Here is a 230,686-nt window from a genome sequence, read left to right as displayed (position 1 = left end):
CCGCCGCCTGGCTGGACGACGTACCCCCGCCGGCACTCGAGGAACTGCCACCGCAACCGGCACTGGACGCCGGAATCCGGGTGCTCAGGGAAACTCTGTCCGCACGGCTGGAACCGGCCAAGGGCGAGGTGTGGCGCACGGCGCTGGTCGAGGCGGGCACCATGACCCTGTTCGGCTGCGTGGTCCACCACATCGCCTTCGACGGGTTCTCTCAGTCGATCCTCGCCCGTGACCTGGCCGCCGCCTACAACGGCACGACGATCGACCTCCCCGAACCGCCCGGCCTCGCCGAGGCCCGGCACCGATCCGCCTTGTCCCGTGACGACGTCCTCGCGCAGGAAACCCAGCTGGCGAAGGAATTCGACGGCGTTCCCGATCTTCAGTGGCCGGACGCGCCCCGGCAGGCCGGCCAGGAGCCGGGCAGGGTGGAAGTCACCCTCTCGCCCGAGATCCTCGCGGAGGTGGACGCCCTCGCGGCCGCGGCGGGCCGGACCAGGTTCGTCGTCCTGCTCGCGCACTGGGCGAGCGCGCTGGCCGAGGTCACCGGGCAACGCGACTTCGCCGTCGGCGTGCCCGTCTCCCAGCGCGCGGATCCGGCCTTGGAGCACGCGATCGGCTGTCACATCACCACCGTCCCGCTTCGCTTGCGAGGTGCCGCGCTGGACGGCGATCCGGAGCTGCTCGGGCGGATCGTCACGCGCGCGTTCGCCACGCAGGAGATCCCCTTACGAGACATCCTGAACCGGCTGAACCGGCCGCGATCGGCCCGGCCACCGCTGTTCCAGGCGATGTTCGCCGTACAGGACAACCCGATCCCCCGGCTGGAACTGGCGGGCCTGCGCACCGCCTTCCTCCATCAGCCGTACATCGACCTGCCGCTGGAGCTGCACACCGAACTCTGGCCGCACGAAGACGGCGGCCTCCGCGCCGAGATCGCCTACCGGCCGGAGGCGGTGCCCTCCCGGGTCGCCACCTCACTGGCCCGCTGTTTCCTGGACCGCCTGTCCGCGGGACCACGCTCTTGACCGCGCCCGCACTGGACACGGCGACAGGAGACCTACGCTGCGCTGACCTTGCCTCGGCGCGGCGATGCCGGGTTCACCGATCCGACGTCAGTGCTTCGGCGAGCGCTCGCCAGATCTCGGCCGCGAGATCGATGTTGAGGCTCTCCTGTGCTTGCCTGGCCAGCTCCTGCAGCTCGCGGCTGCCCGCCTCGACGTCTCCACGCCGGATCGCGATCCGGCCGCGCAGCATGTCCAGCCGTACCCGGTCGCGGAACGCCAGATGCGAACCGTCACCGACCGAGCCCGCCAGCTCGGCCGCCTCGTCGAAGCTACCCGCGGCGAAAGCGAGGTGCGCGCGCAGGGCGCGCAGCTCCTGGTCGTGCTGCACCGAACCGACCAGCGCCACGGCTGCGGCCGCTTCGTCGAGCCACCGTGCCGCGAGCTCGGTTTCCGGATCGGGGCCCTGCAGTTCCATCGACGCCGCCGCGAGCCGGAGCCGCAGCCACAGGATGACGTCCTGGTTGCTGTCGATCCGTTCGAGCGCTTCGGTCATCAACTTCATCGCGCCGCCGTCGTCGCCCTGGCGCTTGTACACCGACGCCGCGGTCCACAACGCCTTCGCCCGGACTTCCGGTGGCGCGTCACGGGTGAGAGCCGACAGCTCGTCGGCGCGGGCCCGGGCTTCCGAGATCAGCCCGGCCTCCGTTTCGGCGGCCACGAGCGTCATGAGCGCCGCCGCCTTGTCCGCGACGGGGAGCCCACCGTCCTGGCACAACTCGACCGCCGCCAGCGCCGTCGTCCTGGCGTCGTCGTTGCGGCCGAGCACGCGGAACAGGCCGGCGAGCTCCACCCGGGACCGGACCCGCAGTTCGAGTACCGCGAGTTCGTCGCTCAGCTCCACCAGTTCGGCCAGCAGTTCGCGTTGTTCCTCGTGCTCGCCGCGCTGGTTCATCGCCGCCGCCAGCAGCCACAGCGCCTGCCAGCGCAGCGTCAGATTCCCGGTATCGGCCCGCAAAGCCCCCGCGAGCGCTTCGACGTCGTCCACCACACCGTTCGCCGAGACGACGGTGGCGAGCTGCTCGGCGAGCCGGGACTCGGAAGCCTTCTCGAACGCCGACGACGAAACGCCGAGCCGGTCCACCAGATAGTTGAGCACGCGCGGGGTCGGCGGACGATCACCCGACTCCAGCCGGGAGAGGTAACCGGTCGACAGGCCGTCACTGGCCAGCGCAGCCTGCGTGAGCCCCTTCTCCAGGCGCAAGTCCCGTAAGCGCCTACCGAAATGCGGCTGCTCCAACACCTTGCCCACGCTCCATCAGGGATCGACGTCACGCGAACCCGGTTCGCGACTGCCGACATCCTACCCTGAGGCAACAACGCTGGCAAATCATGGAAACTCGGCGTGGCGAGCCCCTGACCGCAAGTGGCAAGTCGCGTTCCGGCCCGAACCCGCCCCTTTCACGATCCTCTCAACGAGAAATCGGCGAGAACCTGGCGAACCACGTAACGGGCGTTGGCGGAAATGACCGGGTTCGTCGCACGGTAGTACGGGAGCTGGACGATCGCCATGCCCAGTGCCCAGCCGCGGCCGCGCGACCAGGTATCGGCGTCGATACCGGCCTCGCCACGGAAGATCTCCCGCGCCGGTGGCGTCAGCAGATTCCAGGCGGGAATGAGGTCACTGGCGGGATCACCGACTCCGACGGTGCCGAAGTCGAGGACGGCGGCGAGCCCGCCGTCCTCGACCAGCAGATTGCTCGGCATCAGGTCGGAATGGACCCAGCACGGCGGCCCGGACCAGCCAGGGACGGCGAGCGCGTGTTCCCAGGCCGCCATCGCGGCTTCCGCGTCGAAGGATTCGCCGGTGCCGCGGAGCTTCTCCAGCGCCGCGCGCACTTCCCGATCGATCTCGGCGAGCGGCCCGCCGCGATGCGCGATGGGGCCGCCGGGGAGATCGACCTCGCGCATCGCGAGGACGAAAGCCGCGAGGTCGCGCGCGACGCGCTCGGGCCCGGTCAGCCGACCTTCGATCGCCGGCTCGCCCTCGATCCAGCGATACACCGCCCACGGCCAGGGGTATTCCCGCGTGGCTTCACCCACCGCGACGGCTTCGGGAACGGCGACCGGCAGGAGGGGCGCGAGCCGTGGGAGCCACCGCAGTTCGCGGCGCAGATCCTCGACGCCCCCTTGGGTGAGAGGCAGCCGGACGCTGAGCCGTTCGCCGAGCCGGTAGATCGCGTTCACCGTGCCGCCAGAAGCCGACCGTCGCACCGGCAGCCCCGCCCACTGCGGGAATTGCGTGCGCACCAGCGACCGGACGAGCCCGGCATCGATGTCCGCCTCGTCGGCATGCATCTTGACCATAGGACGAATGAGACCACAATCAGGCGATGTTGCCAAATTGTCAATTCTACTTGTCAAGATTGCTCTTCCTAAGGCAAGCTGGTGCTGTCGGCTTCGTCCGCGCCGGCTTTACCTGCGGGATGGGCATGAAGATCTGCGAGACAGTGAAGCCAGCGAAACCCGGAAGCTGGCTGGTGGTCGGCGGCGCCGGATACATCGGCTCTCACGTGATCCGACGATTGCGTGCGGACAGGCGCGGTGTCGTGGCGTTGGACGACCTGTCCACCGGCGACGCGGCACGGGTGCCCGGCGACGTGCCACTGGTCATCGGTTCCGTCGCCGATCGCACGGTCGTGAGCGCGGTGTTGCGTGAGCACCGGGTCGACGGCGTGATCCATCTGGCCGCGCGGAAATCGGCGACCGAATCGGTCGCCTACCCGCGGCGCTACTACCGCGACAACGTCGAAGGCATGCGGATACTCCTCGACGAGATGATCGACACGGGCGTCAAGAGATTCCTGCTCTCGTCGAGCGCCGCCGTCTACGGGGTGCCGAACAACCCGTTGGTCACCGAGACGACCCCGACGGCCCCGATCAGCCCGTACGGCGAGACAAAGCTGATCTGCGAATGGCTGCTCCGGTCCGCGGGGAGGGCCAACGGGCTGTCCTGGGTGGCCCTGCGCTACTTCAACGTGGTCGGCGCCGCACACCCCTTGCTCGCCGACACCAGCAACGACAACCTGTTCCCGCTGGTGTTCCAGGAAGTTACCGCGGGCAGGCCCGCGATGGTCACCGGCATCGACTATCAGACGAAAGACGGCACGGGAGTGCGCGACTACGTGCACATCGCCGATGTCGCCGACGCCCACGCCGCGGCCGTCGAGCGGCTGGAAAGGCAGCAGTCCGCGGACATCTACAACGTGGGCACCGGCGTCGGCTACTCCGTACTGGAGGTGCTCGACGCGATCCGGGCGGTCTCCGGCCTTCCCGTCGAAGTGACCGCACTTCCACGGAGACCGGGCGACGCGCCCGAGATAGTCGCGAACGTGGACAAGATCGCGCACGATCTCGCCTGGAAGGCACGGCACGACCTCAACTCCATGGTGCGGAGCGCCTGGCAGGCGTGGTCACGACTGGACACGGCGAGCGCGCGCTGACCCGGCCGCGTAGCCCTTGTCAATCACCACAGAGGGGAGTTCCGAACACCATGACAACTCATCGACGTCCGGCCTCGGCATCACCTGTGCTCGGTGCCACCGAACTCGACCGGTTCCACCGGCTCGGCTACCTGATCCTGCCCGGATTCCTGCCGGCGGAGCTGGTGAACCGGATGCGCTCCGAGGTCGACCGGTGGGTCGACGACGGCTTGCGGGCGAAGTCGATCGCCGCGGCGAAGGATCCGGGAACCCACGGGGTGCCTCCGGTCGTGGAGCTGGAACTGCCCGCCCACGGCGAGCTCGTCACCCACGGGCCGCTCATGGACCTGCTCGAAGCGCTGCTGGGCACCGAGTTCGTGTTCCACCACCTGCACAGTGACCGGCAGGCCCCGGATCTGCCGGGGAAGCCGTGGCACCACGACTACGAGCAGGGTGAGGGAAGCGGCCGTTCCCCCCTCATGGTCCACACGTTGCACTATCTCGACGGACTCGCCGAGGACACCGCCTCGCTCGTCGTGCTGCCCGGTTCCCATCTCGAAGAGACGGGCAAGACGGCACGGGCGCATCTGGGCACCGCCGTGCTACCGGGCGAGGTCGTCATCGACCGGCTTCCTCCCGGCTCGACCGTGGTCCTGCACTCGGCACTCTTCCACGCCCGCCGCACGAAGGACGGGCAGTCGGCCAAACCGCGGTACTTCGTGGACAGCTCCTACTGCCAGACCGGAACCCGGTGGCCGCCGGTGAAGCCGTACTGGCGGCACATCCTGAACAGGGCCCGCGAGCTGGGACTCGGTGGCGACAGGCCGGAACTGTTCGCGGAACGGCACTTCACCGAGTTCTCCGCACACGGCGCGATGTCGTGACCGGCCGTCCCGTCCGGATCGGACTGCAGTTGCAGCCCCAGCACGCCGGCTACCGGAAGATCCGGGAAACCGCTGCGGAAGCCGAAGCGCTCGGTGTCGACATCATCTTCAACTGGGATCATTTCTTCCCACTGTGGGGCGATCCCGACGGTCCGCATTTCGAATGCTGGACCATGCTCGCCGCGCTGGCGGAGTCGACCAGCCGGGTGGAGATCGGCCCGATGGTGTCCTGCAACGGTTACCGGAACCCGGAACTGCTCGCCGACATGGCGCGTACGGTCGATCACATCAGTGAAGGCAGGCTGATCCTGGGCATCGGCTCGGGCTGGTGCGAGCGGGATTACGCCGAATACGGCTACGAGTTCGGCACCGACGGCACGAGGCTCGCCGACCTGGCGCGGTCGCTACCCCGCGTCGAAACCAGGCTCGCCAAACTGAATCCACCACCCACCAGGAAGATCCCGATGCTGATCGGCGGCGTCGGAGAGAAGAAGACCCTCAGGCTGGTCGCCGAGCACGCGGACATCTGGCACGGCTTTCACGACCCGGAAACGCTGGCGCACAAGATGAACGTACTGAAGGGACACTGCGCCGCGGTGGGGCGCGACCCCGGTGAGATCGAGATCTCCACCGGGGTGTTCGGCACCCCGTCGCACGTCGGGCGGCCGGACGAGCTGGGCCCCCGGTTGCGCGGGCTCGGTGCTTCCTTGTTCACCGTCGGCATCGACGGCCCGGACTACGACCTGAAACCACTGCGAGAATGGATCTCCTGGCGCGACAGCCAGAATGGGTGACCTCGCGCGAATGTCATGACCGAGCCCCTGTCGCGAGAGCTTCGCGACAGGGGCTCTGTCATGGCATCTGGCCGGCAGGAACGCTTACCCCTGCCCGAAGATGTCGTCCACGAAGGCATTGCGGAACTTGCCTTCGGGGTCGTACTTGCGCATCAACCGCGCGAAGTCGGCGGCCCGCTCGTGCACGCCGGCGATCTCGGAAGCCGCCATCGTGGTCAACTTGCCCCAATGCGGGCGGGCGCCGAGCGGCAGCAGCCGCTTCTCCACTTCCGCGAGCACGGGCTCGACGGCGTCGAAGTAGTCGATCCAGGTGAAGTGAAAGGTCACGGTGTCACGGTGGTAAGCGGGACTCAGCCACAGGTCGTCCCCGCGTACGGTGCGCACTTCCGCGATGTGCATGACCGGCGCCACGAGTTCGCCGATCTCCCGGATCGCGGCGAACGCCGCCGGCGCGGCCGCGCGGGGCAGATAGAACTCGGACTGGAGTTCCTCACCCGCTCCCGGGGTCAGTTCGGGCCGGAAGTGCGGCAACCGCTCGTGCCACGGACCGCGCACGTCCAGTTGCTCGGTGCTGAGCTCGACCGGCATGCCGGGCACGGGATGCATGGGTTCCTGAGCCCGCTGACCGCCGTCCCAGCCCGACTCGGGCCTGCCGAGGCGGCGCTTCAACCAGACGTCGCCGGTGTCGCGCCAGTCGGTGAACAAGCTGACGCTGTAGGCGGCCCCGAACACCTCGTCCAGCGACGACGCCACCTCGTCCAGCGGAACGAGCAGGTGCACTCGCTGTGCCATGGCGAAAGCGGGCTCGATGTCGAGGGTCATCCTGGTCACGATCCCGAGCGCTCCCAGCGCCACCACCGAACCCGCGAATTCGTCCCCGTCGGCCACGCGGCTCACCTCGATCAGATCACCGTCCGGGCCGACGAGCTCCATCCCGGCGACGGAAGAAGCGAGGCACCGTTGCGTGTCGCCGGAACCGTGCGTGCCGGTCGCACACGCGCCGGCGATCGAGATATGCGGGAGCGAAGCCAGGTTCGCCAGTGCGAAACCCTCCCGGTGCAGCACGTAGATCAGGTCCGCGTACCGCATGCCGCCGCTCACGGTCACCGTCCGCGCGTCGTGATCGATCACCACCCGGCGCGGCAATCCGTCCAGCCGTACGAGGTCGTGCTCGGTACCGGCCACGCGGCTGAACGAGTGTCCGGTACCGAGCGCGCGAACGCGCGGAGAGCGAGCCACGACGCGCCGCAACTCGTCGACCGATTTCGGCCGGTGCATGCGGTTCACGTCAAAGGTGACATTCCCTGCCCAGTTCGTGATCGGGGCGTGTGTCGTTGTCATCTTCCCCCCAACGGTGACTAGCTGCCGATGCCCGGCTCAACTGAGGTGAAGCCGGGTAGCTCATTCAGCCGTTGACAGGTCGTCGACGGCGACGAAGCGGAACTCGCGTTCCAGCAAGCCTTCGATCATTTGCGGCAACGAGCCCACGGTCTGCGTGCGGTCGCCGCCGGAATCGTGCAGGAGCACGACCGAACCGGACCGGGCCCCGTCCAGGACCAGCCGGGAGATGAAATCGGTGCCCGGCATCATCCAGTCGTCCGGCGCGACGTCCCACAGCACGGTCGTCAGATCCAGCTCCCCCAGCCAGCCGACCACCTCAGGAGAACAGAGGCCGTAGGGTGGCCGGAACAACGTCGTCTTCGAACCGGACGCCTCGGCGATGGCGTCCCCGGTCCGTTCGATCTGCTCGATCAGCTGTGGCCGGGTCAGCTCCGGCAGGAACGGATGCGACCAGGTGTGGTTGCCGATGGCGTGTCCCTGCTCGGCCATTCTGGCCAGCGACTCCGGATGTGCCTTCGCGTAAGTCCCGACGCAGAAGAAGGTCGCCGGTACCCCGTAGCGTTCGAGGATGTCGAGAACCAAGTCGGTGTAGGGAGGCTGCGGACCATCGTCGAAGGTCAGCGCGACCTGGCGACGCTCCCGGCTGCCGTGACCGAACCAGCGGCCCTGCGCGGCGAGCTCGCCGGCCGCCGGTTCGTTCCCCGCGAAGCCCGCCTCGAGTTCGTCCTCCCGCCCGGTCTGGGTGCCCCGCGCGCGTTCCAGCTTGGTCAGCGCACGCAGGTTCCGCCTGCCCACGCGCGCGAGGTCGGCCGCCGGCACGGAACCGAATACCGGACGCGCGGGCAACACGGCGGGATCGGCCCGGTGGACCTCGATCCCCGCCGCCATCAGGCGGCCGTCGAGTACACCGTTCGTGCTCTCCACGACCACGACGGGAGTCCGCGGCAACCCGCGCAGGTACCCGATCAGGTCCCGGATCCGTCCCGGGGCGAACTTCTCGGCGGGAAACGCGGGTTCTTCCTGGTCGTCGATGACCTGTACTTCGAAGCCGGTCTCGCTCCAGCCGATTCCCGCGTACAACATCCGACTCCCCCTCGTCCGGCGAAGACTGGTGGCCCGGCGAGCGGGCCCGAAGTCCAGAATCAGCTATATTGCCAATCTTGTCAACGTTCGTGACACAAATTTGCCCGTTCGGCTGGCTGCCTGGGGCACCCCCGCGTTACAGTACGGCCGTGGACGAATCTGACGGATATTTCGGAGAAGACGTCGCGGCGACCTATGACCAGTCGTCCGCGAGCATGTTCGAGCCGAGCGCCGTGGACCCGGTCGTCGATCTGCTGGCGGAACTGGCGGGCAAGGGTTCCGCGCTGGAACTGGGGATCGGGACCGGACGCGTCGCGCTTCCGCTGGCGCGCCGCGGAGTCCCGGTGCACGGCATCGAGCTGTCGCGGGCGATGGTGGCCAAGTTACGCGAGAAACCGGGCGGTGAAGCGATTCCGGTGACGATCGGCGACTTCGCGACGGCCAAGGTCGACGGAACGTTCTCGGTCGCCTACCTGGTCTACAACACGATCAACAACCTGACGACACAGGACGAGCAGGTGGCCTGCTTCCGTACCGTCGCCGACCATCTCGAACCAGGCGGCTGCTTCGTCATCGAGGTCGGCGTCCCGGAATTGCGGAAACTCCCGGCAGGCCAGAACGTCGTCCCCTTCCATGTCAGTCCCACGAAATGGGCGTTCGACATCTACGACGTGGCGACCCAGTCGATGAGCTCGAACTACGTCGAGGTCGTCGATGGCCGCGGCAGCTATCACACGATCCCGTTCCGCTATGTGTGGCCGTCCGAACTCGATCTGATGGCCAGGCTGGCCGGGCTACGCCTGCGGGACCGGTGGGCGGGATGGTCACGCGACCCGTTCACCAGTGAAAGCGATCAGCACGTTTCCGTTTGGGAGAAACCGGCGGCCTGACCTGGAAAGCGGAGTGCCGGCGATGGTCACGAACCATCGCCGGCACCGCCGTCGCTAAGCCGTCACGAGTTTACGCGAGACCCGGTTCGCTTCGCGATATACGGCTTCACGGTACTTTTCGCTCAACTTCGGGATCGGCGCGAGAACGCGGCACTCCTCGAAGAATTGGTCCTCGAAGGGCATCGCGAAGCCGACCAAGGGGATCACCTCCAGCTCGGAACGGCAGTCGAACCATTCGCCGAGTTCGGGATCAGCGAGTTCCGCCCGTCCATCCAGCACGGCCCCGACGACCAGGGTGGGGATCCCGTCGATCTTTCCGCGGACGAGACCGAGCGAACCACCGGGGGCCACGCCCGCCAGCTCCCGCTCGATCTCCGGGCAGATCGCATCGATCTCGACCCAGCCACCGAAGGTCAGCGCCAGTTCCAGGTCGAGGCGCGGCCACTTGGCGAGGTAGTAGCGATTGGTGATGGACGCCGAGACGTCCTGTGCCGCCTGGTCCCGGCGATGCGGAAGATGTATCCCGTACACGTCGTGCGCGAGCACGAGCGGTGTTCCGCTCCGGGAGATCCTCAATGCCCATTCCTGATCCTCTGGGCCCCAGCTGACAAAGCCTTCGTCCAGCATCAGATCGTGCCGCCGGATGGTCTCCGCCGGAATGGCCATGAGGCCGGTACGGGCGAACGCCCACGGATACCTGGCATAAGCCGAGGCGTATTCCGCGGAGAAACGAGGATCCAGTTTCACCCGGTCCGCCGTCGCCAGCTCCTCGAGCACCTTGCGGTAGTGCTCGAACGGCCGCACCTCGACATCACCGACCTCGGTGGGGACGACCTCCTCGTAACCGAGCACCTGGCCCATCGCGCAGATGTTGTGACCGTGCTGGAAATACCGGTCGCACAGGGTCTGCAGCGCCGTGGGCGCCAGCACCACGTCCGCGTCCACCAGGCAGATGATCTCGCCGGAGGCCTGGCGGATGCCCAGATTCGTGGCTCTGCTGGTGTTCCAGTCCTCCTCGACCTGCACGGAGAGGACTTTCATCTTTCCGGTGTACTCACGGCACAACGCGGCGAATTCCGGATCGTGCTCCAGCACACCCAGTACGACTTCGAACTTCGCCCTGTCCAGCGTCTGCTCGGCAAGCGACCGCAACACCGGTTTCAAGGTCTGCAGTCGCTGCTTGTACGGGATCACGATACTGAGCACGGGTTTATTCACGGCCACTCCTCGCACGGCTCGACACCGGCCGAAGCATAGGACGCGTGCCCACATCATGGCAAGTTATTGACAAGAGCCTGGCAACCCTGGGGTAGGATGGGGTGGCTCCGGCCCGGAGCCGGCAAAACAGCGTTGAGACGACCTCTACCGGGAGCAACCGTGACACCACCTCCGATCCGGCTCTCCGGCGCCGTGATGACGCATCCGAAGCGGATCGACGCGGCGCGCGCCGTGGCCGACGGCCTGCCGGAACTGGGTTTGCAGGTCGTGGTCGACCCCGAACCCGAAGGCCCCCCGGCCGCGTTGCGCGCGGCCCGGCTCGCCTGGGCCGCGGTCGATCCCGGCGCCACCCATCACCTGGTCATCCAGGACGACGCGGTGCCGTCCGCGGACTTCACCCGAAGGCTGAACTCCCTGATCGCGGCGCAACCCGACGCCGCCGTGAGCCTGTTCACCGAATGGGGCTCACGCACTTCGCATGTCATCCGGATCGCGGCGATGCTCGGCTACACCATGGCCCCGGTCGTGGACGACTACATCCCGGCCGTGGCGCTCGTGCTGCCCGCCGAAGTCGCACGCGGTTTCGAGGAATACGTACAGGCCAAGGTCGACGAGGGTGCCCCGGACGATGTCGCGCTCCTGGACTACCTGAGCGACCTGGGCATCCGGACGGTGATCCCGGTGGCCAATCTCGTGGACCACCGGGACGACATCAGCCTCGTCGGCAACAACGTCATGGGAAACCGCTCGGCCGCCTGCCTTCCGCCGCCGGACGCCGTCCCCGACGGTCCCCATTCGCTGCTGACCGCGCCGGCCACCGTTCCGTACTACGACTTCTGGGGGCAGTACTCCGACGCCTGCATCCCCGACGAGTCCTCTGTGGACGGACGAGTGCGGTCTTCGGCGCGGGTTTGGCTGCGCGAACGCGGTGTCACCTACCAGGACATGATGGTCCTGCTCGAGGAGGCACTGGACAGGCATCCGCAACGCGAGTTCCTCGTCGACCGGCTCAGCGAAATCTCCCTTTCCGAGCTGTGGATCGTCGCGTACCTGCTCGGGGTGATCACGGCCGAACACGCCCGCGCCGTCGGCAGGACACCGGACTTCACCGGACCGCTGACGAAGGCCGCGCTCGCGACTTTCGGGCCGGGTGCCGTGCGCCGCGTCGTACCGGCCCGCTGGCTGCCGGCGGTCGGCTCACTGCTCGAACCGCTGATCCTCGACGGCGTGCGTGCCGGCGCGGCGCGGGAGACGTCCCGCGCGTCGGGCTGAGCATGGACTTCGCACCGCGCGGGTCGTCGGCCGCGGAATCCGGCTCGACGGGCGACGGCCCGCGTGGTGTGATCGACCGCGGAAGTCCAGGACCGCGAGACAGATCATCGAGGAGATGTCCGTGACGATCGAGCAGACCGGCGCGAACCCGGTGATCGACGCCGCCTTGGTCGAGCGGCTTCTCGCCGCCCAGCTGCCGGACCTGGCGTCACTTCCGTTGAAACGCCTGGAGCCCGCCGGATCGGACAACGTGATCTACCGGCTCGGGGACGACCTGGCGGTACGCCTGCCACGCGGAGACTGGTCCACCGGCCAGCCGCGGAAGGAGTTCCAGTGGCTTCCGCGTCTCGCTCCGCGACTGCCCTTGCCTGTCCCCACGCCCGTCGCGCTCGGCTCGCCGGGTGAAGGCTATCCGTGGTATTGGTGCGTTTCACGGTGGTTCGAAGGGGAGACCGCGACCATCGGCGGACTCGCCGACGCGGACAAGACCGCTGTCGAACTGGCGGAGTTCGTGAAGGCCCTCCAGCGGGTGCCGCCGGACGAGACACTCCTTCCCGGGCCGCACAACAGCTTCATCGGCGCCCCGCTCGCCCGTCGTGATCCCGCGACCCGTGCCGCGATCGAGGCCGTGGACGGCGTTTTCGACGGCACCGCGCTCACCGAGGTCTGGAACGCGGCCATGGCCGCTCCCCCGTGGAGCCGGCCACCGGTCTGGATCCATGGCGACCTGCACCCTGGCAACCTCTTGACCGTGAACGGCGACCTCAGCGCCGTCCTGGACTTCGGCGGGCTCGGCGTGGGCGATCCGGCGTGCGATCTGCTGATCGCCTGGACCCTCCTGCCGTCGTCGGCGCGGGAGACCTTTCGTGCCGCGCTGGACGTCGACGACGCCACCTGGGCCCGGGGCCGCGGCTACGCGCTGAGTACCGGGTTGAACGCTTACACGGCTTATGCGGCCACGAACCCACGGGTGGCGGAGAACACCCGCCACCAGATCACCGAAACGTTGAAGGATTCCCGATAGCGTGCCCGCCGGGCCGGAGCGCCCTGGACATGTACACGGCATCTTCACCGTAGCCTGCTGGAAACCCTGCCCCGGGGCACGCCTGGTAACCGTTCGCCGACCAGAAACCACCGCTGCCGGCGACGGCCACCAGCGAGATCCGTTCGTAGGACAGCGATACCGCGCGGAGCGTGAGGTGGCGCACGAGTCGCGTGGCCAGGCCATGGCGGCGAAAGTCCTTGGCGACGACCAGATCGTGCAGGTGCAGGTTCCGCGAGTCCCGGTGGCCCACGCTTTCCGGCCTGGTCAGGTCCGGGCACCCGAACAGCGGGTAGGGCAACGCGATCAAGTACCCCGCCGTCCGGCGTCCGGCGTCGAGCACGAAACAGGTGAGCGGAGACAGCGCGGCGCGTGAGCGCAACGCATCCTCGCCCTCCGAGAGCCCGGAGGCTTGGTAGGCCGAGGTTTCCAGGCCGCGGATGTCCGGCCAGTCCCGCGCCGAGATATGCCGGATCCGGATATCCGCGGACACCTACTCGACCTCCTGGAGTTCACGTGCAGCTCGTCGACCGCTAGAACGGTGTGGCCGTCACCGTGGTGAACACTCGTGTGGGCCGCTTGCGCCCATCGGTGTCACCGGCGGGTGCCACCGTGTACGGGAGCGGGCTGAAACCGTTGAACCCCAGCGTGGTGTAGCTGGTCGTATAGGCGCCGCTCGAGAGTATCCACACCGGATCGCCCGAGGCCACGCCGAGCGGAACCCGCGCCGGATACCGGCCATGACCGGCGGCATCGTCGCTGTCACAGCTCGGCCCGGCGACGATGGCAGGACCGTACTCGCCATCCCGGTGCGCCGGGAACTCCAGGCGATACTGGATCCGGTCCATCTCGTACAGGCCGTTGAACTTGCCACAGCTCAGGTACAGCCAGCGCCGACGCCGGCCGTCGAGCAGCTCCCGGTCGGACAGCCGCGCCACGTGGGCACGGATCGCACCGTGGTCGGCGACCAGGTACCGGCCCGGTTCGATGACGAAGGCCAGTCTGGCCCCGGCCGCTTGCCGAAGCCGCCCCATGCCCGCCCGGATCGTCTCGAATATCCTGTCGAGCGGGGGAATCAGGGGCCTCCCCTGTTCGTCGAGGTAGCCGAGCGCGGGAAGACCTCCACCGAGGTTGACGTGGTCGAGCAGGATCCCCTTCTGCTTCAGGGCGATCAGCACCTCCGCCAGGGAGTCGAACGCGCCCGTCCACGCTTCGGTGGTCATCTGCTGCGAACCGACATGCACCGACAAACCCGAGAACCTCAAACCCATCGCTCGCGCCGTTTCCGCCACTCGCACCGCTTCCGGGCCTGAACATCCGCTCTTGCCGCTCAGCCCCCACAGCGCTCCGTTCCCGGTGGTGGCCAGACGGCAGAACACTCGCGCCCCCGGGGCGTGCGTGGCGATCGCCCGCACGTCCTCGACGCTGTCCGTGGCGAAGTCCCGCACGCCCAGCCGGAAGGCGTCGAGAATGTGCTGATCGGATTTGACGGTGTTCCCGTAATGCACCGAACCGGGCGGCGCTCCCGCGCCGAGCGCGGTCGCTATCTCACCGGGGCTCGCCGCGTCGAATCCGGCTCCTTGCCGGGCCAGGAACTCGACGACGGCGTCCACCGGACAGGCCTTCATCGCGAACCGGACGGCGACGCCGGGTAGCTCCCGTTTCAAAGAAGCGTGGCGTTCGCCGATTCCCTGGAGGTCGAAGACGATCTGGTCCTCGGAGGCCGCCGCCAAGGCGGCGAGCAGTCGCTTGTCGTCGAACATGGTGTGGCTTGTCCTCATCCGCCAGGCGGGGATACGAGATCCGCTTCCCTGCTCGCCGACATCAGTCGTTCCCAGTGGTCGATCAACAGTGCGAAATCCGCGATGTCCTGCCGAGCTTCGGAGAGCAAGTGAGATCCGCGCGACGCGAGGATTTCAGCGAGTTTCGTGTACTTACCGCCGAGTTTCCGGTAGCCGCGCTGGAGACAGTCCAGCCGCAGTACGTTCTCCTCGTCGTCCAGCTCGAGACTTTCCCTGACAACCGCCGAGATCGCGGACGCGCGCACGTGATCCCGTTCGTCGCACAAGGACTCACCCGCCGTCTTCATCCGGCCGTAGATGAAGTTCAGGTACTGCATCGAAAGGAAGAACTTGACCAACCGCAACTGGTAGCCGACGAAGCCGGATTCGGTTCGCCGTTCCGGTGTATGGAAGTTCATGATGTCGCGGTTGTGCTGAACCGCGGGCAGCCCGGCGGCGTGGACGACGTGGAGCAGGAAATAGTCACTGCCGATCGTATCCGTGGCCGGCAGCAGCGGTATCTGCTCATGCACCCGCGAAAAGCCGATGTTGCACATGTCCACGCGCATCGGGTCGAGGACGGTCAGTGTCGAATGGTCCCGGGCGAACGGCCCGGCGCCGGACCCGCGGAAGGACTCCTTCACCAGGTTCCGCTTCTCTTCCTCCGAAGCGTGGGCAGGAGCCCAGAGGCTCACGATGTCGTAGTAGACATCCTCGTCCAAGCGGTGGATCTCCTCGATGTCCACCGAGGGTTCGCCGACGAAGGAGCCACCCACCAGGACGACAGGCCGCTCCGCGAGACCCGGATCCAGCTCGGATTCGGAAACACCGGGCGCCGCGTCGGCCGCGCTCTTGCCGAGCGAAGCGAGCTCATGGTGGATCGGGAAGACCTTGGCGTCGTCCACGACCTGATAGCGGCTGTCGGAATCCCGGCGATGGACCGACTCGCAGCCGAGTGCCGCGCCGAACAGGAACGCGCGGTTGGTGCAGGCCCCATAGGACACACCGGCCGGAAGCATCAAGCCGGGCAGCCGCGACTGCCGGTCGAGGCCTGCTCGCCGGATCACCCCGTTCAGGAAGCTTCGCTGGTACGCCTCGTCCAGATGCCACAGGCTCACCTTCGGCACCCGGCGAGCCGCGCGGACGACCTGGGCGTGTGCGGCGAAGTCGTGCGCGTCCGAACTGTCCAGTACCAGCACCCGCACTTCGACGTCGAAGCGTTCGACGGCGTATCGCGCCTCTTCGATGACGGCGGACAGGGTGTCCGCGCAGGCCCTGTTCGTCGGCAGGGTCAGGCAGATCTTCCGCATGCCTTCTCTCCTCGTGGCGAAGTGTGCCGCCGTCGCCACGGTTCGAGGCCGAGCAGCTTCGCACCAAGGTCGTTCAGCTCGGCGGCCGGATACCTCTCGGATTCGGGCCGTTCCCTGGCGCCGACCAGCGTGCGGTTCCACTCCGGCGTCTTCAGCCACCGCCAGGACTCGACCCGCGATCGCTTCAGCGTGGTGTGCGCTTCCAGCGAGGGCATCATGGCGAGGTACTGGACGGCCCGCACACCGTTCCCGGAGGTGTTGGGCGCCACTCCGTGTGCCAGCATTCCGTTCCAGATCAGCAGGTCGCCCGCCTCGAGTTCCGGCCTGACGACCGGAGTCCGCGCCCGGTCGACCGACGGCCGGATCGGATCGCGATCCGGTGGCTGTTCCGCCTTCCACTCCTCGAAGGTCCGGAACAGTTCCGGCGCACACTGGAAGCCGCCGAGTTCGGGCCGCGTGTCGTTGAGCGCGATGATGCCCTGCACTCGTTGCGGTGGCTCCGGCAACGTGCTGTCGAGGTCCCAGTGCAGCTCGATGTCGAACCCCTTCTCCGTGGGCCGGATGAGCGACCGGGACCGGTTCCCGATGTTGGGCGGGTTGAGGTTGAGCCGGTCCAGGCTCACCCACAGTTCTTCGCAGTCCCACACATCCACGAACGCGTCGTACACCCGCCGCGTCTGCCGGGAATCCCACAGGAGCTGGTGGTGGTAAGCCTCGACGAAGCCGTAGATGTACAGATCCCGTTCCAGTTCCGTCCGGAACTCGCGCTCGGCGTACCAGCTCTCCGGCCGCCGGGGATCGAGCCCCTGGAACTCCCAGGCGAAATCCAGCAGCGATTTCGCGGCCGACGCCGAGATCGCCCTTCGCACGATGACATAGCCCCAGGTTTGCCAAAAATCGAAATCCGCTTCGGAGAGGACCCGCAACGGCCGGGTCTTCCGTATTTCCTTCAACGGGACCTGCGCGACATACGACTCGCCGTCGGAACTCCAATAGGGAATGTCCGAATCCGCTCGATACAGGTCATGGCCACGTGGTGGCATCTACCCTCCAGACGTTGAACGACAACGAGTCTAGAGGGCCGATCAGCTCTTGGTAATATCTTGCCACGAGCTTGGCAACGCCAGGTGGCGTCAGCTGTAACTACGGGCCTGCAGTTCGAACAGATCGGCGTAGAGCCCCCGGCTCGCGAGCAACTCGGCGTGGTCACCGATCTCCGCCACCCTGCCGCCCTCCAGCACGACGATGCGGTCGGCCATCCGGACCGTCGAGAACCGGTGCGAAACGAACAGCGTGACGCCGCCGTTGCTGCCCACCTCACCGGCGGAACCGGCGTACTGCTCGAAGGTCGCGTGCTCGGCCGCCGCGTCGAGTGCCGCGGCGGGCTCGTCGAGCACGAGCATCAGTGGCTGGTCGCGCAGTGCGGAACGAGCGAGTCCCAGCGTCTGCCACTGCCCGCCCGACAGTTCCGCGCCATCCGTGTAACCGTGTCCCAGCGCGCCGTCGAGACCACCCGGTACCCGCCGCACGATCGGCTCGGCACCGGCCCGGCCGAGCACATCGGTCAAGACGTCGTCGTTCCCCATCCGGGCGAGGTCGCCGACACCCACGTTTTCCCGCAACGTGAACTCCAGCCGCGCGAAGTCCTGGAACAGCGTGGAGATCGCGGATCGCCATTCCTCCGGAGGCATTTCCCGCAGATCGACACCGTCGACCAGTATCCGGCCCGCCGTGGGCTCGTACAGCCCGCACAACAGTTTGACGAGTGTGCTCTTACCCGCGCCGTTCTCCCCCACCAGCGCGACAGTGCGGCCGGCGGGCAGGTCGAGGTCGACCTCACGCAGCACCGGCCGATCGCTTCCGGGGTAGCTGAAGCTCACCGCTTCGAGCCGGATGCCGTGCCGCAACCGCGCCGGGACGGGCCTGACCGCGGCCGGTGTCCGGGGCTCCCTCGTCGGCCAAGTCTTCAGCGAATCCAGCCTCCGCAGGGTGTGGCCCGCCGCGTGCAGGGTCGACAGCACGCTCAACGCGGCGGCGACCTGCGCGTTGACCTGCACGGCCAACGTGATGACGAGGACGACGTCGCCGACGGTCACCAGGCCGCGGACGGCCTGCAGCAACACGAGATAGACGGTGGCACAGACAGCGGCGGCGAAGGTCACCTGGCCGAGCGCGCGCAGCGCGGCTCCCGCCAGCTGCCCACGCCACAGCTTTGCCGTCGCCTCCCGCCAGCTTCGCTCATGCCGCCGCTTCAGTGCCGCCTCCGCACCGAGGATCCTGGCTTCCTTCGCCGACGAGGACGAGGTCGCCACGTGCAGCAGATGACGGGCCAGCCGGTTCTGTTCCACCGCGGCGTCGCGCGAGCGGTCGATGGACCGCTGCGCGTAGCGGCCCATGATCACCGGCGGCAGCGCGCCGAGGGGCAGGAGCAGCAGCCACGGTTCCAGCGAAGCCAAGATGACGGTGGTGAGGATCAGTTGCCCGCCGAGCAGCACCACCTGCAGCAGCGCTTCGATGTAGGCCCGCGCCTTCTGGATCTCCTCGCGCACGAGGGTGACCGTGTCGGCGAACTTCGCGTTGTCCAGATGCTCGACCCCGGGAGTGCCGTTGACGTAGCGGATGAGCTCGGAATTGATCCGCGACTCCGCCAGTTCGCCGACTTCGTAGTAGTACAGATGCGCGAAGTGCCCCATCATCAGTTCGGCCACGAGGACCAGGGCGATGAGCACCCCGATGACGAAGGTGGCACCGAGCCGGCCATCGAGCAGGTTGTCGGTGAAGGCTCCCAGGGCGAGTGCGATCCCCGGCGTCGCCAGGTAGCCCAATGTCAGCAGGACGATCGCCTTGAGCAGGCGAGCCCGGTCGGCCTGCCAGGCGAGGGTGAGCAACCACCGTGCGGTGCGAGCAAGGTTCTTCATGAAACCTCGTCCATTGTGGATTCGAGAACCGGCGTCGCCGTTTCGTCGGTGAACCGTTCCGCCTGCAGGCGGAACAGGGTGGCGTACCGCCCGCCCGCCGCGAGCAGCTGGTCGTGAGTGCCGCGTTCGGCGACCCGGCCGTGTTCCAGGACCACGATCTGGTCCGCCCGGCGGACGGTGGAGAACCGGTGCGAGATGATCACCGTGGTCAGGCCGCGGGTGATGTCCAGGAAGCGGTCGAAGAACTCGACCTCGGCGCGCACGTCGAGTTGCGCGGTGGGCTCGTCGAGGACCATCACCGAAGCTCCCGCGTTCACCGCGTGCAGGGCGCGGGCCAGTGCCACCCGCTGCCACTGGCCGCCGGAAAGGTCCCGGCCACCCTCGTACTGACGGGACAACACGGTCCGCGGACCGCCCGGCATGGACCCCAGCATTTCCGCCGCTCCCGCGCGCCGGGCCGCCGCCAGCAGCTCCTCGTCCGAGGCATCGAACTCCGGCGCGCCGAGCGCGATGTTGTCGGCGAAGGAAAGTTCGTAGCGAACGTAGTCCTGGAAGATCACGGCGAGCCGCCGATGCCAGTCCCCCGGCTCGATGTCGCGCAGATCGTGCCCGTCGACGGAAATCCGTCCGCTGGTCGGGTCGTACAGCCGCGTCAGGAGCTTGACCAGTGTGGTCTTGCCGGCGCCGTTGAGGCCGACCACGGCCAGCGAAGTGCCGGCCGGCACTTCGAGATCGAGCCCCGCGAGCACCTCGCGGCCATCGGGGCGATACCGGAATCCGACGTCGTGGAACCGGATCGACCGCTGTGGCAGGCCGTCGGCAGGCAAGGACAGGCCGGATTCGAGCGGGCGCAGGGAGCGGCCTTTGTCGCGGAACGCCAGCAACGCCTCGTAGGCCAGCGACCCGTACTGGGTCTGCACGTCGCATTCCGGGAAGTAGACGCCGAACCGCATCAGGATCAGCACCGATTGCAGCGCGATGCCCAGTTCGAGCAGGCTCAGTCCACCGTGCCCGGCCAGCAGGAGGAACACGACCGTGGCACCGACGAGCCCGGCCGCGGACAACCACAGGAACGGCGGCCCGAGCAGCGCCCGCCTGCCTCGCCACATCGTGCGCAGGTAACCGAGGTCGTCCCGGCGGTGCCGGTCGCGCAGCCAGTCGACCAGCCCGAGAAGACGGATCTCCTTGGCCGCCTGCGGACCGGACGCGAGTGCCTTCACATAGGACACCTTGCGCCGCTCCCCGGCCAGCCCGTCGTAGAAATCACCGAACTTGCCAAGGGAACCGCGTTGACCGAAGCGGATCACCACGGCCGTCACGCCGATCACGACGGCGGCCAGCGGACTCAAGGTGATACCGACGAGGACGACCGCACCGACGAGTTGCGTGTACCTGGCCACGAGGGCCACGGCACCGGCGGCCGCGTCGCCCGGCGACGCGGAAGCGCGGTCGAAAGCCTCTCGCGCGGCGTTGACGTCGTCGAGCAGCTCCGGGTCGTCCAGCGCCATCGCCGGCGCGTCCACCAGCGCGGCGCGCATGAGCAGGACACGGCATCGGCCGTCGACATGCCGCATGACCAGTTCACCGGCCGCGGCCTGGAACGGCGCGAGTGTCTGCTGCAGCCCGAAAGCGGCACCGGCCACGGCCAAGACGGCGAGCAGCGCCGTCCACGCGGCGGGATCGCCGCCGATCGCGGCGGGTACTCGCTGCAGCAGCACGCTCATGGCGACGACGAAGCCGATCGGGAGCAACCCGAGCAGCACGTTGAGCAGCAGCGCCATCGCCAGCGTGGCGGGTGGTACGTAGCGCAGCAGACTCAATATCCGCAGCCAGCGGCCCGCACGCCGCCACACCAGGCCCACCAGAGCGGTCACGTGCCAACCTCCGTCACCGTGCCTCACCGCCTCCCGCGGGATCACCGGAGGTTTCCACAGCTTGCCAGACTGTGCGACACTATGGCAAATCTTATCGCCCAGATTGGCAAACCGGGGTTCCCGCAGTGCATTCCGCGTGACGGACTGCCTGGTGCGTTGACCCGGAAGACGGACAAGGACGGTTCGGATGGAGCAGAGGACATTCCGCAGGACCGGGCAACGGGCTTCGGTGATCGGCCTCGGGACCTGGCAATTGGGCGCGAACTGGGGTTCGGTGGACGAGGACGACGCGGTGGCGATCCTGCGGGCGGCCGCGGATTCCGGCATCACGTTCTTCGACACCGCGGACGTGTACGGAGACGGGCGCAGCGAGCGCCTGATCGGCCGGTTCCTGCGCGAATTCGACGGCAAGGGCGCTGAGGACCTCCTCGTGGCGACGAAGATGGGCAGGCGCGGACCGCAGGATCCCGCCGAGTTCACCTTGGACAACTTCCGGGCCTGGACAGACCGCTCACGGGCCAACCTCGGCGTGGACACGCTCGATCTCGTGCAGCTGCACTGTCCGCCGACACCGGTCTTCGGCACCGCCGCGGTTTACGACGCCCTGAACACGCTGGTCGACGAGAAGCGTGTCACCGCGTACGGCGTCAGCGTGGAACGGTGCGACGAGGCACTGGCCGCGATCGCCCAGCCTGCTGTCGCCAGTGTGCAGATCATCGTGAATCCCTTCCGCCGCAAGCCACTCGAACGCGTCCTGCCCGCCGCGCGGGCCGCGGGCGTCGGCATCATCGCCAGGGTTCCCCTGGCGTCGGGCCTGTTGTCCGGGAAGTTCCGTCACGATACGGCTTTCGCGCCCGACGACCACCGCACCTACAACCGGAACGGCGAGGCCTTCGACGTCGGTGAGACCTTCTCCGGCATCGACTACGCCACCGGTGTCGCGGCGGCACGGGAATTCGGTGAACTCGCATCGGAGCAGCGGACTCCGGCGCAGCTCGCACTGCGCTGGATCATCGACCAGCCCGGGGTGACATCGGTGATCCCGGGCGCCACGCGCGTCGAACAGGCGCGGGAGAACGCGGCCGCCGCCGGCTCGCCCCCGCTTTCCGCGGCGACGCTCAGCGCCGTCGAGGAGATCTACGACCGTCGGATTCGGGGGCAGCTTCACCATTTGTGGTGACCGGCGGCCGCGGTTCGCGTTCGGCCTGACCGTTCCTTCCACCGACGATCAGGCCGAACGCGCTATCCGCACTGCGAAACGGTACCTACGGGCGACGACCGGGACGCCCGGTCAAGCCGAAATCGCCTTACCCCGCCTATATCCGGCCAGAGTGACTCGGCCAGTCGACTTCCGAGGAGGTCGACCCCCCGGAACCCGGTGACCGGAATTCCACTGTTTCACCGTTCGATGTCGCGTCGGACGACTTTCGCACAGCCTTCTCCTACCTTTCTCAGGCTTGAACAAGAACAGGTGGAATGGTTTTTCCCTCGGCGCGATTCGCCGGGCGTTACCACCCAATTTCCCCAGTAGAGACCAGGTTCGGATTCGGGAATTTCCCGAAGGCGAGAACGTCCGGCGCAGCCGATTCCGGACGCGGCTTGGATCACCCCAGTGAACGTTCCGGCCTTCCAGAAAATTGTTACACGCACCACTACCAGGTGGAGACTCGTCTACTACTCTCGCTGGTCAGAGGTTCGCCCGGTCGGCCCGCGCCCGGTACGAACCTGTTACCGGCGTGGCGTCGCCAGCCGATTCTCCACGGCGGTGAGTTCCTGCTGGACGGCGACCAGGGAACGCAGGGCCGTGTAACCCATCTCGCGGTTGACGCGGATCATGTGCGCGTTCTCGGCGCCGGTCGTGGTGCCGATCCGCTCCAGTGCGGGACAATCGACGAGCAGCCACCGCATCATGTGCGCCTTGACGCACCGCCCCAAGCCCGCGCCGCGGTGCGCGGCGAGCACGGCCGTGTCGCGCTGGTATCCCCAGTCGGGACGCCGGGGATGGGTGCAGAGTTCGGTGAAGCCGGCGACCGTCCCGGACAGCTCGTGCAAGGCGACGACCACCCGCTGCACGAGCCCCTGTGCCCGCAGCTCCGCTTCCTTCTCCCGCACCCGTGGCACCGACCATTCCGGCCACCGGTAACCCGATTCCCCCAAGGGGGCGTCGTGGATCGCCCCTCGTGCCACGGCGTAGGAATCGACGACGCCGTCCGGGGCGGATCCCCGCCACCGCAGCAGCCGGTACCCGGCGGGCACGTCGACCTCCCACGACCTCCGGTCGACGTCGGCGATCACCAGCACCTGCCTGGTGATCACGCGTACCGGCCGGAACCCCAGCGCCTCGGCCCACCGCTGTCCCGCGGTGCCCGCGACCACTTCCCAGCACTCGACGACCCGGCGCGCCTGGATCCTCAGCTCCGGGAGCAGCGCACGCAACATCGCGACCCCGATCCCCTGGCGACGGTATGCGGGATGCACCCGCACGTCGGTCAGCCCGATATCGCTGTTCTCCTCGTCGAGGAAACACACCTGGGCGAACGCCACGACCTCCCCGCCGCGACGGCCCAGCCAGTACGCGACCGCGCCCGAACCCGGCATGGGCCTCTTCATCCGAGCGACCAGCTCCGCGAGTGGCAGTGGAGGTTCTCCGGGCCGGTCCACGACCTGACTGGCCAGCATCACCCGGTGGCAGACGACGAAGTCCGCTTCCGTGGCCAGAGACGGGTCGAACCGCTCGATCACCAGGCCGGTGGTCACCGGCCTCGGCCCGCCCCCGCCAGTTCGGGCGCGGGCGCCGCCACGCGCCCACCGCCTGACGAACACGCGGCGCAGAGCAGCAACGCGATCATCACCGTTCCGAAGCCCGGCAACCCCAGCAGCAGACCGATGGCGACGTGCAGGGCGATCCCGCACCCGACCGCCGGCTTCCGCCCTTTGCCGCCTGCCAGGATCGCGACGGCGATCAGGTACTGGAGCGCGACCACGCCCCAGGTCGACGTCGCGATGAGCCCGCTCGAAGCGAGCAACGGGCCCAGGAAATCGCGGATCGGCAGCGGGAAGCCGAATTGCGCGTCGAAGGCCACCATGTACAGGGCGTCACCCCGCGACCACGCCGGGTCCAGCATCTTGTGGGTGGCCGCCGTCAGGTAGATCAGCGACAGCTGGCCGCGAAGACACCACAGGGCGGCGAACGAACCGCCTCGCCACCGCATGGGCAGCGGAGCCACGGGGGCGCTCCAGTGCCAGGTCCGGCCGTCCCCGAGGCAGATGGGGACGAACAGCATCGCTCCGATCGCGGCCGCTCGGTCGCCCCCGTTGGCCAACGGCATGCTGACCGCGAGGCTGAAGGTGACGTACCAGTGGGGAAGGCAGGTCCAGCGAGGCCGGTAACCCGACAGCACGACCAGTAGCGTGGCGATCGCCAAGAGCCTGGGGAGCACCTGCCCCGTCTCCGTTTCGGCGGCCAGGCACCACAACGAGGCCGAACGGATGCCACCACAGCGCAGTCCCTGCGGTGCGTCGGGCGAAGCCACGAACAGCGTGGTATCCGCATTGAAGAGCAGAACGCTCAAGGTCGCCGCGGCGAGGAGGCTTCGCCCCATCGCGAAGGCCCGCCCCCGCGGTTCGTGCCGCTCGATCGCCGTACCGAGTCTGCGCCGGATGCCGGTCAGCCGCTGCATCGCAGATCCACCGAAGCGACTCGGTAGGCCGCCCAGGGCCCGTCGCGCCGGGATCCGGCTTCCGAGGACGACGCGCGCTCGATGGCGAGCACGGCGCGGCCGCAGAGGGTCGGTGACTTCAAGGGGTTTTCCGTCCGGTAGAGCAAAGCCGGGTCCGGTACCTTCTCACAGCGCATCTCGCCTCCCTGGCCGCATTCCTGCCAGTACCGATCCGGGATCCGGTCGGCGATCTGCCGTGCCTCGGTCGTGTACACGTCGTGTTCGCGGTTGAGTCCGCCGAGCCGCTCGCCCCAGACCTCTCGTTCGTGCAGGCGGACGAGCCGGCCATCGTGCCCGGCGCGATAGGGCACGACCGAGCTCTTGTCCAAGCCGATGAAGAAGACCCATTCCTGCGGCCACAACACGCGATACGCGTCCAGGCGGTCCCGGAGTCCCCCGGATATCCCGAAAAGGTCGGCTTGCGCGAGACACGCGAGGACGAAGCCGAGCCCCAGCACCAACGAAGTGAGCACGAAACCCCGGAAGCCTTGCTCCGGATCCTCGCCTTCGCTGATGCCGTGAGCGCCGGCTCGACCTGCCTCCGAATCGGTGCTAGCCGCGGTCGGCATCTGAGACGTTGTCCCAGTTCACCCCGGAGAACGGCTCCTGTTCAACCACGCTGTTCTGCGAGCGCGGTTTCCGGTCGTACATCTCGTCGGACGGTGTACCGATCGCGACCGCGATGGCGAGCGTCGCGGCGACGCAACCTAACCCGAGCATGACTGTCCGCATCACTATCCCCCAGTTCAATGGTATAAACCACCGCGATGCACTATTCCAGGCGATGGTGGTTCATAGACACCACCGAGATTAGCCGCGGTGGCTACCTTGGAGCTACCGGTTCGCTACTCTTGAGAGGATCTTGGACTCAGTGGCAGGTCGCACCCCTGCCGGAGCCTCTTGCCGGGTACGGCGGTGAACGGTTCGCGGTGCAGCGACCAGCGCGAGAGGGGAGCCGTGGAGCTGCGGATCTTGGGGCCGATCGAATTGTGGGCGGCCGGTCGTCCGATCGGAATTCCGGGCACCAGGCAGCAGAAGCTGCTCGCGCTCCTGGTACTCAGCGCCAATCAGGTGATCCCCGACGGGCAGTTGATCGGTGATCTGTGGGAAGACCCGCCCCAGTCGGCACGGCAGCAGGTCCACAACGCAGTCGGCAGTCTCCGCCGGACGCTGGAAGCCCTGGGCGAAGAGGTCCGCATAACCAGGACGGACCTGGGATACCGCCTGGACGTTCCGCCGAATGTCGTAGACGCTTACCGCTTTTCCGACACGGCGCGGCAGGCGAGGGCGGCGGGGTCCGCCGGACGGATCCCCGAGGCGATCGAACTTTTCGAGGCAGCGCTCCGTCTTTGGCGGGGTCACGCACTGGCCGGGCTCGAAGGGGACACGATCACCAGTGCGGCCGCCAACCTCGACGAGCAACGTCTTTCCGCCATCGAGGACCTGATATCCCATCGCCTGCGGGCAGGTGAAGCCGCGTCGCTGGTCGCCGAACTGCGTCAGCTGGTCGCCGACCACCCACTCAGGGAGTCACTGCGGAGCCTCCTCATGCAAGCGCTTCACCTCAGTTCCCGGCAGGCGGACGCGCTCGCCGTCTATGACGAGGGAAGGCGGATTCTCGCCGGAGACCTCGGCATCGACCCTGGTCCAGACCTCCGCAGGCTCCATGCGGTGATCTTGAGCGGCGACGCCGATCCCGACGACGTCGTGCCGGGCCGTACGCCGCCCGACGACGGCTTACCTCCTTCGGGTGACTCACCACCTTCGCCCGCCCTGAGCGGACCGGCCCGCCGGTTCTACCTTCCCCATGACATCGGGGACTTCTCCGGCCGCTCCGCCGAACTGGCCCACTTGCTTTCCACGACGAGGGACACCTCGCCCACCGCCTTGGTGATCTCCGCCATCGACGGGATGGGCGGCGTCGGCAAGACGACCTTGGCCGTACATCTCGCGCACCAGATCGCCGAGCACTATCCGGACGGCCAGTACTTCGTCGACCTCCACGGATTCAGCCCCGGACTGGAACCCGTCGCGCCGGAACAAGCGCTCGACACCCTCCTTCGCGGCAGCGGTGTGCCCCCCGAACTCGTTCCTCCCCAGCTCGAGGCCCGTAGCGCGCTGTGGCGGTCGCAAATGGCCGGGCAGCGAGCACTTCTGGTGCTCGACAACGCGATCGACGCCGACCACGTGCGTCCGCTCCTGCCGGGCACGGCCGGCGTGCTCGTGCTCGTGACGAGCCGTCGCAAACTCACCACGCTCGACGGCGCCGTTCCGATGTCCTTGGACGTGCTCACCCGTGACGACGCCATCGCCCTGTTCGAACAGGTCGCCGGCAGGGACGGCCGCGATGACGCCGACGAGGTGGCCACCGTCGCCGAGCTGTGCGGCAGGCTGCCGCTCGCGATCCGCATCGCGGCCGCGAGATTGCGCAGCAGACCACACTGGACGATCGCGGATCTCACGGACCGGCTGCAGGACCAGAGCCAGCGCGCGCGATTCCTGGCGGCCGACGACCGCAGCGTGATCTCCGTGCTGCGTCTGTCGTACCGGTATCTCCGGCCGGAACAACAGCTTGTCTTTCGTTTGCTCGGGGCACATCCGGGGATCGACTTCGATGCCTACCTCGTCGCGGCGATCTCCGGCCTGTCCCACGGTCAGGCCGAGTACATCCTGGAATCACTGTTCGACGACAACCTGGTCAAGCAGCGGTCGAGCAAGCGTTTCTACTTCCACGACCTGGTGAAGGACTGCGCACGCCAGATACTCGGAGAGCTCGAAGACGGCAACGAGCACCAACTCGCGCTGGAACGTCTGCTCGACTATTACCTGCATTGTGCGGCCACCTGGTGCGAATATCTGGACAGCGGTGCCGGCGGCGCCGCTGTCCAGGTCAAGCACCCGCCCCGGCACGTCAAACGAGTCAGCTCGTCCGACGAGGCCGTCGATGCCCTGAATCTCGAATACAGCAACCTGCTTTCGGTCGCCAAGTACGCGGCGGAGAACAACTGGCTCAGGCACGCGTGGCAGATCCCCTGCGTGATACAGCCGCTCATGAAGCTGCGCAACAACTACGGAGGTTCCGCCTTTTCGCTGTTCCAAGGTGCCTTGCGCGCGGCACGCGGATTGCGGGACAGCCAAGGGGAATCCACCTGCCTGCAGGGGCTGGCGGCGATCTGCCGCGAGCGCAAGTCCCCCAATCAGGCCAAGGACTACATCGAGCAGGCCCTGAAGATCAGCCGCGACCTCGGCGACCGGAGGGCGGAGGCCGAGCAGCTGGTCGAACTGGGCAACCTGCATCTGGACGAAGACCGGCTATGGGAAGGCCGGGACGCCTTCGTCTCCGCCGAACAACTGATCTCCTTCACCCCGAAGACCTTCGTCCGCGCCGCGATAGCGAACAACCTCGGGGTCATCTATCGCGATCTGGGACAGTTCGATCTCGCCTTGCGGTATCTCAACCGGGCCATCGGCATCCTCGCCGACGACAGCCATCCGCGACGAAGAGCCTTGACCTCCTGGTGTATCGCGGCGGTGCTCCACTACCGGGGTGAGCACCGGCAAGCGATCGAGCTCTTCGGGAAAGTCCTCGAAGCGAGCACTAACGGCAGGTTCGAACACGGCCGGGCGGTGGCGATGCTCGGCTTCGCCGAAGCACACCGATCGCTGGGAGGCCTGAGCGAATCCATCGAATACGGCCGGGCCGCGCTGTCCTTGTCCAGGAAATTCGACCTGTGGAAGGTCGAATGCGAGGCGTTGAACGTGCTCGGCGAGGCGAATCTCGCGCTGAACGACATCGACCAGGCTCGGCAGGTGTTCGACCACGCGCGGGAGCAGGCCGTCCTCTACGGGTCCAAGCGCTACGAGGCGAGAGCTTTGGAAGGGCTCGCGCACGTGGCGTTGCTTCAACGGGAGATCACCACCGCGAAGGAGCGCTGGGAGCAGGCGATCGAGCTGTACCCGGACGGCATGGTCGACGCCGGGTTCGCTCGCGCGCACCTTGAGTCGCTCCGGCTCGACACGCGCTGTTTTCGCTGCAGCGGCGCCCGCACGAGGTGACCGGCGAGGGTCAGCCGAAGCGCCGCGGGTCCACCCCTTCGACATGGATCCGGTGCCACACCGCGAAACAGACCAAGACCCACAGGCGGCGCCAGTCGAAGTCGTCCCCTCGCCGGTAGTCCCGGAGCATGGTCAGCGCGGTCTCCCGATGGAGGTACTCACCGATCTCCGCTTCGGTGAGGACGGCCTCGGCGAAGTCGTAGAGCTCGTCGCGGAGCCAGAACCGGATCGGCACCGGGAAGCCCAGCTTGGGCCGCCTGGCCACCTCGGGCGGAACGAGGTCCGCGACCGCCTCGCGCAGCGCGGACTTCGTCGTGTCCGGACTGATCTTCTCGCTGTACGCCAAGGTCTCCGCGGCGGCCAGTACCTCGCGGTCGAGGAAGGGCACACGCAGTTCGAGCCCGTGGGCCATCGTCATGCGGTCGGCCTTGGTCAGGATGTCGCCGGGGAGCCAGAGTGCGAGATCGACCGACTGGCGCAGGGTCACCGGGTCCCATCCCGCCTTCCGCGCCCGTTCCCGCAGCGGTGCCGCCAGTTCGTCGGCCGAGCCGCCGGTCAAGGGGGTGACGAGCGACAGCTCCGACGGCTCGTAGACCAGATCCGCTCCCAGGTATCCCTCTCCGGTGCCGCGATAGACGTGATAGCCGCCGAACAACTCGTCGGCGCCTTCGCCGGAGAGCACCACCTTGACCTGTTTGCGTGCTTCCCTTGCCAGGAACCACAACGCGACGGCCGCCGCGTCGGCGAACGGTTCGTCGAACTGCGCCAGGATCTCCGGCAGACGCGTGGCGAACTCCTCCGCGCCGATGAAGTACGGATTGGACTTCACCCCGAGCGCGTCCGCGGTGGCCACGGCGTGCTCGATCTCGCTGTAACCCTCGCGGCCGAAGCCCACTGTGAACGTCTGCAAAGAACTGTCGTGCGTCGCGGCCAGCGCGCAGACGACCGCCGAATCGACGCCGCCGGAGAGGAAAGAACCGACCGGGACGTCACTGCGCAGATGCGCGGCCACGGAGTCCTCGAGCGCCTCGCGGATCCGCCGTCCCGTGTCCGGCCGGGCCGCGGCCGCCGGGCGGAACACGTGCGAGTGATACCGCCGCACCCGTAGCTCACCGTCGGGTCCGTAGGACAACTGGTGACCCGGCGGGAGCACCCTGATCCGGGGCGACATCGTTCCCGGGCCGGGAACATACTGCAGCGAAAGGAAACGGCGGACCGAATCGGGGTCGACCGGGCCATGCGCGCCGGGCCGGACGAGTGCCTTCTTCTCCGAGGCGAACCGCAACGACGTGCCGTCCATGCGGTAGTAGAACGGCTTGATCCCGAACGGGTCCCGCGCGGCGAACAGCGTGCGTTCCTCGGCGTCCCAGACCGCGAACGCGAACATCCCCCGCACTCGGTCCAGGCAGGCGGGCCCGTACAGAGCGAACAGTTCGAGCAGAACCTCGCTGTCACTGGAGGATCTGAGTTCCACCCCCTTGGCCTTCAGTTCCGCGGCGAGCCGGGGGGCGTTGTAGATTTCGCCGTTGTAGACCATCCGGTAGCGGCCATCGGCGGACATCATCGGCTGGTGCCCCGCCTCCGACGGATCGACGATCGCGAGCCGCCGGAATCCCAGCGCCACGCCTTCGCCGGTGTAGCGGCCCTCATCGTCCGGGCCGCGGTGGGCGAGCAGACCGGTGGCCTCCCGGACCCAGTCCACCTCGGCCTCCTCCAGCGGCGTCGCGCCGGTCACCCCGCAGAAACCACACATTTCCCCTCCAGCGTCAGGAAACCGAACCGACCAGACCAGGCAGGACGACGGGCAGCAAGGCGTCGACGCCGTACCGCAGCACGTCCGTCGCGGGCAGGCCGGTCTCGTCCGTCAACCGCCTCAAGGCCGCACGGGCTTCGCCGTCGTCGAGTCCCGCGGTGACCACCGACAGTCCGGCCACCCGGGGGGCCCGCTCCGGATCGGCCCACCTGGCCGCTTGTTCGTTGATCTCGATGGCCCGTCGCATCGAGGGCAACGCGACCCCTGGCAGCAGGCCGAGCCCGGTACGCCGCAGGTCGTGGCACAGCACCATCGCGTCCGGCCGCGTGCCGTGCAACAGCCCGAGCGTGACGGCGGAGTAGCGAGGGTGGTTGAGCGCGCCCTGGCCTTCCACCAGGACGACGTCGTGCTCCTGCGTGGCGTGGAACACGACGTCCTCGACCGTGCTGTTGAGGAAGTCGGAGATCAGGCCGTCGACGGCGACGCCGCCACCGGAGATCATCATCCCGACCTGACCGGTGGCCAGGAACGAGGCGTCCGTCCCGCCTTCGCGCAGTGCCCGCTCCAGTTCGAGCATCGTCGTCATCTTGCCGCTGGAGCAGTCGGTGCCGACCGCGAGCACGGTGCGGCTGCCGGGCCGGTGGTCACGGAAGTGCAGGACCGGCCTGCCCTCGGCGTCGAACGGGGTGAGGTATTTCTCGGCAGGCGGCTTGCGCAGGTCATGGATCTTCGCCCCGGTGCGCCGGGCGACGGCGCTGAGCTCCGGGTCGTCGGAGATCAGGAAGTGCAGGCCGCTGACGACGTCCACCCCGGCCTCCAGCGCGACCCGGACCTGGTCCCGCCAATACGACTGCAGTGCCGCTCCGACCGGCTCGTCGGCCAGCAGCACCGCGTCGGGACGGTGCGCGTCGAGCGCCGCCCGCACGTCCGGTACCACCGGGATACCCAGCTCTCCGGGGAAACCGGCGACGGTGGCCGCTTCCTTACCCGCGGTGGTCCGATCGATGACCGCGACGACCCGGTCGGAGCGATACCGCAGAATCGCGACCAGGGTCTTTGACGGCTCGGGGACGATCTCGTCGTCGGCGAGCACGGCGATACGGCCCAGCTTGTCCATTTCGGCTCCTCATCCGGTTCCGGCGGGCACCGGCTGGTGCACGCCCCGCCCGCCGCGGCCGGCGATGCGGCGCGCGGCGAGACCCACGATCACGAAACCGGCACCGATCCCGGCCCAGCCCCAGAACCCGAAGGACAGGGCGACGGTGGTGCACAGGATCGGCCCGGCCAGCACTCCGATACCCGAGGTCATCTCGAACACGCCCTGGTACTGGCCGTGCGCGCCGGCGTCGGCCAGGTCGTAGCTCAGCGTCCAACTGCTCGCCGAGGTCCACATCTCACCGAAGGTCAGTACCACCGCTCCGGCCACCAGTACGGCGACGGTCCACAGCCCGCCGGTCCCCCCGGCCAGCCCGAACAGCACGCAGCCGACGGCGAGGGCGGCCCCGCCGGCACACAGGACGCGGGCCGCGCCGCCGACGGTGGCCGCTCCCCTCGAAGCCCGCACCTGCAGGGTGATCACCAAAGCCGTGTTCACGAACAGCAGCGCCGCGACGACCGGCTTCGGCGCGTCGGTATGCGAGACCACCCACAGCGGCAGGCCCACGGTGAGCACGCTGTCGCGGATCTCCATCAGCCCGCAAAGCAGGCCGACGGCGACGTACCGGCGGTCACGGATGGCCCGCCACGCCGTCCTGGCCCGGCGTGGGACGGTCACCGGCGCACCGGGGACCGCGCGAAGGAGCAGGGCGCCGACGGTGATCACGGCGGCGTTGAGGAAGATCACCACCAGGTAGGCGGCCCTCGTGTCCAGATAGAGCGGGATCGCCGCGGCGGCCGTTCCCAGTGAGAATCCGATGTTCTGCACGGATCGCTGGTACGCGCGGAATTTCGTACGGGCATCGACCAGCTGGCCGATCAGGGCGTTCTCGCCTATTTGACGCCCCGTGCGCAAGGCCGCCACCAGCAGATGCACCAGGACGAAGCCGAGGAGGTCGAAGACGAGCGCGTAGGCGGCCACCGCCCCGGCCAACGACAGCCCGAGGCGGAACGCGACGGCCCGCGCCCCGGTACGGTCCACGATCGGCCCGATCACCACCGCCAGCGCCATCGACGTCAGCGCCGCGGCGCTCTGCACCGCCCCGACCGCACCGGGGGCCAGCCCGACGATATGGACGAAGAACACCGCGTTACAGGCCATCGCGGCACCCTGGCCGACCGACTGGGCGAGCGTCGCGCCGAGCAGGTACCCGCCGCCGGAGGCGGTCAGCTCGTCCCGGAGCGCGGCCAACCGAGCGGGAAGCCCCCGCCCCTTCGTCACGCTGTCGTTCCCTGGACCCGGTCGTCCACCCCCGCCGCCATTCCCCTGGTAGCGGACTCGACCACGAAGGCGGTGATCTCCGCGGCCGCGCGGGCCACTTGCGCGGGCCCGGACGGCCCGTGGTGGCCTCCGTCGCCCAGTTCGGTGCGCAGCAGGATCGTGTTCCCGTGGGTGTCCGCCTGCCGCAACGCCGCCGTCCACCGCGCGGGCTCGTGCACCAGCACCCGGGGATCGTTGGCGTACGCGGTCACCAGCAGCGGCGGACGCGGCAGATCGGAAACGTTCTCGTAGGCGACGTACTCACGCATGCTCCGGTAGATGGCCGGATCCCGTGGATCGCCCCACTCCTCCCACTCGTTCACCGTGAGGGGGAGCTTCTCGTCCAGCATGGCGTTGAGCAGGTCGCACGCGGGCGCCTCGGCGACGACACCCGCCCATTTGCCCGGTGTGTCGGTGTAGGCCTGCCCGACCGCCACACCGCCGGCGCAACTGCCGTGGGCGACGACCCCGCCGGCATGGGCCCAGCCGGTCGCGACCAGATGGTCACGGGCCGCGGCCAGGTCGCGGAACGACTGGGGCGTCGCCAGCATGCTCCCGTCGAACCAGCCGCACCGGCCCAGCTCCCCCCCACCGCGGACGTGCGCGATCGCGTAGACGAAGCCTCGGTCCAGCAGACTGAGCACTTCCTGGGAGAAAACCGGTTCCCATGGCCGCTCGTAGGCGCCGTAACAGAAGACGACCGCGGGGTTGCCGCCATCCGGCCGCACGTCGGCCCGGTGGGCGATCGTGACCGGTATCGCGGTGCCGTCCGCCGACTCCGCGAACAGCTTCCGGGTGCGGTAGTCGCCGGGGTCGAACCCCGCGACGGCGACCTCGTCGAGCGCGTCGCAGGCGCCGGTGCGCAGGGAGAGACGCCAGTAGCGCGGAGGCCCGGACAACGTGTGCTCGGTCAGCACGATGTCGTCGGCCTCGTACGTGGTCCGCTGGTCCATCTGGACCCGGAGCGCGTCCCTCCTGCCTTCGAAGATCAGACAGCCGCCGGGGCTGGCCGGCGTGACATCGCGGGTGGCGCCGTCGGGACCGAGCAAGGTGAACACCGTGGTCCCCCGCCGGTGCCCGCTGAGCAGCAGTCCGGCGGCGAACACGTCGAGCCGCTGCCAGGCCGTGTCCGCCCGGCGTTCGAGGATTTCCCGCCATTGCTGGGTTTCCAGCTCGGCGAGCGGGAGCCCGACCAGCCGCCGCTCTTCGCGGCCTTCCGCGACGAGTGCGACCAGCCGGTCCTCCCTGGTCGTCCGCTGGTGGTCGGCGAAGTACACCCGGCCGTGCCGCCGCGGCATGACCGGCCGTGGCGTGGCGGTGAAATCGTCCGTGGGGAGCAGGAGTTCTTCGGTCGTGGTCCGGCTCTGGTTGGTGATGACGAGCCAGTCATGGGTGCGCGTGGTGCGGACGGTCGTGGTGAAGTGCTCGTCCTCCTCGTTCCACAGGACGGCGTCGGGTACGCCGGGGTCCGCGGTGAGGTCGTGTGCCAGTACCCGGTACGGCCGCATGGCGGCGTCGTGGACCACGTAGACGAACGTCGACGAGGACGCGTCCCAGGCGCCGGTGTAGTACGTCTCCTGCCTGGTGCGCGGCAGATCGGTGCCGGTGGCCAGATCCCGGAACCGGAGCTCGTAGGACTCGTAGCCGACGTGATCGACCGAGTAAGCCAGCCAGCGGCCGTCCGGGCTGGGCTCGAAGAGGCCGATACGGGTGAAGTCGTGGCCCTTGGCGAGGTCACCGAGGTCCAGCACCACTTCTGGCTCCCCGTCCTCGCTCAGCTCTCTGCGCACGTAGCGGGTGTAGCGCCCGCCCTCGTCCGCGAGCCGGGTGGAGTACTCGTGATCACCCAGCCGCCAGCTGAAAGGCCGCTCGCCGACCTTGCGCCTGCCCGCTCCCGCGACCAGTTCGTCGATGAGCGGACCGATCTCCCGCGCGTAACCGTCGAAGTACTCGCGTTCGCGCACCAGGTATTCCCGCAGGCGGGGATCGGCGTGGTCCCGCATCCACCCGAAGGCGTCGACGACCGTCTCGCCGTGCAGGGTCCGTTCGGTCGGCTGCACCGGGGCGGACGGGGGAAGTGGGACCGATTCGGGACGAGTGGTCTTCACAGTGCCTCCTTGGCAGCCGGATCCGCGATGATGTCCAGGCCGAACCGGCGCCACCACGAGGTCTCCCCCCGTGCGCCGCGGCGGCTGAACGAGATGTGGACGTGGTCGGTGTGCGGGTGCGGCCCGGTGTACGGGCGCCACCCCTGGGCGGCCGCGTAGGCGCCCCAGATCCGGGAATCCCAGATCAGGTACATGATCCCGAACCGGCGGGCGGCCGCGAACGCGTTGCCGTGCCGGTCGGTGGCCAGCAGCCACGACAGCAGTTCCTCCGCCTGCTCGCCCTGGGTGTCACGGCAGACCTTCCAGTCCCATGCCCGGCCCTCCTTGTGCTCGCTGCGTCCCGGAACGTGCGCGGGCCGGAGGATGCCGAGGCTGCCGGTGTCCGGAAAAGCCCGGAGCACCAGCTCCCGGAAGGCGACCACACCTGGCTGGGCCACCGGCGAGATGCCGGTCTGCGGCTCGTGGACGGCGGGATCGTCGATGCCCGGCCCGAACTCGCGGAGCGCCGCGACAAGGCCCTCGACGGCGCCGGGACGCCAACCCGTCGGGGAACGGAGGATTTCCGTGGTTTCTTCTTCGGTGGCGCGCGAGCTGAGAGATCGAGAAGTGATCACGTAGCACTTCCAATGCGGCCGTGACAACGAACGGTGCCAGCATGGCAACCTTTGGCAAGTCTGTCAACAGAAGTCTCGCGCTGCCACCATTACTTCTGGCAAGTCCTGCTCCGTCACCGGCCTTGATCCCGTGCCTGCTTGACCCAAGGGGTTGGCAACCCGCCCTGGTCCGCTCGCTGAACGGTCCCCTTTCCTGATGTCCACATGAAACGGCCCGGCGCTCATCGGTGAGCGCCGGGCCGTGTCCGAAGTCGAGTCGGCGTTACCAGCCGCGCTCGGAAAGGCGGTGCGGCTCGGGCACGTCGTCGACGTTGATGCCGACCATCGCCTCGCCGAGACCGCGCGAAACCTTCGCGATGACGTCCGGGTCGTCGTGGAACGTGGTGGCCTTGACGATCGCCTCGGCGCGCTGCGCCGGGTTGCCGGACTTGAAGATGCCGGATCCGACGAACACGCCTTCGGCACCGAGCTGCATCATCATCGCGGCGTCGGCCGGGGTCGCGATACCGCCGGCGGTGAACAGCACGACGGGAAGCTTGCCCTTCTCCGCGACCTCCTTGACGAGGTCGTACGGGGCCTGGAGTTCCTTCGCCGCAACGTAAAGCTCGTCCTCGGGGAGCGAGGAAAGGCGGCGCAGCTCCGCGCGGATCTTGCGCATGTGCGTGGTCGCGTTCGAGACGTCGCCGGTGCCGGCCTCGCCCTTGGAGCGGATCATCGCCGCGCCCTCGTTGATCCGGCGCAGCGCCTCGCCGAGGTTGGTCGCACCACAGACGAAGGGCACGGTGAAGGCCCACTTGTCGATGTGGTTCTCGTAGTCGGCCGGGGTCAGCACCTCGGACTCGTCGATGTAGTCGACGCCGAGCGACTGGAGCAGCTGGGCCTCGACGAAGTGGCCGATGCGGGCCTTCGCCATGACGGGGATCGAAACGGCCTCGATGATGCCGTCGATCAGGTCCGGGTCGCTCATCCGGGCGACGCCGCCCTGCGCGCGGATGTCCGCGGGGACCCGCTCGAGCGCCATCACCGCGACCGCGCCGGCGTCCTCGGCGATCTTCGCCTGTTCGGCGGTGACCACGTCCATGATCACACCGCCCTTGAGCATCTCCGCCATCCCGCGCTTGACCCGGGCGGTGCCGGTGAGCGAGGTGGTGGCCGTGTTCGTGGAGTCGTCAGACACTGCTGGACCTTTCGGAAAGCGCGCGAGGTGGGGTGACGCCTCCGAGGGTAGGCCGCTTTTGGACCTCTGAAGCAGGCCAGTTCGCGGCGATTTCAGCAGTCCACTGGGTGATCTGGCCCGCATCCAGAGGACCAAATGCGCAAGGGGAGCTAGCGGGCCAGGCCCTGTTCGAAGGCGAAGAGGCCATCCGGGTCGTACTTCCGCGCCACCCGGCGCAGCCGCGGGAGGCTGTCGCCGTAGTACGCCTTCGCCCACTCGGGCATCTCCGGGTCGATGTAGTTGACGTACCCGGCCTGCCCGTATTCGCGGCCGAGCTCGTCACGGACCCGGCCGATCACCTGGCGCGCGTACGCCTCGCCACCGTCCAGGCCACGGATGATCTGGACACTGCCCAGCGCGGAACGGTGCGGGAAACACGACTGGCTCGACGACACCCGCGCGATCGCCCCGCCGTACGCGTCCACGATCGTGTACAGCTGCGGATCGCTGCTCAGCAACGCCGCGAGCGCGTCGGGATCGGGCACCGGATGGGTCAGCATCCGCGAAGTGGCCACGTACTCACCTCGCTGCGCGACCGCGGCGGGGAACTCGGCTTCCTTGGCGAAGGTCCGCATCGAGGCCAGGTGGTCCTGCTCGGTCACCTTGCGTTCGGTCGGCTGAACGCCGACGCGGCGGACCAGATCGTCCAGCAACGGGTTCACCTGAGCGGCGGAGCCCACGAAGCAGCCGCCACAGTTCACGGCCGTCGCGCCGAGCCCCATCCCTGCCCATAGTTCGTCCGGCATCGCGGGCTGCCACTCCTGCCAGGCCGCGACCAATGCGGCCAGCGCGGCCGGTGGGAAGACCAGGCTGAAGTTCGCCAGCGTCCTGGCCGCCGCCGTCCGGAAGGTGAACGACGTGACGACGCCGAAGTTGCCCCCGCCACCGCCGCGCAACGCCCACAGCAGGTCCGGCGCCGTCTCCTCCGACACCAGGCGCGCCTTCCCGTCCGCGCCGACAAAGCGCACGGACTCGACGTTGTCGCAGGTCAGGCCGTACTTCCGGCCCAGGACCCCGATCCCGCCGCCGAGGGTCAGCCCGGCGATACCGACCTCTGGACAACTGCCGGCGGGTAGCGCGCGGCCCGCCGCGGCCAAGGCTTCGTACACGTGGCGGAGCCGCGCGCCCGCCCCGATCTCTGCCCGGCCTCCGGGCAGGATCCGGACCGCGTTCAGCCGCGACAGGTCAACGACGAGCCCTTTGTCCACAATGGAATAACCTGCGTAACTGTGTCCGCCGGAGCGGGCCGCGATCGGAATCCGCTGCCTGGCCGCGAAATCGACGCAGTGCCGGACGTCGTCCTCGGTCGCGCAGACCGCGACACCGGCGGGCCGCCGATGGTCGTAGAGGCTGAAGAACCCGAGCCTCACTTCGTCGTAGCCGGGTTCGCCGGGCCGGAACAGCTCACCCGTCAGCCGGGCGCGCAACCGTTCCCACGGACCACCGACCCCGGGGAACGCCGCGGGCGCCGCCGCGAGCACCGGAACCGCGCCTGCCAGCCGCAAAACCGTCCGTCTGTCGAGCTCCATCGCTCATCCCCCACCGTCGGATCCGCCTCCGGGTGTCCGCCATCGAGCATAACGGCGTGTCGACATTCGGGGGGTCCCTCGCCGGTCGCCTTGCCGCGACGCCCGTCGCGGGTGTGTGATCGAGGACACACCTGTTCGCGGCGTCGCGTGAGGAGACCGGCATGGCCGACAAACAGAGCAAGAACGGAGACTCCGGGGCCGCCGTCGCTGTGGACGACCCGGCGAAAGTCCGCAACGTCGTCCTGGTCGGCCCGTCGGGATCAGGCAAGACGACGCTCGCCGAAGCGCTGCTCGCCGCCTCCGGCACGGTGACACGGGCGGGCTCGGTCGTCGAGGGCACCACGGTCTGCGACCACGATCCCGCCGCGATCCGGCAGCAGCGGTCGGTCGGCCTTTCGGTCGCCCCGGTGCTGCATCAGGGCCACAAGATCAACCTCATCGACACTCCCGGATACGCCGATTTCGTCGGCGAACTGCGGGCCGGGCTCCGCGCCGCCGACGCGGCGTTGTTCGTGGTCTGCGCGGCGGAAGGCGTCGACGCGGCCACGATCGCGGTCTGGGAGGAATGCGCCGCCGTCGGCATGCCGAGGGCGGTGATCGTCTCCCGGCTCGACCATCACCGCGCCGACCCCGAAGGCGAGATCGCGGCCTGTCAGGAGGCTTTCGGCGCCGGAGTCCTGCCGCTGTACCTGCCCGCGCGCGACGGGCTCGTCGGGCTCATCACGCGCCGCTACTTCGACTATTCGAACGGCTTCCCACCTCAGGTCGGCGAGCCGGACGAGGCCGATCTCGCGCGGATGACCGAGGCCCGCAACGAACTCATCGAAGGGGTCATCGCCGAGAGCGAGGACGAGTCCCTGATGGACCGGTACCTCGCCGGCGAGGAGATCGCCGAGGACACGCTGATCGCCGACCTCGAGACCGCCGTCGCCCGCGGGTCCTTCCATCCGGTGATCCCGGTGTGTTCGACGACCGGGGTGGGTCTCGCCGAAGTCCTCGACGGGATCGTGCGCGCCTTCCCCTCACCACTGGAGCACGTGCCGCCGGAGGTCACCTCCCCCACCGGCGAACCGCACGCCGGGCTCCGTGCCGATCCCGACGGCCCGCTGGCGGCCGAGGTGGTCCGGACCGCTGTCGACTCCTACGTCGGCAGGGTGTCCCTGGTGCGGGTCTTCTCCGGGACGCTCCGCCCCGAACGGCCGGTGCACGTCTCGGGCCACGGCCTCGCCGAGCGGGGCCACGAGGATCACGACGCCGACGAACGGGTCGCGCATCTGTACTCGCCGCTCGGGGCGAACCTGCGCGAAGTCCCGTACTGCGTCGCGGGCGACCTCTGCGCGCTCACCAAGGTCGGCTCGGCGGAGACGGGCGACACCGTCTCCTCGCCCGAAGACCCGCTGATCATGAAGCCGTGGGCGATGCCGGAACCACTGCTGCCGGTCGCCGTCGTCGCGAAGACGCGCAGCGACGAAGACACCTTGGCGCGCAACCTTTCCCGGCTCGTCGCGGGCGATCCGACACTCCGGCTGGACCGCAACGCCGAGACCAACCAGCTCGTGCTGTGGTGCATGGGCGAGGCCCACGCCGACGTCGTGCTGTCACGGCTGCGCGCGGGAGGCGCCGACGTGGACACCGAGCCCGTCCGCATCAGCCTGCGGTCGACCTTCGCCGGGCCGGGCCGCGGGCACGGACGGCATGTCAAGCAGTCCGGCGGGCACGGCCAGTTCGCCGTCTGCGACATCGAGGTCCAGCCACTACCGAGGGGGGCGGGCTTCGAGTTCGTGGACAAGGTCGTCGGCGGCTCGGTGCCGCACCAGTTCATCCCGAGCGTCGAGAAGGGGGTCCGGGCGCAGGCACAGCGCGGGATCGTCGACGGCCATCCGCTGATCGACATCCGGGTGACCCTCGTCGACGGCAAGGCGCACAGCGTCGACTCGTCGGACGCCGCGTTCCAGACGGCGGGAGCGCTGGCGCTGAAGGAGGCCGCCGCGGCGGGCAAGATCGCGCTGCTCGAACCGCTCGAAGAGGTGGCGGTGCGGCTTCCGGACGAGCACCTGGGCACCGTGCTGGGTGATCTCTCGTCCCGGCGTGGCCGCGTGCTCGGCACCGAATCGGGTGAAGGCGGCCGCACGGTCATCCGCGCCGAGGTCCCCGCGGTCGAGCTCCTGCGCTACGCGATCGACCTGCGTTCGCTGACTTCGGGAACGGCGACTTTCACCCGCAGGCACGCCAGGTTCGAGCCGATGCCGGAAGGGGCGGTGGCCTACTGAAACTCGAAACCGCCCGGTCGCCCGTTCCGGTCGGCCAGCAGACCGGCCAGGGTAGCGACGGCGATCTCGGGCGGCGTGCGTGAGCCGATGTTCAACCCGACCGGGCGATGGACCCGCGCGATTTCGCGATCGGGGACGTCCAGCGCCTTGAGCGCGGCGACGTGCGGGCCGGCATGGCGCGGATTGCCCAGCACGCCGACCCACCGCGCCGGACGCTCCAGCACGGCCTTGAGGACCTCGCCGAGCTCCGGCCGGTCGTGATCGGTGACGACGACGTCGGCGTCCGGGCCGAGATCCGGCACCGTCGTGAGGGCGTCCAAACCGTCCTCGACGTCGGTCACCCGTGCGCCGTCCGGCTCGAACAGCACCGTCTTGTAGCCGAGATCGTTGCCGTAGCGCAGGAGGAACGACGCCACGGGCGTCGCGAACACCGCCACCAGCAGCCGCTCGCTCATGGGTCCGTCCTCCTACAGCTCGGGTTCGGCGATCTCGAAGTATTCCGGAAGCCGGGCGGTCCCGGCGAGCCCGAAGTACCGGACCTTCCGCCGCCGCCGCAGATGCAGGGTGTCGCGGACGGCGTCGTTGTGCACGCGCCGCGCGATGACGACGCGGTGCTCGGCGTCGGTCAGTTCTTCGGCCAGCGGCGCCGGCAGGGCCGATCGGTCGACGCGCGCCAGCCTCAACGTCAGTTCGCTTTCCTCGGCTTCGCGATCCGGCCTCGGCGCCCGCTCGGCCCGCTCGGCGAGCGCGCGCAGCTCCTCGTCGCCCAGGATCGCGGCGGCCGCCCTGGCGACGACGGCGCGCCGCGCGAGGGCCGCGTCGAGCGCCGCCCAGCCCGCGTCCGTGCGGACGTGCAACCGGTCCAGCCTGTTCGCCGTCGCGAGCAGGAAAAGCCCGCCCAGCACGACGATCACGGCCACGAGACCGCCGATCCACACCCAGGTCGTCATCGGCTGAACTCGCGTTCACCCGCTCCGACGCGCCGGGGATCGGCGGCGATCGCGGTCTCGTACACGCGCAGCACCTGTGTGGTGACCACGGACCAGTCGAACATCGCGACCCGCTCCCCCGCGGCCGCCGCCAGCGACACCCGCCGGGCCGGGTCGCCGAGCAGTTCGCGCAGGCCGTCGGCGAGTGCCGCCGCGTCGCCGGTCTCGGTCAGCATCCCGGCCTTGCCGTCGTCGAGGACCCGGCGGAAGGAGTCCAGCCCGCTCGCCAGCACCGGCGTGCCCGCCGCCATGGCCTCGGTGAGGATCATCCCGAAACTCTCGCCGCCCGTGTTCGGCGCGCAGTAGACGTCGACGCTTCGCAGTGCCCGCGCCTTCGTCTCGTCGTCGACCTGGCCGAGCAGGTCGATATGCGGCGCCAGCTCCGGCCCGGCCTCGCGGCGGAGCTGATCGGCGTCGCCACGGCCGACGACCAGCAGGCGCAGCTCCTCGAACTCCGGCAGCAGCATCCGCAACGCCTCCAGCAGTACTCCCATCCCCTTGCGGGGCTCGGTGTACCGCCCGACGAACCCGACCGTGCCGCCCGCGCGCGGGTAGCCCTCCAGCGGGAGCGCGCGGGAGAAGAAGTCGACGTCGACGCCGTTGGGCACCTCCACCGCGTCGCCACCGGCGTGTTCGACCTGGACCCGGCGGGCCAGCGCCGAAACCGCGATCCGCGCGGTGATCTTCTCCAGCAGCGGCCGCAGCACCGGCTGGAACGCCGCCAGCGTGCGCGAACGCGTCGTCGCGGTGTGGAAGGTCGCCACGATCGGGCCGTCCGCGACCTTCAGTGCCAGGAGGGAAAGGCTCGGCGCGGCCGGCTCGTGCAGGTGCAGGACGTCGAAGTCGCCGTCGCGGATCCACCGCCGCACCCGGGCGTAGGACACCGGGCCGAACTGCAACCGCGCGACAGAGCCGTTGTACGGGATGCCGAGCGCCTTCCCCGCGGGGACGACGAAATCCGGGACGTCGGAATCCTCGTCCGCCGGAGCGAGGACGGAGACCTGATGCCCGCGCGCCAGCAGCGCCTTCGCGAGATCGATGACGTGGCCCTGCACGCCGCCCGGTACGTCGAACGAGTAAGGGCAGACGATCCCGATCTTCATGACCCGCGCCTGAGCCATCGGCTCAGCTCGCTTCGCCGAGGGCGGCCTGTTCCCCGGCTTCGAAGTCGGAGAGCCAGAACTTCTGCATCATGTGCCAGTCGGCCGGATGCGCCGCGATGTCCCCGGCGAAGATGTCCGCCAGCGCCTGCGTGGCCGCCGGCACCTCGGACCGGTTCGTCACCCGGATCCGCGGATGCAACCGGATCTGCCAGCCGTCCTCGGTGAACCAGCAGCCCGCCGGGATCAGCGCGGCACCGGTGGTGGCGGCCAGCCGGGCGGGCCCGCCCGGCATCCGGGTCTGCTCGCCGAAGAACTTCACCGGTACGCCGGAATTCGTCAGATCCCGGTCGCCGACCAGGCAGATCGCCTTGTTCTCCCGCAGGCGCTTGAGCAGTACGCGCATCGCGGAGCTGTCGCCGGTCAGCGGGACGATCTCGAAGCCGAGCGATTCCCGGTAGGACACGAACCGCTGGTACAGCGACTCGGGTTTCAGGCGCTCCGCGACCGTGGTGAAACCGCCGAGGTAGTCCGCGAGCCACACGCCGGCGGCGTCCCAGTTCCCGCTGTGCGGCAGCGCCATCACCGCGCCGTTGCCCTCGGCGAGGGCGGCGTCGAGGTTTTCCACGCCGGTGATCGACTGGGCGACCTTACGGCTGACCTCCTTGTGGTCCATCGAGGGCAGCCGGAACATCTCGTGCCAGTAGCGGGCGTAGGAGCGCATCGCGCGGCGGGTCAGCTCGTCGAGTTCGACGCCGTCGGCCTGCGGCACCACCCTGGCGAGGTTGCGGCGCAGCTGGCGGACGCCGCCGCCGTCCCGCCGGACGGCCAGATCGGCGCCAAGCCCGAAGGTCACCGCGCCCGCCGACTCCGGCAGCCAGCGCGCGAGCCGCCAGCCCGCCGCGTACCCGAAGTCGCTGAGCCGCTGGGAGAACCCGCTCATGCCCCGCCCTCCGCGGCGGGTGGCCCGGCGGCCTTGGCGGCCCTCGCCGCCTTGGCCACCGCGGCCGTCCGCTGCAGCAGGGTGATCACCGAAAGCACCGCGAGCAGCCAGAGGGTGATGTCCACGGTGTACGGAACGCCCAGACCGTGCAGTCCGGTTCCCACGAGGGCGATGATCAGGCGTTCCGCGCGTTCGACGAGGCCACCGTCCGCCTCCAGCCCGGAGGCCTCGGCGCGGGCCTTGACGTACGAGATGACCTGCGCGAGCACGAGGCAGATCAGCGCGGCGGCGGCGGCCGGGCGGTTGTCGTCGTGGACGAAGCACCACCACGCGATCGCGGCGAACAACGCGCCGTCGACCAGCCTGTCGCAGGTCGCGTCGAGGACGGCACCGAACGCCGTGCCGTACCCGCGGGCGCGGGCCATCGCGCCGTCGAGCAGGTCCAGCATCGCGAAGCCCCAGACGGTGAAGGTGCCCCACAGCAGCATGTCGTTGGGAAAGAACCCGAGCGCGCACAGCACCGCCCCGGCCGTGCCGATGACGGTCATCGCGTTCGGGGTCAGACCGGCGCGCACGAGCACCTTCCCCATCGGGTCGGTGACGCGGGAAACGGAGGCGCGCGCGAAAATGTTGAGCATCGGTTCTTCAGGTGCACCTAAGCAGCAGGGTCGGGTGGCCGCCCGAAGCCTATCCACCCGCACCGACACCTGTCGTCGCGCCCGCCCCCGGACCGGGTTCCGGTCAGTCCGCTTTGGCCAGTTCGGCCGAGTCCTCGAGGTCGGCGAGGGTCTCTTCCCGCAGCGCCAGTTCCGCCTCGGCGGCGGCGCATTTCGGCGACAGCCGCCCCAGGACGGCGGCGCTGATCTCGCCGAGCGCCTTCACCTGTTCGGGGGTCAGCGGGTCGAAGAGGCTCTCGCGGACGGCTTCGACGTGCCCGGGCGCGGCCTCCTCCAGCGCCGCGAAACCCTCGGGCGTCAGCACCGCCCAGGAACCGCGTTTGTCGGTGGGACACGATTCACGGCGCACCCAGCCGTTCGCCTCGAGCCGCGCGACGGCGTGCGAGAGCCTGCTGCGCGACGCCTTGCGCGCGTCGGCCAGTTCGCTCATCCGCAGCCGCCGGTCCGGCGCCTCTGACAGGGCGACGAGCACTTCGTAATAGGTGTGGGGCATGCCCGCCTCGTGCTGAAGCTGGCCCTCCAGATGCGCTTGCAGCATGCGCGTGGCCGCGGAGAAGTCGCGCCAGACCTTTTGCTCCTCGTCGGAGAGCCATCGGGGTTCGGACATGACGCCCATTCTACCCCTGGTTGAACGCTCAACCAAACTGCGCTACAGTCATGGTTGAGCGCTCAACCAGACGAGGGTTCACCACGAACGCACCCAGACTTTTTGGAGATCGACTTTCATGACCACCACCGAGATCCCGGGCTACGTCGCAGGCAAGTGGACGATCGACACCGCCCACTCCGACATCGCCTACACCGTGAAGCACCTCGGCCTGGCCAAGTCCCGGGGCAACTTCACCGCCTTCACCGGTGAGGTCGTCACCGCCGACAACATCCTCGACTCGTCGGTCACCGTCGAGATCGACGCCTCGTCGGTCGCCAGCGGTGTCGACGGGCGCGACACGCACCTCAAGTCCGAGGACTTCTTCCACGTCGACGAGCACCCGGTCATCACGTTCCGCTCGACCGGCATCCGCGAGGACGGCGGCGACTACGTCATCGACGGCGAGCTCACCTGGCGCGGCAAGACCGTCCCGGTCTCGCTCGAAGCCGAGTTCAACGGCATCGGCACCAACCCGGCCAACGACAACGCCACCACCCTCGGCGTCTCGGCCACCGCGACCGTGAACCGTCGCGACTTCGGCATCGGCCCGGAGGGCAACGCCTTCCTGTCCGAGAAGGTCAAGATCGACATCGAGCTGCAGGCCGCGCTCAACGCCTGAGGCACTGCGCGTGAAGGCCCCCTTCCCTCGGCTGAGCCGAGGGAAGGGGGCCTTCACGCGCTTCACAGCCCAGGCGACCTACCAGGCACCCGCCAGCAGTTGCCGGGTCTCCCCCAGCAACTGCGGCAGCACCTTCGTATGCCCGATCACCGGCATGAAGTTCGCGTCGCCACCCCACCTCGGCACCACGTGCTGGTGCAGATGCGCGGCGATCCCCGCGCCGGCGATCACGCCCTGGTTCATCCCGATGTTGAATCCGTGCGCCGACGAAACCTCCCGGATCACCCGCATCGCGTGCTGGGTGAACTCCGCCACCTCGACGGTCTCGTCCGCCGTCAGATCCGTGTAGTCCGCGACATGGCGGTACGGCACGGCCATCAGGTGACCGGGGTTGTACGGGTACAGGTTCAGCACCACGTACACGGTCTTCCCGCGCGCGATGATCAGCGCGTCCTCATCGCTCTTCTCGGGAAGATGGCAGAACGGGCAGCCCTCGTCGGGCTTCTTCGACCCTTGCACGTAGGCGAGCCGATGCGGGGTCCACAGGCGCTGCAACGCGTCCGGGACCCCCACCCCGTCCTGTCCGACGACTTCAGGGCCATCGGGGCCCGTCACCGGAGTACCGCCTCCAAGCCCGCCACGGTCGGCGAAGCGTTCTCACGGCGCTGGACCCAGCCGGCGATCGCCTCGACCGCGTCGTCCACCGAGACGCCGTTGATCTGGCCGCCGTCGCGGAACCGGAACGACACCGCGCCGGCCTCGACGTCCTTCGCGCCCGCCAGGAGCATGAAGGGCACCTTCTGCGTGGTGTGAGTGCGGATCTTCTTCTGCATCCGGTCGCCGCTCGCGTCGACGTCGACCCGGATCCCCTTGGCCCGCAGCGCCTTCTCGACCCCGCGCAGGTGCTCGACCTGGTCCTCGGTGATCGGGATGCCGACCACCTGGACCGGCGACAGCCACGCCGGGAAGGCACCCGCGTAGTGCTCGGTCAGCACACCGAAGAACCGCTCGATCGAACCGAACAGCGCGCGGTGGATCATCACCGGGCGCTGGCGGCTGCCGTCGCCCGCGGTGTACTCCAGCTCGAACTTCTCGGGCAGCATGAAGTCCAGCTGGATGGTCGACATCTGCCAGGTGCGGCCCAGCGCGTCCTTCGCCTGCACGGAGATCTTCGGCCCGTAGAACGCGGCGCCACCCGGATCCGGCACCAGCTCCAGCCCGGAGTCCACGGCGGCGGTGCGCAGCACCTCGGTCGCCTCGGCCCAGACCTCTTCGGAACCGATGTACTTCTCTTCGTTCCGAGTGGACAGTTCGAGGTAGAAGTCGTCGAGACCGTAGTCGCGCAACAGGTTCAGCACGAAGTCCAAAAGGGACTTCAGCTCACCGGGGACCTGCTCCAGGGTGCAGAAGATGTGCGCGTCGTCCTGCGTCATGCCGCGCACGCGGGTCAGGCCGTGGATCACGCCGGACTTCTCGTAGCGGTACACGGAGCCGAACTCGAACATCCGCAGCGGCAGTTCCCGGTAGGAACGCCCGCGCGAACGGAAGATCAGGTCGTGGAACGGGCAGTTCATCGGCTTGAGGTAGTAGTCCTGGCCGGGTTTGCGGACCGAACCGTCCTCGTTGTGCTCGGCGTCGAGGTGCATCGCCGGGTACATGCCGTCGCGGTACCAGTCGAGGTGACCGGAGGTCTCGAACAGCGCGCCCTTGGTGATGTGCGGCGAGTAGACGAAGTCGTACCCGGCTTCGACGTGCCGCTGGCGCGAGTAGTTCTCCATCTCCTGCCGGATGATCCCGCCCTTGGGGTGGAACACCGGCAGCCCCGAGCCGATCTCGTCGGGGAAGGAGAACAGGTCCAGCTCGACACCGAGCTTGCGGTGGTCACGCCGCTCGGCCTCGGCCAGGCGCTCCAGGTAGACGTCCTGCGCCTCGGCGGATTCCCAAGCGGTGCCGTAGATCCGCTGCAGCTGCGGGTTCTTGTCGTCACCGCGCCAGTACGCGGCGGCGACCCTGGTGAGCTTGAACGCCGGGATGAACTTGGTGGTCGGCACATGCGGGCCGCGGCAGAGGTCGCTCCACACGCGCTCCTTGGTGCGCGGGTCGAGGTTGTCGTAGATGGTCAGCTCGCCGCCGCCCACCTCCATCACCTCGGAGGTGTCCACATCGGACTTGATATCGACGAGCTCGAGTTTGAACGGCTCGTCGGCCAGTTCCTTCTTCGCCTCGTCGACGGAGTCGAAGACGCGGCGGGAGAACTGCTGCGCGCCCTTCACGATCTGCTTCATGCGCTTTTCGAGCGCCTGCAGGTCTTCCGGGGTGAACGGGGTGTCGACGGCGAAGTCGTAGTAGAAACCGTCCTTGACCGGCGGCCCGATGCCGAGCTTGGCCTGCGGGAACTGCTGCTGCACGGCCTGGGCGAGCACGTGGGCGGCCGAGTGACGGATGACGCTGCGGCCGTCTTCGGTGTTCGCCGCGACAGCCTCGACCTCGACCTCGGACTCCGGGGCCCAGGAAAGGTCGCGGAGGTTCCCCTCGGCGTCGCGCACGACGACGATCGTGTCCGGCCCCTTGGTCGGCAGCCCGGCTTCGCGGACCGCGGCGCCCGCCGTAGTGCCCGCCGGTACCACCACGCGCGGGGCGGTTGCGGCTGCTACTGACGACGGCTGGGACACGATGGACTCCTCGCGATGAAGGCGGATGTTTCGTGTGATGTTAGTCGTCACCCACCGCGCGGCTCACGCGCATTACCCCAAGCACCACGAAGGCCTCCTTCCCATCGGAAAGAGGCCTTCGCGTACCGGGGAACGTGGTCAGACGGTCTCGACGACCTCGTCGAAGTCCAGCCGCGGCAGGCGGTCGAACCAGGGGTTTTCGCCCGGCTTGCCGACGTTGATCACGACGAGGGACTTCCACGGCTTGTCCGCGAAGAACTCCTTGTCGATGCCCTCGGCGTCGAAGCCGGTCATCGGGCCGGCGGCCAGCCCGGCGGCGCGGACGCCGATGATGAAGTAGCCGACCTGCAGCAGCGCGTTGAGCTTGGCGGTCTCGACGCGGCCCGCCTCATCGGCGAACAGGTCCTTGGCGCCCGGGAAGTGCGGGAAGGTGCGCGGCAGGTTCTCGTGGAACTCGGTGTCGGCGGCCAGCACGACGGTCACCGGCGCGGCCTCGGTCTTGGCGCGGTTGCCCTCGGACATCAGCGGCGCGAGGCGCTTCTTGCCCTCTTCGGTGCGGATGACCAGCGCGCGCAGCGGCTGGTTGTTCATCGATGTCGGGGCCCATTTGACCAGCTCGTAGATCGCGCGGATCTGCTCGTCGGTCACCGGCTCGTCGCTGAAGTTGTTCGCGGTGCGGGCCTCGCGGAACAACAGGTCCTGAACGTCCTGCGGGAGGTTCAAGGCTTCGGTCGGCTCAACGCTGGTGGTCATGGGTGGATCTTCCTTCCGTACGCGTCCTGTACCCGTCCCAACCTAGTTGAGCGCTGAACTATTTCTCGCTCAACTATCTCTGCGTGTGGGTCCGGTCACAGGAAAGCGTCAGTAGGCACCTCGTCCCTGCACCACGGCGCGGAAGGTCTTCCAGAGGATCACCAGATCGAGGGCGAGCGACCAGTCCTCGACATACCGCAGGTCGAGGCGGATGCTCTCGGCCCAGCTGAGGTCGCTGCGGCCGCTGACCTGCCACAACCCGGTCAGCCCCGGCTTGACCAGGAGACGGCGGCGCGCGTCCGGCGCGTACTTCGCGGTCTCCTCGGGCAGCGGCGGGCGAGGGCCGACGAGCGACATGCGCCCGCTCACGACGTTGAACAACTGGGGCAGCTCGTCGAGGGAGTACCGGCGAAGCAGTCCACCGACCCGGGTGACCCTCGGGTCCTTCTTCATCTTGAACAACGGGCCCGCGCCTTCGTTGTCCGCCTGGAGTTCCCGCTTCAGCTTGTCGGCGTTCGTGACCATCGTGCGGAACTTCAGCATCGTGAAGGTGTGGCCGTCGCGCCCGACGCGGCGCTGCCGGTAGATCACCGGGCCGCGGTCGTCGAGCCGGATCGCGACCGCGATCACCAGCAGCAACGGGGATACGAGGGTGAGGAGCAGGGCGGAACCGAACCGGTCGAGCGCCTCCTTCACCAGGCGGCGGCCGCCGGTGAACATCGGCGCGGTGACCCGCAGCAGCGGCATGCCGAGCACTCCGGAGACGTTCAGCCGGGGACCGGCGACCTCCATCAGCATCGGCGCGACCACCATTTCGGCCGAGGTGCCTTCGAGGTCCCAGGCGAGCCGCTGCAGGCGTTTCGGGTTCCAGTGCTGATCGGCCGTCACGGCGACCACCCGGTAGCCGCCGCGGCGGACGTGGCCCGCGAGATCGTCGAGCTTCCCGACGACCGGGACGCCTTCCACCTCGCCGCTCCCGCGTTCCGTGCCGGCACCGGAATACGTGCAGACGGCTTCCACCCGCCAGCCGACATGCGGATCGGCCTTGGTGCGGGCGATCAGATCGGCGACCGTGTCGGGACTGCCCGCCGCGAGCACCGGCAGCAGGCATTCACCGAGCCGCCTGCGCCGGTGCAGCACCTGTCTCAGCGCGTACCGCTGCAGGAACATGAAGACGGAGATCATCGGGACGACGATGAAGACCCACGGCTGCACGGCGAGCGCGCCGAAGAGCAGGCCGCCCAACGCGACCAGAACGGCCGTGGTCACCAAGCCGCGCCCAAGCGTCCGGTACTCCTCCGCGCCCTCGCCCAGCACACGCGGACTCCAGGCGCGGCAGACCGACAACCCGAACAGGAAGGCCGCGGCGGTACCGAGCGCGTGCATGTCGTGCGGATCGGATCGATCGATCAAGAAGGCGCTCATCACGATGAGCACGAAAGCGGTGAAAACGTCACTACCGATGACCCAGGCGCGGTAGCGCGATTCCCAAGCAGCGTAAGGCGGCCGCGCAGACATCGTGTCGACCGCGGCGGCGTTGCCCGTATCCCGTTGCGGGGGAAGCGGGATCGACTGAAGGTCGATGTGCTGCGGCGTCCCGTTGACGGTGGACGACGGCCGCACCGACTCTTCCATCAGACCTCCCGGAGTGGGGATTCCCGAACGCCGGATCAACACGCTGAGTAAATGAGAGTGATCTCGAAGAGTGATCGATTCTCAAGGTCTCTCCGCGGCCGATGGGGCGACACACGCCAAGGTATCGGCCACTCTCAGGCCATCGTTACAAGGATTTCCAGCCACACCCTTGGCGAGCATCCGGCAAATGAATGCCGTGTCGATAACAACATGATGACGATGCGTAATAGACCGTATCCGGCGAACAACTACTCAAAGTAGTCACGAATTCCCCTGTCTCGCGGCCACTTGGAGCACCGCCTCCCCGATCGGCCGAACAGCCCCGAAAACTCCACAGTGGACTGTTCTGGCGAGTCGATCCCCGGGCGGTCCACTGTGGATTTCACGACCCGGGCGGAGGGGCAGCCTCCCGACGCGCCCACCGCGAGCCGACCTACCTTGTCAATCGGTCACCGGAGTGGCGTTTCGTCACATCACGTCAGCATCACGGCGACTCCGCCGCCGCGGCCGGACGGGTGAGCCACCCGGCCATGTCCCACATCACCTTTCTCGTGGTCTGGACCTATCGGCGGACAGTTCGTGCCCAGGATCACAAAGATGTCTCAATAATCGGTTCATGCGACATTTTCACGACGTGACACGCGATCCCCGACGAATGTCCACACCGGCCGGAACGAGAGGCTTCGGAGATCGTCGAACCGCGGCCGTCGACCAGGCGACCGGATTCGGCCGCGCCGGTGGCGCCGCCCGGGACGGCAGAAGTACCGCCCCCACACAACCCGCGTCCGACCTGGGGATCGAATGCCGCCGGACGGCGCACCCCGAGAATGAATCAAGGCCCCGGACCATCGGTCCAGGGCCTTCATCCGGTGGGCGATACTGGGATCGAACCAGTGACCTCTTCGGTGTGAACGAAGCGCTCTCCCGCTGAGCTAATCGCCCGCTCGCGGTGTTCGGCAGACTCTACCCCACGACTTTAGGGGGCCTGCAAACGGGTGGTTCCGCCCGACCACACTCCGCTCACCAGCAGATACGGAGCGAACAACCGCGAGCTAGCCGGGGTTGTCCCGGCCGGGGGCCGCCCGCGACGCGTTTCGACATTCGTGCGACGGTGCTATCGCGTGACGACTAAACCGCGCAGTATGTACATGTGGACTGCCTGCAGGGCGCATGGATGGCTGCGCGTCGCGCGGGTGATGATGGGGTGACGCGGGGTCCGATGACCCCGTCCGGGTGATCTGCGGCAAAACCGCGTTCCGATCAGCCGGCCGACACGTCACATCATCGCCACTCGGTTCGACCGGGCCGGGAAGGAGACGAAGGGTAGGACGATGCGCAACGATCACGTGACGCTCCGCTCGACGGCGGTGTTCGACCTCCTGGCGCCGCGGACCCCCGCGGTCCCGGTCAAGGTCGAACTGCGATACGACACCCGCGACCCGTACGCGGTCGTGGCCGCCTTCCGCACCGGCCGCGCCGGCTGGGTCGAGTGGGTCTACGCGCGCGACCTCCTCGCGGACGGCCTCCTGGCTGACGCGGGCGACGGCGACGTACGCATCCGCCCCTCCGTCGAAGACCCCGAGTCGGTCCTCATCGAACTGAACTCGCCGTCCGGGCACGCCATGTTCGAGGCGTCCGCTCAGGAGCTGGCCGACTTCCTCGACCGGACCTACGACGTCGTGCTCCCGGGCAACGAGCACCTCTGGGTCGACGTCGACGACGCCCTGACCCACCTGATCCCCAACGATCTGGCCTGATGACGGGCTTGCGAACATCAAGTGGCACCCCGGTTGCAGGGCCGATTTCGGGGTCCGATAGTGTTCACACACACCACGGCGACGGGGTGAGGAACAGAACCGCGAGGTTCTGAGCTTCAGCCGGACCGAGGATGTGCGGATGTAGCGCAGCTGGTAGCGCATCACCTTGCCAAGGTGAGGGTCGCGGGTTCGAATCCCGTCATCCGCTCGGAAGGCCCTCTCGGGCCTGACACGGTGGAGTGGCCGAGAGGCGAGGCAACGGCCTGCAAAGCCGTGTACACGGGTTCGAATCCCGTCTCCACCTCGCGCGATTAGCTCAGCGGGAGAGCGCTTCCCTGACACGGAAGAGGTCACTGGTTCAATCCCAGTATCGCGCACCATCTGTTTTCGCAGGTCGGAAGCCCTGCTCCTCCTCGGAGGGGCGGGGCTTCAGTCGTTCAATGGCGATGAAATGGCGATGGCCCTCGGGGCCGTCTCCAACTGCCCGTCACGGAACGTGGCGTGCAGGTGCGGGAACCACTCCCCCAGCTTCGTCCGCTCACTCGGGGTGAGCGCGACCAACGAGCCGATCCAGCGGGTCTCGAGCACTTGCAAGATCTGACGACGCATCAGCGGAGTCACATGGTCATAGACCCTCGCGATGCCCTTCATCTTCTGACCCAACCGCGCTCTGCGAGCGACCTCGGGGATGCCGTCCTCAGCCAGCCAGGTGCTGTGACTGTGCCGCCCCTCGTGGAAGGTGAAGGTCGGCAGGATCGGCTGCACCACTTCTGCCGACCGAGTGTGTTCAGCGTCACTGCCATCCCAGACCGGGCGCCAGTACCGGTTGCGGAAGTTCGACCGCCGCAGCGGCGCGCCTTCGGCGCTGCAGAGGATGAACGGGAAGCTGTGGCTGTCCATCAGCTCCTCATAGAACACCGCGATACTCGGTGGCAATTCCACGCTCCGCGTACCGGCCGGTGTCTTCGTCCGGCCCTTCTTCGCCCGGCCACCCTGCCGCCGCGGTGTCACCGGACGAGTCGGCCGCGGACCGAGATCAGCCAGCCGCGAGGTGTCGACCCGGCGACCACCCTTGAACAGACGTCCACCGATCTCCTTCAACGGCTCACGGATCTGGATCGCCCGAGCCTCACTGTCGTACTCGTGCCGCTGCTGACCGACCAACTCGCCCCACCGGGAACCTGTATAGAAGTCCAGCAACCCGAACGAACCCGGCAAGGCCAAGCCCGCTCTCGTAAAGACGCATCGACACACGCAACGCCTGCACCGGCGTCGCGACAAGGTTCTCGACCTCGAACTCACCCGACGTGACACGAATCCCGGCGCACGGGTTCGCCGGAATATTCCGAGCCTTCACCGCGGCACCGAGGATCGTCGAGAACAGCGAGAAGATCGACGCCACCGACGAGTCGGCGTAGTCCTCGTGCAACTCCGAGAGCCACTTCTCGATCTCGACGTAGCTGTTGAAAATTCCGGCCAGCGGCCAGGACGACCACTGCGGCAGCAGATGGTTGTCCAGAAAAGACCGGTACTTCGCCGATGTCGTCGGCTCCAGCCGCGGACCGACCGCGTCCATGAACTCCTCGGCGAACACACCGAACAACATCTCCGCCTCACGCGGATCCAGCCACAGGTTACGCCGGATCAACGCCTCCTGCTCCACACCCCACGCCTCGGCCGCCTTCTCGGTGTTGAAACCCGACCTGCTTCCCCACGTCCCGTCAGGACGTTTGAACCGAGCACGCCAGCCCGGCGGATCACCGTCGGTTGGTTGCGCGTGAGCCACGACGGATACCTCTCTTTCTATGGTGAGCGCCCCGGCCAGTTCCGGGACGTAATGGGCCGACGCTCACGCAGCACGCATGCCACCGCGGTACGGACGCACCGCGTTCTTCGTCAACTGCACGATCTCGGCGACGTCCTCCCGGCTGAACCGGTAGTGCTTGCCGAACCGGCGATGCGGGAACACCCCGGCCGAAGCACGATCCTTCAACGTCCTCGGAGACAAGCCGAGCAACGCCCCGACGTCCTCCGCTGTCAGCAGCGCAGCTGGAACTCGGCACCTGCGGCCGCCCCTACGGCTCCTCGTGCCAGCACGAGCACGCGTGCATCCGATGCCCCGTACTGCGCGTCGACCCCCGCCAACGAACCCGGCTCGCCGAGATCGCGAACAACCTCCGAGACCGGATCCGTGAAGCCGAGCTCAACGGATGGCGAGGAGAGATCGACGGCCTCACCGTCAGCCTTAAGGCGGCTCACAGAAAGCTGGCCGTGCTCGACCGGCACATCGCAAACTCCGACCGTGCCGGCCTTGTGAGCATCGGCATGCCCATTGTCAGAACGTCTTAGCCGACGCTGGCGTCAGCGGCCAGCACCTGTGCCGACGGCTGTTGTTCAGGGCGCCCGATCTGGTGGGTGCCACGAGGGTCTGCCGTCGATTGATCCTCGGCGATTGGCTCACTCGTGGCGGGCGTTCCTTGGGCTGGCCGACAGCCCACACTCGGCCGCCGGTGCCCTCCATGACCGCGTCTACGACACCGTCGCGGCCAGCGGAAGGCTTTGGCCAGCGGAAAACGGCTAGAGTTGCTCGATCTGCAGTCGCAGCCGGTCGACGAGCTCACCGATCGCATCGGGGAGCTTCCGGAGGAGACCAAGATCGTCGTGTTACTGCCGCGGGAAGTATCGCCCGATCGCGTTCGATTGACGGCGGTCGGGTGTATCGAACGGCACCCGACCTCGTGACCGCACCGGTCACCTCTCACGTGCCGCCGAGTCCATGGCCGCGGCGACGGCAGCGATGAACGGCGGAAGGACGCGCTTCCGGAAGTCGGCGTTGGCGTCGGCCTGGATGAGTTCGTGCGCGGTGGTTCCTTCGTGGAAAGCGGTGATCAGGCGAGCGAGGTCACGGGCGACGTCGGCTGGGCAGTCGGGGTGCAGGCGGGTCAGCAGTTCGACTATGCCCGCGGTGAGCCGGTTTTCGTGGGGGGCCAGTTCGGCGGCGAGATCAGGATTGCGGGCGGCGTGCAGCGTGAACTCCATCGATACCAGGAACCATTGCCGGTCGTCGCGACGATGCACGGCAAGGTAACTCAGGATCTGCTGGACCGGGTTCACGCCGTCTTCGAGCTTGCTGGCGGCGGCATCCAGGTCGGCGAGGATGCGATCACTCTCTACGTCGTAGAGCGCGAGGAACAGCTGCTCCTTACCACGGTAGTTGGAGTAGAAGGCGCCGCGGGTCAATCCGGCGTGGCCGCAGATATCGCTGATCGAGGTGGCGTGGTAGCCGTGCCTGATGAACAGCTCCCGGGCACTGGTCATCAGGTTGGCGACGGTTCTCGGCCGGGTCTTGGTCGGCGATTTCGGCATCGATGGGCTCTCAAGGGTCAGCTTGTCGTGTAGTCGTCGTAGAACCCGGAGCCGCTCTTCACGCCAAGGCGACCGCGATCGATGTAGTCGCGCAGCAGCACGCGCGGGCCTTCCGGGTATTCGGGGTGCTCGGCTGCGTAATGTTCCTCGATGTCGAGCACGACGTCCAGGCCTACCTGATCCATCATCCGGAACGGGCCGCCGGCCATGCCGGTGTTGACCTGGAACATGCGATCCACGTCCTGCGGGGTCGAGACGCCCTCCGCGACAAGTTCGAGTGATTCGCGCTTGATGGCGGCCCACACCCGGTTGAAGATGAACCCGGTGCTCTCCTTGTGCGCTTCGAACGGGTGGACGCCGTACTCGGGCAGCACGGCCAGCACGAAGTCGAGGACCTCCCGGTCGGTCTGTCCGCTGGACATCACGTCGACCGCGTTCTGCGTGGGCGGCATGTAGAAGTGGGTGTTGAGCACGCGCTCGGCGTGGGTGACGTGATCGAGGAACAGTCGGCTCGCGTACGAGGAGGAATTGCTCGCGAGGATCGTGTCCGCGGCCACCGCTTTGTCCAGGTCGCCGAAGATCTGCTTCTTCAACTCCAGCCGCTCCGGCACCGCCTCCACCACCAGCCACGCACCGGCGACCGCCTCGGCGAGGTCGCCGCTGGCGGACACCCTGCCGGGCGAGCCGCCGTCAACCTTGGCCGCGACGCCGACGATGGTCTCCTCCACATACCGCACGGCGGCATCGCGTTGCTCCGACGAGAGGTCGTAGATACGGACCTCCCCGCCACGGGTGGCGAACATCAAAGCGATACGGCGCCCCAGCGTACCGGCGCCGATCACGGTGACCGGCCTGCTCGCATAGTCGTTCGGGACGGAAAAGCCCATGGTGTGCACTCCTTCGAGATTCCCGGTCGCGGATTTCGCGCCACGGTGTTCCGGTGGACACAGTCACTTGCGGTCCGACCACAAACGAGTACAACCTGTATCCGATACATATCGTACGCGTTTACGAGCGTCAGGACCAACCGGTCGCCACGAAGGAGTGCTTCACATGAACACCGAGCAGTTGCTGCGCAGTCCGCTGCCCCCGTTGGCCGCTCCGCCCTACCCGTTGCGGGCCACCAGGTTCGTCGACCGGGAGTACTTCAACGTCGTCTACCGGACCGACCCCGACGCGCTACGCGCCGTGGTTCCGGAGCCGCTGGAGATCATCGACCCAGTTGTGCGCTTCGAGGTCATGCATATGGGCGACGTAGATGGTTTCGGGCCTTACACCGAGGCAGGGCAGGTGATCTCCGTCCGGTTCGACGGCGAGGAGGGCGAATACCTGCACACGATGCACCTCGACCACGTCGGGGCTATCGTGGCCGGCCGGGAACTGTCCGCCTACCCCAAGACGACCGGCACGCCCCGGCTCTTCACCGAAGAGGGTGCACTCGTCGGCACCCTCGACTACGCCAGCCAGCGCGTCGCCACCGCCACCATGGCCTACAAGCACCTGCCGCTCGACCCCGCCGAGGCCCGCGAGCAGATCACCGTACCCACCTTCGCGATCAAGGCGATCCCGGACTACACCGGCGGCCTGCGCGTCTGCGACCTGATCCGCACACAGATCACTGACATCGACATCAAGTGGGCCTGGCAAGGCCCAGCGCGACTGCACCTTGCCGAACACGTCATGGCACCACTGGCCGACCTGCCCGTACACCAGGTCATCTCGGCCTCCCACATCCTGACCGATCTCACCCTCGCCCCCGCGACACCGGTGCACGACTACCTCGAGCAGGCGAAACGTCCTTAGTCACCTACAAGCGGCCGCGCCAACCGCGGTGGCTCTTCAAGCCCATGACCCCTCAGTGACGTACAGCCCGAGCCCATGTGCCGACGGTGTACGCGTTTGTCAACACGGGTCCCCCGGCCAGTGAGTTCCCTAAGCAACTTCCAGCAGCGGCCGAAGGCCAAACCCTGCCGGAATGCCCTCCGACAGGTACGGTCACCGATCGTCCGCCCCCAAGCAACGCGAAGCCGCGTTGTCGATACCCCTGGAGCAGACTCTGATGCGCCTTCCCGAACAGGTCATCCCCTTGTATCTCCGCGCTGCCGGCAGGAATCGCGCGTTCCGTTCCGTCAAAAACGCACAAGCGCATATCGACGACCTGGCGCTGCGGCCTCGCCCTTACGCACCGCCGCGTCGGCTCGGATTCCCGGTGACCATCGATGTCTCGCGTCGCGACGGCTGGCCGGTTTACCGTGTGCGCCCCGCGGACGCCGCACCCCGAGGATCCGTCGTGTACACCCACGGCGGAGGCTGGGTGAACGAAATCTCCGCAGAGCACTGGCGGCTGGTGGCCCAGATCGCCGCCGAGGCCCGGACCACCGTGGTCGTGCCGATCTACCCGCTGGTCCCGTTCGGCACGGCGGACGCCGTGGTGACCGCCATCGTCGACCTCGCCCGCGAGGCGAGCGAACAGCACGGGGAGGTACGACTCGCCGGGGACTCCGCCGGAGGCCAGATCACCCTGTCCGCCGCCATGGTTCTGCGCGACCAGTACAACGTCACCCTGCCGAGGACCCTGCTCATCTCGCCGGCCCTGGACCTCACCTGCTCGAATCCCCGGATCCCGCAGGTACAACCCAGCGATCCCTGGTTGGCAGAGCCCGGCATCCGCGTGTTCGCGGACCGCTGGCGCGGCGAGCTGCCCATCGACGACCCCCGCGTGAGCCCTCTGGCCGGGGATCTGGCGGGGCTCGGTCCGCTCACCGTCTTCACCGGCACCCACGACATCCTCAACCCGGACGCGCACCTGCTGCGGGACCACGCCAAAGCGGCAGGGGTCGAGATGGAGTTCCACGAGGAGAAGGGGCTCGTGCATGTCTACCCGCTGCTACCCACCCGAACGGGCGAGGCCGCGCGGGCGATCATCGCCGAACGCCTCACAGTTTGATCAACCCCGAACCGGCCGGAGGACGGACGACTGTTCGGCAAGGTCGACGAGCATCCGAATGCCTGAGGCCACCCGTCCCGGCACAAGAGTGCACTCCGGCAGGGTCAAAAGCAACGCTTCGTGAACTCGCCAGATTCCGACGCGAGCAACTGATCGTGACCGCGCCCGACGGCGAGTCAGTGGCGTGCTACGCGCTGATAGCTGCCGGCTCCGTGCTCCAAGTGCCGCTGCTTCGGCTGGCCGACCACCCCATCGCCCCCACGCTCGGCCGGCAACTGCTGTGGCACCTACGTGAACAGGCCAGAACTCGTGGATGTTCCGTAGTGGACCTGGCCGACCCGTACCTCCCGGTCCACCTCCAGAGCATCGCGCGCCACGAGCATTACCAACATGTCAAGGATCACTGGTACGCCCTCGTCGTGGACAGGATCGGTAGCGCCGCCGAGGTCAGCGCGGCCGCGACCCACGCGTATCAGCACGTCGGTCTCGGCAACGCACCCCTCATCCCCGCAGGCGCCGACGCCGCCCTCGCGCACCACTACGAACGAGTCTGGTGGCCAGCCAAGATCACCGACAGCGCACTCCCCCACTTCGCCGTGGCCATCAAACCCACGTGGAGCGCAGAGCTGATCGGCGCACCAGCGCCACTACACCGGAGGACCGAACTCGCGTTCGGCCGCGAACAGGTGTACTTCCGCAGCGGGCGCAACAGCACACTAAGCGCACCTGGGCGGATCCTCTGGTACATGAGCAGCGGCCACCGAACCGGGCCCGCGTCCTTCATCGGGACATCACTGCTCGACGGGATCACCACAGGCACCCCCGAAGAGCTCTTCGCCGCCTACGGTCACTACGGCGTGTTCACTCTCGCGAACATCGAAGACGCTGCCCGTGACGGCATCGCGCAAGCCCTACAACTGTCAGACACAGAACTGTTCCCGAACCCGGTCCTCCGAAAGAACTACGACCAGCTACAACGCACACACGGAGGCCCCCGAGCGGTGCAAGCACCCGTGAAAGTCTCGGCTGAGCTGTTCACCGCCATCTACCAACTCGGCCAGCGCACGGCTTCGGACGTGCACGTGTCCTAAATCCGACCAGCACACCGGACACGGTCAACCTCGACCTGCCCCAGCACGTTTTCGTCGGTGTTCCAGGTTAGGGTCCAGCCTCGTGAAGGCACGCACGACTCCCCCGGCGACCGCTGCCACGACGGCGCGACCACTACTGCTGTCGCTACGGCCCCGCTTCGCCGAGGCGATCCTCGACGGCGTCAAGACCATCGAGCTCCGCCGTACCCGCGTGTCCGCTCCTCCCGGTACCAAATTGGTGCTCTATGCCAGTGCACCCACGATGGCCGTAGTCGGCGTCGCCACCCTGATCGACGTCCAAACGTCAACTCCAGGTCAGATCTGGCGCCGCCACCGTCGACACGTCTGCGTCAGCAAGACCGAGTACGACGAATACTTCGCCGGTGCCGATCTCGCGACCGCGATCTCGATCAGCGCTCCCGAACGACTAGCTGCACCGCACACGCTCGCCGCACTGCGCGCCGCCACAGGGTTCCGACCGCCCCAGAGCTACCGTTACCTGAGCGAACTCGATCCCGAGGTGCTACACGAAGCCGCAGCTGACAGCCAGTACCCACGCAATACCTGCAAGCTGTAGCGGAAACCGCGAGTTTTCGGCTATTCGTTACAAGGTCAACCCGCCGACTCGGCCATCGTCGTCGCCGGCGACCAAGTGCTCAGCCTCCCATTTCGCCCGTACTGTACGCATCAGCAGACGTGAGCGCTCTGCTCCGAGGCCGAAGTGTCGCATCAGGCCTTCCGCCGAGATCGGGCGTTGGTGCTCCTCGCGATGACGGCGGTCCACCTCGATGGCTCTAGCAACAAGGTCGTCGTCGAGCTTCGACAAGCTCGACCGCTTCGTAGGCAGCGGGGACGCATCGGCCTCCTGGGGCCGCGTGTCCGAAGGAGCTTCACGCGCCGTCGGGGCAAGGCGGTTCGGCGACGGCCCCAGAACTGCAGGTTCCCCTGCAGGCGGCGCCGCGGCCGCGAGCTCACGAAGTAGCGCTGGACCGACGTCGGCCCAGCCGATCAGCAGGAGCGGCCCGACCGCGTCGAACAACGCCCGACCGATCTCACCCGCAATAAGCGGTTCAGCCACGTTCAAAGCCAGCGTGACGAAACTCGAGACCAACAGCAGACGCCGCGCCGGTCGGATCACGTCGGCAGAGGCGCCACGCAGCGACAACTGCCGGATAGCGATCAGCAGCGCCAGCACCGACAGATCCACGGCGGGCGCGACCAGCGGAGCCACCCAACCAGGCACACCGAGCCGAAGACCGAACGCCAGGACGTTGCCGAACCCGAACAAGAACGTCAACCCCACGATGACACCGACGATGACCGTGACCAGTTGCAGAACAGCGTCACGCTCAACTGGGAATCCAACAGCTTTGGCAGACACGAAGTAACTCCTCGTAACCAGCAACCCAAGATCAACTGGCGATATTCAGGCGACCGGAACGCGCCGCAACGCGTTCGAAGCCGCCCCAACGAGGAGGAACGAGAGACCGCGGACCTGCGAAAACAGAGAAAATGCCTGGTCAGGCACTGATTCGATCTTCCCTGACACGGAAGAGGTCACTGGTTCAATCCCAGTATCGCGCACCATCTGTTTTCGCAGGTCAGAAGCCCTGCTCCTCCTCGGAGGGGCGGGGCTTCAGCCGTAAAAGGACCCGCGAGGCGGTCTCGAGCCGCATGTCGACCGAACGTGGCGTGCAGGTGCGGGAACCACTCCCCCAGCTTCGTCCGCTCACTCGGGGTGAGCGCGACCAGCGACCCGATCCACCGGGTCGCCAGCGTTTGCAGAATCTGCTGGCGCATCAGCGGGGTCACGTGGTCACAGACCCTCGCGATGCCATCCGCCGATCTCCTTTAGCGGCTCGCGGATCTGGATCGCACGTGCTTCGCTGTCGTACTCGTGCCGCTGCTGACAGACCGGTTCGCCCCACCGGGAACCTGTGTAGAAGTCGAGCAGGCCGAGCACGAATCCGGCGAGCCCGAGTCCGTCCGGCAGCCAGGCGGCCGTCGAAGGCGATCTCGAACGCGTTCAACGCGGGTTTCCACCGCATCGTCCAGCGTTTGCAGCCGGTGCCGGTCGAGTCCAGGCTCCCTTCACAGCGCGGCGGATGCGGGCGTTGACGCTCTCGATGGCGTTGGTCGAGTAGATCAGCCGCCGGATCTCCGGATCGAAGGCGAGGAACGGTATGAACTCGGCCCAGACGTTGTCCCACAACCGCACGATGGCCGGATACCGTGCGCCCCAGGTGTCGGTGAACTCGGCGACCGCTCGCGTGCGGTCGGCGCGGTGTAGACCGGTTTGAGGGCCTTGACGATCGCGTCCCAGTGCCGCCGGCCGGCAAAGCGGAAACTGTTGCGCAGCAGGTGCACCACGCAAGTCTGGGTGATCGTCTGTGGCCAGACCGTGGTGATCGCGTCGGACAGCCCGGCCAGCCCGTCACAGGCGACAATTAGTACATCGGCCACGCCGCGATTCTTCAGTTCGGTGAGCACATGCAGCCAGTACTTGGCGCCCTCGCCGGCCCACAAACCAAGGATGTCCCGGCGGCCCTCGCAGGTCACCGCGAGCGCGACATGGATCGGCGGTCGGCCACCTGCCCGTCACGGATTTTGACGTGGATAGCATCGACGAAGATCACCGGATAGACCAGGTCCAGGAGCCGGTTCTGCCATTCGGCCATGCCCTCGATCACCTTGTCGGTGATCGTGGAGATCGTCTGCGCGACGCGTCGGCGCCATAGACCTCGGCCAGGTGCGCGGAGATCTCCCCGGTGGAGAATCCCTTGGCAGCCAAGGAGATCACCATTTCGTCCGCACCGCCAAGGCGCTTCTGCCGCTTCGCGACGATCGAGGGTTCAAAGCTGGCGTCCCGATCCCTCGGCACGTCGATCTCGACCGGGCCGACATCAGTCAGCACGGGTCTTCGAGCGGGTGCCGTTGCGCGAGTTACCGGTCCCGCGGCCGGCCGGGTCGTGCTTGTCATAGCCGAGGTGATCAGTGATCTCACCCTTGAGCGCGGACTCCAGCAACCGCTTGGTCAACTGCTGCAACAGCTTCAGCCCGCTGGCCATGGCACTCCTCAGCAGCTGGGTTTCGAGTCCTCAGCGTTCTCCGCGCCGGGCATCATGTCGGTCATCAGGTGCACTTCCATGATCGGGAGTTGCACCGCTCGTTTTACAGTCCGCGTTTGCGGCCGCAGCTTACCCATTAGGTTGCCATTGTTTCAAGAACGCCGGTAGACTAATTCTCGCAAGGCTCGATTTGGGTTCGACGGACCGCGACAGGGGCGACGCGGTCCACGCATGGATGATCTGGGGGGACGATGATCAATGCACCAGAATTATATCAAGCTGAAACACTGAACGTTGGCTTGGCCATACGGAGCGAAGTCACCCGCTATGGCCTGGAAAGACTACTCGGACTGCTGCCGTCCATCGGAAATCTCAGCACGTTCAACTCGCCGGTATCAGTACTTGGCGCACTCGAAGAAAGACATGAAACCGATGTGCTGATAATCGCCCTATGCGATATCTCCGACGAGCAGATCCGTGACTCCTGTATCCCGAGCCGTGAGCGGTGCGTCAAGATCCTGTTGTTGCTGGACAGCTCGTCCGAACAGGACATGACCCGATCGACCGGCGTGTCCTGCGACGGCTTCCTCGACATCGGCAATCTGACCGCGTCGGGGATCCACGACGCTCTCCACCGGGTATGCAAAGGCGAGGTGCCGATGCCTGCCGCCTTGACCAAGAACTTGCTCGCTCAAGCACGCAATGGTTCGACAATGACCCGAAACGGAACTCCCGTTTCACTGACACCGCGCGAACAGCAGGTGCTCTCGTTGATGGTGGATGGTTTGAGCAACAAACAGATCGCCCGCAGGCTGACAATTTCACTACACGGAGCGAAACGCCTGGTGGCCAATGTACTGGCAAAGCTCAATTGCTCGAACCGCACTCTCGCGGTTTCCCGCGCACTGCGCGAAGGCCTGCTGCCGTCGAAAGCGGATCGCGCCGATTCCTGACAATCAGAAGAAACGATCACAAAGTGGCTTCCGGTCAGTAGCTGACCGGAAGCCACTTTTGTGGGCACGAGCCGGGGATCACTCCGGTGCCGCACCACCGGCCGCGACCGGCGTGGCCCGGCGCCAGGTGGCCCCGTGGTCGCGCTTGAGCAACAGTCCGACCAACGCACCCACCGCCGCGACACCCGCCGCTACCCACAGCGCGACCGACTGCCCGGACGAAACGGCCTGCGCCCGATCCGGCGCCCCGCCCGCCAGCAACCCGGTCGTATGGGTGGCGGCCACGGTGGTCAGCGCAGCGATACCGATGGCGCCACCCACCTGGTTGGCCGTCACCACCATGCCCGAGGCGGTACCACTGAGTTCACCGCTGACATTGGAGGTGCCGATCACGAACACGCATACGATCGCCGCGCCAAGGCCGAAGCTGGCCACGCTCGCCGGCAGCACCGTCGACAGCCAGACATTGTCGTGCGCGTCGAGAACGCTCGCCCACCAGACCAGTGCGACGGCTTGCAGCCCGAGCCCGGAGGACAGCACCGTACTCGGCCCCATCCGCGCCATGATCCGCCCGGCGACGCTGGTGCCGGCGAACAGGCAGATGTCCAGTGGTATCAGCAGCAACGCGGCCACGATCGCGCTGTAACCCCTGGCCTGCTGCAGGTTCAGCGTGTTGGTGATGAAACTTCCGTAGAGCGCCATGCCGAGCAGACCGCTCGCGGCGACCCCGAGCACCACCGTCGGCACGCCGAACAACGACCGCGGCAGCAGCGGGTTCGCCGCCTTCACCTGCCGGGCGACGAACGCCAGCAGCAGTACCACCGCCGCCCCCAGCGTGAGGACCGTGACGGCCGAGCCCCAGCCCTCGACCGCACCTCGCATCACCCCGAAGACCAGCAGGCACAAGCCCGCCGTACCGGAAAGCGCGCCGAAGACATCGAGGTCGCCCTTCACGTATCGCTGACCGCCTGGGAGCATGCGCAGCCCGAACACGATCACGGCGATACCGATCGGCGCGTTGATCACGAAGACCAGTTCCCACGCCACCTCCGACAGCGCGCCGCCCAGCAGCACCCCGGTCGGCCCGGCGACCCCGGCGATCCCGCCCCAGATCGCCATTCCCCGGGTGCGGCTCGCGCCCTCCGGCAGGACCTGCAACACCAGGGCCAGCGCGGCGGGGCTGGCGAGCGCACCACCGAGACCCTGCACCATCCGGCCCACCACCAGCATCCACGGTTCGGTGGCCATCACGCAGAGCACGGAACTCAGCACGAACAGGGTCATGCCCAGCACCAGCATCCGGCGCCGGCCGGCGAGATCCGCCGCACGGCCGCCGAGCAGCACGAACCCGCCGAAGACCAGCATGTACCCGTCCATCACCCAGGACAGTCCCGACGGGGTGAACCCCACGTCACGCTGGATCTCCGGTAGCGCGATGGCCACGATCGTGGTGTCCAGGATGACCATGAACTGGGTGACCGCCAGCAGCCAGAAGATCGGCCAAGGCCGATGGGCGACAGGCGCCTCAGTCATTTTCGGAACCTCACATCATGCCAGGGCGCCACCGCGTGCCCGGATCGGGCATTGCGGCAGTGACGCCTCCACCTGCGGAACCAGGAAACCTTCTCTCCCGGCGGGGACCGCCCGCATCACGTCTTCGCGTGATGTGGCCGCACGCCACCCGTCAGTGGACGCAGTCGGGCGGGAACACCCGCAGAGATGGCGTGAACGGGTGACGCCAACGCCCGTCGCGGTGGGGTTGGCTCGGCACCACGAGACCGAACAGGGAGGCCAGGGTGTCGCAGGAGAGCCAAACCATCAAGACCACCAGGGGCCAGGTCGTGCACACCCCGGCAGGCGAGGGACAGACGCTGTGGGTCATGGGTGACACCTACACGATCAAGGCCACCGAGAAGGACACGAACGGCGCGCTGTCGCTCATCGAAGCCTCCGTGCCGCCGGGCGAGGGGCCGCCGCCGCACTGGCACGCCCGCGAGGACGAGGCCTACTACCTGCTGTCCGGCAGTCTTGAAGTGCTCGGCGACGACCGGACCTTCATGGCGCACGCGGGGGACTTCGTGTTCATCCCCCGCGGCACCCGCCACCGGTTCAAGAACGTCGGGCTGCACACCGCGCGGCTGCTGTTCCTTTTCACCCCAGGCGGATTCGAGGGCTACTTCACCAAGATCGGACATCCGGCCAAACCCGGCGAGCTGCCGCCGCCGCTGACCGAGGCCGACGTCCAGCGCTCCGCCGACGCCGCACCCGAGTACGGCGTCCAGGTCACCTGGGACGACTCGGCGCTGCACGTCTGACCCCGCCCAGCCCAGTCCTCATCGCACGAACGGAACAGGAGCACAGGAAATGACCGGAAGACTCACCGGCAAGGTCGCCCTCGTCACCGGCGGCGGCGCGGGTATCGGCCGAGCCGTGGCCACGACCTTCGCCGAGGAAGGTGCCACGGTGGTGGTGAGCGGCCGCAGCGAGGAACCGTTGGCGCAGACCGTGAAGCTCGTCCAGGACGCGGGCGGCGAGGCGAGCTCGGTGGTCGCGGACACCACCAGCGCCACCGAAATGGCCGAGCTCGTCAAGACGATCGTGTCCCGCCACGGCGGGCTGCACGTGGCGGTGAACAACGCCGGAGTCTTCGCCGCCGGCGGCATGATCACCGATATCGACGTGGCGGAATGGACGGACCAGCTCCGCACGAATCTGACCGGCACGCTGGTGTCCATGCAGCAGGAGATCGCGCATATGCGGGCCAACGGCGGCGGCGCGATCGTGAACCTCGCCTCCGCGGTCGGGCGTCATGTGACCGTGCCGGGGACCGGCGCCTACGCCGCGAGCAAGGCCGGGATCAGCGCGCTGTCCGCCACGGCGGCACGCGAGTACATCCGCGAAGGCATCCGCATCAACGTGGTCAGCCCCGGGCCGATCAACACGCCGATGTCCTTGCTGCCGGGGGAAAGCGAAGCCGAACGGGACGTACGGATGGCCGAGGGGATGCCGATCGCCCGCGTCGGGCGCACCGAGGAGGTCGCGGCCGCGGTGCTCTACCTTGCCTCGTCGGAATCGGCCTATGTGGTCGGGCAGGATCTCGTCATCGACGGTGGCGCCAGCTCCTGACCACGGCGAGGGCTGATTCGCCGCTCCCCGCCGTGGTCGGCGGATCAGTCCCCGTCTTGACCGTGTTCGAGGACCTTGCGGGTCACCTCGACCCGGCTGGACACATCCAGTTTGGCGAAGATGTGCCGCAGATGCGTGTCCACGGTGTGCGGGGACAGGAACAGCCGGGCGGCGACGTCCCGGTTGGTGAGGCCCTCGGCCACCAGCCTGGCCACCTTCAGTTCCGAGCGGGTCAGGCTGTGCCAGCCGGAGGTGGCCGCACGCTGGCCCGCGGGGGCCGCAAGGTGGACGCCGAGCCGGCGCATCCGGCCGCGAACGCGAGCGATATGGCGTTTGGCGCCGCTCGTGGTGTGCAGTCCGAGCGCGGATTCCAGCAAGCCCACCGCCTCTGTGCGGTTGCCCGCCGTCTGCTCGGCCGCCGCCGCGTCCTCGTACGCCGCGGCCACGGCGGGCGGGCGCGGGCTCGCCTCGTACAACCGGACCGCCTCGCGCAGATCGTCGAGATCTCCACGCACGAGCGCGTCGGCGTGCAGCCCGGCCGCCACGAGTGTCGGAACCCCCGGGTTGGCTTCCGCGAGTGTGCCTGCCGCCCGCGCCACCACCGCGGCCAGCTCCGGGCGCCTTGCCCGCAACGCGATCCGGACCAGCTGCGGACCGGCGTACGGGTGATAGGTGAGCAACAGCAGCCGCCGCGGCAGCGCCGAGTAGATCTCGGCCAGCTCCGCCGCCGCTTCGTCCGGCTTACCGCCGCTGTCCAGCAGCAGGGCCGAGGTCCAGGCAAGGTCCTCCGAGACCACGCCCACCCCCTCCTCCGCCAGCTGCTTCGCGCGGCGCAGGTACTTGCGGGCCTGCGGCACTTCGTCCTGCCAGAGCGAGATCCGCGCCAGCGCGAGCTGCAGGGACGGAGCCAGCGCCAGCGCACCGAGCTGTTCGGCGACGGCGAGCCCCGACTCGAACTCGGCGGCCGCGTCGTCCAGCCGCCCGGCTGCCGCGTGGAGTTCGCCGCGGTAGTAGTGCCACAGCGGCAAGGTCCACGCGGTGCCGAACCATTCCGCCTCGCGCTGCCCCATCTCGTACACCGCGGACGCCTCGTTCAGCCGGTCGGCCGCGACCAGGGCGGGCGCCAGCCACAGCCGGGGATGCCATTGGCTGGCCGCCCCGCCGACCTCGTTCGCGAGCCGGACGGCCTCGCCCGCGATCTCGATGGCGGCCGCCACCTCGCCACGATCCTGCGCGCCGACCGCGCAGGCGCCCAGGGCGTAGACCACCGCGGAGTGCTCCCCCGCCGCGCGGCCCAGCCGGACCGCCTGCTCCCCCACCTCGGCGGCGTTCACCAGCTCACCCGTCTGAAGCAGGGCGTGCGCCTCGCTGGCCAGCAGCTGCGCACGAGCCGACTCGTGGACGCTTTCGTGGGCCAGCGCGCGGCGGGTGAACTCCAGTACCGCACCGGACCGGCCGGCGTGCTTCATCGCCTCAGCCAACCCGAGTAGTAGCCCGGCTTCGACCGGCTCGGGCAACCCGGCGCGCAAGGCCCGCTCGCCGAGTTCACGGGCTTCGGCCAGCCGCCCCGCCGAGGCCAGCAACCGGACGGTGGCCGCGACCAGATCCGGGCGTGCACTGTCCTGCGGGTCCAGCAGTTCGAGGCCCCGCAGCATCAGCTCCGCCGCTGTCCCGGGCGAGGTGGAGGCGACCTGATCGGCGGCCGACCGCAGCACCTCGATCGCTTGTGCGTCGGCCTGGCGTGCCCCGCGAAGCAGATGCGAGGCCACCTCCAGCACCGGATGCCCCTCTTTCCGCACCACCTCGGCCGCTTCCCGGTGCAACGCCCGGCGCACCGGCTCGGGCAGCGCGTTGTAGACGGCCTCCCGGATCAGGTCGTGCCGGTAGGCGAGGGCGGCGCCGTCGTCGACCAGCGCGCCACTGCGCACCGCCTCTTTGGCCCCGATCACCAGGTCCACCGCCGACCGGCCCGCCAGACCTGCCGCCTCGTGCAGGGTGAATCGCCTGCCGAGCACCGCCCCGGCCACCAGCAGCGCCCTGGTGTGCTCGGAGAGGTCCCGCAACCGATGCTCCACCGACAGCAGGAAACTCGATGGCAGTTCCTCGCCGGTCACCGTGGCTCTGCCGGCGGTCACGGCGATCCGGCCCGCGTCCCGTAACGAGGTGAGGAGGTCACCGAGGAGGAAGGGATTCCCGTCGCTGCGTTCGGCGAAGGCCAGCAGCTGTTCGTCGGGAGCCGCGCCGAGCAGCTCGGAGCACAACTCGGTGACGCAGTCCCGCCGCAGCGGTTCGAGCTGGAGCCGCGGCGCGCCCTCCGCCAGCAGCCAGTCCACGGCCTCCTGGCCCGGTGCGCGTTCTGGCAGCGGGCGCCGGGCCAGCACCCAGCACACCGGCGAGGAGGCCAGCGCGGGGACCAGCACCCGGAGAGCCAGCGCGGTGAGCTCGTCGGCCCATTGCACGTCGTCGAGGACCACCAGCATCGGCCGGGTACGCACCTGATCCTCGATCAGCGCGCCGAGCCGGTCGATCAGCCAGAAGCCGTTGTGCTCGGCGCCAGCCCCGATCTCCGCGGGAGGCACGGGCAGTACCGGACGCAAGGCCCCGAGCAGCACGTTGAGCGGGGCGACCCGGTCCAGTTCGGTGGCCCGGCCGGTGACAACGGACAGCTCGAGCCCGGCGGCGTACTCGGTCCCCTCGCTCAGCAACCGGCTCTTGCCGATACCCGCCATGCCCTCCACCACAAGGCATTGCCCGAGCCCCCGCGCGGTCGCGTCGATCGCCGCGTGGATCGCGGCCACTTCTTCCGCCCTGCCCACCAACCTGGGCGCGACCATGGGTTCTCCCCATTCCTCGTTTCGAAATCTCCCCCACACAGACGAGAAGCGCCCACGATACCCCGGTATGCGGGCCACTCGCGATCACTATCGGGCGATACCGGGCCGCTTTTCGGGCAATGGACGGAAAAGTCACGTGACCAAGGGATACGCGACGCGGAATTCCCGAGCACCATGCAACAACGGGTCCTCTTGGCGCACCAGCCGGAACGAGCCCGCCCCAGCCCGCCGAGGAAGTGAGTACACGATGGTTCCCTTACGAGTCGCAGTGATCGGCGCCGGGATCGCGGGCCTGACCGTGGCCGCCGCCCTTTCCCGGCAAGGCATCCGCTGCGAGGTGTTCGAGCAGACCCGGCACCTGCGGGAAATCGGCGCCGGTATTCAGCTGGCACCCAACGCGACCCGTGTCCTGCGCAGGCTCGGCCTCGGCGATTTCCTCGGTGTGGTGGCCGTTCGCCCCGAGGCGATCGAAATGCGGCGCTGGGACGACAATCAGGTCGTGGCGCGGACAACGCTCGGCAAGGAGTGCGAAGAGCTGTACGGCGATCCGTACTACACCGCCCATCGCGCGGATCTTCACCGTGGCCTGCTGGAACTGCTGCCTGCCGGGACGGCGCACCTCGGCCGTCGCTGCATCGGTATCGAGGAGAACACCGATGAGGTCGTACTGCGCTTCGCCGACGGCTTCACGACCACCGCCGACGTCGTGATCGGCGCCGACGGGATCCATTCCGCGGTCCGCGAAGTGCTGCTCGCCGATTCGCCGGAATTCTCCGGGCAGACGATCTACCGGGGACTCGTTCCCGCCGACCGGCTGCCATTCCTGCTGACCGAGCCGAAAGTCGTGCTCTGGCTCGGACCTGAGCAGCATGGCGTGTGTTATCCCGTTTCAGCGGGGAAACTGATCAGCTTCGGTGCCACGACCCCCGCCGCGGACTGGCGGACCGAATCTTGGACGGCACAGGGCTCGGTGACCGAGCTGGCCGGGCAGTATGCGGGCTGGAACCCGGAATTCCAGCAGGTGCTCTCCGCCGCGGAAGCGGTGAACCGGTGGGCCCTGCACGACCGCGGGGCCTTGACCACCTGGAGCACCGACCGGGTCACCGTGATCGGCGACGCCGCCCACCCGATGCTGCCGTTCATGGCGCAGGGCGCCAATCAGGCCATCGAGGACGCGATCGCGCTGGCCGGCTTCCTGCGGGGCGCCACCCCGGACAGCACCGGCGCGGCGCTGAAGCAGTACGAAGAGCTGCGCAATCCCCGGACAAGGGACATCCAGCAGAACTCGCGGGCCAACGCCAAGGTCCTGCACCTGCCGGACGGTGAGGAACAACGCGAGCGGGATTCCGAACTGATCGGGCGGGCGAATCTGCGGAATCAGGCGTGGCTGTACGAGTACGACGTGGAGCGGATCACTACCGAGATCGTGAACGGGCGGTCGTGATGCCACGAATGCGGCCGCGGCCCTGACCACGGGCCGTCGAACGTCATGAAGGTGACCTCCCATCGGGAAGGTCACCTTCATGACATGTTGGCGAAGCTCAGGGGGCGACGGCCGGTTCCACGGACTGTCCGTGCCGGAAGAAGTCGCGCGGATCCCATTTTCCTTTGATCCGCCGCAGTCGCGGATAGTTTTCCTTGTAATACAGCGTCGACCACGGCACGCCTGACTTGTTGAACTCCGGATCGGACAGATCCGTGTCGCAATAGTTCACGAAGCAGCCGTCGGTGGTCTCGTCGGGCACCGGCACCCCTCCGGAACCCGCGTACACCTCTCGGTAGAGCCGCCGGATCCAAGCCAGGTTCGCTTCGTCCTGCGCCGGATCGGTCCAGCCGACGACGTAGAGCAGTTTCATGATCGAATCTCGGTGGGCGACGGCCGTCTCCGAAGACGCGACGGTGTTCGTCCGCCCACCGTACGAAGCGATCGAGACGACGGCGCCACGGTTCGCGGACTCCGCGCTGGTCAGGTTGCGGTAGAAGGCAGCCGCCTGCTCGGGAGTGAAATTCGCCCGCATATAAGCGGATTTGAAGTCCTCACGTGCGGTCTGGATATTGGTGAACAACCCCAGCCAGGTCGTCGCGCGCCACCACGGCAGGCACTGGCGTTCCATGGTGAACGGGGTGACGTCCACGCCTTCCCCCAGTGCCGCGAGGTATTCGTCGATCAGCTTCTCGGCGCCCGGCACGGTGGCGTCCATCTGCAGGGCCACGTTGAGCACACCCGCCGTGCTGGGCATGAGGCCGAGCCTGCTGAACAGGCCCGCGTAGGGCGAATCCGCGTCGCTGTTCTGCTCGTGCCAGGCGCCGTAGTTCCGCAGCAACCGGGTGAACGACGCTTCGCTCATCCCCGCCCACGGCCAGTTCACCGATGCCACCCAAACCCGCGCGGGCGGCCGGGGCAGCAGCCGCGCCGGGTCGGAGCCGGTGGCGCCTGGAGTCCGGAACCAGTACCGCGTGACGATGCCGAAGTTGCCACCGCCACCGCCGGTGTGTGCCCACCACAGATCGCGGTTCGGGTCCGAGCGTTCGCGGCTGGCGTAGACCAGTGACGCCCGCCCCGAACGGTCCACCACCACGACCTCGACCGCGTACAGGTGATCCACGATCAGGCCGTGCAGCCGGTTCAGCGGCCCGTAACCCCCACCGACGACGTGCCCGCCGACCGCGACCGTCGGGCAGGATCCCCCGGGGACGGTGACGCCCCAGTTCTTGAACAGGGTCTCGTACACCTTCCCCAGCGGGGTACCCGCGTCGACCGCGAACGCGCGACGCCGCGCGTCGAACCGGATCTCGGTCATCTGCGACAGGTCCACGATCACTTCGGACTCCGGATCGTCCACGAAGTCCTCGTAGCAGTGCCCGCCACTGCGCACGGTCAGCCGCTTTCCCGCACGGGCGGCGGCCTGCACCACCGCACGAATCTGTTCCGACGAACGGACCAGCTCCACCCTCTCCGGTGTGCTTACCCACCTCCCGTTGGCACCACGGGTCAAATCAGCGTATCGCGGATCTTCCGCCTTCACGGTCACCGCAGACTGTCCTGCGGATTGGTCCCCAGACATCTTCCGTCCTCTCAGCCGTCGCGTCAGTCGATCAGCGCCTGATAGGCGAGCTGCCGCAGGCGACCATAAAGCGGATAAGTCTTCACCGGGGCGAAAGACGAGAAGAACTGCACACTCAGCTGCTCGATCGGGTCGACCATGAACAGCGTGCTGTATCCGGAATACCAGGAGATCTCACTGGGACTGATGAGGATCTTCGTCGCCGCGGCGTCCACCACGGTCTGGAAGCCGAGCCCGAAGCCGAGTCCCTCGTAGGTCGGCTGCCCGAACATCACCCGCCTTCCGACCGCGGCCAGATCGGCGCCGCCGGGAAGGTGGTTCTTTCCCATGTACGCCAGGGTCCGGGTGCCCAGCAGCCGCGTGCCGTGCAGTTCTCCACCGCCCAGCAGGAACTGGCAGAACCGGTGGTAGTCCGACAAAGTGGTGAACAGCCCGCCCCCGGCGGACAGGAAGGTCGGCTTGCTCGTCGGCAACGGGCTCAGCGGATCGTTGCGGAAGGCGGGCCCGCCTTCCGGGCCCGGGCTGTACACCGGCACGACCCGATGGGTCTGTGCCTCGTCGACCCAGAAGCTCGTCTCGGTCATCCCCAGCGGACCCAGCACCAGATCGGCGAGCACCTCGTCGATCGACTTCCCGGTGATGACCTCCAGGACGCGCCCGAGCACGTCCACCGAAACTCCGTAGTTCCACTGGGTTCCCGGCGTGAACAGCAGCGGGAAACCTGCCCAGCCCTCACAGGCGCCCGCGAGATCGACCCCGGGCGGCGCGTCCCAGATGTAGCCGGCCTGCGCGTAGATCTGCTCGACCGGATGCGCCTGCCAGGCGCCGACGGTCAAGCCGGAGGTGTGGGTCAGCAGATGCCAGATGCGGATCGGTTCGAGCAGCGGATCGGTGTTCGGCGAACCGGCCATGCCATTGCGGTAGACCCGGGTCTCGCCGAACGCGGGAATGTAGTCGCTCATCGGATCGTGGAGGCCGAACGCGCCCTGTTCGTAGAGCATCATGGCCGCCACCGAGACAATGGGTTTGGTCAAGGACGCCAGCCGCCAGATGGTGTCGTCGTCGACCCGCAGGCCGTTCTCCACGTGCCGGTACCCGGCGTGCGCGAGATGGGCGACCTGCCCGCGCTTGCTGACCAGCAGGCTCCACCCGGGCAGCCGCCCGTCGTCGACATAGGCCTGGAAGTAGTCGTCCATCCGCCGCAGCCGTGCCTCGTCGAGCCCGACCTCGGCCGGGTCGACCTCGATCTTCAGTTCCCCCACCGGGTTCCTCCTGCCTTGCCGGGCGAACGCCGGCCGTGACTGATACCGCCGAGTACAGGCTCGGCGGTCAAACCGGTCCGGACAAGGCTCACCGGCACCGGCCGGGAGAGCACGCCACCTGGCGCGCCGGGGGTGACCAGGTGGCTACTCCACCTGGCCAGGGCGTCCGAGCGGGAGATCTGGGGCCTCACTCGCGCCTTGTCGCGCTGCCGCGGCCTCTCTTGACTTGGCCACGCGAAGACGGCCGGATTCCGGCCGTCCTCAGGGGTTCAAGCGCGATCAGGAGGGCTACGAGTGAGCGAAACGCAGGCGAGCGCACCGGACCAGGTTCCGGCCGACCGGTACCCCTTACCGCTGGCCCCGCTGGCCGAGCCGCCGCGAAGGTACAGCGAGCTGCGCGACAAATGCCCGGTGACCAAGGTTTCCCTGCCCAGCGGTGACACCGCCTGGATGGTCACCGGCTTCGACGAGGTGATCACGGCGATGACCGACCGGCGCCTGTCCCGGGCCGCACTGCGCGATCCCGGTGCGCCACGGATGATCCCGGGCCCGGATTTCTCCGACAACCCGTTCAACCTCCTCAACCAGGAGGGGCCCGATCACGCCCGGCTGCGCCGGTTGATCGCCCCCGCCTTCACCCCGCACAAGGCGCGGATCTGGCGGCCGCGGGTGGAACGCATCGCCGATGAGATCGTCGACCGCCTCGAAGCCGGGCCGCGGCCGGTGGACCTGCACCACGAATTCGCCGCGCTGCTGCCGATCTGGGTCATCTGCGAGATGGTGGGCGCGCCGATCGAGGACCGGCCGAAACTCCAGGAGTGGACCGACCGGCTCATCAGCGTCACGGCCTACACCTCCGAACAACGCCTCGCCGCACGGGAAGAAGCGGCCGCCTACGTCGCGGCACTGGTCGCGGAGCGCCGCAAAGATCCCGGCGAGGACCTGCTCAGTGCGCTGATCACCGCGCAGGACGAGAAGGACCGGCTCTCGGATCGGGAACTGGTCTGGCTGGGCATCAACCTGCTGGTGGCGGGGCACGACACCACGGTGAGCGCGCTCTCCCGCGGCCTGTTCATGCTGATGCGGCACCCGGATCAGTGGCGGATCCTGTGTGAGCGCCAAGAACTGACGGAGCGGGCGGTCGAGGAACTCCTGCGGTACGCCCCGTCCTCGGAGATCGGCTTCATGCGGGTGGCCACCGACGCTCTGCGGATCGCCGACGTGGACGTCGCCAAGGGTGAAGCGGTCATTCCGGTGATGCACGCGGCAGGCCGGGATCCACGGCGTACCGAGGATCCGGACCGGCTCGACCTCACCAGGGAGGAGATCCAGCACATCGCCTTCGGCGCGGGCGTGCACTACTGCCCCGGTGCCGGAGTGGCCAGGATGGAGCTTCAGGTCGCGTTCTCCTGCCTGGCCAGGCGGCTGCCCTCACTGCGGCTCGCCGTGCCCGCGGAGGACGTGCGTTGGCTCGGCGGACTGCTCACCGTGCGCCCGGAAGCCCTGCCCGCCACCTGGTGATCCAGAAGAACCACCCGACCGAGAGGTGACCGAGATGTCCGGCATCGCCGGCTGGCTCGACTGGCAGCGTGATCTCACCACCGAACTGCCGACGATACGGGCCATGACCACCACGATGACCAACCGTGGACCGGACGACGGCGGGGTCTGGACGTCCCGGCACGTCGCCCTCGGCCACCGCAGGCTGGCCGTCATCGACGTATCCGGCGGCACCCAGCCGATGCTCGACGGTGACGAAGACAGCCACACGGTGCTGAGCTTCAGCGGGGAGATCTACAACTACCGCGAGCTGCGTGCCGAACTGCGCGGCCGGGGGCAGGTGTTCCGCACCGACTCGGACGCGGAAGTGCTGCTGCGCGCCTATCGCGAGTGGGGCGAGGAATGCGTCACCCGACTGTACGGGGTGTTCGCCTTCGCCATCTGGGACGAACGGGAGCGGACGCTGCTGCTCGGGCGGGACAGGCTCGGCGTGAAACCCTTGTACTACGCGGAATACGACGGCGGGCTGCTCTTCGGCTCCGAGCCGAAGGCGGTGCTGGCGAACCCGTTGTTCGAGCCGGTGGTGGACGCGGACGGTCTGGTCGATGTGTTCGTGGTCGCCGCGAAACGGCCGGGCGACGCCGTTTTCCGTGGCCTGCGCGAGGTCCGTCCCGGCTACACGGTGCGAGTCACCCCGGACGGCACGCGGCAGCGCCGATACTGGTCACTGCGCAGCGCCGAACACGAGGAGAACCTGGCCGACACCACCGCGAAGGTGCGCGAGCTGCTGGAAACCGTGGTGCGTGAGCAACTCGTGTCGGACGCCCCCTTCGGCGCCCTGCTCTCCGGCGGCCTGGACTCGAGCGTGCTGTGCGCACTGGCCGCGGCGGATCCGGACGGCACCGGCCCGCTGGAAACCTACTCCGTCGATTTCGCGGACAGCGAGACCGACTTCACCGCGGACGCGCTGCACATCAGCCGGGACGCGCCGTACGTGTCGGCCGTCGTGGCGCATCTGGGCACCAAGCACACCGAGGTCGTGCTCGACGCGCCCGCCCTGCTGGAGGAAATGGGCACCACCTTGCGTGCCAGGGACATTCCCGGCGTCGGCGATCTCGACGTCTCGCTGTACCTGCTGTTCCAAGAGGTCCGCAAACACGCCACGGTCGTCTTCTCCGGCGAGGGCTCGGACGACATCTTCGGCGGTTTCCCGTGGTTCACCGCTGTCTCGCCCGAACCGGCGAAGAGCTTTCCGTGGTCGGCGGGCGTCGGCGATCGCAATGCCGTGCTTTCCGCGGAGCTGCGGGCGCATCTCGACCTCAACTCGGCTGTCCTCGAACGCCATGCCGAAGCGCTGCGCGAAGTGCCCCGCCTGGACGGGGAATCCGCGGCCGGGCGGCGGATGCGTGAAATGTTCTACGTGCAGCTCACCCGTTTCCTGCCGTTCCTGCTCGACCGCAAGGACCGGATGAGCATGGCCTCCGGACTCGAGGTCCGGGTGCCGTTCTGCGATCATCGCCTCGTCGAGTACCTCTGGAACGTGCCTTGGTCGCAGAAGTACACGGGACAACAGGAAAAAGGACTGCTGCGGGACGCGGTCGCCGATCTGCTGCCGGAGAAGGTGGTGCGGCGCAAGAAGAGCGGCTTCCCGTTCGGGCAGAATCCGGAGTACCTCCTCGCCGTGCGCGACGGTGTCCGGGACATGCTCTCCGACTCCACGTCCCCCGCGCGGCAGCTGTTCGACGAGGGGACCTTGCGCGCCATGGTGGACAGTGACGCCTGGTCGAACGGGACCTACAGCCCGCCGCCGGTGCTGCCGCGGGCGTTGCTGCTGGACGCGTGGCTCCGGCAGTACCGGATCGCCGTCCGTCCTTGAGCGGGTGGCGGATTCGCGTGATCCCGGCAGCCGTGCGACGGCCGTAGCCTGCGTTTCGTACGAATGAAGGCAACCGCCGAGGAGCTGGACGCGATGCGCCGATACGGTCTCACGCTGCCCATCGAGACAGTGCCGCTTTCGGCATACCGCGAGCTGGTGACCGAACTTCCGGATCTCGGCTTCACCGATGTCTGGTCCGGGGAAGCGGGCCACGCGGACGGTTTCACCCCGCTCGCACTGGCCACCGCTTTCGCGCCTTCCCTCCGCATCGGCACGGCGATCGTGCCGGTGCAGACCCGGGGGCCCGCGCTGCTGGCGATGACGGCGGCCACCATGGCGAACGCGGCGCCCGCCGGGTTCGTACTGGGGGTCGGCTCGTCCGGGCCGATGTTCGTCGAACGGATCAACGGCATTCCGTTCGAGCAGCCCTTCGACCGGGTCCGTGACATGGTGCGGTTCCTGCGGCGCGCGCTGGACGGCCAGGTGGTCGCCGGCGACTTCGGCACCTTCTCCATCGAGCGTTTCCAGGTGAGCCTTCCGCCGCGACAGGTTCCGGTGATGGTCGCGGCACTGCGCCCGCGCATGCTCCGCCTGGCGGTGCGTGAGGCCGACGGCGCCATCATCAACTTCCTGTCCCCGGCGGACGTCAAACAGGTGGTCGCCACGATCGGCGCGGACGGGGACGGCAAGGAACTGGTCGCCAGGCTGTTCGTCTGCCCGACCACCGACGCGGACTACGCACGGGAACTGGGCAGGCGCATCATGACCGGCGTGATCACCTCGCCCAATTACGCGGCCTTCCACGAATGGCTCGGGCGTGGGGAACTGCTCGCCCCGGCACAGGCGGCGATGGCGGCGGGCGACCACCGCGGTGCCCTGTCGGCTGTGCCGGACCAGGTGATCGACGATCTGCTCATCCACGGCAGCCCAGGGCAGTGCCAGGACCAGGTCCGGGCCTATGTCGAGGCGGGAGTCACCACCCCGGTCCTCTCGGTCCAGCCCGCCCCCGAATACGGCACCGGCCTGCACGGTATGCGGCAGGCCGTGCGCGCGCTGGCCCCTGAACCGACGAGGACGAGGGGCTCGTGAGTGCACTCACGAGCCCCTCTGGGGGGGTCAGCGTTCGGCGACTTCGAGCAGGGTGGCCTGGACGATGGCCAGGATCGGCTCGGGGAGCCGGCCCCAGTTGCGTTCCTCGTTGAGGTCCAGTACCCGTGACAGCTTCCAGCCGAGGTACTGGCCGAGCGAGGCCAGCGGTGGCAGGGTCGGCACCGCGCGCACCAGCACCTCGTAGGAACCGAAGAGCGGCCGCAGTTTCCCGGCCAGCCCGGCGCTCCACTCGTCACTGCCGTCGCCGTCGGTGGTGACCAGCACGAGGACCCGGTGGTTCTTGACCACCATCATGTAGTTGAACACCGTGCCGCCGACCGGTTCGTCCGCCCACAGCGCCGCTTCGAGATCACCCTGCCGGATGCCGTTCTCCTCCAGCACCAGCAGGTCCTGCGAGCGGCCGAGGGTGTTCAGCACGGGCAGCGAGAGACCGCACGGGCACGGGGTGTCGTCGATCTCCACCAGGTCACCGGTGCGGTAGCGCAACAGCGGCCGGGCGGGCATGTCCAGGGTGGTGATCACCAGCTCGCCGCGGTCGGCGGCGCCGGTCACCCTGCGCACGCCCGCGTCGTCGACGAGTTCCAGCAGGAAGCTCTGCGGTTGCAGATGCAGCTTGCGGTGCCCGCAGGTGACCGCCGGCGTGCCCGTCTCGGACGAACCGTAGGAGGCGACGTACGCCGTCGCGCCGGTCAGCCGCTCCAGGTGCCGGACGAAACTCTCCCCGGTCTGCTCGGCCATCAGTAACAACCGGTCGAACCGCGGCGCGGGCAATCCCTTGCGGTACGCGAACTGCACCATTTCCAGCAGACGGGAAGGCGGGCCGATGAAGACGTTCGCCTCCAGTTCCTCGACCAGCCGGAGTACCCGGGTGTAGTCGCCGGTGATGTTGTCCACCCACGGCCGGAAGGACATCACCTGGAGGTATTCGAGGATTTTCTCGAACTGGTAGGCGGCCGGGGCGAACGGCGCGTTGATCAGAATCAGCCCCACGTCCTCCGGCCGCAGGAACCGCCCCCACATCTCACCGATGTTGATGGTGTTGACCACGAGGTCGTCGATCGCTTTCGGCGCGGCGGACGGACTGCCCGTGGTTCCGGAGGATTCGTAGTAGTGCAGGAACTCCGACACCGAGCGGGTGAACGCCGAGCGCCCGCGTTCGCCGAGTTCCTGTTTGCCGAGAAACGGCAGCTTGTCGAACAAGGCGTGGATCTCCGTGCCGCCGGGCACTCTGCCACTGGCCAGCACCTCACGCACTTCGGGCGGGATCATCGAGTCGTACATCCGCGAGCCGAGCGCCGCCCGCATCGTGGCGAACAGCTTGTCCGACTGCACTCGGGCCAGATCCGCCTCGCCACGATGGACCGCGCCGACCAGCTCGGTGTGTTGCTGTTGCAGGGAGGCGCATTCCGCGCGAGCGCGGTCGTCACGTAGCAATAGCATGGAAACTCCTCTATTCGCTCGGTTGTCCGGCGGCGACGGCTCGCAGCGCGCCGGATCGGATCAGCTCGGCGACCCGGCGGATGTCGCCGTCCATCCGCCGGTCCCGATCGACGAACGGTGCCTGCGCACGTATCAGCTCGTGCACCCGGCGGCTCGCGGTCGAGGCGAGGCGCACCCCGCGCAGCTCGATCGCCTGCGCCAGCGCCAGCAGATGGATGGCGGCCACGTCCCTGGTCAGCTCGACCACGGTGCGGGCGTCCCGTGCCGCGATCGTGCCCATGCTGACCTTGTCCTGGTTGTGCGCCTCGGTGGACCGGGAGAACGCGGTCGCCGCCGAGGTGGTTTTCAGCGCCTCGGCGGTCACCGCCGAGGCCGCGATCTGCATACCCTTGAAACCGTGGTGCAGCCCGGCGTCGTGGTCGGCGGCCTCCCTGGGCCGCACCAGGTTCGGCGGCAGCCCGCCGTTGAACTTCTCGTCCACGACCAGTGCCAGCTGCCGGTCCAGCAGATCGGCGACGTTCGCCACGGCGATCTTCAGGCTGTCCATGGCCTGCCCGACATGCCCCGCGTAGAAGTTCCCGCCGTTGTGTACCTCTTCGTTCTCCTCGTCGAACAGCGGGTTGTCGGTGGACGAATTGATCTCGATCTCGATCCAGCGATCCGCCCACTCCAGGGTGTCGCGGAGCATTCCCGTCACATGAGGTGCGCACCGGACCGAGTACTTGTCCTGGATCCGGGCCCGGAGCTCGGTGAAACCACGGCCGTCCAGCGCTTCCTCCTCCGACACGATCTGCCGGTAGTCGGTGGTGAGCGCGGACCCGTCGAGCAGCTCGCGGATCAGGGCCGCGCTGGTGCGCTGACCCGGATGTGGTTTCGCCCGGTGCAAGAAAGGATGGAAGTGTGAGGCGCTGCCGCCGAGCGCCTCACAGGTCATCGCGGTCGCCACATCCGCCGCGAAGGCGATCTCCCGCGCGTCCCACAACGCCAGTGTCGCGAAGGCGGAGGTGAACGCGGTTCCGTTCACCAGGGCCAAACCTTCCTTGGCCGCGAGTTCGACCGGGGCGACACCGGCATCCGCCAGCGCGTCCAGCGCGGGGCGGGTCCGGCCGCGGTGACGCACCTCCCCTTCTCCGATCAAGGCGGCCGCCACGTAGCAGAGCGGGACCAGATCACCGCTGGCGCCGAGCGAGCCGCGTTCCGGAATGGCGGGCACCACGTCGGCGGAGAGCAGCCCGAGCAACGACCGCACGGTGTGCGGGCGGATCGCCGACGGCCCGCGGACCAGGCAGTTGGCGCGGATCAGCATGGTCGCCCTGACCACGTCGGCGGACGCGATCGGCCCCACCCCGTTGAGGTGGTACAGCACGAGGTTCCGCTGTAGTTCCGGCGCCTTGTCCGGGGAGATCTGCCGGATGCAGCTGTCGCCGAACCCGGTGGTGACCCCGTAGATCGGGATCTCCTTGTCGATGAGCTTCTGTTTGAGCCGGACTGAGGCGTCCATCCCGGACACGGCGACGGGGTCGATGTCCACCGGCACCGGCAGCTCCCCCGCCCGCGCGATCCGCACCACGTCCTCGATCGTCAGCGAGTCGCCGTCCAGGACGAGCCCGGCCACGTCACTGTCAACGAAGGACTCGGGAGAAACCGTCTCAGTCATGGGCCCTGCTGTTCCTGGTGGGCAGAGAACCGGCCATGAGCGACTCGGGAGCGGCAGCCAGTCCGGTGTCCAGCGCGCCGGCGATCCTGCCGACATGGGCGCTGAGTGCGTGGAACTGCTCGAAGTCCAGCGACTGGTCGCCGTCCGAAAGCGCTTCGTCCGGGCGGGGGTGGACCTCGACGATCAGCCCGTCGGCGCCCGCCGCGATCGCCGCGGCGGACATCGGCGCGACATAGCGGCTGGCTCCGGTGCCGTGGCTGGGGTCGACGATCACCGGCAGATGCGACAGCTCCTTCACCACCGGGACCGCATTGAGGTCCAGGGTGAACCGAGTGGTGCGCTCGAAGGTCCGGATGCCCCGCTCGCACAGGACCACGTCACGGCAACCGTAGGCGAGCAGGTATTCGGCAGCGTTGAGCCAATCCGCCACAGTGGCCGCCATTCCGCGTTTGAGCAGCACCGGCCTCCCGGTGCGGCCGATCTCGACCAGCAGCGAGTAGTTCTGCATGTTGCGGGCGCCCACCTGCATCAGATCCACCGAATCGGCGACCGCGTCCAGATCACGGACGCTCATCACCTCGCTTACGATCGGGAGACCGAACTCCTGGCGGGCGTCCCGCAGCGCGGACAGGCCGTCGCGGCCGAGCCCCTGGTAGCTGTACGGCGAGGTCCGCGGTTTGAAGATGCCGACTCGCAGCATCGACGCACCCGAGGCCTTGACCGCCGCGGCGGCCTCCATCAGCACATCAGGGTTTTCCGCGGAGCAGGGGCCGGCGATCAGCACCGGCCGACCGCCACCGATCCGCACTCCGCCGATGTCCACGACGGTCCGCTCCGGACAGGCCTCGCGACCCGCGAGTGGATGGGGCCGGTCGCCGTCGAAGATCCTGGCCACCTGGGCGCTGCGGGTCAGCTCGGCTTCGAGCACGACCGCGGAATCCGCCTTGGTGATCAGCAAGGTGCGCCCGCCTGCGGAACGGGTCTCCAGCGTGCCGCCCAACGCGGTGATCCGGTCGGCCAGTTCACGAAGATCGGACTCCTCGGCTCCTTCGCGGGTGAGACAGATGTAGGTGGCCATCGTTGGTGTCACTCCTCAAGCCCTGATGGACTGGTTCGCTCGGTGCTGTCGGGTGATGCGGTCCGCGCCCGGCGTCGGGCGGCGTGCCAGCGGCGGAACCGGGATCGCGAAGCGTAGGCGGCATAGAGCATTTCCCTGCTTCGGACCAGTTTTCCGTTGTGGGTACGGGGGATCTCCGGAACCAGGTAGACGTCGTCCGGCGAGATGTGCAGTCCGATGTGGTCACTGCACCAGCGGGCCAGCTCCGCTTCACTGACCGCGCCCGCCGTGCCGATGTGGAGCTCCAGCGCCGGTTCGGCGACCACGACCACCTCGGCGACCTCGGCGTGGGTCCGCAGCTTCGCCTCGATCTGGCTCAGGTGCATCTCGCCGATTCCGACGGAGACGGTGGAATCGCCGCGGCCGTGCAGCCGCAGCACACCGGTGGCCGGGTCGAAATCGCACCTGTCGTGGGTGTTCAGCCACCCGTCGGCATAGCGGGACGGTGTTGCGTCCGCTCCCGCGTCCAGCAGGTTCCGCAGGTACGGGGTTTGTGCCGTACGGACCCAGAGCTCACCGTCGTGCAGCTGGATGTCCACCCCGGGGGCGGGCCTGCCCACCGATGGCGGTGGCCAGTTCCCGGCCAGATCGGCGGCGATGATGCCGACCTCGGTGGTGCCGTACGCCTGGCCGATGCGCACGCCGAAGCGTCGCTCGAACTGGTCGGACAGCCGAGGAGGCAGGATCTCCCCGCTGGACACCGCGAGCCGGAACCCCGGCAGCTCCGGCACCTGCTCGACCCGGTTGAGCAGCGACAAATGCCACGGCGTGCCGAACACCGCCTCGGCCGCCGAAGTGGACAGGGTCCGGAGGATCTCGTCAGGCCGGTAGCTCTGCCCGAAAACCAGCCCCACGCCTGCCCGCATCGCGTGCAGGACACCGCCGACCAGGCCGAACGGATGCACCAGTGAGCTGAGCAGGAGGAGCCGCTCACCGCGTCGGGGCATGTGCGGGATGCCACCGAATCGGTCGATCTCGTCCAGCAGGGACTCGGCGGTTCGAGCCACCACCCTCGGCTTGCCGGTGGTTCCGGAGGTGAGCTGCACCAGGCAGTGCTCCGTCTGCGCCGGCAGCCCCTTGCGGCGCGGCTCGATGACGACCTCGCACTCGGAGTGGAACGGCACGATCGCGGAATTCGCCCCGCCCGAGCTGAGATGGTGCTGCGGCTGGCAGAACTCCACCAGCCTGCCGACCTGCTCGCGGGTCAGCCGCGGATCGACCAGGATCACCTGTGCTCCCCGCGACCACAGCGCGAACAGCGCCCACAACAGGGTCAGGCTGGGCAACAGCCGCAACACCACCGTGCTGCCCGGCCCGATACCCGCGATACCGAACACGTTGACCAGTTGCGCCACCCGCTCGCGCAGCTCGCCGTACGACACGTCCCGGCTGCCGGACGCCCAGACGGCGTCGGAAGGCCAGCGGTTCAGCAGCGGAGATCCCCACCAGTGTTCGGTATCCACGATCGTCCCATCCCCCGCGTGGCGCCTACTTCTCGATGCAGAACTCGCCGACTGGCCAGCCGACGTGACGCTTGTCGGTGGCGAGATAGCCGAGCACGTGGTCGCCTGGTTTCAGCTCGGTCACGTTGAGCACGGCGCCGCCCGGACCCAGCACGCGGACATGCCAGTCGTCCTGCACGATCAGGCTCACCGAGTGGCCGTCCTCGGACACCGTTTTGATGGTGAGCAGCGGGCGGGATTCCAGCTTCACCCGGCCCACCACGACGCGCCGGGTCCGCCCGTCCGCGGCGACCGCCAGCACAGTGCTTCCGGCTTGCAGCTCGCTGAGGTAGTTGGTGCGGTTGTCCAGACCGACCGCGTACGAGTGCAGCGCGCCCGCGTTGACCCGGAACGGCCGGGTCGGCATATAGGGCAGCGGGTGGGTTTCGCTGGCACACAAGATGAAACCGTGCGCGTACGAACCGACCAGGATGCCTTCGTCCTTCTCGAAATGGGTGCAGGTGTCCACGCAGACCCGGTCGCCGAGACCGCTGTGCTCGATCGACTCGACCGTCAGCTTGGTCAGGGCGAGCTGCGGGGTTTCGCTACGCAGCAAGCGTTCCAACGCGAAGACCTCTTCGACCTCGCCCGACGCGAGCAGCACGCCTTCGGAGCCCTTCTCCAGCACGTCCAGGATGATCTCGGCCTCGGCCACGTCCTCGGCCGCGCAGATGAGCACACCGGGGCTCTTGTCGGCCGCGGCGATCACGATCTCCAGCGGGATCTTGGTGGGGTCACGGAAGCGGACCACGGTGTAGGGCAGGACCATGGCTGCCGCGCAGGCCAGCTGCAGCGAGGCGTCGTCGGTGATGTAGACATACGCGCCGAGCTGCTGTTCGGCCGTGCCACGCAAGGACTTCAGCCGGTCCAGCTCCGCGGTCGAGCTGATCTCACAGACGAGCACGTCGGCGACCGGGTTGTGTTCGACCACCACAGAGCCCGTGTCGGCGGGCATCGGGCCCACCAGTACCTTCCGCACTGTCGGCGGCAGGGTGGCCAGCACGTCGGGCTTGTCGTCGACCACCGCGTCCACCCGGGCGTGCACCGCGGCGTCCACCACGGCGTCACGCCGCTGTCCGGTCAGCGAACGAAGATCGATCCATGCGAATTTCACGAAGAACCTGCCAATGCTCGTAGCGGATCGGTAAGGGAATTGCCCATGTCCTGATGCACCACCTCGGCGAGCCGCCGGACCATCACGCCCGGCTGCGGGTGCTGGAAGACCCGGCGGCCGATCGCCAGGCCACTGCACCCGGCCGCCATCGCCGCCTGCCCGTAGGCAACCAGGTCGGCGCCGCGGCCAGGGCCGCCTGCCACCAGGACCGGGATGGGGCTGCCGGCTACCACCGCGGCCATCTCCTCGGCCGGGTCGCACCAGGTCGTCTTGACCAGGTCGGCGCCAAGGTCGGCGGCGATGTTGACGACATGGCGCAGGAGCGTGACCTCGTGCGGGTTGTCCACCCGGGGGCCGCGGGGGTAGATCATCGCCAACAGCGGCAGGCCCCACTGATCGCAGCGCGCCGCCACCGCACCCAGATCGGCGAGCTGGGCCGCCTCGGTGTCCGAGCCGATGTTGACGTGCACGCTCACCGCGTCGGCCCCCAGCCGGACGGCGTCCTCGACGTCGGCGACCAGCACCTTTTCGTCCGGATCGCGGCCTTGGGCGGTGCTCGCGCTCATATGCATGATCACCGGGCACTCCGCCAGCAGCGAGGGCGGCAGCGACCGTGCCCTCCCCCGGTGTACGACCAGCGCGTCGGCGCCGCCGGCGATCAGTGACCGCACCAGATCACGGAAGGGGGCCGCGTCGGCGATCGGACCATCCGAGACAGAATGGTCCAGGGGGATGAAGAGAAAACGTCCGTCGCGAAAGCGGGAAAGCCGGTTGAGCCGCACCGCCGTTCCGACGTGGCTGTGACTGGTCACTCCTGACCACTCTCCCTTCGTCATGGCGCCTCCTCCCGTGGTGGCACAGAGCATCTCCCGGCCGGGACAAGGGGATAAGACTCCTCGGATATGCCCATCCGGCTACACCAGGAGCACGGCCGAGGTGGCGAGGTCGCGGGCACGCTCTCGCGGCGGAGCAGCGCCAGCGAGGACGACTTCCGGGAGGGAATCGCCGCGAGCCAGGCACGGCTGTAGCCAACCGGGCCAGGCGAGCCCACCGTCGATGCAGCGCCCCGCCGCCCGCATCGACGACACGGCCGAAGCCCTCTGTATTCGCCAGATTTCGGCGAGCACTACGGCGGCCCCGACACCCAGCCGGTCGCAAACGTCGACGAGAGCCGTCAAGGACCGGGCTCAGGGAATCGCGGTGGACGTCGGCGGAGCGGCTCGTCTGGACTGGGCCGGTGTGCCGACGACGCTCCATTGTGGATGGAGGTCGCGACCCGGCGGCTTCGACGTCCGCGTCGACTGCGCGCGGGGATCGAGCACGGTGAGCGGCGGGCGGCTCGTGGTCGTCACCGATACCGGGCACCGGGCCGAGACGCACCCAGCAGAGCTAGCACCGACAGGTCTACAGCGGGCGCGACCAAGGGAGCGACCCGACCGGATACGCCGAGCCGAAGACCGAAGGCCAGGACGTTGCCGAAACCGAAGAGGAACGTCAGGCCCACGATCACACCGAGGACTTCCTTGTGCACTCAGGAAGCCTTGAAGTAGATCGTCGTCGCTGTTACCTCTGAACCGGCTCATCCGTCATAGAGGCGGAAGCGCCCTATTGGCTGAGACCCCTGGAGCCGTGGCCCATGACTATTGTCTACGTCATCTTCGCCGTAACGACCATCGCGTACTGCCTGTTTTCGGCCGGTGCCGACTTCGTGCGGTGGGAACATGTCGGCGTCGCCATGGACACGGTCGGCGTGCCTCGGCGGTGGATGCCCTGGCTGGGAGTCCCCAAGGCAGTGGCCGCACTGGGGCTGCTCATCGGTTTCTGGATACCGACGATCGCCATCGCCGCCGCGGCCGGTCTCGTTCTCTTCTTCGGTGCGGCCATCGTGACCCACTTGAGAGCACGCGACTACTCCTTTGGCCTGCAATACCCGTTTCTCCTCCTGGCCATCGCTACTTTGGCCTTGGGCACTGCCGTCTGAGGAGCGCCCCGTGACCGCTCTGTGCCGTGAGAGTGCGGATCCGGTGCGGCGCGCGGGGCCGTCGAAGAGGTCTGCGCGCTCATCGACCCGGCCTGCCGCGCCTACCTCGAAGGCGTCCCGTTCAGCCTGCTCGGCCGGACGACCACCTGCGGCACGCCTTAATGTGTCCGTCCTTAGTGGACTGAGCGACAGGGCGCCGTCAAGGCCCTGACCTCATACCTCACCCGCCGACGGGCCGCACCGCACTCGCCGGTCGCGCATCAAACTCCGCCGCCGCCCGACAGCGGGGACACGTTGAAGCTGTAGTAGTTCTTGTGGGACTCCGACCGGCTCCCGGAATTGTCCGGCGGGAAGATGGCGTCGATGAACAGGCCGCCGCCGCAGTTGGGCTCGGAGAACAGGTTGAGCGCCGACGACTTGGTCCGGTTCGCCAGGTAGTCGGCCTTCTCCCCGAGCAGGCCATGGACGTTGTAGCAAACACGGGGTTTCAGATCGTGGATGGCGACCGGGATCGGCACCGTCGGTGCCGACCAGATGGCACGGTCGGCGGACGGATGCGCGTTCGCGCTGCCGGCCGTGGCGGTCAGCAATACGGCGGACACGCCCAGCGCACCCACACCGGACAGAACATGGCGGACGACCATCCCGGAACCTCCCAGACCAGCTTGACCCTGACCCGGAATGCTGCCAGAGAGCCCCGCCTGCCGGAAGGCCGCCTTCACGGCACGCCGCGGTGCCACATAGCGCCTCCCATGGATATGCCAGGCGCGAGCGTTCTGCTCCGAGATCGGACGTTGCCGCGTTTCGGCACTTGATCGTCGTCGATTTTCGTCAGTCGTGCCTCAGCCCTCAACTAACAAACCTGGCCCTGCGGGTGCCGAGGTACGAGGTATCTAGCTAGTCGGACCTGCGGCGTTCGAGGAAAACGGTGTCGTGCCAGACGCCGTCGCGTTGGGCGATGCGCTCGCGGATGCCGACGGTGCGGTAGCCGGCGCTGTGGTGCAAGGCGATGCCGGCGCGGTTGTCGGTGAAGATCGAGGTCTGCAGGGTCCAGAGCCCGGCGGCGTCGGCTTCGGTGACCTGTTTGAAGAGCAGCGCTTTGCCCACGCCGCGGCCGCAGTGGCTTTCGGCGACATAGACCGATGTCTCGGCGACACCCTGGTAGCACTCGCGCGGTGAGACCGGGATGGCGGCGGTCCAGCCGACGACCTCGCCGTCGATTTCGGCGACCCAGCGATGCCCGGTCAGCCATTTCGCGTCGAGAGCCTTCCGCGTCGGGACTTCGGTTTCGAAGGTGGCGAGTCCGGTGGCCAAACCTTCGGCGTAGATCCGGCGCACCGCGGTCCAGTCGTCATCGCGTTGGGCGCGAAGGAGCACGTCGTCAGGCAGGTTGTCCGGGCAGCAGGGTCGCGGGGCGAGCAGGCCCATGACCGCGTCGGCCGCGTGCGGGAGTCCACTACAGCACGCCTGGTTGATCGTCACGACCGTCGCGGTGCCCTCTTTGCGCAGATGCACGAAACCCACATCGGCCAGCTTCCGGACGTGATGCGAGCACGTCGACTGGCTGGTCCCGAGGATCTCGGTCAGCGCACCCACGGTGAGACCGCGCGGCGCGGTCGCGACCGCGTGCAGCAGTTTCACCCGCGTCGGCTCGGCCAAGCAGGCGAACCACCCGGCGTACGTCGCGGCTTCGCGTTCGGGCAGGAGACCGGCGAGGGGAACGACCGTCGTCATGCCAAACAGTATCGACCAGAATCGATGGTTGCGTCAATCGACCCGCGTCGATACAGTCCCTCACATCGCTTCAATCGAGATGGATCGATGAAAGGTGCATGGGGATGAACGAGCTGCCCGTCGTGGTGATCGGGGCCGGGCCGGTGGGGCTGGCGGCCGCCTCCGAGCTGGTGGAGCGGGGTTTCAAGCCGCTGGTCCTGGAGCGGGGCGCGCAAGCGGGTTCGGACGTGGCGGCGTGGCATCACGTGCGGTTGTTCTCGCCGTGGTCCGAACTCGTCGCCCCCGCGGCCGGACGGCTGCTGGAGACGACCGGCTGGACCCGGCCGGACGGCGAGGCGTACCCGACGGGCTCCGACTGGGCCGGCCTGTATCTGCGACCGCTGGCGGCGGCGCTCGGTGACCGGGTCCGCTTCGGCGCCGAGGTGATCGGCGTCGCCCGCCGGGGACGAGACCGGGTCGTGGACAGCGGCCGTGACGACGAGCCGTTCACCGTGCACGTCCGCGCCGCCGACGGCGCGGAGGAGTGGATCGCGGCGCGGGCCGTGATCGACGCGTCCGGCACGTGGTCGACGCCCAACCCGCTCGGCGGTGAAGGTCTCCCCGCCGTCGGTGAGCGTGCGGCGGCGAAGCGGATCGCTTACCGGGTCCCGAATCTGGGCGACGAGGCGGTGCGGGCGCGGTATTCGGGCAAGCACGTGGTGGTCGCCGGGAGCGGACATTCGGCACTGACCGCGCTGGTCGCCTTGTCCGGCCTCGCGAAGGACGGCACGCGGATCAGCTGGGTGCTGCGCCGCGGCGCGGTCGGCAACACCTTCGGCGGCGGTGAGGCCGATCAGCTTCCCGCGCGGGGCGCTCTCGGCCTGCGTGCCCGGGAAGCCGTGGAATCCGGGCTGATCACGGTGATGACCGGGTTCCGCACCGAGGCGGTCGAACGCGGCACCGAGGGACGGCTGACCCTGATCTCCGCCGACGGGCAGCGGATCGAGCAGGTCGACGAGGTCGTGACCTTGTCCGGTTTCCGGCCCGACCTGACCTGGCTGTCGGAGATCCGGCTGGAGCTGGATCCGACACTGCAGGCGCCGGTCGCTCTCGCGCCGCTGATCGACCCGAACGTCCACTCGTGCGGAACCGTGTATCCCCACGGCGCCAAGGAACTCGCGCATCCGGAGAAGGACTTCTACCTGGCGGGGATGAAGAGTTACGGCCGGGCACCGACGTTCCTGGCGATGACCGGGTACGAGCAGGTTCGCAGTATCGCCGCCCAGCTGGCCGGCGACCATGAAGCGGCCGCGCGGGTCGAACTGCGCATGGCCGAGACCGGCGTCTGCGGCGGCGCGGGCCTGTTCGACGAGCCGGACGACGCACCGGCCGCCAGTGGCTGCTGCGCGACCCCGGAGCCGGACGTCTTCACACTGTCCGCGCCGTCGGCCGCGGTGCGCTGACCGCCACCCATTGCGGGCGGCCCGACGCACTCCCCTGGGCGCCACCATCCGGCCCCGCGCGCGGTAACAGGAGTTGCCTGATCGCGTCGTCGAGTACCGATGAGCCATCATGCCCGCATGACCGAGGCTCACCTTCACACCACCATCGCCGAGTTGCACGGCGGAGTGGTCGAGTACAGGTTCGAACGACGGACCGGTCCCGCGGTGGTGATATTCCACGGCGGCCACATGAACGCCGGGCTCGCGCTCGGCGAAGACACCTTCGCCGATGACGATTACTCGGTGCTCGTGCCCTCTCGACCGGGCTACGGGCGTACTCCGCTCTCGACCGGCAAGACGACCGGTGGGTTCGCGGACGTCACCCGGTCGTTGTGCGCGCACCTCGGTATCGACCGCGTCGCGGCCGTCGTCGGTATCTCGGCCGGCGGTCCGACCGCGATGGCGATGGCCGCGCGCCATCCTGACCTGGTGGAGCGAGTCGTCCTCCAAAGCGCGGTCGGCCCACTGCCGTGGCCGGACCGCCGAACCCGTATCGGCGCTCGTCTCGCGTTCGGTTCCACCACCGAGCGCCTTACGTGGTCAGCGGTGCGCGCACTCATGCGCACCGCCCCAGACGTCGGCCTGCGTACCCTGCTGAGCGACCTCTCCACCCGACCCGCCCGTCAAGCCTTGACGAACCTTTCGCCCGCGAACCGCGAGATGTTGCTCAGCCTGTTCGCCGGAATGGGGTCCGGCCACGGATTCCTCAACGACCTCGGCGAAAACGGGAAGACCTGCGGTGAGGTCACGCAGCCGACGTTGGTGCTCGCCAGCCGGAACGATGGTTCGGTGCCCTTCACCCATGCCGAGGCACTCGCCGCCACCATCCGCGACAGCAGGCTCGTCGAGAGCGCCGCTGCCAGCCACTTCATCTGGCTGGGCGAGGACTGGCCGGCGCTCAGCGCCGAGATCCGTCGATTCCTTGCCGGCTGACCCTACAGCCGACTCGCCACCAGGGCGCTGCCGCCGGATCGGGGCTCTTCAGCCGATTCGCTCGAAGACGAGGTCGTAGTCCTTGCGCCAGGTCGATCCGCGGTCTTCGGAGGCTTCCCAGCGTCCGGCGATCCGGTCGGGTTCGACGTCGGCGACGAAGCGTTGGTACATGTCGGGGTCTTCGCGATTCAGGATCCAGCGGGTGCCGTCGAAGGTCATGGCGAAGACCCGGCAGACACCTCGTTCGTCGTGGTAGAGGGCCGTATAGGCGTCGCGGCTGTCGCTGCGGCCGAGAACGAGGGTCAGCTCGCTCCCGGCTTGGCCGTCTTCGTCGCCCATGGTCCAGCGTAGAACCACGAATGCATCACCGAGCCACTCGACAGTCGCCGAACCCGGCACCTCCTGACCGGCCGGTTCCAGGAACCAGGCGTCGCTCAGCGTCGTCCGCCACGTCCCGACCAGGATGGACAGCTGTTCCATGGTCTTGTTGCGCATCGTTTCTCCTGACGTCGAGTCGCGGCGAGCACATGCTCGACCAGTACATCAGGCTGCTCACGCGATTACGCGAGATTCGCCGTGTTGGGCGCGTTCAGACCTGGGTCGGACGACCGAGGCGATCCTCGAAAGTCCACTATGGACGGTTGCCGGCGGCAAGGCTTCCGTCATGCCACCTTGATGACCACTTTGCCCGAGGCGTGACCGTTCTCGACGGTGGCGAGGGCGGCGGGGGCGTCGGAGAGCGGGTGGATCGCGGTGATCACGGGTGTGAGGACGCCGTCGAGGGCCAGCCGGGCGGCCCGCTCCAGGTTCGCCCGGTCGAGGCGCCTCTCGACGAATCGGCCACCGAGGTCGGGCACCGACATGTCACCCACGGAGATGACGTTGCGGGACTCCCGGGCCAGTGGAGCGACCGTCCGCAGCGAGGTGCCCCCGGCCAGATCGACGATCCCGTCGAAACCGTCCGGAACCAGCTCGCGGGCCACCGCGACGACGTCCTCGGCGGTGTAGTCGATGAACCGCACCCCGATGGCTTCGGCGTGCTCGCGTTTGGCGGTGCTCCCGGTGCCGATCACCCGTAGTTCCCGCCCGATGGCCAGCCCGGAGACAGCGAGGCCGACGCCGCCTCCGACACCGTTGACCAGGACCGTGGCACCCGCCGGGAGACCGAGCTGGTCGAGCACGTCCACCGCGGTCGTCCCGGCCACCGGCAGCGTCGCCGCCACGGTCGCGGACAGGCCCACCGGGATACGCGCGGTGTTCGGCGCGGACAGCACCGTCGTCTCGGCATAAGTACCGCCGCCGGTGAGGGCGAAGCCGAATACCGCGTCACCCACGTCGAGCCCGTCGACGTCCTCGCCCAGGGCGAGCACGGTTCCGGCCGCCTCCATGCCCAGCACGCGGGGGAACGGACGCCCACCGTCGAGCCCGGGGACCAGACCCGAGCGCACCGCGTGATCGAGGGGGTTCACGCCGGCGACGTCGATCCGGATAAGGACCTCACCGCGGCCGGGGACGGGATCGGGACGATCGAAGAACTCCTGCACCTCGGGGCCGCCATGCTCGCCGAAACCCCATGCCTGTCCCATTTTCCGCCGCCTCCTGGATGACCGGCCCGGTGGTCCCGGGCGCTGACGTCATCCTCACCGCTGACATCGGTGTAAGGGGCAAGCGGCTGAGGTGCGGGTCACAGCCGCGAGGCGTGGGACAGTTTCTCCCTGTGCTTGCTGTTGGCTTCGATCAACAGGTCGAGGGCGTCCCGGGTTTCGATCAGGTGCGCGATGTCGGCGTCGATCCGGTCGCGCCGGCGCATCATCGCCGTGAACGTCTCCTCGGCGACGCCGAGGTCGTCGGGGATGTCCACGCACGGCAGCACGGTCGCGATCATCTGGCTGGACAAACCCGCGTCGAACAGTTGCCGGATGAGCGACACTCGCTGAACTTCGGCGTCGGAATAGTGGCGCTGCCCCGCGCCGGAACGTGAACTGGTCAGCAGGCCTTGCTCTTCGTAGTACCGCAGGGAGCGCGGACTCACGCCCGTGCGTTTGGACAGCTCGCCGATCCGCATCCCCGAAAGCCTACGCCCGCGTGTTCCGCCCCGATGCCACTGACCGGGAAGCGGCAGTTTTGGCGCGCGGGGGTCACAATCGCTCCGCATTCTGTGACACTTTGACGGGCTGTGTCCCGCAGCGACAGCGCGAGAAGGGAATCTGCTTTGTCCGGAATGCTCAACAGACGCAAGGCGCTCGCTCTCGGTGGTGGTGCCGCGCTCGGCGTCATGGCCGCCGGTACCGGCACGGCTTCCGCCGCGACGGGATGGATCCGCCTGCCGATCGTCACCGCCAACGTCGGCCGCGACAACCTCGGGGCGCGCGAGGCCGCGATCGACGCCGTCCGCAACTGTGACCCCCTGGTGCGGCCTCTGGTCGGCTGGCAGGAGATCAACGAGGGCGACACCGGTGAGCCCGCGATGATCGACCACTACTTCGGGCCCCTCTACAACAACGCGTTCCTGCGGCACAACTCGTCGTTCCGGATCCCGATCTCGATCCCGCAGCCGTGGGAGGTGGCGAGCTCGAAGACCACGTATGTACACGGCGGCATCACCGGGGTGACCCCGCCGCGCTGGATCAACGAGGTCGTGGTGCGGCACCAGAGCCACCCGACGCTCCAGTTCGCGCTGATCAACTCGCACTACATCGCGAACGCGTACAACGGCGACCAGCGCGCCGACCTGCGTGACGAGTGGAACGAGCACAAGAGGATCCACGCCAGTCGCGTGCTCGCGCACCACAACGTCGGGCGGCTGGTCTTCTGGACCGCGGATGTCAACAACCCGAACTACTACAAGGCCACCGGTCTGGAAGCGGAGCGCCGTTGCTTCGGCACGGGGATCGACCGCATCAACTGGCTGGCAGGCAACGGCGTCGTCCAGGAGCAGTTCATCGACACCAAGACCGTGGACATGCGCGTGGACGGGCATGACGCCCGGGTCGCCGTCTTCCAGGTCCGCTTGGCCTGACGGCACGCACGGGCCGGGCACCCCGCCCGGCCCGTGCCATGGCCCGGGTTGCAGCTTCGTCATCCGCGGCGAGCTGGTCCATACGCATCGCGGGCTGGAAATCGGAATGTCAACGGTTCAGCTGATGAAACCCCCGGCCTTGAGCCAATCGTGGGCGACCGTGGCGGGCTTCTGGCCGTCGACGCTGACCTTCTTGTTCAGATCCGTGAGCGTCGCGGTGTCCAGCTTCGCGGCGATCGGCGTGAAGACCTGCTCCAGCTGCGGGTATTTCTGGGCGAGCGGGGTGGCGATCGTGATCGCGGGGTTGTACGTCGGGAAGAAGTGCTTGTCGTCCTCGAGCACGGTGAGCTGCTGCGCGGCAACGCGTCCGTCGGTGGAGGCGACCGAGCCGAAACCGCACGGCTCCCCCTTGCCGATGCTCGGGTAGACGACGGCGTCGTTGAGCAGGTGCACCTGCGGGTCGGGCAGGGTGAACCCGTAGGTCTTCGCCAGGCCGGGGAATCCGTCGTCCCGGCTCTTGAACTCCGGGCCCATACAGGTCGAGGCCGCGGCCGGGTCGCGCTTCACCAGGGCCGCGTAGTCGGACAGCGTCTTGACGCCGGTCCGGGCCAGTGTCGCCGGGTTGCCGGCGAGGGCGTAGGTGTCGTTCGCCGGCGAGCGTGCCCACCAGGTGACGCCGTTGGCGATATCGGCTTGTTTGACCGCGTCGTACTGCGCCTGCGGGTCGCTGATCGGCTTGGTCTGGTTGAGGTAGCTGATCCAGGCGGTGCCGGTGTATTCCCAGTAAAGGTCGACCGCGCCGCTGGTGAGCGCCTGGCGGACGTTGCTCGATCCGGTGATGTTGGTCTTGTCCTGCGGGCTCGCCCCGGCCGCCTGCAGTGCGACGATGGCGATCTGGCCGAGTAGCAGCTGCTCGTCGAACTCCTTGGAGCTGACCCGGATCTGGGCGCCGTTCAGCGCGTCGATCTTCTTGATGGATCCCGCGCCCACCTGGGCGCCAGTCTCGTCCTTGCCGATCGTGCAGCCTGCCGAGAGCGCCGCCGCCGTGACGAGCGCGAGCACCGCGGCGGTCGTGCGCTGGAGCATCCGCATGGGTTGGTCCTCCTTGAGGTCGGTCGAGCTACATGCCGCGCGGGTGCAAAATCTCTTCGGCGACCAGCCCCAGCCAGTCGACGAAGAGCGCCAGTACGGCGACGATGACGCCGAAGGTCAAGCTCAGCATCGGGCGGTACAGCCCGATTCCGGCGACGAGCCCGCCGCCGAGTCCGCCGCCGTCGATGAACGTCGCCAGCGTCGCGCTCGCGACGGTGAGCACCAGCGCGGTCCGGATCCCGGCGAGGATCACCGGGACCGCGAGCGGCAGTTCGATCCGCCACAGGATGGCCGTCTTGCCCATTCCCATGCCTCGCGCGGCGTCGACGAGGGTCGGGTCGACGCCGTCGAGCCCGACGATCGTGTTGCGCAGCACCGGCAAGGTCGCGTAGACGACGAGTGCCGTCACCGCCGTCGCGGTGCCCGTGCCGATCCAGAGCGCGAGCAGCACGACGAGCCCGATCGACGGGATCGCCTGGCCGAGATTGCCCAGCCCCAGCCCGATCGGCCTGGCCCAGCGGGCGCCGGCGCGGGTGAGCAGGATGCCGAGCGGGAGGGCGATCGCGATGGTGCACGCCGTCGAGATCGCGGTGAGCCGCAGGTGCGCGCCCAGTTCGGTGAAGATCTCGCCGGCGTTGAGAAAACGCTGTTCGATCGAGTCGAGCGGATGCGCACGCACGATCAGGAAGAGCGTCAGCAGGGTGACGATCAACAGGACCGGGCGCACCAGAAGCCCGAGCCGTCGCCGGCGAGGCCGCGCGGGCTCGTTGGTGTCCGGACCCGCGACAGGCGCCTCCTCGGCGGCCGGGACCACGGGCGCCTCGTCGATGGGTCGCAGCGCCGCGACGAGGCTGGACACGTCGCACACCCCCAGCGGCTGCCCGGAGCTGTCCTCGGTGACCACGACCGAGGTGCTGCCGGTCCGCACCATCACGTCCAGCACGTCCCGCAGGGTGACGTCGGGCCGGACCGGAGGCAGGCCGTCCGGCCCGGTCGCCGGCCGGAGCTCCAGGTCACCCACCCGGATCAGCGCGAGCCGCTTGAGGTTCCGCTTCGGCCCGACGAAGCTCGCGACGTAATCGTCCGCCGGCGCGGCGAGGATCGCCTGGGGCGTGTCGTACTGCGCGATCACCGATCGCGGCCGCAGCACGGCGATCCGGTCGCCGACCTTCAGCGCCTCGTCGAAGTCGTGCGTGACGAACACGATCGTCTTGCGCACTTCCCGTTGCAGGCGAAGGAATTCGTCCTGCAACCGGGCACGGGTGATCGGGTCGGTGGAGCCGAACGGCTCGTCCATCAGCATGACCGGCGGGTCCGCGGCCATCGCCCGCGCCACCCCGACGCGCTGCTGCTGGCCGCCGGAAAGCTCGCGCGGGTACCGGACGCCGTGCTCGCGGGTCAGGCCGACGACGTCGAGCAGCTCGCGCACCCGGTCGGCGATGCGTCGCCGGGTCCAGCCGAGCAGCCGCGGCACCACACCGATGTTGGCGTCCACGCGCAGGTGCGGGAAAAGCCCGATCTGCTGGATGACGTAACCGGTGTTCCGGCGGTGTTCGTCGAGGTCGAGCGCCGACACGTCGGTGCCGCCGATCGTGACGACGCCCGCGGTGGGCTCGACTAGCCGGTTGATCATCCGCATGGTCGTCGTCTTGCCGCACCCCGAAGGGCCGGCCAGCACGACGATCTCACCCGCGGGGATGCGCATCGTCAGGTTTTCGACCGCCGGTACCGCTCGTCCGGGGTAGTGCTTGCTGAGGTCCCGCAACTCGATCGTCTCACCGTCCATTCCGGCGGCTCTCCCCTTCGTCGGCGGGGCCGCCTCTCGGAGGGCGCGGGGACGTCGCCGTGTCGTCAGCTTGCCGACCACCACGAAGGCCAGGTCGAACAGCAGCGCCAGCACCATGATCCCGAGCGTCCCGGTGAGTACCTGGTTCAGGGAGTTGACCGAGCCGAACCGGCCGAGCCCGTCGAAGATCTGGTTGCCGAGGCCGGGGCCCTTGACATACGCCCCGATGGCCGCGATACCGATCGTGATCTGCGTCGAGACCCGGATGCCGGAAAGGATCACCGGCCAGGCGAGCGGCAACCGCACCCGGAACAGCAGCCGCAGGCGGCCGAGCCCCATCCCCCGCGCCGCGTCCACCACGGCCGGATCGACGCCGCGCAGCCCGACGATCGTGTTGCGCGTGATCGGCAGGAGCGCATAGAGCACCAGAGCGAACAGGACATTCGTCAGCCCCAGCCCGAACGGGCCGATCAGGATGCCCAGCAGCGCGATCGACGGGACGGTCAGGAACGCCGCCGTCGTCGTGGTCGCCATCGCGCCGAGCCAGCGCCGCCGGTAGGTGAGCAGGCCGATCGTCATGCCGACCAGCACGGCGAGTCCCATCGCCGCCAGGGTGAGATCCACGTGCAGGATCGCGTCGTTCACGACGTCGATCCAGTTCTCCCGGAGGTACTCCGACAGGCTCAGGGCGGCACTCCTCGACGTCGCAGGAAGAAAATCGCCGACCACAGCCCAACATGGCCGCGGGGTTCCTGTCCAGTTCAATCAGTGATTGATTCGGTGATGGAACTATGGTGTGCTGCACGAATGCCCAGCACCGACGCCACCACCCGGGAACGACTGCTGACCGTCGCCGAGCGACTGTTGCTGGAATCCGGGCACGACGCGGTGTCCGTCCGCGCGATCAACAGCGCGGCCGGCATGAATCCGGCGGCGGTCCACTATCACTTCGGGTCGAAGGACGCCTTGATCGCCGCGCTGCTGGAAGCCCGGCTCGCGCCGGTGTGGCAGCGGCGGCTCGACGAGATCACGGAGCGGCGGCGGGGCGGTTGGGTGCCCACGGTGGCGGAACTGGTCGACCTCGTCGTGACCCCCCTCGCCGAGCTGGCCGCGGACCCGGTCGGGCAGCTGCGGTTGCGGCTGCTGGCGCGGTTCGTGCTGGGACGGCGGGAGCAGGCTTGGACTTCGCGGTGGTTCGGGCTGGGGCCGTGGATCGAGCTGCTGCGGGACGCGCGACCGGAGCTGTCGAAGGCAGGCGCGGCACACCGGTGGCTGCTCGCCTTCGGCCTGGTGCTGCAGTTCTTCGCTGACGAGATGCCGGGCGAGGTGCCGGTCGGGACGCTGCGCGCGTTCCTCACCGCGGGCTTGGCGGGGTCATGACCGACGTCTTCGCGCCCGCGCGGCTGGGTCCGGTGCGGCTGCGCAACCGGATCATCAAGGCCGCGACCTTCGAGGGAGCGACCCCGGACGCCGTCGTCACCGATCGGCTGATCGAGTTCCACCGGCGGGTTGCCCGCGGTGGCGCGGGGATGACGACGGTCGCGTACTGCGCCGTGTCTCCGGAGGGCCGGACCGACCGGCACCAGATCTGGATGCGCGACGAGGCCGTACCGGGGCTGCGTCGCCTCACCGACGCGGTGCACGCCGAGGGTGCGGCGGTGAGCGCGCAGATCGGGCACGCGGGGCCGGTCGCGAACGCGGCGTCGAACCGGTCCCCCGCGCTGGCGCCGGGGCGGTTCCCGAATCCGCTGGGGATGCGGATGACACAGGCGGCCACGGAACACGATCTGAACCGGGTCGTGCGCGCACACGCGACAGCCACGCGAGTGGCGATCGAGGCAGGCTTCGACGCCGTCGAGATCCACTTCGGACACAATTATCTGGTCAGTTCGTTCCTCAGTCCCCGCTTGAACCGCAGGCGGGACTCCTACGGCGGATCGCTCGAGAACCGGGCCCGGCCGGCGCTGGAGATCGCACGGGCGGTCCGGGACGTGGCCGGTCACCGGATCGCGGTGACCGCGAAGCTCAACATGGACGACGGGGTGCCGGGCGGGTTCTGGCTGGACGAAAGCGTCCGGGTCGCGCGGTGGCTGGAGGCGGACGGGTCCGTCGACGCGCTCGAACTGACGGCGGGCAGTTCGCTGCTGAACCCGATGTACCTGTTCACCGGGGACGCGCCGGTACGGGAGTTCTCCGCGCGATTCCCTCGGCCGTTGCGGTGGGGCGTCCGGGCGGCGGGTGGCGCCTTCCTGCGCGGTTACCCGTTCCAGGAGGCGTATCTGCTGGACCGGGCACGTCAGTTCCGCGCGGCGCTGGACCTGCCGCTGATCCTGCTCGGCGGGATCACGCGGCTGGAGACGATGGAGCAGGCGATGGCGGAGGGCTTCGCGTTCGTCGCGATGGCGCGGGCGCTGCTGCGCGAACCCGATCTGCCGCTGCGGCTGCGATCCGGGGCGCGCTCGCTGTGCGTGCACTGCAACAAGTGCATGCCGACGATCTACCGCGGGACGCACTGCGTGCTGGAGGCTCGATGATCGCGGTGACGGGTTCCGCCTCGGGAATCGGTGCCGGTGTCCTTACGCCGGATGCGTTTCTCGCCGGTCAGAGGCCGGGGCCCGCGATGTAGCGGCGGCGCAGCTCGGCGTACCCGCGGTCGGTCACTTCGGTGCTGTCGACGTACTGGTCGATCGCCCCGACCGGCGGCAGCGCCCTGACGGCCGGGTCACCGATCGTCGAGACGAGGGCGTCGGTGAACCGGTGCGCGCCCAGAACCCGGAACGGCCGGTCGTGGAAGTAGCGGACCGTCGTCTCCAGCGGCTCCGTGAGACCGAGATCGTTGTGCAGCCTCGCGGCGATCTCGTATGCGGGAGAAAGGTGCTGCTCCCGTTCCTGCCAGCTTCGTGCGGACAGTGCGCCGGACAGATGCGGAGTCAGCGCCTTGGCGCAGGGCAGTGCGCCGAACGCGGTGCCCAGCCACTTGCTGTAGGGCGGATACACCCGGTTCATCATCAGGCACAGCTTCATCAGGTCGCGGACCTGGCGCGCGGCGACCACGGCCGAGCCCAGGTCGTCGCCGACCTCGCCGCAGCGGCCGACGAAGGGCTCCTCCTGGGACAAGCGCATCCACTGACATGCCAGCACATAGCGCCACACGTCGTCCGGATACCAGGCGAGGTGTTGCCGGTAGCGCTCCAACAGGCCGATCCCGTCGTGGAAGACCGCGCCACCGGTCAGTTCACGCAGTACTTGGGTCGGGACCGTCAACCACGCCGAAATCGGCAGGCCGCCGTCCGGGTCGGCGCCGAGTTGCCCGGTGAAGAAACCCTGCAGATCCGTGATGTCCACCCAGTGCCGGGCCGGCGCGTCCGAGGGGAAGGCGAAGCGGACCGGGTAGCCGCGGAACTCGATCGGCAGCTCGCGATCGAGCAGGGCGTCCAGATCGTCGACGCGGGCATGGAAGTCTTCACCGCCAAGGAAAAGCTGCATCCGCGGGCCCCACGCATGGTCGGTGGAGCGCACCGTGTCGAAGCCCTGCACCTCCGAGCCCCACCCGATCAGCGCCGCCGAGTACGGCACCTCGTCCAGCGCCTTCGCCAAGATCGGCGCGACGACCTCGGTATAGAACAGGCGGGACAGCTCAAGGCCGGGAAGGAACGATCGCGTCACGTCCGCCACCCTGGCAGGGGTGACGAACGAGGGGCAATCGATATTCGACGGCGGCAGGCGCTAGGGTTTGCGGGCCACGATCCCGGCAATGCACTGCTCGACCTCGTTGAGCGGGGCGAGTTTCGGCCCGTCCGGCCACCAGAGATCGCACAGCTCCAGGCCTGGTTCCTTGCCAGGGCCGGAGGGCATGATCTCGAGACCCTCGACGAAGCTCGAAATCTCGCTTGCCGTGCGGAACCGGCCCGAGCCCATCGGGCTGTGCATGAACAGCTCTTCCATCTTCCGGGCGAGCTCGCTCAACCCGGGCTTCTCCGGATCGAAGAAGTGCGCGATGACGACGAACGAGCCGCTGGGCAGCGCGTCGATGTACTCGCGCATCAGGTCCGCGCCGTTGTCGGCGGTGTAGTGATGCAGGGTGCCCACCTGCAGCAAGGCCACCGGACGAGTGAAGTCGAGGTGCTCACGAACCGCCGCGTCGGCCAGGAGCCGCCCGGGCTGGAAAATGTCCTCGGCGACGAAGTGCGTGTTCGGGTTGTTCTCGAGGATGGCCCGGCCATGGGCGAGCACCACGGGATCGTTGTCGACGTACACCACCTGCGTCCCGGCGTTGACCCGCTGGGCGATCTGGTGGGTGTTCTCCGCCGTCGGCAGTCCCGAACCGCAGTCGAGAAATTGGGTGATCTTCCCCTGCTGGGCGAGGAACCGCACGGCCCGGGTCAGGAAATTGCGGTTGGACCACGCCAGATCCCGGACTTCGGGCGCCTTGGTCGCGACCTGCCGCAGGACCTCACGGTCGATCTCGTAGTTGTCCTTGCCGCCCAGCGCGGCGTCGTACACGCGCGCGATGCTCGCCCGGGTCGGGTCCACCCCGACCGGAACGGAACTCGGCGCGGTGTACCCGGACTCGTACGACGGCATTTCCACCCTCACAACCGAACGCCGGCAAAGATCGACCCCACTACGTTAGCGATTAACCTACTGTACGCGACTACCGGGCGGCGGCCCAGGAGATCAGCTTGCCCATGTTGGCCACGTAGGTGCCGGTGCTGATCACCGGCGGCCGCTCCTTCGGCCGGTACGGCGGCTCCTCGGGCGGGTTGAGCGGATCGTAGGGCGAGGTGTCGTACAGGTCGCCCACGTGCTTGCTCATATACGCCTTTCCGGCGTAAGGCGTGGCCGGTGAAGGACCGCGATACGGATTGGTGATCGCGTCGGCCGGGGTCAACCAGTAGTCGTTGCCGCCGAGCCCGTCGGCCAGCGCCTTCGCTTCCGCGTCCGACACGACCGGCAGCTGTGACGGCGCGCCGAGGAAGAGGTCGGTGAGCTGAGGCTCGCGCGGGGTGAAGTAGCGAGGGAGCGGGACCCGGACGCCGCTGAGCGGCGAGCGGGCCTTCAGATCGGCGACCTGCGCCGGGGTGAGCGCGCGCAGTTGCTCGTAGGTGGCACGCAGGGCGGCGGTGTCGATCACGCGGCCGCCGGAATAATGGCTCAGCGTCGCGCGGTGGTCGTTGTCGGTGTAGTAGGCGCCGTTGCGGACGTTCGAGCCGAAGCGGTGGACGAACCGCGCCCGGTTGGTCTCCAGATCCACGAAGGTGGGATGGGTTCGCCCGGCCAGCAACGGGTTCTCGGCGTGCTGCCGCGCGGTGAGCGGGCAGCTGTCCAGCCAGGCGATGGCTTCGGGAACACGGTCGAGGAACCCTCGATCGCCCGTCAGCCGGAAGTAGTGGAACAGCTGCTGCACATTGGTCTGTGTGGTGTGCGTGGCCAGGGCGCGGGGTTCGTAGGATCGCGCACCCGCCGGAGCCCCCGCCGGCCTGCCGCCCGACGCCCTGGCGAGGTGCTGCAACGCCCAGCCCGCCTGCGGTCCTGGCTGCTGCAGGCGGCACAGGCAGTCCATCGCGCGCCGGATCGGCTCGGCGAGCCCCGGCTTGTCCAAAGTGGACATGCACATCAGCAGGAACTTGATGTTCTCGCCGAGGACGTCGTCGTTGAAGGTGACGTGGCCGGTGTAGTCACCGTCCTCCATGCCGTGGCGGATGTCGGTGGGTAGCCACGGCGGCAGTACCTCGGGCCAAGGCGTGTCCTTCACGGCGCCCGCGAACCGGGGGAAACGCTGCGGCCAGCCGCCATCGGCGACCCCTCCGCGGATCTGCGCCTTCACCACGAAGCGCAGGGCGCGATCGAGGGCCGCGCCGAAGCGGTGATCGCCGCGTTCCAGGTAGAGGCGCAACATGAACTGAGCCGCGGAGGACGTGCCCCCGTCGTCGAAAGTCGCGTTGCCGTAATAGTGCTGGAACTCCTCCAGCCGCCAGCCGTTCGCGCCGACGGTGTCGTACCACCGGCGCAGCGACTTCGTACCCGCGAAATCGTGCACGTAGTTCCAGCCGCCGACCGGCAACTGGGCGTCCGCCAAGGCGAGACCGGTGCGCGAAGCGGCGCGGTAGAAGGATTCGTCGCCGGTGGCGTGGTACGCGTCGAGCAGGCTGTGCCCGATCGACGGCGTTCCCGGTGGCTGCACCCAGCACATGGTGCGGTTGGCGGCCATCTCACCCCAGGTCTGGGACCGGTCGGGCAAGTAGCTCCAGACATAGGCGCCGCGATAGGAGAGCTGTTCGTCGAAGAACGCCGCGGCACGGCGCATGGCCTCCGGAATTCCCGGCACGGCGGCCTGAACGGCCTGGTTTCCACCCGCGAGGACGGCCACCGGCACAGCGGTGGCGAGGAGTCCGAAACTGCGGCGCGTGAGGTTCATGATCACATCTCGATTCACGTATCTGAACGCCATCCACACTTGTAAACGCATCGTGATAGCTGGGAGCGCTCCCGTCAAGCCCGGGTCGTCCACCTGGAGCAATATCGGTGAATCGCGGTGCGGCTGGCCTCACGATTCATCAGCGTGAACCGGGAATCGGCGATCGAGGGTTGACGTGACGCCGGTTCGTTGGTCTCCTGTTCTCGGCACTTCGCCATCGGATCCGAATAAATCCTTTTAGGACATTCCGTTTTCATCGACCGCAAGGAGGCGGCGTGATGAATTTGCGTCCTTCTCGATTTCTTTCGATTCTGACTTTGACCGTGATCACTTCGACGGCCGTGGTGACCACCGGCGCCAATGCGGAACTGTCCGCGCAGGCGGCACCGATCGGCTGGGCGAGCCAGAACGGCGGCACCCAAGGCGGCGGTGGCGCGACGCCGATCACCGTGACCTCGGCGTCCGCGCTGAGTTCGGCGATCAGCGGAACCTCGGCGGCGGTGGTGCGGGTCTCCGGCACCATTTCCTGCTCCGGCATGCTCAAGGTCGGGTCCAACAAATCCATTCTGGGCAACGCGGGCGCGACGATCGACGGTTGCGGCCTGACCTTGAGCGGATCCAAGAACGTGGTGATCCGGAATCTGTCCTTCCGGGACTGGGACGACGACGCGATCAACATCGAAAAGGCGTCGACCAACGTGGTCGTCGACCACAACACGTTCACCAACGGATACGACGGCGCCGTCGACATCAAGCGCGCTTCGGACTACATCACGGTGTCCTGGAACCGCGTGCACGGCCACGGAAAATCGATGCTGCTCGGGCACAGCGACGACAACGGGAGCCAAGACACCGGTAAGTTGCGGGTGACCTATCACCACAATTACTTCGACGGCTCGGGAACACGGCATCCGCGGGTGCGATTCGCCAATCCGGTGCACGTGTTCAACAACTACTACCGGGACAACGAATACGGTGTCGCGTCCACCTGCAACGCGGGCGTACTGGTCGAGAACAACCATTTCGACAACGTCGACGAACCGACACTGGTCGGCTACGCGGGCTCGCCGGCAGGCACCCTGGTGCAGCGCGGGAACCTCTTCACCGGATCCGGTTCACCGGAGGCGAGCGGCTCGGTGGCCAAGATTCCGTACTCCTACAGCCTCGAGCCCGCGAGCGCGGTGAAGGGCAGTGTGACCGCCGGAGCGGGAGCGGGCAAGATCCTGCCCTGACCGGCAGCCGCCCCGGAGCCCGCGCCGGGGCGGCGTTCCGGCGGGTCAGGAGCGTTCCGATCACCCTTCACGATCCTGCAGGGAGGCCCGCATTCGAGACAGAGCCCGCAAAACATCGTCGCGGTTCTTCGCCGACTTGATCCAGGCGGGAAGGCGGCTGGCCAGACTGCCGTTGCGGTTCGGAACCTGCTCGCGTATTCCGGCCGCGACATACCGTTCCAAGTAATCCAGGTGTGCTTCGTGGTACGCCCAAAGAGTCTCCCCTTTGCACGGGGCCTGTAACCACAACTCAAAACCGCGATACCGGGGCGCCACCGGAACAGACGGGGAGCACACCGCCGACACCGGAAGAGCGGTCTCGGCCCGGCAGTGGCGGCAAAGCACGCTGAGAGCGCGCGGCCGGGCGCGCCGCCATCGCTGCAGCCGTTGCGCCATCGGCCGCCCACAGTTCCCACAGCGGCCGTTGGCGAAGAACTCCAGGCGGTCGCCTGCGGCGCCACCGCGTCCGTCCACAGCGGCATATCCGCATCCCGTGCAACTCACCCTCGTGTCGGTGGCCACCGCCCGGCCGGCACATCGCGGGCAGCGCACCAGCACCCTGCCCGGACGCAGATAGAACATCGGCTCATCGCGATCAGCAAACCGGTCGGACATTCCGTCACTCTGACATACCCAGGCGTCCAGGGGGCGTCCGCGGAACGGATTCGCCCTTCCTCATGCGCAGGATCAAAGCGACCGCGTCCCGCGAGTGACCTTGCGGAGCCAGGACCTCCTGAAGGAGCAGGCCACGAATCGCGGCGATGGTGACGGTGGCCGTGGTCAACGCTTCCTCGGTGTCGAGTCCTTCGCGTTCCGCGAGTGAGGCCAGCATCTTGGTCAGGTCGTCGAGCGAATCGATGAACTCACGGAAGTCCCCCGGGCTGTAGGCGGCCAGCCCGACGACGTGAAAGAAGCCGCGCACTCGCGACAGTTGCTCCGGGCGGGTGTAGGCCCGCCAGATCGCCACGACGAAGTCGTCGAAGGTGCCCTGCCGGGCGGCCTCGAAAAGCGCCTCGTTGTCACGAGATCGCTGCTCCTTGAGCATCGCCGCCAAGACGCCCGGGAGTGACCCGAAGTGGTATCGCAGCAGGGCGTGGCTGGTCTCGGCCCGGGCGGCGATCTCGCGGAGCGACACCTCCGGCGAGGGAAGCGCCTCGCCGAAGGCGTCGAGAAGCCGAGCCAGGAGGCGCTCGCGTGCGTCGCCCTTGCGTTCCGCGCTTGACAAGATCACTCCCGCAGTTTATCCATTGGAAAAGAAGAGCCGACAGTACCGTGCCGCGCGTCACACGTGATCAGGCAGTCGGCGTCAGCGCTGAATGTGAAGGGCCTTCGATGAGCACCATGTGGCAGGGCTGCCTTGCCGGCACCGACTACTTCGAGCTGCGTTCGAGCGGAGGGCACGACTACGGCGTCTGGGTCACCACTCCCCCGGGCTACGACCCCGGCACGACACGAGCGCCTGCCGTGTACGTGCTCGACGGCAACTGGGCCGTGGGCCAGACGGCTCCGCTCATCGTCACCCAGGCGGACCCCATGCAGCGGATCCAGTCCTACATCCAGGTCAGCGTCGGCTACGCGGGTGAAGACGCGCAGCACTGGGATCGGCTGCGCAACAGGGACCTCGTGCCACCCGGCGAGCCCATCGCCAAGGAGCTCGTCGACGCCGTGGAAATGGGGGTTCGAATGGGCGCGAGGACCCGGGAGGAATCCGACGCCTACCTCGCCGAACTGCGCGACACCCACGCCGACGCGTTCCTGGACTTCCTCACCACGGAACTGCATCCGCGGATCGAACGCGACTACGGCACCGCCACGAGCGGTCACGGCCTTTTCGGCTACTCCTACGGCGGCCTGTTCAGCCTCTACGCCTGGCTCACCGGCTGCACTCTCTTCGAGAGCATCGGTGCGGGCAGTCCCGGCGTCGCCAGTGAAGACAGTCAGGTCTTCGCCCAGCTCCAAGAGCTGGGCGAGCAGCCCGCCAGACTCCACGTGACCCTCAACGAGCAAGAGTTGCTCGGCGACCTGGCCATCTACCAGAGCCTCACGAAGAACACGGCGGCTCTCCTGCATCGCCTCACCGCACGCGGCGAAGCCGTCACCAGCGCGGTCCTTCGCGAAACGCACGTGACCGGCCTGCAGGCTTCGTTCCTCAGCTACCTCAGGACCTGCCGTGCACCGAGTGGATGACCTTGCCCGCTCTACGATCACCATCGGGAGGACCGCCTGCTGACCGGCGGACAGCCATGGACCTCACGATTCATCACCTCCGGTGCTTCCTCGCCGTGGCGGAGGAGCGTCATTTCGGCCGCGCCGCCGCCCGGCTGCACCTGAGCTCGTCCGCGGTGAGCGAGCAGATCGCCGCGCTCGAACGACGGCTGGCCCGCACGTTGTTCCAGCGCACCTCCCGCAGCGTCGAGCCGACCGAACACGGCCGGGAGCTGGAGCCTCGGGCACGGGAGGCCGTCGCGGCCATGGACGAGGTCCTGGCCTGGGCACGGAAGACGGCCGACGAGCCGGGCGTCCGGGTCGGCCTGATGGTCTCCAGCCCGAGGTTCCGCCGGACCATGGCGGCGGTCGCGGACGAACTGCCGCAGGTCCGGTGGCAGATCCGGCAGCTCGGTTTCCTCGGCTGTCACGACGCGCTCGCCGGTGGCGAGGTGGACTGTGCGTTCGTCGCCGAACTCGGCCGGAATCCGTCGCCCGCGTTCGAATCGGTGCCGTTGTGGGAGGAACGGTGCGTGCTGGTGGTACCCGACCGGCATCCGCTCGCCGGGCGGGAATCGGTACGGCTGGCCGATCTGGACGGCGAGACCTTCGTGTCCGTCGAGGACGAGACGGCCGCGCGACACTGGTCTTCGCCGCTCACCGAGGCCGGCATCAACCCCGAATTGCTGCCGATCGCCAGGAACTTCGAAGAGGTGCTCGAACTGTGCGGCGCCGGGCAAGGCGTCAACGTCGCCGGGGAATCCGCGCCCGAAACCTACGCGCGGCCGGGCCTGGCGTTCGTGCCCATCGAGGACTCCCCGCCGGCCACGACGTACCTGTACCTGCGCCGGGAACGCCACTCCGGCGCGCTGGAGCGTCTCGCCCGGATCGCCGTCGGACTCGGCGACGCGCCAGGCTGATCATCCGGATCCGCCGAACGATCGTGCGGACGATCGCGCTGGTATGTCGTGGCGCGGCCGACGAAGCTTGCGGACATGTCCGAAACGATCCGCGTGGACGCCGACGTCGTCTTCGCCCGGCGGGACAGCGGAGACCTGCTGCTCGACCTCCACCGCCCGGTCACCGGCGGCACGGTCCCGGTGGTGGTATGGCTGCACGGCGGCGGCTGGTTCGCCGGTGACCGGACGCTGGCGCCGGACCTCGCAAGGCACGCCGTGGCCACCGGCTGCGCGATGGCGAGTATCGAATACCGGCTCTCGTCGCAGGCGTTGTTCCCCGCCCAGTTGCACGACGTGCGCGCCGCCGTCCGGTTTCTGAACGCGCGCGCGGGGCACTACGGTCTGCGCCCCGGGGCCGTCGGGCTCTGGGGCGCGTCGGCCGGTGGTCATCTGGCCGCGCTCGCCGGGCTCACCGGGCACCTCGCCGAGGTACCGGGTGAGCGGGAAAGCGGTGCCGTGCCGGTAAAAGCGGTGGCGGTGTCCTATCCCCCGGTCGATCTCGACGAGGTCGTCGCCGACGCGGAGGCGGCCCGCCCTGGGCTCGACGCGGAGTCCACTCCGGAGGCACGGCTGCTCGGCGGGCATCCCGCGCGGCTGCCGGAGCAGGCCCGGCTGGCGAGCCCCCTCACCTGGATCAGCCCCGGCGCACCGCCGTTCCAGCTCTCCCACGGCACCGCCGACGTGCTGGTGTCCCACCGGCAAAGCGAACGCCTGCACGCCGCGCTCGTGGCCGCCGGTGTGCCGAGTGAGCTGCACCTCCTCGACGGCTACCGGCACGGTTTCCTCAATCCACCCGGCCGCCTCGACGTCGCACTCGGCCGGGTGATGGACGACGGCAGGCTGGCGGCGGACGGCGAACAGGCCGCGTTCGGCTTCTCCGACATCCACGACTTCTTCCGAAAGCACCTCATGACAGGAGAAACCCGGTGACCACTCCCGATCCGGAGACCATGCACGGGGTCGCGCCCGTGGTCGGTGCCCTACCCGGCGAGCCGGTCCCCTACTACCTGGCGAGCGGCGAGGGCCTGCGGTTCGAGACCGGCGGTCTGTTGTGGACGGTCATCGCCCGGACACGCGACACCGGCGGCCTTTTCGACGCGGCGTTCGTACTCGGCCCACGGGGAGCGGAAATCCCGTTCCACAGCTTCACCGAGCACCAGCGTTCCTTCTACGTCTTCGAGGGCAGCGCTCAGTTCTGGCTGCCGGGCGAGAGCCGCGTGCTGGTTCCCGGTGACTCCGTGCACGTCCCGCCGGGAACCCCGGTGGCCTGCCGCATGCTGAGCCATTTGACGAAGGTGCTGCAGTACTCCGCCCCCGGCGGTGCCTTGGACGGGCTGCCCGAGGCGGCGAACGTCGAGCGGCACCTCTACGCCGCGGGCGCCGCGGTCACCGGCGAAGCGCCGCCGAAGGCGACGCGGCACGACCTTCCCCTGGTGGCCCCGAGCGCCGAATGGGACGACACCCTCCCTGAGGGAACCGAGGGCTATTTCCTGCGCTCCCGCACCGGAGAGCGGCGGGGCTGGCCGGACGCGGTGAACTCGTTCCTGGCCCGCGGCCGCAACACCGGCGGCCGCTACTTCGCGGTCAGCACCCTCGCCGCGCCGCAGCCGTACGTCATCCGGCATTTCCACCGGCGGCACACCGAGAACTTCCTCTGCCTCTCCGGCCGGATCTGGCTGTGGGTCAACGGCGAAGAGATCCTGCTGACCCCCGGCGACTTCCTGCACGCGCCGGCCGGGGCCGTGCACAGCTTCGCCGTCACGGCGCACAACACCCAGCTGCTCGGACTGCTCACCTCCGACATCTTCGAGCCGTTCTTCGACGTGACCGGGGTGCCGACCGACGACCACGTGCACACCGAAGGACTCATCGACCCGTCGGTGGTCGTCGGCGGCATCCGGGCGAACCCGGACCTGGACGTCGTGGTGGTCGGCGGGCCCCCGGACCGGATCCGTGCCACCGGGCTGTGATCGACGGCGGCGCTGGCCGGCCACCACGCATCGGTGACCGGGCAGCTCCCCCCTCAGCCGGGCAGCCGTCCGCCGGCGACGGCCGCCCGGACCCGGTCGGCGTCCCGGCCCGGCAGGGTCCGGTCCGCCGTGATCGGGGTGATCGACACCTCGCCGCGGCGGATGGCCTCGGTGTCCGAATCGCGTTTGGTCTCGGGCGGGCAGTACCGGTCCGCTGGGCAGAGACCGAGACCCAGGGTGAAGGTGTCGGCGTCCACCGGGGTGAAGGTGGCCACGCCGAGCGGGCCGGTGCCCATGCTGGTCCAGGACACCCGGCTCGCCTTGCCTCGCGCCGCGTCGGGGTGGTTCACGTTCAGTGCGAACCGCGGGGACAGCAGGTCGCGTTGCCGCAGCTGGGTCAGGAGGCGGGCACCGAACTCGGCCGCGGCCTCGTAGGTCTTCCGGCCGACCACCAGCCCGTCCCCGACCATCCCGCTGAACGCCACCGCCGGGACCTCGCTGTCGAGCGCGGCGATCGCGGCGCCCACGGTGCCCGAGTCGTTGATCGCCGAGCTGACGTTCGGCCCCGAGTTGATCCCGGTCACCACGACGTCGGGTGCTTCGCGCCAGCCCGCCAGATGACCGAGCCCACCGCGCAGCGCGAACTTCACCGTGTCGGCCGGGGTGGCCGAAGACGAGGCCGGCGTGCACGGCGAAGCTCCCCGGCACAGGCCGAACACCGCGCCCGCACTGGGCGCTCCCCCACAGTCCTGCTGGTATCCGGCGGGCATCGCGGTGCGCCGCTGCGCGGAGACCGTGCCACCGGTGGTCACCGCTCCGCTCGCACCGCTCATGTACCCCCACGGCGCGACCACGACCACGTCGGCCCCCGCGGCGCAGAGACGTTTCCGCAAGTCGTACAGGCCGATGCCGTCGGCGCCGTCCGGCCGCGCGGCCTGCATCGAATCGTCGTTGCTGAGCAGGACGCGCATCCCGGCCAGCGGCGCCGCGGGCGCGCCCACCGCACCCGAGGCGCCGGTGAGCACCACGGTGGCGGTGGCCGCCAGCAGGGCACCGGCCTTGAGGACCGAACGTGTTTCCATGGAAGTTTCCCTTCGGATGACGGACAGGCTCACGATCAGGGAGTCACAGTGCGGACGAGCCTTCCGTCCGCCACCGATCGTCCGATGTGGAGCTCGAACTCGCCGGCTTCGACAGCCCATTCGCCGTCCCAGTGCGCGAAGACCCGCCGGGGAAGGGTGATCTCCACCGTGGCCCGCGCCCCGGCGGCGCATTTCACGGTCGCGAAACCGGCGAGCCACCGGTGCGGCCGGTCCACCGCGCTGTCCGGGCGGGAGGCGTACACCTGGACGACCTCGCGGCCGTCGCGGATGCCGGAGTTGTGCACGGTCACCATGACCCGCCCGTCACCGTCCACAGTGTCCGGTCCGACGACGCGGGCGTCCTCATAGGACCATTCGGTGTAGCCGAGTCCGTGCCCGAACCAGTAGGCCGGTTCGGCGTCGCCCCGCTGCCAGGCGCGGTAGCCGATGAAGACACCCTCGTCGTAGCTGAGCTTCCCGTCCCGAGGGCGCACCTGGGTGACCGGCGCGTCGTCCAGGCGGACAGGCCAGGTGGTGGGCAGCCTGCCACCGGGTTCGGTGTCGCCGAGCAGCACGTCGGCGAGCGCGGAACCGCCCTCCTGTCCGGGGAACCAGCTCAGCATCACCGCGGCGACCTCGTCGCGCCACGGCATCTCCACCGGGGAGCCGGCGTTGACCACCACGATCGTGCGCGGGTTGACCGCGGCCACCCTCTGCACCAGTTCGTCCTGGCGGCCCGGCAGCCGCAGGTCGGCGCGGTCGAATCCTTCGCTCTCCACGCGCTCGGTGGTCGCCACGACCACGATCGCGGCGTCGGACACCGACGCGGCGGCCACCGCCTCCTCGATCAGCTCGTCGGCGTCGAGCTGAGGCTCGCGGTGCACCAGCGCGCAACTGATGCTCGCGACCGGCGCCCCCGTCAGGTCGGGAACGGTGTAGATCAGGCCGACCTCGACGGTCTTTCCCGCGACGAGCTCCGCCTTGGCCCGTTCGGCCGGAGCGGCGAAGAACGCCTCGAAGGGGTCGAGGCCGTCGGCGACCGCGACACCGTCGAAGAGCACCGTGCCGTCGACGGACAGGGTGAACGCGCCGAGCCCCTTGGTACCGAACGAATGCAGCCCGGACTCGCGCGGGGTGAACCTGCCGGTGATCTCGACCGAATGCAGGCGGTCGAGCGTGACCCCGTCGGGCAGGTCGGTACCGAACCACTGCACCATGCCGTGCGGCAGCGTGTCCTCACCCAGCACCGTTCCCTCGGCGTCCCGGCACACCGCGCGGAGCTCGAAACCGTTCCCCGCGACGCTGAGCTCGTCGGTCGGGTCGGCGCCGATACGGTAGGTCAAGGCCCCCTCCGGCAGCGCTGCCCGCAGACCCTCCAGCGGGGACACCACATGCTCCGGGAACACCTGGACCGAGCCGCCGCCCAGCACCCGGGCGTCCCGCGCGGCCGCGCCGATCAGGGCGACGGTGCCGTGGCGGGCGGCGTCCAGCGGGAGCACCTCGTCCCGATTACGCAGGAGCACGAACGCCCGTCCGGCGAGTTCCCTCGCCATCGCCACGCCGTCGAGCGGGGCGGGCAGCTCGTCCGCCGCCACCGCCGGAGCGACCCGGTCCCAGACGCCGGTCCGCGCGGCCAGGCGCAGCACCCGGCGGACCGCTTCATCCACTGTGGACTCTTCCACCTCACCGGCGCGGACGGCCGCGGCCAACGCTTCGCCGTAGACCGTGTGCGGGCCGGGCATCGCGACGTCGAGCCCGCCGTCGATGGCGCCCGTGGTGGACCGGGTGGCGAACCAGTCGGAGACGATGGCGCCGTCGAAGCCCCACTCTCCCCGCAGGACCCCGTTCTGCAGTTCGTCGTGCTCGGTCATCGTCGGACCGTTCACCGAGTTGTAGGCCGCCATCACGCCCCACGGCTTCGCACCGGCGACGATCATCTCGAACGGCGTCAGGTACAGCTCGCGGAGTGTGCGCTCGTCGACGAGGTTGTCGACGGTGAACCGGTCGGTCTCGGCGTCGTTGGCGACGAAGTGCTTGACGGTGGTTCCGACGCCGCCTTCCTGCACGCCGCGCACGTACCCTGTCCCGATCGCGCCGGTGAGGAACGGGTCTTCGGAATAGCACTCGAAATGCCTGCCGCCCAAGGGCGAACGGTGCAGGTTGACCGTCGGCGCCAGCAGCACGTGCACGCCCTTGCGGCGTGCTTCCTGCGCCAGCAGACGGCCTGCCCGGCGGATGAGTCCGGGATCCCAGGTGGCCGCCATCGCGGTGGGACTCGGCAAGGCGATCGAAGGATCGGCCGCGGTCCATCGAACCCCGCGGACCCCGATCGGGCCGTCGGACATCACCAGCGACCGCAGGCCGATCTCCGGCAGCGCGGGCAGGGACCACATGCCCTGGCCCGCCACCAGTTTCGCCTTGACGTCGAGGCCGAGGGCGGGCAAGGCGACGTCGATCGCCGCCTCGATCTCGGCCCCGTGATCGGCGTGGTGACTGTTCACTGCGACTCCCTCTGTAGTGATCCGGCGGCCGGTCCGACAGCACGTCCGTGCCGGCCATGGTCGCCCACAGACTTGATGGTCGGTAGGTTTCGTTTCCGTTCCGTTATGCACGGGCCACCGGTTACCCTTGTCCTGTGCGCGCGACAGACGAGGCCGGGCACGCCGACGCGGCCCGCCCAGGGCGGCGACGCGCGGACCGGCGCAACGAGATCCTCCGGGCGGCCATGGCCGTCATCGCCGAACGCGGCTACCGCGGCGCCTCCCTGGCCGCCGTCGCCGAACGCGTCGGCATCACCCAGCAGGGCCTCCTGCACTACTTCCCCACCAAGGAGGACCTGCTCGTCGCCCTGCTCGAGGCGCGCGACGAATGGGACACCGCCGGCACCACCGAGCAGGCGACGGGCCCATGGCCACTGGACCTGCTGGCCACCCTCGTGGAATACAACGCGAGCAGGCCAGGCGTGGTCCAGACGTTCTCCGCCCTGCTCGGCGAGAGCGTCACGGGCGACCACCCGGCACGCGAGTTCTTCACTCGCCGCTACGCCACGATCCGCGCCTCGCTGACCGAGACCCTGCGCCGGGAATTCGGCGACCGCCTGCCGGGGAACCTCACCCCGGAAGCAGTGGCGCCCCTGGTGATCGCGGTAATGGACGGCATGCAGTTCCAGTGGCTCCTGGACGCCGACGAGGCCGACATGACCGCCTCGTTCAACGCGCTGATCCAGTTGCTGCGCCAGGCCACCTGAGCCGGCCGGACGCTTTCCGACCCCGACAGAGGCTGAAGGCCGGTCTTGACCGGGGTTGCGAAAGCCACTTTCGCAACGTTGAAGGTTACGAAAGTGGCTTTCGCAACGTCGATGGCCGGGCCCGCCACAGTTCTGGCGACACACCCAGAGCGCAGACCGAGGTAGGAACCGATGTCACACACGTGACCCTAATAGGTCACGAACGTATATACAGACCGACTAAGCGGTCGGTTGCCGTGATCTGATGCGCCGCATTCGCCGTGGCAGTGGTGCCCGGCATTCGCGTTCAGGAGGCGGCCATGGCCCCCACACTGCCTGACCCAGCACCGCACACCCCGACCGTCGCGCCGGACGATGTCCCCGGTCCCCGCCCAGGTCCAGGGCGCGGGCGCGTGCTCATCGGGTCGCTCTTGATCGGCAACTTCTCCCTCTTCCTCGCCTATTCGGGCCTGCTGGGCATCCTGCTGCCGAACCAGGTCGCCGAGGTCAACCCCGCGGGAAAGGTCGGCAGCCTCGGCCTGGTGGTCAGCGTGTCGGCGTTCGCCACGCTGTTCGTGCAGCCCATCGTCGGCGCACTGTCCGACCGCACGCGCAGCCGCTTCGGCCGCCGCACCCCGTGGATGATGCTCGGCGCGCTGTTCGGCGCGGTGTTCCTGGTGACGCTTCCCGTGGCGGGCTCGGTCGCACTGCTTGCCGTGCTGTGGCTCCTCGTGCAGGTCTCGCTCAATATCGTCCAGGGCCCGATGACAGCGATCCTGGCCGACCGGCTGCCGGCCGGGCAGCGTGGCACGGCGTCCGCCTTCGTCGGTGTCGGCAGTATGGTCGGCGCCACCGCGGGCGTGCTGCTGGCCGCCCGGTTCGCCACCGACCTCGGGATCGGTTACAGCGTCTTCGCCGCCGTCGTGCTCGTCGTCATCCTGCTGTTCGTGCTCGTCAACCGCGACACCTCCAGCGAGGGACGGCCACGTGCGGCCTGGTCGTGGTCGGCGTTCCTGAAGGGCTTCTGGGTCAGCCCGCGCCGACACCCCGACTTCGCCTGGGCCTTCGTCGCCCGGATGCTGTTCGTGCTCGGCTATTGGGCCGTCTACAACTTCCAGCTCTACATCCTGGTCGACCACGTGGGTATTCCGCTGGAGCGCGCGAACGCCGTCACCGGGCAACTGTCCTTGGTGATGCTCGTCGGCACGGTGCTCTCCAGCTTCGTCACCGGCCCGTGGTCGGACCGCGTCGGCCGCCGCAAGCCGTTCGTGATCGCCGCTTCGGTGATCATCGCCGTCGGCCTGGCGTTTCCTCTGTTCAGCCCGACCATCGGAGGCATGCTCGCCTTCGCGGCGATCTCCGGCTTCGGGTTCGGCACCTACATGACCCTCGACGTCGCGCTGATGACCCAGGTGCTGCCGAGCGACGACGACGCGGCCAAGGACCTCGGACTGCTCAACGTCGCCACCAACTTCCCGCAGGCGGTGGCGCCGACCTTCTCCGCCTTCCTCATCACCCTCGCCGGGTACCACGTCCTGTTCGCCGTCGCCGGATTGCTCGTGCTCATCGGCGCCGCCGCGTTCCTGCCCATCCGATCCGTCCGCTGACCCCGAGGAGCGACCGTTGTATTCCCTTCCCTCCCATGCCCGCGCACTCACCGTGCCCACCACGGCGGGCAGGCTGTCCGCCGTCCGGGCCACGCCCGACGGCGGCGCGGCCAAAGGCGTCGCCGTGCTCGTCCCCGGCTTCACCGGGTCCAAAGAGGACTTCGTCCCGATGCTGCGCGGGCTGACCGATTCCGGTTACGACGTCCTGACCTACAGCCAGCAAGGACAATGGCTGTCCGAAGGCCCGGACGACGCCGACGACTACACCGTGGAGGCCTTCGCCACCGGGCTGCTGGAGGTCCTCGACGCCACCGTGCCGGGCGAGCGGGTCCACCTGGCGGGGCACAGCTTCGGCGGTCTGGTCACCCGCGCGGCGGTGATCCGGGAGCCGGACCGCTTCCGCAGTTACACCATCCTGTGCTCGGGCCCCGGCGGCTCCACCGTCACCGGTCCGGCCGGACCGACGCTGCAAGACGCCATCGCCGCCGAAGGTTCCGCCGGGGCCTGGCGATTCCTCGAACCGTTCTTCGCCGCCGGGGCCCCGGAACCGGTCGTGACGTATCTGCGGACCCGGATCCACGAGACCAACCCGGCCAATCTGCTCGGCATCGCCCGCGCCATCGCCGACGAACCGGACCGGGTGGCGGAACTGCGGGCGACCGGGGTCCCGATCATGGTGGCCCACGGAGAAAACGACGCGGCGTGGCCGCCGGAGGCGCAACGCGAGATGGCGGCCCGCCTCGGCGCCCGATACGAGGTCATCGCCGGTACCGGCCACACACCGAACGAGGAGAAGCCGGACGTCACGGCGCGCCTCTTCGCGGAATTCTGGGCACAAGCGGGCTAGAACGGAGAACACCGGCCTGGTTCGCGCCCGGCCGGGCATGGCGGACTACCCTGCGCTCGTGACCCCGTCGGGCGCGCGAGCGCAGGACCGCCAGGAGCAGCACTTCATGTCCCTCCCCGCCGAGAGGCCGACCACGCGCGGGGAAGCGGCCGGCGCGGCGTCGCGGGCGGCCGTCGTACGAGTGGCCACCGAACTGTTCTCCGCCACCGGATACCGCGGCACCTCGATCGCCACCGTCGCGCGTACCGCCGGGCTTTCCCAGTCCGGGCTGCTGCACCATTTTCCGAGCAAGACCGCCCTCTTGACGGCGGTGCTCGAAGCGCGCGACGCGGAGGACACCCGCTTCCTCCGGCAGGACGGTGACCGGATGCCCCTGGGCTGGGCGGCGTTCGCGGCGCTCGAGGCGCTGGTCGCCCGCAACACCACGCGACCGGAACTGGTGGGGTTGTTCGTCCGCGTGACCGCCGAGGCCACCGATCCGCGGCACCCCGCGCACGAGTGGACGCGATCGCACTACACCACGGTGACCCGGTGGCTGACCGAAGCGATCCACAGTGGACAGAACGCCGGAGAGATCCGGGCGGACGCCCCGGTGGCCACGCTGGTGCGCACGACGATCGCCGTACTGGACGGCCTGCAGCAGCAGTGGATGCTCGACCCCGGCACGGTCTCGATGACCGTGGAGTTCGGCGCCTTCGTCGACGCCGTGAAGCACCGGTGGGCGACCCGGCGGTAGCGTGTGCGCCAGACGAGCTGAAGGAAAGATCGGCGCGTGACTCGACGGCTGGCAGCGAGAGATCGTCCCGGAGTCAAAGGCGTACTCGGTCCTGTCTGTCTCGTGCTCGCCTTGCTCGCCTGGGTGCTCCCCTACGGAGAGGTGGCCTCGGTGCTGGCCTTGGCCGCCGGAGCGACGTCGGCGTTCACCGACCGCCAATATCGGCTGGACGGCCTTGTCGTCGCGGGTGTCTGTATCGCCGCACTCCAATTGTTCTTCGCACTGCTCCTGTTCACGATGGATCTGGCCGGCCACTGAGCTCACGCGTCCGGGGTCCGATAACGGCGAGAAGCTGGAGTTTCTCGTGGCTTTCGCTGCCGGGGACGGCGGTGTAGACGAGGAGCATGTGGGACTGGTCGGGATCGAGCAGCGTCTGACAGGTCAGTTCCAGCGCGCCGACCTCGGGGTGCACGAACCGTTTGACGCCGTTGTAGTGGACGCCGATCTCGTGGTCGTTCCAAGCGGTGCGGAATTCCTCGCTGCGGTCCAGCAGGAGATCCAAGAGGTGTGCCGCCCGTGAACCGGGTCCGCGGAGGGTGACCATCTTGCGGAGCCCCGCGGTGAAGACGCGCGTGTGCAAAGGATGGTCGTCGGGGTGGTAGAGCGACCGGGTGGCCTCGTCGGTGAACCACCGGTAGCCGATGCTGCGGGACGGGCCGGTGTACCGGGTGGTATCGCCGGTGAGGGCGACACCGAGCGGGGTCTGCCGGAGCGTTTCGCCGAGCTCGGTGACGATCTCGGCGGGCGTGTCGGTGAGCCGGTCGAAGGTGCGGAGCAGGCCCGGGCTGATGTGTTCGCTGGTCGTGCCCCGCGCGGGCGGGTTGTGCCCGGCGAGCCGGAAAAGGTGGTCTCGTTCGTCGAGCGACAGGTGAAGGCCCTGCGCGATCGAGGCGATCATCTGCTCGGACGGGTGAGGTCCACGCTCCCGCTCCAGCCTGCTGTAGTAGTCGGTGGAAATGTGACAGAGCGTGGCGACCTCTTCGCGGCGCAGACCGGCGGTTCTGCGCCGTTGCCCGCGCGGGAGCCCGACGTCTTCGGGCTGGAGCGACTCGCGGCGACGGCGCAGGAACCCGGCGAGCCCGGCTCGATCGATCACGGCGGCTTCCTCTCTGGTTCCGGTGCCGGTTCAGTCTGCCTCCGCCGCCGGAGGTTTGCCTGGGATCGACAGGCCGTGGCTAGCGCCGTCGATCCGGCGCAGCCTGGAAAGGAACACATCGACGCCCCAGGAGAATCAGGAGCAGCACATGGCACGCACCCGACCGGACATCACCGTTCCCGATCTGTCCGGGAAGCTCGCCGTCGTCACCGGCGCCAGCGACGGGGTCGGATTGGGACTGACGGCCCGCCTCGCCGCCGCCGGCGCCGAAGTCGTCATGCCCGTCCGCAATCGCCGCAAGGGCGAAGCGGCCATCGCGAAGATCGAGCAGCAGCACCCGGGAGCGAAGGTCTCCCTCCGGGACCTCGACCTCTCGTCGCTGGACTCGGTCGCCGCGCTGGGCGCCACGCTGTGTGAGGAGAATCGGCCGATCCACCTCCTCGTCAACAACGCCGGCGTGATGACGCCGCCGGACCGGCAAACCACCACCGAAGGATTCGAGCTGCAATTCGGCAGTAACCATCTGGGGCATTTCGCTCTCGTCGCCCACCTGCTGCCCTTGCTGCGCGCGGGACGCGCGCGGGTGACCTCGCAGATCAGCGTCGCCGCGAACCAGCACTCCATCAACTGGGACGACCTGAACTGGGAACGGTCCTACAACGGCCGCCACGCGTACAGCCAGTCCAAGATCGCCTTCGGCCTGTTCGGCCTCGAACTCGACCGGCGCAGCCAGGCCGGGGGCTGGGGAATCACCAGTAACCTCGCCCACCCCGGTGTCGCCGCCACCAACCTCCTCGCCGCGCGCCCCGAGGTCGGCCGGACACGGGACACCGTCGGTGTGCGCGTCATCCGCGCCCTCGCCGGCCGCGGCATCCTCCTCGGGACGGTCGAGACGGCACTACTCCCCGCCCTGATGGCCGTGACCTCGCCCGAGGCACACGGCGCCCGTCTGTACGGCCCCAGCGGACTCGGGCACCTGGCGGGCGCTCCCGCCGAGCAGACCGTCTACTCGCGACTCCGCGGCAAGGACGACGCCACACGGATCTGGCGGATCTCCGAGGAACTCACCGGCACCGCCTTCCCCGCCGACGAGGACGCCCATCACGACCCGGGATCGAGGCGCCGGTCCTAGACGGCGGTCTTGGACCCGGCCTCCGCTTTCGCCTTCTCGTGCAGGTCGACGCCGCGGGTCTCCGGGAGGGTGAAGACGACCAAGGCGCTGATGACCATGAGCACCATGCCGTAGACGACGAACAGCGACGGGTAACCGTTCTTGGCGAGGAGCGTCTGCAGGTACGGCGCGGTTCCACCGAAGGCCGCGACCGCGATCGAGTACGGCACACCCACGCCGATGGTGCGGATGCGGGTCGGGAAGATCTCCGCGTAGACCGCCGGGCCGATGGAGGAGAACCCGGCCATGAAGACCAGCGCGATCGACATCGCCACGAACAGCTGCCAGGCCTGGTCGCCGACCATCGCGTTCAGCGGGAAGCTCAGCACCAGGAGGCCGACGATCGCGATGAACAGGACCGGCTTCCTGCCGATGCGATCGGACAGCCTTCCCCACAGCGGCAGGGCGATCAGGAAGATCACGTTCGCGAACACGCCCGCCCACAGCGCACCGGTCGGGTCGACGCCCCGCACGGTGATCGCGTACGACGGCGCGGCGACGGCCCACATGTAGTAGATGACCGTGGCGCCGACGGTCAGCCCGACGACCTGCACGAGCAGTTTCGGGTGCTGCTTGATCGTCTGCCAGATCCGGCCCTTCTCGGCCTTCTTCCCGGCGGCGTCGTCCTTGGCGTTTTCCGCGAGGAACACGCCGGTCTCCCGCATGCGCATCCGCATGTAGAGCGAGTAGAGCCCGAAGACGCCACCGAGCACGAACGGGATCCGCCAGCCGAACGAGAGCATCTGATCGTGGCTCAGCACACCGGACAGGACCGCGCCCAGCAGTGTGCCGGCGAGCACGCCGCAGGTGCCGGAGAAGTAGATCAGGCTCGACCACAGCCCGCGTCGGGCGGCCGGGGCGACCTCGGCGATGTAGGTCTGCGCCGAAGGCAGCTCACCGCCGTGCGCGAGACCTTGCCCCAGCCGTGCGACCACGAGGATCACCGACGCCCACACGCCGATCTGGCCGTAGGTGGGGGAAAGACCGATGACGAGGCTGCCACCGGCGGCGATCGCGACCGTCAGCGTCATCGCCAGCTGACGGCCCTTGCGGTCGGCGATCCAACCGAAGACCAAGCCGCCGAGTGGCCGGGCGGCGAAGCCGACCGCGAAGACCGCCAAGGTGCTCAGCAGCGCCGAAACCTCGTCTTGCGCGTTGAAGAACTGCGCGGCGAAGAAGGACGCGAACGTCGCGTAGATGTTCCAGTCGAACCATTCCATCGCGTTGCCCGCGCCGAGCCCGAACAGGGTGCGGCGGCGGTCCGGGATGGTGGCCGTGCCCGCGGTCGCGCTCATCGGGTGGCTCCTTCGGCGAAGCGGTCGAGACGGCGGACGGCGAGTTCGGCGTAGACGGTCGCGGCCCTCGACAGCACGGACGGATCGAAGTCGGCGTACGGACTGTGGTTGTTGGGCGCGGTGTCCGGCTCGAGCCCGGGCATCAGCGCACCGAGACCGAGGAACGTGCCCGGCACCTCGGCCAGCACGCGGGAGAAGTCCTCGGAACCGGCCACCGGATTGGGCAGCTCGGTGTAGTACTGCTCGCCGATCGTCTCGCGGACGACCTCGGCGCCGAACGCGGTCTCGTCGACGTCGGTGACGGTGACCGGGTACTCGCTCTCGAACACGACGTCGGCGGTGACCGCGTGCGCTCGTGCGACGCCGTCGATCGTCTCGCGGATCGCCGTGTCGAGCAGCGCGCCGGCGGCGTCCGAGAAACAGCGGACGGTGGCCTCGAATTCGGCGGTGGCGGGGATGACGTTGCGTTTGGTGCCGCCGCGGATGACGCCGACGGTGAGCACGGCCGGGTCGAAGATGTCGAACCGCCGGGTGACCATCGTCTGCAGCGCGGTGATCATCGCCGCGGTCGCGGTGATCGGATCCTTGGCGCGGTGCGGCATCGACCCGTGGCCGCCCTCACCGTGCACGGTGACGAGCAGCCGGTACGACGCGGACATCAACGTGCCCGGACGGCTGGCGAATTGGCCGCTGGGCAGCATCGACGAGAAGACGTGCAGCCCGTAGGCCGCGTCGGCGCGCCTGCCCGCGGCGTCGAGCACGCCTTCCCGGAGCATCACGCCGGCGCCGTCCCAACCCTCCTCGCCGGGCTGGAACATCAGGACGACGTCACCGTTGATGCGGTCTCGGTGGGTGTGCAGCAGCCGGGCCGCGCCGACCAGCGACGTCGTGTGCAGATCATGACCGCAGGCGTGCATCGCGCCGTTCGTGGCGGCGAAGTCCAGCCCGGTCGCTTCGGCCACCGGGAGGGCGTCCATGTCCGCGCGCAGCAAGACCGTGCGCGGCCGGGCAGAATCCCGGGCCGTACCCTCGCCGCGCAGCACCGCGGTCACCGAGGTCGTGTCGGTCCCGGTGGAGACCTCCAGGCCGAGCCCGTCGAGTTCACGCAGAACCCGCTCCTGGGTGCGGGGCAGGTCGAGACCGATCTCGGGCTCGCGGTGCAGGTCGCTGCGGAGCCGGACCAGCTCGTCCTGCAGGCTTCGAGCGTCGTCGTGAAGGTCCACCGGTCGATCTCCTCTTCGTCGGACGTCGGCGTCTTGGTCGTCGAGTGTGCGAATCCGCGTCCGATATCGGGCTAGAATTGTCGGAATCGCTCAACGATCGGCCCCTGGAAGAACAAATGGTGATCGATTCGCTGGATGAGGAGGACTTTTCGCTCATCCACGCTCTGCAACTACGGCCTCGCGCCACCTGGGCGCAGCTGGGCGACGCCCTCGGCTCGTCGCCGGTGACGCTGGCGCGGCGATGGGAGCGGCTGCGTGATGGAGGCGGAGCCTGGGTGACGGCGTATCCCCGCGTGCCCGGGCGGTCCCGGGTGCAGGCCGCGTACGTCGAGATCCGCTGCGCGAGCGGCCAGGTCCGGGAACTCATCCGCGAACTGTCCACCTGGCCGTCGGTGGTCAGCATCGAGGAGGCTTCGCGCGAGTACAGCCTGGTGCTGACGGTGTTCGGCCTCGGCATGCACGATCTCTCCACCCTGCTGCTGGACGCGATCCCCGGGCTTCCCGGCGTGCTCAACATCCGTTCGCATCTGGTGTCGCGGTTGCACGTCGAAGGCAGTTCCTGGCGGGTGGGCGCACTGGACCGGGAGCGCGTGCAGGCGTTGTCGCAGCTGCCGCCGTCCGGCGGCACCGGCGGACGGCAGACGGCGTTACAGCCGTGGCAGGAGCCGTACGCCGCACTGACCGAGGCACTGGGCGAGGACGGCCGCCGCACCGCCGCGGACCTCGCCCGGCTCACCGGCCGCCCGGTGTCGACCGTCCGGCGCCAGCTCGGTCACCTGATCGCCGCCGACGCGCTGACTTTCCGGTGCGAGATCGCGCAGGGGCTCACCCCGTCGCCGATCGTCGTCAACTGGTGGTGCCAGGTTCCCGTCGCGCATGTGCCGACCTGCGTGGACCGGCTGAGGGCCAACCCGGCCATCCGTCAGATCGCGAGCCTGCCCGGCCCGGCGAACCTGCTGGTGACCACCTGGATGCGCTCGATCGAGGAGTCGATGCGGATGCAGGAACATCTGGAACAGGACCTGGCCCCGCTGTCGGTCGCCGACTCGGCCCTGATCCTGCGGACGGCCAAACGGATGGGGTGGCTGCTGGACGATTTGGGGCGCAGCACGGGATTCGTCGTCACGATGCCGGCTCGACGGGAGTGAGGCTTGTGCGGGGTAGGCGCCTGGGGTTGTGTTGCGAAAGTGGCTTTCGCAACGTCTGCGGCCAGGGCATGCGTCGCAGCCCGCATCCGACCCGGGGGGCCGAAGGCTCCTTTCGTCGCATGAGACGCGGCGAAAGGAGCTTTCAGCCCACCACCGACCCAGCCCCAAAAAAGCTCACGTCATCGCGACCAACGTCCGCCGCTTACCCGTGAACGGCTCCCGCCCATGCGCCATCAGCATGTTGTTGATCACCATGATGTCGCCCGGCTGCCACGGGAACGCGTAGCTGACCTCGTCGTACGCCGCCTTGATCGCGTCCAGGTCAGCCTGCGGGATCGGCGAGCCGTCGGCGAAGAAGGCGTTGCGGGGCAGGTCTTCCACGGGGTACAGCTCCAGCAGCGCCTCGCTGACCTCCTCCCCCAGGCTCGACACGTGGAACAGATTGGCCTGGTTGAACCACACCATCGCGCCGGTGTGCGGTTCCTCGACGAAGGAGGGACGCACGTGCCGCGTGCGCAGGCCCTCGTCGGTCCACTCGAACGTCTGCCCATTGGCGGTGCAGTAGTCCTCCACCACCTGGCGGTCGTCGGTCTGGAACGCCTCCTGCCAGGTCAGCCCGAGGCCTTCGCGGAACGCCCGGGTGTAGGTGACGCCGCCCGCGAAGCGCTCGCGCAGGTCCTCCGGCAGCAGGCGGTACATCGCGCGGCTGTCGGCGATCGGCGTCGCGCCACCGGTTTCGGCCGCCGTGTCGCACAGGAAGAACAGGCGGTCCGGCCAGTGCGCCGAGTAGGAGTTCTCGTTGTGCATCGGGATCGACTCGGCGGGCGGGTATTCCGTCGAGGTGTAGATGTTGCCCGAGACCGCCGAACGCGGCGTCGACCGCTCCGTGTACGTCAGCAGCGAGCCGCCGATCTCTTCGGTGATCTGGTTGAACACCGTCAGGTCGGCCGGCATCCCGCGCAGCAGGATCGCGCCGTGCTCACGCAGCCGGTCTTGCAGCACTTCGCGGTGCGCGTGCACCCAGTCCAGGCCCGTGTCCGCGTACACGGTGATCTTCGTGTGTTCGTTGCCCTCGATGTGACCGAGGTTCGCCGTGAGTTCGGCGGTCATGACTCCTCCAGTTCGAATCGGATCAGCTTGGCGGCCTCGGCGTGCAGCGCGGCGAGGTCTTCGGTGTCGGCGAATCCCGCGGCGAGCACGTTCACCGCGTAGATCTCCTGGTCGTCGGTCAGCAGCTGGCCGGGGCGCACGATCGTGACGACCTCCAGGACCTCGGGCAGGTCGGCGACCTCGTCGGTGCCCTCGACGCGGACCAGCCGCCCGGTGCCCTCGGCGTAGAAGATCAGGTAGCCCACCGGCACCGGCAGGCCCGCACCTCGCGCGGGCGGCGGCGTGCCCAGTGCCAGCGAAACGGCCTCGGCGATGACGTCGATGCCGGTCGCGAGCTTCAGCAGCACCGGCTGGGCGCCGCCGGCCGGGCGGCCCGCGTTCACCTCGACGATCGTCGCGCCCAGCTCGGCGTCGTCGATCAGCTCGAGATGAGCGCAGGTGTTGTCCAGGCCCAGCGCGAGCGCGGCGGCCGTCGCCGCCGCGAACAGCCGCTCGGTGTCCTTTTCGGACAGTTCGAGCGGCGGGCAGACCATGCCCAGCTCGAATTTGCGTTCGTCGATCAGCGGTTTCTCCACCACGGCCACCGGTTCCGCGACGCCGTCGCGCACCAGGACGTCGACCGCGTACTCCGGCCCACGCAGGAGGCCTTCCACGAGGAACACCTTCAGCGGGTCGATCGCCCCGACGAGACGGTGATACCGGGCGTCCTCCGACAGCGGCAACCGCTCGGCCAGCAACCGGTAAGCCGCCGCCAGATCGTCCACAGTGGACACGGTGCGGACGAGATTGCTCGCCGCGCCGTTCACCGGCTTGACGATCGCCGGGAGCCCCACCGCGGAAGCGACCGACGCCGCCTCGGCATCCGACGAGATCAGCGCGCAGCGCGGGCCGGGCAACCCCGCCGCGGCCAGCGCCTGCCGGACCGCGAACTTGTTGTGCGTCACGGTGAACACCGACGCCGGGCAGCGCGCGACGCCGAGCAGCTCGGCCGCGCGAGCGACGCTCGCGATGATCCCCTCCGCGGCGGTCATCACCCCGGCCGGACTCGCGGTCCGCTCCCGGATCGCCGCGGCCAGGGCTTCGGCGTCACGGACGTCGTCGACCACGACGACGCCGTCCACCAGCTCCGCCATCCGTGCCTGCTCGGCCGGTTCCAGGGGCTGGGTGACCAGCTCCGCCCCCAGCCCGGTCGCGCGCACCGCGGCCACGACGTCGGCGATCCACTGGCCTGCGGTCTCGCAGACCACGAACGCGGTCTTCACACGTCCTCCAGTTCCAGCCGGACGAGCTTGCTCGCCTCGGCGTGCAGGGCGGCGAGGTCGTCGTGATCGGCGAACCCGGCCACGACGAGGTTGACCGCGTAGATCTCCTGTTCGTCGGTGAGCACCTGCCCCGGAGAGACGGTGGTGACGACGTCGATCACCTCGGGCAGCTCGGCGATCTCGTCGAGTCCGCCGATGCCGGTCAACCGGCCCGAGCCCGCCGCGTAGAGGATCAGCATGCCCAGCGGGATCGGCAGTTTCGCGGGTTCCCGCGCCGGCGGCGGAGCGTCCACCGCGAGCGCCGCCAGCTCGGCGAACACGTCGATCCCGGTCCGCAGCTTCGCCAGCAGCGGCATGATCGACCCGGCGGGCCTGCCCGCGTTGACCTCGACGATCGTCGGACCTCGGTCGGCGTCGTCGATCAGCTCGACGTGGGCGCAGGTGTTGTCGAGCCCCAGCGCGCGGACGGCCGCGACCGCCGCCATGGTGACCAGCTCGGCCCGGTCGGCGCTGAGCCCGGCGGGCGGGCACGACAGCGCCAGCTCGAACTTCCGCTCGTCGATCAACGGCTTGTCGAGGATCTCGACCGGTTCGGCCACCCCGTCACGGACCAGCACGTCCACCGCGTACTCCGGGCCCGACAGCAATCCTTCGACGAGGAACGTCACCGACGGGTCCAGTGTCCCCAGTGGACGGTGGTAACGCGGATCCGCGGACTCGGGCAGCCGCGCCGCCAGATGCTCGTACGCGGCCGCCAGTTCGTCCACAGTGGACACGGTGCGGACGAGGTTGCTGCCCGCTCCGTTGACCGGTTTGACGATCGCCGGGAGCCCGACCGCCGAAGCGGTCGTTGCCGCCTCGTCGGCCGACGAGATCAGGGCGTGCGCGGGCCCGGATAGTCCGGCCGCGGCAAGGGCCTCCCGGACCTCGAACTTGTTCGCGCACAAGGCGAACACCGACGCCGGGCAGCGCGCCACCCCGAGCAGCTCCGCGGCGCGGGCGGTACTCGCGATGGCACCGTCCGAGCCGGTGAAGATCCCGGCCAACGCGCCGCCGTCGATCTCCCTGACCTTCGCCGCGACCGCTTCCGGGTCGTGGACGTCGTCCAGCGCGACGACGTCGTCCACCACGCCGTCCAGCGCCGCCCGCTCGGCCGCGTCCATCGGCGGGGCGAGCAGCACCACACGGTGCCCGGCGGCCCGTATCGCGGGCGCCACTTCGCCGACCCAGTGCCCCCGGGCTTCCCTGACCAGCACTGCGGTACTCATGCGGCTTCCTTCCCCGCGAGCTTGCGCTCCCGTTCCTGCGCCCCCACCAGGTCGTCGGGCAGCGAATCGGGCACTTCGGTGTCGAACCGGCGCAGCAGCCGCAGCGAGAACCCGCCAACGTTGATCAGCAGCAGGATCAGCGCGAAGACGACGTAGGCGAGCCCGATGCCCCGGGTTTCGCCGGTGCCGAGCACGGCGCCGACCGACCCGGTCAGCGCGCCGCCCGGCGCCAGGAGCGGCGAGAACCAGCCGACGGCCAGCGGCGCCAGCACGGCGAACCCGATCGGCAGCGTCGACCACGTGATCGTCTGGTTGATCGCGAACACCCGGCCGTGGAACCGCTGCGGCACCTTGACCTGCACCAGCGTCGCGTAGATGCCCTGCGACACGGACATCGCGGCGGCGAGGAGGAACACCCCGGCCGCGACGACGATCAGCGACGGCCGCAGGCCCATCACCAGGCTGCCGAGCGCGATCCCGACGTTGCCGACGAGCACGCCGACCATCCGCCGGTGCCGCGGTCCGCCCCACAACGCCATCCCGATCCCGCCCACCACCGCGCCGATGGCCTCGGCCAGCGCCACCTTCGCGACGTCGGTGACCGAACCGAACGACAGCACGAGCGGTGAGAGCAGCACCAGCGCGGGGGCGAGGAAGACGTTCGCCAGCGCGAAGTACAGCAGCATCGTGCGGAAGCCGCGGTGGTTCCACGAGTACCGCAGCCCGCCCGCGATCGCCGTCAGCAGTGGTTCGCGCGGGCGCCAGCCCAGCATGTCCGGGAACCGCACCAGCAGCAGGCCCACGATCGCGAACGCGTAGCTCGCCATGTCCAGGATCAGGATCCCGGACAGCTGGATCGTCGCCAGCAGCCCGGCCGCGATCACCGGCATCAGCAGCTGGGCGAAACCGGTGGACAGCTGCGCGAGACCCATCGCGTGACCGAGGTACTGCTTCGGCACCAGTTGCGCCACCGACGACTGATAGGCGATGCGCTGGAACGAAGCGGCCACCGATCCGAGCGGGATCAGGACGTAGAACAACCACAGCTGGACGTGCCCGGTGATCAGCAGCAACGCCAGTATCAGCTGGATCCCGCCGGCGATACTGCTGGCCGCGATCATGATCCGCCGCCGGTCCCCGCGGTCGACCAGAGCGCCCGCCACCGGCAGCACGAGCACGCCGAACAGCAGCGCGAGCGCCCACAGCAGGCCTAGGTCGGCGACCGAGCCCGTGCGGGTGTAGAGCCAGATCGGCACCGCGAACGACGTCAGCGCCGAGCCGGTCGAGGACACCAGCTGCCCGATCGTGATCGTGACGAACCGGCCCATGCTCGGCCGCACCACGGGTTTTTCGTCCACTTCTGCCCGGTGGGTCTCGTGCACCGCCCAGCCCGCGTCTTCACCACGGACCCGGACGTCGAGCTCGCCGGGATCGTCCAACGCCGGATGCACGCGCGTGACGATCTCCGCGAGTTCTTCGGCCCGGTAGCGCAGGAAGAAGTGCCCTGCCTGGTCGAGCACCACGAGCCCGGTGGTGTCCGTGAGGAACTCCCATTCCCGGTACCGCTCGGCGTAGAAGTCGGTGACCGGGTCCTCGGAGCCGACCACCGAAACGATCGGCGCGCGCAGCTTGGCCACGCGCGCGTCGAGCAGGCCGCTGAAGTACTCCTCGGCGGCGCGGCTGTCGGCGCGCATGTTCGTGATGATCCGGTCGGCCTGCGCCGGGTCGAGGTCGTCGGTGTCGACGCCCATACCCTTGAGCCAGTTCGAGTAGTACCGGTTGCTGCGCAGCTTCTCCAGCCGGGTGCGCAGCGTGCCCACCGCGCCCTTCATCCGGGCGAACGGGAAGATCGCGCCGATGTAGACGACCTCGAGCTCGCGGCCGCGCTCTTCGAGCATCCGGGCGACGGCGACGGCGAGCGCGTTGCCGACACCGCAGTGGCCGTAGATGGCCAGCGGGCCGTCGATGCGGTCGAGGATCTCGTCGGCCAGCCGCTCGACCAGCTCGTCGAACGGCAGGGCCTCCTCGGACAAGCCGACGTCGTGACCGGGGATGGCGACCGAGTACAGCGAATAGCCCTCCGGGAGCGCGTCGGCCAGTGGCTGGTAGACGATCGCGCTGCCGCCGCCGTAGGGGAAGCAGACGTAGGTCAGCGTCCGCTGCTTGGCCGGTTTGGTCAGCTCGTACAGCAGGTGCCGCGGCCGGTCGGCGTCGTCACCGTCCATGAAGGACGCCAGCTCGCGGATCGTGCGGTGCTGGAACAGATCCATGACGCCGACCTGACCCGCGCCCGCCTTGCCGATCCGCGCCACCACCTGGGTGGCCAGCATCGAGTGGCCGCCGAGGTCGAAGAAGTCGTCGTCGACGCCCAGCTCGTCCACCTTGAGCACGTCACGCCAGATCTCGGCCAGCAGGGTCTCGACCGGGGTCGACGGCGCGACCAGTTCCTTGGTCGCGTCCCGGGACGCGACCGGCGCGGGCAACGCCTTGCGGTCGAGCTTGCCGTTCGGGGTGAGCGGCAGCTCGTCGAGCGCGACGAACGACGGCGGGACCATGTAGTCCGGGAGGCTCTGCTTGAGCGCAGTCCGCAGCGTGCCGGGCTCGGCGTCGCCGACGACGTACCCGACCAGCCGCTTGTCCCCCGGCGTGTCCTCGCGGACGATCACGGCGGCGTCGCGCACGCCCGGCTGGGCGCGCAGGGTCGTCTCGATCTCCCCCAGCTCGATGCGGAGGCCGCGCAGTTTGACCTGGTGGTCGATCCGGCCGAGGAACGCGATCGTCCCGTCCGGGCGCCAGTGTGCGAGGTCACCGGTGCGGTACATCCGTCCACTGTGGAACGGATCGTCCACGAACCGCTCGGCCGTCAGCTCCGGGCGGTTGTGGTATCCCAAGGCGAGACCGACACCGGCGATGTGCAGCTCGCCGGGTACGCCGACCGGGCACGGCCGCCCGGCACGGTCGAGCACGTAGATCCGGATGTTCTGGATCGGCGCCCCGATCGGCACCGACGCGACGTCGGCGAGCGCGGCGGGCGTGCAGTGCCAGGAGGTGACGTCGATCGCGGCTTCGGTCGGGCCGTAGAGGTTGTGCAGCTCGCAGACAGGCAGCCGCCGCGTGAACTCGCGCGCGGCGTCGAGCGGCAGTTCCTCGCCGCTGCACACGACCCGCCGCAACGCCGTGCAGCTCTCGACCCCCTGTTCGGCCAGGAAGAGCGTGAGCATCGACGGCACGAAATGCGCGGTGGTGATGCCTTCGGACGCGAGCAGCTCACGCAGGTACGCGGCGTCCTTGTGACCGCCGGGTTCGGCGAGCACGAGCCGCGCGCCGGTGATCAACGGCCAGAAGAACTCCCAGACCGACACGTCGAAACCGGCCGGGGTCTTCTGCAGTACCGAATCGGTGCCGTCGAGGCGGTACGCGCGCTGCATCCAGTCGAGCCGGTTGACGATGCCGCGGTGGCCGTTGGGCACGCCCTTCGGCTGGCCCGTGGAGCCCGAGGTGTAGATGACGTACGCCGGGTCTTCCGGGCCGGCGAGCGGTTCGGGTGAAGTGCCCGGTTGCCCGGCCGTCTCGGCGAGGTCGTCCAGAACAACGACCGTCGCGTCACCCGGCGGCAGTGTTCCGCGCAACGCCGCCTGCGTCAGTACGACGGGCGCGGCCGCGTCCCGCAGCATGAACGCCAGCCGGTCGGCCGGATACTCCGGGTCGAGCGGGACGTACGCGCCACCGGCCTTCAGCACGCCGAGAAGCGCGACGACCAGCTCGAACGACCGTTCCGCGAACACCCCGGTGAGCACGCCCGGTCCGACACCGAGGCCACGCAGCCGGTGCGCGAGCCGGTTGGCCCGCTCGTCCAGCTCGCGGTAGGTCAGCGACGCACCGCGGAAGGTCACCGCGGGCGCGTCCGGCGTCCGGGCGGCCTGCTCCTCGACGAGCGCGTGCAGCGTGGTCTGCGGGAACTCGGTGGCCGTGTCGTTCCAGCGCTCCAGGACGAGTTCGCGCTGCTCGGCGTCGAGGATGTCCACTTCGGACAGCCGCCGATCCGGTGCGGCGACGATCGAGCGCAGCAGTGTGACCAGCCGCCCGGCCATCCCGGCGACTGTGTCCGCGGTGAACAGCGCGGTGTTGTACACGAGCTTGCCGATCAGCCCGCGTTCGAGCTCGATCGCGTGGAATTCGAAGTCGAACCGGGTCGCGGGCAGATCCATCGGCAGCCAGCGGAAGTCCACATCGGACTCGCCCGCCTCGCCCATCCGGCCCATCTCGTAGTTCTGCAGCACGAACATCGCCTGGAACACCGGCGAGCGGCTGACGTCGCGGGGCACACCGAGCGCGTTCACCAGCCGCTCGAACGGGACGTCGGCGTGCTCGAACGCGTCCAGCACGTGCCGCCGGGTGCGTTCGAGCAGTTCGGCGAACGTCGGGTCGCCTTCCAGCTGGGCACGCAGGGGCAGCATGTTGATGAACATGCCCGCCACGCCCTCCAGCTCGGGCAGGCCGCGCCCGGCCGACGACGAGCCGATCGCGAAGTCCTCCTGACCCGAGTACCGCGACAGCAGCACCTGGTAGGCGGCCAGCAGGGTCATGAAGAGCGTGACCCCGTGCTCGCGGCTCAGCTCGCCGAGGGCGCGGGCGAGATCGCGTTCGACGAAGAACTCGTGGATCTCGCCGTCGAAACTCTGCTTGGCGGGCCGGGGCCGGTCGGTGGGCAGCTCCAGTGGCTCGACCCCGGCGAGCTGCGCCTTCCAGTGCTCCAGCTGCCGGTCGAGTTCGCCGCCGGTGAGCGTGCGGCGCTGCCAGTGCGCGAAGTCGCCGTACCCGATGCTCAGCGCGGGCAGCTCGGCCGTGCCGCCGGTGCTCAGGGCGTGGTATTGCGCGGCGAGGTCACGCAGCAGCAGGTCGACCGACCAGCCGTCGCCGACGATGTGGTGCGTGCACAGGACCAGCAGGTGTTCCTCGTCGGACACCCGGGCCAGCGTCGCCCGCAGCAGCGGCCCCGTGGCCAGGTCGAACGTTTCGGCCGCGGCGGCGTCGACGGCGTCACGGGCGGCTTCCTCGCCACCTGCGTCCACGATGGACAGAGTGACCGTCACGGAGGGTTCGATGTGGACGGTCGGCTGCCCGTCCTCCCCTTCCGGGAACCGCATCCGCAGTGCCTCGTGCCGCGCCGGGAGGGTGTCCAAAGCGGACTGAAGCGCGGCGACGTCGAGCCTGCCGGTCAGCCGGATCGGGATCGGGATGTGATACGACCCGGTGCCCGGCGCGAACTGCTCCATGAACCAGACGCGTTCCTGCTGATACGACAGCGGGACGACGGCATCGGCGGGACGCGGGGTGATGGTCGCGGCCGGTTCCGCGCGTCGTCGCAGCCGCCGTTCGAGCAGGGCACGGCGCGCGGCCGCGCTGGTTTCGTCGATCGCGGTCATGAGTTCCCGCCTTCGGCCAGCTGACGCTGGACCTCTTCGTCGCTGAGCTGGTCGAGGTCTTCCTCGAGCCGCCGTTCGATCTCGGCGGCCAGCCCGGCGACCGTGGTCAGGGTGAACAGGCCCCGCACCGGGATGTCGACCTCGACCTGCTTGCGGATCCTGGCCATCGCGCGGATCGCCAGCAGCGAGTTGCCACCGCGGGCGAAGAAATCGTCGTGCGCGCCGAGGTCGTCGATGCCGAGCAGCTCGCCGAGCACTTCGGCGACGAGTTCTTCGGCCGCGGTCCGGGGTGCGACGTACGCCGGTGCCTCGCCGGGTTCGGGATCCGGCAGCGCGGCCCGGTCGAGTTTGCCGCTGGCCGCCATCGGCAGCGCGTCGAGCGACACGAACCTGGTCGGCACCAGGTACTCCGGCAACGTCTTCCGCAAGGCCTCGGCCGCTCCCTCGGTGCTGCCGACGACGTAGCCGACGAGCGTGTCGCCGCGGACCGCCACGGCCGCGTCCCGCACTTCCGGCAGCTCACGCAGCGCCGCTTCGACCTCGCCGGGCTCGATGCGGTAGCCGCGCAGTTTCACCTGCTCGTCGATGCGGCCGAGGTAGTCGAGCGTGCCGTCGCGGCGCCGGCGGACGAGGTCGCCGGTCGCGTACATCCGGCCGGACGGACCGTCGGTGAACTTCTCCGCGGTCAGCTCCGGCAGGCCGAGGTAGCCGCGGGCGAGCTGCGGCCCGGCGACGTACAGCTCGCCCGGGACGCCCGGCGGCACCGGCTGCCGCCGCTCGTCGAGGACGTACACGCGGGTGCCGGGCACCGGACGGCCGATCGAGACCGGTCCGGACGGCAGTTCGTCCCCGGGTTCGATGCGGTGCACGACGCAGCCGACCGTGGCCTCGGTCGGGCCGTACTCGTTGACGACGAGTGTGCCGGGATGCCGGTCCCGCCACGACTGGACGGTCTCGGCGGTCAGCGCTTCGCCGCCGAGCACCAGCTCGCCTGTGGGGAAGAGCTCCTCAGCGAGAACGGCGAGGTGCGTCGGCGTGGCCTTGACGAACGTCGGGCGGCCGCCGTCGACCACCGCTCCCCCGGCGGTGAGCGTGCCGAGCAGTGTCGTCACGGTGAGGTCGAACGACGCCGACGTGTGCAGCAACGCCCGCCCGGCCAGACCGGGGTACGCCTCACGCGCCCACGCCAGGTACGTGTCGACGGCCCGGTGCTCGACCTCGACGCCCTTGGGCCGCCCGGTCGAGCCGGACGTGTAGATCACGTAGGCCACGTCGTCCGGCCCTGCCGTGGGCTCCGGGTCTTCGGTGGCCGCCGCAGCCCACTCGGCCGGGTCGTCCAGGGCCAGCGTCTTCGTGTCCATTGTGGACTCGCCGGTGACCAGCACGAACGGGACGCCCGCGTCGGCGAGGATCAGCGCCTGCCGTGGGGCCGGGTTGTCCGGGTCGAGCGGGACGTAGGCCGCGCCGCTCTTCAGCACCCCGAGCACGCCGGTCAGCAGGTCCGCCGAATTCGGCACGCATACGCCGACGACGGTGCCCGGACCGGCGCCGAGCTCACGCAGCCGGTGTGCGACGCGGTTGGCTCGCGTGTTCAGTTCGGTATACGTCAGGCGAACTCCGCCGAAGTCGACGGCGGGTGCGTCCGGGGTCCGCCGCGCGTGATCCTCGAACCTGGCGTGCACGGTCTTCGTGTCCGAAGTGGACACTTCCGGATTCCAGCTGTTCAGGACCAGCTCGCGTTCCGCGTCCGACAACAGCGGCAGGTCCGCGATCGATCGAGCGGGATCGGCCAGCGCCGCGGTAAGCAGTCGCACGTACCGCTCGGCGATGGCTTCGGCGGTCTCGCGGTCGAACAGGTCGGTGCGGTAGACGAGCCTGCCGTCCACGGCGGTCAGGTCGATCGCGATGTCGTCCTTCGCGGTGGCCGAGCGGATCGGCTCCAACCCCGAGTCCGGCAGGAAGTTGAATCCCAGCTGGTACAGCGCCTGCACGCCGGGGTCGCGTTCGGCCCCGACCGCCTCGGCGACCGCCTGGAACGGCACCTGGCTGTGGTCGATCGCCTCCAGCAGCGTGGTCCGGACCCGGCCGACCAGCTCGGTGAACGCGGGCGCGCCCGAGCAGTCGACGCGCACGGCCATCTGGTTGACGAACATGCCGATCAGATCGGCCAGCTCCGGCAGGTCGCGGCCGGCGACCGGGACGCCGACGACGATGTCGTCCACTCTGGACAGTCGCGACAGGAGCGCCGCGTAGCCCGCCAGCAGCACCATGAACGGCGACGCCGACAGCTCCCGGCTCAGCTCGCCGACTCGGTCGATCAGTCCGTCCGGGAGGGTGAAGTGCACCTGGTCACCGGCGAACGTCAGCTCCGACGGCCGCGGCCGGTCGGTGGGCAGACCGTGCACCGGCGGCAACCCGGCGAGCTGCTTGCGCCAGTAGTCCAGCTGCTCACTGGATGTTTCGAGCTGCCCGCGCTGCCAGGCCGAGTAGTCCGGGTACTGGATGGCCAGCTCGGGCAGCTTCGGCTCGCGGCCCTCGAACACGGCGTCGCACGCCTCGCCCAGCTCCGTGCCCAGCACCAGCACCGAACCGGCGTCGAACACGGTGTGGTGCACGACGAACGTGAGCACCCACTCGTCGTCGGCCATCCGGCACACCTGGGCTCGCCACGGCGGCGGCGAGTCGAGCGGGACGGCCTCACGTGTGACGGCGCCGACGAGTTCGGCGAGCCGGTCTTCACGGGTGTCGGCGGGCAGGTCACGCAGGTCGTGGACCTCGGGCTCGATCGGCACCTCGGCGTGCACCACCTGCATGAGCGCTCCGCCGTCCATGCGGAACGACGTGCGCAGCGCCTCGTGCCGCCCGACGATGACACCAAGCGCGGCACGCCACTGCTCCGCGGTCAGCGGGCGGTCCAGCCGGGCCTGGCAGTGCAGGTTGTACACCGGGGACGCCGGGTCGAGCTGGCCGGACAGCCAGATCCGCTCCTGGCCGAACGAGGCCGGGAACGTCCATTCCTTCGTGTCGCTCATGATTTCCTGTTCTCAATGTCTGTTGGGGAAGCCGCGACCGCGAGAGGTAGGTCAAAGGTGGCGCCGGTTGGGGGTGTGTGGAAATAGGGACGTTGAGTGTCCCTATTTCCACACACCCCTCCTGAACCCGGCGTGACAGGGACGGTCTCGCCGGACCGTGTGGATTTCGGGTCATCCAAGGCACCGAAATCCACACGGTCCGGCACTGCGCCCGAAACGCCACTCACGACCCGCCGCACGGTTCAGCGCTCGAGCTTCGGGATGGTGGTCCGGGCGGGTTCTTCGGCGGGCGCTTCGGTCTTGCCGGCGCGCAGCTCCTCGATCCGCTCGGCCAGAGTGGCCACTGTGGACGCTTCGAACAGCGTCTTCATCGCCAGCCGCGTACCGGTCGCCTTGCGCACCTGGGCGATGAGCTGGATGGCGACCAGCGAGTTCCCGCCGAGGGCGAAGAAGTCGTCGTGCACGCCGATCTTCTCCACGCCGAGCAGCTCGGTCCACTGCCGGGCGATCTCGGCCTCCAGGTCGGTGCGCGGGGCGACGTAGTCGTCCTCCGACACCTTCACCGGCGCTTCGCCCGGTTCGTCCAGCTCCTCGGCGCTGATCTGACGCTCGATCAGCTCCCGCACCGGGAGCGTGCTGATCACCACCTGCCCGCCGAGGCCGGGGGCCAGCGCCCGGACGAACGCCTCGGCGCCGTCCACCGGCCGGATCCCGGTCGAGGTCCCAGCAGTGTCCGCAGTAGACACAGCAGTCAGCCCGCCACCGACGGCGTCCTGATCGACCTGGCGCAGCACGAAATCCTCGATCGTGACGAGCACGCGGCCCGTCTCGTCGCACAGCGAGAGGTCGGCCGCCACCACCTGGTCGCCGCCGGAGTCGCGGTAGCGCAGATGACTACGGAAGCTCGCCGGGAGCGCGTCGTGCACGACGATCCGGCCGTAGCTCATCGGCAGATAGGTGCCGCTCCCCCGGCCGCGGCCGAACGCGGTCGCGACGTCCAGCAGTGCCGGATGCAGCCCCCAAGCGCCGATGTCGGCCGCCGCCGCGTCGGGCGCCGTGATCGTGGCCAGCTCTTCCTGTGCGCCGATGCGGTGTTCGCGCAACGCCGCCCAGCGCGGGCCGAAGGTGACCATGCTGGTGCGGCCGGTGCCGAAGCCGTTTCCGTCGTCGATCGGCTCGGTCCGCCCGGTCACCGCCTCGATGTCCACAGTGGACGTCGCTTCGGCCGCGATCCATCCGGCGGATCCGCGCACGTGGGTCCGGCTCGCGCCGGCGACGTGGCTGGTCACGGTGAAGTCGTCGCCGTCGAACTCCACGCGGTACTCGGCGGTCGAGCCGTCCGGAACGCCGAACGGCTCCAGGAACGCGACGTCGCGCAGCTCGACGACGTGTCCGTCGCCGGGTTTCGGCAACGCCGCGGCCACCGCCGCGCGGACGGTCTCCAGGTGTCCCGTGCCCGGCACCACCGGCACACCGGCGATCCGGTGCTCGTCGAGCAGCCAGTGCGTGGCGGCCGAGACGAGCCCGTGCGCGCCGTCCTCGGAACGCGTGGTGAGCACGGGGTGCTCGACGGGGCCGAGCGCCCGCGATCGGGCGGTGCGGATCGTGGTCGGCGCGGCCACCTCCGCGGCCATGCCGACCTCGTCCCAGCCACCCCAGGCGTGCGAGACGAGCCGCGCCTGCCAGCCGTGGTCGCCTCGTGCGTAGGCGTCGAGGAAGTTGTTGGCGGCGCAGTAATCGACCTGCCCGATGCCGCCGGCCACCGCGGTGATCGACGAGCACAGCGCGACAAAGTCCATCGGCAGGTCGGCGAACGCCTCGGCCAGCGCCAGCGTCCCGGCGATCTTCGGGGCCAGCACGGTCTCGGCCGCGGCCCGCTCCTTCACCTCGGCGACACCACCACCGGGCAGCCCGGCGGCGTGCACGATCCCGTCGAGGCCGCCGAACTCGCGCTCGGCCAGCTCACGCACCTCACGCAGGCGCGCCGCGTCCGTGACGTCGGCGGCGACGACGCGCACCTCCGCGCCCGCGGCCTCCATCCGCCGCACGGCGAGCATCGCGCGTCCGGCGCGGTCGGTGCCACCGTGCGCGGCGAGATGCGCGTCCCATTCCGCCCGCGGCGGCAGTCCGGCGCGGGTGAGCAGCACGAGCTTCGCCCGCACCCGGCGGGCAAGGTCCTCGGCGAGCGTGATGCCGATACCGCCGGTCCCGCCCGTGATCAGGTACCGGCCGCCGTCGCGCAGCACCGGCTCGGCTGCGGCGGGCAGTTCGAGCTGGGTGTAGTCCAGTACCCAGCGACGACCGGCCCGCAGCGCGACCTCGGCCGCCGCGTCGGCCGGGCGGAACAGCTCGGCGACGACGTCCTGCAAACCGTCAACGTCGATCCGGCGCACCATCGTGCCCGCGATCTCCAGCGGCACCACCCGCGCGATACCGGCGAGGGTCGCGTGCTCGGGCCGGGTCAGGTCGTTACCGGTGACGTCGGCGGTGCCGGTGCTCAGTACGTCGATCCGCACCGGCTCGCCCCAGGCCTGAACAAGATTGAGCACGCTGAAGAATCCGAGGTCCTGTGCGGCCATGCCGCGCTCTTCCCCGGCCAGCGTCCAGGCGTGCACGACCCGCTCGGGCCGGGCGGGCAGCGCGGCCACGAGCGCGTCGTAGTCCTCGCGCACCCCTGGCCGGACGGTGAATCCGGTCTCCGTCGCGGCGAACCCGTCGCCGGGGCGCACTTCGGTGACCGTCACACCCGCGTCGCGCAGGAGGCCGGGCAGGACGTCGTCAGCGGCGAAGACGAGCGCGTTCGCGAATGGCTCGCGTCTCAGGTCCGGTTCCGCCTGCCGCCACGCCGGGACCGCGAACCACTCGGACAGCGGCAGCGGACCGGTCGACCGCACGGGTTGGGTCGCCGTGACCGGATCCGGGTCGACCCAGTACCGCTTGCGCGCGTACGGGTAGCCGGGCAGCGGCACCCGCCGGCCGGGCGCGCCGAACGTCCGCGGCTCCAGGGAAACCCCGTTCGTCCACAAAAGACCGGCCGCACCGTACAGCGTTTCGACGTCGCCGATGCGCTCGTTGCGGCCCGGCAGGCTCGGCTGCGGCGCGGGCATCCCCTTCGGAACCTGGCCGCGGGACAGCCCGGACAGCTGATGCCCCGGCCCGCATTCGACGAGCGCCCAGCGGTCGCTGTGATCCCCACGCGCGAACAGGTTCTTGACGCAGTCACCGAACCGGACGGCCTGACGCAGGTGTGAGGCCCAGTAGGCGGGGTCGGTGGCCTGGGCGTCGGTGATCCACTCGCCGGTGACGTTCGACAGGAACGGCAGCGTCGGCGCGGTGCGGGTGACGGCGGCGACGGCCTCGGTGAACTCGGCGAGGATCGGGTCCATCATCGGCGAGTGGAACGCGTGCGAGGTCACCAGCTCGCGGCACTGCACGCCGCTGGCCTTGAGCGTCGCCGCGAACTCCGCGACCTCGTCCGACGGCCCGGCCACGACGCAGGTGCCGGGCCCGTTCACCCCGGCGATCGCGAGGTTTTCCGGCAGCCGCGTGGCGACGCTCTCCTCGTCGAGCTGGACAGCCAGCATCGCCCCGGCCGGCATCGACTGCATCAGGCGGCCGCGCGTGGCGACCAGGTTCAGCGCGTCGGGCAGGGTGAAGACCCCGGCGACGGTGGCGGCGACGTACTCGCCGACCGAGTGACCGATCATCGCCGCGGGCCGCACGCCCCAGCTCTGCCACAGCATCGCCAGCGCGTACTCGACGACGAACAGCGCGGGCTGGGTCACGCGGGTTTCCCGCAGCGCCTGCTCGCCGCCGCGCCCGAAGATCAGGTCGCGCAGCTCCGGCAGCTCGGGTTCGAGCAGCCGCAGGCACTCGTCGACGGCTGCGGCGAACACCGGCTCGGCGTCGTACAGCTCGGCGCCCATCCCGGCGTACTGGGAACCCTGCCCGGGGAAGAGGAACGCCACGTTCGTCTCCCCTGCCTGCCCGGAAACGAGGCGCCGGGAGTCGCGCAGCCCGTCGACCGCGTCCTCCAGATCACGGGCGACGACGACCGCGCGATGCGGGTACTCGGTGCGCCCGGCGGCCAGGGTGTGGGCCACGTCGGCGAGATCGAGGTCGACGTCGCCGGCAAGCCGGTCGGCCAGCCGGTCGACCGCGGCCGAGAGCGCCTCCTCGGTGTTGGCCGACACCCGCAGCAGGTGCGCCGGGTGCGGCGTCGGGAATCGCTGCGATACCGGCGCCTCCTCCAGCACGACATGCGCGTTGGTGCCGCCGACGCCGAACGAGCTGACGCCCGCGCGCCGCGGCGCCTGGCCCGCCTCCCACTTCGTCACCACACGCGCCGGGAAGAACGGGCTCGCCGGGAAATCGATACCGGGGTTGGGTTCGTGGTAGTTGATGGTCGGCGGGATCAGCCCATGCTCCATGACGAGCACGGCCTTGATCAGCGAGACCACGCCCGCCGCCTGCGACAGGTGGCCGATGTTGGATTTCACCGAGCCGATCGCGCACCAGCCGGTGTCCTCGGTCCCGTTCCCGTACACAGTGGACAGTGCGGTGATCTCGATCGGGTCGCCCAGCGCGGTGCCGGTGCCGTGCGCCTCGACGTAGCCGATGGTGCGCGGGTCGACACCGGCCATGCCGACGGCCTGCGCGACCGCTTCGGTCTGCCCGGACATGCTGGGCGCGGAGAAGCCGACCTTGGTGGCGCCGTCGTTGTTGATCGCGTTGCCGAGCACGACGCCGCGGATGTGGTCTCCGTCCTCGATCGCCTGCGACAGCCGCTTCACCAGCACGACGCCGACGCCGCTGCTCCAGACCGTGCCGTTGGCTCCGGCGTCGAACGCGCGCACGTGCCCGTCCGGCGAGGTGAAGCCGTCGACGCCCATGTAGCCGACACCGTGCGGCATCTCCACGTTGACCCCACCGGCCAGAGCCATGTCGCATTCGCCGTTGCGCAGCGCCTCGCAGGCCAGGTGCACCGCGACCAGGGACGTCGAGCAGGCGGTGAACACCGCGAGGCTCGGGCCGCGAAGGTTGAGCTTGTACGACACCGAGGTCGTCAGGTAGCTCGGCTGGTTGCCGGTCGAGATGCCGATACCGCCGTGCTGCGAGGCGAGGAGCCGCTCGTTGCGCATCAGGTTCTCGGTCAGGTATCCGGTGCCCCCGGACCCGCCGTAGACGCCGATCGCGCCGCTGAACCGCGCCGGATCGTAACCCGCGTCGGTCAGCGCGGCGTGGCACGACTGGAGGAACAGCCGATGCTGCGGGTCGGTGATCTCGGCCTCGCGGCTGGTCATCCCGAACAGTTCGGCGTCGAACTCGTCGAAGCCGTCGACCACGGCGGTGGCGTTCACCCAGCTCGGATCGTCCACAGTGTCCGGTGCGGCGCCGCGGGCGATCATCTCCTCGCGGGTCGCGGGCACGATCGACTCGACGCCGTCGACGAGGTTGCGCCAGAACTGGTGCGCGTCTCGCGCGCCGGGCACGCGCACGTCGAGGCCGACGATCGCGATCGGTTCGGCTCCGGGATCGCCGGCGCCGGTTTCGGGGTGGTGGGTCACGGTGGTGCTCCTATCAAGGGCCGGTAGGGCCGGCGGTGCGACGGGGTCTTCTGGACTGGGTGCGGCCGCGGCGGGCGGCGACGCGTTCGGCGGCACGAGCCAGTTCGGGGCTGGCGGCGACACCGGAGTGCAGATGCGCGGCGAGGGCGCGGACGGTGGGATGGCTGAACAGGTCGACCATCGGGATCCGGCGGGCGAGCCGGTCGGTGAGCTGGGCGTGGACCCGGGCCAGGGCGAGCGAATTCCCGCCGACGTCGAAGAAATTGTCGGTGTGCCCGACTTCGGTGACACCGAGGACGTCGCACCAGGCACGAGCGATCACGGCCTCGGTCGCGGCGAGCACCGCCGGGTCCGCGGCCACCGACGGCGGTCGTGCTTGGACGCGGGTCGCCGCGGCCGGCGCGGCGGTGCGGACGCCCGCCCGCGGCAGCTCCGGCACGCTGGTCCCGACCGGCGCGTCCGGCGCCGCGGCCAGCGCGCCGAGCAGCGCGACGTAGTCCTCGGCGAGCCCGGCCATCCGGGCGTGATCGAACAGGTCCGGGTTGTACAGCAGTTCGACGCCGTCGTCGTGGACGTACACCGTGAGGTCGAACGGCGACCCCGGCTTGTCGACCGGCAGCCACGCCGAGGCCACGCCGGGAAGGTCCAGCCGCGGCTCGGTGAAGTTCAGGACGTTGAACATCACCTGCACGAGCGGGGCGTGCGCGGGGTCGCGGGGCACACCGAGCACCTCGACGAGCCGCTCGACCGGCGCGGCCGGATGCGCGGTCGCGGCGAGGAGTTCCGCGCCGCCGTCGCGGACGTGCGTGGCGAAGTCCGCGGCGTCGTCGGCCCGCAGCCGCACCGGCACGATGTCCACGAAGAACCCGGCGACCTCTTGGCATTCGGCGAGCTGCCGGTCCGCGACGACCGTGGCGACCAGGTGGTCGGTCGCGCCGGTGAGCCGCCGCAGTAGCTGGCCGAACGCGGCGAGCAGGACCCCGGCGCGCGTCGTGCCGGTGCGGGCGGCCAGCGCCAGGACCGACTCGGCGACACTGTCCGAAAAGGACTGACGCAGGCTGGCGCCCCGGTAGGTCTGCACGGCCGGACGCGGCCTGTCCCGAGGAAGGTCCATTGTGGCCGGTGCACCGGCGAGATGCTCGGTCCACCACGCGACATCCACGGCCTCACGGCGTTCGTCACGTCCGGCCCGCCACACCGCGTAGTCCGCATAGGACGCCACCGGCGGCGGCAGCGGCTCGCCACGGTAGGCCGCCGACAGGTCGGCGCACAGCAGCTCCTGCGACCAGCCGTCGAACACCGCGTGATGCAGCGTGAAGCCGAGCACGTGCTCCGTCTCGCCGAGCCGGTAGAGCCGCACGCGCCAGGGAGCCTCGCGGTCGAGACGCACCGGCGTCGCGGCGTCGGCGGCCAGCCGGGCCCGCAGACCGTCCTCGGTCACCGGCACCACCGGCAGCGGAACGTCCGACGGCGGCAGGCGATCCGCCACCGGCGCTCCGTCGACGGCCCGGATCCGCCAGCGGAGCACGTCGTGCCGCTCGGCGACCGCGCGCAGGGCGTGGCGCAGCGCGTCGACGTCCAGCGCGCCGGTCAGCCGGAACGCCATCGCGATGTTGTACGGCGCGGCGTCCGGGGCGAGCTGGTCGAGGAACCACAGCCGCCGTTGCTGCGGAGACAAAGCGGGTGCGTGCCCGGTGGTCAGCCCAGGCCCGGTCAGCGGCGGCGCGGAGGCGACCCGCCGGGTGAGCTCTTCGAGCGTACCGCCGGTGAAGACGTCCTCCGTGGCGACGTCCGCGGCCAGCTCCGCCCGCAGTGCCGCGACCAGCCGCATCGCGGCGATCGAATTCCCGCCCGAGGCCAGGAAATCCGTCCCCGCGCCGGAGCCGAGCACGCGGCGCCAGATCGCCGCGACCGCGCGTTCGGCAGGGGTGCCGAGTGCGCCGAGGTCCTGTTGGCCCGCCAGCGCCGCTTCGGCGAGGTCGCGCAGCGCCGGCCGGTCGATCTTGCCGGTGAGCGGGTTGACCGGCAGCCGGTCGAGCACCCGGACCGCGGCCGGACGCATCGCGGCGGTGAGCCGGTCCCGGCCGAGTTCGTCCACATCGGATGGTGCGGACGCCGGCGCGAGGAAGGCCACCAGCCGGGTGCCCGCCGGCCCGGGGACGGCAGCCACCGCGGCGGCGTCGACGTCCGGGTGGCTCGTGAGCGCGGCCTCCACCTCGCCCAGCTCGATCCGCTGGCCGCGGACCTTCACCTGCCGGTCGGCGCGGCCGGCGAATTCGAGACGGCCGTCGGGCAGCTCGCGGACGAGGTCGCCGGTGCGGTAGAGCCGCTCCCCCGGCGTGGTCGGATCGTCGACGAACTTCGCGGCGGTCAGCTCGGGGCTGCCGAGATAGCCGAGCGCGACGCCCGGACCGCCGATCAGCAGCTCGCCGATCTCACCGGGCGCGACCGGCCGCAGCTCGGCGTCCACGACGAAGGCCCGGTGGTTCGGCGTCGGGCGGCCGAGCGGCAGCGGGTCGGCCGGGATGCCGGTGACCTCGTCGGTGACGACCACGACGGTGGTCTCGGTCGGGCCGTAGGCGTTGAAGAACCGCCGCCCCGGCATCCAGCGCGCGGCGAGCTCCGCGGGCACCGGCTCGCCACCGCAGGCGATGACGCGCCAGCCGGGAACGGCCGCGGGGTCCACCATGGACAGCAGCGTCGGCGTGACGAAGCCCCACTCGACGGCGTGCTCGACGAGGAACCGCCGCAGCCGTTCGGGGTCGGACCGGTCGGCGGCACTGGTGAGCTGGACCGATCCGCCGTGCGCCAGCGGGACGAACACGTCCATGGTGAAGGCGTCGAAGGCGGGCGACGAGATGCCGAGTGTCCGGGTGCCCGGCCGGATCCCGAGGGCGGCGGGGAACCCGGTGACGAACGCGACCACGTTGCGGTGGCTGGTCAGCACGCCCTTGGGTCGTCCGGTGGAGCCGGAGGTGTAGAGGAGGTGGACAAGGTCGTCCGGCCCGGCGGGGCATTCGACGGGCCCGTCCACGGGCGCGGGCACGTCGAGCGCCTCGATGCCTTCCGTGGCACCGAATTCGCCCTTCGCGCGGTCACCGACGACCAGCGAGATCCCGGCGTCCGCGGCGATTTCGGCCAGCCGGGCCTTCGGGCCGCCGGGTTCGAGCGGCACGTAGGCGGCGCCGGACAGCAGCACCCCCACGACGGTCGAGATCAGCTCCGGCCGCCGGTCCGCGCAGACACCGACGCGGACGCCAGGCCCGGCACCCCGGGCGCGAAGCAGCCGGGCGACGCCGGTCGCCGAAGCGACCAGTTCGCGGTACGTGAGCCGGGTGTCACCCTGCCGGACGGCGACGGCGTCCGGGGTGCGCGCGGCCTGGGCGAGGATCAGCTCCGTGAGCGTGGTGTCCGGATAGGACAGTGGCGGGCCATGGCCGCCCGTGACGGGCAAGGTGTCGGTCACCGAGGGGTCTCCTGGTCGGCTGTGTGGTGCGGTGGTTCGATCCAGTGCCGCTCTCGCTGGAACGGATAGCCCGGCAAGGGGACGCGGCCGGGATCGCCGTCCGCGCTCCACTCGACGTCGGCGCCCCCTGTCCAGTGGGCAGCAAGCTCCCGTTCCTGCCCGGCCGGGCCCTCGACGTCGGTTCCGTTCGCCAGCAAGGCATCGAGCGCGTCGACCGCCGTCGCGACCGAGTCGGCCACGACGGCGGCACGGCAGGCGAACGCCCGCCGGCCCGACAGCGTGTATGCCACGTCCCTGAGGTCCGGCGTGTCCGTGGCGAGCCGGTCGCGTAGCCGGGACACCGCCTCGCGCAACGCCTTCGGGTCACGCGCGGACACCGGCAGGACGAAGGGGCCGCTCGCCGCGGGCCGTGGCGGGGCGGCAGGCGGCTCCTCGACGATCATGTGCACGTTCGTGCCGCCCATGCCGAACGAGCTGACCCCGGCCACCCGCCGCTCACGGGCGGGCCAGTCGGCGGCCTTCGCCGGGACGTACCAGGGACCGCCCGCCAGGTCGACCTCCGGATGCGGGGCCGTGAAATGAGGGTTCGGCGGGATGACCCCGTGCCGCACGGACAGCACGGCCTTGATCAGCCCGGCGATACCGGCCGCCGCGTCGAGGTGCCCGATGTTCGTCTTCACCGAGCCCAGCGCACACGATTCCGGCGGGGCGTCCCGGTAGACGCGGTTCAGCGCGGCCACCTCGATCGCGTCACCCAGCGGGGTGCCGCTCCCGTGGGCTTCGAGCAGCGCGACCTCGTCCGGGGCGACCTCCGCGACGGCCAGCGCTTCGGCCACCGCGGCCGCCTGCCCGGCCGGTCCCGGCACGGCGTAGCCCGCGCGGTCCGGGCCGTCGTTCGTGATCGCCCAGCCGGGCAGCACGGCGTACACGTGGTCGCGGTCGGCGATCGCGTCCGCCAGCCGCCGCAGCACGACCGCCCCGGCACCCGAGCTGAACCCGGCGCCCGCCGCGGCGACGTCGAACGCACGGCACCGGCCGTCCGGCGACACGAGCCCGCCATTGCGGTACCGCGGCCACGTCACGCTCACCCCGCCTGCCAGCGCGACGTCGCACCGGTAGTCCGCGAGGCTCTGCGCGGCCATCGCCACCGCCGCGAGCGAGCTGGAGCACGCGCTCTGCACGGCCACCGCCGGCCCGGTCAGCCCGAGCCGGTAGGCGACCTGGCCGGGCAGGTGGTCGGTGAGCTGGCGGCCGGTCAGCCGACCCTCCCAGTCGTCCGGGTCGACGTCGCCGGTCACCGCCGGGTTGCCGAACAGGTGGAACAGGAAGTAGCGGTTCACCGAGGTCGCCGTGAACACCCCGACCGGCCCGGTCTCGGCGGCGGGATCGCGGCCCGCGTCTTCGAGTGCCTGCCACGCCGTTTCGAGGAAGAGCCGGTGCTGCGGGTCGGTCCTAGCGGCCTCGTCGGCGGTGAAGCCGAAGAACCCGGCGTCGAACTCCTCGATCCCCTCGATCCGGCCGCCCGCCCGCACGTACGCCGGGTCGGCCCGCAGGCCCTGCCCGATGCCCAGCGCGGTCAGCTCGTCGTCGGTGTAGTCGTGGATCGAGTCGACGCCCGCGCAGAGGTTCCACCAGAAGGAAGCGGTGTCCGGCGCGCCGGGGAACCGGCAGGCCAGCCCCACGACGGCGATGAGATCCCCGGCCTGCTCCTCCGCGGTGACGGGCGTCCGAGTGTCCGAAGTGGACTTCGTGAGCCAGGCGGCCTGCCCGGCGATCGTCGTGCGCTCGAACAGGGCGAGCAGCGGGACGTCCACGCCGAACTCGTCGGCCAGCCGCACCTGCACCCGCCCGAGCCGCAGCGAGTCGCCACCGGCGTCGAAGAACGCCTCGGTGCTGCCGATCCGGTCACGGCCCAGCACCTCGCACCAGATCCGGTGCACACGTTCCTCGGCCGGGTTCAGCCGCTCGGCCGGGACGGTCGCGGCCGAGCGCGGATCCGGCAGCGCCCGTTCGTCGAGCTTTCCGGTGACTGTCAGCGGAAAACTGTCCAGTACCGCGACGGCCGCGGGCACCGAGTAACCGGGCAGGGCGTCCACCAGCGCGGCCCGGAGCACCCGGCCGTCCGGACGCGGGCCTGCCGCGGTCACGTAGGCGAGCAAGTCGCCGTCTCGCACGATCGCGCGGGCTTCGGCGACGCCAGGCTGTTCGGCGAGCTTGGCTTCGACCTCGGTCAGCTCCACCCGGAACCCGCGGACCTTGACCTGCCGGTCGAGCCTGCCGAGGCAGACGAGGTTCCCGTCCGGCAGGAGCCTGCCGAGGTCGCCGGTCCGGTAGCGGCGGCCGCCGTCGGCGGTCACCCCGAACGCCGGGCTCGGCTGGTCGAGGTAGCCGTCGACGAGGTGCCGTCCGCGCACTTCGAGTTCGCCGCTGTCCAGCACGGTGAGCGTGAACCCGGGCAGCGCGCGCCCGATCGGCAGCGGTCCCTCGGCGTCCGGGTCCAGCTCGGCGGCGGTCGTCCGGTAGTGCGCGGCGAAAGTCACCTCGGTGGCGCCGTAACCGTTGACGAAGACGCATTCCGGCGCGAACCGGCCGCGGCGGACGTCGGCGTGGGTCGCCTGCTCGCCGCCGAGCAGCACGGTCCGCACGGACGGGAGGCCGGTCTCGCCGAGGATGTCGAGCAGGTGCCGGTAGACCGTGGGCGTCGAGTGGTAGACGGTCGCCTCGTGCCGGGCCAGCTCGCGCGCGGCGTGGGCGACGCCGTGCGCGCGCAGGTCGACCGGTACGAGCGCGGCGCCGGTGAGCAGTGCCGGATAGAGGTCCGGGATCGCCGCGTCGAAGCCGAACGACGCGAGCAGGCTGAGCCGGTCGGCCGGGGTGATGCCGAGCGCGTCGATCTGGTTGTCGACGACGTGCAGGAGGTTGCGGTGGGTCTGCGCGACGGCCTTCGGCCTGCCGGTGGACCCGGACGTGAACAGCACGTACGCCAGGCTGTCCGGGTCGGATTCGGGCACCGGGAGCGGAGCGGTCTCCGCACCCGAACGCACCAGCCGCGCGGATCCGGTGCGGCACAAGAATTCCGCGAGTTCGACGTACTCCGGGTCCGCGAGCACGGCGGTCACCCGCGCGGCCGCGAGCTGGTATTCGAGCCGCTCCCGGGGGAAGGTCGGGTCCAGCGGGACGTAGGTGCAGCCCACGGCGAGGGTGCCGAGGATCGCCGCGATCGCGGCGCTGCCGTGCCCGGTGACGAGCCCGACCCGCTCCCCCGGCCGCACACCGGCGTCGTGCAACCGCAGCGCGCGGCCGCCCGCGAGGCCGGCGAGCCGGGCGTAGGTGATCCCGGTGCCGTGCTCGAAGACCGCGATCCGGTCGGGCGTTTGCCGGGCGTGTCCGTCGAATCGGCTGACGCAGCCGGGTCGGGTCATCGGGCGTCGAGCAGTCGCTCCGAGGTTTTTCGGGCGCGCGACAACAACAACGGCGTGGACTTCATCTTGCTCCCCAGTGCAGATTCAGGTGAAGAATCACGCAAGGTTATGACGACCGGCCGCGCCGTGGAATACGAATTTCGCGGATTTAGTCCGAACGCTCCATCCATATTGGACCATACGTCGCAGTTTTCGGTGTCTTACGCCCGAATCGGCGCCCTGGCCAGCACTTCGCGACGGTCCTTCGGACACAAACGACACTCGAACGATCACATTCGGTGACACGTCGGATATTAACCGACACCTTGTCGGAAAATACCTTCACGGACAGCCGTCGGGCCGATTTTCGCGATCGATTCAGAAATAAGGTCATGCGGGGGCGACCGGAGGCGGCTTCCCGGGCAAGGCCATCTCCGGCGACCGAATGAATCCGAAATGCTTTTCAGCGAGAATGAAATTCCGCGACGGCGAACAATCAGCGTTCAGTCTTTTCCGGATTCGCCCATCACGAGACCTTCGATGGTGTGCTTCTGCGTGATGGGCCGCAGGGTGTCGACGATCGGGCAATCGAGGTGGGCGCGCACCGAGTCCGGCAGGGTCGCCCAGTATTCGCTCGTCACGGCGGTGTCGTGGCGGGCGTCGTTGCCCGCTCCCGGGCCGTCGAGACCGAGGACGAGAACGGGACGGCTCTTGGCCGAGTGGTTCGCGGTTCCTCTGTGGACGGTCAGCGCCGACCGGATCGAAATGTCGCCCATCCGCGGGAATTTGCGTACGGCCAGTTCCCGGTAGCGCGGGTACGCCTCCCGGGGAGGGAACATGCCGTGCTCGAACGCGCCGCCGTCCTCCCAGTGCGTGCCTGGCGCGATCTCGAAGGGCCCCATGTCCGGTTCGGTGTCGACGGCGGTCACGTTGACGGCCAACGAGTTCAGCCTGCCGTGGCGGGCGGTCTCCTCGGGCATCGGGAAGTCACGGTGCCACGGCTGGTCCATCGCGCCCGCCAGCGGGACGTCGAAGCCGACCTCGACGATCCGGTACTCCGGACCCAGCACGGCCTCGGCGACGGCGGTGATCCACGGGTGGGACGCCAACTCGGCGAACCCGCGCAACTGTTCGGGATGGATTTCGACGTAGAACCGGTTGGGTCCGCGACCGACCGCGCCGTTCTCGCGGCCGCGCGCTTCGGCGAACGCCGCCTCGATGTCTTCGCCCAACCGTCCGACCCAGTCACGAGTGAACGCCTGCGGGAGACCGATGATGCCCTCCCGGTGCAGGCGGGCGGTCAGGGATTCGAGTTCGGCGGCGGGCAGCGGGGCGGGGGCGGGGGCGGGCTGATTGACGGGCATCTCGACCTCCGGGCGACACGGCACTGTCACCCCAGTTTGCAACGTGGCATGCCACGTTGCAAGAGGTATCCTCGCCGGGAGCGAGAGGACGAGGATGAACCCGAAGCTGCGGGATGTGGCCGAGCACGCCGGGGTGTCCGTGCGGACGGTGTCGAACGTGGTCAACGGCTTCCGCTACGTCGCCCCGGCGACCAGGGAGCGGGTGCAGGCGAGTATCGACGCCCTCGGCTACCGGCCCAACCTGGCCGCCCGGACGCTCCGGCAAGGCCGGACAGGGCTGGTCGCGCTGGTGATTCCGGAAATCGACTCGCCCTACTTCTCCGAGCTCGCCGCGCGGACGGTGCGGATCGCCGATGCCCGGGGGCTGACGGTCCTCATCGACCAGACCGACGGCGACGCCGAGCGGGAGACGCGACTGCTGCACGGACGGCGCAGCCAATTGGTCGACGGCGTGCTGTTCAGTCCGTGGGCGGTGACCCCGGCGGAACTGGCATCCCGGACCGACACCGCTCCCCTCGTGCTCCTCGGGGAGCACGACGGTACCTCCGGAGTCGACCACGTCGCCATCGACAACGTCGCGGCCGCACGCGAGGCCACCGCACACCTGCTGGCGCGCGGCCGTCGCCGGATCGCCGCGGTCGGGAACCAGCCGCGTTCGCTCAACGCGACCGCCCGCCAGCGGCTGGCCGGATACCGGGAGGCGCTCGCCGACGCCGGGTTACCCGCCGAACCCGAGCTTGAGGTGACCGTGCCAAGTCTTCATCGCGCCGATGGCCATCAGGCGATGCTGCGGCTGCTGGACTCTCCCCGGCCGCCCGACGCGGTTTTCTGCTTCACCGACGAACTCGCGCTGGGCGCGTTGCGAGCCGCCGCCGACCGCGGCGTCGCGGTGCCGGATTCCTTGGCACTGATCGGTTTCGACGACATCGAAGACGGCAGGTTCAGTGTCCCGGCGCTCACCACCGTCTCCCCGGACAAGGATCGCATCGCCGAACTCGCCCTCGACCGGCTGGCCGAGCAGATGTCGAGCCCGCGATCACCGCGTTCGATCGTCGCCCCGCACCGGTTGGTCGTCCGGGAAACGAGCTGAGCCGGGCGTGATCACTGCGGCGCGGGTTCCTTCGAGTGCCGTCCAAGGCTGCCGATCGCGGCCATGATCAGCACGACCCCCACCACCCCCGCGACCGTCAGCCGTTCATCCAGCCAGACGACGGCGATCACGACGGCGGTGACCGGTTCGAGCAGGGTCGCCACCACCGCCGCGCCGCTGGGGGTGGACCGGAGGCCGGTGAACAGCAGTGCGTAGGCGAGCGCCATGGTCACGGCTCCGAGGTAGCCGATCAGCGCCCACGACCCGATATGGCCGGTCCACATCCCACCGCCGGTCGCCAGCGGCACGATCAGCCCGGCGGGAACGAGGACCATCGCGGCGACACAGGTCGTCGTCGTGGTCATGGTCAGCGTGTCAAGCCGCAGTGACAGTGGCCCGGCTGCGTCGGCGGAGAGGGCGTAGGCGGCGCCGGAGGCGAGTGCGGCGAGCACACCGAGAACCGGATACGGCGCTTCGCCCTCAGGGCTACCGGCAACGCTGACGAGGAGGAGCCCCGCGAGTGCGACTGTGACCGTGAGGAACTGGGCGGCGGAAGGCTTGCGGCGCCGCCGGAAGCTGCCGGTGATCAGCAACAGCACCGGCGCGAATCCGAGGCACACCACGGTGGTGATGCTCACGCCGGCCCACAGGACGGCCACGAAGAAGAGCAGCTGGAAGATCGCCGTCGAGACCCCGACCACGGTCACTCGCCGCCAATGCCGCCGCCCGAGCCGCACGCAGTCACGCGACCGCCGCAGCACGGCGGCGGCGATCACCAGGACGACGACCGCGACCAGGGCGCGGTACCCGCCGATGGCCAGCGGCGAGAGACCCGAAGCGTCATGGACGATCGGGATGACCGGACCGATCGTGCCCCAGAGCACGCCGGCCAGACACACCAGGACCAGTGCTCTCCCTCGGCCGACGGACGCCTGGACGGGCTGTGTTTCCGTGGTTGCCACACCGGCAGCATGACAAACGGTCTCGGACCCGGTCGACGCCGGATCCGGCATTCGCCATCGGCTACCCCGGTTTTCGTCCTGGCGAAAAGGGGTGTACGCGGTCCGCGCCTATCGGTGAGGGTGATTCCCACGCCCAACCGAACAGCCGGGCGAATTCCACAAAGCTCAGAGAGGGGTAAATCGTGCGTGAATTGCGATTTGTCGGCGTCACGACCGCCGCGTTGTTGGCGCTGGGCGCCGGGTCGGCCTCGGCCGCCACAGCCGCCGACGGCGGGCTGGAGGGCCAGAACGAGGACTCCGTGGCCCAGGACAGCGAACGCTACCGGAACTTCGACCTCCAGGAGGTCGGCGGGCCGCTCCTCGCCAGGGTCATCGTCGACCTGAAGGACCGCGATTTCACCGTGTGCGACAAGAAGGCGAACGGCTACTGGGCCTACGCCTCGTTCCAGGAAACGGTGAGTTCGCCTCCGGCGAAGCCCTACTACCGGGACACGACTTCAGGTCCGAAGTGCACCCATTACAACAAGACGATCTCGAAGAAGAAGGACATCGTCACGATCTGCCAATCCGACCCGCTGTGGGACACCTGCATCGACCGCGGCGTCCGGTGGTGGTGACCCATCCATAGTTTCGGGCCACGTCGCGAAAGCCACTTTGGGGACACCTGATGCCTCGAAAGTGGCTTTCGCGACGTGATCGGACTCAGACCTTGCGTCCGACGCCGGCGTAGACGTCGTCCGGTTCGATATCCCGGAGACCGGGTTCCGGCCGCCACAGTGGCGCGCTCACCACACCGGGGTCGACCAGCTCCAGTCCTTCGAAGAGAGCGGCGACTTCGGCGTAGGGGCGGAAATACATGGGATCCCGGCTGTTCTTCATCGCCTCGGTGACCGCCGCCATTTCCAGGGGCGCGTGGTCCGCGGTCAGATGCGACAACGCGACCAGGCTGCCGGCAGGCAGTGCCTCGCGGTAGCGGGTGACGATCTCCGCGGGGCGCAGGCTGTCCGGGATGAAGTGGAACACGGCCACCATGAGCAGCCCGATCGGCTCGCCGTCGGCCAGCAACGCCCGCGCCGCCTCCGAGTTCAGGACCGCTTCCGGGCTGCAGAGATCTTCCTCGACGACGCTGGCGTTCGGGTTGCCGTCCAGGATGAGCCTGCTGTGGGCGACGGCGACCTTGTCGTAGTCGACGTAGACCACCCGGCATCCGGGGTCCATGTCCTGGGCGATTTCGTGCACGTTGCCGACGGCCGGGATCCCCGAGCCCAGATCGAGGAACCGGGTGATGCCCTGCCCGACCATGTACTGCACGGCGCGGCGAAGGAACGCGCGGTTGGACGCGGCGACCTGGCGGCCCGTCGGCAGGACCGCCATGACCTTCTCCCCGACAGCGCGGTCGGCGTCGAAATTGTGGCTACCGCCGAGCAGCCAGTCGTAGACCCGTGCCGCACTGGGCACTCGGATGTCGACACCTTCTGGAACCCGTTCGCCCGCCACGGACACCCCACACCTCGCAACGCATCGGTTCTCGGCACACCCTGTCGCCGGTACGGTACCGACCGCGATACCTCTCTCGAAACCCGCATTAGCATCGTTTTAGATGTATCGTTATCGATGTGAAGGCCAGTGAGTTGTATCTTCTCGGCAAGCACCTGATGGAGCTCGCCGCCCGGGGCATGCGTGACGATTCGGATCCGGAGACCCCGGAGATCCACGACGTGCTGATCTCGGTGCTCGTCGAGGAACCGGGCTTGTCGATCGGCGAATTGACCGCCCGTACCGGTTTCGCGCAGAGCCATGTCTCCGGTGCCGTCGCCAGGATGCGGGCGGCGGGCGCGCTCGTGACGCGTCCTGATCCGGCGGATCGTCGCCGCACCTTGGTCGTCCCGGTCGACGCGTTGGTCGAGGCCGTCGCCCGGCGTCAGCAGCGTGCCGCCGAAGAGATCCTCGCCGCGGCGCTCGCCGAACTCGATCCGGACGGGGACTCGGTCGCGGACCGGGCCGCGCGCCTCACCCGCGCGGCGGACGAGCTGTACCGGCTGCTGACCGCTCGCGCGCTGGGAGTGGACGAGGATTCCGCCCTCACGCCGTTGCACTCGCTGGCCGAGAAGACCACCGGAAGACCGAAGAACGGAGAGGGAACATGACTGGGGCAGCCGAATACCCGTTCACGGACACGGAACCGTTGCGGTGTCCCGCGGAGTTCATCCGCCGTCAGGACGAGGAACCCGTCGGCAGGGTGCGCCTTGCCTCCGGCGAGGACGCCTGGCTCGTCACGCGTTACGCGGACATCCGGGGCTTGCTCGGCGATCCGCGGTTCCGTCCCTGGGTACCGGGGACCGGCTCGGCCGACGGCGGAGGACTGCTCTTCACCATGTCAGGCCCCGCGCACGCGCGGCTGCGGCGTATCGCGGCCAAGGCGCTCACCCCGCGCCGGATCGAACTGTTGCGCCCGCGCCTGGAAACGCTCGCGGCGGAGTCGGCCGCGAAGCTGATCTCGCAAGGCCAACCCGCCGATGTGCTGAACGGGTTCGCGATTCCTTTCGCCCTCGCGTCGCTCAGCGAGCTTCTCGGTGTCCCGCAGTCGGTTCGCGACGAGCTGCGGTCCTGGACCGACAGCATCGTCGCGGTGTTCACCGCGCCGAGCTATGAAGAAATGGCCGAAGCGGCCCAAAAGCTAGGCGGCTATCTCGCTGAATTGGTGGAGACCAAGCGAAACGCTCCCGGTGACGATCTGCTGACCGGCCTGATCGAGGCCCGCGACGACTCCGGCGACTCGTTGCGCCCGGACGAGATCACGCAGCTCGCCTTCGCGATCGTGATCGCCGGATACGTCCCGCCGGCGAACGCGCTGGCCCAGGCCGTACTCCGGCTGGCCGTCGAACCGGCACTCCCCCGCGACCCCGCCGGGATCCCCGCACTGGTCGAGGAACTCCTGCGACAGGACCAGAGTTCAGCCACGGACCAGGGACGGGTCGCCGTCGAGGACGCCGAAATAGGCGGAGTCCCGATCCGTGCGGGCGAATTCGTCCTCGCGCCCTTGCGGGCGGGCAACCACGATCGCCGGCGCTTTCCGGAACCGGAACTGGTGGACCCCGCTCGGACGCCCGGCCATCTCACTTTCGGGCACGGGCCGCACCATTGCCTCGGTGCGGCCCTGGCCCGCACGGAACTCCAGGCCGGGCTCACCGCCTTACTCGCCGCCGCACCACGGCTGCGGCTGGCCGTGCCGTTGGAAGAACTCGCCTGGCGGCAGATGTTCCTCACTCTTCGCGGCCCCGTCGACGTCCCGATCACCTGGTGACGCTCTTCCCCGTCGGGGATCATCCGCCTGTATCCGCACTGAAGTTGACCCTGACGCAGGGTCAACCCCTCAGCATGGCTGCCATGAACACACGAGACAGCCATTTCACGGTCCACCACGACGGCGTCGCGATCCGGGGTTCCCGCGGCGGCCGGGGACGGCCGCTGGTGCTGTGTCCCGGGCTGCTCACGCCACAGGCGGATCTGCACGAGTTGATCGGGTTGCTGCGCCGCGAGCATGACGTGGTGACGTTCGACTTGAGAGGTCACGGCCTCTCCTCACCCGGTAGCCGGTACACCTTCGAGGCGTTCCTCGGCGACTTCGGCGCTGTCATGGCGGAGTCGGGCTACGTCGGCCCGCGGGCCGTTCTCGTGGGTCATTCGCTGGGCGCGGACCTGGCCGTGCACTACGCCGCCGGCCATCCGGACGCCGTGTCCGGGCTCGTCCTCGTCGACGGCGCGAACCCGGTGCCCGAACCGTTCCTCACCGAAGCCGACCTGCCGGAGTTCCGGGCGATGGCGGAGGGACTGCGGCCCGAATTCGAGCGGGTCGCGGGCACCGCGCGTCAGGTTCTGCTTCCCCTCAAGACTTCCTCGACCTCAACATCGAGATCGAAGCGGTGCGCTCGGGCATCCTTGACCAGTATCGGAGAATCGACTGTCCGATCCACCTGATCATGGCGTCCTCGATGGCCGGGGACAGCGATGACGAGCGTGCGCGGTGGCGCAACGAGAACTGGCGCGCCGGGGTCGAACGGCTCACCCGCGAGCGGCCGCACGTCTCCACGTCGTGGCTCGACGCCGGCCACCGGCTCGTCGTCACCCACGCCAGGGAGATCGCCCGGCTGATCCGCGTTGCCGCACACTGAGCGCATGTTGACCATCGGTGAGCTGGCGGCGTGCGCGGGAGTGACAGTGCGCGCGGTGCGGCACTATCACGCCAAGGGCCTGCTGCCGGAGCCCGAGCGCGACCATTCCGGTTACCGGCGGTACGACGCCGGTGCGGTGATCGAGCTGGTCAGGATCAGGACCCTCGCCGAAGCCGGGGTCCCGCTGTCGCGAGTGCGGGAACTGCTCCAGGCCGACGAACGCGAGTTCGCCGCGGCGGTCGCCGACATCGACGAGCGGCTGCGCGCCGAAATCCGCCAACGGCAACGGCATCGCGAGCGGATCGCCCGGCTCGCGTCCGGGGACGCTCTGGTGCTGCCGCCGGAGGTGGTCGAGATTCTCGACCGGCTGCGGGCGCACGCCGTCGACGAGCGGATCGTCCAGGTCGAGCGGGACGGCTGGATCCTGCTGGCCGCGCACTCACCCGAACGGATCCCGGAGTGGGCGGTGCGCAAGAAGGAGCAGCTCGCCGATCCGCCGCTCATCGATTTCTATCGCACCCTGGGGCAGGCGCTCGACCGGAGCGACGACGATGCCGAGCTGATCGAGCTCGCCGACAAGCTGGCCGTCCACATCACGCGGATGGCGGACGAGCGGAACGAGGCCTATGTCGGCGACACCGACGTCGCACCGCCGTTCGCCGAGCTGATGGACGCGCTCGCCTTCGACACCGCCCCGCCGGCCCGCCGGCTGATCGAGCTGCTGAGAACGCGAGGCTGGACCGGCTGGACGAAACTCGAACGCGTGACGCCGGCTTCCCTTTCGGCGCCACTCACGAGCAAGCCGGAAGGCGCGAGGCGGGACCGGATCGACCTCGACCCGGATAAGGAAGGTGCCCAGAACTGACGACTGGCCGGGCCGGCCGCTCACACGTCCCCACCGGTGGGTGCCGATGCCCGGCGCCCACGTCGCGAAAGCCACTTTCGGGACACCGGACGTCGCGAAAGTGGCTTTCGGGACATGCCCGGCGTTGCGAAAGCCACTTCCGCAACCGTCAACGTTGCGAAAGCCACTTTCGCAACGTGCCCCGCACCCGCAAGGAAAACCGGCACTACGAGAGCGCGAAACCCAGTTCCCGGCCCCGCGTCACGAGTTCTTCCCTGGCCGAGGGATGCGCGACGTGGTCGACGATCTGCTGCGCCTGTTCGCTCGAATCGTTGCCCCAGATGGTCGCGACGCCGTGTTCGCTCACCAGGAAACTGTGCTGGAACGACGTCACCGGCCCGGCCAGCCGCGGCACGACCGTGGAGACGTCGGCCTTCGGATGCCACGACGGCAGCGCGATGATCGCCCGCCCGCCCGGTGAATGCAACGCCCCGACCACGAAGTCGGTCTGCCCGCCGAATCCCGAATAGATCGCGCCGCGCACCCGGCTCGCGTTGGCCTGCGCGAACAGATCCACTTCGAGAGCGCTGTTCACCGACACCAGGCCGCGCTGCCGGGCGATCACGGCGGGATCGTTCGTCTTTTCCGTGCGCAGCAAGCGAACCCGCGGATTGCGGTCGAGCCAGCGGTACAGCTCCGCGGTGCCGAACACGAACGACGCCGTCACCGGCACGGCCGGATCGAGGGCCCCGGCGCGGTCGAGCGCGAGCACGCCGTCGCTGAACATCTCCGACCAGATCGCGAGCCCGCGCCGCCCGGTCACCGCGGCCAGTGTCGCGTCCGGGATCCCGCCGATGCCCAGTTGCAGGGTCGCGCCGTCCTCGACCAGGCCCGCCACCCGCTCACCGATGGTCCGCGCCGTGTCCCCCACCGGCCGCGGGACCGGCGACAGGAGCGGCTCGGCCACGTCGAGGGCGTAGTCGATCTCGCTGGCAGGCAGAACTCCGTCGCCGTGGACGAACGGCATCTCCGGGTTGAGCTGCGCGACGACCAGGCCCCCGCGCGCCCGCACCGCCTCGACGGCCGCGGGCAGGATGTTCACCTCCGTACCCAGCGACACCATGCCGTCCACCGGAACCGAGGTGTGCAGCAGGACGATGTCCGGCGGCAACGCTGTCTTGAGCAGTTGCGGCACCAGCGACAGCCGCGACGGGAAGTACCGCAGCCCGGCGCGACCGCGCATCCCGGCACCCACGAACGGCGTCTCCAGCAGCACACCTTCGCGGTCCGGCATTCCGGCCTGCGCGTTCAACGCGAACAGCCGGTACTCCGCGAGCGCCGTGTCCAGCACCTTCAGTGCCCGCATCGGGGTGGCGAAGTTCCCGCTCACCACCACCCGGGGGCATGACGCGGGAACGCCCGCCAGGATGGAACCGAGCTGACTCTCCGACAAGACGCGCATGAGCCGATCATGCCCGAGGGACCGTGTGCCGGGTCTGCAGGAGGTCCCGCACCGCGCCTTCGTCCCCCTCGATGCCGACGAGCCCGGCGACGTCGTCGAGCTCGAGCGCACCCGCCGCCAGCCCGAGAACGATCGCCGCGTCCGCCCGGAGGACGGCGTCAAGTTCACCTCCGTCGTGCTTCTCGACCTCCGTTCCACCGGGCGCCGCTCGCAACCGGAACAGGCTGCCGTCCACCTCGATACCGATCGCCGGCGACCGGTGCCCGCCGGGCAGCAACGCTCGAAGGGCGACGACGAGCCATGCGGCGTCGAAGCGATCGCCGTCCGGCCCTCGCATCATGAGCGGGGTGGACCACCGGACGAGGCCCTCGATCGGCTCTCGCAGCCCGGCGCCCCACTCCGTGAGGGCGTAGACGACGGCGTTGGACCCCTCGGCCAGGTTCCGTTCGACCACGCCGGCGGCCTCGAGGTCGCGGAGGCGATCGGCGAGCAGATTGGTGGCCACGCCGGGAAGCCCGTCGAGCAGCTCCCGATACCGGGCGGGGGCGATCAGGAGCTGGCGGACGATGAGCAGATTCCACCGGTCGCCGACGACGTCGAGCGCCCGGGCGAGCCCACAGTACTGACCGTAACTCCGCATTGCTTGATGTTTTCAAGCGCGCGTGAAAAACTCAAGCATCCCGAGGCTGGAGGGGGCCGCCATGGCCGACATCACCGAGAGCGTCCGGCCCGCCTGGGTCGACGACGACCTGTTCCCGTTCGAGAGCCGCTTCGTCGACATCGACGGGAACACCGTGCACTACGTCGACGAGGGCTCGGGGCCCACGCTGGTGTTCCTGCACGGCAATCCGACCTGGTCGTTCCTCTGGCGCGACGTCATCCGCGCGCTGCGCGGAGATTTCCGGTGCGTCGCCCTCGACTACCCGGGCTTCGGGCTGTCGATGTCGAAGCCCGGCTATCGCTACTGGCCCGAGGAGCACGCGGACGTGGTCACCGGGTTCCTCGACGCGCTCGGCATCGAGAAAGCGACCCTCGTCGGGCAGGACTGGGGCGGCTTGATCGGCCTGGCCGCCGCTCAGCGACGGCCAGACGCCTTCGATCGGCTCGTGCTCGCGAACACCTGGGCCTGGCCGGTCAATGGGATCCTCCATTTCGAGGCCTTCTCCCGCGTCATCGGCGGCCCCGCCGGTCGTTTCCTGGTCCGGCGGTTCAACCTCCTCGTCAACACGTTCATCCCCACCGGCCACCGGCGGCGGAAACCGACCGCGGCCGAGATGACCCATTACCGCCGGGCGCTGGACACCCCCGCGCGGCGGCAGTCTTCCGCCGTGTTCCCCGGCCGGACGCTCGCCAGCCGAGCCTTCTTCACCGAAGTCGAGGCGGGCCTCGCCGACGTCGCCCACCTGCCGACGCTGATCGTGTGGGGCGACGCCGACATCGCCTTCCGTCCCCAGGAACGCGAACGCCTCGAAGCGACCTTCCCCGACCACAGGACCGTGATCGTCGAGGGCGCCGGCACCTACGTCGAGTCCGACGCACCCGAGGAATTCGTCGCCGCGCTCCGCGACTGGCTGGGAACGGGCTGACTGTCACAAAACGGTGCCGGCCGGGGTCGTATGGGCAAAACACGACCGATACGACCCGAGCGAGGACCGGCGATGAGTGAACGACCCGAGGCGCAGGGCGCCATGGACCCGGCGACCGAAGCGTTCGTGACCCATCGCAACCTCCTTTTCACCGTGGCTTACGAAATGCTCGGCTCGGCCACCGACGCCGAGGACGTCCTGCAGGAAACGTGGTTGCGCTGGGCGGGCGTCGCGTTCGACACGGTGCTGGATCCGCGTGCGTTCCTGGTGCGGATCACCACCCGGCAGGCGCTCAAACGGCTGCGGACGCTCGGCAGGCGCAAGGAGTCCTACGTCGGCCCGTGGCTACCCGAACCCCTGCTGACCACTCCCGACGTCGCCGAGGACGTCGAACTGGCCGCCAGCGTCTCGATGGCGATGCTGCTGGTGCTGGAGACACTCGCGCCGACCGAGCGGGCGGTCTTCGTGCTGCGCGAGGTTTTCGCCGTCGGGTACGACGAAATCGCCAAGGCCGTCGACAAGACTCCCGCCGCCGTACGCCAGATCGCCCACCGGGCGCGGGCCCACGTCGCCGCGCGCAAACCGCGCGGCACCGGATCACCGGCCGAGCATCGGGCCGCGCTCCAGGCGTTCCAGTCGGCGGTGGAAACGGGCGACCTGCAGGGCCTGCTCGACATCCTCGCGCCGGACGTCGTCGCGCTCAGCGACGGCGGCGGAGTGAAACACGCCCTGCTGCGGCCGATCGTGGGCGCGGACCAGGTGGCCCGGCTACTGGCCGTCGGCTGGTGGAAACGCGAGGCGGAAAGGTCCGTCGAACCGGTACAGGTCAACGGCGGCCCCGGTCTGCTCATCCGGGTCGGCGGAGAGATCGACGGCGTGCTGGCGGTCCGGGTGGAAAACGGCTATGTCACCGGCGCCTACCACGTCCGCAATCCCGAAAAACTCGCCGGCGTGACCAGGGAGATCACCGTGAGCCGGTGAAAAGGAACGGCCCGCCCGCGAGAGAACCCGCGGGCGGGCCGAGCTTCAGGGTGCTCGCGGGGTCACTCCCGGACGGCGGCCGAGGCCGCGTCCCGCGCGGGTTCGCCGGGAACGGGATCGACGGGCCCGCCGGGCACCTTGGCCACCGGCCTCCCCCGCCGGCGGCGGATCTCGAATCCGAGGAGGATCAACGCGAGCGTCACCGCGCTGAGCCAGAACTGCGAGCGCGTCGACGGCAGCAGCGCCATCGCCAGGATCACCGCGGCCATCAGCGCGATGGTCGCGTAGCTCAGCCACGGGAACAGCCACATCTTGAGCGTGAGCTTGTCCGGATCCTCTCGTTCCAGCCTGCGGCGGAGCCGCACCTGCGCGAGCGCGATCGAGAGGTACACGAACAGCGCCACGGCGCCGTAGGAGTTGACCAGGAACTGGAAGATCAGGTCCGGCGAGGTGTAGGCGGCGATGACGGACACGTACCCGATCGCGGTCCCCGCCAGGATCGCGCGCCGCGGCACACCGCTGCGGGAAAGCCTCGTGAAGGCCTTCGGCGCGTCGCCGTTGCTGGTGAGCGCGAACAGCATCCGCGACGAGGTGTACAGCGCCGAGTTCAGGCAGGAGAGCACCGCCGTCAGGACGATCGCGTTCATGATCGTGGCCACCGCCGGGATGCCGAGCACCTCCAGCACGGCGGCGTACGGGCTCACCGCGGTCGCCGGATCGTCCCAGGACTTGATCGCGACGACGAGGAACACCGAACCGACGTAGAACAGCACCACTCGGAAGATGATCGACCGCATGGCCTTCGCGATCGCCTTCTTCGGTTCCGCGGACTCGGCGGCGGCGATGGTGACGATCTCCGCGCCGGTGTAGAAGCCGATGCACGGGACCACCGCCGCGAGTACCGCGCCGATCCCGAGTGGCGCGAATCCGCCGTGGGAGACCAGATTCGTCAGTCCACCTTGGGCGCCCGGCCAGAATCCGAACAGGTACAGGGCGCCGACGACCAGGAAGACGACGATCGCGACGACCTTGATCGAGGAGAACCAGTACTCGAACTCGCCGTAGGACCGGGCCGAGACCATGTTGGTGCCGGTGAGGATCAGGAGCAGGCCGAGACTGAGCACCCACAGTGGCACGTCCGGTACCCACAGCTGCAGGATCCGGCCGCCCGCGACGGCTTCGACCGCCACGACGATGACGAAGAAGTACCAGTACATCCAGCCGACGGCGAAACCCGCGCGATTGCCGAGCGCTTCCCTCGCGTAGACGTAGAACGAGCCGAGCGCGGGTTTGGCGATCGTCATCTCCGCGAGCATGCGCATGATGAGCACGGTGATCAGGCCCGCGATGAGGAACGAGACCACCGCGGCCGGACCGGCCGACTGGATGACCACGCCGCTGCCGACGAACAGCCCGGCCCCGATGACGCCGCCGAGGGCGATCAGGTTCATATGTCGCTGCTTGAGCCCTGGTTTCAGGCCGCTGCTCTGTGCCGGGTCGGACGCTGAAGTCACGTCTCCTCCTTCTCGCACGCACCGCCGGGGCGGTGGCGCTGGGAGCTCCATTGTGGTTCCGGTCACCGTAGGAACAAGTCGGGCCCTGAGCGAGGGCCAGTTACGATGTGGGAAAGGGGTCCAGATACCACTCAGGACTGCTGGCGCGTCGCCAACGCCAGCAGTTGCGCCGCCGGGCCGTCGAGGCGCCGTCCGGCCGGCCACACCGCGCGCAGAACGCGTCCGAAGTCGACACCTTCCACCGTGACGGGCACGAGATCGTGGCCGGTGACGTCCAGTGCGCTGATCACCGCGGGGCCGGCGCCCGCGATCACGGCGTTGCGGACGGCGGAAGCGGAACCCAGCTCCAGCAACGGTTTCACCGGCCCCACCCCGGCCCGGCGCAAGGCGGCGTCGACGGTCTCCCTGGTTCCGGAGCCGTGTTCCCGCACCACGAGCGGCGTGCTCGCCAGCTCCGCCGAGGTCAGCGGACGACGTTCGCGCGCCCAGGGGTGGGGACCGGAGACGACCACCACGAGGTGGTCGCTCGCGACCTTCCGCGACGTGAGACCGGGCAGCGAGCCTGGTGACTCGACGAAACCGAGGTCGGCCTTACCCTCGCGGGCCAGTGCGGCCACCTGATCCGAATTCGTGACCTCGAGGCCGAGGTAGAGGCCGGGGTTCGCGCGTTTGAGCTCGCCGATCCAGCCCGGGACCAGGTGTTCGGCCAGTGTCATGCTCGCCGCGACGCGGAGTCCGGCCTCGTGCCGGGTCCGCAGGGCCTCGGCCCCGTCCAGCAGCCCGTCGAGCTCGGTGAGCACGCGGCGCGCCCAGCCGGCGATCACGCGACCGTCCGGGGTGAGCACGGAACCGCGGCGGGTCCGGTCCAGCAGCACCAGGCCGAGCCGTCGCTCCACAAAGGACAGCCGCTTGCTCGCCGAAGCCTGCGCGATCCCGAGGGTGGCGGCAGCCTGCCCGATACTGCCCAGTTCACCGACGAGGACGAGCAGGCGTAACGAGTCCAGCTCCGGCGCGGTCATAGCCAAACTGAATGACCTACCCGCCGTATTCCCGGCTACCGCCACTGTCCTCTCCGGACGACGCTCGTCAGCATGAGCACCACGTATGCGCGGCGGACGAAGCCGCATCTGACCGGTCTCGCCGTCACCGCGCTCGGTGTGGCCGTCGCGTACCTGCTGAGCACCGCCGTTCCCGTGCTCAGCGCCCTCACGCTCGCGGTCGTGCTCGGGGTGCTCGCCGGCTCGCTCCCGGTGCTCTCGGACGGCACCCGGCAAGCCATCGCGAAGGTGACGAAGAAGCTTCTGCGCGCCGGTGTCGTCCTTCTCGGCTTGCAACTCGCGCTCCCTTCGGTGCTTTCCCTCGGTCCTGGCACATTGCTCGCGGTCGTGTTGACGGTCGGCCTCACGTTCCTCGGCACGATCGGGCTCGGCAGGCTGATCGGCGTTCCACGCGGTCTCGCGATGCTGGTCGCGACCGGGTTCTCCATCTGTGGCGCGTCGGCGATCGCGGCGATGGAAGGCGTCGTCGAGCGTGAAGACTCCGACGTCGCGACCGCGGTCGCCCTGGTCACCTTCTACGGCGGCCTGGCGATCGCGGCGGTCCCGCTGCTCGGCGGGTGGCTGGACATGGACGCGCTGCGGATCGGTGGCTGGGCCGGGTTGGGCGTGCACGAGGTCGCGCAGGTCGTCGCGGCCGCCACCCCGGCGGGGACCGCCGCCGTCGCGGTCGCCGTGGTGGTGAAGCTGAGCCGGGTCGTCCTGCTGGCGCCGATGGTCGCGGCGGTCAGCGTGCACGAACGCCGTCGCCGCCCGTCCGCCGGCGGGAAGCGCGCGCCGCTGGTCCCGCTGTTCGTCCTCGGTTTCCTGGCGATGGTGGTGGTACGGAGTACCGGGATCCTGCCGGGTGCCGCGCTCGACGTCGCCAAGGTGGTCTGCACGCTGCTGCTGGCGGGAGCGCTCTTCGGGCTGGGCTGCGCGGTCCGGATCGGCACCCTGGTCCGCACCGGCGGCCGGGCGCTGCTGCTCGGCCTGCTCTCCACGCTGCTCGTCGGCACCATCGCCTACGTCACCCTCGCCCTGCTCGGCTAGCTTGGACGGCGCTCAGGAGCGCGAGGGTCTCGATGTCGGAGGCCGAGCAGCCGCGGGAGAGATCGTTGAGCGGCGCGGCGAGGCCCTGGAGAATCGGGCCGAGCGCGACGGCACCGCCGAGCCGTTCGGCGATCTTGTAGCCGATGTTGCCGGCGTCCAGATTCGGGAAGACGAGGACGTTCGCGCGGCCGGCGACCGCGGATCCGGGTGCCTTGGCCGCCGCGATCGACGCCACCAGCGCGGCGTCGAACTGCAACTCGCCGTCCACGGGGAGACCCGGTTCCCGCTGCCGCACCAGCGAAGTCGCCTCGCGGACGACGTCGACGCGCTGGTGGGCGGCACTCCCCTGCGTGCTGAACGACAGCATCGCGACCACGGGGTCTTCACCCGTCAGGCCGCGATGGGTCGCCGCGGCGGCGAGGGCGATGTCCGCCAGCTGTTCCGCGCCCGGCTCGGGGACCACGGCGCAGTCCGAAAAGGTCAGCCGCTGCCCGTCCGGGAGCAGCAGCAGAAAGCAACTGCTCAAAGTGGACACTCCCGGGGCCAGGCCCACGACCCGGAGCCCCGCGCGCAGGACGTCGGCGGTCGGCCGGGTCGCACCGGCGACACAAGCGTCCACGACACCCGCCCGTAAGGCGGCGGCCGCAACGAACACCGGATCGCGCCGGGCTGCGTCGAGGTGCTCCGGACGACGCGCGAATCCCGCTGCCAGGGCGGCCTCGATCCGGTCGTCGGCGAGGGCGTCGGCGACGTCCACGATCAGGTCTTCCGTGGCCCCTGCCGCGCGAAGGCGCGCCCCGTCACCGAAAAGCAGCGGCCGCACGATCCCCTCGTCCCGAAGCTTCAGCGCGGCGCGGACGGCGCGATCGTCGTCGCCGTCCGGCAAGGCGACGCGGAGATTCCGGCCGCGCAACGCCTCCCGCCAGCCGTCGAGCGTGGCGTCCGGCGTGACCTCGGTGGTCAGGCTCATAGAAGTACCTCCACGAACGAAGTGGGGGCCGCCGGAAGACGGCGACCCCCACGTGGTGAACAGAGGATCAGGGCTGGACGGCCTTCTCGACGTCGTTGAGCATCGCGTCCACGCCGTGGAGAAGCTCGGTGAGCACCTCGCGATCGGCGACGAGCGGCGGCGAGATCATCAACATCGTCGCGCCGCGATCGTCGCCGCGGAGGATGACGCCCGTGCGCCGGAACGCCTCCGGGAGCACCTCGCGAAGCACCTTCAACGACTCGGCCTCGGTCAGCTCCCGGCCACTGTCGCGGTCGGCCATCAGCTCGATGGCGTAGAAGAACCCGGTGCCGCGGACGTCCTTGACGCAGCGGTGTGCGGACTTGAGCGAGTTCAGCGCGGCGAACAGCTCCGGGCCCTCGGTGCGCACGTTGTCGAGCACGCGCTCGTCCCGCATCGCGGTGAGGTTCGCGACGGCGACGGCGGTGGCGACCGGGTGGCCGCCCCACGTCGCGCCGTGGGTGAAGAGGCCGCCCTTGGGTGAGTCGTACAGCTCGGTGACCAGCTTCTCGCGCACGATCACCCCGCCGAGCGGCGCGTACCCCGACGTCGATCCCTTGGCGAAGGTGATCAGGTCCGGCACGACCCCGGTGACGCCGTGCCCGAACCAGTGGCCCAGCCTGCCGAACGAGCAGATGACCTCGTCGGACACGAGCAGGATGCCGTACTTGTCGCACAGGGCGCGCAAAGCGGGCCAGTACCCCTTCGGCGGCACCAGCGCGCCGCGGCCGTTCTGCACCGGTTCGGCGAACAGCGCCGCGATCGTCTCCGGCCCTTCCTCCAGGATGACCCGCTCGATCGCCGTGACACAGTCCAATTCGGACGCCGGACCGCAGTCTCCCAGCAGTCCCAACGTGTTCGGCACGTGCCGGACGCCCGGCATGAGCGGGCCGAAGGGCTCCTTGATCTTCGCCAGTCCGGTCACCGAGAGGGCGCCGATGGTCGTGCCGTGGTAGGCCATGTCGCGGCTGATGATCTTCGTCCGCTCGGGCTGCCCCTGGCTGCGGTGGTACTGCCGGGCGAACTTCAGCGCGGTTTCGACCGCCTCCGAGCCCGAGTTGACGAAGAACGTCGTCCCGAGGTCGCCGGGCGCGAGTTCGGCCAGCAGCGTGGCCGCCTCGATCGCCGGGGTGTGCGCCGAACCCCAGTTGCTCGCGTAGGCCAGGGTGCCGACCTGGTCGGCGGCGGCCTTGGCGATGTCGGCGCGCCCGTGGCCCATGTTGACGCAGAAGAGCCCGGCGAGACCGTCGAGATGGCGGCGTCCTTCGGTGTCGATCAGGTAGCTTCCCTCGCCGCGTACGAACACCGGGAAATCCGAGGCCCAGGTGTCCTTGCGGGTGAAGTGCGGGCCGAGATGCCTGCGGGCCTGCGCTCGCAGCTGGGTGACGTCCACCGGAGACCTCCTTCGAGACACGAGTCTGTGCTCTGACTTTCGCAACCCGGCTGGCACCGGCCCAGCACCAGAGCGGCGGCGATCGATGGGTCCAGTTGGCCGGGGTGCCCATGTCGCGAAAGTGGCTTTCGCGACCCACCCACCAGCCAGACCCACGCCGGCCCGCATCGGCGTTGCGAAAGCCACTTTCGCAACGTTGAAGGTTGCGAAAGTGGCTTTCGCAACGTGCCCCTGCCCCAACAACCAGCCCGAGGGCGGCAGCGGGGCGTTCATGAAGGAATTGCGCTTCCTTCATCGACACCCGACCCCAAAGCGCGTGAAGGCCCCCTTCCCTCGGCTGAGCCGAGGGAAGGGGGCCTTCACGCGCAAAACGCCGCTCTACACGTAGTCCTTGTACTTCTCCAGGAACCGCACCGGCTTGGAGAGCGCGTCCCGACGGAACGGGTCGCCCAGCTCACGGGTGCACATGATCTCGATGACGGTCGTCTTGCCCTCGTTCATCTGCGCGTCGACGGCGCGCTGCAGGGCGGGACCGACCTCGTCGAGCTTCTCCACGACGATGCCTTCCGCCCCCATCGCCTTCGCGATCCCCGCGAAGCTCTCGCTCTCCAGTTCGCCCGCGACGAACCGCCGGTTGTAGAAGTCGACCTGGTTCTTCTTCTCCGCGCCCCACTGCCGGTTGTGGAACACCACCGCTGTGACCGGGATGTCGTGGCGGACGGCGGTCATGATCTCGCCCATGCTCATCCCCCACGCGCCGTCGCCGGCGTAGGAGATCGCGGGCCGGTCGGGCGCGGCGGCCTTGGCGCCGATGATGGTCGGCAGCGCGTACCCGCAGTTGCCGAAGCTCATCGGGGCGAAGAAACTGCGCGGCTCCTCGAAGCGCAGGTAGCTGTTCGCGACCGAGTTGATGTTGCCGATGTCGGTCGACACCATCACGCGCGGCGGCATCGCCTTCTCCAGCTCCCGCAACACTTCCCGCGGGTGCAGCCAGTTGCCCTCCTCGCTCTCCTGTTCCGCGATCATGTCGAGGCTGAACGGGTCGGTCTCGTGGGTCCAGGCGTCGAGTTCGGCCTCCCACGCGTCCTTCTCCGCCTTGATCTTCGCCGCGCGAGCGTCCTTTGTGGAGTCACAGGCCAACGTCCTGTCCGCGAGGCGCTTGGTCAGCGCGACCGCCGCGTCCTTGGCGTCGCCGCAGATGCCGACGGTGATCTTCTTGACCAGGCCGAGCATCTTGTGGTCCGCGTCGATCTGGATGATCTTCGCGTCCTTGGGCCAGTAGTCCATGCCGTGCTGCGGCAGGGTGCCGAACGGGCCGAGCCGCGAGCCGAGCGCGATCACGACGTCCGCCTGCGAGATCAGCTTCATCGCGGCCTTGGAACCCTGGTACCCCAGCGGCCCGCACCACTGCGGGTGACTCGCCGGGAACGAGTCGTTGTGCAGATAGCTGTTCACCACCGGCGCGCCGAGACGTTCCGCGAGCGCCTTGCACTCCTCGACGCCGTCGGCCATCACGACGCCGCCACCGGAGATGATCACCGGGAACTCCGCCGTGGCCAGCAGCGCGGCGGCCTCGTCGAGGCTCCGCTCGCCGCCGGGACCGCGATCGAGCCTGGCGGGCTCCGGGATCTCGGCCTCGATCTCGCCGTAGAAGAAGTCGCGCGGGATGTTGAGCTGCGTCGGGCCGAGCTCGGAGTGGGCCCGGTCGAAGCACCGGCCGGTGTACTCGGCCATCCGTTTCGGGTTGTTGACGTGCCCCTGGTACTTGGTGAACTCCTGGAACATCGGCAGCTGGTTGGCCTCCTGGAAACCGCCGAGGCCGGTGCCCATCGTGCCCGCTTCCGGCGTCACGATGACGACCGGGCTGTGCGCCCAGTAGGCGGCGGCGATCGCGGTGACGCAGTTGCTGATCCCGGGACCGTTCTGCCCGATGACGACGCCGTGCCTGCCGCTCACCCGGGCGTACCCGTCGGCCATGTGCCCGGCGCCCTGTTCGTGGACGACCGGTACCAGGCGGATGCCGGCCGGCGCGAAGATGTCCATCGCGTCCATGAACGCCGACCCCATGATGCCGAAGATGTCGGTGACGCCGTTCGCCACGAGCGTCTCGACGAAGGCCTCGGACGGGGTCATCTTCTTCCGGCCGCTGACGACCACGCGGCCGTCACCCGTCTTCCGTTCCGTCATGTTCCGCTCCTTCGACAGGCAGATTTACAAAAAACGATACGTGGCGTTCCTGAAATCAGGATGCGGCCGACGATAGGACGCGGATCGGCGAGCGTCAACGTCGGATTCTGGAAACCGAGACGCTGTGTGCTACTTTTCGAAACATGGAGCTGCTTCGCGAACCCGATCCGATCAACGGGGACACGCCGACCATGCGGCTGTTCTCCCTGCTCGAGCTGATCGCCGCCAAGGACCAGCTGGTCTCCCTGCAGGGGCTCGTCGAGGAGACCGGCCTGCCGAAACCGACGCTGCACCGCATGCTGCAGCAGCTCGAAGGGGCCGGCCTGCTGGTCCGCCAGGCCGACGGCCGCCACTACGGCACCGGCCACCGGCTGCGACGGCTCGCGGAGAACCTGCTCCTCAACGCGACCCACCACGGCGCCCGGCACGCCGTCCTGCGCCACCTCGTCGACGAACTCGGCGAGAGCTGCAACGTGACCACGTTGTCGGGCAACGAGATCGTGTACCTCGACCGGGTGGAGACGCCGGAACCGCTGCGGTTCTACCTCCGGCCCGGCTCGCGCGTGCCGATCCACTGTTCGGCCAGCGGCAAGATGATCCTCGCGCAGATGAGCCCGTCGCAGCGGCGGAAGCTGCTCGCGCACGCGCCGCTCAAGCAGTACACGAACAAGACCCTCACCGACCTCGACGCGCTCGAAGCCGAGTTCACCCGCATCCGCCGCGACGGGTTCGCGCTCGACGACGAAGAGTTCCTGCCCGGCTTGGTGTGCGTCGCGGTCCTCGTGCCGGGGCGCGCCAACCTCTGCGTCGCCGTGCAGGCGCCCGTAATGCGGCTGACGCCGGACAAGGCGCTGCAGACACTCCCCGCGTTGCAGCGCGCGGCCGAAGCGATCAGCCGCGTCGACGCCGAGGGCGGGTCCGAACCGGAAAGTGTTCCGTCGTAAGGAGTTCTCATGGTCCCCGAGCTACGGCTCCCGGTACGCGAAGTCTTCGGCATCGATTCGGATCTCGTCGTCGGCGCGTTCCGCGAGCGCGGCGAGCACGTCCCCGAGATCGACGAGGCGTACCGCTTCAACCCGGACGTGACGCTGGCCCTGCTCGCCGGTTTCACCCGCGACCGCCGGGTGCTGGTGCAGGGCCTGCACGGCACCGGGAAATCGACCCATATCGAGCAGGTCGCCGCGCGGCTCAACTGGCCGTGCGTGCGCGTCAACCTGGACGGTCACCTCAACCGCCTCGACCTCGTCGGCCGCGACGCCGTCGTGCTGCGCGAAGGCAAGCAGGTCACCGAGTTCCAGGAGGGAATCCTCCCGTGGGCGCTGCAGCGGCCGGTCGCACTGGTGCTCGACGAGTACGACGCCGGCCGCCCGGAAGTCATGTTCGTGCTCCAGCGCGTGCTCGAACGGGACGGCAAGTTCACCCTCACCGATCAGAACCGCGTCCTGCGGCCGCATCCGTCCTTCCGGCTCTTCGCCACCGCCAACACGGTCGGGCTCGGCAACCTCAACGGGCTCTACCACGGCGCGCAGCGGCTGAACCACGCGCAGATCGACCGCTGGAACATCGTCGTGTCGCTGAACTACCTGCCCGCCGCCGAGGAGATCGCGATCGTGCGGGCGCGGGTCCCCGGCGTCTCCGAGTCGCTGGCGGCGTCGCTGGTCGCGGTGGCCGCCTTGACCCGCAAGGGTTTCCAGGCCGGTGACCTGTCCACCCTGATGTCCCCGCGCACCGTGATCACCTGGGCGGAGAACATCGAGATCTTCGGTGATCCGGCGACGGCGTTCCGGCTGTCCTTCGTGAACAAATGCGACGAAGCCGAGCGGGACCTGGTGGCGGAATACTTCCAGCGCTGCTTCGACGACGAGCTCCACCTGCTCTCGGCATGACCACGGGGCAGGCGGAAACCCGGCGCCGCAACCAGGTCGAGGAGCTGTGCGCGGCCGCGGTCCGGGCGCTCACCGGCGATCCGGCGCTCCACTTCCGGGCACGGCGCTTGCATCGCGGCCGCGAACCACTACCCCTGCACGCCCCGCATCTCCGTCACGCTGCCGACGACGATCTGCTGTCGGTTCGCGGGATCGCGGACGGGATGGCGCTGCGCCTGACGTCCTCCGACGCCGCCCTGCACCGGAGCCTATGCCCGCGAGACCCGGCCGAACGCGGGATTTTCGAACTCCTGGAACAGTTCCGCGTCGAGTCGCTCCCGCCCGCGGACCTGCCGGGAATGCGGCGGAACCTACGCCTCCGTCATCTGCGCTGGTCACTGGAATTCCACCGCTCCGGCCTGACCGAGACCGCACGCGGTTTGCTGCTGTACACGGTCGCGCAGATCTGCCGGTCGCGGATCACCGGCGAACCGGTGGTCGAGGAGACCGAGGACCTCATCGAGGCGACCAGGTTCGCGCTGGCGCCTTCCCTCGGCCACGACCTCGCCGGGCTGCGGCGGCACCGGACGGACCAGAAGGCGTTCGCCGAACACGCGCTGGCGATCGCCCGGACGACCGGCGGCCTGCTCGCCGGGACCGAACAGAACGCCGAGGACGAGGGCGATCCCACCGACCCGCGGTTCAGTCTCGTGATCGACTTCGACGCGAGCCACGGCGAACAGATTCCCACCGCGACCGCCGGTACCAGCCGGACCTTGGGCGAATCCGGTGCGGCGTACCGGGTTTTCACCACCGCGTACGACCGCGAACGACGGGCGTCGGACCTGGTGCGCCCCGCGCTGCTGGCGGAACTCCGCGAACGGCTCGACCGGCGGGTCGCCAGGCAGGGCGTCGGCCCGGGACGGCTGGCTCGCGACCTCAAGGCGGTGCTGGCCGAGCCCGCGCGCGACGGCTGGGACGGCGGCCAGGAGGAAGGTCAGCTCGACGGCCGCACCCTGGCGCAGCTGATCAGCTCCCCCACCGAACGCCGGATCTTCCGCACCGAACGGATCGAGCCGGTGGCGGACACCCTCGTGACGTTCCTGATCGACTGTTCGGGTTCGATGACCGCGCACGCCGAACCCGTCGCCGCGCTGGCCGACCTCTTCGCGCGGTCGATCGAACTCGCCGGCGCCACCTGCGAGGTACTCGGCTTCACGACCGGCGCCTGGAACGGCGGCGGACCCGGGCGGGAGTGGAGGCGAGCGGGACGGCCGCGCCATCCCGGCAGGCTCAACGAACGCCTGCACCTCGTGTTCAAGGACGCCGAAACCCCGTGGCGCCGGGCGCGCCCGGACCTCGCGGCGCTGCTGAAGGCCGATCTGTTCCGGGAAGGGATCGACGGCGAGGCGGTCGCCTGGGCCTGCGGCCGGATGCGCGCGCGAACGGAGGCACGCCGGATCCTGCTCGTCCTCTCCGACGGCAGCCCCATGGACGGCGCGACGAGCCTCGCGAACGATCCGCACTACCTGGACGAGCATCTGCGGGAAACGGTGCTGCGAGAGGAGAACAGCGTCGAGATCAGCGGGATCGGCGTGGGGCTCGACCTGAGTCCCTTCTACCGCCGCTCCCGGGTTCTCGACACCTCGGTCACGTCCGGGTACGCGCCGTTCCGGGACGTCCTCGAACTGCTCTCCCGGCGCTGAACGCCGCCGGTTCCCTTCCCTGAGCCGCGGGTGGCTCAGCGGCCGTAGCCACCCTCTTCACCACTGTTCCCGCCGAACTCGGCGCGCTGCCCTTGGTCGCCGCCGTATTCATTGCCCTGGTCGCCACCGAAGTCGGCGCGCTGTCCCTGGTCGCCGCCGTACTCGTTGCCACCCTGGCCGCCGGGTGCGTCGTTACCGAAACCGCCGCCCTGCTGTTGTCCTTCGTTCTGCTGTTCGCCACCGGACTCGCCGAGGAAACCCTTGGCCTTGTCGGCGGCCGAGTCGATCTTGTCGGAGTGTTCACCGAAGCGGGACTTCGCGAAATCGGCGGCCTTGTCGACGTGCTCCCCGCTCACCTTGTCCTTCATGCCTTCGAAGTCGATACCCACGAGAACTCCTCACCTGGTTCGAATACGCCGAAGACCGGCGCATACCTCCATCAAAGTCCATTCGCCGGGTGCGGCAACTCGAACGCGACGGATGGGTGAGTCGGAGAGTTCTCCTTTCCAGTAAGGGAAAACCTCGACGAGCAAGACGCGGGGACGGCAGGGGTGGTCGCTCACTCGGGTGGACTTGCCGACCGTTCGCGGCCATACGAGTGCGATCTGTGAGTCCGTCACGACAAAAGGTTTCCTGGTCGACGCGATTTCTCTACACCATGCCCACGACACGGCCGAGGTCAGTCACACACGATCACGGTTGGCGCGTTTAGCCCGTTCGTGTTCGTATCCCTGGGGTCAGCCAAAGCGGACACGGCCAAAGGGAGTTCGAACTTCATGCGCAGGAAAATTGCCCGGACGGTAACGGGCGTCGCGATCGTGGCCGGCCTGGTCGCCGCGTGCGGATCCGAGGGCGAAAACGGTGCGGCTGGGACATCCGGCGCGAATGGAACCGCTTCAAGCGCGGCCGCCGCGTCGTCCTCCGGCGCCGGCGCCCCGGCTTCTTCGGGAGCGGGCACCGGAGACGCGGGTCAGGCCGGCGGTGAGGCGGCGCAGAAGGTGACCGCCGCGATCCAGCAGGCGCTCCAGCAGTCGCCGATCACCTTCACCACGGAAAGCGCCGAACTGACCGAAAAGAGCAAGACGGCACTCGGCGAGATCGCCAAGGCCATGCAGGGCAACGACGTCAAGATCACCGTCGCCACCCATGCGGGTTACCCCGACGCGGAAAAGTCCAAGGCGCTGTCGGAAAAGCGCGCCGAGGCGATCACCGCCGCGCTGGAAGCCGCGGGCGTGGCCAAGGATCGCGTCAAGACCGAAGCGACCGGCAACGAGAAGGCGCAGGGCGATCAGGCGTTGGACACGCAGATCACCGTCGCGCAGTGACCTTCGACGGAAGCGCGGGTGGGCGGAGCGATCCGCCCACCCGCGCTTGTCACTATCTGATCGGCCCGAGCGGTTTTCCCAACTACGGCGACGAACTGATCGCGGCGACGTGGCTGCGCCATCTGGCGCGGATCGCCCCGGAGGCCGACGTCTGGCTCGACACCCACTCGCCGGGACCCGCGCGAGTGCTCTTGGACGGGCTGCATCCGCGGCTCCGCTGCACGGACACGCTGTGGCGGCTGTGCGGTGAGGCACCGTCGGACGATCCGTGGGAAGTGGCGCGCTGGGTGCAGTCGGCGGTGGACGACCCCGGGCTCGCGCCGCGCTGGGACGCCGGTATCGACCTCCTCGGCCGGACCGACGTGGTGCACCTGATCGGCGGTGGCTACCTCAACGCGTTGTGGCCACGGCATATCGGGCTGATCGCGGGCGCCGCGGCCGCCGCTCGGCGATCGGGTGCCCGCACGGCCATGACCGGGCAGGGCCTGACGCCGTTCCCGTCCGGCGCCACCGACCTGCTCCGGTCGCTCACCGACCGGTTCGACGTCGTCGACGTCCGCGACGATCCGTCGGCGGAACTGCTTCCCGGGGTCGCCCGGACTTGCGACGACGTCTTCCTGGAACCGCCCGAGCCCAGGGCCGCCGCGCAGGCGCGCGAATTCGTCCTCTGCGTACAGTCCGACATCGGTGCGTTCGAGCCGTCCGTACTGGCCGCCCAGGTGCTGGGTCTGGTGCGGGCGTGGGAGATCCACCCCGAGCAGCTCGCCGTCGTCGAGGGGATCCCCCGGGTCGACCGCGCCGTTCCGGCGCTGTTGGAGCACGAACTCGCCGGCGCGGAATTCCATCCGTTCCGCGACATCTGGCGCCACGGCCCGCCGATGGCGCCAGGGCAGACCTGGATCTCCAGCCGGTACCACCTGCACCTCGTCGCCGCGGCGGCGGGCGCGACCGGCCTCGCGATGAGCGTGACGCGCGGGTACTACACGACCAAACACCGCAGCCTGATCGACCTCGGCTCGGGCTGGACGTCGTTCGACGCCGAGACGGGCGGGACACCGGACCGGCCGACCGGTACCGGCTTCCCGCCCCACGTCGTCCGGCGGTGCCGCGAGCTGAAACTCTCGGTCGCGAAGGCGGTCTACGGTGAGCAGGCGCCCGAAGAAGCCTCGGCACCTCCGCCCGCGCGGCGTCTCGCCCTGCGGTCGTGGCGGACCCGGTCGAGTTAGCCGTATCACGAGAGTTACGCCTTCAATCACGCGAGTTACGCCTCTGATCACGCGAGTTACGCCTTCAAGCACGCGAGTTACGCGTTCAATCACGCGTGATCGCTCGTGTCACCGGCTGAGCGACGGAACCGCCTCCGGGTCTGGAGCGCTGTCGGCCGACTTCGCCACCGGGGTCCGCGCTTTGTCCGGCGCCGCCAGGCTCCAGATCGCCACCACGGCCAGGTTCACCCCGAGCGACACCAGCCCCGCGTTGAAACCGCCGAACGTCGCGCCGGTGACGTACAGGGCGATCGCCGTGAGCACCCCGGTGACCATTCCGGCGGCCACCGCGGCCGTCCGCACCCGGCGCACGAACAGGATCGCGAGCCAGCCGGGGACGACCTGGGCGAGCAGGTTGTACGTCAGGTTCAGGATGGTGAGCATCAACGTCGACGCGACGAGGGTCAATACCGCCGCCAGTACCAGGAAACTCGCCACCGCGACGACGGTCCACCGCCGTTGCGCCGCGGCCGGGACGTTCGGCGCGAGGTTGCGGCAGACCATGCCGCCGATGGTGAGCGCGGTCGCGGCGAGCACCAGCACACCCGACAGCGCGGCACCGGCGGCGACGAGGCCCAGCAGCCAGTCCGGCAGCAAACCCTTGGCCGTCACCATGAACACCGTGTTCGGGTTCTCCAGGTCCGGATGCGCGCGCACACCGTAGTAGGCGGCCAGCACCAGGAACGGGTAGATCAGCATGTACATCGGCATCCACACCGTCGAACTCTTCACCGCGCGTTCGGAACGGGCCGGGAACACGTAGGCGCCGCCGAAACCGAGATAGAACACGATGCTCTGGAAGAGGATCGTCGTCATCGCGAACGTGAGTTCCGAGCCGCCCATGGTGGTCTGAGCCGCGCTCAGCACCTCGGGTCCGCTGACCTTCGCGGTGCCGCCGGCGGCGATCACGACGGCCACCCCGACGAGCACGACGCCGAGCAGCATGAAGAAATCCTTGAGGATCGACACGAACGCGGGCGACCGCACGCCGGAGACGGCGATGTAGACGAACGCCACGATGCCCGCCAGTACCACGCACTGCACGGGATCCAGCCGCAACCCCAGGTTGCTCAGCACCACCTGGAGCCCGATGAACTGGTACTGCCCCCACGGGACCAGCGCGATCAGCATCGTGACACAGGTGATCAGCTCCAGCCGCCTGCTGCCGAAATGCCGCCCGAACACGTCGGGCACGGTCATCGCGTCGTACCGTTTCGCCGCCCGCCACACCAGCGGCGCCAGGAAATAGCCCAGCGAGTACGCGAGCAGGATGTAGCCGAGGAACCAGATCCCGTAGCTCGCGCCGTGCGCGTAGATGCCGCTGGGGAACCCGATCATCGTCCCGATGCTGTACACCTCGCCGACCGCGAGGAAGTACACCAGCCACGCCGGGAACGACCGGCCGCCGACGAGGAACTCCGAGATCCCGCCGCCGCGTGTCGACCGTCCCGCCCATACCGCGAGCCCGATCGAACCCGCCATCACCACCGCCACGATCGCGATCAGCATCAGTCGTCCTCCGGGTAGTGGGCGCGGTCGAAGAAACGCCAGCTGATCCACAGGCACAGGGTGGTCAGCGGGCAGCAGCAGAAGACCCAGAAGAACAGCACCGGGATGCCCAGCACCGATGCTGTCGATCCGGAGAGCAGCAGAATCCCCGCCAGGAGGGCGAAAGCGGGGACGAACAGTCCGATGAGGACACTCGGCCAGCTACGGATCATCGTGTCGCTCCCGTCGTCTCGCGCCGCCAGACGACCTCGCCGCCACTGACGGTTGCGTCCACGGTCAGCTCGCGGATCCGGTCCGGGTCGATCGTGGTGGGGTCACCGGAGAGCACCGCGAGATCGGCGAGCTTCCCGACCTCCAGGCTGCCCTTGACGTCCTCCTCACCAGCCAGGTACGCGGCGTCGATCGTGTAGCCGCGCAGCGCGGCGTCGACGTCCACGGCCTGTTCCGGGCCGAGCACCTTGCCCTGCCTGGTGATCCGGCGTACCGCGCACCAGATCCCCTCCAGCGGCGGCACCGGGGTCACCGGGGTGTCCGAATGCAGTCCGAAGTGGATTCCGCGCGAGCGGGCCGAGACCAGCGGGCTGATCCGGCGGGCCCGCTCGGGGCCGAGGAAGACGTCACGATGCCGATCTCCCCAGTAGTAGACGTGTTTGACGAAGAACGACGCGAGGACGTCGTGGGCCGCCATCCGGTCCAGCTGGTCTTCGCGCACCGTCTGGCAGTGCTCGATCCGGTGCCGCCTGCCGGTGCCGCGCGGCGAGCCCAGCCGCGAATAGCCGTCGATGATCGCGTCGATCGCCGCGTCCCCGTTGCCGTGCACGGCGACCTGCCAGCCCGCCGCGTCGAGCGCGGCGATCCGGCGGCCGAGGTCGGCGGGTTCGAGCAGCATCATGCCGTGCTCGTCCGGGTCGCAGGTGTAGCCCTCCGCGAGGCAACCGGTCTTGCCCTGGATCGACCCGTCCGTGACGATCTTGACGCCGGTCATCGCGAACTTGTCGTCCGCGCCGTCTTGCGGGGCTTCCGGTTCGCCCTCGTCGAGGCCGGGAAGCAGGCCGTCGAACAGGTAGCCACGCACCCGGACGCGGAGCTTCCCGGCTCGCCTCAGCAGCGAGTACGCCTCCAGCTCCGCCGCGCCGCCGATGAGACCGATCCCGGTGTCGTGCACGGAAGTCACGCCGTTGGCGAGGTATTCCTCATCCGCCAGCAGCAGGGCTTCGGCCAGTTCGCCCGCGCTCTGCCCGGGAAGCCGGGACGTGACGAGGAAGGCCGCCGTCTCGACGAGTACCCCGGTCGGCTCGCCCCGGGCATCGCGCACGATGAGGCCGCCGGGCGGGTCCGGGGTCTCGGCGGTGATCCCGACTTCGCGCAGGGCGAGCGAGTTCGCGGTGCAGAAATGCCCGGAAACATGGGTCAGGACCACGGGATTGCGACCGGAGACGGGATCGAGGTCCGCGCGCGTCGGATGACGGCCGTCCGCGAGCAGTGTGTCGTCGTAACGGAAACCGCGGATCCACTCCCCCGGCCCGAGATCCTTGGCCGCCTGCGCGACCCGGCCGGCGATGTCGGCGATGGTGTCGTTGGGCGGGCTGCCGGCGTCGACCGGCGCGGCCAGCGTCATCCCGAAGAACGCCGGGTGGTTGTGGGACTCGACGAAACCGGGGATCACCGTGCGCTCCGCCAGGTCGAGCACGGTGGTCTCCGGGCCGATCAGCCGCGAGATCTCCCGTTCGGAACCGAGCGCGGTGATCCGCCCGCCGCTCGCGGCCAGCGCGCGGACCCGTCTCCCCGCCGCGTCGAGGGTGAGGACGGTGCCGCCGAGCGCGACGAAATCGGCTGCACGCTGGGGATCTTCTCGAAGGAACTCCACACAGGCCTCCCGGGCTCACGAGGGATTCCCAGACAGTGCGGCACGTCTGGCCGCCTGAACAGGTCCAGAACGCTCCGCTGCGGTGGTACCAGTTAGGCGAGCAGGTCGCGGCAGGCCTGGCCGAGAAGCCGGATACCGGGGTCGATGTCGCGCAACGGAACGGCCGCGAAGCCGATCCGGAAGTGATTGCGTGGCGGGTCTTCCCCGACGAAGAAGATGTCGCCGGGCTCGATCAGGACGCCGTCGCGTTCGGCGCGTTCGATCAGCGCCCGGCAGTCCAGTTCGGACGGCCCGGTCATCCAGAGGCTGACCCCGCCCGGCGGGTACGCCGTCTGCGTCCACGGCAGGTGTTCGGTGACCGCGGCGCAGGTCGCCTCCCATTTCCGCATCAGTTTCGTGCGGTAACGACGCAGGGACCGGTGGTACTCGCCGCTGTCGATGAGCAGCGCCAGCGCGCGCTGGAGGTGACCTGGCGGATGCCGCAGCACGTACCGGCGGATCTCCCGCAGTTCCCGCACCAGCTCGCGCGGCCCGACCAGGTACCCCAGCCGCAGGCCGGGCGAGAGGAACTTGGAGAAGGTGCCGAGGTAGATCGCGTCGCCGGTGCCGTCGAGCGCCTTGAGCGCGGGCGTGGGACTGCCGTGATACCGGAATTCGCTGTCGTAGTCGTCCTCGACCAGGACCGTGCCCGCACTCGCGGCGAGGCTGAGCAGGCGACGGCGGCGGCCGATGCTCAACGTCGCGTTCGTCGGATGGTGGTGGCTCGGGGTGAGGTAAAGCAGATCGACGCCGTCGAGTGTCTCCGGCGGGCGCAGGCCGCTCTGGTCGACGTCGACGCCGCGCAGTCCGGCGCCGGTGCGCAGGAAGATGTGCCGGGCGTCGAGGTACCCCGGGTTCTCCATCGCCACGACGCTCTCCGGGCCGAGCAGCGCGCGGCCGAGCAGGTCGAGCCCCTGCTGCGAACCGACGGTGATCAGCACCTCGGACGGATCGGCCTCGATCCCCCGCGCGGTGAGCAGCTGACGGCAGATCAGGTCGACCAGCATCGGGTCGTCCGAGCCGACACTGTCCTGCAGGCTCGGGAACACGTGCGGCCGGTACAGCGCGTCGCGCAGGCAGCGGGTCCACGACCGCGCCGGGAACGCGGTGACGTCGACCTGGCCGGCGAGGAACGGATACGGATAGGTGTGCCAGTCCGGGCGCTTCTCGATATGCGGCACCCCGGCGTCGGGGTACCGGCGCACCCGCGCGCTCCAGTCGATGGCCGGGGTGGTGCCACGCTCCTGCACGGCACAATGCGGCCGCATCTCCGCGTTGATGAACAACCCGCTGCGCTCCCGGCTCTCCACGAACCCTTCGGCGACCAGCTCCTGGTAGGCGAGGTTGATGGTGTTGCGGGAAACGCTCAGTTCGGCGGCCAGCTCACGCGAGCTCGGCAGCCGGTGCGCCGGGTCGAAGGTGCCGATCGCGATGCCGTGCTCGATGGCGCGCCGCACCTGCCGGTAGAGCGGCTCGGCGGACGTCCGGTCGATTTCGATCAACGTTCGCGGCAACGGCACCTCCCTCTCGGCGACGGGACCGGGATCTGAACCTAGCTCCAGATCCCGGCCCGCACCACCTAACCGAGTACGTCGTCCAGCGCGACCGAGTCGATCCCGAGCGCCTCACCGACCGGCGCGGACGTCAGCCGCCCGTCCACCGTGCTGACCCCGCCGCGCAGCTCCGGGCATCGCGCGAGGGCGCCGGAGAGACCGTTGTTCGCCAGCTCCAGCGCGTACGGCAGCGTGACGTTCGTCAGCGCGTACGTCGAGGTGTGCGGAACGGCGCCGGGCATGTTGGCGACGCAGTAGAACACCGAGTTGTGCACGGCGAACGTCGGTTCCGCGTGCGTGGTCGGCCGGGTGTCCTCGAAGCAGCCACCCTGGTCGACGGAGATGTCGACGAGCACACTGCCCGGCTTCATCCGGGACACCAGTTCGTTCGAGACCAGGCTCGGCGCCTTGGCTCCGGGCACGAGCACGGCTCCGATCACGAGGTCCGCTTCGAGTACGGCCTCCTCGATCGAGTACGCGTTGGCCGCGGCCGTGCGGATCCGGCCCTGGTACATCCGGTCGGCGGCGCGGAGCTTGTCGACGTTCTTGTCGAACAGGACGACGTCGGCCCAGGTCCCGGCCGCGCCGGCGACCGCGTTCATGCCCGCGACACCGGCGCCGAGGACGACCACCCGCGCCGGGGCCACGCCGGAGACGCCGCCGATGAGCACACCCCGCCCGCCGTTGGCGCGCATCAGCGTCTGCGCGCCGACCTGCGGGGCCAGCCGTCCGGCGACCTCGCTCATCGGGAACAGCAGGGGCAGCGAACCGTTCGGCAGCTGCACGGTCTCGTAGGCCACCGACGTCGTGCCCGCGTCCAGCAGCGCCCGCGTGCACGGCTCGCTCGCGGCGAGGTGCAGGTACGTGAACAGCAGCTGGTCGCGCCGCAGCCGGTGGTACTCCTCCGCGATCGGCTCCTTGACCTTGAGCACGAGGTCTCCGGTCGCCCAGACGTCGTCGGCGCTGTCGAGCACCTTCGCCCCGGCCGCGGCGTAGTCCTCGTCGCGCACGGAGGACCCTTCGCCTGCTCCGCGCTCGACGAACACCTCATGCCCGGCCGAAGTGAATTCGTGCACGCCCGCGGGCGTCACCGCGACCCGGTACTCGTGGTTCTTGACTTCACGAGGGACACCGATCTTCATCTCACGCTCCCGTCTGTTCCAAAGGCAATGACGCTGAGCGTGCGGCACGGCTGGAACGGCCAGAAGTGCCAGAACCCGCGCGATCGAGGGGTCCAGTTCGCGGGAGGCCAGAGATCGTCCTGTCATAGCGATGAGCTATGACGTCCTCGCCGGATTCCGGCTACCGGTGTTCGAGCACCGGCTCCACAATGGACCGGTGGGAACCCTGGCCATGACCTCGCTCGCGGCGGCGGCCGGGGTCGTCGCCCAGCGCCTTTCCGGGATGGGGCTTTCCCTGCTGTGCGTACCGTTTCTCGCGCTTGCGCTAGGCCCGCTCGACGCCGTCCGGCTCACCCTGCTGCTCGGCTTCCCGGTCTACCTGGCGGTCGCGATCACCCATTGGCGGGCGATCAGGTGGAAGCAGGTCGCGTGGCTGACGGTGCCCGCGGTGGTCTTCACCCCGGTCGTCGCGTTCGTGGTGCGCGGCGTTCCCGCGCGGCCGCTGCTGCTCGCCGCGGGAGGCTGCTGCGTCCTCGCCGTCGGCGTGCTGGCGAGCGGCATCACCAGTAGACGGCTGGCGGGCAGGACGGGCGCCGTCGGCGCGGGCGTGCTGAGCGCGGCGATGAACTCCGTCGCCGGGCTGTCCGGTCCCGCCGTGGCGGTGTACGGGGCGAGTGCGGGCTGGGGTGCGGACGAGACGCGCGGGACGCTGTCGATCTACTTCTTCCTGCTCGGCCTGGTGGCACTGCCCAGCCTCGGCTGGGTGGAGGTGCCTGTGAGTGTCCTCGTCGCGGTGGCGGGCGCGGCTCTCGCCGGTGATCTGCTGGGCCGGGTGCTGAGCCGCCGGGTCGGTGAACGGTCCGTCCGGTGGTCTGTTCTGGTGCTCTCGGCGGCGGGTGGTGCGCTGACGCTGGCGCATGCGGCGTGAGACGCGGCTCGCGACCGCGCGGCGACCATGTCGCGAAAGCCACTTTCGGGACGTCAGACGTCGCGAAAGTGGCTTTCGCGACACGTCTCGGCCGGGGAGCCACTCACGACCATCGCTGACATCCGTGAAGGGCCCCTTCACTGGCAAGGAGGCCTTCACGGATGCCGTCGGGCCGGAGAAACTGCCGGTCCCGTTGGTCGTGAGTGGCGATTCGGCTTAGAACCCGAATCGCCACTCACGACCAACGCGACCGCGCACATCCGTTGCGAAAATGGCTTTCGCAACCCACTCACAACAGCTTTCGCAACGCTTCCCGCAAAGCGCCGAGGGCGGCCTCGGGCTCGTCCCAGAAGATCATGTGCCCGGCCCCCGGGATCTCGACGAGTTCCGCCGACGGATTGCGTTCGGCCGCTTCGGCCGCCCCGTCGGCGGTGACGACCGGACTCGCACCGCCGTACAAGAAGTACGTCGGAGCGGGCACCTTCGGCCAGTCGTCGAAGAAGTCCTCCGATTCGAAACCGGCGTGGGTGGCGGCGATCGCGGAACGGGAACACGAAGAAAGCCAGCGAGCACGCAGTTCCTGTTCCCGGCGCGGCCATCGCGGCCAGGACAGGGCGACCTCGTCGGCGTCGGTGCCCCGGCGGGCCTGGGCGAGTTGCCCGAGGAAGGCGTCGAGGGTCGTGGGGTACGGCGCCCGTCCGGGGCCGCTCAGCGGCGGGTCGGCCAGCACCGTGCCCCGGTACGGCCGGCTGGTGGCGGCCCGTGCGGCGATCCGCGCGCCCATGGAGTGTCCGAACAGGATCGGATCGCGTAGCCCGAGTCCGTCCACGACCGCCTCGACGTCCGCGGCGTAGCTCGCCAGGTCGTAGTCCGGCGCGTCATCGGAGAGCCCGCGCCCTCGGACGTCGAGTACGAGCGGGCGCACGAGGTCGGTGAGCTCCCGCGCGACGAAGTCCATCGTGACCGCCGGGCTGGTGATCCCCGGCAGCACGAGCACCGGGACTCCGTCGGACGGCCCGTAGTCGAGGACGTGCAGCCGGACCGAACCCGACGTCACCCACCGGCTGGTCGCCGGAACGTCGCCGAGATCCGCCAACGCGGGTTGACCGAGCGTTCGCCGATCCTGTTCCGAAAGGTACGCCAAGGCATCGTCGAGGCCGACGACGTCCGCGTATTTCGCCTGCAGGTCGAACAAGGCGGCATCGTGTGGCCCGGCAGCGCGGTCACCGCAGGCTTCCCGGACCACCAGCGTGTTGAAGCCGGACTGGACGGCATCGACGGCGGTCGCGCGGACACAACCCGAAGTCGTCGCGCCGCAGACGACGACGGTGTCCGTCCCCAGACTCGTCAGGAGCGCCGCCAGCGAGGTCCCGTGGAACGCCGACGCGCCCTTCTTCAGGATGAGATGGTCACTTTCACGCTGTTCGAGCCGCGGGTCGAGGGCGACCGCATCGCTTCCTTCGCGCAGTGCCCGCATCCCAGGCGCTTTCCGAAGCCACGCGACGGCGTCGCCGTCCGCTTCGGCGGGTGTGTAGCTGATCGCGGTGTAGATCACCGGTATGTCCTGCCGACGCGCCTCGGCGACGAGGGCGGCGGTCGCGGTCACCTCGGCGGTGAGGTCGGCTCCGGACGGGAAACCGGGCTCGGTGAACCCGCGGGTCAGGTCGACCACGACCAGGGCCGGGCGCGATCCGCGCGGCACGCTCGCGCCGAAACCGGCTCGGTCGTACACGCTGTCGAGGCCTTCATCGACGGGCACGCTGCAACTCCTTGATCAGTTTGTCCTGGGTACGGATCCGGCCCAGCAGCCAGCCCTGGAACAACCCGAGGGCCGCGGCCGCCGCGATCACGCCGTAGCGTTTGACGTTGTCGGGAAGCACCATGGCGAGCCCGTCGACGGCCTCCGGCACCGGCGCGGGAGCGGCCGCGACCGGCCCCGCTCGAAGCTGGTCCGCGAGATTGCGGGCGAACTGGTCGAGCAGCCGGGTGGAGACGGCGCCGATCGCGCCCTTGCCGAATTGGGCGAGCTTGCCGCGGATCGACAGATCGGTGCGCAACTCGATGGTGGCGCCGCCGGGTGCCTCGCGCACGGTCAGCGTCACGTCGGCCTCGGCGTCGCCGTTGCCATGGGCGTCCGCTCCCCTGGCCACCAGCCGCAGGCTGCGGTCGGCGGCGGTGACGTCGGTGAACCGCACCGTGCCCGAGTAGGCGGCGGTGATCGGGCCGACCTTGACCTTGACGCGACCGAGATAGGCGTCGTCCTGCCGTCCGTCGAGGGTCGCGCCCGGCAGGCAACCGGCCACCCGTTCGACGTCGTTGATCAACGCGAAGACCTCGTCGGGTCCGGCCGGTACGGACAGCTGGTTTTCCAGGATCACGCTGTCGCCTCCTTCTGCTGGGCGTGGCATCGGCGGGTCGCGGTCGCCTCGATCGCGTCCACGATGGTCTGGTAACCGGTGCAGCGGCACAGGTTCGCCGACACGGCCTCGCGGATCTCCTCGCGTCCCGCGTCCGGCCGCTGGGCGAGGAATCCTTCGGCCAGCATGAGGAACCCGGGCGTGCAGAACCCGCACTGCAGGCCGTGGTGCTCGCTGAAAGACCGCTGCAGGTCGGAAAGTTCGCCGTCGCGCCCCAGCGACTCGACCGTGCGGATCTCGGCCGACTCCGCCTGGACGGCGAACATCAGGCACGCCCGCACCGGTTCCTCGTCGACGAGAACAGTGCAGGCGCCGCACACACCGTGCTCGCAGCCGACGTGGGTGCCGGTGAGCCCGAGGTCGTGACGCAGGACGTCGAGCAAGGTCTTGCGCGGTTCGACGAGGGCCTCGTGCGCCTCGCCGTTGACGTTCAGGACGATCAGGTGCCGGTCGCTCATGATGGGACGCTCACTTCCTGGTGGATCTCCGCGTCGAGCGCGGCGAGCACGGTCTGCGGGTGGACCGGGGTCGTGTCGAGTTCGACCCCGGTACGGCGCAGCGCGTCGTTGATCGCGTTCAGCACCGCGGCCGGCGCGCCGATGGTGCCGCCCTCCCCCGCACCCTTCGCCCCGTTTTCCGTGAAGGCGCAAGGGGTTTCGAGGTGGGTGACGGTGATGTCGGGGATCTCCGTCGCGGTCGGGACGAGGTAGTCGATGAAGCTCGCGGCCGACGGTTCCCCGTTGCCCGCGTAGGTGACCTCCTCGAACAGCGCGCCGGCGATGCCCTGCGCGATCCCGCCGCGGCACTGGCCGTCGACGACCTGCGGATGGATCACCACGCCGCAGTCCTCGACACACGCGTAGCGCAGGATCTTGATCTGGCCGGTGCCCGGATCGGCCTCGACGACCACGGCGTGCGTGGCGTTGGAAAAGGTGCCGTCACCGGGCACGTCGAAGCTCGCCGTGGCCGTCAAAGTCGGCTCGACGTCCTTGGGCAGCAGGTGACTGCGCAGGTACGCCACATCGGCGATCTCCTCGAACGACGCGCGCCGCTCCGGATCGTCGATCTGGACGACGCCGCCGTCACCGTCGAGGCGGACGTTGTCAGGACTCGTTTCCAGCAGGTGCGCGGCGATCCTGCACAGCAGTTCGCCGAGCTTGCCGGCCGCGAGGGACACCGCCGAGCCACCGATGGTCACCGAGCGGGACGCGAAAGTCCCCCATCCGTAGGCGATGCGCTCGGTGTCGCCCTGGCGGAGCTTGACCTGGTCGAGGTGCAGCCCCAGCCGGTCGGCCACGATCTGCGCCAGCGTCGTCTCGTGGGACTGGCCGTGGTTCATGGTCCCGCTGGTGACCACGACGGAGCCGGTGGTGTCCATCCGGATCTCGGAGATGTCGAAACCGGGGACCACCGCCATCTTCCGCTTGGCGAAGGCGCCCGAGCCGTATCCGGTCCGCTCGGAGAAACAGCAGTAGCCGATGCCGATATGCCTGCCCTCGGCGGCGGCACGGTCCCGGATCTCGTACCAGCCCTCGTCCCGGATCGCAGCTTCGGCGAGTTCGAGCGATTCGCGGTAGGTGCCGGGGTCGTAGGTGATGGCGTTGACGCCGGTGTACGGGAACTGCGTGATCACGTTGCGCCGCCGGATCTCGACCGGATCGAGGCCGAGCTCCCTGGCGGCACGTTCCATCACCCGTTCGATCGCCATCACGTACTGCGGACGGCTGACCCCGCGGTAGGGCGCCGTCGGCGCCTTGTTGCTCGCGATGGCGCGGGCACGGACGCGGTATTCGGGCACCTGGTAGACGCTCGGCATCTCGGCCGACGCCATCAGCGGCTCGATCCCCGCTGTGAACGGGTAACAGGAGTACGCGCCCATGTCGCAGACGACGTCGACGTCCAGCGCGGTGATCCGCCCGTCCTCGTCGAACGCCGCCAGCGTGCGGTAACGCTGTTCCCTGGCAAGGAATCCGGCGGTGAGCGCCTCGCGCCGGTCTTCGATCCACTTCACCGGCCGGTTCAGCCGCCGGGCCGCCGCCGCGACCGCGATCTCCTCGCGGCCGACGACGCATTTCTGCCCGAAACCGCCGCCCATGTCCGGGACGGTGACGCGCACGGTGCGTTCGGGGACCCGCAGCGATCGCGCCATCGCCGTGCGCACCTGATGCGGCACCTGCGTGCACATCTGGACGAGCAGCTGGTCATCGTGGTCGTCCCAGGAGGCGACCACTCCCCGCGTTTCGAGCGGGAGCGCGTTCTGCCGTCCGCTTTTCGTGACGACTTCGACCACCCGGCCGCCGCCCGCGCGGGCCGCCTCGAACGCCGCGTCGACACCCGGGGTGTCGAACATCGACACGTCGACCAGCACGTTGCCGGGCGCCTCGTCGTGGACGAGCGGCGCGTTCGCGGCGAACGCCGATTCCTCGGACACGATCGCGCCGAGCGGCTCGTAGTCCACCACCGCGGCTTCGACGCCGTCCTCGGCGCTGTACGGATCTCGCGCGACGACCAGCGCCACCGGTTCGCCGGTGAACCGCACCTTCTCCCTGGCGAGGATCGGCATCGCGGTCGGCGAGAACTCCTCGGGCGGACGGTCGAGGAGGGCGACGATATCCCCGAGATCGAGATCCCGCGCCGTGTACGCGGCGACGACTCCTTCGACCGCCAGCGTGGCCGACAGATCGATCCCGGTGATCGTGCCGTGCGCGACCGTCGAGCGGACGAAGGCCGCGTGCAGCATGCCGGGCAGCTGGATGTCGTCGACGAAGCGGCCCCGGCCGGTGAGGAACCGGGGGTCTTCGCGCCGGGGCACGGACGCGCCGACCCAGCGGCCGTCACGCCCGTCGAACCGCGCGGTCATCGCGTTTCTCCTTTCTCCCAGGCCTCGTGCAGCGCCCGGGTGACGAGGGTGCGCGCCAGTCGCCGTCGGTAGGCGGCACTTCCGGCCGCGTCGTCGGGCGGATCGATGGCAGCCGCCGCGGCCTCCCCGCATTCGGCGAACAGCTCCGGCCCCGGGACGCCGCCGTCAAGCACCGCCTCGGCCTCGGGCACCCGGATCGGCGCGGGTGCGACCCCGCCGAGCACGACCCGGCCACCGTGCTCCGCGTCGATGCTCACCGCGGCGTCGACGATCGCGAAATCGCCGTGACGGCGGGCGAATTCGGTCAACGCGGCCCGGGGCGACGGGCGGGTGAAGCGCACCGCGGTGACGACCTCGTCCGGTTCGACGGCCGTCGTGTAGAAGCCGTGGAACATCTCCTCGGCCGGGATCTCCCTCGGCCCGCGCGGGCCTTCGGCGACGATCACTGCGTCGAGCAGCAGGGCGAGCAGGCACCATTCCGCGGTCGCGTCACCGTGGACGATGCTGCCCGCCACTGTGCCGCGGGAGCGGATCGGCAGGTGCCCCACCCACCGCATCGCGCGGGAGAGCACGTCGAAATCCGGTCCCAGCTCGGCGACCTCCACCGCCCGGTGGGTGACCAACGCGCCGATCGTGAGGCTGGAACCGTTACGCCGGACCGAGTTCAGCGCCGGTTCCCGCCGCAACGGGCCCAGATCCACGAGCGCCGTCGGGCGGGCGAGCCGGAAGTTCATCATCGGCATCAGACTCTGCCCGCCGGCGATGAGCTTCGGATCCTCGCCCGCCGCGGCGAGTTCGCCGAGCAGGCCGACGGCGTCGGTGACGTCGTGGGCCCGGTGGTACCGGAACGCGGCGGGCTTCACAGAGCCGACCTGGTCTCGGTGGCGGGCTCGGCCGGGTCGACGATCCGGTCGAGTTCGCGGCCGCGGGTCTCCGGCGCGCCCGCCTTCATGAACACGACCGCGGCCACCACGAGCACGCCCAGCACGGTGAAGGTGAGCGGCAACCCGAGCACCGGCCACAGCACGCTCCCGAACAGCAGGGGCGCGAAGCCGGTGATCGCCCGGCTCGACGACGACGCCCAGCCGAACCCCGAGGCCCGGAGTTCCGTCGGGTAGAGCTCGGAGACGTAGGCGTACATCACCGGGATGACCACCAGCGCGAACAGGCCGAACGCGCCGATCGCCACGACCGCCGCGGCAGGCGTGTCGAGCAGCAGGGAGAACACCACCAGCGACAGCGCGGTGAGCGGACCGGCGACCATGATGATCCGCTTGCGGCCGACCCTGTCGACCAGGAGCACGGCCACCGCGACCCCGACGATGCCGGTCGCGTTCATGAGCGCGGTCGACGCGAAGGCGGCGATCTCGCCGAATCCCTGAGCCCGCAGGATCGACGGCATCCAGCTCAGCGCGGCGTAGTAGACCAGCATGACGCTGATGAACAGCGACCACGCGACCGCCGTGATCCGCGGGTTGAACGCCCACACCCGGCGAAGCTGGTCGAACGCGGCCGTGACCGCGCCACCGCGGGTGTCCTCGACCACCGCGGGCGGGATCGAGTACGGCTCCGGAGTCGCTCCCGTGCGGCGCACGAGGTCGTCGATCACCGCCCGCGCCTCCTCCTCGCGGCCCTTGCGTACCAGGTACAGCGGTGATTCCGGGACCCCACGGCGCACCCAGAACAGCAGCAGCGCGGGCAGGATCATCAAGACCAGCATCCAGCGCCAGTTCCCCTCGACCGGGAGCAGCAGCGTGGCGCTGACGGCGGCCAGTGTGGTCCCGATCGGCCACCAGCCGTCCATCGCGGACAGGACCCGGCCGCGTTGCTTGCGCGGGGAGAACTCGCTGACGATCGCGTAGTCGACCGGGATACAGCCGCCGAGGCCGATCCCCGCCAGGAACCGCAGCGCCAGGAACGTCTCCACATTCGGCGCGAGCGCGCCCAGCACGGAGAACAGCGCGAACAGCAGCAACGTGATACTGAACGCCTTCTTCCGGCCGATCCGGTCGGCGATGGTGCCCCAGGCGACCGCGCCCACGGCCATGCCGATCAGGTTCGCGGTGGCCACCAGCCCTTTCCCGCCGGCGGACAACCCGAATTCCGTCCCGACCAGCGGGGTGAGGAATCCGTTCAACGCGACGTCCCAGGCATCGAACATGTAGCCCAGCCCGCCGATGAGGAAGATCTTTCCCTGCACGCTCCAACGCCAGGGCAGGTCCTGGACGATCTGATCACCAGTACGCATGAACCACTCCGATGCGATTGCCGGCCAGCGCGCCTCAGCGGGCGAACTGGTAGTGGATGGACTCGGTGTCGGGGTCGGTGAGCGGGCTGCCGTTCCACAGCCAGTCGTAGGACACGTCGGACTCGCCGTCGAAGCGCCGCAGCTTCTCGTCCCGTTCGCGCTGTTCGGGACCGTCGGGCAAGTGGTAGAAGTCCATGTTCTGCAGCGAGGCGTCCTGCACCATGCCCGCGTGCTTGGCGCGCCGGTCCACGTAGCGGATCAAAGCACCGTCGATCCCGTCGCGGGTCACCCGCCCCAGCTCCTCGGCCAGCACCGCGGCGTCTTCCATCGCCTGGGACGCGCCTTGCGCCTGGTACGGCAGCATCGCGTGGCACGCGTCGCCGAGCAGGGCGACCCGGCCGTCGACCCAGACCGGGTCACGGCGGCGGCGGTACATCGCCCACACCGAGACGTCCTCGTCCTTCGCCTTCGCCAGCATCGTCGGTACCCGATCGTCCCAGTCGTGGTACTCGGCGGCGAGTTCGGCGGCGGTGGCCGGGCCGCTCCAGTCCTTGGCCACCGTTTCGGTGCACGGCACGATCGCGACCACGTTGAGGTACTCCCCGCCGCGGATCATGTAGTGCACCAGGTGTTTGTTGGGGCCGTACCAGATCGTGGAGTGATACCGGTCGGCCAGGAAGCGGGTGGCCGGGTCCTGCGCGATCAGGTCGCCGGAGATCAGGGCCCGATAGGCCATCTCGCCGGAGAACGCGAGGGTGTCGTCGAAGCCGGCGAGATCCCGCACCGAAGACCGGATGCCGTCCGCCCCGACCACGATGTCGCCGGTGAACCGGCGTCCGTCGGCGGTGACCACGGTGGGCCGCTCCGGCACCGTCCGGTCGAGGTCGACCACCCGCGCGCCGGTCGCCACCCGCACCACCGGACCGGGCACCTCCGGATCGAGGCAGGCGTCCAGCAGGACTCCGTGCAGGTCGGCGCGGTGGTAATGCCAGTAGGGCGCGCCGTACTGGTCGGTCACACGCCTGCCGAGCTCCAGTTGGGCGATGATGCTCCCGTCGGCCCAGCGGCGGCGCACCTGGTCCTGCGGCTCCGTCCGCACCCGCTCGAGCCGGGCGCGCAGGCCCAGCCCGATGAGGATCCGGCTGGCGTTCGGCGCGGTCTGGATTCCCGCGCCGATCTCGCCGAGCTGCGGGGCGGCCTCGACCACAGTGACGCGCAGCCCCCGTTGCCGCATGGACAACGCGGCGCAGAGCCCACCGAGCCCGCCGCCGACGACAACGACCTCAAACGACTGACTCGCGGCCATGCCCGCCTCCCGTCTTCGTCATTGCTTTCGCGCCCTTGAGCAAGCTTCCCGCGCCGGGCACCCACGGCTCCACGCCGAGTTCCGACAGGATCCGGTACGTCGTCGCCGTCGCCGCCGAGAGGACCGGGATCCCGATCTCGTCCTCCACCGGCTGGATCGAGGGCAGTGAAGGCATCTGGACGCAGGCGGAGAGCACGAGGGCGTCCACATCGGACAGATTCAGTTTCCGGTGATGCTCCCGCAGCCCCGCCGGATCGAGCCGGGCGACGGCGAGATTGTCGGGGACCTCGAGGGAAAGCGCGTCGGCGACCTCGAACCCGGCGTCCTCGATGTAGTCCGCCACCGCCTTGGTCAGCGGCTTCATGTACGGCGTGATGATCGCGACCTTACGGGCGCCGAGCGCGCCGAGCCCGGACAGCAACGCACCGGCGCTGGAGACGACCGGCGACTCGCAACCCTCTTCGCGCAGTACGCGCGTGATGTCGTCCTCGGCGGTGCAGTGGTAACCGGGCCCCTGGGCCATGATCGCCACCAGGCACGCGGTGGCGACCACGTCGGGCTTGGCGTCGGCGAGTTCGGCCGCGGCGCGTCCGGCCTGGGCGTTCATCGCCCGCAGCTGTTCGGGTTCGACGTGCCGCATCCTGGCCCGCGCGGAATGGAAGACGAACCGGTCGCCCGGATCGGCCTCCTCCCTGGCGCGCAGCATCCGCGGCAGCTCGGTCTCCATGGTGAGATTCGAGCTGGGGACGATCATCCCGATGTGGTGGTCGGTCATCGGCGGGCCGCCGGACGCATCTCGGCGACGGTCAGCTCACCGTTGTCGACGATCAGTTCGTCGTCGAGGTAGAGGGAATTGCCGCGCATCGGGATGTCGAAGTGGCAGGGCGTGTCGTTCGGGCCGCCGAGTTCGTTGTTGGGGCCGATGGAGAACATGACGTTGCCGTAGAAACTCCGCAGTTCCATGCCCATCCCGCCGGGGAACTGGGTCAGCCCGTGCCAGTGGGCGCGTTCGTCGAGCCCCCAGCCGACGTGGCTCATGCCGTAGCCGCGAGGGTCCTCGAAGCTCTCGATGTACGAGCGCAGCAGATCCGCGTCCAACCCGGACGATCCGGCGCCGCCGCGGATGTCCCGGATGAAGCCCTGCTCGATGGTGATCTCCACCGGGGTCTGTACGTAGGTGTTGAACGGCAGCAGCACATCCCCCGGCGAAAGCACGATCTTCCCGTCGACGCCGTCGTCGGCCCCGCCGGTGAACACGAACGCCGCCGGCCAGTGGTCCCAGCGGCCGGGGGTGTCGGTGTAGCCGTATTCGGACAGCGTCGGGTACACGCCGAGCTGATAGGTGACGTCGGTGCCCGCCGGGCTGGTGATCCGCATCGTGCCCGCCTTGGCGAGAAGTTCCGCGCCGATCTCCACCCGCTCGCGCAGTTCCTTCGTCGGCATGAGCCTGGCCAGCAGCTCGGGCGGTTCGACGGCGGTGAGGATCCGGGTGCCCGCGTCCTGGATGGCGAACTGTTCCTTGCTGAACAACAGGAACGTGCAGTCGACCACCATGTCCACGCTCTTGAGCGCCTCGACCGCCAGCGGGATGTTCCCGAGCCCCGAGTCGCCGACCGCCCACGCCCCCGCGGCGCTGACCGGCGACGGCAGCCGCATGTGGTACGCCGAGGCACCCAGCTGCTGGGCGGCCCACAGGAAGGCGTCGGCGTACTCCGCGCGCTCCCCGCCGCGGGTCAGCACCACCACGGTCTCGCCCTCGTGCACCCCCGAGAACGTCAACTGGCGCAAACAGATGTCGTTGAACAGGTTCCGGTCCATCGCCGACCACCTCCATATTGATCCGAGCACGTACTATCCGGGTACGGAAGACCGGTCTTCATACGAACACGTACTATCCGGATACGCAAGAGGTGACCGTGGACGGATATCGGCGGCCTTCCGGTGAGCGACCGTCCGGACACGTAGGATCACCGCGGGGGCCCGGGCAGCGGGTTGGAGCCGACAAGGAGCAACGATGGGTGAATCGGCGCGCACGGGCCGGCGCAGGGACGACACGCCGGCCGTCACACCCGCGACGCCGTCGGACCTGCTGGCGGCTCCCGGCTACGGCGCGCGCAGGCTGTACCAGGCGTACCTCGCCGCCTGGAACCGCCACGTGGATCCGGTGCTGACCGGCCCGCAGTTCGCGGTCCTGTCGGCGGTCCGCGCCTATCCCGGCAGCGACCAGAGTTCCCTCGCGGGCGCCGTCGCGCTCGACACCTCGACGATGGCCGACCTGTGCCGCAGGCTCGAACGGCGAGGTCTCATCCAGCGCGTCGAGTCCCCGCACGACGCGCGCCGCAAACTGCTGTCGCTCACCGATGAGGGGAAGTCGGTCCTGAGCCAGGTGAACCGCCGCGCCCGCCGCTTGGACAAGGCACTCCTCGACGGCGACGACGACGTCGACATGGCGGCGTTGCTCAACGCGCTCGGTGCCCGCTGGGAGCGGATCGCCGAGGTCGACAAACTTCGCTGACGCCGACATGCCGGGGTTGACCTTGACATCGTGACAAGGTCTTCACTGAAGCGCAGGAGGTGGTTCCCATGAACCCGACCACGGACACGCCGCTGCTCGACGCGCTCGGCGCCGAGGACTCGTCGACGCGGCTCAAGGCCGCCATGGCCGCAGGCACCCGGCCCGACCCGCGCTTCACCGACGCCCTCGTCGAGCGCTGCGCGGTCGAGCCCGACTTCTTCGTCCGCGACATGCTCACCTGGGCGTTGACCCGGCTCCCGCCGGCGAGCACGGTGCCCAGGCTCTTGACGGAGCTCCGGTCCGAGCGGGCACAGGCCCGGAGCCAGGCACTGCACACCCTGTCCAAGATCGGGGACCGCACCGCCTGGCCCGCGATCACCGAGTCCCTGTTGCACGACGCCGACGACGAAGTGGCGCGGAGCGCCTGGCGTGCGGCCGTCATCCTCGTGCCGGAGGACGCACGCGCCGGGCTGGCCGCGGAACTGGCCATCGAGCTCGGCCGAGGTGACCGGAACAGGCGGCTGAGCCTCAGCCGGGCGCTCGTCGCGCTCGGGGACGCCTGCGAGCCCGCCCTGCGGAAGGCCTTGGAGAGCCGCGACGACGCGGTGCGCGCACACGCCCTGGCCACGGAGCGGCTCCGGCGCGACCCGGAAGCGGGTTTCGACGTGACCGCGGACGAGGCGAAACGGATCGTGGCGCTCGGCCCGCAGGCCGGAGGATCGGCGTGCTGATCGGCGAGGTGGCGCGGCGTTCGGGAGTGAGCTCCCGGATGCTGCGCCACTACGACTCCCTCGGGCTGGTGCGGCCCACGGGACGCACCGTCGGCGGCTACCGGGAGTACCAGGACGAGGACATCCGCCGGATCTTCCATGTGGAGAGCCTGCGCTCGCTGGGATTGTCGCTACGCCAGATCTCGCGCGCTCTGGAGGACCCGACCTTCACGCCGTCGACGCTGGTCGGAGACCTCATCCGCCAGGCGGAAGACCGGCTGAACCGGGAACAGGAGCTGCTCGCGCGGCTGCGCACGGTCGACGCGTCCGCGCCATCGGACTGGCAGGACGCCCTCCGCATCGTGGAACTCCTGCGAGGGCTCACTTCGCCTCACGCGGCGCGCCGTCAGCAGGCCGTCCTGAATCCGGCCGAAGACCTGCCGGTTCCCGCCGACCGGATCGCCGGCGCGATCCTGACCGAGGCCGACCCGAACGTCGCCGGAGCCCTGCGCTGGGCTCTCGCGCGGGCGGGCGGCGACGGCGTGGCCGAGGTGGCGGCGGGTCTGCGCGCGGACGACGCCGACGTCCGGCAACGCGCGGTGTTGGCGCTGGCCGAGATCACCGGCGAGGAAGCGGACAAGGCGCTCACGGAGGCACTCGGGGACTCCGACGCGAGGGTGCGCGGGCCCGCCGCGCTCGCCCTGGGCGGGAGAGGCACGACCGCGGCCATCCCCGTCCTGGTCCGCATGGTCGCCGACGGTACGAACGACGTCGAAGCCGCGGAGGTCCTGGGCGCACTGGTGGAGAACCCACGCTCGGAGGAACGGATCGTGACCGCCTTGGCCGACGCGCTCACCGAGGATTCCGCGGTCCGGATCCGCGTGGTCCAGGCACTGGCGGAGATTCCGGGTGCCAAGGCGGGCGGCCTGCTGGAGCGGCTCGCCGGGGACGCCGATCCGGCGGTCGCACTGATCGCGTCCGCCCTGGCCGGCCGGGACCGGTGAGGAGTTCCCGACCGTCCGTCGTTTCTCGGTCGCCGGGGTCCGGCTGGGTCCCAGGGGTTGCGAAAGCCACTTTCACAACGTCGGCCGGAGCCCACCTCGGTGTCCCTTGTGGACAGTCAGGTACGCGGCTCGTACCGTTCCTGGTGCAGCACCGCGTCGAGCGGAAGACGCTCCCGCCAGCCGTGCCGCTCCAGATCGGGGACGGTGGGCAGGTCCCGCACCGGGCCGACGCACAACCACGCCACCGGACGGACGTTTCCGGGGAAACCGACCAAATCGCGCAGGAACTCCTCACGATAGAAGCTGACCCAGCCGACGCCGAGCCCTTCGGCGGTCGCCGCCAGCCAAAGGTTCTGAATGGCCAGGCACACCGAGTACAGGCCGGCGTCGGCGATCGCGTGCCTTCCCAGCACGTCGGGCGCGCCGCGTGCCGGGTCGTAGCCGACCACGATCCCCGCGGAGGACTCTACGATCCCCTCGATCTTGATGTTCGCGAAGACACCGGCCCGTTCGGCGTCCAACTGGTCTTCGAAAACTTCGCGCTCGGCCAGCACATGCTCGCGAAACCGCTTGCGAAGGTCCACATCGGACACCACGACAAAATCCCAAGGCTGTGACAAGCCCACACTCGGCGCGGCGTGGGCCGCGCCCAGCACACGGCGCAGCACCTCTTCCGGAATCGGCTCCCCGGTGAACTCGGCCCTGGTGTCCCGTCGCCGGAAGATCGTGCCGTACAGCGAACCGTCCTCTGTCTCACGCGTCATGCGCTTGATCGTGCCTGGGACTCAAGGGACGGCGAGGAACGGGGTCAGCAGGCGGAGCAGTTCCGCGGGCCGGTCCAGCGGGATGATGTGACCGCAGTCCTCGATGAGGTGGCCGGTGAGGTCGTCGGCGACGGGACGCAATTGCCTTTCCAGCGCACGGCCGACCGGATGGGCACCGATCGTCATCGTGGGCATGGTGAGGCGACCGCCCGCCACCGCTTCGCCGATCTGGCGCGCCGTGTCCGGCAAGGCGCGATAGTAGGAAAAGGCGCAGCGCAGGGCGTCCTGCCCGGTGTAGGCGTCGACGAAGGCGTCGCGGATCACAGGCGGCACGCCGCGGCCGAGCGTGCCCGCCGCGAGGAACCAGTCGATGTACTCCGCCTCGTGCCCGATCAGGACCTTTTCGGCGAGGCCGGGGACGCCGTGGAAGCCGAACCACCACGGCGGGCCGCCCGCCAGGAAGTCCTCGGCGCCGGGCAGCGCACCTGCCAGCGACTCCATCACGACGAGCCGCCGCACCAGATCCGGCCGCCGCAGGGCGAGCAGGAGGGCGACCGGTGTGCCGGCGTCGATGGCGACGACGTCCGCGGTGGATTCGCCGAGGGCGTCGAGGATGCCTTCGGCGTCGGCGACCAGCGTACCCGCGTCGTAACCGGCCGCGGCGCGGGTGCTGCCGCCGAGCCCGCGCAGATCCGGGGCGATGACCCGGTGGTGCCCGGCCAGCGGGCCGATGACCTCGCTCCAGAGCCGCCAGGTGTGCGGGAAGCCGTGCAGCAGCAGGACCGCGGGCCCGCTGCCCGCGACGGCCACGTCGACCTCGATACCGTTGACGCCGATCCGTCGTACCTCGGGCACGTCGCCTCCACTGTGGTTACCATTGGTTACCAGAAAACCGTAGGTAACTTCCAACGTGCCGCCAAGACGGCACTTTCCCCACAGGTGGTGAGCTCCAGGTGACCTCCCAGCAGAAGCGTGGCGACCTGTTCGACCCCGAATGCCCGACCCGCCGGCTGCTGGACCGCATCGGCACGAAATGGACGTCGATGGCGGTCAAGGTCCTCGCGGAGGCGGCTCCGGACGAGGTGCGGTTCGCCGAGTTACGGCGCAGGATCCCCGGCGTATCCCAGAAAATGCTCTCGGTCACCTTGCACAGCCTGGTCCGTGACGGCCTCGTCGACCGCCGGGTGGAGCCCACCGTGCCGCCCCGCGTGCACTACCGGCTGACCGACCTCGGCCGGTCGCTCGACGTGCCGCTGGCGGCGCTCCGGAACTGGGCCGAAGAGCATATGGCCCGGATCGACGAGGCGAACGCGATGGCGGACGGCACTCCGGCTCAGAGCGGCTCCAGATAGGACCGCTCGGACCAGTCGTCGTCCTCGTCGTCCCGGGGACGAGGTTTCCGTGCGGGCGCGGACAGCTTTTCCAGCTTCGCGACGGCATCGTCGGCGTCCAAAGTGGCCAGTTCGCCGACCTGCCGTTCCAAGGACGACCAGGCTTCGCCGGCGAGCCGCTGACGTTCCTCGGCGGGCAGCGCGTCGATGATCCGCCACCAGTCGCGGGCCTCCTGGACGAACTCGTCCAGGACCGGTCCGTGGGCCAGCAGTTCGTGCGGCCGCCGTCGCCCGGCGAGCACCTCCCCCGCGAAGTCGCCTGCGGCGCCACCGGTCGCCGCCAGCAGCCGCATGACCGTCTGCCGCGCCCGCTCGCCCTGCTCGGAGCCGAAGATCTCGTGTCCCGTCACAGCAGCACCCGCTTGCCCTTGGCCGGGCACTCGGCGTCCCGGTGCTCGTAGTTTTCCGGCCATTGCGGCGGTTCGCCCATCGCGATGGTGGCTTCCAGCAGTTCGTCGAGCGTCTTCTCCCCCGCGAAAGCGTGTGCCAGCCCGAGCGCGGCGCTGATCCAGGTCTGGATGATCCCGACGATCTCGTTGAACGACAGCACCAGGTGGATGATGTCGCGCAGCTCGGGATCCTGGAAGATGTTGATCAGCTTGCCGCGGCGTCCCAGCTCGGACAGCGCTTCGCTGATGATCTCCGCCACCCGGACCCCGCGTTCCAGCCCGAGCTTCTTGCCCTTGGTGAGGATCAGCAGCGCGATGTCGATCGCCGAGCTGTAACCGTGCCTGATCTCCTGCATCATGTGGTACGCGAGCTTCGCCAGCGCCTGGATCGCCCGGCACGCGCCGTGGAAGTACTGAGCCAGCTGCAACACGCAGGCGCGGTAGTCGGCCAGCCAGTTCTTCGCGCGGTCGGCGGCCTCCCCCGCCCACACCCCCTGGATCCCGAACCGGCCCTGGTTGATGTTGGCCGCGATGTTCTCCAGCCCGATCGCGGCGTCGTGGTAGAGCACCGCCTGCTCCTGCAGCACGATCCAGTCGCCGACGAGCAGGTCGGCGAGCATGGTGATGAAGTCCTTGTCGGACCCGGTGAGCATCTTGATCACCTCGGCGACGTCGCCCAGCGACCCGCCGAGATCGAGCAGCTTCTCGCGTTCCTGCTCGGCCTTCACCGGCCACCAGGACGGATCGGTGATGGCCGCCGGGTCGGGTCCGCCGTATCCGACCAGCACGGCGTCGCGGAACGCCGCGGCCCCCGCCGGGTCTCGCACTTCGTCCACCGGGATCCGCGCGGCGTCCGGCTCCGGGTTGAGCCGGTCCAGCAACTCGGCCGCGCGTGCGTCCACCACGCCGTACCAGTGCGCGACGCACCGCAGTTCGTGCCCGCCGCCCGCGGCGAGATTGGCCGCGAACCCCGACTGGGTCAGCGCCGCGCGCTGCCACTCGTCCAGTTTCGGCCAGGCGGCGGCCAGGAAACCTTCACCGCGTTCGGTGTCGAACCCGGCCCCGACCAGCCGTTCGAACCAAAGCCGATAGGAGTCCGCGCCCGCGCTCGCCCGCAGGACCAGGTCTCCCAGCGCGCGCACCGCGGCCGGCTCGACCGAGAACCCCTGCCCCATTCGTCCCCCTCGTACTCCGGAAGTGTTCCTTCGACGCTCCCGAAGTCTGACAGGTTGCCACGAAATGTCACATCACTGGAACGGAGTACCGCGTGCGAAACTGGCCCGATCATCGGCGAAAGGAGATCACGCTGTCTCGCCAAACGGCTCGGGCCTGGCTGTCCGAGCGCCGCAGGAGCGGCTTGAGCGCCGCGTTCGCGCTGGTCGTCGCCGCGTCGGCGGCCGTGCTGGGCGAAGACGTGCTGTCGTTCACGATGGTGGACGCGAGCGTTCTGGTCCTTCTCGCGTATCTCGTCGGCTACCTCGTCGTGACGGTGGCCGCGTTCGGCGTGGCGACCTCGGAGCAGATCCACGACTGGGCGAGCCGGGAAAGCCGCGGCACGTTCGCCCAGCGATACGTCTTCGGGACCGCGCCGGGGCCGGGAGTGTCGATCACCATCGCGGCGGCCGCGCTGGCGGTGGCGGTGGTGTGGATGCCGGGCCTCGGTGGTGAGAGCCTGCCGGCGGGCGCGCGCGTCGGCGTCGCGGTGGCGCTGGTCGTCGTCGCGTGGATCTGTGTCCTGGTCTCGTTCGCGATCGCCTACCACGCGGACGACGTGGTCGAGCAAGGCGAGGCCCTGCGGTTCCCCGGCAACGGATCCGCCGAGTGGTCCGACTACATCTACTTCGCGGTGTCCGTGATGACGACCTTCGGGACGACCGACGTGGACGTCGTCTCCCGGGAGATGCGCAGGACCGTGACGACGCACGCTGTCATCGCCTTCGTGTTCAACACGGTGACCGTGGCGGCGGTCGTGTCCACTTTGAACGGCGGCTGACGCCTCAGCCCAGTTTCAGCAGGATCGGGCTGCCGGTGACGGTGACATCGGCACCGGGTTCCACCGGCATGCTTCTCCCGTCGAGGTCTTCGGCCGACGTGGCGCCCCGAGCCGCCGGGATCCGCTCGGACCGGTCGATGGTCCACCAGATCAGGAAGTCCTTGCCGCCCTGATCGAAGCGGCATTGCCACAGGTGATCCGGCAATCCGGCCGCGCGCCCTTGCCCGCAGGAATGGATCCGGCTGCCGGACAGCCAGGTGTGCAGGCGTTCCACGTGTCGCGCCGCCTTCGTGTGCGGACCGCCCGCGGGCTGCAGCACGATGGGGACCTTGGCGCTGCCCCAGTTGTAGAAGTACATGCGGCGGTATTGCGCGTAGAGGCCGGAAAGGAAGAACCGGACAGCGTGCTGCGCACCCCGATCCTCGTCGACGGGCCGCTGCCTGTTCACGTCGTAGGCCGAGCCGGTGCTCCACAACCTGATGCCGGCGCCGGCTTCGTGCAGGACCTTTTCGATCTCCTGTGCCAGCGGCAGCATCGTCTCCGGTGGGTCGGAATCGTTGCGGGGAGCCAGTTTCATCGCGGCGGCGTCGCAATGGTCGTAGCCGCCGAGCGTTGCGAACCGCCGGAACCCCTCGAACGCCATGGGATCCCAGAGCTCGCCCATGGACGGGCAGACCACGGTGGCGGCGGGGTCGGCGGATTTGATCACCTGGCTCGCCCGGCGCGTCATCTCCACCAGACCGGCCATCGAACCGGAGAAGAAGTCCTGATGATTGGCCATGTCCCACAGTTCATAGGCGTCGATCCGGCCTCGATACTGCTCGACGACGGCCCGCACGAACCGGTCCCAGTCGGCGAGGTCGTCGGGCGGGCCGGTGCGGGAATCGTCGGTGTAGACGGACTTCGGGCTGTTCGGGCTCGCCCACGACGGGGTGCCGCCGAAGGTCAGGGCCACCGGGAAACCGGCACCACGGGCACCGGTCACCAGCCGTTCGAGTGTGTTCCAGTCGTACTGGCCGCGGGCGGGCTCCAGGTTCTGCCACCGGGTGCGTGTGTTCCACAACCGGACGGAGCCGACGCGGAACGTCGGCATCAGCCCGGTGTTGGAGTTCGTCGTCACCCCGACGAACTCCGGATCGAGCGTGCGTGGCGCGTTCGTCCACATCGCCGCCTGGACGGCGGGTGCCGTGACCTGCGCCTGCCGGTCCGGCGGGGTCGCCACGGCGCCTCCGGCGAGCAGGACCGCCGCGAGGACGACGACGAGCGCGACATGCGTCAGCGGCCGCCTGCGAGAGGGCTCCACCGCGTCGCTGTCAGGGATGACCAGCGGTTCGGGGACGAGGGTTTCGCCCAGGTCCGCGCGCTCCCACACCCGGTACAGCTTCGCGAGATCCTCGCGGCTCGCGCCGCACACCGTCGCGATCGCCTCGATCGGCGCGAACGTGGTGGGAACGTTCCTTCCGGTGCAGTAGCGGTGCACGGTCGACCGGCTCGAATGCACCTTGCGCCCGAGCTGTTCGTAGCTCAGGCCGCTCCGCTCCTTGTACTCGGTGAGAAGTGCCGCCAGCGTGGCAGCCGCCTCACTCGCCATCCCCCTGCGCCCCCTCCGCGCCGTGTCCCGGACGGACACCAGTGTCCCATCGCGGGCCTTTCACCGCGCGAATTCGCGAGATCACGTCTCCCGGCCCGGCGTAACCGCAGGTCAGAGGCGAGGTTTCGTCCCAGCGTCCCATTCCGCGCGGTTGCGCTTGCCACGCCGTCCCGCGCTGGAGAGCGTGGACCCGCCGGCAGATCCGGCCATGGGGAGGAATCGGAATGAAATCGCACAGGAAGACCTTGCTTCGAGGAGCACTGGCAACCGCGCTACTGGTAGTGGCGACCAGCGTCCCGGCCGCAGCCGCGACGCCGCGGCTGACCACGCGCGCGGACTTCAACACACCGGGCGGCGGCCAGATCGTCGAATACCTCGAAAAACTGATCCGTGGCGCACCCGAGAACTCGACCATCAAGACCGCGCAGTTCCTCTTGCGGGACAAGCCGATCACGGAGGCACTCGCGGACGCCGCGGAGCGCGGGGTGCACGTCCAGGTCCTGGTCGACGGGCGGACGACGGACCATCCGAACTACCAGGACCTGAAGAACCGGCTCGAGAAGGCCGGCGACAAGAACTCGTGGGCGAAGAACTGCGAGAACGGCCGAGGGTGCAACGGCGGGAACGCCATGCACAACAAGTTCTTCCTGTTCGACCGGACGCTCGACGCGTCGACGGTGGTCGCGACCGGGTCGGCGAACTTCAGCGAGAACACCACGGGCGGCAAGGGCGGCTGGAACAGCTACTACACCGACGTCGGGAACGCCGCCCTGTTCGCCAGGTACAACGACTACTTCGGCGACCTCCGCAGGGTCGCGGACGGGGGCACGGCGAACCCCGGCTACTACGAAGCCAACCCGCCCGTGATCACCGGGAACACCAAGAGCTACTTCTACCCGAGGCTCAAGGACGCGGGGAACGACACCGTCGAAAACACCCTGAAGGAGGTCGGGTGTTCGGCGGAGAAGTCCAAGATCCGCATCGGGGTGTGGTCACTCACCCGGATGAAGATCATCGAACGGCTGCGGGTCCTGGCCGCCCGGGGCTGCTCCGTGGACATCGTGGCTTTGCGGATGACGGCGGGCTCGTGCGAAGCGCTCATGAAGGGCCAGCCGGACCGCGTGCGGCTTCGTGGTTTCAAGAAGGGCAACGAGGCGGGCATCCACGAGAAGAACATGATGATCGAGGGTGACTACCTGAAGCCGGGTACCAAGGTCGTCTTCACCGGCAGCCATAACTTCAACAACCCGTCGTTGCACGAAAACGACGAAAACGTCATCCGGGTCCTGGACAACGACGGGATCTACCGGAGCTTCGTGCGGAACTTCGAGCAGGTGGCCCAGGCCGCCGACGAAGAGATCAAGTCGCCTGGGGACTGCTGGAAGATGGTGCCGGAGGACTGATCCGGCCTCGGTTTCGGGAAAGGCCTTACCTCAGTGACCGCCACGTCTGCACCACGGGCATCAGCAATCACAACAGCTGCGCGTGAAGGCCCCCTTCCCTCGGCTGAGCCGAGGGAAGGGGGCCTTCACGCGACGGGCCGCGGTTTCCGGAGGACTGGGGCTGGCACGGCACCGCCTGCGGGACAACGGAGGTACATGAAGGCCCCCTTCCTTGCGCCTGGCGCAAGGAAGGGGGCCTTCATGTACCCAGGCAAGCAACCGACACCGGTAAAGGTCAGGGACGCCAGGTGTCGTTCAACGCCATCGTGCAGCCGCCCGAAGCGGTGCCCGCCCGGTTGGCGCCCGATTCCCACGTCACGGTGCCACCCTCCTTGCGGATGTACTTGTACTGGAAGGCGGCTCCCTTCGGCAGCGTGACGTTCGCCGTCCACAAGGGATAGCCCGCCGACGACATCGGAACCGCGTTCGCCGGGTTCCACGCTCCGAGTTCGGGACGGTCGCCCACGACGAAGATGTTCTGGCCCCACGAAGTCGTGGCGTTCACCGTGAACTTCGCCGAAACCGCGGAGCACGCCGCGCTGTAGCGCTGCTTGACCACCGACGGCGTCTCGACCGGGGCACCCGCGTCGATCGAATGCGCCAGCCGCACGAACTGCGCCATCGACCAGGCGAGCGGCGTCGCCGATCCGGTGCCTTCGCCGAAGGTGAAGCCACCGGCGCTTTGCCGGTCCCAGACCTGTTCCGGGATCAGGAAACCGGGATTCGCCGAGGCGGCCATGGCCGCCAGATGGGTCGTCGCCGGGCGTCCGTTGGCGAGCTCGTACTCCCCGCGCTCACCGGTGAGCAGCGGCCACAGCCGTCCGACGCCGGCACCGGTGTACGGGCCGCCGGAAGCGGTTTCGCCATAGCCGTCGTGGTTGTACCGGTACCACATCGGGCCGTTGGGGGTGTTCACCTTCAGCGTGGAGTCCACTTCGGACAGTGAAGCGGCGACGTCCGGATCGGCAGGCGGTTTCACCCCGAGGCGGACGAGGTCCAGGAAGCCCGCGTCGATGATGGCGCGTTCGTCGTGGTTCCCGCCGCCGTTCTGCAGGAACACGTTCTGGCCGTCGTTGGGATTGCCGTTGCCGTCGATGCGGTGGAAGTACCGGCCGTCGCCGAGCGGACCGGACGTGGTGAACGTCCAGGCGCTGACCTGCGCCTGCCACCGGTCCGCGGTTTCGCGGTACCGGGCGGCCGCCGTCGTGTCGCCGTTGCGTTCGGCGATGTCGGCGGCGCAGATCAGCCCGGCGATCTCCGCGGCGATGGTGGACGGCGAGTAGCCGCCGTTTTCCTCCCAGCGTTCCTGCGGGGTCGAGGGGCCGTTCGTGACGAGGAAGTCCGCGGACTTCTTCACCTTCGCCCACATCCCCGCGTCGGACCGGCCCAGCTGCCACGCGAGCACGATCGGGAAGGCGACCTCGTCCATCTGCAGGCTGGTCCAGCAGTTGGTGCCGTCGAGCCGGGTGTTCTGCGGGAACGAACCGTCGGGCCGCTGCTGGACGGTGAACAGGTAGTCGACCGAACGGTGGGCCGCCGCCGAGTCTCCCGCCGCGATCTGCGCGGTCGAGACCTGGTAGAGGTCACGAGACCAGACCGCGTGATACCCGCAGTCCCCCGTGCCGTTCGCGTCTTTCGCCTCACCCCACGGATTGGTGAGCGAAGCGACGTTCGCACCCGAATAGGTCTTGTCTTCGTGGGCCTTGAGGGTCATCAGCGCCACGTTGTACTGCGTGGTCAAGCCGGCGCCGGTGATCGACCGGGGCACCGCTGCCAGCGAGGAGAGATAGCCGCTCCAGCCGGACCGGTACGCGGTGTCCGCCGCCCCGAAGCCACCCGCGAGCGAGGCCGACGCGTTCGCCGACGCGGCGCCGCGATCACCGCCGAACCCGATCGCGAGGGTGAAGGTGGTGTCGGTCCCCACGGGGATCTGCCCCAGCTGCACCAGGTTCCCGGGCGTCGACGCCGAGTCGTACTGCGTGCCGAGAACGTGATCACCGCTCAGGTCGACGTAGCCGTCGCTCGCGGTCCCGCTGTAGCCGCTGGTCGCCTTGACGAAACCGGTGGAGGCGGCCATGGCGCTGGACACCGGCCCGTCCGAAGCGACCAGCTGCCCGCCGGAGGTGGCGCCGGTGTCCCCCATTCCGCTGTTGTTCAGCGACGGGTTGTACAGCGCGTACAGCTGCAGCGGACCGCCGCTGAGCACCTCGAACCTGGTCTGGATCAGCACGGTCGACCGCGCCGGGTCGGCGGTGTGGGTCTTGGTGATCCGGTACCGCCCGTTGGTGGCGGTGTTGATCTGCCGGTAGCTCAGGGAACGCGGATCGGTGAGCACCAGCTGCTTGGTGGTGTGGTCGCGTTCCAGCTGCGTGAAGCCGGCACCGTCGGACACCACGTACTGCAGGTCCTGGACGTTGGCGACATCCACGGTCGGGTAGTAGATCTCGTGGTTGATGCCCTGGCCGAGGGTGAACCAGACCTTCGACGCCGCGTTGGTGGCGGTGCCGAAACCCTCTTTACCCCCGGTCGTCCAGGCCGCACCGGTACCCGGCGCGCCGGGCGCGTCCGCCAGCGGTGCGGCGCTCACCGGCGTGGACGCCAGGAGCGCGCCAGCGGTCAACAGCGCGACTATCGCGCGACGCCGCTTCGGAGATTTCATGTCGATCCTTCCCACAGGCTTCTTCGACGGCAGGATTTGTTGTTAGCGGCAACTTATTCGCTGGCCGTCTCCACCGGCAGGGCCGATCGGAGTAACCCGGACCACTGGCGCCGGTGGTCCGGTCATGGATCCGGCCCCGCCGCGGGACGCGACGGGGCCGGATCAGGGATTCCGTGGGATCAGCCGACCGGACGCGGCTTCAGGTTCACCTCCACCGTGTTACCGGGGCCGGAGGCGACACCGCTGACGATGTCGTTGAGGAACCCGCAACCCTGCAGCGGCGGCAGGGTGTAGGAGCCGGTGAGCTTGCCACCGGCCAGCGGGTCGAAGCCCGCCTTCGACTGCAGCGGGATCTGGGCCGGTGTCTTCGTCTGGCAGGTCGGGCTCGCCGAGACCGGGAAGCCGAAGACGCTGATCCGCGGCAGCTTGACCGTCACCGGCGAGGTCGACTTGAGCACGCCGTTGGCCAGGGTTCCCGTGGTCTTGCCCGCCGAAGCGAACTCGATCTTCGCCTTGACCGGGACGAAACCCCAGAGCGTGAGGTTCGCGCTCGTCGGGTTCAGCGTCAGGTCGGCGTCGAAGGTCCCGTTCGCCAGGGTGATCGCGGCGTTGATGCCGCCACGCAGGTCGATCGGGCCCGCGAGCTTCTTCAGCTGCGTCTTTCCGGTCAGGTCGTAGCTGTACTTGACGACCGGGGAGGTGTTCGGCTGCGTCTTCGCCGTGACCGGCGCGCTTGCGGCCGACTTGTTCCCCGCGGCGTCCTTGGCGACCACGGTGAAGGTGTACTCCGTGCCGGCCGAGAGACCGTCCACAATGGCCGAAGTCCCCGTCACCGACTTCACCAGGGTGGCGCCGTTGTAGACGTCGTACCCGGAGACACCGACGTTGTCCGTCGCGGCATCCCACTCGATGCTCACGCTCGTCTGCGTGGTCCCCGTGGATCGCGGGTTGCCCGGCACGCTGGGAGCCACCACGTCGGGCGAGGCCTGCGTCCGGACGGTGATGGCGGCGCTCGGAGTCGAGAGGTTGCCCGCCGCGTCCTTCGCGACCACCGTGAACGAGTACTCGGTGTCCGGCGAGAGACCGTCCACAGTGGCCGAAGTCCCCGTCACCGACTTCACCAGTGTGGAGCCGTTGTAGACGTCATAGCCGGTGACACCGACGTTGTCCGTCGCCGCGTTCCATTCGAGGCTGACGCTCGTCTGCGTGGTCCCGGTCGAGCGCGGGTTGCCCGGTGCGACGGGTGCCTGGGTGTCGGGAGCGGTCTGCGTCCGCGTCGTCACCGCGGCACTGGCCGCCGAAGCGTTGCCCGCGGCGTCCTTGGCGACCACGGTGAACGAGTACTCCGTGTCCGGCGCGAGACCGTCCACAGTGACCGAAGTCCCCGTCACCGACTTCACCAGCGTGGAGCCGTTGTAGACGTCGTACCCGGTGACGCCCACGTTGTCGCTTGACGCGTTCCAGGACAGCGCGACGCTGGACTGGGTGACGTCGGTCGTGGCCAGACCGGCCGGAACGCTGGGCGCTTCGGTGTCCGGGACCGTGGCGGTCCGGGCGGTCACCGCCGCGCTGGGCTCCGACCTGTTGCCCGCCGCGTCCTTGGCGACGACGGTGAAGGTGTACTCGGTGTCGGCGGCGAGGCCGTCGACGGTGGCGTTGGTTTCCGTCACCGACTTCACGAGGGTGGCACCGTTGTAGACGTCGTAGCCGGTGGCACCGACGTTGTCACTCGACGCGTCCCACGCCAGGCCGACGCTGGTGGCCGAGGTACCGGTCGAGTGCAGGTTGCCCGGCACACCGGGAGCCTGCGTGTCGGGCGCGGCCTGCGTCCGGGCCGTGACCGCGGCGCTGGCCGCCGAAGCGTTGCCCGCCGCGTCCTTCGCGACCACCGTGAAGGTGTACTCGGTATCGGCCGTCAGACCGTCGATCGTGGCCTGCGGTTCCGCCACCGACTTGACGACCTCGGTGCCCCGCAAGACGTCGTAGCCGGTGACACCGACGTTGTCGCTCGACGCGTCCCAGGCCAGGGTCACGCTGGTCTGGGTGGTTCCGGTCGAGTGCACGTTCGCGGGTGTCGTCGGCGCCTGTGTGTCCGGGGCCTTCGCGGTCCGGGCGGTGGCGGGCGCGGTGGCGGGCGAGACGTTGCCCGCCGCGTCCTTCGCCTTGACCGTGAACGAGTACTCCGTGTCCGGGGTGAGACCGTCCACAGTGGCCGACGTTCCGGTCACCGTCTTCACCAGCGTGGCGCCGTTGTAGACGTCGTAGCCGGTCACGCCGACCTCGTCGGTGGCGGCGCCCCAGGACAACGCGACACTGTTCTGGGTGACCTCACCGACCGTCACCGCACCGGGAGCCGAGGGTGGGGTCGTGTCGGCGGCCGCGGTGACGGTGAAGGTGTGCAGCACGTTGGCCTGCCCGTTCGCGGGAGTGCAGTCCGCGACGAACGTGCCGAGGCCGGTCTCCGCGCCGGAAGCCGTCAACGGCGTCATCGTGAGCACCAGATCGTGCACCGAAAGCGTGGCCGTCCCGGGCTTGTCGAAGCGCAACGACGGCGCCGCGCCGCTCGCGTTGACGATCAGGTCGTTGCCCGTCGGCGGGATCGGCTGCAGCGGGACGGGTGTCGGCACGCCGACCGCGAGATGTCCCTGCGGGCTGGAGACCAGCGAGGTGGCCAGCGCCGATCCCTTGATCTGCTCGGCACCGACGAGCCGGAGCCCTTCGGTCGCGGTCTTGCCCGCGTTGGAGACGGCCGTGATGTCGATCTTGGGCGTGAACTGGCCGACCGGGATCGTGTCGGGCAGCGTGGCGTTGATGTCGACCGTGACGTCCTGGTTCCCGATCAACGGGAACGGGCAGCTGTAGACCTGCCGCAACGGCGGGTGGTTCCCCGTGCCGACAACGGCTTCCGGGGTGACCGGGGAGCCGGTCACCGTGTAGGTCTGCAGGACGGTCTCGGCGCCGGCCGCCAGCGTGCAGTCCGAAGTGAAGGTGCCGAGACCGGTCGGCGTGCCATCGGCCTTCAGCGGGGTCATCACCAGCTGGAGCCCGGTCACCGCGAGGGACGCGGTGCCCGGCTGGTCAAACCTCAGCGCGGGCGCGCTGCCCGTGGCGTTGACGACGAGGTCGTTGCCCGCGGGCGGGATCGGCTGGTTCGGCACGTCGGAGTCGACCTTCACCGTCATCGTGCCCTGGCTGCCGGGCATCGTGACGGTCGAAGTCGCCTTCGCGGTGCCCTTGATGGACTCGGCACCGACGAGCCGAAGACCTTCCGTCGCCGTCTTGCCCGCGTTGGACACGGCGGTGATCTCGATGGCGGGAGTCAGTTTCCCGGTCTCGATCGTCGAAGGCTGCGTGGTCTTGATGGTGACCGAGACGTTCTGATTTCCGATCAACGGGAACGGACACGAGTAATTCTGCGTGAGCTCACCCGGAGCCGCGGCACTGGTGCCCGAGCCTATCGTGAGACCCAGTGCCACCAAGGCCGCCGTGCTCACCACGGCGATGCCCCCAGTGGCCAGTCTTCGACTACGTCTTCTGTGTTTCACAGGTACCTCTCCAACACATAGACCACGCCCGCCGAAACCACTGGACAAATGATTAATGCCCGCTTTCGCGGGCTCTTCCCGGCGGGCGCGTGTGCACATTTACGGGTATGCCACAGGGAATTAACACACCCGCAAGGCTCGCCAGGCAAGGAAAATCACAGAGCCCGCGCGACCATTCTCCGTCTTTGTCATACGCGGTCGATTCGCCGTTCGCGAATCTGTCAGCCGCGCCCCCAAAACGCTCGACCGCACCTCGGCGATGGTGGTTACTGGCCAACAAGGCTGCGATCGGGTCGGCCTACTCGGCGCGCCAGGGCGGGACCCAGCCGAGGCGTTTGCAGACCGTGCCGACGTCGGGATCGGTCAGGCTCCGGCGGTCGGAGAGGTTCGCCGACCGCGGTCCGAGGATCTGCATCCGGTCGACCGCCCCCACAACGAGTCTGGTCCTGCCGTCCAGCGGATATTCGGCGGACTCCCGGCCCGGAGTCGGGCAGAGTGCCTCCCATGCGGGAAATCCGGCGCGAGGTCACCGCCGTCGCGGGCACGAAGACATTGGCCTGGATCGGGGAAACACTTCACCACGTGTCCCCGGATTCGACGTTGTTCGGCCAGTACAGCGAAGTCTTCGACGCCGTGGAGGTCTCTCCCCGCGGTGAGCTGGTCGCGCTGATGGCCCATACCGGTACGACGGGGCTGCTGCTGTCGGCGGACGGCCGTCCGATCCGCGAGCTCACCCGCAGCGGCTACCAGGCCGAGGCCTACCGCTACCCGCTGGTGTTGTGCACCCTTCCCGACGGCCGGACGGGGTTGATCCACTGCCCCGACGAGTACAACCGGCTCGAGATCGACGTCGCCGAGACCGGCGAGCGACTCACCGACGGCCCGGTGCGTGAGCCGAGCGACTTCTTCCATTCGCGCCTGGCCGTCTCGCCGAGCGGCAGGTACCTGCTCAGTGCCGGCTGGGTCTGGCATCCCTGGTGCGCCGCGGCGGTCTACGACCTGGAGAAGGCGCTGGCCGAACCCACCACGCTCGATTCGGTCGGCGACGTCTTCACTCAGATCGGTCTCGTGCAGGCAGAGGTCGCGGGTGCTTGTTTCGTCGGCGAAGACGTCGTGATCAGCACGTCCACGGAGGAGAACGACCCGGACGGACCCGACGACCTCGCCCCCACCATGCTGGCCCGGTGGTCGACCACCACCCGGTCGTTCGTCTGGCGCCGTCGACTGGACCTGCCCGCCGGCGACGTCGTTCCGTTCGCCGGCGATTTCCTGGCCTTGTACGACCACCCGCGTCTCTACGACGGAGCGACCGGAGACCTGCTGGCGGAATGGCCCGACCTCCCGACCGGTCACGCGGAAGGCCCGATCGTGTGGAGCGAGTCCTTCTCGGGACCCACGCGCGTGGCCGTCGACGAGATCCGGCGACGCTTCGCCGTGACCGACGGCGAACGGACCACGGTCGTCCACCTCGGCTGACCGATTCCGGCCGTCAGGTGCTCGCGCCGAGCCGTTCCCCCTGCGTGAGTTCGGCGAGGAGCGCGGACTGTTCCCGCCGGTAAGCCTCGACGTTCGCCAGTTTGACGTCCTCGTAGCCGCGGACCAGATCGGGCAGCTCGGCCAGCGCCAGGAGCCTGCCCCGGTCCGCGCCCTCGGCGCCGAAAGCGGCGAGGATCGTTTCCCGGTACTGCCCGACGAGTTCCCGCTCCACCTTCCGGACGTGTGCCTTGCCGAACGGGTCCCAGCGGGTGCCGCGCAGTTTCCGCGCGGCGCGCAGTGCGACGAACACCGGCCGGAACTTCGGGCCCACCGCGATCTTCCGCTTCATTCCCAGCGCGCGGAGCACGGGCGGGTGCAACCGGTAGGCATAGTGGCTGCCGACGCCGAACTCCGCCTCGATCCCGGCGAGCACGGCGGGATCGAGCGAGAGCCGCGCGACCTCGTACTCGTCCTTGTAGGCCATCAGTTTGTGCAGGTTTCGCGCCACCGCCTCGGTGACCGCAGTCGAATCCCCTTCCAAGACACGGACCCGCTCGACGAATTCGGCGTACTCCCGCGCATACCGCACGTTCTGGTACCGGACGAGCTCCGGCACGCGGATGTCCAGCAGCCGCGCGAGTTCCGACCCGGGCTCGGCGTGGACCAGCGCGCGGGCGCGCAGCGTGGCGGCCGACGGGGCGGGGGTCGCGGCGACGGCGGGCGGGGTGATCGCGGCCTGGAGCCCGTCGGGATCGGCGACGAGCTGCCTGCCTCGCCGGAAGGCCTGGAGGTTGCCCGCGACGGCGACGCCGTTGAGTTCGATCGCGCGCTCCACACTGGCCGCGTCCAGCGGGATGGCGCCGGTCTGGAGAGCGGCGCCGAGCTGGAGGATGTTGGCGAACTGGTCGTCGTCGAACAGGGTTTCCGCCAGCGCCCGCGCGTCGAGCGCCACGGTCCGCGCCGCGCTGTCGGAGATCGCGCCCCGCACCGCCGCCGCGTCGGGGAACGAAACTGTGGTGTCGACGACCATCCGGCCGGTCGGTACCTCGGTCGTGGAGACCACGGCCGTGGTCCGGCCGGGGTCCGTCACCGTCAGATGCGCTGGGTCCGCGCCGACGAGGACGTCGCAGGCCAGGTACAGATCGCATTCCCCGGCCGCCAGTTTCGGGGCCTGCGGCGTCGGCTCGGCGGTGATCTTCAGATCCGAGACGACGGCGCCGCCCTTCTGCGCGAGCCCGGTCTGGTCCAGTGTCCGCACCTGCTTGCCCTCGATCACGGCGGCCGTGGCGAGGATCTGCGCGACGGTGACCACGCCGGTCCCGCCGACACCGGTGATCCGCACGGTGAAGTCGGTACCGGTGGTCTCGGGCTCCGGCAGTTCGGCCGCTGCGATCTCCGCGAGCCGTGCCCGGTGTTTGCGCCCGGTGGGCACCACCGTCATGAACGACGGGCAGTCCCCGGCCAGGCACGAGTAGTCCACGTTGCACGACGACTGGTGGATCGCGGTCTTGCGGCCGAACTCGGTGCTCACCGGCTGTACCGAGAGGCAGTTCGACTTCTCGCCGCAGTCGCCGCAGCCCTCGCACACCCGCTCGTTGATCACGACCTTGGCGGCGGGGGTGTCCAGTTTGCCGCGACGGCGTTTGCGGCGTTTCTCGGCGGCGCATTCCTGGTCGTGGATGAGCACCGTGACGCCGGGGACGCGGGCCAGTTCCTCTTGTGTGGTCAGCAATTCGTCGCGGTGCCGGACCTCGACACCGTCGGGCATGCGGACACCGCGGAGCCGCTTCGGCTCGTCACTGGTGATGACCACCTTCGCGACGCCTTCGACCAGCAGCAACGACGCCAGCCGGTCCACCGGGAGCCCGCCGACGGCGTCCTGGCCGCCGGTCATCGCGACCGTCGCGTTGTAGAGGATCTTGTAGGTGATGTTCACCCCGGCGGCCACCGCCGCCCGCACCGCGAGGCTGCCGGAATGGGTGAACGTGCCGTCGCCGATGTTCTGCACGAAATGCGAGGCGTCGACGAACGGCTCCATCCCGAGCCACTGCGCGCCCTCGCCGCCCATCTGGGTCAGGCCGACCACGTCCCCGACCTGTTCCGGTTCCATGAACAACGCCATGGCGTGGCAGCCGATCCCGCCGCCCACCACGGTTCCCTCGGGCACCTTGGTCGACGAGTTGTGCGGGCAGCCGGAGCAGAAGTACGGCGTCCTGGTCAGCAACGGCACCGAGATGCGCTCACGACGGCGCCGTTGCCGCCACGCGGTCACCGACGGGATCTCGTGGTGGTCACTCAGCCGGGTGGCCAGCACCCTGGCGATGGCGTCCGGGTCGAGTTCGCCGAGTTCGGTGCACAGGGTGCGGCCGTCCGGGCCGGTCTTGCCGTGCACGGCGGGCGTGCCGGCGGTGCCGTACAGCACCTCCTTGATCGCCGATTCGACGAAGGAACGCTTTTCCTCCACCACGACGATCTCGCTCAGTCCGCCGGCGAACCGGCGGACGATCGACGGTTCGAGCGGGTGGATCACGCCGAGTTTGAGGATCCGGATGCCGTGCCGGGACAACGCTTCGGCGTCCAGACCGAGCAGCCGCAGCGCCTGCATGAGGTCCAAATAGGACTTTCCGGCGGTGACGATGCCGATACGGTCGGAGGGTCCTTCTTGGACGATCCGGTTGACCCCGCTCGCGCGCACGTATTCCACGGCCAGCGGCAGACGTTCGGTGTACAGGCTGCGTTCGAGCGCCATCAACGTGGTGCCGAGCAGCCGGGAGGTGGGCTTGTGCCGATACGCGGGCAGGGCGAGTTCGGGCGCGGTCCATCGCGGGTGGACGTGGGCGGTGCTCGCGGCGTCGGCCACGTTCGCCACGAGTTTCATCGACGACCACAGCCCGCTCGCCCTGGACAGCTCGACCGCGTGCAGGCCGAAGTCCAGCACGTCCTGGGAATCGGACGGGAAGAACACCGGCATCGCGAGGTCGGCCAGCGCGAGCTCGGAGGCGCACGGTACCGAGGAGGATTTGGCGTTCGGGTCGTCGCCGACCAGCGCCACCGCACCGCCCGCCGGGTCGGTCCCCGCGAGGTTGGCGTGCCGCAGGGCGTCCGTCGCCCGGTCCAGGCCGGGTGCCTTGCCGTACCAGAATCCGGTGACGCCCCCGCGGGACGAGCCGACCGACGAGGTGAGCTGACTGCCCATGACCGCCGTCGCGGCGAGCTCCTCGTTCAGGCCGGGACGGTGCACGACGTCGTGCTTCTCGAGCAGGACGGACCGGCGGCCGAGTTCGAGGTCGTATCCGGCGAGCGGGGAACCCTCGTAGCCGGAGACGAAGACGGCGGGCGACGCCCCGGCGGCGCGGTCATGCCGCACCCGGTCGAACAGCATCCGGACCAGGGCCTGGACACCGCTGAGGTACACGGTGCCGTCCTCCCGCAGATACCGGTCCTCCAACGTGAACTGCTCCACCAGACCTGCCTCCTTCGGCACCCCCGCGCGACGTCACGACAGGAGACCCGACCTCGCGGGCCGCCGCAACAGGCGGCAGTCTATTGATCCCCGGCACGCAAAAAATCCGGCCCATCTTCTCCGCTGGCCGATATCCGTTGCGTCTGCGTACCATCCTGGCTCATGGCGGACCAGCTCATCGACGAGACCGATCGCGAGATTCTCGAACTCCTGCGGGAGGACGCCCGGCGCACGCTGGGCGACATCGGGGCCCGCGTCACGCTGTCGACCGCGGCCGTCAAACGCCGGATCGACCGCATGCAGGAGAACGGCGTCATCGTCGGCTACACCGTCCAGATCGACCACGCCAAACTCGGCTGGGGTATCGAGGCGTTCACCGAACTGCGATTCACCGGGACCACCAAGGTCGGCGAGATCGTCCGCACCACCACCCGGATGCCCGAGGCCCAGGCGGTGTTCACCATCGCCGGCGACCCCGACGCGCTCGTCTGGCTGCGGGTGCGGGACATGGGCCATCTGCAGCGCACCATCGACGAGATCCGGCGGCATCACCAGGTCACGGGCACGAAGACGCTGATGGTGCTGGACTCGTGGACGCGCGGCCAGCAGTGGCCTCACCCCTCGTGAGTGGCAAGGACGGTTCTAAGCCAAGGTGTCTCAGGCACCTACTGGCTTCCGGAGGCGGTGTCGCGAAAGCCACTTTCGGGACACCAGACGTCTCGAAAGTGGCTTTCGCGACATGATCGCGCGGGTGAGCCCGGCACGGCCTGAGATTGCGGCGATACCACGTGCCTGATCGGACGACACGCGTGATCCGGTGGACGACACGCGTGACTGGATGGACGACACGACCGCGGCCGGGATTACGCCACGAGTCGTCCGCAGGATCACGCGTGTCGTCCCTCCAAACACGCGTGTCGTCCATCCAATCACGCGAAAGCGCCATCCGTGCACCTGCAAGAGGTTCGTGGCCCTACCCCGTGGGGCGGGTGGCGCCCCGCATCAGCCGCTCCCCCGTCCGCGCGAGGTACTCACCGAATTCCGCCGGTTCCTCCACCGTGAACCCGATGTCGGTGAGCAAGAGAACGACGGCCAGCCACTCGAACGAGTCGACGTGGGCGACGTACCGGCACCTGTCGTCGCCCAAGGCTTCGAAACTCCCGTCGATCCGGTGCAGCCGGGCCGCGGCCTCGTCCGCCCAGACGTCCAGGGTCAGCGTGATCCGCAGCGATTTCGGGCTGTGGAAGCGTTCCTGGAGGTGAGCCGCGACGTCGTCGACCGGGAGTTCCCGCGGTTCGAACGCCACCTCCGTCGTCTTCGGCCCGGCGATCCGGTCGAGGCGGAAGCTCCGCCAGTCCTGCCTTCCGAGGTCCCACGCGTACAGGTACCACCGCCTGCCGAGCTGGACCAGGCGCATCGGCTCGACCGTCCGTGACGACGGGCCGTCCTTCGCCGTGTACGCGAACTCGAGGCATCGGCGAGCCGCGATCGCCGCGGCGAGGACGTTCAGGACGTCCTGGGTGACCCGCGGCTGTTCACCGCTCCCGAACTCGACCACGGCGAGCATCTCGTCGGTCCGCCTGCGAAGTGCCGCCGGCAGGACGCGCCGGAGTTTCGCGGCGGCACGGTCGGCCGATTCGGCGGTCAGGTCGACGCCGGTGCCGCCCGCGGCGGCGAGCCGCAGCCCGAGCACGGTGGCGATCGCCTCGTCGTGTTCCAGCATCAGCGGCGGCAGCGCGGTTCCCGCGACGAGCCGGTAGTTGCCGCCCGGGCCGCGGCTGCTCTCCACGGGATATCCCAGCCCGCGAAGGTGGTCGATGTCCCGGCGAAGCGTGCGCGGCGGGACTTCCATGGCCGTCGCGAGTTCGGCGGCGGGCCACGCCCGGCCGGACTGCAGGAGCGACAGCAGCCGCAGCATTCGTTCCCGTGGTGCCGTCACATAGCCTCCCGTAATTGTGGCCGGAAACCGGCCACATCTCATCGTAGCCTCGATTCATGGCGAAAGTTCAAACAGACCGTGGCCGGTGGATCACCGTGGAAGGCGCCCGGACGCACAACCTCCGCGACGTTTCGGTGCGGGTGCCGAAGCACCGGCTGACCGTGTTCACCGGCGTATCCGGATCCGGGAAGTCGTCGCTGGCCTTCGACACGATCGCGGCCGAGGCCGAACGCCTGGCCACCGGGAGCTACCCCGCCTTCGTGCGGAACCGGCTGCCCCAGCACCCACCCGCCGACGTCGACCGGATCGACGGGCTGGTCTTCACGACGATCGTCGATCAGCGGCGGTTCACCGGCAACGCCCGGTCCACCGTGGGCACGGCGAGCGACATCGCGCCGTTGCTGCGGCTGCTGTTCTCGCGCCTCGGCGAACCGAACGCCGGATTCTCGCCCGCCTACTCGTTCAACGATCCCGCCGGGATGTGCCCGCGCTGCGAAGGGCTCGGAGCGGTCGACGAGATCGATCTCGATCGGCTGCTCGACCGCTCGCGGAGCCTGCGTGACGGCGCCGTGCGCTTCCCGACGTTCGCGCCGGGGACCTACCGGTGGAAGCGGCTCGTCCACTCCGGACTCGTCGACCCCGATGTCCCGTTGGACCGGTTGCCGCCGGCGAAGGTCGAGACCCTGCTGCACGCCGAAGGGCTCCCCCTCGACGATCCGGGTGACGACTACCCCAAGCACGGTCTCTTCGACGGGGTCGTCCCGCGGCTGCGCGACACCTACCTGCGCAAGACGCCGTCACGGCTCACTGCCGAGGAGCGGGAGGGACTCGCCGGAGTCGTCACCCGCGGCGTCTGCCCGGAGTGCGCGGGAACCCGCCTGTCCGAGGCGGCACGCGTCAGCCTGATCGACGGACGCTCCATCGCCGACTGGTCCGCGCTACCGGTCGGCGAATTGCGCGACGTCGTCGCGAAAGTGTGCGAACCGTCGGTGGCGCCGCTGCTGCAGGCGATCCGCGAACGCCTCGACGCGCTGGACTCGGTCGGGCTCGGCTACCTCAGCCTGTCCAGGGAGTCGAGGACGCTGTCCGGCGGCGAAGCCCAGCGCGTCAAGATCGTCCGCCATCTCGGCAGTGCGCTCAGCGACGTCTGCTACGTGTTCGACGAGCCCAGCACCGGCCTGCACCCGCACGACGTGCACCGCCTCCTCGAACTGCTCGCCAAGCTCCGCGACGCGCACAACACGATCCTCGTGGTCGAGCACCATCCCGCGGTCATCGCGGCCGCGGATCACGTCATCGATCTCGGGCCCGGCGGCGGTGACGGCGGTGGGCAGGTCCAGTTCGAAGGCAGCCCTGGCGAACTCGTCGCGGCAGGCACCGAGACGGGGCGGATTCTCGGTACCCCGCTTCGGTTCCGGGAGCGGACCCGCGCCGCGCGAGGGGCCGTGACGATCTCCGGCGCCCGCAGTCACAACCTGCGTGACGTCACCGTCGACGTTCCGCTCGGCGTACTGACCGTCGTCTCGGGTGTCGCCGGTTCCGGCAAGAGCACCCTGATCACGGGCGAACTCCCCCGGCAGCATCCCGATTTCGTCGTCGTCGACCAGGCGCCGCTGCGCGGCGGCATCCGGTCCACCCCCGCCACGGTGCTGGGCGTCGCCGAGCCCATCCGCGAGGCGTTCGGGAAGGCAACGAAAAAACATCCGTCGTGGTTCAGCGCCAACGGCCGCGGCGCGTGCCCGGTCTGCAAGGGGAAGGGTGTCATCATCACCGACCTGGCGTTCCTCGACGACGTCCAGACCGGCTGCGACGCCTGCGGCGGCACCCGGTTCAACCCGGAGGCGCTCGCCGCGCTCTTGAACGGGCGGACCATCGCCGACGTCCTGGCGATGAACCCGGCGGACGCCGCCGCGCTCTTCGGCGAACACCCCGCGATCGCTCAGAGGTTGCGCTGGCTGGACCGGGTCGGGCTCGGTTACCTGACCATCGGGCAGAGCCTCGACACCTTGTCCGGCGGCGAACGGCAACGGCTGCTGCTCGCCCGCCGACTCGCCGACGCGGGCCCCGCGGACGAACTGCGCCTGGTCCTCGACGAACCGACCGCCGGGCTGCACGGCAGCGACGTCGACCGGTTGCTGGCCCTCTGCGACGAACTCGTCGACGGCGGTGCGACGCTCGTCCTGATCGAACACGACCAGCGGGTGATCGCGCACGCCGACCACGTCATCGACATCGGGCCGGGCGCGGGAGCCGACGGCGGGACGGTGGTGTTCGAGGGAAAGCCGTCGGCACTGGCCGAGGACTCCGCGTCGATCACGGGGCGCCACCTGCGAACGCGTTCCCGGCGCCGGACGGCGCCGGGAACACCCACCCGCCCGGGAACAGTTCCCGGGCGAGCGCGATGATTCCCCATCGGGCTTTGCCCGGCACGCCGGTACCGAACAGTTCTCCGCCCTGATACTTTGCTCACGTCTGGCCCTTCGGAGGGCGAAATGACCGAGTCACTGCCCCAGCGGATGTACCTGCTCGGCTACGACACCGAGAAGAACCGGCTCGACCCCACCAGCGCCCCGGTGCGAGGCACGCTCCTGCGGGCGGCGGCGGTGACCGAGCTGGTCATCGCGGGTCTTCTCGCCGATCGCGACGGGAAGGCCGCCCGCACGGCAGCGGCGGGCCTCACTCCGGGAGACCCGTTCCTTGCGAAAGTGCTGGAAGACGCTCGCGAAGAGAAGCCCCGCCGCTGGTTCGCCCTCATCGACCACGACTGGCACAAGGCCGAGAACATCGTCCGCGATCAGCTCGCCGCTTCCGGGACGATCAGGGTCGACAAGCGCCGGGCGATGGGCATCTTCCCGGTTCGCGACATCACCCTGGCCGAACCGCACCGGGCGCGGGCGCTGCGCGAGCCGATCCGGAACGTGGTGCTGAGCGGCGAAGACCCCGGCACCGTCCCGATCGAGGACGCGGTCCTCGCCATGCTGTCGTACGAGGGCGACGTCCGCACGGTCTTCACCTCGAAGGAGAATCGCGCGAACCGGAAAGCCGTCAAGGCGCTGGCGGCGCATGTCGACACCGCCCTGCCCGGACTGCGGAAGGCGGTTCGGTACTCGGTGGCCGCCCGCCGCTCGGCCGTCAGCGGCTAGCCTCCTCCCTGTCGACGACCTTGGTGAGGAAATGCTGCTGTCCCAGCGTCCACACGTTGGTGGCCAGGAAGTACAGCAGCACGCCGATCGGCACCGGGAAGAACGACCCCGAGACCAGCATGCCGACCGGTGCCAGGTACATCATCAGCCTGGTGATCCCCGCCGTCTCGGGGGCGGTCGCGGTCTGCCGGGCGAGTCCCGAGCGCATCGAGAAGAACGTGGCCAGGCTCGCGACCAGCATCAGCGGCACCCCGACGGCGATCATGTGGACGTGATCCGTGCCGAACGCGGCCAGTTCCGTCGCCGGTTGCGAAAGCCAGTTACCCAGCTTCGCGCCGAAGAGGTCGGCGTTCAAGAACGACCGCACCCCGGCGGCGTCGAACACGTGGTTCGACTGCGCGCCAGGCGTGAAATCGCGCAGAACCCAGTACAGGGAAAGGAACACCGGCAGCTGGATCAATGCCGGGAGACAACCGCCCAGCGGGTTCGCGCCGGTTTCGGCGTGCAGTTTCTGGATCTCCTTCGCCATCCGCTGGCGATCCTTGCCGTATTTCTCCTTGATCTCCCGCATCCGCGGCGCGAGCGCCTGCATGCGACGGCCCGCGCGCAAGGCGCCGAGGGCGGGTTTGACCAGCAGCAGGCGCAGGGTGAAGACGAGGAACACGATGGACAGCACCCAGGCCACGCCGGAGTCGGGACTCGAAACGGCGCCGAAAACCTTGTGCCAGAACCAGAGAATGGCGGAAACGGGGTACAGGAAGACATCGAACATGACCAGGTCACTCCGTCGGTCGAAGGTGTGTGGGCAGGAGTGACTGCCTCACCTTCGAACGGAAGGTCAGGCAGTCGCGATACCCAGTGACGGAGCTCGGGGCCGCACGCGGCCACGCGCGTCGGGGTCGCGCAGGCTCAAGAACAGCTGTGCGCGTTCGCGCAGGCTGATGGCGCGCACCCGCATCGCGGCGGCCGCCGGTTCCAGGCGGAAGTGCGCCGCGAGCGCGAGCAGGACGGCGGCGAGGGACGCGGTCAGGGCGGCGGCCAGGCCGAGTGGGTTGGCGACCGCCACCGACGCCGTCAGCGCGGTGGCCAGGCTCAGCGGGTTGATCCCGCCGACGACCGGGAGCACGACGAACAACTCGGGCAGGAACAGCGCAAGCATCAGCTTGAGCCGCACGCCGAAGTAGGTTCGCTCCACGTCACCGACACTACCGGAGATATTGCGTTGCGTGACTCCCGATCGCGCGGGCAGGCTGTCGAGATGGGTCACGTCGAGGTCGCACACGTCGAGTACCACCTGCCCGACGGACGGCTGCTCCTCGACGACGTCTCGTTCCGCGTCGGTGAGGGCAGCGTCTGCGCGCTCGTCGGCGCCAACGGGGCAGGCAAGACGACGTTGCTGCGGCTGATCTCGGGGGAGCTCTCCCCCACCAGTGGATCGGTGACCATCAGCGGCGGGCTCGGGGTGATGCCCCAGTTCGTCGGCTCGGTGCGCGACGAACGGACGGTGCGGGATCTGCTCGTGTCGGTGTCACCGGAAGCGCTCCGCGCGGCCGCCCGCGCGGTCGACGAGACCGAACTCGCCTTGATGGAACGCGACGACGAAGCGAACCAGATGGCGTACGCGCGGGCGCTCGGCGATTGGGGCGACGCTCGCGGCTACGAAGCCGAAGTCGTGTGGGACAAGTGCACGACGGCGGCCCTCAACCTGCCGTACGAAAAGGCGCGCTGGCGCGAGGTGCGCACGCTGTCCGGCGGTGAACAGAAGCGGCTGGTGCTGGAGGCACTGCTCCTCGGCGGGTCCGGCGTGCTCCTGCTCGACGAGCCGGACAACTACCTCGACGTCCCCGGCAAACAGTGGCTGGAAGAGCGGCTGCGTGAGACCCAGAAGACCGTGCTGTTCGTTTCCCACGACCGGGAGCTCCTCGCGCGGGCCGCCAACAAGATCATCAGCGTCGAACCCGGTCCCGCCGGCGGCGACGTGTGGGTGCACGGCGGCGGCTTCGACAGCTACCACCAGGCCCGCGCGGAACGCTTCGAGCGCTTCGAGGAACTCCGCCGTCGCTGGGACGAAAAGCACGCCCAGCTCAAGAAACTCGTGGCCGACATGCGGCAGTACGCCGCGCGCAGCGACGAGATGGCTTCGCGGTATCACGCCGCGCAGACCCGGTTGCGGAAATTCGAGGAGGCCGGGGCGCCTGCCGCTCCCCCGCGCGAACAGAAGATCACCATGCGCCTGCGCGGCGGCCGGACCGGCGTCCGCGCCGTCACCTGCGAAGGCCTCGAACTCCGCGGCCTGATGAAACCCTTCGATCTGGAGGTCTTCTACGGCGAACGGGTCGCGGTGCTCGGCTCGAACGGCTCCGGCAAATCGCATTTCCTGCGGCTGCTGGCCGGTGAGGACGTCGCGCACGACGGACTGTGGAAACTCGGTGCCCGCGTCGTCCCCGGCCATTTCGCGCAGACGCACGCCCATCCCGAACTGCTCGGGCACACGCTCGTCGACATCCTCTGGACCGGCTACGCGCGAAGCCGCGGGCCCGCGATGAACATCCTGCGCCGCTACGAACTCGACGGCCAGGGCGACCAGCGGTTCGAGAAGCTGTCCGGCGGCCAGCAGGCGCGGTTCCAGATCCTGCTGCTGGAGATCGGCGGCGCGACGATCCTGCTCCTGGACGAGCCGACCGACAACCTCGACCTCGCTTCGGCGGAAGCGCTGCAGCAGGCGCTGGAAGCCTACGAAGGCACCACGATCGCGGTGACGCACGACCGGTGGTTCGCGCGCTCCTTCGACCGGTATCTCGTGTTCGGCTCGGACGGGCATGTCCGCGAAACCGCGGAACCGGTGTGGGACGAGCGGCCGGTGCAGCGCGCCCGGTGACCCACTCGGGTCGGGAAAAGCGACACACCAACGAGAGGTCGCCTTCGGCGGCTCCGTCGTGTGTTTGAATGCCGCCGCGTGCCGACACCGGAGTGCCCGCATCGTCCCCAGGCTGGAGTTCTCGTGAAGGCCGCTGCAATCCCCTTCGCCATCGCGGCCTTGTGCTGTGCGGCGTTCCTCGTGAGCTTCCTTCGCGACCGGCGCCGGTTGCGGAACGGCTTCTACCTCTTCTTCGCGTTGCTGTTCCTCGGCGTGACGTTCATCGCGCTGCTCGCCTCGGTTTCCCCTGAGGCGGCGGGTTTCGTCGCGGTCGGCGTGATCCTGATGATCATCCCGACGGTCCTCGCGCTGACGGTCTTCCTGATCTGCAACGGGATCACCATGCTGCGCCGCGAGGGACGGCGGCTGGCCAACGTCCTTTCGCTGCTGACGGGGCTCGGCATCTGCGCGCTGATCGTCTTCAACGCGACGGTCACCCAACTCGCCTGGGAACCGCTCGACATCGTCCGGGGCATCCTGAACGGACTCGTCGTCTACTTCTCGTTCCTTTTCGTCTGTTTTCTCCTGTACTCGATCGTCTACGGCCGCATCCGCACCGAAAAGGGCATCGACTTCGTCGTGGTGCTGGGTTCGGGCCTTCTGGACGGACACCGGGTGCCGCCGCTGCTGGCGGGCCGCCTGAACCGGGCCAAACGCGTCATCGACGCCGAAGCCCGGCGCGGCCGGAAGCCGATGGTGGTCACTTCGGGCGGGCAAGGGCCCGACGAGGACCTGCCGGAATCCCACGCCATGGCCGCCTACCTGGTCGAGAACGGGCTGCCGAAGGAGCGGATCCTCCTCGAAGACCGCTCGCGGACGACGTTCGAGAACCTCACCTTCAGCGCCGAGATCATGGAGCAGCGGAAGGCGGATTACCGGTGCACGGTGGTGACGAACAACTTCCACGTGCTCCGCGCCGCCCTCATCGCCCGCCGCGCCAAGGTGAACGGCCAGGTCATCGGATCGCCGACGGCGTGGTACTTCTGGCCGAGCGCCACCCTTCGCGAATTCGTGGCCATCCTGGTGGACCACAAGTACAAGAACCTGATCGTCTGCGGGCTCATCGTGCTTTCGCAGGTCTCGCGCGCCTTCTATTGAGTGGTGCGCGTTGGGGCCTCAGGTACCCATGGATTCCGGCTGCGTTGATCTCAGGCCCGGTCCGTGAAGGCCCCCTTCCCTCGGCTCAGCCGAGGGAAGGGGGCCTTCACGCACTCAGGGCGAGCAACAACACCGGCACCGAGTCGGTCCGGTGAGCGTGCGTGCCGGCGAAACCGGCACCCGGGCGCGCTTTCCGGGCACCATCACCCGAAGCGACATGACAAATCCTCCGCCGCCGTTTGACAACACCGTTTTCCCCGGGTCATCGTCCTGCGCATGAGCGCTTACACCCGGCAGGCGATGGCGCGGCTGTTCGACCGGACGGCGGAGACCTACGACGCGCTCGGCGTCGACTTCTTCGGCGCGTTCGCCACGGAACTGCTCGACCGGGTCGGGCTCGTCCCCGGCGAGCGCGTGCTGGACGTCGGCTGCGGCCGGGGAGCGGTGCTGTTCCCGGCGGCCGAGCGGGTCGGCCCGGAAGGATCGGTGCTGGGGATAGACCTTTCCGCGGAGATGGTCGAGCGCACCGCAAAGGACATCGAGGCACGCGGAATCAACGCCTCGGTTTCCCTTATGGACGCCCAAGAACCGACGCTGGACGACGCCGCCTTCGATGCGGTCCTCGCGTCGTTCGTGGTGTTCTTCCTGCCGGATCCGGTCGCCGGACTGCGGTCCTGGCATCGCCTCCTCACGCCCGGCGGCAGGCTGGGCGTCACCACGTTCGGCGCCGACGATCCCCGGTGGGCGGCCGTGCGCGAGGTGTTCAAACCGTTCGTTCCGCCGGAGCTGGCCTGGACACTGGCCGTCAGGTCGGGCCTGTTCGCCACCATCGAGGGATTCGGCCAGGCCGTGGAGTCGGCGGGCTTCACCGGTGTCACGTCCGTGGAACGCGTCTATCCGGTGAAGTTCGCCGACCCCGGGCACTGGATCACCTGGTCCTGGTCGCACGGCCAGCGGATGTTCTGGGAACTGGTCCCGGAAGACCGCCTCGACGCCGTGCGCCGGGCCGTGCTCGCGGAGCTCGAACCGCTCCGCGAGCACGACGGGAGCGTGGTGCTCGCGCAGACCGTGCGCTACACCCTCGCCCACCGCGGTTGACGGCTCACAACGCGAGCCTCGGCCAGGACTCCGTGTCCCGTGACAACTGCCGGTCGTGCGTGGCGATCACCACCGCCGCCGGGGTCGTTTCGAGCGCGGCGGTCAGCTCGTCGACGAGTGCGGCGGAGAGGTGGTTGGTCGGCTCGTCCAGCAGCACGACGTGCGGGCGCCGGGCCAGCACCAGCGCCAGGTCCAGCCGCCGCCGGGCGCCGACCGACAGCTCGGCCACCGGCCGGTGCCGGTCGTAGCCGGCGAGCAGACCCAGTTCGCCCAGCCCCGGCCCGGGGATCCCGGTCCTGGCGAGCTGTTCGTCGTACAGCTCCATCGCCGTCCGCCTGTCCGGCAGGTCGGATTCCTGGCCCAGCCTGCCGATCCGCGCGGACCGCGAACGTGTGACCGTGCCGGTCCCGGGCTCCAGCTCCCCGGCCAGCACGGCCAGGAGCGTCGATTTGCCCGCGCCGTTGCGGCCGGTGACGACCAGCCGGTCACCGCTTTCCAGCGCCAGGTCGACCGGACGCGTGAGCCGCCCGGCCACCGTCACCCCGGCGGCGCGGAGGAGCGTCGCGCCTCCGTGCGCCGGTAGCTCCGGCATGGCGAACCGGGCGGGCGGTGGCGGAACGGCGACCACGTGTTCGGCCAGCTCTTCCTGCCGCCGGTGGACCGCGCGGACCAGCCCGGGCGCACGCGTGGCGCGGACATGCCTGCCGGTGCCCTTGGGCGGCCGCCAGTTGTCGCGCAACCGGTTCCGCGCCGCGGACAGGTCGTCGGCCAGCCGTTGCCGCTCGGCGATCTGGTCGGCATGCGCCGACTCCCAGCGGGCGCGTTCGGCCCGCCGGGCCTCCACATAGGCCGCGTACCCGCCGCCGTAGACGCGTGGCCGTCCGTCGCTCGACGGATCGAGGTCGATCACCGTGGTCGCGACGTCGGCGAGCAGGGCCCGGTCGTGGCTGACCAGGACGACCACGCCCGGATGCGCGCGCAACCGCTCGGTGAGGTGGTCGAGCCCCGCCGCGTCGAGGTGGTTGGTCGGCTCGTCGAGCAGCAGGACCGGATGCCCGGCGCCGAGCAGGCAGGCCAGCCGGACCCGGTGCCGTTGCCCGACCGACAGTGTCCCGAGTGGACGGTCGCGGTCGTCGACGGCGTTCAAGGCGGCCAGTGACACTTCGACCCGCCTGTCGGCGTCCCACGCGTCGAGGGTCTCGGCTTCTTCGAGTGCGGCGGCGAAGTCGTCTTCGGCTCCGGGACGTCCGTCGCTGAGTGCCTCGGTGGCGGTCTCGAGCCGGGCCAGCGCGTCGCGGACGGCCGCCAGTTCGAGGTCGATCAACGCGCCGACGGTGTCGGCCGGCCCGAGCGGGATCTGCTGGTCGGCGACGCCTGCCGAACCGGAGCGACGCACCTCGCCGCGGTCGGCGGCCAGGTCACCGGCGAGTACCCGGAGAAGGGTGGTCTTGCCGCGCCCGTTCTCCCCGACGATGGCGACCCGATCGCCGGCACCGGCGACGAGGTCCACCCCGGCGAGGACGGGCCGTCCCCCGAAGGAGAGGTGGACGCCGGACAGGCGGACGTGCGCCGCGCGCACAGGCGCGGGCGAAAGAGGGGATGACATGAAGGAACTGCCTCCGGTGAAGTGATGAGCAGGAAGAACGAAATCCGGTATCGCGGCTCGCGGTACCGGTGGAGGCGTCGTTCCTCAGAGGAACAGCAGTTGCTGCATCACGATCACGAGGGTAGATCACGTCTCCGGAGCCCCGCATCCGATTTTCGTGATCACACGTTCGCGCCATCCCCCGCGACCGGCGGTCACCTCCCGGACACCCCCTTTCACCTGCGACGACACGCCTCCCCTAGCCCGTGATCGCGGCTTCAAACCACCACTTTCAGGGGTCACCCACAGGTGCATCACGACGGTTGCCGTGCTCAGCTGCCCGTTCGACGGTGGGCTTCTCAGCAAGATCTTCCGAGAGGAGCGGGACCGATGGCGAAGACCATGCAGCCGCAGGAACTCATCGACAGTGCCGTGGTCGACCCGACCGGCAACAAGCTCGGCAAGGTGGGCAACGTCTACCTCGCCGACGCGACTCGCCAGCCGGAATGGATCACCGTCAAGACGGGCCTGTTCGGCACCAAGGAGAGTTTCGTGCCGCTCTCCGGTGCGCACGCGGACAAGGACGGCGTGCACGTCCGCGTCGACAAGGACGCGGTCACCGACGCACCTCGCATCGAGGCCGACGGCCACCTGTCGGCCGAGGAGAGCGCGCAGCTCTACAAGCACTACGGTCTGCCGATGCCGCGGACCTCGCCGGACGGGCGGATGGACGACCGGGCGCAGGGCCGGGGCCGCGGCCAGGACGAGGCCGGCCGGACCAGGGCCGGTATGGCCCCGGGAACGGACACCGGCAAGAAGGGCCGGGACGCCGAGCCCACCATGACGCGGTCCGAGGAACGGCTGAACGTCGGCACCGAGCAGGTCGAGACCGGACACGTCCGGCTGCGCAAGTACGTCGTCACCGAAGAGCAGCAGGTCACCGTGCCGGTGAGTCACGAGGAGGTGCGTATCGAACGGGAGCCCATCACGAACCAGGGCGGCGAGCGCGCCGAGATCGGCGAGGACGAGCAGGAAGTCGTGCTTCACGCCGAGAAACCGGTGGTGAACAAGGAAACCGTCGCGGTGGAACGGGCGAGGCTCAAGACCGACACCGTCACCGAGGACCAGACGATCTCCGGCAAGGTGCGCAAGGAACAGTTCGAGGTCACCGACGACGACGGCAAGCACCGCAAGTCGTGATCCCGTAGCGGGGGCGGCCCATGGCGGCCGCCCCCGGGGATTCAGCGCGTGCGCCGGGCGCGGGCCGCCGCAACCACGAAACCGGCCGGCACGGCACCCGCGAGCGAACAGCCGACGCCGAAAAGACCACCACTCCGACGACCCCGGTCACCACGACGTCCCACCGTCCACAAGGGACACTTCCCCGCCGCCGGACGTCCCGTCGTCGAGCAGCCCGCCCCCCGGACCGGACGACCTGGTCCTCGACCGGCCGAGCGTGCGCCCCGGCGACGCGCTGTCCGCGACCGGCAAGGGATGCGCGCCCGGCGAGCGGGTCACGCTGACGTCGGGCGGGCAGAGCGACACCCTGGTGGTGCTCGTCTTCTTCGTGCTCGCCGGGATCACCGTGATCCGGTTCCCCTGAGTCAGCGCGGCAGTTTCACCACGGTGACGAAGAAGTTGTCGATCTGGCGCACCACGTCGATGAACCGGTCGAAGTCCACCGGTTTCGTGACGTAGGCGTTGGCGTGCAGGTCGTAGCTGCGGAGGATGTCCTCTTCGGCCTCGGACGTGGTGAGCACGACGACCGGGATGGTGCGAAGTTCCGGCGACGCCTTGACCTCGCTGAGCACTTCGCGGCCGTCCTTGCGGGGCAGGTTGAGGTCGAGCAGGATCAGCCCCGGCCGTTGCGCGTCCTCGTACGGTGCTTCACGGCGCAGGAACTGCAGTGCCTGCTCGCCGTCGGAAACGACCGAAAGGGTGTTGCGGATCTTGTGGTGCTCGAACGCCTCCTGCGTCATGAGGACGTCACCGGGGTCGTCCTCGACCAGCAGGATGTGGATCGGTTCCAGTGACTCGGTCATGGTCGCTCGTTTCCTTCGTCGGCGTGCTGCGCTGCGGGCAGGGTGAAGCAGAATCGGGTCCCGGCCTGGACGGTGGTGTCCAGCCAGATCGTCCCGCCGTGGTGTTCGAGGATCTTGCGGCACAGGGCGAGTCCGATCCCCGTACCCGGATACTCCCCGCGGCCGTGCAAGCGCTGGAAGATCACGAAGATCCGCTCGGCGTACTCGTCGTTGATGCCGATTCCGTTGTCGGTGACGGAGAACCGCCAGTCCTCGCCGTCGCGTTCCGCGACGATCTCGACCTCCGGCGGCTCCTCACCGCGGAACTTGATCGCGTTGCCGACGAGGTTCTGGAAAACCGCCGTGAGGAGGGTCTTCTCGCCGCGCACCACGGGAAGTTCGCCGTGGGTGACCCGGGCGCCGGACTCGACGATCGCGTCTTCGAGGTTGCCGAGCGCGGTGGCCAGCAGGTCTCCGGTTTCCAGGAGGACGTTCTCTCCCGGACGGCGCCCGACGCGCGAGAAGGCGAGCAGATCGTTGATGAGCGCTTGCATCCGTTTCGCGCCGTCGACGGCGAATCCGATGTACTGGTCCCCGCGTTCGTCCAGTTTCCCCTGGTACCGCTTCTGGAGCAGCTGGCAGAAGCTGGCCACCTTGCGCAGCGGCTCCTGCAGGTCGTGCGAGGCCACGTAGGCGAACTGCTCCAGATCCGAATTCGACCGCTCCAGCTCGCGGGTCCGGGTCACGATCAGTTCCTGCGCCCGTTCCAGCTCCGCGACCTCGTCGAGGATCCGCGAACGCAGCGACTCCACATCGGACGCGAGTTCGCGCATCTCCTTCGGCCCGGAGCCACGGACCGCGCGATGGATGTCGGTCTGCGCCACGTCGCGGACCTCGACGGCCAGTTGCCGGATCGGCCGGACCAGTTTCCGTTGCAGGACCAGGAATACCAGCGCCAGTGCGCCGATGAGCAGGACCGCGATCACGAGGAGCATCACGCGCAGGACGTCGGCCGAGGCGGACAGGTCGTCGCGGGCGTCCAGCCGTTCGGTCTCCAGCCGGTTCTGCAGGACGCTCAGCGAAGCGCGGACCTCGTCGAACAGCGGTTTGCTCGCGTCGACCAGGGCGCCGGTGGCCGGAGCACCGGCGAGCAGGGGCTCGATGATCGTCCTGCGCCAGGCCGTGGCGGCGTTCAGCACCCGGTCCAGATCGTCGCCTGCCGCCGTGCCCGGCACGACGCCGAGCCGGCGCAACTCGGCCACGGACGCGTCCTGTGCTCGCAATCCCTCCCGGTACGGCTCCAGGAATTCGCTCCGCCCGGCCAGGATGTAGCCGCGGACACCGGTTTCCTGGTTCAGCATCGCGGTCGCGAGAGAGTTGGACCGCAGCACCTGCGGACCGGTGACGTCCAGCAGCCTGGCGCGCGAGTCGGTGAGGTTCGTCAAGGCCAGCGACCCGGCCACGATCGCGCCGCCGAGCAGCAGGACGGCGATCACCCCGGACAGCGCGGCCCAGCGGCTGATCGACCAAACGGACTTCATCGGGCCTGCTCCCCGGAGTCGAACGTGAGCAGCGCCAGCGCGACGTCGTCGTCCAACGGCCCGCCGTGCAGGACGTCCATCTCGCTGATCAGGTGGTCGAGCGCCGAGTCGGAACCGCCTTCGGCCTTCAGGCTGTTCAGTGCGGCGGCGGCCATCCGTTCGAGCCCGACCCGTTCCCCGCTGCCTTCGACACGTCCTTCGAAAAGACCATCGGTGTACAGCAACAGTGACCATCGCGGCCCGATCGGCACCGTGAGCTCCTGCCAGCCGACACCCGGCACGACGCCCAGCGGCGGGCCGAGTTTCTCCCTGGACAGCAGCCTGCCGCCCGACTCGTCGATCAGGAGCGGCTGCGGATGACCGGCCAGCGCCATCTTCAGCGACCGGCGGTCCGGGGCGACCGTGATCATGCAGACGGTGGCGAACAGCGGGCCCAGTGCCTCGTGTTCCAGCATTTTCTCCACCATCGCCAGGGTTTCCGCCATCGGCAGCCCGGCGAGCACGACCGAACGCCACGCGATCCGGAGCGCGACACCGAGCGCCGCTTCGTCCGGGCCGTGTCCGCACACGTCCCCGATGACCAGCTGGAGCGTGCCGTCGGGGAGTTCGACGGCGTCGTAGAAGTCACCGCCCAGCAAGGCCCCGTTCCGCCCCGGCCGGTACCGCACCGCGAGCCTGAGACGGGGATCGGTCACCAGCGGGGTCGGCAGCAGGCCGCGTTCGAGACGCGCGTTCTCCCTGGCCAGCAACTGATGCTGGAGCAGTTGCTGCTCGACGCGTTCGGCGCGGCTGCGCTCCCAAGAATAGCGGAGGGTCCGTGCCAGGAGGCTGCCGTCGACATGCTGTTTGACCAGGTAGTCCTGGGCGCCGGCGCCCAGTGCCGCCACCCCGGTGGCTTCGTCCTCCTGCCCGGTCAGGACGATCACCGCGGTGGACGGGGCGTGCTGCCGCAGCCTGGTGAGACCGGTCAGGCCGGTGGCGTCCGGAAGCTGGAGATCCAGCAGTACGCAATCGGCCGTGATCCGGCGCTCGAGTGCCCGTTGGAGCGTCGTCACCCTGTCGAGAACGACCTGTTCCAAGCTGCCGGCGGCGTCGGCGAGCATCTCTTCGACCAAGAGCGCGTCGCCGTCGTCGTCCTCGATCAGCAGGACATGCAACCGGGTCGGCTGAGGCGAAGACCTACGAGGCGGAGCCTGCTCGCCGTAACGCACGGCGTTGGACACGGACAGCCACCTTTCCTCACCGGTCTATCCGGTGCACGAACAGAAGACGGCTGTCTTCTCAACCACCGCGAGCGTACCGGCCGTACCGGACATGCCGTCGGTCCGGACTACCGACACGCCAGGTTTCCCATGGTCAGGGGCCGCGTGGCGGCCGCGGTGGCCGCATCGCCCCGAACACCAGGAACACCGCGGCCAGGAAGAGGCCGGCGACAGCGAGGTCGAGCAGGAAACCGGCGACGAGTTCGGTGATCATCGCTCACTCCTTGGCCGTCCGG

General features: G+C 69.2%; 189 protein-coding genes, 4 tRNA genes and 4 pseudogenes (2 of these 197 only partly in view). 76 read left to right on the top strand and 121 right to left on the bottom strand.

The features are described from left to right. Positions 1 to 1,025, top strand: partial view of an amino acid adenylation domain-containing protein gene (locus H4W30_RS07025; RefSeq protein ID WP_318780552.1) — the 3' end only. Its footprint begins 1,999 nt before the window's first position; the window shows 1,025 of its 3,024 coding nt (coding positions 2,000–3,024); the start codon falls outside the window, past its left edge; the stop codon is at positions 1,023 to 1,025. 73 nt (positions 1,026 to 1,098) lie between these two features. Here the strand turns inward: H4W30_RS07025 and H4W30_RS07020 are convergent, their stop codons facing one another. Both H4W30_RS07020 and H4W30_RS07015 read right to left on the bottom strand, forming a co-directional pair. Next, positions 1,099 to 2,304, bottom strand: a complete 1,206-nt coding sequence (locus H4W30_RS07020; RefSeq protein WP_318780566.1) for a helix-turn-helix transcriptional regulator — start codon at positions 2,302 to 2,304, stop codon at positions 1,099 to 1,101. Between the two features lie 158 nt (positions 2,305 to 2,462). After that, positions 2,463 to 3,368, bottom strand: coding sequence for an aminoglycoside phosphotransferase family protein (locus H4W30_RS07015; protein ID WP_225948806.1), 906 nt, complete (start codon positions 3,366 to 3,368; stop codon positions 2,463 to 2,465). A 125-nt stretch (positions 3,369 to 3,493) separates the two neighbouring features. On the opposite strand from H4W30_RS07015, the gene galE reads away from it, so the two are divergent. Genes galE through H4W30_RS07000 form a run of 3 tightly spaced genes read left to right on the top strand, consistent with a single transcriptional unit; the run spans position 3,494 to position 6,161 of the window. Next, positions 3,494 to 4,504 carry a UDP-glucose 4-epimerase GalE gene (galE, locus tag H4W30_RS07010; RefSeq protein WP_192742020.1) on the top strand — a complete coding sequence of 337 codons (1,011 nt, stop codon included), beginning with the start codon at positions 3,494 to 3,496 and terminating at the stop codon, positions 4,502 to 4,504. A 50-nt stretch (positions 4,505 to 4,554) separates the two neighbouring features. Then, entirely contained in the window at positions 4,555 to 5,367 is an 813-nt protein-coding gene (locus tag H4W30_RS07005; protein ID WP_192742019.1) for a phytanoyl-CoA dioxygenase family protein, read from the top strand. Further along, positions 5,364 to 6,161, top strand: coding sequence for an LLM class F420-dependent oxidoreductase (locus H4W30_RS07000; protein WP_192742018.1), 798 nt, complete (start codon positions 5,364 to 5,366; stop codon positions 6,159 to 6,161). The genes H4W30_RS07005 and H4W30_RS07000 overlap by 4 nt, the downstream gene beginning before the upstream one ends. Before the next feature lie 84 nt (positions 6,162 to 6,245). On the opposite strand, the gene H4W30_RS06995 is transcribed toward H4W30_RS07000, so the two are convergent. Together H4W30_RS06995 and H4W30_RS06990 are read right to left on the bottom strand one after the other, a co-directional pair. After that, complete coding sequence (locus H4W30_RS06995; protein WP_225948805.1) at positions 6,246 to 7,439, bottom strand: FAD-binding protein; 1,194 nt, start codon at positions 7,437 to 7,439, stop codon at positions 6,246 to 6,248. A gap of 123 nt (positions 7,440 to 7,562) precedes the next feature. Continuing rightward, positions 7,563 to 8,585 (bottom strand): polysaccharide deacetylase family protein, encoded by a 1,023-nt coding sequence (locus H4W30_RS06990; RefSeq protein WP_192742016.1) that lies wholly within the window; start codon positions 8,583 to 8,585, stop codon positions 7,563 to 7,565. Positions 8,586 to 8,734: 149 nt separating this feature from the next. Here H4W30_RS06990 and H4W30_RS06985 point away from each other — a divergent pair, with 149 nt between their 5' ends. Continuing rightward, positions 8,735 to 9,475 (top strand): class I SAM-dependent DNA methyltransferase, encoded by a 741-nt coding sequence (locus tag H4W30_RS06985; protein ID WP_192742015.1) that lies wholly within the window; start codon positions 8,735 to 8,737, stop codon positions 9,473 to 9,475. A gap of 54 nt (positions 9,476 to 9,529) precedes the next feature. Here H4W30_RS06985 and H4W30_RS06980 read toward each other — a convergent pair whose 3' ends face one another. Then, positions 9,530 to 10,693, bottom strand: coding sequence for a glycosyltransferase (locus H4W30_RS06980; RefSeq protein ID WP_192742014.1), 1,164 nt, complete (start codon positions 10,691 to 10,693; stop codon positions 9,530 to 9,532). A 159-nt stretch (positions 10,694 to 10,852) separates the two neighbouring features. Between H4W30_RS06980 and H4W30_RS06975 the strand changes: the two genes are divergently transcribed. After that, positions 10,853 to 11,965 carry a hypothetical protein gene (locus H4W30_RS06975; RefSeq protein ID WP_225948803.1) on the top strand — a complete coding sequence of 371 codons (1,113 nt, stop codon included), beginning with the start codon at positions 10,853 to 10,855 and terminating at the stop codon, positions 11,963 to 11,965. A 115-nt stretch (positions 11,966 to 12,080) separates the two neighbouring features. After that, on the top strand, positions 12,081 to 12,989 hold the full coding sequence (locus H4W30_RS06970; RefSeq protein WP_192742012.1) for an aminoglycoside phosphotransferase family protein: 909 nt from the start codon (positions 12,081 to 12,083) through the stop codon (positions 12,987 to 12,989). Here the strand turns inward: H4W30_RS06970 and H4W30_RS06965 are convergent. The 6 genes from H4W30_RS06965 to H4W30_RS06940 all read right to left on the bottom strand — a co-directional run bounded on the left by H4W30_RS06965 (position 12,961) and on the right by H4W30_RS06940 (position 20,890). Continuing rightward, positions 12,961 to 13,500, bottom strand: a complete 540-nt coding sequence (locus H4W30_RS06965; protein ID WP_192742011.1) for a GNAT family N-acetyltransferase — start codon at positions 13,498 to 13,500, stop codon at positions 12,961 to 12,963. The genes H4W30_RS06970 and H4W30_RS06965 overlap by 29 nt on opposite strands. A gap of 40 nt (positions 13,501 to 13,540) precedes the next feature. Then, entirely contained in the window at positions 13,541 to 14,770 is a 1,230-nt protein-coding gene (locus H4W30_RS06960; protein WP_192742010.1) for a type III PLP-dependent enzyme, read from the bottom strand. Positions 14,771 to 14,784: 14 nt separating this feature from the next. Then, the gene (locus tag H4W30_RS06955) at positions 14,785 to 16,098 is read right to left on the bottom strand and encodes a DUF6271 family protein (protein WP_192742009.1); all 1,314 of its coding nucleotides are present in this window, start codon (positions 16,096 to 16,098) and stop codon (positions 14,785 to 14,787) included. After that, positions 16,080 to 17,141 (bottom strand): phytanoyl-CoA dioxygenase family protein, encoded by a 1,062-nt coding sequence (locus H4W30_RS06950; RefSeq protein ID WP_192742008.1) that lies wholly within the window; start codon positions 17,139 to 17,141, stop codon positions 16,080 to 16,082. Before H4W30_RS06950 ends, H4W30_RS06955 begins: the two co-directional genes overlap by 19 nt. 90 nt (positions 17,142 to 17,231) lie before the next feature. After that, positions 17,232 to 19,016, bottom strand: coding sequence for an ABC transporter ATP-binding protein (locus H4W30_RS06945; RefSeq protein WP_192742007.1), 1,785 nt, complete (start codon positions 19,014 to 19,016; stop codon positions 17,232 to 17,234). Then, complete coding sequence (locus H4W30_RS06940) at positions 19,013 to 20,890, bottom strand: ABC transporter ATP-binding protein (protein WP_192742006.1); 1,878 nt, start codon at positions 20,888 to 20,890, stop codon at positions 19,013 to 19,015. The genes H4W30_RS06945 and H4W30_RS06940 overlap by 4 nt, the downstream gene beginning before the upstream one ends. Before the next feature lie 187 nt (positions 20,891 to 21,077). Between H4W30_RS06940 and H4W30_RS06935 the strand changes: the two genes are divergently transcribed. Continuing rightward, the gene (locus H4W30_RS06935; RefSeq protein ID WP_192742005.1) at positions 21,078 to 22,070 is read left to right on the top strand and encodes an aldo/keto reductase; all 993 of its coding nucleotides are present in this window, start codon (positions 21,078 to 21,080) and stop codon (positions 22,068 to 22,070) included. Between the two features lie 548 nt (positions 22,071 to 22,618). Here the strand turns inward: H4W30_RS06935 and H4W30_RS06930 are convergent. The 4 genes from H4W30_RS06930 to H4W30_RS06915 are packed head-to-tail and all read right to left on the bottom strand — an operon-like array spanning position 22,619 to position 25,329. After that, complete coding sequence (locus tag H4W30_RS06930) at positions 22,619 to 23,647, bottom strand: GNAT family N-acetyltransferase (RefSeq protein WP_192742004.1); 1,029 nt, start codon at positions 23,645 to 23,647, stop codon at positions 22,619 to 22,621. Beyond that, positions 23,644 to 24,570, bottom strand: coding sequence for a hypothetical protein (locus tag H4W30_RS06925; protein ID WP_192742003.1), 927 nt, complete (start codon positions 24,568 to 24,570; stop codon positions 23,644 to 23,646). The genes H4W30_RS06930 and H4W30_RS06925 overlap by 4 nt, the downstream gene beginning before the upstream one ends. Further along, positions 24,558 to 25,178 carry a hypothetical protein gene (locus H4W30_RS06920; RefSeq protein ID WP_192742002.1) on the bottom strand — a complete coding sequence of 207 codons (621 nt, stop codon included), beginning with the start codon at positions 25,176 to 25,178 and terminating at the stop codon, positions 24,558 to 24,560. Before H4W30_RS06920 ends, H4W30_RS06925 begins: the two co-directional genes overlap by 13 nt. Next, the gene (locus tag H4W30_RS06915; protein ID WP_192742001.1) at positions 25,162 to 25,329 is read right to left on the bottom strand and encodes a hypothetical protein; all 168 of its coding nucleotides are present in this window, start codon (positions 25,327 to 25,329) and stop codon (positions 25,162 to 25,164) included. Before H4W30_RS06915 ends, H4W30_RS06920 begins: the two co-directional genes overlap by 17 nt. Before the next feature lie 237 nt (positions 25,330 to 25,566). Between H4W30_RS06915 and H4W30_RS06910 the strand changes: the two genes are divergently transcribed. Then, positions 25,567 to 28,665 (top strand): AfsR/SARP family transcriptional regulator, encoded by a 3,099-nt coding sequence (locus H4W30_RS06910; RefSeq protein ID WP_192742000.1) that lies wholly within the window; start codon positions 25,567 to 25,569, stop codon positions 28,663 to 28,665. A gap of 10 nt (positions 28,666 to 28,675) precedes the next feature. On the opposite strand, the gene asnB (H4W30_RS06905) is transcribed toward H4W30_RS06910, so the two are convergent. The 7 genes from asnB (H4W30_RS06905) to H4W30_RS06875 form a co-directional block, all read right to left on the bottom strand. Beyond that, positions 28,676 to 30,418, bottom strand: a complete 1,743-nt coding sequence (gene asnB / locus H4W30_RS06905) for an asparagine synthase (glutamine-hydrolyzing) (protein WP_192741999.1) — start codon at positions 30,416 to 30,418, stop codon at positions 28,676 to 28,678. Between the two features lie 13 nt (positions 30,419 to 30,431). Then, positions 30,432 to 31,535: a DUF1611 domain-containing protein gene (locus H4W30_RS06900; RefSeq protein ID WP_192741998.1), complete on the bottom strand. Its 1,104-nt coding sequence runs from the start codon at positions 31,533 to 31,535 to the stop codon at positions 30,432 to 30,434. Between the two features lie 9 nt (positions 31,536 to 31,544). Beyond that, on the bottom strand, positions 31,545 to 32,795 hold the full coding sequence (locus tag H4W30_RS06895; protein ID WP_192741997.1) for an MFS transporter: 1,251 nt from the start codon (positions 32,793 to 32,795) through the stop codon (positions 31,545 to 31,547). Further along, positions 32,792 to 34,942 carry a prolyl oligopeptidase family serine peptidase gene (locus H4W30_RS06890; protein ID WP_192741996.1) on the bottom strand — a complete coding sequence of 717 codons (2,151 nt, stop codon included), beginning with the start codon at positions 34,940 to 34,942 and terminating at the stop codon, positions 32,792 to 32,794. Before H4W30_RS06890 ends, H4W30_RS06895 begins: the two co-directional genes overlap by 4 nt. Further along, entirely contained in the window at positions 34,939 to 35,556 is a 618-nt protein-coding gene (locus H4W30_RS44480) for a hypothetical protein (RefSeq protein ID WP_192741995.1), read from the bottom strand. The genes H4W30_RS06890 and H4W30_RS44480 overlap by 4 nt, the downstream gene beginning before the upstream one ends. Before the next feature lie 262 nt (positions 35,557 to 35,818). Continuing rightward, on the bottom strand, positions 35,819 to 36,733 hold the full coding sequence (pdxS, locus tag H4W30_RS06880; RefSeq protein ID WP_007034941.1) for a pyridoxal 5'-phosphate synthase lyase subunit PdxS: 915 nt from the start codon (positions 36,731 to 36,733) through the stop codon (positions 35,819 to 35,821). Between the two features lie 149 nt (positions 36,734 to 36,882). Continuing rightward, positions 36,883 to 38,301: an FAD-binding oxidoreductase gene (locus tag H4W30_RS06875; protein WP_192741994.1), complete on the bottom strand. Its 1,419-nt coding sequence runs from the start codon at positions 38,299 to 38,301 to the stop codon at positions 36,883 to 36,885. A gap of 161 nt (positions 38,302 to 38,462) precedes the next feature. Here H4W30_RS06875 and H4W30_RS06870 point away from each other — a divergent pair, with 161 nt between their 5' ends. Next, positions 38,463 to 40,571: an elongation factor G-like protein EF-G2 gene (locus tag H4W30_RS06870; RefSeq protein WP_192741993.1), complete on the top strand. Its 2,109-nt coding sequence runs from the start codon at positions 38,463 to 38,465 to the stop codon at positions 40,569 to 40,571. Here H4W30_RS06870 and H4W30_RS06865 read toward each other — a convergent pair. The 6 genes from H4W30_RS06865 to H4W30_RS06840 all read right to left on the bottom strand — a co-directional run bounded on the left by H4W30_RS06865 (position 40,565) and on the right by H4W30_RS06840 (position 44,887). Next, entirely contained in the window at positions 40,565 to 41,026 is a 462-nt protein-coding gene (locus tag H4W30_RS06865; protein ID WP_192741992.1) for an XdhC family protein, read from the bottom strand. The genes H4W30_RS06870 and H4W30_RS06865 overlap by 7 nt on opposite strands. 12 nt (positions 41,027 to 41,038) lie before the next feature. After that, complete coding sequence (locus H4W30_RS06860; protein ID WP_192741991.1) at positions 41,039 to 41,521, bottom strand: NUDIX hydrolase; 483 nt, start codon at positions 41,519 to 41,521, stop codon at positions 41,039 to 41,041. After that, positions 41,518 to 42,663, bottom strand: coding sequence for a glycosyltransferase family 4 protein (locus tag H4W30_RS06855; RefSeq protein WP_192742471.1), 1,146 nt, complete (start codon positions 42,661 to 42,663; stop codon positions 41,518 to 41,520). Before H4W30_RS06855 ends, H4W30_RS06860 begins: the two co-directional genes overlap by 4 nt. A gap of 22 nt (positions 42,664 to 42,685) precedes the next feature. Next, positions 42,686 to 43,603, bottom strand: coding sequence for a phosphatidylinositol mannoside acyltransferase (locus tag H4W30_RS06850; RefSeq protein WP_034307832.1), 918 nt, complete (start codon positions 43,601 to 43,603; stop codon positions 42,686 to 42,688). Beyond that, the gene (pgsA, locus tag H4W30_RS06845) at positions 43,600 to 44,241 is read right to left on the bottom strand and encodes a phosphatidylinositol phosphate synthase (RefSeq protein WP_016334780.1); all 642 of its coding nucleotides are present in this window, start codon (positions 44,239 to 44,241) and stop codon (positions 43,600 to 43,602) included. Before pgsA ends, H4W30_RS06850 begins: the two co-directional genes overlap by 4 nt. 103 nt (positions 44,242 to 44,344) lie before the next feature. Next, positions 44,345 to 44,887, bottom strand: a complete 543-nt coding sequence (locus H4W30_RS06840) for a MarR family winged helix-turn-helix transcriptional regulator (RefSeq protein ID WP_192741990.1) — start codon at positions 44,885 to 44,887, stop codon at positions 44,345 to 44,347. A 118-nt stretch (positions 44,888 to 45,005) separates the two neighbouring features. Between H4W30_RS06840 and H4W30_RS06835 the strand changes: the two genes are divergently transcribed. Beyond that, positions 45,006 to 45,548 (top strand): YceI family protein, encoded by a 543-nt coding sequence (locus H4W30_RS06835; RefSeq protein ID WP_034307837.1) that lies wholly within the window; start codon positions 45,006 to 45,008, stop codon positions 45,546 to 45,548. Positions 45,549 to 45,626: 78 nt separating this feature from the next. Here the strand turns inward: H4W30_RS06835 and H4W30_RS06830 are convergent, their stop codons facing one another. The 5 genes from H4W30_RS06830 to H4W30_RS06810 form a co-directional block, all read right to left on the bottom strand. Further along, positions 45,627 to 46,163 carry an HIT family protein gene (locus H4W30_RS06830; RefSeq protein WP_192741989.1) on the bottom strand — a complete coding sequence of 179 codons (537 nt, stop codon included), beginning with the start codon at positions 46,161 to 46,163 and terminating at the stop codon, positions 45,627 to 45,629. Beyond that, on the bottom strand, positions 46,160 to 48,178 hold the full coding sequence (gene thrS / locus H4W30_RS06825) for a threonine--tRNA ligase (protein ID WP_318780551.1): 2,019 nt from the start codon (positions 48,176 to 48,178) through the stop codon (positions 46,160 to 46,162). The genes H4W30_RS06830 and thrS overlap by 4 nt, the downstream gene beginning before the upstream one ends. A gap of 180 nt (positions 48,179 to 48,358) precedes the next feature. After that, complete coding sequence (locus tag H4W30_RS06820; protein ID WP_192741987.1) at positions 48,359 to 48,973, bottom strand: malonic semialdehyde reductase; 615 nt, start codon at positions 48,971 to 48,973, stop codon at positions 48,359 to 48,361. Between the two features lie 108 nt (positions 48,974 to 49,081). Then, complete coding sequence (locus tag H4W30_RS06815) at positions 49,082 to 50,608, bottom strand: sugar transferase (protein ID WP_192741986.1); 1,527 nt, start codon at positions 50,606 to 50,608, stop codon at positions 49,082 to 49,084. Between the two features lie 870 nt (positions 50,609 to 51,478). Next, positions 51,479 to 51,550 (bottom strand) — tRNA-Val (locus H4W30_RS06810). Positions 51,551 to 51,939: 389 nt separating this feature from the next. Between H4W30_RS06810 and H4W30_RS06805 the strand changes: the two genes are divergently transcribed. From H4W30_RS06805 to H4W30_RS06790, 4 genes are all read left to right on the top strand, one after another. Beyond that, on the top strand, positions 51,940 to 52,365 hold the full coding sequence (locus tag H4W30_RS06805; protein WP_005159130.1) for an SsgA family sporulation/cell division regulator: 426 nt from the start codon (positions 51,940 to 51,942) through the stop codon (positions 52,363 to 52,365). 135 nt (positions 52,366 to 52,500) lie between these two features. Next, a tRNA-Gly gene (locus H4W30_RS06800) sits at positions 52,501 to 52,573 on the top strand. A gap of 25 nt (positions 52,574 to 52,598) precedes the next feature. Beyond that, positions 52,599 to 52,669: transfer RNA gene (locus tag H4W30_RS06795), tRNA-Cys, on the top strand. Between the two features lies 1 nt (position 52,670). After that, a tRNA-Val gene (locus H4W30_RS06790) sits at positions 52,671 to 52,745 on the top strand. Positions 52,746 to 52,794: 49 nt separating this feature from the next. On the opposite strand, the gene H4W30_RS43650 is transcribed toward H4W30_RS06790, so the two are convergent. The 6 genes from H4W30_RS43650 to H4W30_RS06765 all read right to left on the bottom strand — a co-directional run bounded on the left by H4W30_RS43650 (position 52,795) and on the right by H4W30_RS06765 (position 56,618). Next, entirely contained in the window at positions 52,795 to 53,529 is a 735-nt protein-coding gene (locus H4W30_RS43650; RefSeq protein ID WP_264082808.1) for a site-specific integrase, read from the bottom strand. Next, positions 53,495 to 54,028: a hypothetical protein gene (locus H4W30_RS43645; protein ID WP_225948801.1), complete on the bottom strand. Its 534-nt coding sequence runs from the start codon at positions 54,026 to 54,028 to the stop codon at positions 53,495 to 53,497. The genes H4W30_RS43650 and H4W30_RS43645 overlap by 35 nt, the downstream gene beginning before the upstream one ends. Before the next feature lie 186 nt (positions 54,029 to 54,214). Next, on the bottom strand, positions 54,215 to 54,358 hold the full coding sequence (locus H4W30_RS06780) for a hypothetical protein (protein WP_225948800.1): 144 nt from the start codon (positions 54,356 to 54,358) through the stop codon (positions 54,215 to 54,217). 44 nt (positions 54,359 to 54,402) lie between these two features. Further along, positions 54,403 to 54,651: a hypothetical protein gene (locus tag H4W30_RS06775; protein WP_192741985.1), complete on the bottom strand. Its 249-nt coding sequence runs from the start codon at positions 54,649 to 54,651 to the stop codon at positions 54,403 to 54,405. 465 nt (positions 54,652 to 55,116) lie between these two features. Beyond that, the gene (locus H4W30_RS06770) at positions 55,117 to 55,731 is read right to left on the bottom strand and encodes a TetR/AcrR family transcriptional regulator (protein WP_225948799.1); all 615 of its coding nucleotides are present in this window, start codon (positions 55,729 to 55,731) and stop codon (positions 55,117 to 55,119) included. Between the two features lie 17 nt (positions 55,732 to 55,748). Further along, the gene (locus H4W30_RS06765) at positions 55,749 to 56,618 is read right to left on the bottom strand and encodes a 3-hydroxyacyl-CoA dehydrogenase family protein (RefSeq protein WP_192741984.1); all 870 of its coding nucleotides are present in this window, start codon (positions 56,616 to 56,618) and stop codon (positions 55,749 to 55,751) included. A 166-nt stretch (positions 56,619 to 56,784) separates the two neighbouring features. Between H4W30_RS06765 and H4W30_RS06760 the strand changes: the two genes are divergently transcribed. From H4W30_RS06760 to H4W30_RS06745, 4 genes are all read left to right on the top strand, one after another. Further along, positions 56,785 to 57,534, top strand: a complete 750-nt coding sequence (locus H4W30_RS06760; RefSeq protein ID WP_192741983.1) for an acetoacetate decarboxylase — start codon at positions 56,785 to 56,787, stop codon at positions 57,532 to 57,534. 172 nt (positions 57,535 to 57,706) lie between these two features. Beyond that, on the top strand, positions 57,707 to 58,678 hold the full coding sequence (locus H4W30_RS06755; RefSeq protein ID WP_318780550.1) for an alpha/beta hydrolase fold domain-containing protein: 972 nt from the start codon (positions 57,707 to 57,709) through the stop codon (positions 58,676 to 58,678). 155 nt (positions 58,679 to 58,833) lie between these two features. After that, positions 58,834 to 59,769 (top strand): hypothetical protein, encoded by a 936-nt coding sequence (locus H4W30_RS06750; RefSeq protein ID WP_192741981.1) that lies wholly within the window; start codon positions 58,834 to 58,836, stop codon positions 59,767 to 59,769. An 82-nt stretch (positions 59,770 to 59,851) separates the two neighbouring features. Continuing rightward, positions 59,852 to 60,346 (top strand): ASCH domain-containing protein, encoded by a 495-nt coding sequence (locus H4W30_RS06745; protein ID WP_192741980.1) that lies wholly within the window; start codon positions 59,852 to 59,854, stop codon positions 60,344 to 60,346. A 27-nt stretch (positions 60,347 to 60,373) separates the two neighbouring features. Here the strand turns inward: H4W30_RS06745 and H4W30_RS06740 are convergent, their stop codons facing one another. From H4W30_RS06740 to H4W30_RS06735, 3 genes and pseudogenes are all read right to left on the bottom strand, one after another. Continuing rightward, a complete protein-coding gene (locus H4W30_RS06740; RefSeq protein WP_318780549.1) occupies positions 60,374 to 61,150 on the bottom strand; it encodes a hypothetical protein in 777 nt (258 codons plus the stop codon). A gap of 435 nt (positions 61,151 to 61,585) precedes the next feature. Then, positions 61,586 to 61,732: a hypothetical protein gene (locus tag H4W30_RS44475; RefSeq protein ID WP_318780570.1), complete on the bottom strand. Its 147-nt coding sequence runs from the start codon at positions 61,730 to 61,732 to the stop codon at positions 61,586 to 61,588. 16 nt (positions 61,733 to 61,748) lie between these two features. Further along, positions 61,749 to 62,837 (bottom strand): annotated as a pseudogene (locus H4W30_RS06735) (IS256 family transposase); the annotation flags it as partial. A gap of 251 nt (positions 62,838 to 63,088) precedes the next feature. Here H4W30_RS06735 and H4W30_RS06730 point away from each other — a divergent pair. Beyond that, positions 63,089 to 63,790 carry a response regulator transcription factor gene (locus H4W30_RS06730; RefSeq protein ID WP_192741978.1) on the top strand — a complete coding sequence of 234 codons (702 nt, stop codon included), beginning with the start codon at positions 63,089 to 63,091 and terminating at the stop codon, positions 63,788 to 63,790. Between the two features lie 78 nt (positions 63,791 to 63,868). On the opposite strand, the gene H4W30_RS06725 is transcribed toward H4W30_RS06730, so the two are convergent. Then, a complete protein-coding gene (locus H4W30_RS06725; protein ID WP_192741977.1) occupies positions 63,869 to 65,323 on the bottom strand; it encodes an MFS transporter in 1,455 nt (484 codons plus the stop codon). Positions 65,324 to 65,586: 263 nt separating this feature from the next. Here H4W30_RS06725 and H4W30_RS06720 point away from each other — a divergent pair, with 263 nt between their 5' ends. Together H4W30_RS06720 and H4W30_RS06715 are read left to right on the top strand one after the other, a co-directional pair. Then, positions 65,587 to 66,105, top strand: a complete 519-nt coding sequence (locus H4W30_RS06720; protein ID WP_318780548.1) for a quercetin 2,3-dioxygenase — start codon at positions 65,587 to 65,589, stop codon at positions 66,103 to 66,105. A gap of 49 nt (positions 66,106 to 66,154) precedes the next feature. Beyond that, on the top strand, positions 66,155 to 66,916 hold the full coding sequence (locus H4W30_RS06715) for an SDR family NAD(P)-dependent oxidoreductase (RefSeq protein ID WP_192741976.1): 762 nt from the start codon (positions 66,155 to 66,157) through the stop codon (positions 66,914 to 66,916). Positions 66,917 to 66,960: 44 nt separating this feature from the next. Here the strand turns inward: H4W30_RS06715 and H4W30_RS06710 are convergent, their stop codons facing one another. Further along, complete coding sequence (locus H4W30_RS06710; RefSeq protein WP_192741975.1) at positions 66,961 to 69,750, bottom strand: ATP-binding protein; 2,790 nt, start codon at positions 69,748 to 69,750, stop codon at positions 66,961 to 66,963. A 247-nt stretch (positions 69,751 to 69,997) separates the two neighbouring features. Here H4W30_RS06710 and H4W30_RS06705 point away from each other — a divergent pair, with 247 nt between their 5' ends. Then, on the top strand, positions 69,998 to 71,194 hold the full coding sequence (locus tag H4W30_RS06705) for an FAD-dependent monooxygenase (protein WP_192741974.1): 1,197 nt from the start codon (positions 69,998 to 70,000) through the stop codon (positions 71,192 to 71,194). A gap of 97 nt (positions 71,195 to 71,291) precedes the next feature. Here H4W30_RS06705 and H4W30_RS06700 read toward each other — a convergent pair whose 3' ends face one another. Together H4W30_RS06700 and H4W30_RS06695 are read right to left on the bottom strand one after the other, a co-directional pair. After that, positions 71,292 to 72,815, bottom strand: coding sequence for an FAD-binding oxidoreductase (locus tag H4W30_RS06700; RefSeq protein ID WP_225948798.1), 1,524 nt, complete (start codon positions 72,813 to 72,815; stop codon positions 71,292 to 71,294). Between the two features lie 23 nt (positions 72,816 to 72,838). Further along, positions 72,839 to 74,077, bottom strand: a complete 1,239-nt coding sequence (locus H4W30_RS06695; RefSeq protein ID WP_318780547.1) for a serine hydrolase domain-containing protein — start codon at positions 74,075 to 74,077, stop codon at positions 72,839 to 72,841. A gap of 294 nt (positions 74,078 to 74,371) precedes the next feature. Here H4W30_RS06695 and H4W30_RS06690 point away from each other — a divergent pair, with 294 nt between their 5' ends. The 3 genes from H4W30_RS06690 to H4W30_RS06680 all read left to right on the top strand — a co-directional run bounded on the left by H4W30_RS06690 (position 74,372) and on the right by H4W30_RS06680 (position 78,542). After that, positions 74,372 to 75,598, top strand: coding sequence for a cytochrome P450 (locus H4W30_RS06690; RefSeq protein ID WP_192741972.1), 1,227 nt, complete (start codon positions 74,372 to 74,374; stop codon positions 75,596 to 75,598). 34 nt (positions 75,599 to 75,632) lie between these two features. Beyond that, entirely contained in the window at positions 75,633 to 77,453 is a 1,821-nt protein-coding gene (gene asnB, locus H4W30_RS06685; RefSeq protein WP_192741971.1) for an asparagine synthase (glutamine-hydrolyzing), read from the top strand. Between the two features lie 93 nt (positions 77,454 to 77,546). Then, complete coding sequence (locus tag H4W30_RS06680) at positions 77,547 to 78,542, top strand: LLM class F420-dependent oxidoreductase (protein WP_192742467.1); 996 nt, start codon at positions 77,547 to 77,549, stop codon at positions 78,540 to 78,542. Between the two features lie 27 nt (positions 78,543 to 78,569). Here H4W30_RS06680 and H4W30_RS06675 read toward each other — a convergent pair whose 3' ends face one another. From H4W30_RS06675 to H4W30_RS06650, 6 genes are read right to left on the bottom strand one after another with little or no spacing between them, the layout of a single operon-like run. Further along, the gene (locus H4W30_RS06675) at positions 78,570 to 80,003 is read right to left on the bottom strand and encodes a phenylacetate--CoA ligase family protein (RefSeq protein WP_192741970.1); all 1,434 of its coding nucleotides are present in this window, start codon (positions 80,001 to 80,003) and stop codon (positions 78,570 to 78,572) included. Positions 80,004 to 80,013: 10 nt separating this feature from the next. Continuing rightward, complete coding sequence (locus H4W30_RS06670) at positions 80,014 to 81,660, bottom strand: HAL/PAL/TAL family ammonia-lyase (protein ID WP_192741969.1); 1,647 nt, start codon at positions 81,658 to 81,660, stop codon at positions 80,014 to 80,016. Next, a complete protein-coding gene (gene aroF / locus H4W30_RS06665) occupies positions 81,653 to 82,738 on the bottom strand; it encodes a 3-deoxy-7-phosphoheptulonate synthase (protein WP_192741968.1) in 1,086 nt (361 codons plus the stop codon). The genes H4W30_RS06670 and aroF overlap by 8 nt, the downstream gene beginning before the upstream one ends. 8 nt (positions 82,739 to 82,746) lie before the next feature. Then, a complete protein-coding gene (locus tag H4W30_RS06660; protein WP_192741967.1) occupies positions 82,747 to 84,240 on the bottom strand; it encodes a class I adenylate-forming enzyme family protein in 1,494 nt (497 codons plus the stop codon). Between the two features lie 25 nt (positions 84,241 to 84,265). Further along, entirely contained in the window at positions 84,266 to 85,393 is a 1,128-nt protein-coding gene (locus tag H4W30_RS06655) for a 3-dehydroquinate synthase II family protein (RefSeq protein WP_192741966.1), read from the bottom strand. Continuing rightward, positions 85,390 to 86,205, bottom strand: coding sequence for a 2-amino-3,7-dideoxy-D-threo-hept-6-ulosonate synthase (locus tag H4W30_RS06650; RefSeq protein WP_318780546.1), 816 nt, complete (start codon positions 86,203 to 86,205; stop codon positions 85,390 to 85,392). The genes H4W30_RS06655 and H4W30_RS06650 overlap by 4 nt, the downstream gene beginning before the upstream one ends. Positions 86,206 to 86,295: 90 nt before the next feature. Between H4W30_RS06650 and H4W30_RS44130 the strand changes: the two genes are divergently transcribed. Next, positions 86,296 to 86,421, top strand: a complete 126-nt coding sequence (locus H4W30_RS44130) for a hypothetical protein (RefSeq protein ID WP_264082807.1) — start codon at positions 86,296 to 86,298, stop codon at positions 86,419 to 86,421. 159 nt (positions 86,422 to 86,580) lie between these two features. Here H4W30_RS44130 and H4W30_RS06645 read toward each other — a convergent pair whose 3' ends face one another. Both H4W30_RS06645 and H4W30_RS06640 read right to left on the bottom strand, forming a co-directional pair. Then, complete coding sequence (locus H4W30_RS06645) at positions 86,581 to 86,745, bottom strand: hypothetical protein (protein WP_192741964.1); 165 nt, start codon at positions 86,743 to 86,745, stop codon at positions 86,581 to 86,583. Further along, positions 86,742 to 86,924, bottom strand: a complete 183-nt coding sequence (locus H4W30_RS06640) for a hypothetical protein (RefSeq protein WP_192741963.1) — start codon at positions 86,922 to 86,924, stop codon at positions 86,742 to 86,744. The genes H4W30_RS06645 and H4W30_RS06640 overlap by 4 nt, the downstream gene beginning before the upstream one ends. A gap of 105 nt (positions 86,925 to 87,029) precedes the next feature. Here H4W30_RS06640 and H4W30_RS06635 point away from each other — a divergent pair, with 105 nt between their 5' ends. After that, entirely contained in the window at positions 87,030 to 87,374 is a 345-nt protein-coding gene (locus H4W30_RS06635; RefSeq protein ID WP_192741962.1) for a DoxX family protein, read from the top strand. A gap of 260 nt (positions 87,375 to 87,634) precedes the next feature. On the opposite strand, the gene H4W30_RS06630 is transcribed toward H4W30_RS06635, so the two are convergent. After that, positions 87,635 to 88,018: a hypothetical protein gene (locus tag H4W30_RS06630; protein ID WP_192741961.1), complete on the bottom strand. Its 384-nt coding sequence runs from the start codon at positions 88,016 to 88,018 to the stop codon at positions 87,635 to 87,637. 253 nt (positions 88,019 to 88,271) lie between these two features. Further along, positions 88,272 to 89,108 (bottom strand): helix-turn-helix domain-containing GNAT family N-acetyltransferase, encoded by an 837-nt coding sequence (locus H4W30_RS06625; RefSeq protein WP_192741960.1) that lies wholly within the window; start codon positions 89,106 to 89,108, stop codon positions 88,272 to 88,274. Positions 89,109 to 89,212: 104 nt separating this feature from the next. Here H4W30_RS06625 and H4W30_RS06620 point away from each other — a divergent pair, with 104 nt between their 5' ends. Further along, on the top strand, positions 89,213 to 90,550 hold the full coding sequence (locus H4W30_RS06620; protein WP_192741959.1) for an FAD-dependent oxidoreductase: 1,338 nt from the start codon (positions 89,213 to 89,215) through the stop codon (positions 90,548 to 90,550). A gap of 117 nt (positions 90,551 to 90,667) precedes the next feature. Beyond that, a complete protein-coding gene (locus H4W30_RS06615) occupies positions 90,668 to 91,522 on the top strand; it encodes an alpha/beta fold hydrolase (protein ID WP_192741958.1) in 855 nt (284 codons plus the stop codon). A 48-nt stretch (positions 91,523 to 91,570) separates the two neighbouring features. Here the strand turns inward: H4W30_RS06615 and H4W30_RS06610 are convergent, their stop codons facing one another. The 3 genes from H4W30_RS06610 to H4W30_RS06600 all read right to left on the bottom strand — a co-directional run bounded on the left by H4W30_RS06610 (position 91,571) and on the right by H4W30_RS06600 (position 93,587). Beyond that, positions 91,571 to 92,017: a hypothetical protein gene (locus H4W30_RS06610; RefSeq protein ID WP_192741957.1), complete on the bottom strand. Its 447-nt coding sequence runs from the start codon at positions 92,015 to 92,017 to the stop codon at positions 91,571 to 91,573. A gap of 167 nt (positions 92,018 to 92,184) precedes the next feature. Beyond that, positions 92,185 to 93,108, bottom strand: a complete 924-nt coding sequence (locus tag H4W30_RS06605) for an NADP-dependent oxidoreductase (RefSeq protein WP_192741956.1) — start codon at positions 93,106 to 93,108, stop codon at positions 92,185 to 92,187. Between the two features lie 98 nt (positions 93,109 to 93,206). Then, the gene (locus H4W30_RS06600; RefSeq protein ID WP_192741955.1) at positions 93,207 to 93,587 is read right to left on the bottom strand and encodes a MerR family transcriptional regulator; all 381 of its coding nucleotides are present in this window, start codon (positions 93,585 to 93,587) and stop codon (positions 93,207 to 93,209) included. A gap of 156 nt (positions 93,588 to 93,743) precedes the next feature. Between H4W30_RS06600 and H4W30_RS06595 the strand changes: the two genes are divergently transcribed. Beyond that, a complete protein-coding gene (locus tag H4W30_RS06595; RefSeq protein ID WP_225948797.1) occupies positions 93,744 to 94,541 on the top strand; it encodes a hypothetical protein in 798 nt (265 codons plus the stop codon). A gap of 117 nt (positions 94,542 to 94,658) precedes the next feature. On the opposite strand, the gene H4W30_RS06590 is transcribed toward H4W30_RS06595, so the two are convergent. From H4W30_RS06590 to H4W30_RS44820, 4 genes and pseudogenes are all read right to left on the bottom strand, one after another. Further along, complete coding sequence (locus H4W30_RS06590) at positions 94,659 to 95,633, bottom strand: glycine betaine ABC transporter substrate-binding protein (RefSeq protein ID WP_192741953.1); 975 nt, start codon at positions 95,631 to 95,633, stop codon at positions 94,659 to 94,661. Between the two features lie 28 nt (positions 95,634 to 95,661). Beyond that, positions 95,662 to 96,180, bottom strand: a pseudogene (locus H4W30_RS44830) (ABC transporter permease); the annotation flags it as partial. Between the two features lie 453 nt (positions 96,181 to 96,633). After that, positions 96,634 to 97,419, bottom strand: a pseudogene (locus H4W30_RS44825) (ABC transporter ATP-binding protein); the annotation flags it as partial. 84 nt (positions 97,420 to 97,503) lie between these two features. Further along, positions 97,504 to 97,998: pseudogene (locus H4W30_RS44820) on the bottom strand (ABC transporter permease); the annotation flags it as partial. 228 nt (positions 97,999 to 98,226) lie between these two features. Between H4W30_RS44820 and H4W30_RS06580 the strand changes: the two are divergent. Then, on the top strand, positions 98,227 to 98,799 hold the full coding sequence (locus tag H4W30_RS06580; protein ID WP_192741951.1) for a TetR/AcrR family transcriptional regulator: 573 nt from the start codon (positions 98,227 to 98,229) through the stop codon (positions 98,797 to 98,799). Next, positions 98,796 to 99,953, top strand: coding sequence for an NADH:flavin oxidoreductase (locus H4W30_RS06575; RefSeq protein WP_192741950.1), 1,158 nt, complete (start codon positions 98,796 to 98,798; stop codon positions 99,951 to 99,953). Before H4W30_RS06580 ends, H4W30_RS06575 begins: the two co-directional genes overlap by 4 nt. 67 nt (positions 99,954 to 100,020) lie before the next feature. Here H4W30_RS06575 and H4W30_RS06570 read toward each other — a convergent pair whose 3' ends face one another. The 3 genes from H4W30_RS06570 to H4W30_RS06560 form a co-directional block, all read right to left on the bottom strand. Next, positions 100,021 to 101,085, bottom strand: coding sequence for a DUF4037 domain-containing protein (locus tag H4W30_RS06570; protein WP_192741949.1), 1,065 nt, complete (start codon positions 101,083 to 101,085; stop codon positions 100,021 to 100,023). Between the two features lie 60 nt (positions 101,086 to 101,145). Beyond that, entirely contained in the window at positions 101,146 to 102,003 is an 858-nt protein-coding gene (locus H4W30_RS06565) for an SAM-dependent methyltransferase (protein WP_192741948.1), read from the bottom strand. 70 nt (positions 102,004 to 102,073) lie between these two features. Continuing rightward, positions 102,074 to 103,837 (bottom strand): pectate lyase, encoded by a 1,764-nt coding sequence (locus H4W30_RS06560; protein WP_192741947.1) that lies wholly within the window; start codon positions 103,835 to 103,837, stop codon positions 102,074 to 102,076. A 323-nt stretch (positions 103,838 to 104,160) separates the two neighbouring features. Between H4W30_RS06560 and H4W30_RS06555 the strand changes: the two genes are divergently transcribed. Beyond that, positions 104,161 to 105,069 (top strand): pectate lyase family protein, encoded by a 909-nt coding sequence (locus H4W30_RS06555; RefSeq protein WP_318780545.1) that lies wholly within the window; start codon positions 104,161 to 104,163, stop codon positions 105,067 to 105,069. 658 nt (positions 105,070 to 105,727) lie between these two features. Here the strand turns inward: H4W30_RS06555 and H4W30_RS06550 are convergent. Then, positions 105,728 to 106,339, bottom strand: a complete 612-nt coding sequence (locus H4W30_RS06550; protein WP_192741946.1) for a TetR/AcrR family transcriptional regulator — start codon at positions 106,337 to 106,339, stop codon at positions 105,728 to 105,730. A gap of 101 nt (positions 106,340 to 106,440) precedes the next feature. On the opposite strand from H4W30_RS06550, the gene H4W30_RS06545 reads away from it, so the two are divergent. From H4W30_RS06545 to H4W30_RS06530, 4 genes are all read left to right on the top strand, one after another. Further along, the gene (locus H4W30_RS06545) at positions 106,441 to 107,295 is read left to right on the top strand and encodes an alpha/beta hydrolase (RefSeq protein WP_192741945.1); all 855 of its coding nucleotides are present in this window, start codon (positions 106,441 to 106,443) and stop codon (positions 107,293 to 107,295) included. A gap of 56 nt (positions 107,296 to 107,351) precedes the next feature. Beyond that, positions 107,352 to 108,233: a LysR family transcriptional regulator gene (locus H4W30_RS06540; RefSeq protein ID WP_192741944.1), complete on the top strand. Its 882-nt coding sequence runs from the start codon at positions 107,352 to 107,354 to the stop codon at positions 108,231 to 108,233. A 75-nt stretch (positions 108,234 to 108,308) separates the two neighbouring features. Beyond that, complete coding sequence (locus H4W30_RS06535; protein WP_192741943.1) at positions 108,309 to 109,202, top strand: alpha/beta hydrolase; 894 nt, start codon at positions 108,309 to 108,311, stop codon at positions 109,200 to 109,202. Next, positions 109,199 to 110,242, top strand: a complete 1,044-nt coding sequence (locus H4W30_RS06530) for a quercetin 2,3-dioxygenase (protein WP_318780544.1) — start codon at positions 109,199 to 109,201, stop codon at positions 110,240 to 110,242. Before H4W30_RS06535 ends, H4W30_RS06530 begins: the two co-directional genes overlap by 4 nt. A gap of 53 nt (positions 110,243 to 110,295) precedes the next feature. On the opposite strand, the gene H4W30_RS06525 is transcribed toward H4W30_RS06530, so the two are convergent. After that, a complete protein-coding gene (locus H4W30_RS06525; protein WP_192741942.1) occupies positions 110,296 to 111,324 on the bottom strand; it encodes a 5'/3'-nucleotidase SurE in 1,029 nt (342 codons plus the stop codon). Between the two features lie 35 nt (positions 111,325 to 111,359). After that, a complete protein-coding gene (locus H4W30_RS06520; protein WP_318780543.1) occupies positions 111,360 to 113,825 on the bottom strand; it encodes a beta-glucosidase H in 2,466 nt (821 codons plus the stop codon). A gap of 134 nt (positions 113,826 to 113,959) precedes the next feature. Here H4W30_RS06520 and H4W30_RS06515 point away from each other — a divergent pair, with 134 nt between their 5' ends. The 5 genes from H4W30_RS06515 to H4W30_RS06495 all read left to right on the top strand — a co-directional run bounded on the left by H4W30_RS06515 (position 113,960) and on the right by H4W30_RS06495 (position 118,037). Continuing rightward, on the top strand, positions 113,960 to 114,571 hold the full coding sequence (locus H4W30_RS06515) for a TetR/AcrR family transcriptional regulator (RefSeq protein WP_318780542.1): 612 nt from the start codon (positions 113,960 to 113,962) through the stop codon (positions 114,569 to 114,571). A gap of 392 nt (positions 114,572 to 114,963) precedes the next feature. Further along, a complete protein-coding gene (locus H4W30_RS06510; RefSeq protein ID WP_192741941.1) occupies positions 114,964 to 116,157 on the top strand; it encodes an MFS transporter in 1,194 nt (397 codons plus the stop codon). Between the two features lie 16 nt (positions 116,158 to 116,173). Continuing rightward, positions 116,174 to 117,004, top strand: a complete 831-nt coding sequence (locus H4W30_RS06505; RefSeq protein ID WP_192741940.1) for an alpha/beta fold hydrolase — start codon at positions 116,174 to 116,176, stop codon at positions 117,002 to 117,004. A 58-nt stretch (positions 117,005 to 117,062) separates the two neighbouring features. Then, entirely contained in the window at positions 117,063 to 117,740 is a 678-nt protein-coding gene (locus H4W30_RS06500) for a TetR/AcrR family transcriptional regulator (RefSeq protein WP_318780541.1), read from the top strand. Positions 117,741 to 117,842: 102 nt separating this feature from the next. After that, complete coding sequence (locus H4W30_RS06495) at positions 117,843 to 118,037, top strand: hypothetical protein (RefSeq protein ID WP_192741939.1); 195 nt, start codon at positions 117,843 to 117,845, stop codon at positions 118,035 to 118,037. On the opposite strand, the gene H4W30_RS06490 is transcribed toward H4W30_RS06495, so the two are convergent. Beyond that, entirely contained in the window at positions 118,012 to 118,875 is an 864-nt protein-coding gene (locus H4W30_RS06490) for a helix-turn-helix transcriptional regulator (protein ID WP_192741938.1), read from the bottom strand. The two genes, H4W30_RS06495 and H4W30_RS06490, sit on opposite strands and share 26 nt — an antisense overlap. Positions 118,876 to 119,023: 148 nt before the next feature. Here H4W30_RS06490 and H4W30_RS06485 point away from each other — a divergent pair, with 148 nt between their 5' ends. Next, on the top strand, positions 119,024 to 120,007 hold the full coding sequence (locus tag H4W30_RS06485; protein ID WP_192741937.1) for an SDR family oxidoreductase: 984 nt from the start codon (positions 119,024 to 119,026) through the stop codon (positions 120,005 to 120,007). Here the strand turns inward: H4W30_RS06485 and H4W30_RS06480 are convergent. Further along, entirely contained in the window at positions 120,004 to 121,341 is a 1,338-nt protein-coding gene (locus H4W30_RS06480; RefSeq protein ID WP_192741936.1) for an MFS transporter, read from the bottom strand. The two genes, H4W30_RS06485 and H4W30_RS06480, sit on opposite strands and share 4 nt — an antisense overlap. Further along, on the bottom strand, positions 121,338 to 122,564 hold the full coding sequence (locus H4W30_RS06475) for a M20 metallopeptidase family protein (RefSeq protein WP_192741935.1): 1,227 nt from the start codon (positions 122,562 to 122,564) through the stop codon (positions 121,338 to 121,340). Before H4W30_RS06475 ends, H4W30_RS06480 begins: the two co-directional genes overlap by 4 nt. Before the next feature lie 116 nt (positions 122,565 to 122,680). Between H4W30_RS06475 and H4W30_RS06470 the strand changes: the two genes are divergently transcribed. Further along, complete coding sequence (locus H4W30_RS06470; RefSeq protein WP_225948795.1) at positions 122,681 to 123,712, top strand: Lrp/AsnC family transcriptional regulator; 1,032 nt, start codon at positions 122,681 to 122,683, stop codon at positions 123,710 to 123,712. A 174-nt stretch (positions 123,713 to 123,886) separates the two neighbouring features. Here the strand turns inward: H4W30_RS06470 and H4W30_RS06465 are convergent, their stop codons facing one another. From H4W30_RS06465 to H4W30_RS06425, 9 genes are all read right to left on the bottom strand, one after another. Further along, the gene (locus tag H4W30_RS06465; protein WP_192741934.1) at positions 123,887 to 124,822 is read right to left on the bottom strand and encodes a TauD/TfdA family dioxygenase; all 936 of its coding nucleotides are present in this window, start codon (positions 124,820 to 124,822) and stop codon (positions 123,887 to 123,889) included. Further along, on the bottom strand, positions 124,819 to 126,084 hold the full coding sequence (locus H4W30_RS06460; protein ID WP_192741933.1) for an ATP-grasp domain-containing protein: 1,266 nt from the start codon (positions 126,082 to 126,084) through the stop codon (positions 124,819 to 124,821). Before H4W30_RS06460 ends, H4W30_RS06465 begins: the two co-directional genes overlap by 4 nt. Beyond that, positions 126,081 to 127,352 (bottom strand): ATP-grasp domain-containing protein, encoded by a 1,272-nt coding sequence (locus H4W30_RS06455; RefSeq protein ID WP_192741932.1) that lies wholly within the window; start codon positions 127,350 to 127,352, stop codon positions 126,081 to 126,083. The genes H4W30_RS06460 and H4W30_RS06455 overlap by 4 nt, the downstream gene beginning before the upstream one ends. Then, positions 127,349 to 132,778 carry a non-ribosomal peptide synthetase/MFS transporter gene (locus H4W30_RS06450; RefSeq protein WP_192741931.1) on the bottom strand — a complete coding sequence of 1,810 codons (5,430 nt, stop codon included), beginning with the start codon at positions 132,776 to 132,778 and terminating at the stop codon, positions 127,349 to 127,351. The genes H4W30_RS06455 and H4W30_RS06450 overlap by 4 nt, the downstream gene beginning before the upstream one ends. Continuing rightward, the gene (locus tag H4W30_RS06445; protein ID WP_192741930.1) at positions 132,775 to 135,810 is read right to left on the bottom strand and encodes a non-ribosomal peptide synthetase; all 3,036 of its coding nucleotides are present in this window, start codon (positions 135,808 to 135,810) and stop codon (positions 132,775 to 132,777) included. Before H4W30_RS06445 ends, H4W30_RS06450 begins: the two co-directional genes overlap by 4 nt. Positions 135,811 to 136,052: 242 nt before the next feature. Continuing rightward, positions 136,053 to 141,377 carry a type I polyketide synthase gene (locus H4W30_RS06440; protein WP_192741929.1) on the bottom strand — a complete coding sequence of 1,775 codons (5,325 nt, stop codon included), beginning with the start codon at positions 141,375 to 141,377 and terminating at the stop codon, positions 136,053 to 136,055. Positions 141,378 to 141,390: 13 nt separating this feature from the next. Then, a complete protein-coding gene (locus H4W30_RS06435) occupies positions 141,391 to 144,843 on the bottom strand; it encodes a non-ribosomal peptide synthetase (RefSeq protein ID WP_192741928.1) in 3,453 nt (1,150 codons plus the stop codon). Next, complete coding sequence (locus tag H4W30_RS06430; RefSeq protein ID WP_192741927.1) at positions 144,840 to 148,265, bottom strand: beta-ketoacyl synthase N-terminal-like domain-containing protein; 3,426 nt, start codon at positions 148,263 to 148,265, stop codon at positions 144,840 to 144,842. The genes H4W30_RS06435 and H4W30_RS06430 overlap by 4 nt, the downstream gene beginning before the upstream one ends. A gap of 482 nt (positions 148,266 to 148,747) precedes the next feature. Further along, positions 148,748 to 149,608 carry a phytanoyl-CoA dioxygenase family protein gene (locus H4W30_RS06425; protein WP_192741926.1) on the bottom strand — a complete coding sequence of 287 codons (861 nt, stop codon included), beginning with the start codon at positions 149,606 to 149,608 and terminating at the stop codon, positions 148,748 to 148,750. 94 nt (positions 149,609 to 149,702) lie between these two features. Between H4W30_RS06425 and H4W30_RS06420 the strand changes: the two genes are divergently transcribed. Further along, positions 149,703 to 150,698 carry a LacI family DNA-binding transcriptional regulator gene (locus H4W30_RS06420; RefSeq protein WP_192741925.1) on the top strand — a complete coding sequence of 332 codons (996 nt, stop codon included), beginning with the start codon at positions 149,703 to 149,705 and terminating at the stop codon, positions 150,696 to 150,698. An 11-nt stretch (positions 150,699 to 150,709) separates the two neighbouring features. On the opposite strand, the gene H4W30_RS06415 is transcribed toward H4W30_RS06420, so the two are convergent. Continuing rightward, the gene (locus H4W30_RS06415; RefSeq protein ID WP_318780540.1) at positions 150,710 to 151,660 is read right to left on the bottom strand and encodes a DMT family transporter; all 951 of its coding nucleotides are present in this window, start codon (positions 151,658 to 151,660) and stop codon (positions 150,710 to 150,712) included. A 182-nt stretch (positions 151,661 to 151,842) separates the two neighbouring features. On the opposite strand from H4W30_RS06415, the gene H4W30_RS06410 reads away from it, so the two are divergent. Further along, positions 151,843 to 152,277 (top strand): hypothetical protein, encoded by a 435-nt coding sequence (locus tag H4W30_RS06410; protein ID WP_192741924.1) that lies wholly within the window; start codon positions 151,843 to 151,845, stop codon positions 152,275 to 152,277. Positions 152,278 to 152,362: 85 nt separating this feature from the next. Here H4W30_RS06410 and H4W30_RS06405 read toward each other — a convergent pair whose 3' ends face one another. Next, a complete protein-coding gene (locus H4W30_RS06405; protein WP_318780539.1) occupies positions 152,363 to 153,157 on the bottom strand; it encodes an SAM-dependent methyltransferase in 795 nt (264 codons plus the stop codon). A gap of 119 nt (positions 153,158 to 153,276) precedes the next feature. Here H4W30_RS06405 and H4W30_RS06400 point away from each other — a divergent pair, with 119 nt between their 5' ends. The 5 genes from H4W30_RS06400 (at position 153,277) to H4W30_RS06385 (ending at position 156,697) form a co-directional block, all read left to right on the top strand. Next, positions 153,277 to 153,807, top strand: a complete 531-nt coding sequence (locus H4W30_RS06400) for a MarR family transcriptional regulator (RefSeq protein ID WP_192741922.1) — start codon at positions 153,277 to 153,279, stop codon at positions 153,805 to 153,807. Beyond that, a complete protein-coding gene (locus H4W30_RS06395) occupies positions 153,804 to 154,964 on the top strand; it encodes a cytochrome P450 (protein WP_192741921.1) in 1,161 nt (386 codons plus the stop codon). The genes H4W30_RS06400 and H4W30_RS06395 overlap by 4 nt, the downstream gene beginning before the upstream one ends. A gap of 83 nt (positions 154,965 to 155,047) precedes the next feature. Beyond that, on the top strand, positions 155,048 to 155,638 hold the full coding sequence (locus H4W30_RS06390) for an alpha/beta fold hydrolase (protein WP_225948794.1): 591 nt from the start codon (positions 155,048 to 155,050) through the stop codon (positions 155,636 to 155,638). A 2-nt stretch (positions 155,639 to 155,640) separates the two neighbouring features. After that, positions 155,641 to 155,832 (top strand): hypothetical protein, encoded by a 192-nt coding sequence (locus H4W30_RS43615; protein WP_225948793.1) that lies wholly within the window; start codon positions 155,641 to 155,643, stop codon positions 155,830 to 155,832. Between the two features lie 4 nt (positions 155,833 to 155,836). Beyond that, on the top strand, positions 155,837 to 156,697 hold the full coding sequence (locus H4W30_RS06385; RefSeq protein ID WP_192741920.1) for a MerR family transcriptional regulator: 861 nt from the start codon (positions 155,837 to 155,839) through the stop codon (positions 156,695 to 156,697). Positions 156,698 to 156,902: 205 nt separating this feature from the next. Here H4W30_RS06385 and H4W30_RS06380 read toward each other — a convergent pair whose 3' ends face one another. Both H4W30_RS06380 and H4W30_RS06375 read right to left on the bottom strand, forming a co-directional pair. Then, on the bottom strand, positions 156,903 to 158,138 hold the full coding sequence (locus tag H4W30_RS06380; protein ID WP_192741919.1) for an acetyl-CoA hydrolase/transferase family protein: 1,236 nt from the start codon (positions 158,136 to 158,138) through the stop codon (positions 156,903 to 156,905). Positions 158,139 to 158,145: 7 nt separating this feature from the next. Then, positions 158,146 to 158,778 (bottom strand): winged helix-turn-helix transcriptional regulator, encoded by a 633-nt coding sequence (locus tag H4W30_RS06375; RefSeq protein ID WP_192741918.1) that lies wholly within the window; start codon positions 158,776 to 158,778, stop codon positions 158,146 to 158,148. Positions 158,779 to 158,839: 61 nt separating this feature from the next. Between H4W30_RS06375 and H4W30_RS06370 the strand changes: the two genes are divergently transcribed. Further along, positions 158,840 to 159,724 (top strand): alpha/beta fold hydrolase, encoded by an 885-nt coding sequence (locus H4W30_RS06370; RefSeq protein ID WP_192741917.1) that lies wholly within the window; start codon positions 158,840 to 158,842, stop codon positions 159,722 to 159,724. Positions 159,725 to 159,796: 72 nt separating this feature from the next. Further along, entirely contained in the window at positions 159,797 to 160,705 is a 909-nt protein-coding gene (locus H4W30_RS06365) for an RNA polymerase sigma-70 factor (protein WP_225948792.1), read from the top strand. Between the two features lie 62 nt (positions 160,706 to 160,767). Here the strand turns inward: H4W30_RS06365 and H4W30_RS06360 are convergent, their stop codons facing one another. Both H4W30_RS06360 and H4W30_RS06355 read right to left on the bottom strand, forming a co-directional pair. After that, positions 160,768 to 162,156 carry an amino acid permease gene (locus tag H4W30_RS06360; RefSeq protein ID WP_192742459.1) on the bottom strand — a complete coding sequence of 463 codons (1,389 nt, stop codon included), beginning with the start codon at positions 162,154 to 162,156 and terminating at the stop codon, positions 160,768 to 160,770. Positions 162,157 to 162,350: 194 nt separating this feature from the next. Continuing rightward, positions 162,351 to 163,238: a LysR substrate-binding domain-containing protein gene (locus H4W30_RS06355; protein ID WP_192741915.1), complete on the bottom strand. Its 888-nt coding sequence runs from the start codon at positions 163,236 to 163,238 to the stop codon at positions 162,351 to 162,353. A 72-nt stretch (positions 163,239 to 163,310) separates the two neighbouring features. On the opposite strand from H4W30_RS06355, the gene H4W30_RS06350 reads away from it, so the two are divergent. Next, a complete protein-coding gene (locus H4W30_RS06350) occupies positions 163,311 to 164,306 on the top strand; it encodes a YeiH family protein (RefSeq protein ID WP_192741914.1) in 996 nt (331 codons plus the stop codon). On the opposite strand, the gene H4W30_RS06345 is transcribed toward H4W30_RS06350, so the two are convergent. The 3 genes from H4W30_RS06345 to xsc all read right to left on the bottom strand — a co-directional run bounded on the left by H4W30_RS06345 (position 164,284) and on the right by xsc (position 168,895). Then, positions 164,284 to 165,276: a phosphotransacetylase gene (locus tag H4W30_RS06345; protein ID WP_192741913.1), complete on the bottom strand. Its 993-nt coding sequence runs from the start codon at positions 165,274 to 165,276 to the stop codon at positions 164,284 to 164,286. The genes H4W30_RS06350 and H4W30_RS06345 overlap by 23 nt on opposite strands. A 67-nt stretch (positions 165,277 to 165,343) precedes the next feature. After that, positions 165,344 to 166,708, bottom strand: a complete 1,365-nt coding sequence (locus H4W30_RS06340; RefSeq protein ID WP_192741912.1) for an aspartate aminotransferase family protein — start codon at positions 166,706 to 166,708, stop codon at positions 165,344 to 165,346. Between the two features lie 378 nt (positions 166,709 to 167,086). Continuing rightward, entirely contained in the window at positions 167,087 to 168,895 is a 1,809-nt protein-coding gene (gene xsc / locus H4W30_RS06335) for a sulfoacetaldehyde acetyltransferase (protein WP_126734247.1), read from the bottom strand. Positions 168,896 to 169,038: 143 nt separating this feature from the next. On the opposite strand from xsc, the gene H4W30_RS06330 reads away from it, so the two are divergent. The 3 genes from H4W30_RS06330 to H4W30_RS06320 are packed head-to-tail and all read left to right on the top strand — an operon-like array spanning position 169,039 to position 172,466. Continuing rightward, positions 169,039 to 169,839 carry an IclR family transcriptional regulator gene (locus H4W30_RS06330; RefSeq protein ID WP_192741911.1) on the top strand — a complete coding sequence of 267 codons (801 nt, stop codon included), beginning with the start codon at positions 169,039 to 169,041 and terminating at the stop codon, positions 169,837 to 169,839. A gap of 9 nt (positions 169,840 to 169,848) precedes the next feature. Further along, entirely contained in the window at positions 169,849 to 170,781 is a 933-nt protein-coding gene (locus tag H4W30_RS06325; protein WP_192741910.1) for an AAA family ATPase, read from the top strand. Beyond that, positions 170,778 to 172,466, top strand: a complete 1,689-nt coding sequence (locus H4W30_RS06320) for a cobaltochelatase CobT-related protein (protein WP_192741909.1) — start codon at positions 170,778 to 170,780, stop codon at positions 172,464 to 172,466. Before H4W30_RS06325 ends, H4W30_RS06320 begins: the two co-directional genes overlap by 4 nt. Positions 172,467 to 172,501: 35 nt before the next feature. Here H4W30_RS06320 and H4W30_RS43610 read toward each other — a convergent pair whose 3' ends face one another. Beyond that, positions 172,502 to 172,855 carry an antitoxin gene (locus tag H4W30_RS43610; RefSeq protein ID WP_318780538.1) on the bottom strand — a complete coding sequence of 118 codons (354 nt, stop codon included), beginning with the start codon at positions 172,853 to 172,855 and terminating at the stop codon, positions 172,502 to 172,504. A gap of 330 nt (positions 172,856 to 173,185) precedes the next feature. On the opposite strand from H4W30_RS43610, the gene H4W30_RS06310 reads away from it, so the two are divergent. Together H4W30_RS06310 and H4W30_RS06305 are read left to right on the top strand one after the other, a co-directional pair. Continuing rightward, positions 173,186 to 173,791 (top strand): OmpA family protein, encoded by a 606-nt coding sequence (locus H4W30_RS06310; protein WP_257486101.1) that lies wholly within the window; start codon positions 173,186 to 173,188, stop codon positions 173,789 to 173,791. Further along, entirely contained in the window at positions 173,788 to 175,017 is a 1,230-nt protein-coding gene (locus H4W30_RS06305) for a polysaccharide pyruvyl transferase family protein (RefSeq protein ID WP_192741908.1), read from the top strand. The genes H4W30_RS06310 and H4W30_RS06305 overlap by 4 nt, the downstream gene beginning before the upstream one ends. 108 nt (positions 175,018 to 175,125) lie before the next feature. Here the strand turns inward: H4W30_RS06305 and H4W30_RS06300 are convergent, their stop codons facing one another. From H4W30_RS06300 to ald, 5 genes are all read right to left on the bottom strand, one after another. Beyond that, complete coding sequence (locus H4W30_RS06300) at positions 175,126 to 176,565, bottom strand: sodium:solute symporter family protein (RefSeq protein ID WP_192741907.1); 1,440 nt, start codon at positions 176,563 to 176,565, stop codon at positions 175,126 to 175,128. Continuing rightward, positions 176,565 to 176,777, bottom strand: a complete 213-nt coding sequence (locus H4W30_RS06295) for a DUF3311 domain-containing protein (RefSeq protein ID WP_037339284.1) — start codon at positions 176,775 to 176,777, stop codon at positions 176,565 to 176,567. The genes H4W30_RS06300 and H4W30_RS06295 overlap by 1 nt, the downstream gene beginning before the upstream one ends. Then, on the bottom strand, positions 176,774 to 178,432 hold the full coding sequence (locus H4W30_RS06290; RefSeq protein WP_192741906.1) for an amidohydrolase: 1,659 nt from the start codon (positions 178,430 to 178,432) through the stop codon (positions 176,774 to 176,776). Before H4W30_RS06290 ends, H4W30_RS06295 begins: the two co-directional genes overlap by 4 nt. A gap of 92 nt (positions 178,433 to 178,524) precedes the next feature. After that, a complete protein-coding gene (gene pdxR / locus H4W30_RS06285; RefSeq protein WP_192741905.1) occupies positions 178,525 to 179,985 on the bottom strand; it encodes a MocR-like pyridoxine biosynthesis transcription factor PdxR in 1,461 nt (486 codons plus the stop codon). 65 nt (positions 179,986 to 180,050) lie between these two features. Next, positions 180,051 to 181,166: an alanine dehydrogenase gene (ald, locus tag H4W30_RS06280; RefSeq protein WP_192741904.1), complete on the bottom strand. Its 1,116-nt coding sequence runs from the start codon at positions 181,164 to 181,166 to the stop codon at positions 180,051 to 180,053. A 130-nt stretch (positions 181,167 to 181,296) separates the two neighbouring features. Here ald and H4W30_RS06275 point away from each other — a divergent pair, with 130 nt between their 5' ends. Then, positions 181,297 to 182,073, top strand: coding sequence for a sulfite exporter TauE/SafE family protein (locus H4W30_RS06275; RefSeq protein WP_225948790.1), 777 nt, complete (start codon positions 181,297 to 181,299; stop codon positions 182,071 to 182,073). 289 nt (positions 182,074 to 182,362) lie between these two features. On the opposite strand, the gene H4W30_RS44470 is transcribed toward H4W30_RS06275, so the two are convergent. Genes H4W30_RS44470 through H4W30_RS06230 form a run of 9 tightly spaced genes read right to left on the bottom strand, consistent with a single transcriptional unit; the run spans position 182,363 to position 192,722 of the window. After that, positions 182,363 to 183,832, bottom strand: a complete 1,470-nt coding sequence (locus tag H4W30_RS44470; protein ID WP_192741903.1) for an isochorismatase family protein — start codon at positions 183,830 to 183,832, stop codon at positions 182,363 to 182,365. After that, positions 183,819 to 184,451 carry an SRPBCC family protein gene (locus H4W30_RS06265; protein ID WP_192741902.1) on the bottom strand — a complete coding sequence of 211 codons (633 nt, stop codon included), beginning with the start codon at positions 184,449 to 184,451 and terminating at the stop codon, positions 183,819 to 183,821. Before H4W30_RS06265 ends, H4W30_RS44470 begins: the two co-directional genes overlap by 14 nt. Next, a complete protein-coding gene (locus H4W30_RS06260) occupies positions 184,448 to 184,948 on the bottom strand; it encodes a (2Fe-2S)-binding protein (RefSeq protein ID WP_192741901.1) in 501 nt (166 codons plus the stop codon). Before H4W30_RS06260 ends, H4W30_RS06265 begins: the two co-directional genes overlap by 4 nt. Next, a complete protein-coding gene (locus tag H4W30_RS06255) occupies positions 184,945 to 187,350 on the bottom strand; it encodes a xanthine dehydrogenase family protein molybdopterin-binding subunit (RefSeq protein WP_192741900.1) in 2,406 nt (801 codons plus the stop codon). Before H4W30_RS06255 ends, H4W30_RS06260 begins: the two co-directional genes overlap by 4 nt. Beyond that, entirely contained in the window at positions 187,347 to 188,213 is an 867-nt protein-coding gene (locus H4W30_RS06250; protein ID WP_192741899.1) for an FAD binding domain-containing protein, read from the bottom strand. Before H4W30_RS06250 ends, H4W30_RS06255 begins: the two co-directional genes overlap by 4 nt. Next, positions 188,210 to 189,598: an MFS transporter gene (locus H4W30_RS06245; RefSeq protein ID WP_192741898.1), complete on the bottom strand. Its 1,389-nt coding sequence runs from the start codon at positions 189,596 to 189,598 to the stop codon at positions 188,210 to 188,212. Before H4W30_RS06245 ends, H4W30_RS06250 begins: the two co-directional genes overlap by 4 nt. 34 nt (positions 189,599 to 189,632) lie before the next feature. After that, on the bottom strand, positions 189,633 to 190,904 hold the full coding sequence (locus H4W30_RS06240; RefSeq protein WP_192741897.1) for an FAD-dependent monooxygenase: 1,272 nt from the start codon (positions 190,902 to 190,904) through the stop codon (positions 189,633 to 189,635). Further along, the gene (locus H4W30_RS06235) at positions 190,882 to 191,679 is read right to left on the bottom strand and encodes a maleate cis-trans isomerase family protein (protein ID WP_192741896.1); all 798 of its coding nucleotides are present in this window, start codon (positions 191,677 to 191,679) and stop codon (positions 190,882 to 190,884) included. The genes H4W30_RS06240 and H4W30_RS06235 overlap by 23 nt, the downstream gene beginning before the upstream one ends. Beyond that, positions 191,676 to 192,722 carry a M29 family metallopeptidase gene (locus tag H4W30_RS06230; RefSeq protein WP_034314998.1) on the bottom strand — a complete coding sequence of 349 codons (1,047 nt, stop codon included), beginning with the start codon at positions 192,720 to 192,722 and terminating at the stop codon, positions 191,676 to 191,678. Before H4W30_RS06230 ends, H4W30_RS06235 begins: the two co-directional genes overlap by 4 nt. Before the next feature lie 196 nt (positions 192,723 to 192,918). Between H4W30_RS06230 and H4W30_RS06225 the strand changes: the two genes are divergently transcribed. From H4W30_RS06225 to H4W30_RS06215, 3 genes are all read left to right on the top strand, one after another. After that, positions 192,919 to 193,419 carry a MarR family winged helix-turn-helix transcriptional regulator gene (locus tag H4W30_RS06225; RefSeq protein WP_034315001.1) on the top strand — a complete coding sequence of 167 codons (501 nt, stop codon included), beginning with the start codon at positions 192,919 to 192,921 and terminating at the stop codon, positions 193,417 to 193,419. 68 nt (positions 193,420 to 193,487) lie between these two features. After that, entirely contained in the window at positions 193,488 to 194,150 is a 663-nt protein-coding gene (locus H4W30_RS06220; protein ID WP_192741895.1) for a HEAT repeat domain-containing protein, read from the top strand. Beyond that, positions 194,144 to 195,133: a HEAT repeat domain-containing protein gene (locus H4W30_RS06215; RefSeq protein WP_192741894.1), complete on the top strand. Its 990-nt coding sequence runs from the start codon at positions 194,144 to 194,146 to the stop codon at positions 195,131 to 195,133. Before H4W30_RS06220 ends, H4W30_RS06215 begins: the two co-directional genes overlap by 7 nt. Before the next feature lie 116 nt (positions 195,134 to 195,249). Here H4W30_RS06215 and bluB read toward each other — a convergent pair whose 3' ends face one another. Then, positions 195,250 to 195,897: a 5,6-dimethylbenzimidazole synthase gene (gene bluB / locus H4W30_RS06210; RefSeq protein ID WP_192741893.1), complete on the bottom strand. Its 648-nt coding sequence runs from the start codon at positions 195,895 to 195,897 to the stop codon at positions 195,250 to 195,252. A gap of 21 nt (positions 195,898 to 195,918) precedes the next feature. Further along, entirely contained in the window at positions 195,919 to 196,752 is an 834-nt protein-coding gene (locus tag H4W30_RS06205; RefSeq protein WP_192741892.1) for an alpha/beta fold hydrolase, read from the bottom strand. Positions 196,753 to 196,850: 98 nt separating this feature from the next. On the opposite strand from H4W30_RS06205, the gene H4W30_RS06200 reads away from it, so the two are divergent. Then, positions 196,851 to 197,249, top strand: a complete 399-nt coding sequence (locus H4W30_RS06200) for a winged helix-turn-helix transcriptional regulator (RefSeq protein ID WP_318780537.1) — start codon at positions 196,851 to 196,853, stop codon at positions 197,247 to 197,249. Here the strand turns inward: H4W30_RS06200 and H4W30_RS06195 are convergent. Both H4W30_RS06195 and H4W30_RS06190 read right to left on the bottom strand, forming a co-directional pair. Further along, positions 197,231 to 197,638: a hypothetical protein gene (locus tag H4W30_RS06195; protein WP_318780536.1), complete on the bottom strand. Its 408-nt coding sequence runs from the start codon at positions 197,636 to 197,638 to the stop codon at positions 197,231 to 197,233. The genes H4W30_RS06200 and H4W30_RS06195 overlap by 19 nt on opposite strands. Continuing rightward, positions 197,635 to 198,852, bottom strand: coding sequence for a hypothetical protein (locus H4W30_RS06190; protein WP_192741891.1), 1,218 nt, complete (start codon positions 198,850 to 198,852; stop codon positions 197,635 to 197,637). Before H4W30_RS06190 ends, H4W30_RS06195 begins: the two co-directional genes overlap by 4 nt. 182 nt (positions 198,853 to 199,034) lie before the next feature. Between H4W30_RS06190 and H4W30_RS06185 the strand changes: the two genes are divergently transcribed. Beyond that, positions 199,035 to 199,670: a DUF1345 domain-containing protein gene (locus tag H4W30_RS06185; protein WP_192741890.1), complete on the top strand. Its 636-nt coding sequence runs from the start codon at positions 199,035 to 199,037 to the stop codon at positions 199,668 to 199,670. Positions 199,671 to 199,674: 4 nt separating this feature from the next. Here the strand turns inward: H4W30_RS06185 and H4W30_RS06180 are convergent, their stop codons facing one another. Continuing rightward, positions 199,675 to 201,261 carry a helix-turn-helix domain-containing protein gene (locus H4W30_RS06180; RefSeq protein WP_192741889.1) on the bottom strand — a complete coding sequence of 529 codons (1,587 nt, stop codon included), beginning with the start codon at positions 201,259 to 201,261 and terminating at the stop codon, positions 199,675 to 199,677. A gap of 224 nt (positions 201,262 to 201,485) precedes the next feature. Between H4W30_RS06180 and H4W30_RS06175 the strand changes: the two genes are divergently transcribed. Next, complete coding sequence (locus H4W30_RS06175; RefSeq protein ID WP_192741888.1) at positions 201,486 to 202,664, top strand: phospholipase D-like domain-containing protein; 1,179 nt, start codon at positions 201,486 to 201,488, stop codon at positions 202,662 to 202,664. Positions 202,665 to 202,938: 274 nt separating this feature from the next. Here H4W30_RS06175 and H4W30_RS06170 read toward each other — a convergent pair whose 3' ends face one another. Both H4W30_RS06170 and H4W30_RS06165 read right to left on the bottom strand, forming a co-directional pair. Further along, a complete protein-coding gene (locus H4W30_RS06170; RefSeq protein WP_192741887.1) occupies positions 202,939 to 205,362 on the bottom strand; it encodes a glucan 1,4-alpha-glucosidase in 2,424 nt (807 codons plus the stop codon). A gap of 179 nt (positions 205,363 to 205,541) precedes the next feature. After that, complete coding sequence (locus H4W30_RS06165) at positions 205,542 to 208,838, bottom strand: fibronectin type III domain-containing protein (protein ID WP_192742454.1); 3,297 nt, start codon at positions 208,836 to 208,838, stop codon at positions 205,542 to 205,544. Between the two features lie 573 nt (positions 208,839 to 209,411). Between H4W30_RS06165 and H4W30_RS06160 the strand changes: the two genes are divergently transcribed. Continuing rightward, entirely contained in the window at positions 209,412 to 210,383 is a 972-nt protein-coding gene (locus tag H4W30_RS06160; protein ID WP_192741886.1) for a hypothetical protein, read from the top strand. A 13-nt stretch (positions 210,384 to 210,396) separates the two neighbouring features. On the opposite strand, the gene H4W30_RS06155 is transcribed toward H4W30_RS06160, so the two are convergent. Next, entirely contained in the window at positions 210,397 to 213,846 is a 3,450-nt protein-coding gene (locus H4W30_RS06155; RefSeq protein WP_192741885.1) for an indolepyruvate ferredoxin oxidoreductase family protein, read from the bottom strand. Between the two features lie 162 nt (positions 213,847 to 214,008). On the opposite strand from H4W30_RS06155, the gene H4W30_RS06150 reads away from it, so the two are divergent. Beyond that, positions 214,009 to 214,473 (top strand): Lrp/AsnC family transcriptional regulator, encoded by a 465-nt coding sequence (locus H4W30_RS06150; protein WP_038512105.1) that lies wholly within the window; start codon positions 214,009 to 214,011, stop codon positions 214,471 to 214,473. A gap of 346 nt (positions 214,474 to 214,819) precedes the next feature. Here H4W30_RS06150 and H4W30_RS06145 read toward each other — a convergent pair whose 3' ends face one another. Further along, on the bottom strand, positions 214,820 to 215,785 hold the full coding sequence (locus H4W30_RS06145) for a helix-turn-helix transcriptional regulator (protein WP_318780535.1): 966 nt from the start codon (positions 215,783 to 215,785) through the stop codon (positions 214,820 to 214,822). Between the two features lie 56 nt (positions 215,786 to 215,841). On the opposite strand from H4W30_RS06145, the gene H4W30_RS06140 reads away from it, so the two are divergent. Together H4W30_RS06140 and H4W30_RS06135 are read left to right on the top strand one after the other, a co-directional pair. Continuing rightward, entirely contained in the window at positions 215,842 to 218,190 is a 2,349-nt protein-coding gene (locus tag H4W30_RS06140) for an excinuclease ABC subunit UvrA (protein WP_225948787.1), read from the top strand. 87 nt (positions 218,191 to 218,277) lie between these two features. Continuing rightward, positions 218,278 to 218,928: a GOLPH3/VPS74 family protein gene (locus tag H4W30_RS06135; RefSeq protein ID WP_192741884.1), complete on the top strand. Its 651-nt coding sequence runs from the start codon at positions 218,278 to 218,280 to the stop codon at positions 218,926 to 218,928. Here the strand turns inward: H4W30_RS06135 and yidC are convergent. Together yidC and H4W30_RS06125 are read right to left on the bottom strand one after the other, a co-directional pair. Next, positions 218,918 to 219,700, bottom strand: coding sequence for a membrane protein insertase YidC (yidC, locus tag H4W30_RS06130; RefSeq protein WP_192741883.1), 783 nt, complete (start codon positions 219,698 to 219,700; stop codon positions 218,918 to 218,920). The genes H4W30_RS06135 and yidC overlap by 11 nt on opposite strands. A gap of 66 nt (positions 219,701 to 219,766) precedes the next feature. Then, positions 219,767 to 220,123: a DUF6412 domain-containing protein gene (locus H4W30_RS06125; RefSeq protein ID WP_192741882.1), complete on the bottom strand. Its 357-nt coding sequence runs from the start codon at positions 220,121 to 220,123 to the stop codon at positions 219,767 to 219,769. Positions 220,124 to 220,186: 63 nt separating this feature from the next. On the opposite strand from H4W30_RS06125, the gene H4W30_RS06120 reads away from it, so the two are divergent. From H4W30_RS06120 to H4W30_RS06110, 3 genes are all read left to right on the top strand, one after another. Beyond that, entirely contained in the window at positions 220,187 to 221,806 is a 1,620-nt protein-coding gene (locus H4W30_RS06120; RefSeq protein WP_192741881.1) for an ABC-F family ATP-binding cassette domain-containing protein, read from the top strand. Between the two features lie 123 nt (positions 221,807 to 221,929). Continuing rightward, a complete protein-coding gene (locus H4W30_RS06115) occupies positions 221,930 to 222,943 on the top strand; it encodes a YdcF family protein (protein ID WP_192741880.1) in 1,014 nt (337 codons plus the stop codon). A gap of 276 nt (positions 222,944 to 223,219) precedes the next feature. Beyond that, a complete protein-coding gene (locus H4W30_RS06110) occupies positions 223,220 to 224,041 on the top strand; it encodes a class I SAM-dependent methyltransferase (RefSeq protein ID WP_192741879.1) in 822 nt (273 codons plus the stop codon). 4 nt (positions 224,042 to 224,045) lie between these two features. On the opposite strand, the gene H4W30_RS06105 is transcribed toward H4W30_RS06110, so the two are convergent. Then, positions 224,046 to 225,647: an ABC-F family ATP-binding cassette domain-containing protein gene (locus H4W30_RS06105; protein ID WP_192741878.1), complete on the bottom strand. Its 1,602-nt coding sequence runs from the start codon at positions 225,645 to 225,647 to the stop codon at positions 224,046 to 224,048. A 369-nt stretch (positions 225,648 to 226,016) separates the two neighbouring features. Here H4W30_RS06105 and H4W30_RS06100 point away from each other — a divergent pair, with 369 nt between their 5' ends. Further along, positions 226,017 to 226,826: a DUF2382 domain-containing protein gene (locus tag H4W30_RS06100; RefSeq protein WP_192741877.1), complete on the top strand. Its 810-nt coding sequence runs from the start codon at positions 226,017 to 226,019 to the stop codon at positions 226,824 to 226,826. Between the two features lie 256 nt (positions 226,827 to 227,082). Beyond that, positions 227,083 to 227,229 (top strand): hypothetical protein, encoded by a 147-nt coding sequence (locus tag H4W30_RS06095; protein ID WP_192741876.1) that lies wholly within the window; start codon positions 227,083 to 227,085, stop codon positions 227,227 to 227,229. 1 nt (position 227,230) lies between these two features. Here H4W30_RS06095 and H4W30_RS06090 read toward each other — a convergent pair whose 3' ends face one another. The 4 genes from H4W30_RS06090 to H4W30_RS06075 all read right to left on the bottom strand — a co-directional run. Beyond that, a complete protein-coding gene (locus H4W30_RS06090; protein ID WP_126734288.1) occupies positions 227,231 to 227,668 on the bottom strand; it encodes a response regulator in 438 nt (145 codons plus the stop codon). Continuing rightward, entirely contained in the window at positions 227,665 to 229,188 is a 1,524-nt protein-coding gene (locus tag H4W30_RS06085; protein ID WP_192741875.1) for a sensor histidine kinase, read from the bottom strand. The genes H4W30_RS06090 and H4W30_RS06085 overlap by 4 nt, the downstream gene beginning before the upstream one ends. After that, on the bottom strand, positions 229,185 to 230,411 hold the full coding sequence (locus tag H4W30_RS06080; RefSeq protein WP_192741874.1) for a PP2C family protein-serine/threonine phosphatase: 1,227 nt from the start codon (positions 230,409 to 230,411) through the stop codon (positions 229,185 to 229,187). The genes H4W30_RS06085 and H4W30_RS06080 overlap by 4 nt, the downstream gene beginning before the upstream one ends. Before the next feature lie 256 nt (positions 230,412 to 230,667). After that, positions 230,668 to 230,686 carry the end of a TerC/Alx family metal homeostasis membrane protein gene (locus tag H4W30_RS06075; protein WP_192741873.1) on the bottom strand. 965 nt of this gene lie beyond the right edge of the window, so 19 of the gene's 984 nt are visible here — the last part of the coding sequence; its start codon lies off the right edge, out of view — the gene reads right to left on this strand; its stop codon occupies positions 230,668 to 230,670.

The sequence above is a fragment of the Amycolatopsis roodepoortensis genome (assembly GCF_014873915.1).
Lineage (GTDB): Bacteria > Actinomycetota > Actinomycetes > Mycobacteriales > Pseudonocardiaceae > Amycolatopsis > Amycolatopsis roodepoortensis.
This window is presented reverse-complemented; position numbering and strand designations above follow the sequence as displayed.

Coding starts and splice junctions, on each gene's coding strand:
- H4W30_RS07015 (WP_225948806.1), bottom strand. CDS start 3,368: ATGGTCAAGATGCATGCCGACGAGGCGGACATCGATGCCGGGCTCGTC.
- galE (WP_192742020.1), top strand. CDS start 3,494: ATGAAGATCTGCGAGACAGTGAAGCCAGCGAAACCCGGAAGCTGGCTG.
- H4W30_RS07005 (WP_192742019.1), top strand. CDS start 4,555: ATGACAACTCATCGACGTCCGGCCTCGGCATCACCTGTGCTCGGTGCC.
- H4W30_RS06995 (WP_225948805.1), bottom strand. CDS start 7,439: ATGCACCGGCCGAAATCGGTCGACGAGTTGCGGCGCGTCGTGGCTCGC.
- H4W30_RS06990 (WP_192742016.1), bottom strand. CDS start 8,585: ATGTTGTACGCGGGAATCGGCTGGAGCGAGACCGGCTTCGAAGTACAG.
- H4W30_RS06970 (WP_192742012.1), top strand. CDS start 12,081: ATGTCCGTGACGATCGAGCAGACCGGCGCGAACCCGGTGATCGACGCC.
- H4W30_RS06960 (WP_192742010.1), bottom strand. CDS start 14,770: ATGTTCGACGACAAGCGACTGCTCGCCGCCTTGGCGGCGGCCTCCGAG.
- H4W30_RS06955 (WP_192742009.1), bottom strand. CDS start 16,098: ATGCGGAAGATCTGCCTGACCCTGCCGACGAACAGGGCCTGCGCGGAC.
- H4W30_RS06950 (WP_192742008.1), bottom strand. CDS start 17,141: ATGCCACCACGTGGCCATGACCTGTATCGAGCGGATTCGGACATTCCC.
- H4W30_RS06945 (WP_192742007.1), bottom strand. CDS start 19,016: ATGAAGAACCTTGCTCGCACCGCACGGTGGTTGCTCACCCTCGCCTGG.
- H4W30_RS06935 (WP_192742005.1), top strand. CDS start 21,078: ATGGAGCAGAGGACATTCCGCAGGACCGGGCAACGGGCTTCGGTGATC.
- H4W30_RS06925 (WP_192742003.1), bottom strand. CDS start 24,570: ATGCAGCGGCTGACCGGCATCCGGCGCAGACTCGGTACGGCGATCGAG.
- H4W30_RS06920 (WP_192742002.1), bottom strand. CDS start 25,178: ATGCCGACCGCGGCTAGCACCGATTCGGAGGCAGGTCGAGCCGGCGCT.
- H4W30_RS06915 (WP_192742001.1), bottom strand. CDS start 25,329: ATGCTCGGGTTAGGTTGCGTCGCCGCGACGCTCGCCATCGCGGTCGCG.
- asnB (WP_192741999.1), bottom strand. CDS start 30,418: ATGTGTGGTTTCTGCGGGGTGACCGGCGCGACGCCGCTGGAGGAGGCC.
- H4W30_RS06900 (WP_192741998.1), bottom strand. CDS start 31,535: ATGGACAAGCTGGGCCGTATCGCCGTGCTCGCCGACGACGAGATCGTC.
- H4W30_RS06875 (WP_192741994.1), bottom strand. CDS start 38,301: ATGGAGCTCGACAGACGGACGGTTTTGCGGCTGGCAGGCGCGGTTCCG.
- H4W30_RS06870 (WP_192741993.1), top strand. CDS start 38,463: ATGGCCGACAAACAGAGCAAGAACGGAGACTCCGGGGCCGCCGTCGCT.
- H4W30_RS06865 (WP_192741992.1), bottom strand. CDS start 41,026: ATGAGCGAGCGGCTGCTGGTGGCGGTGTTCGCGACGCCCGTGGCGTCG.
- H4W30_RS06860 (WP_192741991.1), bottom strand. CDS start 41,521: ATGACGACCTGGGTGTGGATCGGCGGTCTCGTGGCCGTGATCGTCGTG.
- H4W30_RS06855 (WP_192742471.1), bottom strand. CDS start 42,663: ATGAAGATCGGGATCGTCTGCCCTTACTCGTTCGACGTACCGGGCGGC.
- H4W30_RS06850 (WP_034307832.1), bottom strand. CDS start 43,603: ATGAGCGGGTTCTCCCAGCGGCTCAGCGACTTCGGGTACGCGGCGGGC.
- pgsA (WP_016334780.1), bottom strand. CDS start 44,241: ATGCTCAACATTTTCGCGCGCGCCTCCGTTTCCCGCGTCACCGACCCG.
- H4W30_RS06840 (WP_192741990.1), bottom strand. CDS start 44,887: ATGTCCGAACCCCGATGGCTCTCCGACGAGGAGCAAAAGGTCTGGCGC.
- H4W30_RS06835 (WP_034307837.1), top strand. CDS start 45,006: ATGACCACCACCGAGATCCCGGGCTACGTCGCAGGCAAGTGGACGATC.
- H4W30_RS06820 (WP_192741987.1), bottom strand. CDS start 48,973: ATGACCACCAGCGTTGAGCCGACCGAAGCCTTGAACCTCCCGCAGGAC.
- H4W30_RS06815 (WP_192741986.1), bottom strand. CDS start 50,608: ATGGAAGAGTCGGTGCGGCCGTCGTCCACCGTCAACGGGACGCCGCAG.
- H4W30_RS06805 (WP_005159130.1), top strand. CDS start 51,940: ATGCGCAACGATCACGTGACGCTCCGCTCGACGGCGGTGTTCGACCTC.
- H4W30_RS06770 (WP_225948799.1), bottom strand. CDS start 55,731: ATGCCGAAATCGCCGACCAAGACCCGGCCGAGAACCGTCGCCAACCTG.
- H4W30_RS06765 (WP_192741984.1), bottom strand. CDS start 56,618: ATGGGCTTTTCCGTCCCGAACGACTATGCGAGCAGGCCGGTCACCGTG.
- H4W30_RS06760 (WP_192741983.1), top strand. CDS start 56,785: ATGAACACCGAGCAGTTGCTGCGCAGTCCGCTGCCCCCGTTGGCCGCT.
- H4W30_RS06755 (WP_318780550.1), top strand. CDS start 57,707: ATGCCCTCCGACAGGTACGGTCACCGATCGTCCGCCCCCAAGCAACGC.
- H4W30_RS06730 (WP_192741978.1), top strand. CDS start 63,089: ATGATCAATGCACCAGAATTATATCAAGCTGAAACACTGAACGTTGGC.
- H4W30_RS06725 (WP_192741977.1), bottom strand. CDS start 65,323: ATGACTGAGGCGCCTGTCGCCCATCGGCCTTGGCCGATCTTCTGGCTG.
- H4W30_RS06715 (WP_192741976.1), top strand. CDS start 66,155: ATGACCGGAAGACTCACCGGCAAGGTCGCCCTCGTCACCGGCGGCGGC.
- H4W30_RS06710 (WP_192741975.1), bottom strand. CDS start 69,750: ATGGTCGCGCCCAGGTTGGTGGGCAGGGCGGAAGAAGTGGCCGCGATC.
- H4W30_RS06705 (WP_192741974.1), top strand. CDS start 69,998: ATGGTTCCCTTACGAGTCGCAGTGATCGGCGCCGGGATCGCGGGCCTG.
- H4W30_RS06700 (WP_225948798.1), bottom strand. CDS start 72,815: ATGTCTGGGGACCAATCCGCAGGACAGTCTGCGGTGACCGTGAAGGCG.
- asnB (WP_192741971.1), top strand. CDS start 75,633: ATGTCCGGCATCGCCGGCTGGCTCGACTGGCAGCGTGATCTCACCACC.
- H4W30_RS06680 (WP_192742467.1), top strand. CDS start 77,547: ATGCGCCGATACGGTCTCACGCTGCCCATCGAGACAGTGCCGCTTTCG.
- H4W30_RS06675 (WP_192741970.1), bottom strand. CDS start 80,003: ATGCTATTGCTACGTGACGACCGCGCTCGCGCGGAATGCGCCTCCCTG.
- H4W30_RS06670 (WP_192741969.1), bottom strand. CDS start 81,660: ATGACTGAGACGGTTTCTCCCGAGTCCTTCGTTGACAGTGACGTGGCC.
- aroF (WP_192741968.1), bottom strand. CDS start 82,738: ATGGCCACCTACATCTGTCTCACCCGCGAAGGAGCCGAGGAGTCCGAT.
- H4W30_RS44130 (WP_264082807.1), top strand. CDS start 86,296: ATGCCCATCCGGCTACACCAGGAGCACGGCCGAGGTGGCGAGGTCGCG.
- H4W30_RS06635 (WP_192741962.1), top strand. CDS start 87,030: ATGACTATTGTCTACGTCATCTTCGCCGTAACGACCATCGCGTACTGC.
- H4W30_RS06630 (WP_192741961.1), bottom strand. CDS start 88,018: ATGGTCGTCCGCCATGTTCTGTCCGGTGTGGGTGCGCTGGGCGTGTCC.
- H4W30_RS06625 (WP_192741960.1), bottom strand. CDS start 89,108: ATGACGACGGTCGTTCCCCTCGCCGGTCTCCTGCCCGAACGCGAAGCC.
- H4W30_RS06620 (WP_192741959.1), top strand. CDS start 89,213: ATGAACGAGCTGCCCGTCGTGGTGATCGGGGCCGGGCCGGTGGGGCTG.
- H4W30_RS06615 (WP_192741958.1), top strand. CDS start 90,668: ATGACCGAGGCTCACCTTCACACCACCATCGCCGAGTTGCACGGCGGA.
- H4W30_RS06610 (WP_192741957.1), bottom strand. CDS start 92,017: ATGCGCAACAAGACCATGGAACAGCTGTCCATCCTGGTCGGGACGTGG.
- H4W30_RS06605 (WP_192741956.1), bottom strand. CDS start 93,108: ATGGGACAGGCATGGGGTTTCGGCGAGCATGGCGGCCCCGAGGTGCAG.
- H4W30_RS06600 (WP_192741955.1), bottom strand. CDS start 93,587: ATGCGGATCGGCGAGCTGTCCAAACGCACGGGCGTGAGTCCGCGCTCC.
- H4W30_RS06595 (WP_225948797.1), top strand. CDS start 93,744: ATGCTCAACAGACGCAAGGCGCTCGCTCTCGGTGGTGGTGCCGCGCTC.
- H4W30_RS06590 (WP_192741953.1), bottom strand. CDS start 95,633: ATGCGGATGCTCCAGCGCACGACCGCCGCGGTGCTCGCGCTCGTCACG.
- H4W30_RS06580 (WP_192741951.1), top strand. CDS start 98,227: ATGCCCAGCACCGACGCCACCACCCGGGAACGACTGCTGACCGTCGCC.
- H4W30_RS06575 (WP_192741950.1), top strand. CDS start 98,796: ATGACCGACGTCTTCGCGCCCGCGCGGCTGGGTCCGGTGCGGCTGCGC.
- H4W30_RS06565 (WP_192741948.1), bottom strand. CDS start 102,003: ATGCCGTCGTACGAGTCCGGGTACACCGCGCCGAGTTCCGTTCCGGTC.
- H4W30_RS06560 (WP_192741947.1), bottom strand. CDS start 103,837: ATGAACCTCACGCGCCGCAGTTTCGGACTCCTCGCCACCGCTGTGCCG.
- H4W30_RS06545 (WP_192741945.1), top strand. CDS start 106,441: ATGAGCACCATGTGGCAGGGCTGCCTTGCCGGCACCGACTACTTCGAG.
- H4W30_RS06540 (WP_192741944.1), top strand. CDS start 107,352: ATGGACCTCACGATTCATCACCTCCGGTGCTTCCTCGCCGTGGCGGAG.
- H4W30_RS06535 (WP_192741943.1), top strand. CDS start 108,309: ATGTCCGAAACGATCCGCGTGGACGCCGACGTCGTCTTCGCCCGGCGG.
- H4W30_RS06525 (WP_192741942.1), bottom strand. CDS start 111,324: ATGGAAACACGTTCGGTCCTCAAGGCCGGTGCCCTGCTGGCGGCCACC.
- H4W30_RS06485 (WP_192741937.1), top strand. CDS start 119,024: ATGGCACGCACCCGACCGGACATCACCGTTCCCGATCTGTCCGGGAAG.
- H4W30_RS06480 (WP_192741936.1), bottom strand. CDS start 121,341: ATGAGCGCGACCGCGGGCACGGCCACCATCCCGGACCGCCGCCGCACC.
- H4W30_RS06470 (WP_225948795.1), top strand. CDS start 122,681: ATGGTGATCGATTCGCTGGATGAGGAGGACTTTTCGCTCATCCACGCT.
- H4W30_RS06465 (WP_192741934.1), bottom strand. CDS start 124,822: ATGACCGCCGAACTCACGGCGAACCTCGGTCACATCGAGGGCAACGAA.
- H4W30_RS06455 (WP_192741932.1), bottom strand. CDS start 127,352: ATGAGTACCGCAGTGCTGGTCAGGGAAGCCCGGGGGCACTGGGTCGGC.
- H4W30_RS06450 (WP_192741931.1), bottom strand. CDS start 132,778: ATGACCGCGATCGACGAAACCAGCGCGGCCGCGCGCCGTGCCCTGCTC.
- H4W30_RS06445 (WP_192741930.1), bottom strand. CDS start 135,810: ATGAGCGACACGAAGGAATGGACGTTCCCGGCCTCGTTCGGCCAGGAG.
- H4W30_RS06430 (WP_192741927.1), bottom strand. CDS start 148,265: ATGACCCGACCCGGCTGCGTCAGCCGATTCGACGGACACGCCCGGCAA.
- H4W30_RS06425 (WP_192741926.1), bottom strand. CDS start 149,608: ATGCCCGTCAATCAGCCCGCCCCCGCCCCCGCCCCGCTGCCCGCCGCC.
- H4W30_RS06420 (WP_192741925.1), top strand. CDS start 149,703: ATGAACCCGAAGCTGCGGGATGTGGCCGAGCACGCCGGGGTGTCCGTG.
- H4W30_RS06395 (WP_192741921.1), top strand. CDS start 153,804: ATGACTGGGGCAGCCGAATACCCGTTCACGGACACGGAACCGTTGCGG.
- H4W30_RS06390 (WP_225948794.1), top strand. CDS start 155,048: ATGAACACACGAGACAGCCATTTCACGGTCCACCACGACGGCGTCGCG.
- H4W30_RS43615 (WP_225948793.1), top strand. CDS start 155,641: ATGGCGTCCTCGATGGCCGGGGACAGCGATGACGAGCGTGCGCGGTGG.
- H4W30_RS06385 (WP_192741920.1), top strand. CDS start 155,837: ATGTTGACCATCGGTGAGCTGGCGGCGTGCGCGGGAGTGACAGTGCGC.
- H4W30_RS06380 (WP_192741919.1), bottom strand. CDS start 158,138: ATGCGCGTCTTGTCGGAGAGTCAGCTCGGTTCCATCCTGGCGGGCGTT.
- H4W30_RS06375 (WP_192741918.1), bottom strand. CDS start 158,778: ATGCGGAGTTACGGTCAGTACTGTGGGCTCGCCCGGGCGCTCGACGTC.
- H4W30_RS06370 (WP_192741917.1), top strand. CDS start 158,840: ATGGCCGACATCACCGAGAGCGTCCGGCCCGCCTGGGTCGACGACGAC.
- H4W30_RS06365 (WP_225948792.1), top strand. CDS start 159,797: ATGAGTGAACGACCCGAGGCGCAGGGCGCCATGGACCCGGCGACCGAA.
- H4W30_RS06360 (WP_192742459.1), bottom strand. CDS start 162,156: ATGAACCTGATCGCCCTCGGCGGCGTCATCGGGGCCGGGCTGTTCGTC.
- H4W30_RS06355 (WP_192741915.1), bottom strand. CDS start 163,238: ATGACCGCGCCGGAGCTGGACTCGTTACGCCTGCTCGTCCTCGTCGGT.
- H4W30_RS06350 (WP_192741914.1), top strand. CDS start 163,311: ATGAGCACCACGTATGCGCGGCGGACGAAGCCGCATCTGACCGGTCTC.
- H4W30_RS06345 (WP_192741913.1), bottom strand. CDS start 165,276: ATGAGCCTGACCACCGAGGTCACGCCGGACGCCACGCTCGACGGCTGG.
- xsc (WP_126734247.1), bottom strand. CDS start 168,895: ATGACGGAACGGAAGACGGGTGACGGCCGCGTGGTCGTCAGCGGCCGG.
- H4W30_RS06330 (WP_192741911.1), top strand. CDS start 169,039: ATGGAGCTGCTTCGCGAACCCGATCCGATCAACGGGGACACGCCGACC.
- H4W30_RS06325 (WP_192741910.1), top strand. CDS start 169,849: ATGGTCCCCGAGCTACGGCTCCCGGTACGCGAAGTCTTCGGCATCGAT.
- H4W30_RS06320 (WP_192741909.1), top strand. CDS start 170,778: ATGACCACGGGGCAGGCGGAAACCCGGCGCCGCAACCAGGTCGAGGAG.
- H4W30_RS06300 (WP_192741907.1), bottom strand. CDS start 176,565: ATGCTGATCGCGATCGTGGCGGTGGTGATGGCGGGTTCGATCGGGCTC.
- H4W30_RS06295 (WP_037339284.1), bottom strand. CDS start 176,777: ATGATCCGTAGCTGGCCGAGTGTCCTCATCGGACTGTTCGTCCCCGCT.
- ald (WP_192741904.1), bottom strand. CDS start 181,166: ATGAAGATCGGTGTCCCTCGTGAAGTCAAGAACCACGAGTACCGGGTC.
- H4W30_RS06275 (WP_225948790.1), top strand. CDS start 181,297: ATGAGCTATGACGTCCTCGCCGGATTCCGGCTACCGGTGTTCGAGCAC.
- H4W30_RS06260 (WP_192741901.1), bottom strand. CDS start 184,948: ATGAGCGACCGGCACCTGATCGTCCTGAACGTCAACGGCGAGGCGCAC.
- H4W30_RS06255 (WP_192741900.1), bottom strand. CDS start 187,350: ATGACCGCGCGGTTCGACGGGCGTGACGGCCGCTGGGTCGGCGCGTCC.
- H4W30_RS06245 (WP_192741898.1), bottom strand. CDS start 189,598: ATGCGTACTGGTGATCAGATCGTCCAGGACCTGCCCTGGCGTTGGAGC.
- H4W30_RS06240 (WP_192741897.1), bottom strand. CDS start 190,904: ATGGCCGCGAGTCAGTCGTTTGAGGTCGTTGTCGTCGGCGGCGGGCTC.
- H4W30_RS06235 (WP_192741896.1), bottom strand. CDS start 191,679: ATGACCGACCACCACATCGGGATGATCGTCCCCAGCTCGAATCTCACC.
- H4W30_RS06230 (WP_034314998.1), bottom strand. CDS start 192,722: ATGGACCGGAACCTGTTCAACGACATCTGTTTGCGCCAGTTGACGTTC.
- H4W30_RS06225 (WP_034315001.1), top strand. CDS start 192,919: ATGGGTGAATCGGCGCGCACGGGCCGGCGCAGGGACGACACGCCGGCC.
- H4W30_RS06220 (WP_192741895.1), top strand. CDS start 193,488: ATGAACCCGACCACGGACACGCCGCTGCTCGACGCGCTCGGCGCCGAG.
- bluB (WP_192741893.1), bottom strand. CDS start 195,897: ATGACGCGTGAGACAGAGGACGGTTCGCTGTACGGCACGATCTTCCGG.
- H4W30_RS06190 (WP_192741891.1), bottom strand. CDS start 198,852: ATGGGGCAGGGGTTCTCGGTCGAGCCGGCCGCGGTGCGCGCGCTGGGA.
- H4W30_RS06180 (WP_192741889.1), bottom strand. CDS start 201,261: ATGGCGAGTGAGGCGGCTGCCACGCTGGCGGCACTTCTCACCGAGTAC.
- H4W30_RS06175 (WP_192741888.1), top strand. CDS start 201,486: ATGAAATCGCACAGGAAGACCTTGCTTCGAGGAGCACTGGCAACCGCG.
- H4W30_RS06170 (WP_192741887.1), bottom strand. CDS start 205,362: ATGAAATCTCCGAAGCGGCGTCGCGCGATAGTCGCGCTGTTGACCGCT.
- H4W30_RS06160 (WP_192741886.1), top strand. CDS start 209,412: ATGCGGGAAATCCGGCGCGAGGTCACCGCCGTCGCGGGCACGAAGACA.
- H4W30_RS06150 (WP_038512105.1), top strand. CDS start 214,009: ATGGCGGACCAGCTCATCGACGAGACCGATCGCGAGATTCTCGAACTC.
- H4W30_RS06140 (WP_225948787.1), top strand. CDS start 215,842: ATGGCGAAAGTTCAAACAGACCGTGGCCGGTGGATCACCGTGGAAGGC.
- H4W30_RS06135 (WP_192741884.1), top strand. CDS start 218,278: ATGACCGAGTCACTGCCCCAGCGGATGTACCTGCTCGGCTACGACACC.
- yidC (WP_192741883.1), bottom strand. CDS start 219,700: ATGTTCGATGTCTTCCTGTACCCCGTTTCCGCCATTCTCTGGTTCTGG.
- H4W30_RS06120 (WP_192741881.1), top strand. CDS start 220,187: ATGGGTCACGTCGAGGTCGCACACGTCGAGTACCACCTGCCCGACGGA.
- H4W30_RS06110 (WP_192741879.1), top strand. CDS start 223,220: ATGAGCGCTTACACCCGGCAGGCGATGGCGCGGCTGTTCGACCGGACG.
- H4W30_RS06105 (WP_192741878.1), bottom strand. CDS start 225,647: ATGTCATCCCCTCTTTCGCCCGCGCCTGTGCGCGCGGCGCACGTCCGC.
- H4W30_RS06100 (WP_192741877.1), top strand. CDS start 226,017: ATGGCGAAGACCATGCAGCCGCAGGAACTCATCGACAGTGCCGTGGTC.
- H4W30_RS06090 (WP_126734288.1), bottom strand. CDS start 227,668: ATGACCGAGTCACTGGAACCGATCCACATCCTGCTGGTCGAGGACGAC.
- H4W30_RS06085 (WP_192741875.1), bottom strand. CDS start 229,188: ATGAAGTCCGTTTGGTCGATCAGCCGCTGGGCCGCGCTGTCCGGGGTG.